The sequence below is a fragment of the Buttiauxella sp. genome, from assembly GCF_049686335.1.
Taxonomy (GTDB): Bacteria; Pseudomonadota; Gammaproteobacteria; order Enterobacterales; family Enterobacteriaceae; genus Buttiauxella.
This window is the reverse complement of the sequence record NZ_JBAVHX010000010.1, coordinates 1-230,686: the sequence shown is the minus strand read 5'-3', so window position 1 is coordinate 230,686 and position 230,686 is coordinate 1. Positions and strand designations below refer to the sequence as shown.

Below are 230,686 nucleotides of genomic sequence, written 5' to 3'. Positions count from 1 at the left end.
CTTTTGGATTTACGTCTTTAAAGAACTCATCTGCTTTTTTATATGCCTTACCAGCACCTGAGAATTGACACGCATCAGCGAATACAAATCTCCCAGTATGATTTGATGTCAGTAGGTAGATACCCGATGGAATGTAGACTTCTACATCAGCAGCAGACGCAGCAGCAAACGCTGCATCAGATGAAGCCACGCCAGTTGGGTCGGCTCCACCTGCAAAACCAGTCCACGTCACAGGTTTTGCTACACCACCAACCATGCCAGCACCGCCGGGTGAAGCTAGTTGGGTTCTAAGTTGATCTGGGTCGTATTTAAGGACGTTAGGGTAATAAAACTCTTGCACTCCAAAGGCGTTGTAGATAGCCATTGAATGGCCCTCTACCGTCACAAACTTAGCAATCTGCCCGTTATATACCGGATAGCCGCCAGCATTAATGATGAGCGGTTGCACTACCGGTACGTGGCTTCCATCTTCGTTCTCTAGATAAACCTGAATGCGGTTGGCTGGATTAACCGGATCTGTATCAATTTTGCCAATGTAAATCTTACCGTTCGATAGAGCTTTAAATGAACGAGCGCTGGTGAACAGTTGGCTTACATTGCTGACCACAACATTAGCTGAAATATCTGACATTTAACTTTGCTCCAGGCGTAAGTTATCCCCACAGGCAAGCTGCGGTAAATTTTTGATAACGTACCAAAATGGTACTATTGTTGGTTCGTAATGTAGGTTTTACGATGCCTGTCCACACACGGACGAGGCATCAGTAATGACGTATAAAGAGGATGAGGCTCAGTTCCATTTGCGATTACCTAACGTAGTACACGCAAAGATAAAGCAGCGAGCAAAGATGAATAACCGCTCCCTGAATGCTGAAATTCTGGCGACTCTCGAGGAGTCACTGGCAAGGCCGTCTGCTGTAATGGGCTACCGCGACGACGCCGAGCGACTGGCAGACATGCAAGCCGAAGAGTTCAAAAAAGTTGTATTTGATACGCTGAAAACCATTTACAGTAAGGATAAATAACAGGTTTCTCGCTGAGATTTACTTTTACCTAATGGGGATTGAATGAAGAAGATATTGGTTATTGCTTTCGCTGCAATGGCGCTGGCTGGTTGCGCCACAAAAGGCACCCGCATTATGAACATTCAGGCAAAATGTGATGCCGTTAGCCCGGAGCCGCAAGACTTCTACAATTTCGTTACCTGTATGAAGTCAGGCATTGCGCAGGATGAATCACTCGCATCAACGCCAGTAGTTATTAAGTACGTCACAATGGCAGATCGTCTTTCAGCGCGAGCCAAGGCGGGTGATATTTCTCTTGCAGAAGCTCAATGGGAACTTGACGGATATTACCGACAGGCCAACCCACGTGCCCGCCACCGTCGCGCACCTAAGCCAGTTGAAACTGTTCAGCAGCCATTACAATCAAGCCCTGTCGTCGCTAAGTAATCAACTATGCCGTATTTGCTCCCCATTGCGCTTTCACCACTGTAAGGTGGTGCACCTAAGGAGGTTGTTATGGATTTAGTATTACTAATTGTCCCTGTCGCTTTGGTGGCGCTTGTTATTCTTGCGTGGCAAATCTCAAGCCACCTTAAGCGCATCGCAGACTCGAATGAACTGGCTATCAAGTGCCTTGATGCGCATGAGGATTTGCTGAGAAAGATTAGAGAAGAAACCGACAGGCAAGGTGCGGATATTGAGGCAATAAAGGACAGCATGTTAAACAGATAAATTATCTGTCTTCACTAATCAGCCTCACCATTAAGCCAAGCTATTGCGCCAACCCTTGCCGCTTGCTTGGCTTCGCTATCTGACAATTGCCCCGCAAATCGTTTCCAGGCTGGCAAGTTTTCGACTACGCGGCTAACAGTGTCTTTGTTTTTCTCGGTGGCCTTGATGAGCGCATTCTGGAATCTTGGGTCGGCAAGTAAAGCGTCGGCCGCAATAGACCGGGCAGGTCGTTTTAATGACTGACTGGCCATGTGTCCCACACCCCCACCAATAGCGCCACCAATAGCAGCCCCCACAGGGCCGCCGGCCATTGCACCAAGTGAGCCTCCAGCAACGGCGGCCCCTTTCTCAGCCGCGCCATGCAAGTGCTCAAGTACGCCATTTCTTGAATCAAGGGCATCAATCAAGGTTCCAAGTCTGCCGGTGCCAATAGCCTCCTCGTTAGCCCGCCTGATGCCAGAGGAAACCCTATAGAGATTGGAAATATTGCGTCGTGACTCAACCGGCAGATACTTCATCACCCGATTCAGCGCGCCGCTTCTTTTGGCCCCCTCATACCAGTCAACGAATCCCGGAATACTTAGTTGCTTCTCCTTGCGCGATCCAAGCGTAAATACATCGTTCAGGGCTGATGCCACAACCTCCTGCCGCATATGTTGAGGGGTTGATTGAATAAGCTTATCGAACGCCTGAACATTACCCTTACGCAAGTTCTGAATTGCAGGTGACATCTTGTTGGTAAATGTACCGCTAAGGTCTTTTCCAAGTGCTGTCACCATATGGTCTTCAAGCTGCTTGCGCTGAGAAACCAGACCTTTTGCTACCCCCCACTTTTCACCCATTCCAAATTGCTGAGCAACCTTTTCCTGGTCACCCGTGATCGACGAATAGAGTTGCTTTAGTTCTGAGGTAGTTTGGTCTTTGAATGGCCCTTCATTTTTGCTTATCGCCGCGCCAATCTGCTTGCGAATATTATCAACCAGTGCGTATGTAGGCTTTATAATTACGCCTTCGCCACCTTCCACGGGTGATTTCTTACCACTTAACTTGCTAAGGATTCCTCGCTCAACTGGTGACAGGTTCTCCAAGCCTCCCAGATCATCCGCCTTCTCTTTCAGCATGGAAACCGTCGAAGAAGCATCAACCTCAGCGCGTTTTGGTATCGACTTCCCGATATCGTCATAAATTGCACTGGTTTGTGTTGCCAGTTCATCAATTGCCTTCTGCGACTCAGCCTTAAATTTCTCAGAGAGAGCTACTTTATTCTGCGTGCCACCGGCAATGCCGATCATGTCGTCAGCTTTTTGAGCCAACTGGCTGATTGTATCGTACTCTTTTGCGCGTAGTTGACTGGCAGGAACGGATTTCAAACCCTGCTCTACAGCGCGATATGTTTGGCTTCCACTGTAATGAGATGGAAGCAGCGCACCTTCCATATCCAGATCTTTGGCAGCCTTGAGAATTGATTCCTGAGGTTTAACCTCTCCAGATAGTGAGGCGTAATCCTGCTTCTGCGCAGCCTGACCAATAGCCTGCGCAGCTTCATTTTGAGCGGCGTCGGTAGTTGCGCCAAGCCCAGACCTGGCAGCATCATCAGCTTCTGATATAACTTTCTGGGTAGGAGATAGCCACTCCCTTGCGCTCTTAACTACCGGTCCAGCAACCTTAGACGCGCCAGCTGCAACCGCTCTTCCCGCAACGCTACCAACAACACCTTGAACAAGGTTGCCAGCTAAATCATCCTGCTGCCCAGCACCACTACTTTGCGCCAAGGCACCCGGAACGTTCTCCGCGGTCATTTGAGCAGCTTTAGTTCCAATGCGCTCAGCAATCCCAGCACCTCTTGCAGGTGTCGAGGCTAACCCTGTCGGTATCAGGTATGGCAGGACCTCACCAGTAAGCTTGCCACCTGTCGTCTGTGGCTGCATGCTGGCTGGCAATTCAATGCGTGGTGCTGGTGAATACTCCCCATCGCCCAGGCCAAGTTTGTTAGCTGCCCATGATCCAGCACTAGCCACCGCGTCGGCCATCTCCGCTGGAATGTTTGCTACATTTACTCCAGCCTGGAGAAGCCCCTTGCCTACATCTACTGCACCGACTGCTAATTGCTGGCCTTGTGTTTGCGGCTGCTGATCACCCCACGCTGCGCTCTCTTGGGTTGGCTTTGGCTGCTCCTGCCACATAGTATTGGGTTGCTGTTGTTGAGTTGCCGCGGTTGGATAAGCAGAGAAGAACTGTTGCCGTGCTGCATCAGCCTGATCACCAGCCTGTGGAGCAACGACCTCATTGAAATATTGCTCCTGCGCGGCGGCCTGCTGGTCAGGTGGCATAGACTGATATTGCGGCGAGGACATCACCTCTTTCCATGGCTTTGCCATTAGTCACCCCATAGTGATGAGTAGCCGGTTTGTTGCTGTGGCGCTGGCTGTTGCTGTTGACCCTGGCTTCCATAATTCACATTGCTCTTCGCATTGTATGAGCGAGCATAGTTATCAATGGTCTTCGCTGAACTAATCAGAGCGTCAGGGCTTGAGTAATCAAGCTGTGGCATTGACTGGAAGAAACGCTTTGCCTCTGCCTCGGTGTTGATGCCGCTGGCACCCATGGCCTTTGCTGCACCGATACCTTGGTTCTGCATGTAACCCTGAATGCGCTGCGCAGAGCTATATAACTTCCGCGTGTCCTTATCTCCAATGCGCGTGCGAATGTCAGCACCTAATGCCGGATTTCCAATGCCACCAGTTACGCCAGTTAAAACATTCAACTGATCAGGGGTCGCAGTTTGCAGATTATTCAGGTCTGAATTAATAAGATTCTGCCCGGCGGTCGTAGCCGAATCAGCAGAGGTTGCCAGGGAAGAAACAGGGACAGTGATTACATTCCCGCTTGCGTCGTAGCCCTTATAGAACTTTGTTGAACCAGCGCCTAAAGGTGCAGGATCAATCATTACAGTTTCGCCACTTGATAGCTGTGCAGGCTGTAATTGTCCGCCAACCTTTTTATTGGTAAGGCGCAAATATTCTTTCTTGTCTTCAGGGGAAAGATTTTTAACGTACTCATATTCACGAACATTGGCAGGCATACTTCCCTGGCCGTTAGCAGAGCGAATGGAGTTTTCACGACTAACTGCAATCTGCTGCCCTTGCAGTGCTTCCCCAGCCCTATTACTGCGAATAGTCTCTTCGATCTTCTGCTGGTTTTGTTGCGCATCAACTTGTTTATCGAATGGTAGTGTCCCCATCTGCGCAGTTTTTAGCACGCTACTGAAATGTAATGGGTCTTGCTGATATAGCTGCAGCGCCTGGTCTGGAGTCATATTCATAGAAGCCAGAGCTGGTGCACTTTTTTGTATTGCGTCGCGCAATATTTGTGGGTTATTGCTTGCAAGAGCGGTTGAAATATTATTGAGCGACTTGTTTACAAACTTTGCGTGATCTTCATCCTGGATGCCGATTTCCTGCTGGATATTCTGTGCGTATTCTGGGAACTGACGTCGCAGTGCTGGTAACTGATCAGGGGTGGCATTACTAATGGCATCATAAAACTTTTTCTTTCGAACATCTGATTGCTGTTGTTGGGCCATCTCTTGCTGTCTAGCCTGAGACTGAACATCCATAGCGTGAGCTTGAGACGTCTTTACTGCCTCCCCTCTGAAATCAGGAACCATTTGGTCATAATAATTTATTGGGCCGCCAAGCCCCTGCATGCCGCCAAACTGTGCCATGTTATCCCCTTAGAATTTATTGCTCTGCCCGTAATAACCGCTTCCGCCGCTGTCACCACCCAAAGAGAACATGTCACCAAATCCCTTACCGACGCTGTAATTTGCTGATGCTGCCGTTTGCCATGGAATTGCAGCCTTGCCAGCCATGATCTGGCCTTTCTGCTGATACATGCCCGCCATAGTGTTGCCTTGTCCTATTGCATAGTTACCAAGAGCATTTGCGGATTCAGCGCCCAAACCTGACAGCCCCATTAACTGGGAGTACATGTTTTGCTGCTGATTAGTCATATCAGTGAGATAGTTTTGCCCGAGGGTTGGAGCAATTGATGCGAGCTGATTTCCGGTCGCTGTCGATCCAAGTCCTCCAGTGGCCTCTGCTGCCGCCAGGCTTTGATATCGCGCCTGATTAGCTTGCTGCTGGTATTCTGGAGATTGGAAATATTGAGTTAGCAACGCATTGCGATCGATGGGCTTGCCTGCAATACCCTGGAGACCAGCAAGTGCAGACTGACCGGCTTCCTGGTATGGGCTAACCCATCCAACAGCACTTTGATAACCCTCGCGCGTCTGGTTCATTGCCTTGTCTTGATAGCCCTGCTGCTGCTTGGCAGCCTTGTTGGCACCAATACCGCCAAGAATGCTACTTACACCGCCAGCGACGCCTGTAATTACGCTACCCATTCGCGGGTCTCCTCATGAATATGGATGAAATGTCGGGTGAGAATTCGAAATGAAATCCCATACGCAGCGCCAGATTGCAGACTGATTTCTTGCTACTGATAATGGGGGCTCGGATTTCCCTTCCACCGATAAGCTCAAGCAGTTCTTTCACCGCATCCCGGCACTTGACTCGCTCAGATCGCTTCATCGCCATGTGCAAGTCGATAAACTCTCCCTGCTCAACGACGGCGAAGATGCAGCAGCCGTTCCACAATGCGTATTCAGCGCCGGGGTCAACCCACGATTCAACACCCCACAGACGCATCAACCGTTGCCCGGTGAGAGCATCAACTTTGGTAAGCATGGTTACTGTTCCGCGATTATCTTGATGGTTGTGGCGGTGAATGCCGAGCCATTGGACTGAATGGTCATTGTGCTTCCGTTGGTGGCAAGGAATCCGCCCTGGTCAACGCTGAAGAACGTTGCCAGCAAAACGTTATCGGTCACCGTTGCAACGTTACGACTGGCGACCAGGGTGTCTGGCACCGCGCCGGAGAAAGTTAACTGGATTGACCGGTTAGCTGTTCCGCCAGGCCATGAGCCAATAAGCGACAGTTTGAAATCTAGCGTTTTATTCTCATCGTAAACTGTGAGCTTATCGGTCGTGGTATTGAAGAATGGGAGCAGCGTTCCTGATGTCGGTGTTAACGCTTTCAGCAGCGTGATTAAGTTGGCTCCAGTGGTTGGGATAACCAGCGAAACGCCGGAATAGACCACCTCAGATTTCTTGCGAGTCGTCTTGTACTCAAGCGCATCAATCCGGCCTTCGTGGTTTGCTAACTCGGCCTCGTTCGCTGAAATGCGCGATTCATGACCGATAAGCTCGGCTTCAATATCCACCACTTCAGAGGTGAGAAAATCAATATCGCTTTCAGCTGTTGTCATCCGACCTTCGAGCGAATCGATATCGGACTCAGCAGTAGTTATGCGGATTTCATGGTTAATAATCTTCGCTTCTGCAGCGGTGATCCTTAATTCATGATTGCCAAGCTCTGCCTCTGCAGCGGCTATGCGATCTTCATGGTCAGCAAGTTCAACGTCCTGCTCATCGTTCTTCACCTGAGCATCGTAAGCGCCCTGACCCGCTTCGTTCGCCTTACCTGCAACACTCACAAAGTCGGTAGATTGAGATAATACGTAATACTGATAAGCCTGTGAGAATACTGCTGGCAGCGATGCCGCATTGATTCCGAGAGCGCTTACAACAACCGGAACTTTTAGCCCATCATCAGCAGCCATTATTCAATCCTCACCTGGCAGCCTGAGAGCGTTACAGGAGCTTTGGTTATGACGCGCACCTTAAACCCTACATTCTTGCGAATGCGTCCAATGCGACGCCACAGCACACGCTTGTCGTAGATGAATGGCGCGTTGGATTCAATCATCTGCTCGCGGCCGTAGTTGATTCCGTCCGTGGTAGCAGAAAGGAACAGGCGATCGGCGTACTGCGTCACACCCGTTGATGCTTCCAGTTCGAAATCAAACACCCTGGCATTGTCAGCTTTGAATAACGGCGTGAATAACAAGTGCTCCTGCTGCTTGCCGTACTGGCTGCTGATATCGAATTGCAGTTGACCGGTCACCGATTCCGATTTGTCGCCGCATGTGATGACATTACCCTCGTAGATAAAATCAATCGCCCGGTATACATCGTCGAATAATCCAGTTTTCAGCACCGTCCATTGCGCTCCGTTCTGGCTGGCGGCAGCATCGTAAACGAGGACGTGATTTGGCAGGTGAATCAGCAGAAGTTCATGAGAGTCAAAACGCAGGGCTTCCATTACTCCAGCCGCCAGTTCATCAGCGGAGTAACTGCGGATAATCTTCTCAATGCTGGATGTTGCGATGATGGTTGCGCGGCCCGACTCCACGATGTACACCGATGGCGCTCCAGTTGCCGGGTTGCTGATGATGGCGTGTGCATCCATGAATACGCACTTGCAGAATGTGCCAGCAATTCCCTTCTGCACCATATAGGCCGGGTTATTCACATACAATGATGCGCCAGCAGTTGAGTTTCCAGTTAGCGTGAAATACTCAATGGTTGATGAGCCAAAGCACACGATGAAATCATGCCACACGCCCATGCCAATGATGCCGTCTGGCTGTGATTCCGCTCGGTACTCTGCACTGAATCGGTCAGGGTAAGACTCGCCTTCCAGGTCGGTGATGAAGAATGAATCCGTGCCATCTTTCGACCAGGCATACCGACCGCGCACCCGAACAATGTCACGCGCCGAACCGAGCTCATACTGTGTGTAGGTGCTGCTTACAGGCCAGTTGGTTACCGTCTTTGTCGTGCCATCGTAACGATACTCAATAACCTGGCCGCCAGTGACCACTGCCTGTGACGTGCGACCGTGCGCCATCGGAACGCGAGCAGAGCCAGCGACATCACCAACCGAAGATTCACCTTTGTATAGCTTGCCACCACAAACGCGATACACGGCATTCTGAGCTGTGTTGTACTGAGCGCCACGCGATACGCCAGCCACATCACCGCGCTTCGCTATGCCCGGGAATGAGCGGAGATAGCCATTGGAATTTAGGACTTCTTTTGGCACTGCCAGCATATTCACCGGTAGATAGTCGATGTAGTCGGCGTTGCGGAAGTCCTTACCCAGCCCCTTCATCAGGGGTAGTTGAGTTATCGGCATCACACACATCCTTTCGATGGAAGAAGTTCCACCCGTTTGTTGTCGCCAGGCGGTTACCGGAACCAATCGGCATGCGGTTTGGATATCCAGATTTGCACTTGGCTGATTTGGCGCGGTACATAGCTGATAACTTGATGAGTCGCTCTTTGCCGTATCGGGCTGTGCTGATTACTTTGGCGTTAGGTTCGACTGCATAATCAGGAGCGATGCGGATTGCGAGGTTGTGGAATACTGCGCTTAGCTTTCCAGTCTCCAGTCCATGCTCATCGCCCGGATCCGGTGCCACACCATCAGCAGCAAAGATATACCCGGCATCAATACCTGGTGATTGCTCGCTACCTTCCAGCCACTCAGCCATCATCATTTCAAGGTCGTTAACCGCATCCTCTACAGACTGCGGCTCGACATCGGTTAGCGTGGCATTTGAGGCAATACCGAGCTTACGCAGCGCAGCATTGACCAGATCACCTTTAGTCGTGAGGTTCATCAGTTACCGCCTTTTTATTGCGGGGCTTCTTGGCTGGCTCTGGCTCTGGCTCTGGCTCTGGCTCTGGCTCTGGCTCTTCAGCATCGTTCAACAGGTCATCAGGATGCGCAAACCAGCCGGCATCAAGATATTCCTGAAGCTCATCTTCACTGATGATTTCAAAGTCATAACCAACACCTTTCCACTTATTTGCTTTGCCGTGGCGAAATACCATCTGGGTCATGTTCTGCTCCAAAAAAATGGGGCCGAAGCCCCGTTTGATTACGCCTGACCGGTTAGGCCAACGCCGATTGCTTCCGGGCGAACCGCGCAGGCTGAGTACCAGACCGCGATACGGCACTTACCGGACAAGGTGGAGATATCACCTTGGGTAGCGAAGATACCGTTCACGCCGATCCCGTCGATGCTGAATGACTGGGTTTTCATGCCAGCAAACAGGTCGTGAGTCACCGGGATCGGTTGAGACAGCAGGCGAATGGAGTCATCAGCCCAGAACACGTTGGATACAGCATCAGCAATGTTCAGGATTTTGACTGGAGCACTGGCAGCCAGAGAGGTGTTTACGTTGGCGTAAGCTTTCTCTTCGGCGGTCAGTGTGGTGTCGTCCAGCGCGATTGGCTTCGGCGTGATTTCCAGATGCGTACCGTCGATAACGCGAGTGACGGAGAATGTCGCATCATCAGTCAGCACGTTCTTAGCCATCTGGCTAAGGAATTTAACGCCGGTAAAGCTGATCTTGTCGCCACGCTTGAAGCCAGTGGTGGAGGAAACGACAACCGATGCAACGCGGTTATCAACGTTTTCGTTGTTGCCATCAGCATCAGTGGTGAATGCCTGTGGCTTGAACTTCTGTGCACCTGTTACCGTTACACCGGTTGCTGAGTTTTTGGCAATGGTTGGCAGTTTTGGAGAGCGCAACACTTCATCAAAGCCAGCGACCTGTTTCTGGATGGTGCCGTTACGATACGCTTCTTCAGGGATGCGACCGAAGATGTCACCATCTACCAGGCTGCGTCCGGCCTTGCGGTAGTCGTTCGGGTTCAGGAAGTAGCTGATCCCCATGTCGCGATTAAGCTCACGCGCAAACATGATGCGCTCACCTTCGGACACGAAGTCCCAGCCACTGGTACCAGACGGGCCAATTTGACCGGCATCATAGACAACCAGTGACGCCATTTCAGCGGCTTGTTTGGCAATCGCAGATTCAATGTTGTTCGCCAGCTTTTTAGCGGACGCATTGATGCGACGACGATACGAACGCTCATCACGGAGGTCATCAGCACGCAACTGGAAGAAGTCGTTATCCGGATCGCCCATGTTGCACTTAACAGAGAGCTCAAGAATGTTGGTTGCTTTGTTAGTCAGATCCCAACCGGTTTGAGTCGGAGCTTCCTGCTCAACTGGCATCCAGACAGTGTTGCCGGAACGCTGCATTGACTCGGCTGGCGGAGTGTATTTGGTAACTTTTGACGCCATCGGGGTGATGTTCTCAACGGTGTTGATGATTTCATCCAGGGCGTACGTGACTAGCTGGCCTTCTTTTAAATACATTATTTGATTCCTTTTCTAAGCTGGGCTTGCAACTGGCGGTAAAGCGTCACATCGCCTTTTAACGCTGCTGCATCGATTTTCTTCTGGAGTGCTGCAACGTTGGCGGCGACGGCCTGCCCCTGCACTGGTTCGTCAGGGATTGGCGCTTCGGATACTTGCTTACCGCGTGGCTTGAGAGTTAAACGTTCGGAAAGCAGCGTCATTTCGATTAACTGACGCTGCGGATCCATCGAGAGGATTTGTCGAGCCTTCTCTGGGTTTGCGCCCAGGTGGTACATGATTGCCGCTGACTTCTCAGGGAACAGGCGCATGATGTCCACGTCATAGCCGGGTGCGACCTGACGGAACACATCTTCTTTGGCCTGATAGTCAGGAAGGTTTAGCTTCTCTGCGGCGTCGTAGTGTTTACGTGCGGCTTCGACAACTTGTGCTGATTGCAGAGTAAACTGCTGAGTCTTGCGCCCCTGCTCGGCTGCCGCATTACCTCGGGCATCCTGAGCCTTAACCAGCCATTCGTTATTCGCCTGCGTGAATGCAGCGTTTGCACGAACCTGGTCGTAGCCGTATTTCTCCAATGCTTCATCAGAGAAGAAGTCATTGACGTTTGGCTGTGGTGGCAAGTCAGGGTTAACTCGCAATGCCTCCGGCAATTCGCCACGCTGCACTGCTTCCGCCTGCTGCTCAAGCTCACGTAGACGCTTGCGCTCAAGACGGTTCTGCGCATACTTCGCGTTAGTCACCGGGTCTTGTTTCTTTTTGCTCTCATCGTCGTTCAGGACAATATCGAAGCCTGATTCCTGCTCTGCGTTATCGTTGGCATTATCGATAACTAAGCCATCTGCGGATGCCGCCGCCTGATCGCCGTGCACGGTTAAGTCTTCAGTTGCCTGAATTTCGTTGGTGTCTGGCATGTTTAGCTCTCTCTTATTGAGGAATCTCGGCTACTCCGCCGGAGGGAAGATTTTGTCTCTGCGATTGCAGGAGGTTTACTACGTCCATGCCTTGTGAGTGGCGCTGACCTTCTCCCTTAAGGAGCAATTCAGCATTGGCGCGGGCGTTTTCACTGTTTTGTTGTTGGAATGAACCCATTGTTTTAAGCATCTCTCTGAATTCTTTCTGCTTATCCAGATCCATTCCGTTAAATATTTCGGCAATTTTCGCTGCCGCAAGCTGACCATCAACCTCCACTTTCTTCGCATCAACCTGAATGCGCAGTTGATCGTTATTGGCTTTCTGCAAATCGGCCTGACCAGTAAGCAATACACCTTGCGCCTGAACCATCTCAGCGCTTGGCTCTTGTGGTTGCTGCTGCGCCTGCTGCACCATCTGCATTTCTTCAGGTGTCTCAGGTTTCTTCAGCCCCATCATGACGAGTTGCTTGTTCGCGTACTCGCGCATCATCTCGACGCCTTTACCGTCAAGCAGCGTGAAGTACTGGAGCAGTAACATCTGCCATTCCGGTGTGCCTGGAGGTACCTTCGCGAGCAGCTCCTGAATCTCTGCCCGGTTCTGGTCTTTCATGCTCTGGAATGATGGGCCAACATCGGTGTAGCACTCGTAACGACCACGAATATCGTTGAGCGTAACAACCTGACCTGACTGATAGTCGACGACCTGCGTCAGCAGTTGGACCTGCTTCTCGCTGCCATCTTCCAGCGTCATCATCACTTGCCGCGGTACATCGTAAATGTCGTTAACCATCGACGCGTAAATCTCACCATCACGACGCATCGCAGTAGCGAGATTGTCCTGAAACACGAATGTCTCAAGGTCTGCCCGCTGGTTGAGTTGGTTAACTGTGTCGAATGCCACCTGCCCATTAGCCGCCGATGAGTCCACGCCCATTGTTGCAACCTGGCTGACTGCCTGAGTTGCAGCTTCAAGCATGTAGGCGTTTGCCTGCGGAACTTCGGGATTCTCCATGTACGCGATAGGCGTTGCAGGAAGGTCGCCGTTGTTCTCATCAGTGCGATTCATCAGATAGTACGGATAGTCATCATTACCGCCGTACATGTACTCATAACCTTCAATCTGCTCAGGCCAGAAGATGGGTTTCTTCTTCGGCGTACGAGCCACGATGTCAGCGTTAAACGACATGATCATGTTGCGTAAGCGCTGCCCGTCTTTAGTCAGGCGCACAACACCTTCGTAGCACTCCTTGTCTCCAGCAAATGACCACTCGCCGAATACCGGAACGATTGGGATGTGCTCGCCAGCAATAAGCTCCTTGTCTTTCAGAATGGCGGTTGAGGTGAGGATTGTTTTATACACCCGGCTGCGGATGACTTTCTTTTCCGCAACCTTCTGCATCCCCTTCTCAGCCAGCTCGTCGATCACATCTTTGATGTCTCGCTTGAAGTAGCTGACTGGCTCGCCTGTCATCGGGTCTACGTAGATGAAGACGGTTTCTTTCTTCCTCTCTACCTCGTAATACTCGCCAACATAGACGACATCCTTGCTCACCCACGGAAACAGCCAGGTGTTATCCGGTGACTGAAACGTTGGCATCTCATCTTCATCAAGTCCATGCTCTTCAGCGTATGCCTTCCAGCCGTCAGTGCTCATCGGGTTGATGATGGTGCAATGCACGGCGTCGCTCTTGTCCATCTGCTTGCTGTTGCAGTCCCAGATAACGTGAGAGCACGCTTCATGGATTGGAACGCGCCGGATAATCTGGTTATTGCTGGTAGGATCCTGGTCTTCGTACTCTGTCACCAGACGCCATGCACCAACGCCAGCTTCAATCTGCTCACGAACGCCGATGTTTACTGAAATCTTCGCCGTGTTGTGACGCATGTCGGTGCGGTACATACCCATCAGCACATCAGCACTGTCAGGGTTAGCGCCATCTTTCGGCTTATACAAAACATCGACCGGATTCTTGCGCATCTCTGCTACAAGCTTGCGAACCACCGGGCGCACTACGTCAAATTGCCCACGGTATTGCAGCGTGGTGTATTCAGATAGCCAGTCATCCCATTGGCTAATCCGACTAAAGTACAGGTCGTTAGTCGCCTCGGTTCTGGCTTCATCACTCGACATCCAGTCCATGTCGAACTTGCACAGGATGGAGTTGAGTCTTTCGTTATCGGCCATTTAATTTCTCCGTGCGATGGGCCTGATTGGTGCCGGTGCTTTCTTCTCTTTTGGCTTTTTAATGTCACGCATCATTTTGGCGAAGCGGCGCATCATGTAGGCGTAGCGAACAGCGGAAAGCACGTCATCGTTTAGCTTGACGATCTTCCCGTTCTCATCGCGGTGGTACAGACGAAACTCTTCGAAGAATGGTTCGCATGTGTTGAACACACGGAATCGGCCTTCAAGCATCATGTCGCGTATCTCAGCAATGCCAGGCTCGACAGCATTGCCGCCATCAGGCCATGTCGCATGCTCTTTCAGCATCATGAATCCTGCGTCTGCGTACTGCTCTTTCAGCTGCTCGCCGCCGCCCTTCTCATGCTGATGTCCGTCATGTGGCCACGCAGAAGGAATCTTCTGGCTCCACGCTTTAACGGCACTCCATGCTTCGGTTGCTGTCTTCTTGGCTTTCTTCCATGTGCGGGCAACGTAGATTGTGTCTGCGTCTTTGTCCCACCACAGTTGGACCTGCGCTTGAGGGTGATCCCAACCGAAGTCCATTGCATTGATAACGTAGAAGTGGTCGGGGCATTCGAACGGCTGGCACTTGATAGTCTCTTCTGGTATCTGGAAGATTCGACCGCTACCCATCGTCGGAATGCCGCGGGCGCGAGCTTCACGCTCATGCTCTGGATACGAGGCAACAATCTGTTCTTTCTGCGCTTCCGTGTAGTGATCAGCATCGTAGATTGTCATGGTGACAACCTTCTGCGCCTTGCTCGGGTTCTTGATGAACTTAGTGACTACATCGGACATACCCATCAACGGGGTGAAGGTCAGCATTGAGAACTGACCGTATTTGTTGGTACGAGTCAGGCCTTCGCCGTAGATGCTGTAAGGCGGCTCTTCATCGAACCATACGCCGTGGATGGTATCGCCCTGCCAACGTGCGCGGCCTTGCGAGTACGGCTTGAAGTAGCAGATTGATATGCCATCTTCCACGCCGTCAGCGTTGTGGTGCTTAATCAGAAGGTGATCGACAAGGTTCGGGAAGAATGGTGATTTCTTCCAGCTGATGATGTCTTCTTTAGGGATTGAGCCGTAGCCAGGCTCATCATTCTCTTCGATACGCCCACAGAGAATACGCTGAGTAGTTTTGGTGACGGTTTCGTTAGTCTCACCACCAACCCAGAATACTACCGGCTCGAAGAATCGCTTACCTTCCCACTTGCCACCATATGAGCCATCTTCTGGGTATCCAGTGGTGCCGGGGTAGCGCCCGGTTAAGTGGAATGCCACCTCTGCACCGCCAGTGTATGACTTACCAAGCTGGTTACCAGCCATGAAGCATCGTTCTGGATAGTCGCCGCCAGCGTCAATAAACTCACGTTGCTTTCCGTATGGCGTGAACTCGTAAAGCTGATGGGTCGTGCGGTAGGTGTCCTCTGCCTCGAGAAGCTCAAGCAATTCTATCTGCTCGTCTTCCGTAAGCTCATCAAGAATCGCTTCGTCTTCCACGTCCAAGTAACTCCTGAATACGAGAGCGGCGCTTATCGCGATCTCCCTTGTCAGGTGTCACGTCTTCAACTTGCGACTGCTCTTTTAAGCCCAGGTCACGGGCGATGATGTTTGCGTTGAGAAGGTCGGCTGCTGCTCCGGAAAACTTCTGGTCGTAGATGATTTCCTCTGCTCGCGTAGTGATGTCCGAAAAACCTTCCATCACCTTGAACGTGTGCCATGTTGAACGGGCGATATCGAGGAAGATGCACAGGCCTACAATGGTCATTGCCCGCATCTTAGCGATGGGCTCTTGTGTTACATCACCCTGATATGCAAACGCCTTCATCTCCCACAATGGGTTATCTTCCACCCATGCGAAGTATTCACAGCATGCAGACCACAGCGCCTCGGGCGATTCGAACTTAGGGTTACGCCCATGACTACTGCGGGCCTCCCAGAATCGATTGCCCTTTGGTGCTGCCATAAATCATCCTTACGTTACCGTTACGACCATCGTCGCTGATGTGATAGTCAGGCCAAGCGAGTCTTTCACTGTGCACACATAGCTGCCAGCATCACCCGCTACGCCGTCGAAGTGGATTGTTTTTGCTATCGCCCTGTCTGGGACTGACTTTTTCATTTCCATGGCAAAAATGTTCCCGCCTATATCAGAGCTGATTACATGGACTGGCGGGATGGTTTCATCGGTAATTGGAGCGCTGGCTGGGAAGGCGGCATGGGATGGATTCGAACTTGGTAAATAGCAAATAATGCCGGACGAATCGATAAATAACTAAATGATATGCCATTCTGTTCGCAGGGTTGCAGTGCTTCACAGCATGACTTCCCCACTTACGGCTTACCCGTCAGCAAGATGAGGATCACCTCGTTTCCGCCACGGAATTGATTACAGGTCTGGCCGCTCATCAGTGAAGAGCAATCCAGGCTGAGTTATCTCTGCGATGTGGTCATGCTCTACAGCAAGCACCCGCTTTTCCTTTTTGCGCTCATTCATCAACCGACTTCCGATGGTGCCTTTAAGCTTCGAGCGCGTTTCTTTGATGGCGTATCGGTGTTGCATTTCTTCACCGATTGCCATTCTCCGGCTTAGTTGCTCGGACATCCAATTGAAGGCAGAAATGAAGCTCTCTTTGATGGCTGCAGCCGCTTTGCCAGTGAATCCCATGACAACCATGATCCAACCGTCTTTTGTGAGGCTTTCCATTCGGCGAACCTTGCCCTGCTCATCGATATATTCGGCCGACGCAAAATTGCGTTGGCTAAAATCGTTTGAGCAATCGGCTTTTACTTGGTCAATTTTTCTGAGAACGTCTCCGTGTCGCTTCCCGAAGTACTGGGAAACTTTAAGCGAATTAGTGATTACCTCTCCGTCTTTTGCATGAACCATATTGCGAAAGTCGAAGGCCGGAATAACTGACGGATTATTCATAGCGATTACCTTTTAGAAAGATGAGCCTGCTCGCACAGAAAAGCCGCCCCGAGATGGTCGCCACCATATACGGCAATTCTCAGGCTCAGCTTTCTGAAAGACTCGGGATGATTTGCGCTGCGAGGCGCGATGTTTACTGCGGGTATAAAAAAGCCCGACCGAAGTCAGGCTCTGTTACTTAGGGTGACGAATCACTTGGCGGTGGAGATGGAATCGTATGACCGTTCACATGCCAGGCTGTTTACTCGCCATTCGTCAGCAGTTGTTGCCAGTTGCTGATTTCGTTCGACAGATTTGCTGAGCACGTCGGCAAGCAATATTCCGGAGTTGGCCCTTGTCGCGCTTGCGTTGGCAATTGCGGAAAGCTTGCTGGTTTCACTTGCTGCGAGCTGACGCCGGATGTTTGCGATGGTGAGCTGCAACTTGTCAGCAGCAGACTGAGCGTTAGCAGCATCAAGCCGCGCTTTGTCGAGTTGAGTTTGTGCATCAGCCGTTACCTGGTTGATTTCGTTCTGTCGTCGCTGTTCTTCGGCGCGCGCTTGCTCTTGTCGGCCTGCAAGTTCGAGCAAGTCTTTGCCGTCACGTTCGGCCCACTTGATATTCCAGGCCTGATTAGTATCGAACTGCCCAGACTCGTAGCCGTTGTGATGAACGCCCCATAGCAGAAGGCCAGCCAGCAAAAGTAATGCAATCGGCTTCCAGTTCTCTTTCAGGATTGAGGGGATCATGCCACCACCCCGCCAGCCTCTTTGAACTTGCCGATCAGGTCATCAAGTTTGTGTTCGTGCTGGCCATAACCGGCACCAGGCAGTGAAGCCCAGATGTTTGAGCATTTCTGAATTGCTGCTGCGATGTTTCCGGCATCAATATCAGCCAGGGCTTTGCGCTCTTTAATCTGCTGCAATGCGACCGCATCCTGACTCGCAGGCGAGAAGTCTTCCAGGCTGAGTTGTTTGCGGTATGCATCCCAGTACCGGGAGAGCAGCTGATAGCGACCGGCTGCCGTGGATTTGATACCGAGCCGCGGCAGGTCAACGAGTTTTCGAGGATGGTCGGCGTAACCACTAAACAGCGAGCCGCCAACAATCACGTTGTAGCCATTATCGCTTCCCTTAATGCGGCTTGTGCCTTCCGACCAGGCCAGCATGTCGAGAAAAGCTTTACGGTTGTTGTTGGTTGGCATTTGCCGCTCCGGCTTTATTCAGAAGACGCGATTCCAGCGCTTTAATCAGTGTCGAACCAGACCAGCCCGCTAATCCGCAGATTGCCCCAGTCACTTCCATTGGCCATTTGTAATGCATTGCCGCCAGCATCATTAGAGAGCCGGCGAACAGAGAGATAATTAGCTGCAGCGCTAACATCACCCAGCTAAATCTGGCGCCATTAATGACCCGGTAGGCATAACTGGCCATCGCTCCCAATAACGTCATGAGAGTTGCCAGTAGCAGCGCAAACAGGTCGGGGTTATTTCCAGGCATACGCATATCTCTCACCTCGCTATCGAAAGCAGGTGCTGTTCATGTAGTCGGGAAAGCGCCACAACCAGGTTGCGTTAGAGGGTATTGGTTAGCTGTTTGGCGGGCGCTAAACGTGAAAAAGCCCCGCAAGAAGCGAGGCTTAAATTTTGTGGCGACGTAACTAAGACACACATACGGCACCTTATCTGCTAATAGTGGCTCATTGGCTCAATGCAGTCAACCACTTATTATCAATTTCCTTCACGTTAGCGACACGTTTACGCTCATTCATGGCGGGATACAGCTTTTGGTAGATTAACCACTGTGATGCGGCGAGTATCTGATCAACCTCACGGCGACACGTTACCAGTGATGGTGCGCGGAACCGGTCACCACCCCGGCCTGTAATTTTGCGAGGAATTGCGCACTTGTGGTAGTAAGCTGCAATTGATCGCTTTGATGCCAGGTGGACGTAATAGCTCAGCACAATGCCGAACGCTTTTTTATCAATGCACATGACGGAATCTACGACCTGAGAAATCAACATTCCGTCATCGTCATTGCACATTGGTCTTTCTGGATAACACGATGGTTCTACTGTGGCCATGTACTGAGCGATAACACTGCTCATGCGCTTTTCTAGCCTCCCCGAATACACCCACGCCCCGAATAACTCCATCCAGTTATCCAGCCAATCAAGCTGCTCTTTTGTCAGGTTCAACTCTGTCACTTTCACAGTTTTGCCCTCCGGCGCTGTTTCGCTCTGCGGCGCTCTGCTGCTTTACCGGTTCGGCGAGTGGTGCTGATTGGGTACGAGTAGCAAGGTGTTATTACTGGCACGGTGGCAATCATCGGTGCCTGCCAGCCATGCGACATAAATGCGCCTGCCACACCTAATGCGATGCTTTTTTTCATGCTTCCTCCAGCTCTGTAATGATTACTTCCAGCCTGCCGTCCTTAACCACTTCGCAGCGAATCATGCGCACGTCATCAATCAGGCTGTCGTCAGCAATGACGCCTGCACTGGTGAGTGAGTCGAGAGGTGCCTTGAATAGGTTGTCGAGGTCACGCCGGGCGCGTGTAGGTGGATATGCGAGAATTTTTACTTTGAGTTTGCCAGCCAGGTGGTACTGCTGATTTGCTTCGGTGATTTGTTGAGTTACTGCGGTGGTGTATTCCCTTCCCTTCTCGCTCTTTATCTTTCGGCCCCGGAAAACTGAGAAGAGGTGATTATTGCCGGGCGGCCAGGGTAAGGTTATTCGATACTCGTTCATGCTTTCACCAATCCCTCTTTCAGCCAGATAACCTGAGTTCGTGCCATTCCTTCGAGCGCACACTCTTTCGCGTATTCAGCGTCTACAACGTGCGTACGGCGGTCAATCTCATCGTGACACTGACTGCATGCGATTGTGGCGATAAGGTCAGGAGGTTTGATTCCGGTGCCGCATAAGCCGGGTAATCGGATATGGGCTAAGACTGAGGTTTCTGCGTTGCCGTTACACACCCCAGGAATTCTGACCTGGCATTCACGGCCTCGGGCTGCCTTGCGTAGATTCGCCATCGTGCATTACTCCGTGTGGGTCTGTTTCTACATACGCCTCATGAGCGCATTCGTCGCAAAAATAAGTCTCGCCGCTTAACGGCTTTGTACGCGCTGCGCAATATCCTGCTGCTGCGTTGCACTGGCGTTCGTACTGTGATTTTTCTTGGGCTGAAATAGTCATCTGGGAACCTCAACCTCTGCCCCGGAATCAATAAGCAAGGCGCGGTGTATGCGCTGGAATACCACCTCAAGCTCTCGCCTTGCTGACATGACGACATATTCCCTCCCGGACTCGTTGTAAGTTTCGTACTTGGCTAATTCCTTTTGTGCTTGCGACAGGCTCCACTTAGCCGCTTCAAGCTCATCTTTCACGGTTGATAAGGTCATGCTCTTGTCCTTCTCATGCGATCCCATTTAGCGCGCAGCAGAACGTAAACGTAGTCATACGTTTTCACCTGGCTTTCGGTTGGGATTGGTTTGGGTTTGTTGCGGGAACGTTTGGTGGGTTTGAATATGGACGCATCCATTACTGCGACTATGCTGCTCTTTCGCTGGCGCATTCCCCTCTCCCTGATTGCTGCAATAACTCATATTCGCGGCGGGAATCGTCACTCCACCTGACACTTCGCTCGGAGCCGAACCAGAACATGATTTCGATTAGCTCGGTCATGTTGGCCTTTCGCATCTTGCTGGTACGCACTCCGAGAAGCACAACGCCGCCGTCGATACCAGGGACGCTTCGCTGCTCAAGCTGTTTCGTTTTCAGCCATAGCGCGGTGAATATGTCCTTCCAGTCTTCAGGCTGTAAACGCTGACCATGCCAAAGCACCTGCCGAGAAACGTCCTGTAGCATTGGCCACATACGGTCGTTCTGCGCCTTTGAGCGCTTGGGTTCTTTAACGTGGATTTCGTGCGGTGACTTGTCGTCGATGGGTAGTGCGAGAATGGAGTCTATTGCGTTGTTGCGGATTGCTTCATTTCGAAGCAGGTATGTTTGCTTCACGTTTCACCTCATAGCGGCCTTTTGCCAGTGAGTATCCGATCGTGACGTATCAATCCCTCGCAGCGAAAGCGGTTAGCCATACGGTGGCATTTGCCATTCCATTTGGTTAAACGTGTTCCCTTTTTGGAGTCAAGCCATTGAGAGCGGAAGGAGAGAAAGTTATTTAGGGTGCTGAGTGCGAGAAGCATTCTGGAGTGTTCAAGTGAGTAACGTCTCACGTCAGTCTCCTTTAACGGTTATGCCAGCGGCGCGGATGCCATTCGCAGTCGCATCTTGTGGAAGCCATAAATTTCCGTGTCCGTCATCGTATGGTTCAGGAAGCTCTACGACGATTGCGGCGCGGGACGCTTGCCATGCCGACCACATGTAGTTATAGATTTGGACTGAGTAACCGCCGCCAGGTGTTCTCTGCTTTTTCAAGTATCCCCATGGCAAAGCACCAACCTCTTCAGCCCACGCTTCAAAATCAGCCCTGCTGTCTTCAACCTTCAGTGGTGATGTGGTCATGCGGCCTCCGATTTGCGCTCGAATATTTGCGTTGGCAAATCGCCGAACTTAGCCATCAAACTATTGGTTATCTTTCGTGCCAGCACGTCAAAACCAAAGCCATCAACTGGTTCTTTGGTGATGCCGTTTGATTCCAGCATCGAAAGCGTCATTTCGAATGCAGGCTTGTTTAAGTCATCAGGCAGCCAGAAGTAGAATGCTTCGCCAGACCTGCGTTTTTCTGCACATAACACACCTTGCTCAACCAACTTTCTGATACGGGTCATTGATGCTGAATTGCCGATTGGAAGGTTGATTCTGTTGCTGCGGCGAGCGGTGCAGATATGGGTGGAATAGCGAACGTAAAACTCATCATTCGGCACCAGTCCGCGCTTATTGCCAAAGTAATTGTGAGTTGCAGCATATGGCAGATGCTCTGCAACTGATTTCCAGATTGCGGATAAAAACTCTTCATCGCTAATTTTCATGCCGCACTCTCCGCCAGTTCTTTCAGGTTATCTTCCGTCAGAATCACATCGCGTACTTCCCGGGTTAACGCTGCTTCCATCTTGCCAAGGCAGCCACGAATGCGGGTGATTTCAGACTCGGGGAACAGGCTGAGGCTCATCGTGCGCAATGTCCCTTGCAGGTTGCGGTTGTTCACCTTGCCCGATAATGCTTTGGCACACTTACGCAGAGACTCACCAACCTTTCGGCCTTCAAGTCGTGCAAAGGATCGGCATAGTTCGAGAGTTAAGAGAGTGTCTGGAAATTCGCGGTATTTGCTGGCATGGATGATTTGTAATGCGGTATTCATGATTGAAGTCCTTTCTTCAGGCCAAACTTCGACCGGATTTCTGCCAGCTTATCCAGTGCCTTGTCGTTGCTGACCGGGATGCTCAGTTTCGGTATTTGCACGACCGGTGCCGGTATAGCTTCGCCCGCCTCGATACGCTTCGACATAGCTTTGAGTTCACTGGCGCAGCGCTTGCGCAGTTCCGGCTCTGTTAGGTTCAGAGATCGCATCTGGTTAAACAGCGCGGTCACCATCCAGAAACAGGCTGGCGATTCCCATGGATATGCTTCTGCCGAACTGTAATACCCACGGTCACGGCTGTACTTCATGACCATGCGGTAAAGCTCATCCAGGTCAGGTAAGCCGTTAGCCTTGATAATCCCCTGCTTGCACCATGCGATGAATTGCCCAGGTGAAGGCCAGAATGCCGACTCACTGGCTCGGGCATGCTGCATGCCAGCCGATAGCTGCTCGCGGGTTCTGATACCGTTCTCAGCGAATGCGGCGATCCACTGACGCTTAGCAGCTGCTTCGTCTGCCGGATTGCGAAATACAGTCGATACCGCAGCCGGGAATACTTGCTTCAGGTTCTGAAAAAGCGCGTCTACCAGCTTCTCAGCGTTTTCGTTAACGATGCTCACTGGCTCAGGGTTAGCCCCTGCCATGCTTGCCAGCGCTCCGCCGTCACGGTTGGCGATAATGCTCGTCAGATTTCTCATATGAACTCCTGCCATGCTTCGCGTGTATTCCAGACTTCAGGCTTGGCAGATTCCGCAGCGCGCGTATTTCTACCTGGCTGATTCATCTGAGCCTTGAGTGTGTCCCATTTTTCACGAAGCTTTGCAGGGCTCATGACGTTGGTCTGCCAGAAGTGATCGGCATTCGCCCATTTGAAGACTTCGCATATTTCTTGATGGCTTACCGCGAGAGCGTTTCGCATCAGGCGGATATCGTTTGACCAGGATGACCAGGTTGGCTCCTGCGCTGTAGGTGAGATTATTTGTACTTTCTTGAACATCCATTCCGCAGCCGTCAGGTCATCTGCATTGCCCCACTTGTCACCTTTGGGGCTTTGCACTGCTGCGCCTGGTCTAACTACAGGAAGATTTTTAGGGGGGCTGTCAGAGGATTCGTCAGAATTCTCGGACGTAGTCTTTTTATTACTGTTCTTGTTCTTGTATTGGGTGTCTACCGTTTTCGGGAACCTTTTTCCTGATTCTGGGAAGGATTTTCCCGTTTTCGGGAATTTTCTTCCCGTTTCCGGTTTGTCTAAAACCCATCCAGATAATTCGGTATTTACTCCCACAAGTTTCATCATTCCCTGCTTCTGGCTAAAGATGATTTTCCTCTCTGCTAAAGCCTTGATAGCGTCCGATACGTGGGTATCACTCAGGCCTGTTAGCTCGGCGATCACCGTATTCGTCACCCTGTCCTGTTTCTTATTCCATCCGTAGGTGAGCCAGATCACCGCTTCGAAACATTGCCATTCCCTGCCCGACATTCTGAGGCGCGGTTTAAGCTGCTGTATCTCGTTGGCGACCTTCGTGTACCCGTTGGACAGGTCAGCCATACGACCCCCTGTTTGTTCGGTTTTCTTGGGAAATCTGATTACTTCGGCGGTATTCATTCGGAGTCCTCCACTTCGTAATCAGTGAAATAGCCTTTTGACATGGCAATGAATCGCGCCTCCGTCACCGTGTACGCCTTTCTTCCTGCGCGAATCTTTCCATCAGGCGTAATCATGGTGCAGCTGTAGATGATTCTGCGTTGCCAGTTTCCCGGCATTTCAGCAATGGCTAGCACCTCAAGGATTCGCTTTCCATCAGCATCAGCTGTGTAGAACGCTTGCTCTCCGTACCCGCAGTCAGATGCTTCAAATTTCTTGTGGCAGCCACCAATCCAGCGCTCATCCGTGACTACATCGCCGTTATAGGACTGGTAATCAGTGGTGATAAAGCGGAATGGATAAACGGTTTCGAACTTATCCCCGGCCCGGAGATCGATGTTTACTTGTTTGGTTTGTCCTGGCATAATTACTCCTGTGAATTGATCCAGTCTTTTCGCATCAGGCCTCAAAACTGTTGACGCAGCTTTGGGGCTTTTCTTTTGTCAGAAGCTGCTCTATCCGCAGCAAACTTTTCGCCACTTCTGATTCGGGCGACACCACATCCAGATAAGCCATTGCAAGACTCATCATCTGGAAGAAGCTATGCCGCTGCTTTCCCGATGGTCGTTTCATCCTGCTGACGGCTGCATCGTCCAGTTCAAGCACTTTTGCTAATGCTCCCTGCCCACGTTCGGCTAGCTTGTTCAGTAACTGGCTTTCAATCTCTCTCGCTTTTTTGCGATAGCTTGCAATTTCCATGGTTTAAAATTTCCTTGTTGAATTAGTTAATTGCGTGACATTGCGGTGAGCAAGTCACTTTGGGTTTTCCCTGGTGTTCCGAGGGAGGTCAGATTGATAAAGAGCGGTAAAACTATGCTGCTTGATTAGGGTGTGGGAACAGGCCTGGTAAATCTGGTCGGATTTCGTGGGCCTTAACTTCACCGTTTGTTGCCGTAACCACGCGAACAACCTGTTCCGGGGCTACTTTCGCCTTGTTGTGCAGCCACTTGTAAACTGCTTGCTGTGTAACGCCGCATGCAGAACCAAGTTTTTGCTGTGAACCAACCAAGGCAATGGCGGTTTTAATTGCGTTGTTCATAACAACCTCCATTGTTAATAAACACCAGTATAAAACTATAGTTGTTTATTTTGCAACAACTATGCTCATTTGATTGCAGACAACTGAAGTTGTAGATTAACGATATGAAAAATACTCTCGCCGAAAGGCTGAAGATGTCGCGACTTCAAGCTGGATTATCCCAAAAACTATTGGGTGAAAAGGTTGGTATAAGTCAGGCGGCTATACAGAAATTAGAAAACGGTTCTGCTAAAACCTCGACGAAGTTAATTGAGATCGCCAGGGTGTTAGGCGTGCGTCCAGAATGGCTTTCTGAAGAAAATGGCCCGATGTTTTCCGAATCCTCTATTCCCGCTGAAAGTCAGTGGGGAACGGTAGATGCCTGGGATGGCGATTCCGAACTACCAGATGATGAGGTTGAAGTGCCTTTCTTAAAAGACATTGAGCTGGCTTGTGGTCATGGTCGCTGCGTAAACGATGATTACAATGGCTTTAAATTAAGATTCTCAAAATCAACGCTTAGGCGTGTAGGTGCTCAAAAGGAAAATGTTATTTGCTTCCCTGCTACAGGAAACAGCATGGAGCCAATCATTCCAGATGGCACCACCGTTGCTATTGATATTGGAAACAAGAAGATCATCGACGGTAAGGTGTATGCCATTAATCAGGATGGATGGAAGCGCCTGAAACTACTCCATCGTATCGGCCCTAACAGGGTTAGCATCCGCAGCTACAATAGCTCCGAGTATCCAGACGAAGAAGCCGATCTGGAAGATTTAGAGATCATGGGGCGCATGTTCTGGTCTTCCACCATCTGGTAGTAGAAAAGCAAATCAACATACCCGGCCTGCGAGCCGGGTTTTTTATGCCTGCAATTCACCAATTCCCCCTAATTTTCCACTCCCGCCTTCTACTAATCACCAATGTGGTGATATTTACAAAAATAAATTCACCTTTAAAAACAACCATAAACACCAAAAAACAACCTTAATCATTAAAATAAACAACAATGGTTGTTGACTGTAAAACAACTATAGTTTTAAATTAGCTCCATCAGCAGGACGCTGAAACGCAACAAGGAACTGAGTTGCTGGCTCTTTAATAATTTAGCCCTGTGAATACACAGGCCGAAGCGAGTGCTTCGGGATGAAAGTAGCTCAGAGGTAGAGCGGAGGCCGCCCATGCTTCGCGCCGCTGGTTCGAGTCCAGTCTTTCATCACCAAAGCACTCACTGAGGAATACCCATGAACAGAAATCAGCGCCGTATGGCTGAGTACAACGCCAGAAAAGCAGCTCAGCAGATTGATGCAGGAAATTACGCAGGAAAGATTAACCGGGCATTCGCAAAACTGTCTGGTACTTCCTTGCCAAGAGTTGAGCAAGCTCTTCGCGCTCCAAGCTGGCGTGAGCCTAAAGAAGAGTCAAGCGGTGCTTGTTTGCCACAGGTGGCGCTTTATGCAGCAGGTAATCGCACAGTCCGTAAGGATGCGGTTCACATCATTAAGTGAGGATTAATGAAAATTTACAGCGTTGAGATTTTCAATCTTGGCACTACCGCGATGCATCCATGCCAGCCGGTACCAAAAGGTTGCTTGGGCGTGGTGGTGGATAAATGCCAATTTGACATCTTCCATGAGCTACCTGGTGGCGTGTTTTACTCTGAATGTGACGGACTGCTGAGCATCTATAAGCACTTACCTGGTAGCAGAGATGGATTTGCTGGGCGGGCCATTTCATTGGCAGTTATGGAGCCGTCGATTATTTCAAAACGAATAATGGCTCGCAGAGTGAGAGTGTTTAAAGGTTCGCTATGGTCATCCGCTGAGGCTAACCGAGTGGTAGCAAAGCACCTTGGAACAAGCCTTACCAGTATAGGCGTTAAAGATTCCGGATCAAGATATCAGGTGTATTCAGCTGCCACTGCCACTGATGAATTCATAAGCAGAATATCAAGGGTTGTGGTTCTCGGGGAGCCTGAATGCAGCCCGCTTTTATAGGTCGCCTAGTCGCGGCCTTTTTTATGCAGATTGGAGTGAATGATGAGAGTGACGATTAGCGTCAAATCGAAGAGTGATATCGAGGCTGCGACCGTGGCTCTTAATCACTTCATTCGAGAAAAGAAACCTGATGATGGGACGTCTACAAGCTGGGGAATAGGCATATCTGGCAACCATTATTTCTCGGTTTCTGAAAAGAAAAATGGGAATTACAGCGTGATTCAGTCTGGTTGCAAGGCTACAGGAGAATAGATATGGAGTGCGCATCTTGCGGCGGCCTGGTCATCTGGATGGGTCCATGGTCGAACCTGACGCACGCCGAGTGCCAGGTATGCGGCGCGGTGAATAACCAGATTGTCGACGAACCAGCCGACGATGAAGAGGAAGAATAGATATGGAATTGGTTCAGTTCATCAAGCGCGTTGCTGCTTACTACGACGATTGTAAGCTGGATTTCCCGAGCATAGTCGAGCTAAAGGATGAGTCAGGACTGGAAAAACAGGAGGATACAGTGCATGGAATGCCTTATGTCCTCGTCGAGCAGCATGCGAATTGTGAAGATTGCTATTGGGGATATCTCTACTTCCCCCTGAAGAAACGGAAATATATCAAAGTCCCATTCTGTATGTGACCAGCTTCCGTATCTGCTTTCAGCTTTCCCTGAGAACAGATACTGAAAGCCCTCGTTGTTTCGATTGCCCGCCACCGTGCGGGCTTCTTTTTGCCTGGAGAAAAGTATGCCGAACATTAAGCGCTACGAAATTGATTACGACTGGAAGGCCAATGTCACCGTTGAAATTGACCATGACGTTGTTACCGATGAAGCATTACACGAACTGAACAACTTCTGGAGCAATGCAGAATGGCGCGTTGAGCAGCACGACGGCGTACTTAATGCAGTGCTGAAAATGCTGGCGCGAGAAATCATCTATATCCAGTTTACTGCCGGTTACGGCATTGACGGATTGATTAAACAATTCGATTGGGATTCAGGTAACGGGCAGGAAGGTTGGCCGCCGATGGATGGAAGCCAGGGCATCAAGATTATCGATACCGAAGACTTAGATCTAGATTACGACGACATGTCGATAAAAGAGAAAACAATCCCACAGGCCGCGTGACAGCGGCTTTTTTGTGCCCATCCCTGAGCGTCAACGCTGATGAATGAACACAACCCTAACAGGAGCACACCATGCAACAGCTAGCTATTGCAGGGGCGGCATCGGTTCGCCCTTTTAACGCCATCAAAGATATTGAGTTCGCCCGTTGCAATGTATTAACGAGCGCGGACTTTCGCCAGCCAGATTTAAAAACTCAATTGCAGAAGTTGTTTGATCGCCTCGTAGCCTCGCTGTGTAAACCGGGGCATCCATGAGCCAGAACAATTCACATCGCAACATGACAGACGAACAGTTTGCACGACTCATGAAAGACATGGGCGTACCGGTTAAGTTGCCGGAGCCGCAGAAGGAGGAAATATGAACGCTTATCGCGCTTATGACCGTGAAGAGTATCGCCGTGAAGACGCTGAGGCGCTCAAGGTGCTTGATGAGGAAGAAGAGGCAGAGCTTGCTGACCGGTTCGATAACGAGCTGCCACTCAGCAAGCTTGAAGCAATGATCACCTCATCCCTGAGCGCCGACAAGAAGGCCGTATCTCAGGCATTCATGGATAACGTTGAATTTCAGGATGCAGCCGCGAACTTTCTGCGGATGGCAGCGGAAATCATCGCAACAAACCAGGCGAAAATTAACAGGAGCTTCCAGTGAGCGAATTACGATCGGGGATTTATTACGACCTTTCGAACGAGGACTACCACAAGGATGAGGCGGTGGGCTCCACGACAATCAAGTCGATTAGCGTCAGCCCGGCAAATCTCTATTTCAACCCATTCAAAGGCAGCAAGTCGGCGCAGATCGGAACGGCGATACACGCAGCTCTGCTTGAGCCGGAACTGTTTGAACGGGAGTTCCTGTTAAAGCCAGATATCAGCACCCGAGCATCAAAGGAATACAAAGCGCTGGCGTCTGGTTGCGATCCGGAAAAGATACTCATCGGCAATGAAGTCGACACCATAAGCCGGATGATTGAATCGTCTGGCCTTAATGATGATTTTGCCGATTACATGGCGGCAAATGGGCGCTCAGAAGTTTCAATGTTCGCCACCTGTCCTATTACTGGCATGCGCCTCAAGTGCCGTTTCGACAGACTATCAGATAGCCACCCCTACCCGCTGGATGTGAAAAGTTGCAGGGACGCAACGCAGCGCGGATTCAGCCAGGCATTCGGTCAGTATCACTACCACGTTCAGGCGGCATTTTACTTGTACGTTCTGAAGCTGGTCACCGGGCGCGAGCTTAACCAGTTCTGTTTCTTCGCTATCGAGAACACCGCACCATTCAAAAACTGCATGTACTACATCGGCGAGGACTCTCTTGAGCTCGGCAGAAAGATCATGTTTGAGGCCATGAATAAGCTCGTTGAATGCATGGCTGGCGATACGCCGCAGACGGAAGGCATGGTATTGCCATCAAGCGAAATCAACGTGCCTGGCTATCTGTTTGAAGAAGAATTTGATGAAGAGGTATATCTCTAATGGATCTGTCACAAACAATAATTCCCAAATCTGACCAACTCAACTTTGAGGATGTGCAGACGCAAAGCATAACGGCAGCAATCAAATTAGTTCGTGCCGGAAACAAAGAGCAGCCGGTAATGATTGACCTTGAAGGTTTTGATGGTCGTCCATACAAGCCGTCTAAATCAATGCGGCGCGTTCTGATTGGTGGCTGGGGCAATGACGGGCATTCATGGGTCGGAAAGTCACTGACGCTGATTGGTGACCCTTCCGTTAAGTATGGCGGCGTTGCAGTCGGAGGCATCAAAGTTAAGGCGATGAGTCACGTCGAGGCGGCATTTTCGCTAATGCTCACCACTTCCCGCGGCAAGCGCACCGAGCACCGAGTTGAAAAGCTGAATGTCGTCGATCCGCTTTCGTGGTTCTGCGAGCAGGCAATCGCAGCCACCGACAAGAAGCTCGAGCACTTCTACCAGAAAACGAAAGCTGCATTAACTGGCGATGACGACAAGCTCAAAAAGCTTGATGAAGCATACCAGGCGCGGAAATCAGAACTTGGAAATGAAAGTGGTGAGTAATGAAACACTCAATTTTCTATCGGCGCGGGTGTAATAACTCAGGGATGAAGGAGCGCGTTTGCTGGCGGCTAAGTAAAGGGCCAGCAACCGGATCGGAGCTTGCCGCAATGCTCGGAATGGATTTACCGGCATTCAACCGCTATGCACGTAGCGCCCTGCTTTCTGGCTCTGCTACTGCGGTTATATCAGCGAGTGACTGGGTGAAGCTGGAAGGAAGGAGACTGGACAGGACTTACACACTGGAGAGCATCGGCGGTAACCGGGTAAAACCAACCGCAGGTAAAAGCATTCTGGTTAGCAAAAGGACGCTGTCACACCTTCACCCTGGCATGAAAGAGAAGAACATCGAAGCGGCGAAGCGCCGGGCCAGACTTATCAAAGCTGGCATTTATATCGACGCACTCGGCTGATTCCAGCCACCTACCCCGACTATCAAATCCAAACACAAACCTCATCGCACTAGCGACTAAGGGGATTACCCATGCGAACCAATCAGTATGATCCTGACATCACGCCGGGAGACTTAGCCATACGCCGCAGACAGCGCCCAATGCCATCACGGAATGAGCTGATGAAGCGCTGTAGTTTTCCATCGGTGAACGATAACCGGTTTCTGAATCGTCTTTTGCAAGGGAGTGGGAAATGAGCAAGCCAACTTACGAGGAGTTGCAGACTGCACTAAAGGAGCTTCGCCGCCGCGCTTTCTCTGCGCGTCGAAATTCACATAACTGCGGGCCATTCCAGTACACAGATTTGTGTGAAGAAATTATCGATCTGACAGCACTAATTAAGGAGCCATCGCAATGAGTGACGAAGCTATGAAAATGAAAGTCGCCAAGCAACTGACTATCGCGCTTCAAAACCTTGGCGCACCAATCGAATTGCTGTGCACTGTTGGCAGCTATGGAGATACGCAGACAGATGCAGACATCCTTGATGCGCTTGAGCAGTACAACGAGCGCGGCACCTGCATGGAACAAATTATCGCTCCCGCTTACGAGTGGAAACCAAAGCAATAGGCGGCTCTCATGAACGCAACAGAGAGCAATGCAATACGAGCCACTGCGCGTGCATGCTGGGGAGATGTTGAATCAGCATGGAAGGAAGAAGGCGCAAGGAACGCGCAAGAGCGAAAAGAAATCTATCTCCGCATCCTCAGCAAGTACGAAACGAAATACCACCCAATCTACACCAGGCGGCAACTCATTTACTGGATGGGCGTCGCTAACGGAACTCTGGAGGATCGCCATTGAAACAGCGATTAGACCGCCAAAAGCCGGTTATCGGCATCCATAAGCAGACAGGTGAGCAAGTCTATTTTCCGTCGCCATATTACGCGCCTGGCTTTCATCGCTCAGGCATTAACGAAGCCATCAGTGGTCGCGCTAAGTCACATCGAGGCTACCTGTGGCGATATGCGAATAAACACGAACGCGAGCAATTTGCTCAGCATTGAGGGATGAGAGATGAAAGGTATCGTCTGCGACAAGCACCTTACCGATGAAGTAGTGAATCAAGCGTTTGATGGTACTAACTTCGGGCGCACCGACTTCCGGACTATCCTGGCTGAAACCGTAATGAAGCGTGCCGCTGGTTATCACTCCGGTGGGACGGCTACCTATATCGCCACAGAGCTTGGTCTTTTGAGCTCCAAAAACCAGAGCGCCACAAAGCTTGGTCTGACATTCGCTTTTCACCATTACTACAAGCAGAGCGTGCGTGATGCGATTAACAAGGAATCCAATCATGACTAACCCAGCATACGAAGCCATGCCTTCAATTCTCGATATGTGCTGCGGCTCCCGCATGTTCTGGCTGGATAAGGAGGATGAGCGGGCTGTGTTCATCGACATTCGTAGCGAAGAACATACGCTTTGCGACGATCGGCGCCTAGTCATTCGTCCTGACCTGATTGCCGACTTCCGTTCGTTGCCGTTCGCCAACGATTCTTTCCCGGTCGTTGTGTTCGACCCACCGCATCTTGAGCGCGTCGGTGATACCGCCTGGATGGGTAAGAAGTACGGGAAGTTGAACAAAGAAACGTGGCGCGATGATTTGCGTGCCGGGTTCGCTGAAGCCTTTCGAGTGTTGCGGCCACACGGCGTGCTCATATTCAAATGGAACGAAACCCAAATACCGGTTAGCCAGATTCTGGCGCTTACTCCAGAGAAAGCTATCATCGGGCAGCGCACTGGCAAGAACGACAAGACTCACTGGATTCTGTTTGTGAAGGAGGCCAGCAATGGATAAGGGAATAGAAGCGCTTGAAGGGTATAAATCGTACCTAACACCTGAACTGGAACAACGTATTAGGGCATATGCAGAGCGTCTTAAAATCAATGCCGCTCATTATTTGGAAGTCTCAAAAAAAGACGTTCCATTTTACGATAAAGCACAGGCCCGCGCCCCGTATGACAAAATGCTGCATCCGTCTGACATCGGGCTTTTGTTGGAGTTGTTCAATGCTCAAAACGCAGAGCTGGAGCAGTACCGGAACGCCTCTAAAACGCCTGACGAAATCAGTATTGAAACCGCAACAATCATAGCGTGGGGCTTAGGGTTTGCAGATAGTCCTGGAAAGATTTTCAAAGCGGGATATGACCGATGCCGTGCAGATATTCGCACCGCCGGTGGCACTGTTGAAGGGAGTGAGTGAGATGGATCTTGAGCAATTTGAATTGGATATTCATCGACATTCACTGAATGAAATTTTCGATAAATATCCACACATCGAATTCAAAATTATTCGCGAGCCTACAGATTGCATAAAACTACCAGCCGGAATTTCCTGGGTGTGTGATTGCGGATGCGGTGTGGTGACGCCTGGTTATTTTACAAGAGGCTATTTCTATACCGCTGATGCTTCTGAATCTGTTTTCAATTGCACGATTGAAGTTGGGCTTGCGTCTCCCTGCATTGATAAGTGCGGAGAGCATTACTCTGTAACTGTCTGGACTGATTTACCGGAGGAACTATGACTACCAATCGCATGGGATTAGAGCAGACGCTGAGTGATGAGCGGCTGGAATTATTCATCAGCCAGCCGCTTGATAATGGGCTTACTCGCGGCGAGCAGATGGAGTTGGCGCGTGAGGCGTTGGCGCTACGGAAGGCTAGCAGTGAGCCAGTGGCTGATGTTGTTGCGTGGAACAAGCCAGGCGAAGAAAGAAAGTGTGATATTCGCTGGCGTCGATTCGATGTTGCCCCGGGCCCATTGTTTGAAGCCCCACCACTCCAGCTTGTGCCTACTGGCTGGAAACTGGTTCCAGTTGAGCCAACAGAAAATATGGTAGTTGAAGGGTTTGAATCTGAACCGGACTCATTCTTTAGTAATTCGGATGAATGGGAGGCATACAAAGCTATGAGCGGATGCCAGCAGGCGGCACATAAAGCCAAGTTATGCTGGGCTGCCATGATTGCAGCTGCGCCAAGTGTCACAAATGAACCATAACCACCAAATTACATGCAAATAAGCTCATACGTGAGCCATTACACCCGTAACGGTTTATATATAAGCCATTTCGATTAAATTTCACGATTAAAGACCATATATGACCTGCATCTGAGCAGGTTTTTTTACGCCTGGAGAAAGCCATGAGCGAATTAATTCAACTGGTTCCAAATAAGTGGGTAACCATCGAAGTTCTGATGCAGATAACTGGCCTCACAAAGAACGCCATAAAGATGGCAAGAGAGAAGTCGTGGCTTGAGGGGAAGGAGTATCGCCACTACTCCGGAGACTGCAATCCTTGGGATAACAGCCCGATCATGTATAACCGCCACGAAGTCGATAACTGGGTAGAAAGACAACGCCCGGCGATCCCCCGCAAGAAATCTGCTTAAATACCCTCACCTTTCGACAACGAGGAAGTATGCATGTCCAAATATCCAACTGGCGTGGAGAACCACGGCGGCACGCTGCGGCTGTGGTTTATCTACAAGGGGAAGAGAGTCAGGGAGTCGCTGGGCGTAGAGGATACGCCGAAGAACAGGAAGATAGCCGGGGAATTGCGTACGTCTATCGGGTTCGCAATCAAGACAGGGACCTTTAACTATGCCGCGCAGTTTCCACAGTCGCCGAACCTGAAGAAATTCGGCATCACCGGGCAAGACATTACGCTTGGGGTGATATCAGCGAAGTGGCTTGAGCTAAAGAGGATGGAAATAACTGAGAACGCATTCAGGCGATACAAGTCATTCATCAAGATAACTACGCAGGAGCTTGGGCCGGAGCGGCTTCTTTCATCTATTACACACGAAGATATTCTGACTATGAGGATGGAACTGCTTACCGGGTATCAGGTTAACGGAAAGCATCAGTTGAACCGGTCTGCCAAAAAGGGCCGCACGGTAAGAACGGTAAACGTTTATCTGGCATGCCTGTCTGGAATGATGGAGTTTGCAGTGCATAACGGGTACATCGACAAGAGCCCATTCACAGGTGTTGACCCGTTACGCAAGAGCAGGCCTGAGCCAGACCCGCTGAGCAAAGACGAATATCGAAGACTACTGGATGCGGCACCTGCAGAGCAGATACGTAACTTGTGGGTTCTGGCTGTCAATACCGGGTTACGGCATGGGGAGATAAGCGCACTGGCCTGGGAAGATATCGACACCAGAAACTGGACGATAACGGTCCGTCGCAATCTGGCTATTAAGGACCACTTTACCCCGCCGAAAACTGAGTGCGGTAACCGGACCATAAATCTGACTCTTCCAGCGATTCAGGCGCTAAAAAATCAGATGGTGTATACCCGTATGGGTAAGCAGCACAAAGTAAAAGTTCATCTGCGAGAGTTTGGGAGAACGCGCATAGATGAGTGCACCTTTGTATTTGTGCCAAAGCTTACCGCAAGAAATGGGATCGGGGGAGACTGGTACGCGCCAGGGTCATTTGGTGCAACGTGGAATCTGATGCTGCAGCGCGCCGGTATTCGCCACCGGAAAGCGTACGAGTCGAGACACACATTTGCATGTTGGGCATTAAGCGCGGGGGCCAACCCGAACTTTATCGCCTCGCAAATGGGTCACACTTCTGCGCAGATGGTTTACAACGTTTACGGGAAATGGATGAGTGATAACAACGGCGATCAGATGAGCATTATGAACGCTAATTTTAGTGAAGATGTCCCACAGATGCCCCAGGCAATATCGCAGTAAGACAAAACTCCTTTCAAATCAATACGTCAATCAGCCCACTCAGGTTTGTTCAAGATATGGTCTTGCCAGTCACGAACTTCGGACTCTTTCACCGCGATGTGTCTTACCGAAATACGCTCACCGTGCATTGCGGCTTTAGAGCCGGTCAACAAGGGATGCCATGCGGGTAAATCGTTGCCTTCTGCTAACAGGCGATATGCACAGGTGTGGGGTAACCATTCGAAGGTCGGCAGGTTATCACGCGTAAGCTTGATGCAGTCCGGTTCAAATTCAAAGCGGCGGGCATAGTTTTTACACTGGCACGTTTTGATGTTTAGCTGCTTACAGGCGACGTTGGTGAAATAGATTTCATCCGTGTCTTCATCCATCAACTTATGCAAACAGCACTGGCCGCAGCCGTCGCAGAGAGATTCCCACTCCGCGTCACTCATTTCGTCAAGAGTTTTGCACTGCCAGAACGGCGCTGTAGTCATGATGGTGTCCCGTAATTAAAACAAGCGCACCTTATAAACACTCTGAGCGTGAGATGCAAGTTTTGCCGCCTTTTGCCGCCCGCGGGCGGCAAATTGATTATAGTACGCGGGTTGTCAGGCTGTGGTTTGCAAAGCTCACTTCCAGTTCATCTCCGCTGCTCAACGGCCCTACGCCCTCAGGGGTTCCGGTGAGAATGACATCACCGGCGCGCAAGGTGAAAAATCGGCTCATATAGGCAATTAACGGTACGATCTTGTGGATCATATCGGAGGTACTGCCCTGCTGACGGATTTCACCATTGATTTTTAAAGCAATGGGCACATTTTGTGGATCGCCGCTAAATTCACTCACGGGAATAAAACCCGAGATCGGGCACGAATTATCGAACCCTTTAGCTTTTTCCCACGGTTGGCCTGCTTTTTTCAGTTTGCCCTGTAAATCGCGCAACGTAAGATCAAGTGCCACGCCGTATCCCGCAATGGCCTTGCTTACATGTTCATCCGTTGCTTTTCTTAAAGTTGAACCAATCAGAATCGCGAGTTCCACTTCGTGGTGAACGGAACCCAAATCCTGTGGCAGAACCAAAGGCTGACGAATATCGCACAGCGCACTTTCAGGTTTGACGAATAACACCGGTTCGTCTGGTGTCGCACTGCCCATCTCTTTGATATGTTTTGCGTAGTTACTCCCTACACACACTACTTTGCTGACCGGAAAATCCAGCAGCGCACCCTGCCAATTATGATGCTGATACATGCCTTTCCTCTGCGTCGTTGTGTTAACTGCATTTGATACTAGAGAAAAAAATCGCCACTGAATACTGATGAGTCGACGTTATCGTGCGATTGCATCTGCCATCGTGCCGATGCTTATCGCAAAATAGTAAGAACGGTTCCAGTGCATTATGGTGCGGAAGTTGTTGTAGACCAGGAATGAGCGCCCAAGATTATCATCGGGTGTGACGATCCACGCTTTGCGATTAGACGCATGCAGCGGCTTTCCGTCTTTAAGTGTGACACCTAATTTTTTCCACTGAGTAACGGTTTTGCTCTGGTTGGTTTTCGTCCCTTCAAGGGCGGTATCGAAATCATTGGGTATGACGACTTCCCGGCCCCATGAGCCTCCTGCTTTCCACCCTTCCTTTTGCAGATAATTGGCGGTAGAGGCAAAAACATCGCTAATGTTAGTCCAGATATCAATTTTACCGTCACCATCGCCATCAGCACCGTAATGCAGATATGAAGTGGGCATAAACTGACTTTGCCCCATCGCCCCCGCCCATGAACCTTTCAGCTCCTCTGGCTTAATAAGCCCCTGGTCGAGAATTTTCAAAGACGCCATCAACTCTTTAGTGAAAAAGGCTTCACGCCGTCCTTCAAAAGCGAGTGTAGCAAGGGCAGAAATGATGTCCTCTTTCCCCTGTATCTCACCAAAATGACTTTCCATCGCCCACAGTGCCACGATGTACTGGCTTTGTACGCCAGTCCGCTTGCTGATTCGGTTTAACTCGGTTTTATGCTTTTGATACTGCTCGCGGGCTTTTTCAATCTTTTCCGGCGTGATGACCCGGGCCAGATACTCATCAAGCATGATTTTCTTTTCAAGCTGGTTCTGGTCAGATTTGACGACCCGATCAACAAAATGGACGTTGGCGAATGCGCTATTAATGGTGTTGTCGCTGATGCCCTGTGATCTGGCTTGTGTTTTAAGGGTTTCGACATAAGCGGGAAATTCGGCGGGATCACGCCCTTGCTGTGCCAGTGTGGCTGGCGCGGGCTTCGCTTCAGGCTTAGAGGCAATCGGTGCATTTTCAAGGGATTGCGGTGGCTCTTCGGCGGATGTCGCGCTAAAGCTGCTAAGCATAAAGGCGATGACCGTTAAACAAATTGCTGGAGTCTTCATCATTTTCCCCGCGGTGATTTGTTCTAAATATCATCTACCTTTATGTATAGGAAAGATTTGGCGCTAGTCTGAAACTTATTTTTTCGGACTATTTTCGAGGTGCATTTTTAACAAACTTTCAGGAGGCGGCGGCAGCTGCAAATAATACCCCTCGTCTTTTAGTGCCTGTTTTACTTTTTCGATATCGGCACTGGCCAGTTTTTTACTCCCATCAAGCGGTAATAACATCGCCAATTGGGGTACGCCAAAACCTTTCATCAATTCTTCAGGAACCCGAGAGAAATCGTCTTTTTTTTCGACATATAGATATGTCTGGTCACGCTTGCTACTTCTGTAGATCACACAAAACATTTTTTTTACTCTATTTTCGCCAGATGGTGGCTTGCCTGAATATACCTGTGACTATAACATGCCAGATGTACTTCGGAATATCGTCCCACACCAGTGGGGATTAAAACTGAATTGAGTAAGGCCAGGATGTCAAACACGCCAATCGAGTTAAAAGGCAGCAGTTTTACCTTATCAGTGCTTCATTTACATGATGCACAACCCGAGGTGATCCTCCAGGCCCTTCAGGAAAAAGTATCCCAGGCTCCAGCCTTTCTGAAAAATGCACCGGTTGTGGTGAATGTTGCCAGTCTCGATGGTTCAGTTAACTGGGAAAAAGTCCAACAAGCTGTGGTTTCTTCCGGATTGCGAGTTGTCGGGATTAGTGGATGTAAAGACGAAGCGCTGAAAAAAGAAATTGAGCGTGCCGGATTGCCACTTCTGACGGAAGGGAAAGAAAAGAATTCACGTGCTAAAGCCGCGCCCGTTGAGGTTGCAGCTCCTGTCGAACCCATTGTTAACTCGGTCACAAAAACGCGTTTGATTGATACCCCGGTTCGTTCCGGACAGCGCATTTATGCCCCAAACTGTGATTTGATTATCACCAATCACGTCAGTGCCGGTGCAGAACTTATAGCTGATGGTAATATTCATGTTTACGGCATGATGCGTGGCCGTGCCCTGGCGGGTGCCAGTGGCGATCGTGATGCACAAATATTCTGTACAAATCTTGCTGCTGAGTTGGTCTCAATAGCGGGTGAATACTGGCTGAGTGAACAAATACCAGCTGATTATTATGGGAAAGCGGCACGCCTGAGTTTGGCCAGTGGTGCTCTCTCCGTTCAACCTTTGAATTAAGCCCTTTTAACAAGGAATTCCTTTATGGCACGCATTATTGTTGTTACATCGGGTAAAGGGGGCGTCGGTAAGACCACGTCCAGCGCGGCCATCGCTACGGGTTTGGCCCAGAAGGGAAGAAAAACCGTCGTCATCGATTTTGATATTGGCTTGCGTAACCTGGATTTGATCATGGGCTGCGAGCGTCGTGTGGTTTACGATTTCGTCAACGTCATTCAAGGCGATGCCACTCTCAATCAGGCGTTAATCAGAGATAAACGCACCGAGCAGCTCTATATTCTCCCGGCATCACAGACTCGCGATAAAGACGCCCTCACCCGCGAAGGCGTGGCAAAAGTATTAGAAGACCTGAAGAATATGGACTTCGAATTTATCGTGTGTGATTCACCTGCGGGTATCGAAACAGGCGCATTAATGGCGCTCTATTTCGCTGATGAAGCGGTTATCACTACTAACCCTGAAGTTTCATCAGTGCGCGACTCAGACCGCATCCTCGGTATTCTTTCTTCTAAATCTCGCCGTGCAGAAAACGGTGAAGCACCAATTAAAGAGCACCTGCTGCTGACTCGCTATAACCCAGGTCGTGTTAACCGCGGCGACATGCTAAGCATGGAGGATGTGCTGGAAATCCTGCGCATTCCATTGGTCGGGGTTATCCCAGAAGATCAATCTGTTCTACGCGCATCAAACCAGGGTGAGCCGGTCATTCTTGACCAGGAAGCTGACGCAGGTAAAGCTTATGCAGATACTGTTGAGCGCCTGCTTGGCGAAGATCGCCCTTTCCGCTTCATTGAAGAAGAGAAGAAAGGCTTCCTCAAACGCCTGTTCGGAGGATAAGTTATGGCATTACTAGACTTTTTTCTCTCACGGAAAAAGAACACCGCCAACATTGCAAAAGAACGTCTGCAAATTATCGTTGCAGAACGTCGCCGTGGTGATAGTGAACCTCATTATTTACCGCAGCTGAAACGCGATATTCTGGAAGTGATTTGCAAATATGTAAAAATCGATCCGGAGATGTTAACCGTCGTTCTTGATCAAAAAGATGACGATATTTCTGTTCTGGAACTTAACGTGACGTTACCAGAAACACAGGAAGCAACGACCAAATCTGCGTAATTGATTCTCTCGAAATAAACCCCTGGATTTACCCTGGGGTTTATTTATTTTTACACTCTGGCAGTACTACTAATACAGACTATTCTTAATCGCCCGCGTTATATTAATAATCCGCCAACAATGTTTTTAACGCCTCGCCCATTACCTGACCACGCCACCCACTGATTAATTCAGGCTGCGTCGTTTTGGTTTTTAATTGCCAGTGCCAGTTCAACAACTGGTTAATTTGACGACGCGAAGCAAGCAATTCAACGCTTAATCCACACGTCTCACTGATCTCCTGTACCAGCGCTTTAATCGCTTTAAATACGCGGCGATAACCCGGCATGTCGACCAGATTGCTTAACGGTTCTGGTAACTCATCGTCAGAAAGTGCCTGGGCTTCAACAACCAGCGCCAATAACGCTTTGCCATGGAAACGGATTTCGCTACCACTCAGACCCAGATGTTCCAGCTCACCCAACGAACCCGGCATATAACGCGCAACCTGCCAGAGGTGTTCTTCACGCACCACGAAATTTACAGCCATGTCGCGTTCACGTGCTTTTCGCAGACGCCACGAAGCCAGTTTCTTCAGACAAGCCAGCTGACGTGTTCTTAACTGCCACGCGTTACCGATTTCACGCCAGGCTTCTTCCGGATCCAGTACATCCTGACGACGTGTCGCCATCAAGTTGCACTCATCCAGCGCCGCTTCCATCCAACCTGCGGCTTGCGTCTCTTCCATCAGCTTATGGGCAATGGGCAGCAAATAAAGCACGTCTGCGGCTGCATAGTCACACTGACGCTCGGTCAGCGGGCGAGCCAGCCAGTCGGTACGAGATTCACTTTTATCGAGTGCGATGCCCGTGAAGGACTCAACGATAGTGGCAAAACCGCAAGAGAGTGGGCGTCCGCTAAACGCCGCCAGAATCTGGGTATCGATAAACGGATCTGGCAGCATGCCATACGCATTGAGGAACACTTCAAGATCTTCGCTACCAGCATGCAGGAATTTAATCACTGCCTTATCTTGCAGTAGCGCTTTAAACGGTGCCCAGTCAGTAATGGTTAACGGATCGATAAGCGAAGCCGTCTCACCGTCAAACAACTGAATCAAACCCAGTTGCGGATAGTAAGTACGGGTACGAACAAATTCGGTATCCAGCGCAATTGCTGGAAAATGACGAGCCGCCTCGCACACGGAGGCAAGGGATTCATCGGTAGTAATCATTTGGTAAGTCAAATTCAGTTCTCTTAGGTTTGCGCCCATAAAAAACGCCGGCAGAACCGGCGTTAGGGGCGACTGACTCGGAGCTCAGGCGTTATTGTTGCCTTTACTGAGCGATTCGTCACGTAGTTCTCGTCGTAATATTTTGCCCACGTTTGATTTTGGCAATTCTTCGCGGAACTCAACAAGCTTAGGTACTTTGTAACCTGTGAGGTGACGGCGACAAAAAACAATCAATGCCTCTTCGGTTAAAGCCGGATCTTTTTTCACAACAAAGATTTTGACTGCTTCGCCGGATGCGCCATTTGGCACGCCAACCGCCGCGACTTCAAGTACACCGGTATGCTGCATCACCACGTCTTCGATTTCGTTGGGATAAACGTTGAAACCGGAGACCAGAATCATATCTTTCTTACGATCGACGATGCGCATAAAGCCCTCTTCGTCCATCACTGCAATATCACCGGTACGCAGCCAGCCATCTTGCAGAATTTCATCTGTCGCATCCGGGCGCTGCCAGTAGCCCAGCATCACCTGCGGACCTTTAACGCATAGCTCGCCAGGTTCACCCGCAGGCACTTCCTCACCTTCGTCATCGATCATCTTCACTTCGGTGGAGGGCACCGGTAAGCCGATACTGCCACTGTGATAATCCATGTCGTGCGGATTGGCACTCACCAGCGGTGCGCATTCAGTCAGACCGTAACCTTCAAGCAGAAAACGACCTGTCAGTTTTTCCCAACGTTCAGCCACGGCATGTTGAACCGGCATTCCCCCACCCGCAGAAAGATGCAGGCTTGAGAAGTCGAGTTGCTGGAATTCTTTATTGTTAAGTAACGCATTGAACAGCGTGTTAACGCCCGTCATAGCGGTAAACGGATACTTCGCCAGCTCTTTCACCAGCCCCGGAATATCACGTGGGTTGGTGATTAGCAGGTTCTGCCCGCCAAGCTCGATAAACAGCAGGCAGTTCATCGTCAGGGCAAAGATGTGATACAGCGGTAACGCCGTCACCACCAGCTCTTTGCGCTCAAATAATAGTGGGCTGTAAGCGGCTCTGACTTGTTCAAGGTTCGCTAACATGTTGCGGTGTGTCAGCATCGCCCCTTTGGCCACTCCCGTCGTGCCACCGGTATATTGCAGGAACGCGAGATCCGCATTCAGAATTTCAGGCTTAATATACTGGAGGCGATAACCGTGTTGCAGAGCACTGCGGAACGAAATGGCATCGGGCAGATGGTACTTCGGCACCAGGCGTTTGACGTACTTCACAACGAAGTTGACTAACGTACCTTTTGCCGCAGAAAGTTGGTCACCCATACGGGTCAAAATGACGTGTTTCACCTGGGTTTTATCGACAACTTTTTCCAGTGTGTGCGCAAAGTTCGAGACAATCACAATCGCGCTGGCGCCGCTGTCATTGAGCTGATGTTCAAGCTCACGCGGGGTGTACAACGGATTGACGTTAACGACAACCATGCCCGCACGCAAAATACCAAACAACGCTACGGGATATTGCAACAGGTTCGGCATCATTAACGCAACGCGGTCGCCCTTTTGCAGGCCAAGTCCTTGCTGTAAATACGCAGCAAAAGCACGGCTTCGCTCTTCCAGCTTACGGAACGTCATCACTTCGCCCATATTCACGAACGCAGGCTGGTCGGCGTAACGTGCCGTTGCTTGCTCAAACATATCTACCAGGGACTGATAACGGTCAGGATTTATCTCAGCCGCAACATCGGCTGGGTAGCGGTTAAGCCAAACCTTCTTCAAGGATCCACCTCTGAATTTATTATTCGTCGTCATCACAGCCCCAATCCCAATATGGAAACACGTCGTTAACATAATATTAACTCAGCGTACCAGTTTATTAATTAGACTGATTTAAGGTTGCGAAGCACATCACTAATTATTTTTATTCCATTGCCTAAATAAATAGACAGCGGACATGCCGCTGCCTATTTATTTCGGTAAAACAAACAGTTACTCAGTTACAATGGTCTGTACCTGTGCGGGGCCGGGATTATACCATCCGCCGCCCCACATCCCGCCGTAACCATAACGGCCACGGTAAGGATAAGGCCCGCCCCAGAACCACGGGTCGATAGGTTGTGGTGGCATGACAACTTGTTGAGTGACACGCCAGCGTTTATAGCCGTTTACCTGCATGACCATAAATCTGTAGGACGTTTCACCTACTTTGCCTTCAACCACACCGGTGATAGGCCCGACAACCGTGACCAGTTGGCCCCGGAAATCGACCGGGTCGAGGAAGCCATTGACGTCAGCGTAGATTCGCCCTTTTGACGGCTCACCCAGTTGCGGACGCGCGCCATCATCGAGGCTAACCGTGGCAATTTCCAGCCGTGTTTTACCTTGTTTGTTATCGATGTTCACCACTCGCCCGCCGAAGCGCGCTTCCTGCCCAACGTAGAGTTGTGGCGCATTCATCACGCGCGCTAAATCTTGTTGAGGCGTGGCACTGGTGCCTTTAATTGCATCAGGAATGGTGACACAACCGCTAAGCATCATTACGGCAGCTAATGCAAATAATCGGGTGATAATTCTGACATTCAAACCAGCCATATCCTTTCTCCTTAACGCAGTTTAGGCTTCCCAAAACGTTGGAAATTATTCTCTGCCGGGAAGCTTCTTCCATGTCACTTCATTACGCAGATAAACCGGCTCGGCATGTTCTACCGCCACCGTACAACCATCATTTAATGCCTGAATGGCAAGAGGCAACATATCTTCTGCCGCGGGTAGAGTGACTTCTCCGTTACGGATAGTCAGCTCACTACCTTGCGCCATATCCGGCCAGGCCTGCCAGCCTGTTCCTACTGTCGCCCATTCACCCTGAAGTTGCTTCAACCGTTCAGCAACGGCTTCAGGTTTCAGCACTGCTTCAGTTTCTTCACCGTGCCAGACGCCGTGTTCATCACGCTGATATTCAGCCCAATACACTTCGCCCATGCGCGCGTCGATAGCAGCCAACACGCGGGTCGCACCGGTTAAACGCCATGCGCCCTGGGCCATGGTAGCCAGCGTCGAAATGCCAATCATCGGTAGTTCAGCACCCAGCGCCAACCCTTGCGCAATACCAATACCGATACGCACGCCGGTAAAACTACCTGGGCCACGGCCATAAGCAAGCGCATTCAATGCGGTCAGACCAACGCCTCCTTCATTCAGGATGTCGCGCACCAGCGGCAAGATACGTTGGGTATGTTCACGTGGGCAGAGTTCGAAATGGGCTCGGGTCGCTCCTTCATTATACAGGGCAACCGAACATGCTTCTGTCGCGGTATCGATGGCTAAAATTCGCATGGTATTGCCAACCTCTGGCAGGAAATTAAGGTCAAAAATCGGCGCGCATCATACCATAGCCTGGCACAAATTACTCCGCCGGGCGGTGGTTAAGGAATTCAACTGCCCGATTAATATCCCGCGTACGCGGTGTTGGCGGCAGGCTATTGAGGAAAACAGCACCGTATGGGCGCATCACCAGGCGATTATCGCAAATCACCAGGACGCCCCGGTCATCAACATCGCGGATCAAACGTCCAACCCCTTGTTTTAAGGTGATAACCGCATCGGGTAGTTGCACGTCTTCGAAAGGATCCCCTCCGCGCAGGCGGCAATCTTCCATACGCGCTTTGAGCAACGGATCGTCCGGTGAGGTAAACGGCAATTTGTCGATAATCACCAACGACAGCGCATCGCCGCGCACATCCACACCTTCCCAAAAACTACTGGTGGCGACTAACAGTGCATTACCCGCATCCACGAACTGCTGCAAAAGCTGGCCTTTACTGGTTTCGCCTTGCAACAACACCGGCAACGTCATTGTGGCACGGAACTGCTCGGCCAAATCGCGCATCATGGAATGGGAAGTACAGAGCATGAAGCAACGGCCATTGTTCGCTTCAATAAGCGGTTTGAGCATTTTTGCCAGATGTTTGCCCGCAGCCGGTTGGTTAGGTGTTGGCAAACCCCGCGGCACACATAACAGGGCCTGGCTGGCATAATCAAACGGGCTGGCTAGCAACAGCGTTTGGGCATTGGCAATCCCAAGACGTTCGGTAAAGTGGCTGAGCTGGTCATTGACCGAAAGCGTTGCTGAGGTAAATATCCAGGTCCCCGCTTTCTGGCTAATCACTTCCTGGAATTTATCCGCGACCGAAAGCGGCGTCAGCGCCAGCGTGAAGTTACGCGCATTACATTCATACCAGTAGCTGTAACCGGGGGTATCGACCTCTTTAAGACGTTTGATTCGCCCGCGCAAAATCACCGCGCGTTCAAAAGCGGAATCCAGTAACGCAGAGCGCCCGAGGGAGAGTTTCGCGACGTCGTAACATAATTCGAGCGCATCATCGAGCAGCAGTAACGCACGTTGAATCGACGGTTCCGCCAGTAATTCGCGAAGATTACCGCGGTATCCCGGGTCACCCATTTGCAAGCGAAAATCCTGGGTACTTTGCGCCAGTCGGTCAGCACTCTTTTGCAGTTGCTGCGCGTCACGCACTTCGGTGCGGTAGGCAATGGAGATGTCTTTCGCGATATCCATGAGCTGTCTGCTGGAGACAGATTGCCCAAAATATTGGCTGGCAATGTCGGGGATTTGGTGGGCTTCATCGAAAATCATCACTTCGGCTTCCGGGATCAGCTCACCAAAACCCCCCTCTTTGACCACCATATCAGCCAGGAAGAGGTGGTGGTTGACGACGACCACGTCAGAGTCCATCGCTTTTTTACGCGCTTTCACCACAAAACAGTCTTTGTAGAGCGGGCAATCCTGGCCCAGGCAGTTATCGTTGGTGCTGGTGACCATCGGCCAGACGGTTGAATCCTCGGCAATGCTGGTGCAGTTGCTGATATCCCCGTCCACGGTTTCTATAGCCCAACCACGTAATTTGACAATTTCGCTAAGCGTCTGAACCTGCAGATCGCCGCCCGCCAGAGCCTGTTGTTCTAAACGCTCAAGGCATAAATAGTTCGAACGCCCTTTAAGCAGCGCCAGTCGCCCTTTAAAATCCAGCGCTCGCGCCACCGTCGGTAAATCGCGAGAGAAAAGCTGATCCTGCAACGCTTTTGACCCGGTAGAGATAATGACTTTTTTGCCTGAACGCAGAGCCGGAGCCAGATACGCGTAGGTTTTACCTGTGCCAGTACCCGCCTCCACCACCAGCTCACGCCCGGAAGCGATAGCACTGGCGACGGCTTGCGCCATCTGTCGTTGTGGTTCACGCGGTTTAAAACCCTTTATCGCCGTGGCGAGTTGGCCATCTGCTGCAAAATCGTCTGTCACATTACCCCCTGGGTTTATTGACAGTGATTATGTCAGCCTGAGCGGTGTTAAGCCAGTGGAAGCCGTCTGCGGATTGTGGCAGGCTGTGGCGCAGTATAAGTGAGCGGAAAAGGAAATAGTGATGAGTATTGTGCGTATAAAACCGGAAGCACGTTGGTCTGATGCGGTGATTCATAACAACACGTTGTATTACACCGGTGTGCCAGAAAACCTTGATGCGGACGCTTACCAGCAAACCGCCAACACGCTTGCGCAAATCGACGCTGTGCTTGAGGAACAAGGCAGCGATAAGAGTAAAATCCTCGACGCAACGATTTTCCTGCCAGAAAGTGCTGACTTTGCAGCGATGAATAAAGCATGGGATGAGTGGGTTGTCGCGGGTCATGCGCCGGTACGCTGTACCGTGCAAGCAAAATTGATGAACCCGCGTTATAAAGTTGAGATTAAGATTATCGCGGCTGTATAAAGAAATGCGGGTTTCGGCCCGCGTTACTTATTACTTATTACTTATCGTCATCGTTCTCTTCATAATGATCGACGTATCTTTCTTCACCGTCGTCATTTTCGTTTTCTTCGTCGCTTTCAGCATTGCCGACATCGTCATCCTCAAAACGGACCGCGACCATTTCACCCGTATGGTTAGCACGAATCTCTGCGGCAACCAGCGTTATCGCTTCGCCACTACTCATGCCTTTAGCCATCAGCTCCTGAATACGTTCTACAGCTTTCTGCTGCTGCTCATGGGATAATGAGGGTAATCCTGCAAACATTTTCGACTCCTGTTACATTGCCTGGGTTAATTATTTCACGCTGCTTTCAGGGTTTCCAGAGGGTTCCCTGGCCTGGCAGGATGATCTGTCTCTTTTTAAGTTGTGGTTTATGACGTTGCAGACTCTCACTTTTCGAAATTTGCCGTGGCATCCCGATGCTGTTCAACACACGTTCAAAGCGTTAGCGCAGCACCCGTGGGCGATGATGTTGCATTCCGGCTTCGCTGACCATCCCCATAATCGCTTTGATATTCTGGTTGCCGAACCACGTGCAACATTAGTGACTCGTGGCGCTGAAACGACAATCTGCGTTGATGGTGTCTGCTCAGCGCATCTTAATGATCCTTTGCAGTTGTTGCAGCAAACCCTGGATAACTTTGGTTATCAGCCTGCCACGCACCCGGAACTGCCCTTCCTGGGTGGCGCGCTGGGTTTATTTGGCTACGACCTGGGTCGTCATTTCGAAAAATTACCTGAGCAGGCGCTACGCGATCTTACAACACCTGATATGGCGATTGGCATTTATGACTGGGCGTTAATTGCTGACCACCAGAATCAAAGCCTGACATTGCTCTGTTGGGGCGATATAGAGGCTCGCCAACAGTTTCTCGAGTTGCAGGCCGCCTGTAACCCTCGCCAGGCGTTTAGCCTGACAAGCGCGTGGCAGTCGAGTATGACCCGCGAGCAGTATGGACTTAAATTCTGGCAGGTACAGGAATATCTCAAAAGTGGCGATTGCTACCAGGTAAACCTCGCGCAGCGCTTCCATGCCAGTTACGAGGGTGACGAATGGCAGGCCTTTGAGCGACTGAATGCGGCTAATCGCGCACCGTTTACTGCCTTTATCCGTTTGCCAGACAGCGTCATCTTAAGCCTGTCGCCTGAGCGCTTTATTCTGCTTGAAGGTGACGACATTCAAACGCGTCCGATCAAAGGCACGCTACCTCGCCTTGAGGATCCGCAGGCTGATGCTCAGCAAGCTGAAAAACTGGCGAATTCCCCCAAAGATCGCGCCGAAAACCTGATGATTGTGGATTTGCTGCGCAATGATATTGGCCGGGTTGCCGTGCCGGGCAGCGTCAAAGTCCCTGAATTATTTGTCGTCGAGCCGTTTCCAGCCGTTCATCATCTGGTGAGTACCATAACGGCAAAATTGCCGCCACATCTGAAGGCAACTGATTTACTGCGCGCCTGCTTCCCAGGCGGGTCGATTACCGGCGCCCCGAAAGTGCGCGCCATGGAAGTTATCGAAGAACTCGAGCCACAGCGGCGCAATGCCTGGTGTGGGAGCATTGGTTATTTGAGCTTCTGCGGGAATATGGATACCAGCATTACCATCCGGACGCTGACCGCTGAAGGAGGCAAACTTTATTGCTCCGCGGGTGGCGGTATTGTGGCGGATAGTGTTGAATCTGCGGAATATCAGGAAACTTTTGATAAAGTTAATCGTATTCTTCCGCAACTAGAGAAGTGATGTGATGTCCGGTTCGCCCTTAAGCATGAGCGATTTTTTATCGCGCTTTCAGTTATTGCAGCCGCCAGTCACCCGCATGAGCGGCAATAAACGCCAGGCGGCGGTGCTGATCCCCATTGTGCGCCGCCCGCAGCCTGGATTGCTATTGACCCAACGTTCGGCCATGCTGCGCAAACACGCCGGCCAGGTTGCCTTTCCTGGCGGTGCGGTGGATGACACTGATGAGTCGCTTATTGCTGCAGCGCTACGCGAAGCCTGGGAAGAAGTGGCGATATCGCCAGACTGCGTTGAAGTGATTGGTACATTGCCGCCAGTTGATAGCGTTACCGGTTTTCAGGTTACCCCCGTTGTTGGCATCATCCCCCCCAATTTGCCTTATCAGGCCTGTGAAGATGAAGTGGCGGCAGTTTTTGAGATGCCCCTGATGGAGGCGCTTACCCTGGGCCGCTATCATCCACTGGATATTCACCGTCGTGGTAACGCCCATCGCGTCTGGCTTTCCTGGTATCAGAACTACTTTGTCTGGGGTATGACCGCCGGAATTATCCGCGAGTTAGCTTTACAGATAGGCGTGGAAGCTTGATCACTCTTTTATTCTGCAAAATCGGTTATATTTAGAGAAGTATCTGGTCGTGATTTCGTGGCTTTTAGTTAAGATTAGGCGAGCTAAGGTTAAGCATTAGTTTAATTCATGTGAATAGTTTACAACGGTAAGCAATAAATTTTTAAACTAGCTAGCTGCGATTTTACAGCATCATATTTTATTTATAGCCAGAATAATTCGAGTGGCAGGAAGGCAGCAAAAGCGCCCCAGTAGCTTGAAGAATGAAGGGTATAGTCGGTGTCCTGAAAGGAGTTTACGTGTGATTAGCATATTCGACATGTTCAAAGTCGGAATTGGCCCATCCAGTTCCCATACCGTCGGTCCAATGAAGGCCGGTAAGTTGTTTGTCGATGATCTGGTCGAAAAAGGATTACTGGAAAGCACGACGCGTATCGCGGTCGATGTTTACGGTTCTCTGTCTCTGACAGGCAAAGGCCACCATACTGATATCGCTATCATTATGGGTCTTGCAGGTAACGAACCTGCCACTGTTGATATTGACTCCATCCCAGCGTTTATTCGCGATGTAGAAACCCGTGAGCGTCTGTGGCTGGCGCAAGGTCGCCACGAAGTCGATTTCCCGAAAGATACCGGTATGTGCTTCCGCAACGACAACCTGTCGCTGCATGAAAACGGCATGTCTGTTCACGCCTTTAACGGCGAAAAAGTCATCTACAGCAAAACCTACTATTCCATCGGTGGTGGTTTTATCGTCGACGAAGAGAACTTCGGCAAAGATGCATCTGACGAAGTCGTAGTGCCTTACTCGTTCAATTCTGCACAAGAGATGCTGCAACACTGCAAAGATACGGGTATGTCCTTGTCTGGCGTGATCATGCAAAACGAGCTGGCTTTGCACAGCCGTAAAGAGATTGAAGAGTACTTCGCTAACGTGTGGCAAACCATGCGCGCCTGTATCGACCGTGGTGTTAATACCGAAGGTGTGTTGCCTGGCCCGTTGCGTGTTCCGCGTCGCGCTTCAGCGCTGCGCCGAATGCTGGTGTCCAGCGATAAGCTCTCTAATGACCCAATGAACGTGGTCGACTGGGTGAACATGTTCGCGCTGGCGGTTAACGAAGAAAACGCCGCGGGTGGACGTGTAGTGACCGCTCCGACTAACGGTGCTTGCGGGATTGTCCCGGCAGTGTTGGCGTACTATGACCACTTTATCGAATCGGTCAGCCCTGATACATACATCCGTTACTTCCTCGCCTCCGGCGCCATTGGTGCGCTGTATAAGATGAATGCGTCTATTTCTGGTGCTGAGGTCGGTTGTCAGGGTGAAGTCGGTGTGGCCTGTTCGATGGCGGCTGCGGGCCTGGCTGAAATCCTTGGCGCGAGCCCGGAACAAGTCTGTGTTGCGGCAGAAATCGGTATGGAACACAACCTCGGTTTGACCTGCGACCCGGTTGCCGGTCAGGTTCAAGTGCCGTGTATCGAACGTAACGCGATTGCCTCCGTGAAAGCGATCAACGCCACGCGTATGGCTATGCGCCGCACCAGCGAGCCCCGTGTTTCTCTCGATAAAGTCATTGAAACGATGTACGAAACAGGCAAAGACATGAATGCGAAATACCGCGAAACTTCCCGCGGTGGCCTGGCAATTAAAGTGCAGTGTGACTAATCTCTTCTGGCCCTCTGATTAGAGGGCCAACCTCCCCCCAGGTATAAAAAACACCTCAGGTTGATAGGCCAATTGTCCGTTTAAACATTATCTAAAATAGTGGCATCGTTTTTGCGACACTCGTGCGAAATTCACCATTAGCTTTCATCTAAAAGTATGATTTTCCCATCGTGATTCCATTCCCCCACTACACTTTGAGTGTTCTGCGTGCCGATTTCGGTCGTGGTTCCAAAACAAGGTGATCACCGATGCAGACAGCTCAACGTATATTACGAGGCTATCGCCGCAGGCGTTTAATTGTCTGTATCGGTTTAGCTGTTTTAGCGTTGGTATTGACGCTTAGCGCACGCTATGTCGCCGAGCGTAAAGTGAATGAACAGCATTTTTTGACCTTCAACCAGCGCATTATCAGTACGCTGGAAAGTATTCTGACTCCCCTTGAGGAAGCCAATAAAGAGCTTATTCCTCTGGTCGGACTGTCTTGTGAAATTGCCCAAATCAAAATGCGCGAGTACGCGGCACGCTTGCAGACCGTTCGCTCAATCGAGCTGATAAAGGATGATATTCTTTATTGCTCAAGTATTTTCGGTAGCCATCATGTGCCAATTAATTTGCTGCAACCGCGATTACCATCGGCTCTTCCGCTGCTGTTTCTCTCCATAGATCGATCATTATTGAAAGGAACGCCGATTCTGTTGTCCTGGATCCCTGTAGCCAACAGCAGCCATGATGGCATCATGCAAATCATTAATATTGAATTGCTGACCGGACTTATCCTTGAGCCTGAACGCCCATGGGTCTCGCGCGCAGTCCTCAATGTTGCAGGTTCGCATCTGGAATATGGTCAAGGCCTGTTACAGCGAATTACGGTTGAGGAAGGACAAGTCAGCCATGAGATGGCTTCCGATCGGTTCGCCTTTTCAGTCACCACCATCGGGCCTTCTCCCGGAGCCCTTGCCTTAAGCAATTTACCGACTCAACTTCCGCTGGCGCTCATCCTTAGTATGCTTATCGGTTATATCGCCTGGCTTGCGACCGCTAACCGCATGAGCTTTTCGTGGGAAATTAATGTCGGCCTGGCCTCTCATGAGTTCGAGGTATTTTGCCAGCCGTTGGTGAGTGCGCGTAATTTGCAGTGCGTGGGTGTGGAGTTGTTATTGCGCTGGAATAATCCGCGTCAGGGATGGATCTCACCCGATGTCTTTATTCCACTGGCTGAACAGCAAAACCTGATTGCCCCGTTGACCCGCTACGTGCTGGATGAAACGGTTCGCCACCTGGATATATTCCCGAGATCGCGGCATTTCCATATCGGCCTCAACGTGGCCGCAAGCCACTTCCATGATGGTCAAATTATTGCTGATTTACGCAGCTCATGGTTCCCTGCCCACCCGCTACAAAAATTGACGCTGGAGCTGACAGAGCGCGATGCCCTGCCCGATGTCGACCATCGCGTGGTGCGCGACTTGCATCGTATGGGTGTGGATTTGGCGATAGATGATTTTGGCACCGGACAGAGTTCGTTAGCTTATCTGGAAACGCTGAATCCGAATGTGTTGAAAATTGATAAGTCGTTTACTGCCGCTATCGGGACAGATGCGGTGAACTCGACGGTGACCGATATTATTATCGCCCTGGCACAACGACTGGGAATCGATCTGGTGGCGGAAGGTGTTGAAACGCCGCAGCAGGCAGATTATCTGCGCAGCCACGGCGTGAATGTATTGCAGGGTTATCTTTATGCTCGACCCATGCCACTAAGCGAGTTTCCTCGCTGGCTAAGGGGGAACACACGCCCCCCGCGCCGTAGAGGTCACCCAGCGACAGTCGTTCCGCTGCGCTGATTACTCTTCTTCGTCTTCATGTTCGGAGCGCTCTTTTACCACCCGGACTAAGTCGACGCGGTAATCGTTCGCTTCAACAATCTGGATACGAAGTGGAGCAAATTCAATAATATCCCCTGCTTTCGGGATATGACCATTCACCGAGATAACGAGGCCGGCAATCGAGGCGATATCTTCGTCGTCGTTGACCAGTGTGTTGATATCCAGGTGCTGCTGAATCGCATGCAGGTCAGTAGAACCTTTCACCAACCAACCATCACCATCGCGTACAATTTCTGGAGTTTCGTCAGCATCAGGGAACTCACCCGCAATGGCTTCTAACACATCCAGCGGTGTGACCAGACCCTGAACCACACCAAACTCATTGTTGACGATAACGAAGCTTCCGCGAGCACGACGCAACACGCCCAGCAAGTTAATCGGATCCAGTGTTTCTGGAACCACGATCGCAGGATACTGCGCGGCGATTGCAGCTACATCCCCGCCGTTTTCCAGCGCCACAAGCAACTCTTTCGCTCGCACAATACCAATGATTTCGTCCAACTCACCGCGACAAATCGGGAAAAGGCTGTGCGGAGATTCCAACAGTTGCTCGCGGATTTCAGCTTTCGATTTATGCGCATCAACCCAGGAGATTTCACCGCGCGGCGTCATGATGCTGCGCAACGAGCGGGAAGCCAGCGTCAACACACCGTTAATCATGTAACGCTCTTCTTCAGCGAAAGACTCCGCTTCAATTGGCGTGATGGTTTTGTTGTCTTCGTTCTGCGCACGCTGTTGGCGCTTGCCATTCATCAGGCGCAAAATCGCGTCAGCTGTACGAGCACGTAAAGGTACATTTGACTGATGACGAATAAAGTTACGACGCGCTATCTGGTTAAAGAACTCAATGATTATCGAGAAACCGATTGCAGCGTACAGGTAGCCTTTAGGAATATGGAAACCGAAGCCTTCAGCAACCAGGCTCAGACCAATCATCAACAAGAAGCTCAGACACAGCACCACGACCGTTGGATGTTGGTTAACAAAGTTCGTTAACGGTTTTGATGCCATCAGCATCACACCCATTGCAATCACAACCGCCGCCATCATCACCGGTAGGTGGTTCACCATCCCGACCGCGGTAATCACCGCATCGAGTGAGAACACCGCATCCAGTACCACAATCTGCAGCACCACGACCCAGAAACTGGCGTAACCTTTCCCATGCCCGTCATCATGCTGGCGGTTTTCCAACCGTTCATGCAGCTCCGTTGTGGCTTTAAACAGCAAGAACAAACCACCGAATAACATGATGAGATCGCGACCGGAAAACGTCAGATTAGCGACGCTAAACAGCGGTTGGGTGAGCGTCACCATCCATGAGATTAATGACAACAAGCCCAGTCGCATCACCAAAGCCAGGGATAAACCGATAAGTCTCGCTTTATCTCTTTGTTTTGGTGGGAGTTTATCCGCAAGGATCGCAATAAAGACCAGGTTATCAATACCCAGCACGATTTCCAGAACAATCAGCGTCAGTAAACCCACCCAAATTTGGGGGTCCATTAAGAGTTCCATGACACGCTCCTGCTATGGGAATGACTCAACGGCAACCCGCATAACGCGGACGCAGAAAGTTGAATGAAGGTATTTACGCGGCGTGCTACGCCAGTGTGAAAGGCTGAAGATTCAGACCTGAAAATGAAAAGACGTCGGTGACGGTCCATACGGTGGGCTACTGCCCTTTACTCCTTAGTTATTAAACGGGATGTAAACAATATCAGAGCAAAATACCCTTTTGCAAAGATTTACCTGATTTTGCAATTTTACTGTCATTGACCACGCCCATAATTTGGGCTGCGGTTCATTATGTTTGAAACAAAGCTAAATTACGGATCTTCATCACATAAAATAATTTTTTCACTGTCTAAAATAAATCCGTCTCAAGTTACACATCTTTACTCATACCGTTATCTGAATCGATTCGTTATTTGAAACGGATAATCTACAAAACACCCATTTAAGGGTGTGGTTATGACCAACACAGGAGGTAGCAAGTGACTATTGCTATTGTCATAGGCACGCATGGCTGGGCAGCAGAACAATTGCTGAAAACCGCAGAAATGCTATTAGGCGAACAAGAAAATGTTGGCTGGATAGATTTCGTTCCCGGTGAAAACGCCGAAACTTTGATCGAAAAATACAACGCACAACTGGCAAACCTGAACACCGACAAAGGTGTGCTGTTTCTCGTCGATACCTGGGGCGGAAGCCCGTTCAATGCGGCAAGCCGTATTGTCGTCGATAAAGAGCATTACGAGGTCGTCGCCGGGGTCAATATTCCGATGCTGGTCGAAACCTTGATGGCCCGTGATGATAACCCTTCGTTTGATGAGTTAGTGGCACTGGCGGTAGAAACAGGCCGTGAAGGGGTGAAAGCCCTGAAAGCAAAACCTGTTGAAAAAACCGCACCCGTTGCACCAGTCGCTGCCCCTAAAGCAGCAGCTCCGCTGAAACCAATGGGTCCAAATGATTACATGAATATTGGTTTGGCCCGTATTGATGACCGTTTGATTCATGGTCAAGTTGCGACCCGCTGGACTAAAGAAACCAACGTAACGCGCATTATTGTTGTCAGTGATGAAGTGGCAGCCGATACCGTGCGTAAAACACTGTTGACGCAGGTTGCTCCTCCTGGTGTGACGGCTCACGTGGTTGATGTCGCCAAAATGATCCGCGTGTGGAATAACCCGAAATATGCAGGCGACCGTGTGATGCTGCTGTTCACCAACCCGACCGACGTTGAACGCGTCGTAGAAGGTGGGGTGAATATTAAGTCAGTAAACATAGGTGGTATGGCGTTCCGTCAGGGTAAAACCCAGGTGAACAACGCGATTTCCGTCGATGACAAAGATATCGAAGCCTTCAAGAAGCTGAACGCGCGCGGCATTGAGCTGGAAGCACGTAAAGTTTCAACCGATCAAAAATTGAAAATGATGGATCTGATCGCGAAGGTAAAAAGCTAATTACTCAGTGATTGGCTTCACTTTACGTTTTGCTCAGTTTTCACACATAAGTCTCACGTTTAAGGAGAAGTACAATGGAGATTACCACTCTTCAGATTGTGCTGGTGTTTATCGTAGCCTGTATTGCCGGTATGGAGTCGGTGCTCGATGAATTTCAGTTCCACCGTCCGCTGGTCGCCTGTACCTTAATTGGTCTGGTTCTGGGTGACATGAAAACCGGTATTATTATCGGTGGTACGTTAGAAATGATTGCGTTAGGTTGGATGAACATCGGTGCAGCGGTTGCGCCCGATGCGGCTCTTGCGTCGATTATCTCCACCATTCTGGTTATAGCCGGACACCAGGGCATCGGTTCTGGTATCGCGCTGGCCATCCCGCTGGCAGCAGCAGGCCAGGTTCTGACCATTATCGTTCGTACCATCACCGTGGGCTTCCAGCACGCAGCAGATAAGGCGGCCGAAAGTGGCAACCTATCGGCGCTCTCCTGGATTCACGTTTCCTCCCTGTTCCTGCAAGCAATGCGTATCGCCATCCCTGCCGTTATCGTCGCGATTTCCGTCGGTACCAGCGAAGTACAGAACCTGTTGAACGCCATTCCTGAAGTGGTGACCAGCGGCCTGAACATCGCCGGTGGCATGATTGTGGTAGTAGGTTATGCGATGGTCATCAACATGATGCGCGCAGGCTACCTGATGCCATTCTTCTATCTGGGCTTCGTTACTGCGGCGTTCACCAACTTCAACCTGGTTGCACTGGGTGTGATTGGTGCTGTGATGGCAATTCTGTACATCCAGTTGAGCCCGAAATACAACCGTACCGCCGGTGCTCCAGCGCCTGCTGCCGGTGCTAACGACCTCGATAACGAATTAGATTAATAGGTGAGCGAAATGGTTGATACCACCAAAACAACGACTACCGAGAAAAAACTCACCCCAGGTGATATTCGTGGCGTATTCCTGCGTTCGAACCTGTTCCAGGGTTCATGGAACTTCGAACGTATGCAAGCGCTGGGCTTCTGCTTCTCAATGATTCCGGCCATCAAACGCCTGTATCCTGAGAACAACGATGCGCGTAAACAAGCGATTAAGCGTCACCTGGAATTCTTTAACACCCATCCTTATGTGGCGGCTCCGGTTCTGGGCGTAACGCTTGCGATGGAAGAACAACGTGCGAACGGCGCAGAAATTGACGATGGTGCCATTAACGGTATCAAAGTTGGTTTGATGGGGCCGCTGGCAGGCGTGGGCGACCCAATCTTCTGGGGTACAGTACGTCCTGTATTCGCAGCGCTGGGTGCTGGTATCGCGATGAGCGGCAGCCTGTTAGGTCCATTGCTGTTCTTCATTCTGTTCAACGCAGTACGTCTGCTGACTCGTTATTACGGCGTGGCTTACGGTTACCGCAAAGGTATTGATATCGTTAAGGATATGGGCGGCGGCTTCCTGCAGAAATTGACTGAGGGGGCGTCAATCCTCGGCCTGTTTGTCATGGGGGCGCTGGTTAACAAGTGGACGCACGTTAACATACCGCTGGTGGTGTCGAAGATTACCGACCAGACCGGCGCAGTTAAAGTGACCACTGTTCAAACCATCCTTGACCAATTGATGCCTGGCCTGGTGCCATTACTGTTAACGTTTGCTTGTATGTGGTTGCTGCGTAAGAAAGTCAACGCGCTGTGGATCATCATGGGCTTCTTCGTTATCGGTATTGTCGGTTATGCTATCGGCTTACTGGGTCTGTAATTGACTTGATGAATTCAACCGGGGCCTGCCCCCGGTTTTTTATTATGTAGAGTGAAGGTTTGGTTATGACGTTAACAGATGTTGTTTTACTGGTATTTATCGTGATGTTGCTTGCCTGGGCGATTTACGATGAATTCATCATGGAAAAGCTTAAAGGCAAAACCCTGCTTAAAATCACTCTGTTGCGACGCAACCGTATCGATAGCACCATCTTTGTGGGTCTGGTCGCAATCCTGATTTACAACAACGTCACCACGCATGGTACCCCCCTCACAACCTGGTTATTATCTGCGCTGGCTTTGCTCGCGATTTATATCTCCTGGATCCGCCAACCTAAATTACTTTTTAAAACAGAAGGCTTCTTCTTTGCCAACGTCTGGATTTTATATTCCCGAATTAAAGATATGAATTTATCTGAGGATGGAGTGTTGGTGATGCAATTAGAGCAAAGACGTTTACTCATTCGAGTCAAAAATATTGAAGACCTGGAAAAAATATATAAGTTAATGGTTAACAATCAATAAGATAACAACTTAGCATTGTCTATATTAAGTTATTTTTTAAACGATCCGTTAAATATAGCCGCTGCTATTTTACACAGTTAGTGTGCTCTTATTTTAACCTTTCACTTACCGATAAAAGCAAATGAAAATCGTTATCATTTGATTGTCAATAATAATAGCTTTCAAATATTGTTTTATCTTTGAATAATATGTTAAGGTTGCGCCCGTCGTTGGGGAGTAGCCGATTTTCGCCATTGCGAAAATGTACATGTCAACATACTCGTTACTTGTTTAAACAAGAAAAAACGTGGCATGTACGACTCAAACACTGAGTAGGCGAGACCATAGGCACGTGACCATCGTTTTAGTTGGGGATGGCTGACGTGTATATGGATATTCCCAACTGAGGCGTTTTCATGAATCTCTCCGCTACACTCATTCTTGCTTTTGGCATGTCGATGGATGCTTTTGCTGCATCAATCGGGAAAGGTGCCTCACTCCATAAACCTAAGTTTTCTGAAGCCTTACGTACCGGTCTCATCTTTGGCGCAATCGAAACACTCACCCCCCTTATCGGCTGGTGTCTGGGTCTTTTGGCAAGCCAGGTCGTCCTGGAATGGAACCATTGGGTCGCCTTTGTACTGTTGGTCTTTCTCGGAATAAGAATGATCTATGAAGGGATTCGCGGCGGCGATGAAAATGAAGAATCACCGAAGTTACAACGCCATGGGTTCTGGTTATTAGTCACGACCGCAATTGCCACCAGCCTTGACGCAATGGCCGTCGGCGTCGGCCTGGCCTTCCTGCAGGTCAATATTATCGAAACTGCGCTGGCGATTGGTTGCGCGACCATGATCATGTCTACAGCAGGTATGATGCTGGGCCGCTTTATTGGCCCATTGCTAGGAAAACGCGCCGAGATCCTCGGCGGCTTAGTATTGATTGGGATTGGTTGTCAGATCCTTTATAGCCATTTCAGCGCGTTAAGCTAAAACTTCGCGACGCCAGACACGCACCACAAAGTCAGTTTCGCACTCAAACGCCGTTTCCGCCGCTAAACTCTGCCACACTTCCGGCCGAGCGCGCCAGGCAAACGGCGTCATCTGCAACAACGCAACCACTTCACTTCCTTGCAATGTCATCGTCCAGCCAATACTTTGCACATCTTCTACAACAAAACCTGGTAACGCTTCAGATTCGCTGCTGTGAAGCATCACGTTGTCATAGATTTTGCCTTTAAGCTGCATCAAATGACGCGGGCCAGGCGTCGCGGTAATGACAATGCCACCCGATTTCACAACACGAGCCAGCTCTTCAGCTTTGCAGGGTGCGAAAATGCGTACGACAGCATCCAGACTGTTATCAGCAAATGGCAAACGGTGACTCGATGCCACACAGAATTGCACCTGCGGATAGCGTTTCGCAGCATAGCGGATAGCGACTTTGGCAACATCTAATCCCCATGTCGTGCCATTTTGATTAGCGACGTTCTGCGCAAAACCTGCGGTGTAATACCCTTCCCCGCAACCAATATCCAGCAAGGTAACCGGAGCGGCTTTCTCAAGTTGCTGACAAATCGCATCGCGCAACGGCTGGTAATGTCCGGCATCGAGAAAGGCTCTGCGTGCCTGCATCATTTCGCTGCTATCTCCGGGATCTTTAGAACGCTTATGCTGAACGGGCAGCAAATTCACATATCCTTCTTTCGCCTTATCGAACTGGTGACCTGTCGGGCAGAGAAAACTCCTCCCTTCGGCTGCAAGCGGCGCATGACAAAGCGGGCAAAGATAGGACATGGGAACTCCAGGCAATAATAAAGGGCGCAAGTGTAACGCTAAACGCCCTGTTTCGAAAAGCCACTAACCGGCGGAGTTATCTGGGACGGGTTTATTTAACACCATTAAGTTTGGATCACCATCTGGTAAACCATCAGGTTTGATATTTTCCAGACGCAAGACTTCGCCCATAATCTGGCTAAATACCGGAGCCGAAACCGCCCCACCATAATAAGCCCCATTTTCTGGATCGTTTATCACCACCACCAGCGCAAAGCGTGGGTTACTGGCGGGAGCTACGCCTGCGGTGTAAGCGATGTATTTATTGATGTACTTACCGTCATCGCCAATCTTCTTGGCCGTGCCGGTTTTAATCGCAACACGATATCCGCGCACTGCCGCTTTCACACCACCACCGCCCGGCAACGCAACGCTTTCCATCATATGTTCGACCTGATGAGCAATCGCCTCCGACATAACCCGTTGCCCCACAACAGGAGGATCAACACGAGTAATGGAGAGCGGTCTGGAAATACCGTAGCTGCCGATGGTTGCATAAACGTGAGCGAGTTGCAGCGGTGTGACCATCAAGCCATAGCCGAAGGAGAATGTTGCGCGATCCAACTCTCCCCAGAATTTACGATGTGGTAAAAATCCGCTGCTTTCGCCAGTCAGACCCAGAGCGGTGGGTGAACCAAAGCCAAAATTCTTGTAAGTATCCAGCAGTTTTTGGATAGGCATCGCCAGTGAAAGTCGTGATACGCCCGTATCGCTCGATTTTTGCAGGATCCCCGTCAGCGTCAGTTGCGGATAAAACCCGACATCACGAATGCGATGCCCGTCTATGGTATACGGATGGGTATCGACTACGCTGTCCGGTTGCACAATACCTTGTTGCAACGCGGTCATAACGACCATCGGTTTGACAGTTGAACCCGGTTCAAAAGTGTCACTGATAGCCCGATTTCGGAAATCGTCTAATGTAGCGCCATCACGGTTATTTGGGTTAAACGTTGGGCAACTAGCCATCGCCAGCACTTCACCGGTATTCACATCAAGAATCACCGCTGCTGCAGATTCGGCTTTATTCCATGAGACTGCGTTACTTAGCGCATCCTCAGTCACCGTTTGTAGACGTTCATCAATGCTTAACATCAGGTTATGCGCTGGGCTTGCCGGAGTTTCGGTGATGTTCTCAATGACGTGACCGTGACGGTCTTTACGGACTAATCGCTCCCCCGCCTTCCCCGTCAGCTGGCGATTGAAACTCTTTTCTATGCCCTCAATGCCCTGGTCATCAATATTGGTAAAACCAAGTAAGTTCGCCGCGACATGTCCTGCTGGATAAAAACGACGTGACTCCTCGCGCAATGAAATGCCCGGGAGTTTCAAACTCTCAATATATTGCGCTTGTTGCGGGTCGAGTTGACGGGCGAGGTAGATAAAGCGGTCGGAAGGATTACGGCGAATACGAGCAGCAATTTCATTGAGCGACATATTAAGCGTCGTCGCCAGTGCCTCCCAGCGGTCATTAACCTGCACACCGCCTTTTTCCATCACCGTTTTGGGATCAGCCCAGATAGCTTTTACCGGTACGCTGACTGCCAACGGGCGGCCGGTGCGGTCTTCAATCATCCCGCGCGGAACCACGATCGGTTCTTCACGTAGAGAACGCATGTCTTCTTGTTTAACCAGGCTCTCTGGCGAGATAATTTGCAGCCAGGCTACGCGTCCTAATAAAAACACCAGGCACATAAGAATTGCGATGCAAAGTAGAGCAAAACGCCACTGTATAAAGTTACCCGCGATTCCAGGGGCAATTTTTCTCACGTTCAATCCTTACCGACAACTAAGCGATTGAAAATTTAAACATAATGGTAGATTTAACCGGACAGGAACAGTGCTACAAGATGCGCTGCTTTGCTACAAAACATAACTGAGCGTGGCGTGCGGAAACATCTAGAAAAGTAGTGAACAGAATTCAAACATGAAAAAGCCCCGCCACAAGAGCGGGGCTTTCATCAGAATTTGGCGTTATTCGCGCCAGGTCTAATTCAACGGAATTAGATAGCAGTTACGTTAACTGCTGCTGGGCCTTTCTGGCCGTCCTGGATTTCGAACTCAACGTTCTGGCCTTCAGCCAGAGTTTTGAAGCCGTTACCCTGGATTGCAGAGAAGTGTACGAACACGTCTTTGCTGCCGTCAGCAGGAGTAATGAAACCAAAACCTTTAGACTCGTTGAACCACTTAACTTGACCTTTAATCTTTGCCATTTTGCAAAATTCCTTAGATTGTTTTCTTTGCCCGAAGGCATAACTTAGCTAAAACAGAGACATTACTGCATGAGGCACTAATATAAGGCTCGGCAGAGAAGCGGTATTCAACGTCAACGTGTTTACTCAGGACTTCTTTACTGAAAATGCCACACATAAACAGAACTGTACCTCGTTTAACCCAACGTGTTATCACATACAACGCAATCAATGGCAAGCCATTTTTCGGCATGTATCGATCTGTCGCACAAATTCTGAAACCCATATTGTTCACGCAAATGAAATGCACAAAATGTGCATAAAATTAACCATGAACAAATGTGATTCAGCGCCTTCATGAGATGAACGTAGATAACGTTTTTACCATAGCCCAAACCTATCTATTCGTCCAGACGAACTGCGAAAAAGTCGATATCATAGACATTATCTTTATGATTTTTTTAGCATAGCTATTCAAAAAACGAGCAATAGATCACGTCTGCGGGAAAAGTGAAATAGACGAATGAAATAGCGCGATGACCAAAATGAATAAAGCTTGAGCAGTAAGCTATTTATATTGCACCAAAATAATGAAAGTTTAATGACACCCTGCATCACAATGATGCAATAAAAACGTTTCGCTATATTAAGCATATAATATAACTGTTATTGGATGGTCCAAATATCCGCTTAACTTTCTGGATAATATTTAAACTATTATTTTGACCAGGGGCAAACTTTGACCAATACGAAGCGGTGTGAATAAGTGACGTTGATCATCTTTGCCATCCAGAGCTTCTAACAACTCTTGTGGCGGCATATCCAGTGACTCATCGGCCAGCTCAAAAACGCCCCAATGGATCGGTACCGTTAAAGGTTTATTCAACAGTTGCCAAAGCGCAACGGCCTGCTGCGGATCCATATGATGACTGCTCATAAACCAGCGTGGCGAATAGGCGCCAATCGGAATCATTGCGACATCCAGAGGGCCTCTGCTGAGTGCGATTTTCGCCAGGCTCGAGGTATAGCCGGTGTCACCACTAAACCAAATACGTAAACGCGCGGATTCGATTATCCATCCGCACCATAAACTGCGGTTGCGGTCCCAGAACGAACGCATGCTCCAGTGTTGTGCGGGCACGGCGCTGAATGTCATCCCCTGCCAGTTATGGCTCTGCCCCCAGTCCAGCTCTGTCACATGACGAATACCGCGACGGGTAAACCATCCCTTAAGCCCCAACGGGACAAAGAAATGCGTGTCAGGAAAACGGCGGGCAATCTGGCGCACGGTTGCGCTGTCCAGATGATCATAATGATTATGCGAAATCAGAACCGCATCAAGCTGATGCAATTCATTGATGCGTAATGGAGGAGGAGTTTTGCGTTGCGGGCCAGCAAAAGAGAGCGGTGAGGCTCGCCGGGATAAGACAGGATCAGTGAGTAAATATCGGCCATTGATGCGTAACAGCGAGGTTGCATGACCTAGCCACCAGACACGGTCATCGTGCCCTAAAAGTTCAGCTTTTTGCCACCACTGTTTAATGAAGGCTTCATAGCCGCCACCCGGTGGATGGGGCAATCCCTGTTCTTTCCGCTCCTTTCGCCAACGCTCAACATCGCCCGATTTCCGTAAGTGGGGTTCCAGATTACGAAAACCGTCTATTAGATGATGAGATTTTAGGGGATCAAACCAGGGATTCTTCCAACGCATGAGTCACTCCATAGCGACACAAACGTGCGTGTCAGGATTAACGTTCAGCCACCAGACGGATAAAATCGTCGTCCTGCGCGTCTTCTTGCTTAATCTCTTGCGGTGCTTCCTTCACAACTTCCGGCTCATTGGCTTCGCACAAACGGCGTAACAGCGCATTTTGTCGTTTCTGTTGATCCAACAACTCTTCAAGCAGTTCGATCTGCTCATTAGTACGGTTACTTGCGCGGTTCACAAAGAACCACATTACGAGGCCGATAACCAGCACCACCAGGGAAACTGTCAGGGACACGATATTCAACGCGCCAACACTTAATTCGTTCATCTTACCACCTCAGTAAAACGCGCTATTCTACACCTGCCGCGCCTTAAGGTAAGCATCATGCGGATAAAAAGAGTCTACCAGGGAATAAATTTATTAATTGTGCAGATACCGCTGAAAAATTGTACATCTTGATCGCACATCACGTTGACCATCTGAGTCCAGAGTAGCAAGCAGACGAAAAAAACCGCAACCAGGATGAACCATCTGTACTTTTTCACTACTTTCTCCACATTAAAAGTTCTTAATGATAAGTCTGGCATAAGTAACCTAAACCAGGCATCACTAAACGCATATATTCTTTCAGAATCATCATATTGATAGTTCATAGTTAGCCGCTACGCTTAGCACTGTAATAAAATCATAATTAGAGGTATCTATGCGTATTGTGATCCGCACTTTCCTGGTGATTGTGCTGCTGTGGATCGGCTTACTGCTCTCCGGGTATGGAGTATTGATTGGAAGCCAGCAAAATGCGGCGGGAATGGGGCTGCAATGTAAGTATCTCACTGCTCGAAATATCACCACTGCGCAATTCATTCATAGCGAGAGCGGTATTATCGGACTTAGCGATTGCCCTGTATTGCGTAAAAGTGACAATGTTATTGATAACGGATGATTGATAACGGGCAGTAGGGAAACGAGACAGTAGATTATCGAAGAGAATAAACGCCGCTATTAAGCGGCGTTTATTTTTTCATCAGAATGGATATTCGTGATAACCCATTTGCTCAGAAATAGTACGCGCGGCGTCGTGCAACATCGCAACATATTCATGAAGACGATCTTCGGAAAAACGTAGCGTCGGGAAGGAAATACTCAAGCCTGCAATCACCACACCAAAGCGGTCAAATACAGGAACGCCGATGCAGCGCAAGCCTTCTTCCTGTTCTTCGTTATCTTCGCCATAACCTTGCTGGCGAACAGTATCCAGAACGTCTAACAATTCGTCAGTGCTGGTAATGGTACGTTCAGTGCTGCGGGTATATTCCACATCAGCAAGAATTTCACGTACTTCTTCACGATCACGCCATGCCAGAAGCACTTTACCAATTGCCGTACTGTACAGCGGGTTACGACGTCCAATGCGCGAGTACATACGCAGGTTGTACATGGAGTCGATCTTATGGATATAGACAATGCTGTCTTCATCCAACGCACCCAGGTGGATAGTTTCTTTTGTCAGACGCGACAGTTCGCGCATCTGGATGTCAGCACTACGAATCAAATCAACATTTTGCAATGCACGCGCGCCAAGTTCGAACAACTTCAGCGTGAGCGAGTATTTCTCAGACTCCCCCTCCTGAGCAACATAACCCAGGGATTTCATTGTCTGTAAAAAGCGATAGACGGTGCTTTTTGACATCATTACGCGTTGCGATAATTCAGTAATACCAATTTCGCGTTCTTCGCCAAGCGCCTGTAAGATGCCAAAAACTTTCAGGACAGAAGAGACAGAATCAGGTTGTTTATCCAGATCTGCGATTGCCATTAACTCACCTCGATCGCATTTGTTTTATAAAAATCAGAACTGGTTTTTAGTATAAGTTGACTACCATGTCATCGCAATGAATCTATTCTATTTCGTTACAAATCTGCGACATATCCCCTAAATTTAATGCTATTATTATTTCTCCTCAAATATAGCCCCCATGAACTCATACTTTCCTATGGATAAAACCTTTGCTGATGGGCTGCCATTACCGCAGCGCTATGGTGCTATTTTAGCCATTGCGTTGGGGATTACTATGGCAGTGCTCGATGGCGTAATCGCAAACGTCGCCCTTCCTACCATTGCCCGAGAACTTAATGCCAGCCCGGCAGAATCCATCTGGATTGTGAACAGTTATCAAATTGCGATAATTGTTTCGTTACTTTCAATGTCATTCCTCGGTGATATTTTTGGCTATCGCCGCGTATATCAGTGCGGGCTGATTCTATTTTGTATGACATCCCTTTTTTGCGCTTTATCAGATTCTTTGCCGATGCTGACATTTGCCCGCGTATTGCAGGGTTTCGGCGGTGCGGCATTAATGAGCGTGAATACCGCACTGATTCGGCTTATTTATCCGCAAAAATACCTTGGCCGCGGCATGGGAATAAACTCGTTTATTGTTGCGGTGTCATCGGCGGCCGGCCCCACCATTGCCGCCGCTATTTTGTCCGTTGCGTCGTGGAAATGGCTATTTTTGATTAATGTGCCGATTGGTATCGTAGCGCTGTTACTGTCTGTGCGTTTCCTGCCACCGAACCAACAAAAATCCCAGGGTCAGCGCTTTGATATTCCAAGCGCCATCATGAATGCTTTAACCTTTGGCTTACTCATCTCGGCAATCAGTGGCTTTGCGCAGGGGCAGTCAGGCTGGCTTATCATTGCTGAACTGGTGGCCTTAGTCGTGATTGGCTACTTCTTTATTCGTCGCCAGTTGCAGCTCCCTTTCCCACTGCTTCCTGTGGACTTGTTACGCATCCCAGTGTTTTCGTTATCCATGGGAACCTCCGTCTGCTCCTTTGCCGCGCAGATGTTAGCGATGGTTTCGCTTCCCTTCTTCTTACAATCAGTCTTAGGGCGCAGTGAAGTGGAAACCGGGCTGCTTCTGACTCCGTGGCCCATAGCGACGATGATCATGGCCCCTATTGCCGGTCATCTCATAGAACGAGTACATGCAGGTTTATTGGGTGGGATTGGGCTGACGATTATGGCTTGCGGCCTGTTTGCTCTGGCACTCTTGCCACATAACCCTTCGGATATCGACATTATCTGGCGGATGCTATTGTGTGGCGCTGGTTTTGGCCTTTTCCAGTCACCGAATAACCACACGATTATTTCTTCTGCACCGCGTCATCGCAGCGGTGGTGCCAGCGGTATGTTGGGTACTGCGCGGTTATTGGGTCAGAGTTGTGGTGCAGCGCTGGTCGCATTGATGTTCAACCTCTTCTCCACTCACGGTACGCATGCCTCTTTGTTACTGGCTGGAAGTTTTGCGACTGTCGCTGCTATCGTGAGCAGTCTACGAATGTCCCAATCCCCTGCTTCGCGGGCATAAAAAAAGCGTGCCAGCGATGGCACGCTTTTTTATCACCACTCACGGTTACTTAAGATATTCGCCGTTACGCAATGCTTCGATACGTTTGTCCAGTGGTGGGTGAGTCATGAACAATTCGCTCATTGACTTCGCCTTACCATTGATACAAAACGCCATCATACTGCTAGCTTCTTGCGGTTCATAACTGGTTTTCAGACGCTGCAAGGCGGCAATCATTTTTTCACGACCGACCAATTTTGCAGAACCGGCATCAGCGTGGAATTCACGGTGACGTGAGAACCACATGGTGATAATGCTCGCCAGAATACCGAACACCAGTTCCAGTACTGTCGCAATCGCAAAATAGACAAACGGGTTGCCGTTATTGCTTTCACCTTCATCCCGATTACCTGACAGGAAGCCTGAGGCCACCTGCGCGATGATACGGGAAATAAAGATAACGAAGGTGTTCACCACGCCTTGAATCAGCGTCATTGTGACCATATCGCCGTTCGCGATATGGCTAATTTCGTGAGCAATAACGGCTTCAGCTTCGTCACGGCTCATGTTTTGCAACAGACCGGTACTCACCGCGACCAGTGAGGCATTACGGCGTGCACCCGTTGCAAAGGCGTTAATGTCCGGCGCATGGTAAACCGCCACCTGCGGCATGGCGATACCCGCCTGTTGCGACTGCTGACGAACCGTCTCCATCAGCCAGCGCTCAGTTTCGTTCCGTGGCTGTTCAATTACTTCCCCGCCTACTGAACGTAATGCCATCCATTTGGACATCAGTAAGGAGATGATTGAACCACCAAAGCCAAACAACACCGCCATGATCATCAGACCCTGTACGCTGCTCGACTGGATCCCCGTCAGGCTTAGCACTAGCCCGAAAACGACCATGACTGCAAGGTTGGTCAACAGGAAAAGCCCGATACGCATCATAATTTTCTTTTTACCTCGGTTAAAAATACGCATTCTGCGTTACCCCACATCGTAGGGGCAAGCTTGCTATTTTCAAGCATTCATCGTGGCCAAGTCGTTAATAATACATAACTTTACATTCACGAAGAGGTAGGTTTACGCGGCTTGATAGTGGTAAAAAAAACAGGCACAAAAATTTGTGCCTGTTGGGGAGTTACTTAGCAGGGGTCGGTTGCTCGGCCGGCTTATCTTGCTGCATTTTTGCAAGGTCCAGCGCGATATGAACCGTTTCGTCGAGATAAGGATCCGGTTCCTGATAATCCTTCGGTAAGTCGTCGAGTTTCTTCAACGGTGCTTTACCTTCTCGTTTGTAGCGATCGTTAATACGAGCCAGACGCGTCGCATCATCTTCCTGGTTTTCTTTCTCACGTTGAGCAAGATTCAGAGAGACGATATTGCGCTTCTCTTTCAGGGCATTGAAGCGAGCAATGTCCTTCATGATGTACTGGAACTCAGGATCAGCTGCAATTCGGTCCTGGTGCAGTTTAAGCAGTTGCGGTTCAAACGGCTTCAGATCACCGGATTTAACGTAAGTTGCGGAGTTAATGCTATCCCATGGAAGTGCATTATCTTCGAACTTCTCGCCAGTTTCCGTTTCTTCAGTACCGGTTGGCATCATGACATCTGGCGTCACACCTTTACGCTGAGTACTGCCGCCATTTATGCGGTAGAACTTCTGGATGGTGTATTGCACAGAGCCTAATGCAGGCCATTCAGGGCGCAGCATCTGGTCATAGATGCGGTTCAGTGAACGATATTGCTGAACGGTACCTTTACCGAAGGTCGGTTCCCCGACAATCAGCGCACGGCCATAATCTTGCATCGCTGCGGCGAAAATCTCAGATGCGGAAGCACTGAAACGGTCAACCATGACAACCAGCGGGCCTTTGTAATACACCACGCCATCGGTATCGCTGTCTTCACGCACTTTACCGTTGTTATCGCGGACCTGAACGACGGGGCCACCTGGAATAAACAAGCCAGAAAGTGACACGGCTTCGGTTAATGCACCGCCACCGTTAGAACGCAGATCGATGATCACGCTCTTCACATTCTGTTTTTCCATCTTCTGCAGCTGGACTTTGACGTCATCCGTCAAACCAACATAGAAGCCAGGAATATCCAGTACACCGACCTTGTCTTTACCGACCGTTTTAATGGTGAGTTTAACAGCACGATCTTCAAGACGAATACGTTCACGGGTTAACGTGACGATGCGTGTTTTAGTCCCTTTGCCTGCCGGTAAGACTTCGAGGCGAACTTTGCTGCCCTTTGGTCCTTTAATCAGCGCAACCACGTCATCAAGACGCCAGCCAATCACATCGACTATGGCTTTGCCGGTCTGGCCTACGCCAACAATTCGATCACCGACGGTAATCGCTTTGCTTTTTGCAGCCGGGCCACCCGCAACCATTGAGTTGATCACCGTATAGTCATCATCCATTTGCAGCACCGCACCAATTCCTTCCAGAGATAGACTCATTTCGGTATTGAATTGTTCGGTATTGCGTGGAGACAAATAGTTGGTATGCGGATCGATTTCGTGGGCGAACGCAGTCATTGCAAGAGAGAAAACATCTTCACTGTTGGACTGCGCCAGGCGACGAATCGCAAACTGGTAGCGCTTGGTCAGCGTTTCACGAATTTCCTGATCGGTTTTACCCGTCAGTTTTAAGCTCAATTCGTCAAACTTAACTTTGCTGTCCCACAGGGTGTTTAGCTCAGCAACGCTTGCAGGCCACGGCGATTTGCTGCGATCCACATTGAAAGTGTCGTTGCCGGTGAAATCCATCGGCTTTTCCAGCACCTTCAACGCGTATTGATAGCGTTCAAAACGACGTTTCTGGGCCAGATTGTAGAGATCGTAAAATACGTCCAGTTTGCCGGTGCGCAATTCATCGCCAATCTGTTTTTTCCGCGACACAAACTGTTCAACGTCGCTGGCAAGCAGCACGTTGTGGCTATAGTCGAGAAGATTGAGATAGCGATCGAAAATTTTAGCGGAAAAATTTTCATCCAGATCAAACTGACGATAATGCGAACGAGTGAAGCGCGAAGTGACTCGCTCACTCACCGTAGCATGCTGTGTCTCTTCCTTTAACTGCGGGATTTGAGAAGCCTGCGTTATATTTTCGACGGCCAGTGCGCTACCTGCAAGAAACAACAGACTAGCGACAGCCGTACGCTTAAAGAGTTTGTTCATGCCCGGGTCTGGCCTCCGTTTCAGAACTGCAAGTGTTCTGCGCGTACGATCATTGCCATACCAGAAGTCAGCTGTACACGGACGCCATCTTTGGTAATTTCCAGTACGGTGGCATCCATCGCGTTATTACCCGCTTTGACTTTGATTGCCTGACCCACCTGCAAAGCAGAAATGTCCGTAACCGGAGTGCGTTTTTCTTCACGCGGAGCCTGAGGAGCCGGTTTTTCTGCACGTGGTTTACGTTCTGTGGTCTCTGGACGACGTGGAGCAGGACGAGGCTTGCGATCACGACGAGGCTTATCAGCAACGGTTTCACCGTTAGCGATAGCGGCTTCGCGTTTTTTCGCTGCCTGTTCTGCACGCTGTGCCTGAACACGTGCTTTTGCTTCTTCAAGCTGCTTACGAGCATGCTCAACGTGCTGCTCATCGAGTTCACCACATGGGTTACCGTCGAGATCAACACGGGTCGCGCCGACTTTGATACCGTACAGGTAACGCCAGCTTGAAGTGTAAAGACGTAACGCGGAACGAAGTTGAGTTTTACTGAGGCTCATCTCCCCTTCAACGCGTGCGACTAAATCCTGGAAGATACCAATCTTCAGGGGGCGGGCTTCACCTTCAGCGCTAAAACACTGTGGGAAACGCTCTGCCAAAAAGGCGATGACTTCTTTGCTACTATTCAACTTAGGTTGATTTTCCATGAAATTTCCTGATTACAACGGAGTTGCCAACAATCCGCAGGCATGAACAGGCGACATTATAATGACGCTATCAGCAAATGCCACGTTATCCGTTGTTTATCATGCTATCGAGTGAAGAATTTTTTAAAATCCGTATCGGCAAGCGTCAGCGAAAGCTGCGTTACCAGTTGAGATAAGCCGAGTTGGTCTTCAGGTGTAAAGCGACCAAACTCAGTGCTATCAATGTCCAGAACCCCAATAAGCTCGCCGTTAACGCTTAACGGCAGAACGATTTCGGAGTTGCTGGCAGCGTCACAGGCGATGTGACCATCAAAAGCATGCACATCTTCAACGCGCTGAATGCTATTGGTGGATATCGCAGTACCACATACGCCTTTACCGACCGGAATACGCACGCAGGCGATTTTGCCCTGGAAGGGTCCCAAAACCAGCGTGTCGCCTTCCAGCAAATAGAATCCTGCCCAGTTCACACCTTCAAGACGTTCAAACAGCAATGCGCTGGTGTTTGCCAACGTTGCCAGAAAACTTGTTTCACCTGCCATTAACGCACTGAAATCGCGGTTCAGGTCCGCGTAAAATTGTTCTTTGTTCATTGATTAACCATAGTATGTTGTCTTACTTAACTGCATAGCATAGTAAAATAAGCATTAAATGCGATATGCCACAAGGTGTATCATTCCATGAATTAATATACGCTTAACGAATATTTATTTTCTCAATGAGATACCCCGATGCGCCAACGGTATTCCCTGCATACGATGACACATGAAAATACACGCTATTAGCCATGCTGTACCGCAGGCACGTTATCAGCGTTGCCCCGAATGCGATACACTTTTCTCGTTACCGTTGGTTAAATCGTCGCAGAGCGCGTATTGCCCGCGTTGCGACGCAAAAGTGTTCCATGGTCGCGATTGGTCACTCACACGTCTGGCGGCCATGGCGATGGCGATGTTGCTGCTGATGCCGGTGGCCTTTTCGGAGCCGCTGGTACGTATCTATTTGTTAGGCACGCGCATTGATGCCAACCTGTTCCAGGGTATCTGGCAAATGACCAGCCAGGGTGACCCACTTACGGCCGCCATGGTGATGTTTTGTGCCGTGGGAGCCCCCGCCACACTCATCGCCGGTATCGTCTATCTCTATTTCGGTAATATTCTTGGGATGAATTTACGCCCTGTTTTACTGATGCTGGAGAAGCTCAAAGAGTGGGTGATGCTGGATATTTATCTGGTCGCCATCGGCGTGGCCTGCATCAAAGTCAGAGAATTCGCCTACATACAGCCAGGCCTGGGTTTAGTGGCGTTTATCGCGCTTGTCGTGTTGAGTTTATTAACCCTGATTCACCTGAACGTCGAGCAACTCTGGTCGCGTTTTTACCCGCAGCGCCCTCCTCGTGCCTGGAATGCCCAACTGCGTGTGTGCCTCGGTTGTCATTTCACTGGCGTGCCGGATAAGCGCGGGCGTTGTCCACGTTGCCATGTGCCTTTAAGAGTCCGTCGTCGCCACAGCCTGCAAAAATCCTGGGCGGCGTTAATCGGCTCATTAATTTTCTTACTGCCAGCAAACTTTTTGCCGATTTCAATTCTTTACGTCAATGGATCACGCCAGGAAGATACTATCCTTTCAGGTATTATTTCGCTGGCCAGTAGCAATATTGCAGTCGCAGCCGTGGTTTTCATTGCCAGTATCCTGGTGCCCTTTACGAAAGTTATCGTGCTGATTTCGCTGTTGATCAGTATTCATTTCAAATGTGAACGAGGGCTTAGAACACGCATTGTCCTGCTACGCTTTATTACCTGGATTGGCCGCTGGTCTATCCTCGATCTCTTTGTTATTTCGCTTACGATGTCGCTGGTTAATCGCGATCAGTTACTGGCATTCACTATGGGACCAGCTGCGTTTTACTTTGGCGCGGCGGTTATTTTAACTATTCTTGCAGTCGAATGGCTGGATAGCCGACTACTTTGGGACGCACATGAGTCAGGAAATGCCCGCTTCACCGACTGAAGCGCGAATTAAAACTAAACGCCGAATTTCGCCCTTTTGGTTATTGCCAATTATCGCTTTGATGATTGCCGGTTGGCTCATCTGGTCGACATGGGAAGAACGCGGCACCACTGCGACCATTGATTTCATTTCTGCCGACGGCATTGTGCCCGGGCGAACCCCTGTGCGCTATCAAGGTGTGGAAGTGGGAACGGTGCAAAGTATCAGTCTCAGCAAAGACTTGCGCAAAATAGAAGTTAAGATCAGTGTCAAAAATGACATGAAAGATGCGTTACGCGATGACACTCAATTTTGGTTGGTGACACCCAAAGCCTCACTGGCTGGCGTTTCCGGTCTCGATGCGCTTGTCGGCGGTAACTATATCGGCATGATGCCGGGCAAAGGTAAACCGCAGGAGCACTTTACTGCGTTGGATACTCAGCCAAGATACCGCCTTAATAATGGCGAGCTGATGATTCATCTTCATGCGCCTGATCTCGGTTCGCTCAACAGTGGTTCGCTGGTCTATTTCCGTAAAATTCCGGTTGGACGCGTGTATGACTACACCATTAACAAAAATAATCAGGGCGTTACCATTGATGTATTGATTGACCGTCGATTCACTAAGCTTGTGAAAAAAGGCAGTCGATTCTGGAATGTGTCGGGTATGAAGGCCAATGTCAGCCTTTCCGGTGCTCAGGTCCAGTTAGAAAGCCTCGCAGCTTTGGTCAACGGCGCCATTGCCTTTGATTCCCCAGAGAACTCAGCTGAAGCCAAGGCAGAAGATGAATTCGGTCTTTATGAAGATCTGGCACACAGCCAACGAGGTGTCATTATCGGTCTGGATTTACCCAGCGGCAGTGGGTTAAAAGCAGGCTCGACGCCGCTCATGTATCAGGGGTTGGAAGTCGGAACGCTGACCAAGCTGACCCTCAATCCGGGTAGTACCGTGACTGGCGAGATGACCGTGGACCCGAGTGTCGTCAACCTGTTGCGCAGTGGCACGCGGATTGAGATGCGGAACCCGAAAATCTCCCTCAGCAATCCTAATCTCAGCAGCCTGTTAACCGGCAGCACCTTTGAGTTGGTGCCAGGCGAAGGTGATCCACAAGATCGCTTTGTGGTCTTCGCCAGCGATAAAACACCTCTACAACAGCCGGACGTCCTGACGCTCAACCTGACGGCACCTGAAAGTTACGGTATTGATGCGGGCCAGCCAATCATTCTTCATGGCGTGCAAGTTGGCCAGATTCTGGAGCGCACCCTCTCCTCCAAAGGTGTCAGCTTCTCGGCAGCCATTGAGCCTGAATATCGCAAACTGATTCAGGGCGACAGCAAGTTTGTCGTCAACAGCCGTTTGGATGTCAAAGTTGGTATCGATGGAATTGAGTTTTTGGGAGCCAGCGCCGGTGAATGGGTGAATGGCGGGGTCAGGATTATTCCAGGTAACAAAGGCGAGATGAAAAAGAGTTATCCGCTGTACGCCAACCTGGAAAAAGCCGTTGAAAATAGCCTGAGCGATTTGCCGACAACTACACTGACGCTGACCGCCGCCAGCCTGCCAGATATTCAGGCCGGTTCCGTGGTGCTGTACCGTAAGTTCCAGGTCGGTGAGATTATCAGTGTGCGTCCGCGCGCCAACAGTTTTGATATCGACGTCAATATTAAGCCGGAATACCGCAACCTGCTGACGGCTAACAGCGTGTTTTGGGCTGAAGGTGGCGCTCGCGTTCAACTTAACGGTAGCGGCCTGACCGTGCAGGCTTCTCCACTGTCTCGTGCGCTGAAAGGGGCTATTAGCTTTGACAACCTTAGCGGTGCCAGTGTCGGCATGAAAAAGGGTGACAAGCGCATGCTATATGCGTCTGAAACAGCTGCTCGCGCCGTCGGTAGCCAGATTACGCTGCACACTTTTGATGCCGGGAAACTGTCTGCGGGGATGCCGATCCGTTATCTGGGCATTGATATTGGACAGCTTGAGTCGCTGAACCTCACCCAATCACGTAGCGAAGTTGAAGCTAAAGCGGTGCTCTATCCTGAGTTTGTGGAGACATTTGCCCGCAGTGGAACACGCTTCTCAGTGGTGACACCGAAAATTTCATCTTCCGGCGTGGATAATCTCGACACCATTCTTCAGCCGTATATCAACGTGGAACCAGGGCGTGGCGCGCCTCGCCGTGACTTCGAGTTGCAGGAAACCTCAATCACTGACTCGCGTTACTCTGATGGTTTAAGCATTGTGCTGGAAGTGCCTGAGGCAGGCGCGTTAAGCATTGGTACGCCAGTTCTGTTCCGTGGCGTGGAAGTCGGTACGGTGACCGGTTTAACCCTCGGTACTCTGTCTGACCGCGTTATGGTCGGCCTGCGCATTAGTAAGCGCTTCCAACATCTGGTGCGCGACAGCTCAGTGTTCTGGCTTGCGTCAGGTTACAGCCTTGATTTTGGTCTGACTGGCGGCGTGGTTAAAACCGGCACCTTCAGCCAGTTTATCCGTGGCGGTATCGCATTCGCAACGCCGCCAGGCACACCACTGGCACCGAAAGCTCAAACCGGTAAACACTTCCTGCTCGAGGAAAGTGAACCGAAAGAGTGGCGTCAATGGGGTACTGCGCTGCCACGTTAACACCTGCGCCCCGGTGTCTCACCGGGGCGCTTGTGCTACACTGCGCCCTTCTCTTTATTCTGGACTTCCTTCGTGGCTCACTCTCAAAACGCCTTTCTCCCGCAAGCCTTTCTTGATGTTATTCGCGACGCACTCCCGGCAGACCAAACGCTCGACAGTTTTATTGAGTATTGCCAGCGCCCTCTGCGCCGCAGCCTGCGCATCAATACACTCAAGATTTCGGTCAGTAATTTTCTTGAACTTGTTGCACCCTACGACTGGCATCTGACGCCCGTACCATGGTGTGCAGAAGGGTTCTGGATTGAACGAGATGACGAAGAAAGCCTGCCTCTTGGTTCTACCGCTGAGCATTTGAGCGGCCTGTTTTATATTCAGGAAGCCAGCTCGATGTTGCCGGTTGCCGCCCTGTTTGCGGACGGTAATGAGCCGGAACGCATTATGGATGTTGCCGCCGCTCCCGGTTCCAAAACCACACAAATTGCCGCACGCATGGGTAATCGTGGCGCGATCCTTGCCAATGAATACTCCGCCAGTCGCGTGAAAGTGCTGCACGCCAATATCAGCCGTTGCGGAATTAGCAACGTGGCGCTGACCCATTTTGATGGCAGAGTGTTTGGTGCGGCACTACCGGAGTGTTTCGATGCCATTTTGCTCGATGCACCGTGTTCAGGTGAAGGTGTGGTGCGCAAAGACCCGGACGCGCTGCGTAACTGGACCCCGGAAAGCACCACCAGCATTGCCGATACACAGCGTGAACTGATCGCCAGCGCATTTCATGCACTCCGTCCCGGCGGTACACTGATTTACTCCACATGCACATTGAACCGCGAAGAAAACCAGCAGATTTGCCAGTGGTTGCTTGATGAGTGGCCTGATGCAGTTGAAATCGCACCGCTTAACGACCTGTTCCCGGAAGCGGGAAAAGCGATCACCGCTGAAGGTTACTTACATGTTTTCCCTCAGATTTATGATTGCGAAGGTTTCTTTGTTGCACGACTACGGAAAACGGCCTCGATCGACGCCCTTCCTGCGCCTGGGTACAAAGTCGGTAACTTCCCGTTCAGCCCTCTGTATGGCAAACAAGCCGCTGAAGTCACCGCCGCCGCCAAAAAATCAGGGATCAGCTGGCAAGATGACCAACAGCTCTGGCAGCGCGATAAAGAAATCTGGTTGTTCCCAAAAGAGATTGTTTCTTTATTCGGTAAAGTGCGTTTTTCACGCATTGGCTTGCGCCTGGCTGAACAGTACAACAAAGGATACCGCTGGCAGCACGAAGCCGTTATCGCGCTGGTGCCGGGTGATTCGCCGCTGGCGTTTGCGCTTACAGAGTTCGAAGCAGAGGAGTGGTATCACGGGCGCGACATTTATCCTGATGTGACACCGTCACTTAACGAAGTTGTCGTCACCTGGCAAGGCCAACCCCTTGGTCTGGCGAGAAAAGTAGGGTCACGGCTGAAAAATAGTTACCCCCGTGAGCTGGTTCGGGATGGAAAACTGTTCGCGAAAAAGTGCTAAAGCGCTAAAAATAGTCGCCAGGTGATTTGCAGTTTTTGAACGCTTGTCTACGCTCTACTATGGGAGGCCTCACTGGTCATACCACATGCACCCAGACCCAAAGGAGAGCGAGATGACGAAAACTAGCGTACGAATAGGCATCTTCGAGATTGATGATGCTGAATTACATGGCGAGCAACAAGGGGATCGCACGTTGAGTATCCCTTGCAAATCTGACCCGGACCTGTGCATGCAACTTGATGCCTGGGATGATGAAACCAGCATTCCCGCCGTGCTTGATGGCGAACATTCAGTCCTCTACCGTCAACATTACGACCAAAAATCTGATGCCTGGGTCATGCGTCTTGCATGATTCAAATGAACCCGTCGCTCAGACGGGTTAATTAATCGTCCTGAATTTCCCCCTATTCTCTGTCTTCCCCTACAATTAAGCCAAACGGGGCAACTCCGAGGCATGAATGTTTGCGTTAGTTTTATTTATTTGTTACCTGGACGGTGGGTGCGAAGATATTGTAGTGGACGTGTTTAATACCGAGCAACAATGCATGTCAGCGATGGATGACCAGCGAATACGCAATGGGGGATGCTTCCCGATTGAAGAGTTTATCGATGGCTTCTGGCGCCCGGCACATCAATACAGCGATTTGTAAGCGCCAAATCTAATAGTTACAATGTTTATCATAACTCTACGTTATGTATTGTTTTATGTGATACCCCACAGCGCTACCTTTCCCCTGCTGCCGTTTTTTTGAGCAACTGGCAGTAAGTTAGAGGTTTCATTATAAACCCTCACTTATTCTGGCCCTTCCTCTATTTTATGATGAAGGACCGTACGATGACAGATTCATCTATATCGGGAAAACACTCTAAAATCGTCTTTGGCATGCCCGTGGCACTTTTTTGGGGTTATATCGCTATTGGTATTTTCATGACTGGCGATGGAATTGAACTCGCCTTCCTTTCAAAATATATCATTAGCCTTGGATTTGATGTTTCACAAAGCGCGTTGGTATTCACTGTTTATGCCATCACGGCGGCTGTCAGTAGTTGGTTGGCGGGTGGGATCAGTGAAATTTATGGCCCACGTAAAACGATGATTGTCGGTGTCGTATGGTGGGTAATCTTTCACGTTCTTTTTGTGCAATTTGGCCTAACGGCACAAAACTATCCCCTGATGTTGGTTTTTTACGCTCTCCGTGGTTTTGCTTATCCTTTATTTTTCTACGCTTTTTACGTTCTTGTCGTACAGAAAACACCAGGACATCGATTGGCTTCTGCTACCGGGTGGATTTGGTCAATGTTCACCATTGGTTATGGCATCATTGCCTCATTCTTGCCCAGCGTAACCATCCCATTAATTGGTTTTATTGCCACCCTTTGGTCCTCTCTGATTTGGGTCATTCTGGGCGGACTAATGGCTATTTTCTGCATCAAAGACAATAATTCTGAGAATAAACAAAACATCCCGACGGCGGAAAAACTGAAGGAAATAAGTCGGGGAATTACACTTATTTTTGAAGATAAAAGTATCGGCCTTTCTTTGATTATTCGTATTTTATGTAACCTGGCATTATTTGGTTTTCCAATATTTATGCCTCTCCATTTCACCTCCCCAGAGTCAGGCTTTAGTGCTGAGCAATGGATGCGTATTTGGGGGATTTTCTTCCTTGTCCAACCCGTTACTAATGTATTTTGGGGGATTATTGGCGATCGCATTGGCTGGCTGTTCCAAATGCGTTGGATTGGCTTCTTCGGTTGCACACTGACTACATTACTATTTTATTTCACACCGGTTTACTTCCCCGGAAATATCACCATCGCAATGTGTTCTGCCCTGCTATTAGCATTCACAATTACCTCATTTGTCCCTATGGGCGCTATTTTCCCAATGCTGGCACCTAATCATAAAGGTGCGGCTATTTCCGTACAAAACCTTGGAGGTGGAATCGGTAACTTTATTGGCCCAGCTATCGCGACATTACTATTTAGCGCCTCTTTTGATATCAAAACCGTCGTGTTTGTTTACTCATCTTTATATTTTATCGGCGGAATAATCACCTGGTATATCAGGGATCCGCAGCCGCACAATAAAGCAGAAAACTTAAATCAGGAGAATTCATTATCATGAAAGAGAAAGAATTTTTTGCCCTTGAAGGTAAAGTTGCCATTGTCACGGGTGCTGCCGCAGGAATTGGTCTGGCGATTACCGAGCAATTATTAGCGTTGGGAAGCCAGGTTGTGATGCTGGACAGAAATCCGGATGTGATAAATATAGCTAAAAATTTATCACCGCACTGCGATGGTTATGTTGCCGACCTGACTGATATTGAAGCGTTTCCTGCACTAGTCGACTCATTTATAGCCAAACATAAACGTATTGATATTCTGGTCAATAACGCCGGCATTGGAATTCTTGAAGCAGCGGAAGATGTCAAAAAGGAGAGTTGGGATGCTACACTTTTGGTCAATCTGACAGCCCCCTTTTTTTTATCTCAGAATGTCGCCAACTTTATGATAAAGCAGAAGTATGGTCGGATAATCAACATTGCTTCACAGGCAAGTATCATCGCACTCGAAAACCACGCAGCTTATTGCACCAGCAAAGCCGGACTGGTCATTGCGTCGAAAGTGATGGCAGCTGAATGGGGTAAATATGGCATTACGGTAAATGCAATTTCTCCGACTGTGGTGGAAACCGAACTCGGAAAGCGCTACTGGAATGGGGAACGCGCCGAGCAGATGAAAGCGAAGATTCCAGTGGGTCGTTTTGCCGTACCCGAGGAGATTGCAGCGGCTGTGGCATGGCTTGTCAGCCAACACGCCGGCATTATTAGCGGCGAAAATATAATCATTGATGGCGGATACACCATCATTTAACGGCTGTTCACGTGTGCTGTCCCTGGGCAGCACACACTACTTACTGCACCTGTACCATGGTTAGCTTATTACCAAACACCGCCCCGGTATCAATGTAGTTTTGGTTGTAAAAATGACCAGCTTCTTTGAGCGGTGTATGTCCGAAATAGAATTCATCTGCCCCTTCAATATCCTCACCTCGTCCCTGCAAGTTTTTATTGAGCCGGTCGCGGCTCCAGACCAGCAAATGCTCATCGACAGGCTGATTCCAGCTGTAGTGTGTGGCAGGATAATCTGCATGTGCAATAACCAGAGTCTTGCCATGGGTATGCAACTCAATCACTAACGGCAATTCGCGGCAGTACAATAAAGCCTGTTGCACATTGTGTTGGCGTGGTTCGGGTAACTCCCGATACCAGTCGCCACCGTTCATCTGCCACAGCATCCCCTCGCCTTCATCCAGCGCCTCTAAAGCCATCGCTTCATGATTGCCCTTCACCGCTTTAAACCATTTGCTGCCCAGTAAAGCCAGACAACCGGGGCTGTTTGCTCCGCGATCGATAAGATCCCCCACCGAGATAACCAGATCCTGATGATAATCAAAATGCTGGAGCCTGAGCTGGCTGATAAACTCAGAAAGGCAGCCGTGTAAGTCCCCGACAATAAACACATGTCGCCAGTTCTCACCGTCAATTCTCTGATACATACTGACCCCACACTGATTATTTATCGTTCAATTATAAACCAGTGTGTGGCAATGGTTAGCGGGTCGGGCGAACGAACATTTTTACCTGTTTGTCGTGGTACTCAACGTAATGTTCAAACTGGAAGCCAAAACGTTCGGCGAGGTGAATGGAACGGTGATTGTCATCATCAATAATGCAGCAAACCGGTGTGGTAAATTCGCGGTCAGCCCAGTCTAAAATCACACTTAAAGCTTCCTTCGCATAGCCTTTACCGTGTGCGGCCGGGATCAGCGTCCATCCTGCTTCGGGGAATTCAAGTGCTGGAGTCAATTCACGACGTGCGTCCTGAAAACCAAAAGCGCCAACAAAACGCTCGCCTGCTTTTTCAAACACCGCCCAATATCCATATCTCAGAGCTTGCCAGTGGCCGATGTAACGTAACAAACGGCTCCATGTCATTTCCTGGCCTTGCGGCTGACCACCGCCGATAAACTTCACCATCTCAGGATCGGCCCAGCAAGCGGCAAGAGCGGGGAAATCATCCAGCGTAAAATGTCGCAGAATCAAATGTTCTGTTTCCAGACGCGGTGCTTCATGAACCATGCTCACTTCCTTCTAAGTTATTTAGGCGAATCATTTTTTTATAGATTCTGCCGCGATAACGCCAACGAAACAATAAGCGTAAGCAGTGGATTTTTTTCTACCGAAGGATACAAGAAATTTAGCAGGGGAAAAAATAGAAAAGGCTGCAAATCTGCAGCCTTTAGAGAGGTGATACGAGTTATCTGGTAAATTTGTTCGCTTCTTCAAGCGTTTCAATATGGTTTACACCTAAGAGTACGTGGCAACATGTGACGCCACTTACTCCACCAGCTTACTAACGAGGAACAGTTTCAAACTTTCTGGCACCTCCGTTTCACTCTGGAACTAGCACTAATCTAGCAGTCGGGAACATCAAAAAGTAACGGCAGATTCACAGTTTTGTCATTTTCTCGACAAAATGTCCCATTTTAACTTGCCCGGTTCAGACTTTGCCGCTCAAGCGCTCATGGAAATCGCTGCTGCGCAAATCCAGACCAACAATCTGGACTTCAGATTCATAACGTTGGTAGCGAGTTTCAATCGCATCAAGCACCGCGACGGTTGAGACATCCCAGATTTGTGCCTGAGATAAATCAATAATCACCTGTTGCGGGTCATCGGCATACTGAAAATGCTCGAACAAATCATTGCTACTGGCGAAAAACAACGGGCCTGTGACGGTATAACGAACCGATTTCCCATCGTCGGACACCAATCGTGTTGCCTTCACTACGTGAGCAATACGTCGGGCGAACAAAATCATCGCGAAGATAACGCCGCCGACCACACCCAGAGCGAGGTTCCCAGTCGCGACTGTGACGGCCACGGTTGTTACCATCACCAGAGTTTCAGGGACCGGTATTCTTTTCAACGTGGCAGGTTTCACGCTGTGCCAGTTTAGGGTTTTCACCGCCACAATCACCATGATGCCCGCCAGAACGACCATCGGGATCTTCGCCATCAACTCGCTCAGACCCGTGACTAACAGCAATAAAACCAGACCAGCAGCCAGGGTTGAGATTCGCGTGCGCCCTTTACCGAGCTCGACGTTAACCATTGTTTGGCCAATCATAGCGCAACCCGCGATCCCGCCGTAGAAACCGGCGAAAATATTCGATAGCCCCAATCCCCAACATTCCCGACGCTTGCTGGATGGCGTGTCAGTCAGATCGTCCACAAGCTTAGCGGTTAACAACGACTCCATTAAGCCGACAAACGCGATACTCAATGCACAAGGCCAGATTACCCGTAACGTATCCAGGTTTAACGGCACCAGTAATTCGGTTAAACCTGGCAAGCCTGCCGCCATTGGACCTGACTCACCCACCGTCGGCACGGAAAGACCCATACCGATGCAAAGTGCGGTAATCACAACGATCGCCACCAGCGGCGAAGGCACCATTTTGAACACCCGTGGCAGCAAGAGCACTATCCCCAGCGTCAGGGCAAACAGCCCCCAAACCAGCGGGTTATTCCCCCAAATATGCGGCATCTGGGCAAAGAAAATCAGAATGCCTAATGCGTTTACAAAACCGGTCATCACCGATAAAGGGATGTAACGCATCATCCGTGCAAGCCCACTGAGACCGAATAATATTTGAATCAACCCTGCCAACAATACCGCGGGGAAAATGTATTCCACACCATGCTGATGAACCATTGGGCCAATAACCAGGGCAACGGAACCAGCGGCGGCCGTCACCATTGCCGGGCGGCCTCCAAGAAACGACATCGATAAACACAGCACAATAGAAGCTACGAGGCTGACTTTTGGGTCAACGCCCGCGATGACAGAGAAAGAGATGATTTCCGGGACTAATGCCAGTGCCGTGACCACTCCCGCAAGGGATTCCCGGGCTAACAGGCGTGGACTGCGTAACACTGCCGCAAGGGAGTTATCCCGGCTATGGTTTTCAATTTGAGTGGTGGTCATAGTTTCGTCTTTGCAGGTTTATTGTTATTCGTTTGGCGCATTCAGGCCGGGCGTGATTGTACAGACTGGTTACTAAGGATGCTAATTAATGTGATGTTTTGTGTTTTGACGCGAGGAGACCCGCGTTACGATTATCTAAAATGTCGATTAATACCTATTATTCAGAAGCACTATAAGTAGGAACCCAGCATAAAAGCCCTTACAATACCGAAGGCCATTTTAACTTCCATAAAAACATTTTGTTGGCCGGTATAATTTTTGAGGAATATCTTTTGTTTAATTACTTAACTATTTGTAAATCGGCTGGTGTTTTTCTGTTGTCGACCATGATGATATTTTGTGGCAAAGCGTTCGCAGACCCCGTATTGAATAAAATACTCAGCACTCACAGCATCACCCTCGCATGGGTTGACAATACCCGGCCTATTTCCTGGCAACTGAATAATAAACCTTCAGGATTAGCTATAGATATCTGCCTTGATGTCGTGCAAAGCATAGAGCAACGCTACAACACTAAATTAAACGTTAAATGGATGAATATCCCAGCCGCCGCACGCTTTCAAGTCATATCCGACAATCATGCTGATATTCTGTGTGCTGTCGCTGCCAATTCAACGCAACGTAATAAAATAGTTAATTTTTCTATTCCGTGGTTTTATACCAAAATGAATTACCTGGCAAAAAAGTCAGCGCAAATTATGAATGAAGAATTGCTAAGCGGCCATACAGTCGGAGTAATCAGCGGTGGCTCTGCCGCATTAGCATTAGCAAAAATGAATGAAATTTATAATTACTCCATTTCTGTGAAGTTAGTTCGTAATTTTAATGAGGGATTTGATTTACTGGCTGATGGACATATTTCTGCATTTATTACAGATGACGTTATCATCCGCGGAAAATTGGCCGAGATGCCTGATAAAGAAGATTACCAGCTCAGTTCTGATGGTTTCGGTAATACGCTATCCTATGGTTTAGTCGTAGCCAAAAATGCAGATATAATGGAAGAGATCATCAACACCAATATTAAATCCATGTTCGCCTCAAAGCGATTTGAGGAGCTGTATAAAAAGTGGTTTATGTCGCCACTCACCTCTCCCGCAGATAACGTACAACTGCCAATGTCCGATCAACTTCTCAGTGATATGCATCGCTATCAAAACTGAGCATTGAGGGATCGTTATAAGGAAGCAGCCAGGATTTTGAGATGGATTACAGCGTAAGCCTCTGCATTCGATATCATTTTGGAAAGTATACGTTCAAAATCTTCCTCCATAGCCCGGAAAAAATGACCGAAAAGTACTTGGATGTGAGAGAAAAAGTGTTTACATTGATTTAACAGGGCAAAAAAACCGGACAGGGAAACGTGTGAAAGTTTCGGTCGTTTTGCAAATAACCTGAAAAAACATTGTAAAAGATATAGATAAAAAAAGACCGAATACTAATTACGGCCTTTAAAATCAATCACTTACACTTACAATATCTATAAACTGTCTACTTATTTTATTTTCTATCTCGACAGCCTCATGAGAAACTTATCCACCTTATCGAACAAATAATCTGAAGGGTCGTCTCCTCTATCTTCACGAAGAAGCATTTCAATAATATCGTTATCGTCCAAAACAAGAATTAAACGACCATTTTCCCGCATTGCGCCATTACACATTTCCAGTGCAGAGTGGTCTGCACCAAATCGGGAAAAAATTAACGCAATCTTTCGAAATGCATTATCGTAAAGATACTTTTCAGTAGTAAGAACCTCCCCCTGTCCAATCTCATTGCTATAGTTTTTAAATTCAAGAAGAATATAGTTTGACTTCAACTGCTCAATTATAAAACTCCAAAATTCAGTATTTTTCTTCACACTACAAACACAATCATATCTATTTAATTTATTTTCACTTTCACACTGACTCACCCAACCTTTCAAGTCACCATCAAATAAATATTGCAAGATGATGAGCATTAATTTTTCGTATTCCCTCCAACCACTTGGTCCCGGCGACAAATTTTTAAGCTCTGATATCAAATGCTCACAATAATTATCGACTAAGTCTTCATCCCGACATTCAACTGTTTGATGATAGATATTTTCTTTATAGAAGATATCATCAATCTCTCGTCCTTTATGGTTGATTAATATATCATCTGTTATTTCCAAGAACCTAACTAGTTTATCTCTTGACTCTGGGGAATGACTAGTCATGTTGATGAGATCTAATAAATCTATAACAACAATGTCATTATCTTCCTCAATAGTTTGTTTGAGTTCCAGTTCCAAATAGGATGAAACAATAAGAATAGCATTTACTCCATCATCAATTTCATCTTGTTTTAACTCTTTTATTCTACGCAAGGAGTTAAGTGCTTTATTAATTAGCTGAGGTTGCGCTCTCATGGTTCTATAATATTTTACTTCGACAATATACTGCTCTTGCCCCTTGCCTAAAACAAAATCATATTGCTCAGACCATTCAACAGAATCAAAATATTCTGTTGCCTCTAATATCCCTTTAACTAAAACTTCAAATTGTTTAGCTTCATGCATCATTAGGTCATCCTCACATGAGAAATATTTTTATGTAACCGTAAAAATATTCCACACTTCAATGTTTGAAAATAAAATTATGTACATTAATATTATTAGCATTATCAAATTAAATTTTACTCTGTAGAGATAAAACAACCTGCCCTGCAACTTTTATTTCATCTGCCCCACAGAGAAAATTCGATGTTTTACTTGTAATGCTGAGTTTTCGCCCGGGGATAAGTGTTATATCGTAGATGTCATATTTATCATCGATACCCAATAACCACTCGCCATTGCTAATTTCCGTCACACCTTTATCGACTATCCATGAAGCTGTGCTGCTATAAATAAAAACTGGTTCGATGAGTGGCTGAGGGAAAAAATTTAAATCAATTTTCCAAACCCCTGCATCTTGCAGAACACCTGCTGATAGATTTTTTCTTGGTATTGAGGGGCAGTAATTCTCTTGCAATGCATCGATGCGTGGTAACCCTTTCCCTGTGGCCAACCACTGTAACGAAACGCCGGTATCAAGTGCACACGCAACCACAACATCACCAGGGAAATAATCTCGACGAACCCATGTACTTACTGTACCCGATGAAATTTCTAATAGATCACAAAGCTGCTTTTGCAGATTAAAGCCATAAGCATCCATTATGCGGCGTAATACAGGCTTACCTCCATTAGACATGATCTCATCGTAAAGAGCTTTACCCTTACTTACTGGTCCCCCCTCCTGCAAGTTTGCATTTGCAAGTTCTCCATTTACCAACCAATTAAGATCTGCCCCTGTATCGAGAGCACATTTGATGATTGAGTTTCCTGGTACGCTTCCACGTTGAGCCCATGCACTGACATTGTTTGGTGGTATATCCAAAGCTTTTGCAAGCTCTCGCTGTGACTTCACGCCATAAGATGTGCTTAATCTCTCAATAATCTCTTGTGCAGTTGATTTATTTTCGAACATCAGTCACCACAAATACAAAAAGTATTTTACATGAATACATTTGTGTATCTAATGTTGTTGCACACCACATGTAACACCATAGAACACAACCATTAATACGGAGATACTGCGTTATGCATACTGAAAATTCAAACTCTCAGCTCACATTTCAGATGCTTGCCTCCCCTGACTTCATTGCAAGCATTGCAGCTCAGTTAGTTCCTGCTATCAATACTGCTCTTGATCAGCTCTGGAAAAAGCTGCTGCGCTTGCAAACTCCCCTACCATGTCGAAAGAAAACTTCTGTGCTGCCAATGGCATCAGTAGTTCTGTATTGGAGAAGTGGATTGCAAATGGCGTAGTGCTTCTCGCACCAACGCCAACATCTAGAGTCACAAGAACGATTACCTGCAAAGAGACCGGGAAATCACGTAAGGACGTGATGGAAAAACATGGTAACGCATTGATTAACGTTGCTGCATGGCGTGAAAAGAATCGCCAGCACGCCGTCAATTGTCGCTACATCAAACGATAGCTTGATTATGCAAGTTTAAGGATGAGCAACCATGTTTGATTATCAAGTTTCTAAACAGCCCCACTATGAAGATGCCTGTCGCAATTTCGCTACTAAGCACAACCTGGCTGAACTGGCGGAAAAACTCGGTATGCGCCCTCAAGTGCTTCGCAACAAACTCAATCCAGAGCAGCCGCATCAGTTGAATATTCCAGAGCTGATGGCCCTCACTGACGTGACCGAAGATCCATCGTTAGTTGATGGGTTTCTGGCGCAATTGCATTGCCTGCCATGCGTTCCGGTTAACGAATTAGCCGATGACAAACTCCAGTTATACGCACTTAAAGCAACTGCTGAAGTAGGTCTGATTGCAGCGGGTGCAGTATCTGATGAAAAGCTTACAGCGTGCCGCAAGCATTCGATGGTTGAGAGTGTCAATTCGGGTATTCGGTATTTGTCACTTGCTGCAATGACGATGCACGCCCGCTTACAGACCAATCCTGCCATGAATAGCGTGGTTGATACTGTCAGTGGTTTAAGCGCTTCATTCGGTCTGATTTGAGGTGATGCATATGGAACCGTCATTCGCTTCATTACTGAAACGCCAAAGCCCGTCCATGAGTTATGGACACGGCTGGATCATGGGTGATAACAACCATCGCTGGCACCCGAGCCGCGACCAGTCTGCATTGTTAAATGGGCTGAGTACTCGCAAGCCATCACTCGTTACCAGGCTGATTAAGCGCTGGAGGACTCAATGAAAAGTGCAGCTCTGGCTGAATCCGTAAAGGCTCAACGAACGGCGTTTAACAATGTGTATCTGATACATGCGCGGATTGATGCCCCGTTAAAAATGACCGGTGACGAATGTCTCGCGCGTTTCCGCCAACAATTAAAAGCCACTAACAACACGGCGCTGCGTAATTTTAATAAGCTCGACAACAACTTTAAATTTGTTGTGCTGACACTGGCTAACCGCCTGGAGCCGTCCTCATTCAAACCTGACGAAATCGGTAAGCCCTTTGAATATTTCGAACAAGCGCGCCGTTTACTGATTATCCGTTCGATGAATGAAATTACCCGTTGGGGGACATTGCTCCCGGCGAGATTTTCAAAACACGACTGCTATTTAGCTGAGTAATTAATCCATCCCAAAAATCAGGCGTAAATCCGCCGGGCATTCTTTTGCCCAAAAACAGGAAACAGAGATATGCGAAACATCCAAAATCGCAATTTTGAAGCTGACAACACCGCCCTGGTTTCTTTGCTGAATAAAGCAAAAAACGAAGAACGTAAAGACCGCGCACTGGCTGTCTCATTGCGTCTTGAGGCTCTAGCTATTCATATCACCCGCGAGGGCATGGACGGGAAAGAAGCTGCAGAACTGCTGCGCCGCGAAGCACTTCGCTATGAAAACGAATCTCAGGAGCTGCACTAATGGCCGACGCAATGGATTTAGTACAGCAGCGCGTGGATGAGGAACTGGCGCGCAATATTAAACAGGCTCGACCACTGCCTCAGCGTGCCGCCAGCGCTATCTTTTGCGAAGAATGTGACGCTGCTATTCCCGCAGCGCGGCGTGCGGTGGTGCCAGGTATCACGCACTGTATTACCTGTCAGGAAATCGCAGAGCTGAAAAACCAGCACTACAAGAATGCGATATGAACCGCATTAACTTCGCCTGGCCTTGGAACGCGGCACGGCAGGCGATTGCCAGCCCCTATCTGCCCTACAAAGAACAGCATCGCCGTGATCGAGAGTTTGCGGCGTTGCTGCGTGCGCGTGATGCACTGGCGAAGCAGCCAGAATGTGTGCGTTTTGATATTAATCGTCGGGTTGATTATTTAGAGCGTAACTACGGTGCTCAACGAGCCAATGCTCACCTCGTGACGTTTGTCAGGCGAGCATTGCCACGGCTTGAGCTGGTCGCCGGTATTTACCAAATCACCGGCATCGACAGTCATCTTTCACAGCAATTATTTGGCGGTCGTTTTGATGCGCCGGACATCCGTTTTCTTGCCTCAAAACTGGTTAACCTGACCGCGCGATATAACCGCCTCCAGGATATGTCCAAAGCCGATATTGAGCTGCTGGCTGCTGATATTGCGAATTACATTAACGGCGAGATCGGGACTATCGAGGGCGATGTCGGCAGGTTAAAAGTGCTGTATGCGATTTATATGCGTGCTGCACAGATTGCCCGTCATTTCAGGTGTCAGCCGCCGTTGTGGGAGCGTGTCGCTTCTGAATGGCGTGAACATCTGCAAATTGCCCTGGGTAATGTCAGCAAAAAACACACCCCATATGCGAGTAAATCCTGCGTTGCGGAATGGCGTGAACAAAGACGGCGTACCCGTGAGTTTCTCAAAGGAATGGATCTCATAGATGATGATGGAAACCGCATCAGCCTAATTGATAAATACGATGGCAGTGTGGCGAATCCACCCATTCGTCGTGGTGAGTTGATGACCCGCATCAGCGGCTTTGAAAAGATCTCAAACGAGCTGGGTTATGTGGGGGAGTTTTACACCCTCACCGCGCCGTCGAAATACCATGCCACAACGAAAGCAGGCTACCGCAACAGCAAGTGGAACGGTGCCAGCCCCGCAGATACACAAAACTATTTGACCTCCGTCTGGTCGCGTATTCGCGCCAAACTGCACCGCGCTGAATTGCGTATTTTTGGTATCCGTGTTGCAGAGCCTCATCACGATGGCACACCACACTGGCATATGCTGATATTCATGCGCCCCGAGGATGTTTCTCGCGTGCGCTCCGTGATGCTGAAATATGCACATCAGGAAGATGCAGCAGAGCTGGTGAGTGATAAAGCCCGTAAGGCTCGCTTTCATGCCGAAGCGATCGACCCGGAAAAAGGAAGTGCCACCGGTTACGTTGCGAAATACATCAGTAAAAATATTGATGGGTTTGCGCTGGATGGCGAACGTGATGACGAAAGCGGTGAGCTGTTAAAAGAAACGGCTCCGGCGGTTGCTGCCTGGGCGGCTCGTTGGCGTATCCGTCAGTTTCAGTTTGTGGGCGGTGCGCCGGTGACGGTTTATCGTGAGCTGCGAAAAATGGCTGATACCGAAACCGCTCATGCGCTGAGTATTGAGTTTGCTGCGGTACATGATGCGGCTGATGCGGGTCAGTGGGCGGAATACGTCAATGCACAAGGCGGCCCGTTTGTGCGCCGTGATGAGTTGCAGGTGCGCACCTGGTATGAACCAGCCGAAACCCTCAATGAATACGGTGAGGAATGCACGCGTATAAAAGGTGTGTTTGATACTACCGTTGGCAGCGATACCCCGATTTTAACCCGCCTCATACAGTGGAAGATTGTCCCGAAACTCGTCCTTGATTTGGACGTTGACCTTCAGGGCGATCCTTCGCCCTCTCGGAGTTCTGTCAATAACTGTACGGGGGAGACTTTCGGAGCGCCCCCTTCCCCGCCAGAGATTGACTTAAGCAAACCTCTGAGCCGATCGGCCAGACGAAAATTAGCTGAACGAATAACAGAGAAGAAGCCAAAACGGCAGCACTCATCACCCTACTCCGATGTAACTAACGATACGGCGGTGAACTTGCTCATTAAGAACGCTAAGGAACAAACTGGTGAAACCATAAACCGTGGCACAGCTCTGCATCTTATGGCTGGCAGTAAAATGTCTATCGATGGCAATTGGTATCGAGGCACAGCTAGTGGCGACTTAATCGCGACGCAACCAGATACCACAGCTTTGAGAGTTAAAAAAATATGGAAAGGCATGAACACAATGCACAACATTGATACAAACAAGGTTGTTAATGACCCATTCGGCCAGTATGCGGAGATGCTAAAGAAGGCTGACCGTGCCGCGTGGGAGCGCCTTTTCGGAACCGATGAAATGAGACAACGAATTTGCGCAACTTTCAGGAAAGAATAATTTATCTTTTTTTTTCATGACTATAAATCCAGTCACGGGATGATAATTTCCTTCGCAAATGTTAACCGCACACTATGCTGTATATTCATACAGTGAATTTATCGAGAGGAACTCATGCTGATGCAAGAGACCAGCCGTGCCCAACATAAGTGGGCATGTGTGCAATTTATCGCTGAGGTATCACTGATTGCGAATTGCAAACCACCAGATTTAAAGCTGGCGCTTTCGCTGATTGCAGACCTGGCGAACAGTGAAAATGAAGAGCAGACAGATGAGCAGGTTTATTACAAAGTAAAATAATCGTTTCGATACGCTCTAATCCAAATAATCATTTCTTGATAACGTAGCTATTGAGCACGGATACTTAAGAGTAGCATTCAGCTTCACTTTTCATGATTATCAGCGAGGGTGGTGATGTTTGATTTTTTAAAGAGAAAGTCAGTTCAATCCTTGGAAAACAAAGTGCGGGAACTTAACGCTGAGGCAAGATATTTTTACGATGCTAAAGGCGACCTTGAGGAAAGAGCATATTACGACCTCTTGAACCTTGCTCATGAGAAAGGACTAACCGCAGGGGCTGCCGCTAACACTAAGGAAGGCTCATTGATTTTGTCTGAGATTGTGCTCAATCGGCAGTATGCTATGTACCTAAATGAACAAACTATTCAAGCCTATGCCGAGCTACGAAGATTACGTGGCGATCGGTCTGCATCGTTGTCAAAAGAGGCATGGTTTAATGATGTTGTTAGGCCATCTGGTGGCGACCATATTATCAACAAAGAAATACCTTTCTCTTGCGAGAAATTGATAACAGATGTTGAAAGTGAACTCAGGGGCCAGGACACAGAATAGATGCTTTACACCCCACTTACTGCCTAAAAAAGCGTGCATGCATGTAGTGCATGGAAACGCATGATCGTAAATGGATCGTTTTTATCAAAGCCTGCCAGCCCTGTCGGGCTTTGTCGTATCTGTTGCACCTGCATTAAAACCGACCCATGAAGCGGGCAGGTGTGGCGGGGATAGCATTGCGCGCTAGATTGTATATGGGTAATTAATGATTACTTTAGCTATCGCAACACAAATCTACTCCACTTTTCATCATTTATGTCGTATGCACTGCTGCTAAAAAAGTCATATCCCCTCCCATGTGGGCAGGATAAATTTCTTTAGGACTTAAGTAATGAAAAGCTGGGCTAGCTGGCCATGGATCTAATACCCCCACAGCTTTTACATCTGGCCCCATGGGGGTCGCAATATAGTCTACGGACACAATAACCATCGCATGGCTTTTATTTGCATATAATAATGGCCTGTCATTAGCCAATTCATTGACAAGCACGCTGTTATTTATTGCGAGAATGCCATTAAAAATATCGTAGGCAGCAACTACCTGAGAGTTGAAATGTATACCTTGAGAATCAACCCAAGCCTGACTCAAATTATTACCCATAGTTGTTGTTGTACCCGTTGTACAGATAGCCATGTTGGAATTAATACTTCGACGTACAATAACATCTTGATCTAACTGATGACCATGAGATTGAAATATCATCGCGATCGAGGCCGCCCAACACCATAATTCACAATGTTGAATTATTCTGGTTGGATTATTTACATAGACTCTCATAAGTTTCCCCTGAGGAGTCATAGGACTAAGAGCTATAGTTGCTGCTTTAAGATAATGCGCAGTTCCAAAACACAGTATCATACTTAATAAATCTCGCCTTCTCATAAAACCACCCCGCATAGAAGCATTTATTGAGGCAAGTCCAATATTATATACATTAAGCATAGATTATAAATTTCAACAGATACACAACAAATACAATCCACCTTTAAAATTTAATTTCCCTAATAAATTCAGATGAGATATAAATTTATAAATACCACAACATCATTACACCGAAATATTTAAAAATCACCCTTCCACCTATAGCCCGACCCCCATCCACATGCTATATCAATATAATAGATGCACAATTTCACTGAGTAATTATAGTAACGTTAATACGGAGTTCATTATGAATGAATCAACGTCAAAGATCTCAATAGAAAAAACACTATTATTTTCGTTCGCTGTATTCTTTATCGTTATAATGTTAATTTTAGCTGTAGCGATACCTAAACCATCAGAAATGCAATGGCGAGTATTTGGGTTAGTGCTCGCAATGATTGCAGCAGGGTTTGGTGCGATCTTGCCCGGTGCCCTACAAGTGAACATAAACAGAACCATAAAAGCGACTGGGGCCGCTGGATTGTTTGTTTTAGTATACTTTTTCAATCCTGCAGGACTTGTATCGGATGATCCTTTCAAAGTAACTTTTCCACCACCAAGTGCTGAAAACGCGCAGAAACTAGCAGAAACTAGCAGAAACTAGCAGAAACTAGCAGAAACAATGATGCGGGAAGTTAACAATAGACAATACAATGAATTATACGAAATTATGCACCCTGAGTTCAAAGCAATGTATGATAAGAACCAATTTATTACTTTATCTAATAACGTAAGAGTACCCTACGGCAAGTCAATTAAGACAACTTTATTTGGAAGTCAATCAACAAAGCTATTTAACCCGCGTGGGTATGCACTCCAATATACATATATAACAGAATTTCCAAATGGAGTTAAATTATACGAATCACCAACAGTTTTTGCTGGCGACAGCAAAACATGGCACCCTTTTGGTTATATAGTTCAACCTGTAAATAACCATTCGAAATGAGAGTGAGGCTGCTCTAGCCTCACTAGTGTTAATTGTTTTGTATTAACGTATAACTTTAATCAGACGGTATTAAACATAGGTTAATCATCAGTCTCAAAAGTGTAATTTTTAAACCGGATCACCTTCCCCCCTACCCACTCATTCACCTCCTTGATTCTTTCCTGCAAAGGCGTCAGCTCATTACGCACAAATAAGCAACCAAAAGATACAACACTCACAAAACTTAGCGGAAAAGATGTGCCTGCTCTACTAACATTTCTTGGTCTTAAAACGGCTGCATTGCGGGAAGTTGGAACCGGTGCAAACCAGATCCCAGATATGAGTAGCTTCACGTATGGTGGAGGATGGCAAAAGCTTCCTGACGGCTTGGTTATTCAGCGTGGCACCTTTGGATTTCCAGTAGGGCAGAACATCGCAAGCGTTACGTTACCCATACCATTTGTGAACGGTGAGCAAGTTATGCTGTTGTGGTCTGACGTACCCTCCTCAAATGTACCTGCCGGCATTGAGTTCGGAACAATTAAAGGTGGAGCGCGCCAACTTCCGGTTTTCAGGCATATATGAGTGGTGCTGGCAGATTTAATCTTAATTACATTGCGATGGGATAGGTATCATGAAGTATAAATATATCCCTGCTACAAACTCTTTCTACCCGTATGCGATGGAGTCTGAATACCGTGCTGCAGGAATCTGGCCATCTGATGGTTCGGACATTGATGAAAACACATTCGCTTCAGTCCAAAATCCTCCAGTAGGGAAAGTCCGTGTTGCTGGTTCTAACGGGCTTCCAACCTGGATTGATACTCCACCTCTGACACAGGCGCAGTTAATTACTCAGGCTGACGCACAAAAACAGGTTCTGACTAACGCAGCCATGCAATCAATTGACTTACTACAGTTGAAATTGCGCTCTGGTCGCACGCTGACGGATGCAGAAAGCGTGAGACTGAACGCTGTTTTGGACTACATCGATGCGGTGAAAGCAACTGACACATCATCCGCACCAGATATTATCTGGCCAACACCAACTGTCGGAGAATCTTAACAAGATTAATACAAAGCCCTTGCACAATAACAGCAAGGGCTTGCGTATTCATTACCTGGTGTGGATAGCCCTAAGAACCCTGTCACAAATTAATTTATTAATAATAAAACTTATGCCATTTGACACAATAAAAACAAGCATTGTAATCGATATAGTATAAACAACAACATGACCCACAGACCAAGACATATTCATATACTTACTTAACTGCTGAAGCACAAGTATATGAATTAAATACACACCATATGAATTGGCGGAAAGGAAAATTATTGAGCGCTTTACCTTTGGTCCGACATTGCATAAACAATCCTTAAATAAGATGCAGAGAGACACCGAGAAAATAAACATGTTTAGCCCTGCATCATATATCGGATAATTACTCCCCATCAATCCATTAAACTGAATATAACCAAAAGCGCACGTTGATATATAACCAATAAAAAGCCATGATAAAGTCTTTTGTTTTCTGAACTTAGGTAACTTAGGAAGAAGCCCACCGACCATAAAGTACACTACCCAAACAGGGAAGTCTGGCACATCAATGAACGGAATAAGTGGTTTGATATATACGGCATATGCCTTCAGTGCAATCAATGCAACAATCGCAAATAATGCTTTGGTTGCATCTACCTTCGATATAAGAAGTGACAACAACGGGGCAACCAAATACAGCCCCAGAATAGAATATACAAACCAAAAGTGCACGGAAATCCCTATGCTATTGGTCAAATCCTTTAGATATTGCGGTAGAATGTTACTTACATTATCAAGGTTGCCTGATAAATTATTAGCAAGGAAATGTATAAACGAAAATACTAAAAATGGAATAAGTATGGCTGAAATTCTTTTCTTATAGAAAGCAGTAATATTGCCTAGCTTTTCGTTTAATATGAACATTCCGCTAATAATAAAAAAGACGGGAAGCCCCACTCGAACCAGGGACTGAATCAATAAAGAAAGGATTTTTTCAAACTGACTAACATCTGTATTTGAAGACCAGTCATATACTGGAGTTACATGAATGCCAATTACTAAAAAGCAACAGACTATCCTTAGTAAATCAAAGGATAAATTTCTTTCTTTACTCACAGCAACTCCTTTAAGCCTTAAAAATAAAGCTGTAATTATACCTAAGAACCCCATAGAAACCACTGTACTGGAAACTCAAACGGACTTTGCTGAATAAATCGAACTTTTGGGTGCAATCGAAGGTTCACGTTGTGGTCCGAGAAAAAAATCTAAGGTTTGAGCAAAAAGCAGGCAATGCGCGTTTTTTCTTATCCCGTCAGTTGTGTGCCCCCCCTGTAAACTCTTATCAATAGCCCTCGCACTTAGAGCCCCCTGACAATAGCACTTATCCAAATTACGGAGTTAAACGGATGAGTGATTACCACCACGGTGTGTAAGTTATTGAAATCAACGACTGCACGCGTGTTATTTCCACGGTCTCGGCGGCGGTCATCGGCATGGTGTGTACCGCCAGCGATGCCGACGCAAAGACTTTCCCCCTCAATGAGCCGGTGCTCATTACCAATGTACAGACCGCCAACCTGATGGCTGATGAGGGTCGTGCGTGGCCGCTGCTCGATGGTAGTGGCACATTTACGGCATAGCAGTTAAAGCTCAAGCGCAAAGCCAAACCGCAGCACCTGCGCGCACTCCAGCACCCGAAGGCAAAACAGGTAAAAGCAAAGAAAGCACCAAAGGAAAAGGAAGCGCGCGAGGGCGAGTACATGGTCGGCGAGGAAGATAATGTGTTTGCGCTGACCACCATTTACGCCAGTAAAGTGCAGGCAATGCGTGCCGCTCAGGCGAAATGGGACAAGTTACAACGTGGCGTGGCAGAGTTTTCCATCAGCCTTGCAATGGGGCGTGCCGATCTCTACCCGGAAACACCGGTCGCGGTCGCGGGCTTTAAGCGCGTCATAGATGAGCAGGCATGGACAATTACAAAGGTGATGCACTCGCTCAATAATAGCGGCTTCACGACCTCGCTTGAGCTGGAGGTGAGATTAAACGATGTGAGTTACGAGTCTGAATAAGTGAAATTTGCAAACAATAACTTGCAAATGCGATCCGTGAGTTTATCATTCCCTCAATGATGAGCGAGAGGGGAAATAAATCATGATGCATTGCCCGTTATGCCAGGACGCAGCCCACGCGCGATCCAGCAGATATTTGAGCATAGAAACCAAAGAACGTTATCACCAGTGCCAGAATATCAACTGTGGATGCACTTTTGTCACCCATGAATCACTTGCTCGATACATCGTTAAGCCTGGCGAAGTTGAACCAGCACCGCCACACCCTAATCGCTATAAACAACAACAGCTCTGGATGTAGAAAAAGCCTGCGAAAGCAGGTTTTTTTGTGCCTGCGCTTCGTCTGAGATAACAACGATACTCTTTTAAGTAAGCATTTGAATGTATGAGTTTGCAAAATCAAACATTGAATACTGTTTAAATATACAGTAATTTTCAATCATTTGATTTAGCAGGATTCTCACATGACCGTACGAAAGCAAGCCGATGGACAATGGCTTTGCGATGTTTATATCGATGGGCGCGGCAGTAAGCGTGTTCGCAAGAAATTCTCCACTAAAGGTGAAGCGCTTGCCTATGAAAGTTATCAACTAGAACAGGCGAAGCAAAAGCCCTGGATGGCAGAGAAGGATGACCGTCGACATCTAAGTGAGCTAATCGAGCTATGGTACAAGTTACATGGTTGCTCTCTTAGTGATAAGAAAGGTCGCCTGGGTAAGCTACATATCATCTGTAATGGCCTGGGCGATCCCGTCGCCTCACAAATTACAGCTAAAGATTGGGCGCATTACCGGGATAGACGACTCACCGGCCAGATTGCTAACGGTTATAAAACCAGTGAAAAATCACTCAAGGTTTCCATCGGAACGGTCAACTGTGAACATGCTTTTCTACGAGCAGTGTTTAATGAGTTAACCCGGCTTGGTGAGGTTAACTACCCTAACCCACTCAAGAATATTCGTGAGTTTGATGAGCCTGAAAAAGAGATGTCCTGGCTTACTGACGATGAAGTGAAAAGATTGATGGGTGCGTGTCGTGGTCATGGAAATCCTGAATTAACGTTGATTGTTAAAATCTGCCTTTCCACCGGTGCACGCTGGAGCGAAGCGGCAAATCTAAAGAAATCACAGCTCTCACCTAATAAGATTACTTTCGTAAACACGAAGGGCAAAAAGAACCGAACAGTTCCAATATCTGATGAGTTATATAAAGAACTCATCAGCCGTGACGGTAAGCCTTTTGAGCAATGTTATCGCCAGTTTTATCGCGTAATAAAAATTGCCGAACTTCAATTACCAGAAGGCCAAATGAGTCATGTACTTAGGCATACATTTGCAAGTCATTTTATGATGGGAGGTGGGAATATTATTGTCCTGCAAAGAATTTTGGGGCATTCTGATATTCGAGTTACGATGCGTTATGCTCATTTTGCACCTGATCATCTTGAGGAAGCGCTTATATTAAACCCGCTCAGTAAGCTTGGCGGGGCGTCCACAAAGTGACTACAGAGCATCATATTGGGTGTAATGGAGTGCAACAGGATGTGCGGTAAGTAACTGAATTTATTATAAGTCGCTGATTTTAATCAGCGAATAAAAAAAGACCGAATACGATTCCTATATTCGGTCCAGGGAAATGGCTCTTGGGAGAGAGCCGTGCGCTAAAAGTTGGCATTAATGCAGGCAGACTTCGCCTTGCCTTCTAAGAATAGATTACCGGCGCAGCTTTTCCAGTCGGGCGCGAAAGTGTTCGAAAAAAAACTGTGTTACAGGTGACATTTTAGAAAAAAAACGCAATATCCGGGCCTTGGAAATTGCGGTTTTTTATTATTAATGAAGATGTTAGCAAGTTTAGCTACATAACTTTTCGGCACGCTCAATAAATGGAGCAAGACTCTTCTTTTGCCCTGGTGCTTTAGGATCGTCTATCTGGATAACAGAGATAGGCTGCCCGGTGGTTTTACCGCTCGCCACCTGCTGCTCGGCAATATCATTGAGCGGATATTGCATCAACGTGCTTGGGTTGATAGCAAATAGCGCATGACCCGCGCGGCAACTCAACATTACCTCTTCACGGTTAAACGCCCAGTTATCTTTGCCCATTTCAAAACGGCTCACGGTGATGATTTGTGGTGCGGCAAACGCACTGCCCGCGCAAGCCAGCAACAACAACGTCAAAATACTTTTTTTCATGAATATCTCTTGAGCTAATAATGTCTTCAGTACGGTTCCCAGGTAGCAAAAATGCTCACTGCAAGGATGACCGCCACCGACAAAATGATTTCCAACCAGGTTAACCGGATGAACTGTTTTGTTGCCGTTGGCGCACGGTTAAAGCGCGGCACCAAAAAATAGCGGTTATACAATGCGATGATAACCATCGCGGCAACAAAGACAACCTTCACCAACAAGAAGCGCACATAGTCGCTCTCCAGAGGCAACGACCATCCCAGAATCATCAGGCTGTTGATTATTCCACTCAGTAGCACAGCGGCAACCGCCAGATGCCCGTAACGGGAGAAACGCATCATCGCGGTGATCGCCGCTTCTCGCCAGCGGGGTTTTCTGGCCATGCGCATGCACATAATCAACGGAAGAAGCCCGCCAACCCACCAGCCCGCCCCCAACAGATGCACGGCATGGTTTAGTCGCTGTAAACCGCCGAACAATCCTTCGCGCATCGCGGCATGCCCAACGCCCGCCAGTAAAATAAGCTGGCCGGCGGCGAGTAGCAACATAAGTGATTGTAAGTTTCGGGGTTTTAACAGCAGAACAACAACCGTCACCACGCCGAGTAAAATTTGCCACAACCACACTGAACCAAAGCGCGTGCCAAGCACAGCAAACCAGATCTGTGGATTGATAGTATCCGGCCATCCGCTGCCCATCATTCCGGCCTGAGCGCATAACAGTAATACCGCACTGAGCATGGTCAGCCAGACAGCCGAATGCCACAGCCACTTCAGGCGGCGGACGAGAATTGGCTGAAATGGCCGTGGGGCAAGCACCGAGCATGAAATGGTGCTACCAAGCAGCACCATAAGAGCGGAAAAATGGATAAATCGCAGCGCGACATACAAAGAAGGCAGCATACGGATTATTTCACCGAGAACTGGTACTTCCCTTTAGTCTTATGTCCATCAACCGACACAACATGCCAGTCAACGTAGTAGTCACCCGGTTTCAGCGCCTCTTCAATCGGGATAATAAGCTGTTTGTCGTCTTTTTCGTTACGTTTTGCCGTACCCGTTTTCACCGCGGCTTGCTGTGGCCCGGTCAGCGTGATTCCGCTAAAATTGGGCTCAACACCTTCAGAGAAGTTAAGGGTAATCGCCTGAGGTGAAGCGGTAACCGCAGCGTCTGCCGCTGGGTATTGATGCTGTAAATGCGCATGTGCAAAAACTGAACCGGACACGGTAAGAGCCGTTAAGAGTGTCGCGAGGGTAAAAAGACGAGATCGAGTGAAAGCCATATCAACTATTCCTTTTTCTTATTCAAGACGGCAAAAGGATAACCTTGAGCCCAGGTTAAGTCGAGATGAGAACGGCTATCAATAAATGTAAAGACTTGTCATCAACTTCATCTGCAAGTACCTTTGCGGCACAAAACAGGAGACCAAAATGAATCACAATCTTGCTGAATTACCCCAGGACGAAATGGATAAGATTAATGTGGATCTTGCCGCAGCCGGGGTGGCATTTAAGGAACGCTATAATATGCCGGTGATTGCCGAAATGGTGGAGCGTGAACAACCTGCCCATCTTCGCGATTGGTTCAGAGAGCGCTTGATTGCGCATCGCCTGGCGTCAGTGAATTTGTCACGTCTGCCGTACGAGCCTAAAGTGAAATAAATATACACAGCAATAAATTTCCTTACATAATTGGTGTTAAGATTTTTCTTGGTCATAAGACCAATAAACACAGGAAATACCTGTTGCGGCCATAGGATGATGGCCGTTGGGTAGAATGATTAAGGAAGACTTTATGCCTATCTGGAATGTTGCTGCGGCGCAGTACGGCGCTACACCCGATGACCTCGAATCGAATATCTCACATCATTTAGACTTTATTCGTTGTGCAGTACGTGAAAAGATTGATCTGCTGATTTTTCCCGAACTCTCTCTCACCGGTTTCAACATAGAAAATCACCCCGACAGTGCTCTCTCCTTCACTGATGAACGTCTCAATCCTCTGCAATATGCCGCCATTGAACACCAAATGACCATTGTCGCGGGTTTGCCGTTGCAATGTGAAAATGGCGTGTCTCCCGGTTCAGTAGGCTTCTTACCTGATGGTTCACGTGTGGCCTGCTGCAAGCCACTTTCAAGCGATATTGACCTCCCAGGTCACCAAACCCCTTTGGTAGGTTTACATAATCGCAGCGTTGCGATGGGATTCAGTACCGGCAGCGATGAAGAAACCTGGCCGCGTAGTGCTGCCGAAATGGGCGCGAGTCTGTATGCCACGGGAAAGTTCATCAACGAAATCAGTTATCAGCACGACGAAATGTATCTTCAACGTTGGGCGCGTAAATACAATTTGCCCGTTTTGCTGGCAAATCACGCCTTTTCGACCGGTAAATACCGCTCCGCTGGGCGCAGTGCTTGTTGGGACGATCGCGGGGAATTAGTCGTTCGTGCCGATCATGGCGAATTACTTGCTGTGGGTCGTCGTGATGAGAAAGGTTGGCATGGAGAAATCATTCCTTTACGCTAGCAGATTAACCAAACCTGCGAAGTTATGATGGAGTGAGTATGCTGCGCATTATTGATACGGAAACCTGCGGTTTGCAGGGTGGCGTGGTGGAAGTAGCATCCGTCGATATCGTCAATGGTGAGATTGTTAATCCTATGAGCGATTTGGTGCGCCCGGATCGCCCTATCAGCCATCAGGCGATGGCCATTCACAAGATTACCGAAGAGATGGTGGCAGACAAGCCGTGGATTGAAGATGTCATTCCACGCTATCACGGTAGTCCGTATTATGTTGCCCATAATGCCAGCTTTGACCAGCGCATGTTGCCAGAAATGCCTGATAGCGAATGGATTTGTACCGTTAAGCTGGCCCGTCGTTTATGGCCTGGAATCAAATATAGCAACATGGGTTTGTATAAATCGCTCAAGCTGGAAGTTGAAACGCCAGCCGGGCTTTATCATCACCGTGCCCTGTTCGACTGCTATATTACTGCGGCTTTGCTGATACGGATAATGAATGAATCCGGTTGGACACCAGACCAGATGGTGACCATTACTGGCCGCCCAACAATGGTGTCCACCATGGCGTTTGGCAAATATCGCGGTAAGCCGATTGCTGAAATCGCAGAACAAGATCCGGGCTATTTACGCTGGATGTTAAATAACATCAAGGAATTAGCGCCGGATTTGAGAATGACACTTAAGCATTATCTCGAAGGGTAACCGCGCATTACTCCGCACGCCCTGGCAATGTGCCTTGCGCCAGGGCAATCAAGAACGCAAATTCCAGTGCCACGCCTTCGTATGATTTAAAGCGCCCTGACTTCCCGCCATGCCCTGAATCCATATCGGTACACAGCAACAACAAGTTATCGTCGGTGCGCGTCTCGCGCAGTTTCGCCACCCATTTTGCCGGTTCCCAATATTGCACCTGCGAATCATGCAAACCGGTCGTCACCAGGATATGAGGATAGGCTTGTTTAGCGACCTGGTCGTACGGGCTGTACTGTTTGATATAGTGGTAATACTCAGGATCTTGCGGATTCCCCCACTCCTCAAATTCCCCCGTAGTTAACGGAATCGACTCATCAAGCATAGTGGTCAGCACGTCAACAAAAGGCACCTGTGCAACGACGCCATGAAATAGCTCTGGCCGCATGTTGATTGCCGCCCCGACGAGTAACCCGCCTGCACTTCCGCCCATGGAATACAGTAAGTTTTCATCACCGTAACCCTGTTTAAGCAAGGCATCACACACATCAAGATAGTCATTGAAGGTGTTCATTTTCTTCAGGTACTTGCCGTCTTCGTACCATTGCTGACCCAGTTCTCCCCCGCCCCGCACATGGGCAATGGCAAAAACAAACCCGCGATCGAGCAGGCTCAAACGGCTGCTGCTGAAATCCGCATCCATGCTGCTGCCATACGAACCATAGCCGTAAACCAGCAGCGGATTTTTCCCGCGCTTGAAGTGCTCACGGTGATACACCAGCGAAACCGGCACCTGCACCCCATCACGCACCGTGACCCACAAATGCTCACTGCGATAATGGCTGGCGTCAAATCCCGCGACTTGAGTTTGCTTAATCACCCGCCGCTCACCGGTATCCATATCCAGCTCAAACAAAGTATCCGGTGTGGTCATCGACGAGTAACCGTAACGCAAACGTGAAGACTCTGGCTCCGGATTGTAGCCAAGCCACGTGACATACGCCGGGTCATCAAACGCAATGCCGGTCACTTCGCGGGTTTTACGGTTGATTTGGCGCAGGCTGGTCAGCCCCTGCTGGCGCTCTTCGACCACTAACCAGTCCGTAAACAGGGTAAACCCTTCCAGCATCACCTGTTCACGTGGTGGGATCAGCACTTCCCATTGTTTTTCATCACGGGCTTTACTGCGATATAAACCAAAGTTTTTGCCGTCGCGATTAGAACGTAAATAGAAATTGTGCTGATAGTGATCAAGCGAGTATTCGTGGTCTTTGCGACGCGGTGCAAAGCTTTGTGGCTGCGCATCCACTAGTTCGGCATCGAGTAGCAACACTTCACTGGTCGTGGCACTGCTCAGGTAAATTAAGACAAAGTGCTTCGACGTCGTTTTATGCACGCTGACATAAAACATTTCGTCTTTTTCTTCGTACACCAGCTCGTCATCAATGGAAGGATGTCCCACCGTGTGTCGCCAGACCTGATAAGGCAACAGCGTTTTCGGATGTTTGCGAACGTAGTAAAGCGTGGCGGAATCATTCGCCCAGACAAAACTACTGGAGACATTATCCAGCACTTCCGGATACCAGTTCCCGGTTTCGAGATTACGGAAGCGTAAACCGTACTGGCGACGTGAGAGAAAATCCTCCGCCAGCGCCAACACCGTATTATCTGGCGTGATACTCATTCCGCCCATGGTGTAAAACTCACTATGAGCTGCACGGCGGTTGCCATCGACCAGGATGTCCCACTCATCCCATTCGCTGAGCATCACTGACTGGCGTTGATAAATGGCGTATTCATTGCCGGTTTCAAAAACCTGGCGGTAGCGATAACCATTTTGCGTATAGGGGGCGGAAATATCCCGCTGGGGGATACGGTCGATCATCTCTTTAAGCAGCCGGTCCTGTAACGCCTGTTGCGTGCTCATCACCTGTCGACCGTAGTCATTCTCCTGATGAAGATAATCAAGTACCTGCTCATCGGTGCGATCGTCGTCGCGTAACCAGTAATAGTTGTCGATGCGGGTATCACCATGCGTGGTCATGGTATGGGGTATTTTTTTTGCTTTAGGTGGCATGTCGATTTTCATTTTTGAGTTAACACCCTGTAAGGGTGGCAAATTCAGACAGGCTTGCAAGCGTAACGTGGGATTTTGAGGAAAATGCCGGGATTAACCCGGCAGATTGAGTTTCTGTTGCTGAATATCCTGTTCGATGCCTTCACGCACATCTTGTGGGATTTTTAGCGCATCGCCCAACGCATTGAGATAACTACGCTCCATAAAGTGATCGATGTCGATAGCAGCACAGCTGAGGAAATAAAGTTCCAGCGCTTCTTCTTCGTTATTAACGCCTTGCACCAGAAGCTGCGGATCAAGCGGCTGATCGATGGCCTGTTGAATCAGGTTGCGACCCTGGCCTTCAATTCCTGCATCACGCAGTTGCTGATCGATAATCTGGCGCTCTTTGTCATCGATGTGGCCATCACTTTTGGCGGCAAACACCAAAGCCAGAACCAGGCGCTGGGTACGCAAATCAATTGGCGACTGTTGCTGCCCGTAATTCGGCTCACCCTGGTGGGCATCACGGACGCGATCTTTGTATTTGCTCCACAACACGCTTCCAGCCACGGCACCACCGCCAACCAGCAATGCGCTGGTCCCATATTTTGTCAGTAATTTACGCGATGATTTACTGGCAACCAGTAAGCCTGCTAAACCACCCAGTGCACCTGGCACCAGTAATTTACTCAGCCCCTGAGGCACTTGCGATGATGGATTTTGTACCGATTGATTTTGGCCGGACTGCGTCGCTTGTCCCAGCATAGACTGAAGTTGCTGTAACCAATTGCTCATGAGAGACACCCTTTTTAAGGAAGTTAACCACTGAGGTTATGCGAAAGGCTGTCAAGAAGTGTCTGATCAGACTAAAGATGAGAAAAGAAACGCGCCGGTAACCCGACGCGATAAAACTTAGGCAGCTTTTGTGCGCTTACGCGGATGCTCGGCCACTTTTTCGTCGGAAGCCTCTTCGTCAGAAACCTCTTCAGTGGGTTCTTCTACTGAAGCTGCGGCTTCAAGTTCTGGCAATTTGCCGCTTTTCAGCACGGTGGAAAGCACATCTTTGTTTTCTGCCATCCACATCGCCAGCACGTCATTTTGGCCTTCTTCGAGAGCTATTGGGCTGTGAGTGAGCCAGCCACTCAACACTTCCGCCAGATCGAGCATTTTGTCATAGGCGTCGGCGTCCTTCTTACTGGCAAATGACATTTTTTCTTGCCCCTCTCGTACAACAACGTATTTGATTTCAACCGCCATTTTGCAGCTCCGGTTTAACTGTTTATTTAAACAGTATAATGATATTACCCTTGCATCGCAAGCGGGAAAGCCGATGCGTACGCAAACGTTTTCGTTTATAATCCGCCGGTCTATTTTCTCCGTTTGGGTATACAGATTATGTCAATGTTGGGAACAGCGCTCCGTCCTTCAGCTACTCGTGTGATGTTGTTGGGTTCGGGCGAATTAGGAAAAGAAGTGGCGATAGAATGTCAACGCCTGGGTCTGGAAGTGATCGCCGTCGATCGTTACGCTGATGCCCCGGCAATGCATGTCGCGCATCGTAGCCACGTGATTAATATGTTGGATGGTGCCGAGCTTAGAAAACTGGTCGCCACTGAAAAGCCCGATTTCATTGTTCCCGAAATTGAAGCGATTGCGACGGATATGCTGGTCGAACTGGAGCAGCAAGGTCAGTACGTAGTACCTTGCGCCCGTGCTACCCAGTTGACCATGAACCGTGAAGGCATTCGTCGTCTGGCTGCCGAAGAACTGGGTTTGCCGACCTCCAGTTACCGTTTTGCCGATAGCGAAGCCGCGTTCTTGCACGCGGTCGAAGAAATTGGCCTGCCTTGTATCATCAAACCCGTTATGAGCTCTTCCGGTAAAGGGCAAAGTTTTATCCGCACTGCCGATCAGTTAGCAAAAGCCTGGGAGTACGCACAGCTTGGCGGCCGTGCCGGTAAAGGACGTGTGATTGTTGAAGGCGTGGTGAATTTTGATTTTGAAATTACCCTGCTGACCATCAGCGCAATCGATGGCGTCCATTTCTGTGACCCGATTGGTCATCGCCAGGAAGATGGTGATTATCGTGAATCCTGGCAGCCGCAGAAAATGAGCGATGTCGCCCTTGCCCGCGCGCAGGAAATTGCTGAAAAAGTCGTCAAATCATTGGGTGGCTACGGACTGTTTGGTGTTGAACTGTTTGTCTGTGGTGATGAGGTTATTTTCAGCGAAGTCTCCCCTCGCCCACATGACACCGGTATGGTGACGCTGATTTCTCAGGACTTATCAGAGTTCGCCTTGCACGTGCGTGCCTTCCTCGGCTTGCCAGTTGGTGGAATTCGCCAGTATGGCCCGGCGGCTTCTGCGGTGATCCTTCCAGAATTAACCAGTGATAACGTCCAGTTCGGCAACGTCGGTAGCGCGGTGGGGGCAGGCTTACAAGTACGTCTGTTTGGGAAGCCAGAAATCAGTGGTAAACGCAGGATGGGTGTGGCACTGGCAACGGGCTCAAGCGTAGAAGATGCCATAGCTCGCGCCATTGCAGCGACGAAAGCCGTCATCGTCAAAGGCTAAAAAAATCCCCGCTCAATTGAGCGGGGATTCAATAACACGAATAATTCGTGTTGCATCAAGGCGGCGACGCAGCAAATCCCCAGGAGCTTACATGAGTAAGTGACTGGGGTGAGCAAGGATGCCAACACAGATGCGGCTCGAAGAATGAAGTGTTATTTCGCGCCTTCGACGGCTTCACGAGCAAGCTGGGTGATACGATCAAAATCACCTGCTTCCAACGCGTCAGCCGGAACCAACCAGGAACCACCGATACACAGAACGCTTTTCAGCGCCAGGTAGTCACGGTAGTTCGCTGGAGTGATACCGCCGGTTGGGCAGAAACGAACCTGAGAGAATGGACCCGCGATTGCTTGCAAAGCTTTGGTTCCGCCATTGGCTTCAGCTGGGAAGAATTTGAACTCTTTCAAGCCGTAGTCCAGACCCAGCATCAGTTCAGAAACGGTGCTGATACCTGGGATCAATGGGATGGTGCCTTCAGTTGCTGCTTTCAACAATGGTTCAGTCAGGCCTGGGCTGATAGCAAACTGCGCGCCAGCTTCGGTTACTTCTGCCAGTTGTTGTGGGTTCAGAACGGTACCCGCACCGATAATCGCTTCCGGGACTTCTTTCGCGATTGCACGGATAGCGTCCATCGCACATGGAGTACGCAGAGTCACTTCCAGAACGCGAACACCGCCAGCCACTAACGCTTTAGCCATTGGTACTGCGTGTTCCAGTTTGTTTACTACGATAACCGGAACGACCGGTCCTGTTTTCAGGATCTGTTCCGCAGTAGTTTTCCAGTTTTTCATCTAAGAGCCTCTTCAACCAACTTTATCATTCATTTCCAGTGCGGCAATTGCTGCATCTGGTCCTTAAAATTTAATGCAGGTCGCGCCCTGTTCCGCGCCAGATAACTGTTCGCGTAACGCGCTAAATAGTTCACGCCCGGTTCCCACGCGTTCTGCGCTGAGATCCGGGTGGTATGCAGTGCGTTTTTCCAACTCGGCATCATCGACCAGCAATGTCAGTTCACCCGTTTGACCGTTGACGCGAATCATATCGCCATCACGGACTTTTGCCAGCAGCCCACCATCATAAGCTTCTGGGGTAACATGAATGGCAGAGGGCACCTTACCTGACGCGCCCGACAGCCGTCCATCAGTGACTAACGAAATTTTGAAACAGCGGTCCAATAATACCCCAAGTGGCGGCATAAGTTTATGTAATTCTGGCATGCCGTTCGCTTTTGGCCCTTGATGACGCACAACAACCACGCAATCACGGTCAAGAAGACCTGCTTCAAACGCAGGTAACACATCATGCTGGCTTTCAAAAATAACCGCTGGCGCTTCGATGATTTGGTTTTCTACCGGTACCGCAGAGGTTTTCATCACGGCGCGACCGAGGTTACCGCTAAGGACTTTGGTGCCGCCGTGTTTGGAGAATGGTTTTTCAAAGGTCGCGATAACATCGGTATCCAGTGCGGTTGTTGCCCCTTCACGCCACGCAAGTTGACCCTTATCCAGCCATGGTTCCATGGTGTAGTGGTGCAAGCCAAAGCCCGCGACGGTATTCACATCTTCATGCAGCAACCCACCTTTCAGCAATTCGCGCATCAGCACAGGTACACCGCCCGCTGCCTGGAAATGGTTGATATCTGCCGGGCCGTTCGGGTACAGGCGCGCCAGTAACGGCACCACATCAGAAAGATCAGAGAAGTCATCCCAGTTAATGATGATACCTGCCGCACGCGCCATCGCCACCAGGTGCATGGTGTGGTTGGTTGAACCGCCGGTTGCCAGCAACGCAACAATGCCATTGACCACGACCTTTTCGTCAATCATTTTACCGATTGGCATCCACTCATTACCGTTACCGGTAAGGCGTGTCACCTGACGTGCCGCCGCTGCCGTTAACTCATGGCGCAACGGGGCATCTGGATGAACGAACGATGATCCTGGCAATTGCATCCCCATAAACTCAACCACCATCTGGTTGGTGTTGGCGGTGCCATAGAAGGTGCAGGTACCTGGCGCATGATAGGACGCAGCTTCAGAATCAAGTAAAGCCATACGGTCAACTTTGCCTTCTGCATAAAGCTGGCGGATACGGACTTTCTCTTTATTTGCTAAACCGCTGGCCATCGGGCCTGACGGGACAAACACCGCGGGTAAATGACCAAATGACAGTGCAGCCATAGTCAAACCAGGGACGATTTTGTCGCATACCCCCAGGTACAGCGCACCGTCGAACATATTGTGTGACAGACCGATAGCGGTAGACATCGCGATAATCTCGCGACTGAGCAAAGACAACTCCATTCCATCCTGGCCTTGCGTCACACCATCGCACATGGCTGGCACACCGCCCGCAACTTGCCCTACGGCACCAACTGAATGCAGCGCTTTACGGATCTGGTCAGGGTAATACTCATACGGTTGATGGGCTGAGAGCATGTCGTTATAGGAAGTAATGATCGCAATATTGTTACGCAACATGCTCTTCAGCGCGGCTTTATCATCTGGTTGGCAAGCCGCAAATCCGTGGGCCAGATTCCCACACGCCAACTCAGAACGATGGACGGTGTTGGACTTCGCTTTTTCGATGCGGGCCAGATAAGTTTCACGGGTCTGGCGGGAGCGTTCAACGATGCGTTTTGTTACGCGTAACAAAATTGGATTCATAAAAGATCCTCTTTAAAGTGGCTGCCGTCGCTTTGGGCAGGTGGTCGACGTTACCGGCTCTGTTTTCGTCTCGTGAGGCGGCAATCCGTACCATCAGGGCAAAATCGCTTCAGCTAGTGTAAATAAAAAAGCCCTGCTGGTGAATCCAGTCAGGGCTTTTAAATTAAAAAATTTGCACCACTTTGGTGTTAGATCATGTTACCGGTAAAATGCAAACCACTTGTTACGCGGTTTTTGCAAAATCCGATGAGTTTTATCCCCTAAATCATTCGAGTTGCAGGTAGGCGGCAAACGCAGTGACAAATTCGTCTGGAACGAATTTGATCAGCCAAAGGCTGGCCTCCGGTGAGAGACAGGAGTCTCTCATTAATCCCGATGAGCTTACATAAGTAAGTGATTCGGGCGAGCGAGTGCTGCCAACACCCCTGCAACTCAAGGATGACGCGGATTATTCGAACTCGTTCCAGGAACGCCCATCACGGGTAATCATCGCAACTGAAGCCACTGGCCCCCAGGTACCCGCCTGGTAAGGTTTCGGTGCATCGTTGTCTGCAGCCCACGCTTCAGTGATAGAGTCGACCCATTTCCACGCTTCTTCTACTTCATCGCGACGCACGAACAGAGCCTGAATACCACGCATGGTTTCCAGCAGCAGGCGCTCGTAAGCATCTGCCAGATGAGATTCGTTAAAGGTTTCGGAGTAGCTCAGATCCAGTTTGGTGGTTTGCAGGTTGTGCTTGTGATCAAGCCCTGGCACTTTGTTGAGTACCTGGATATCCACACCCTCATCTGGCTGCAGACGAATGGTGAGCTTGTTCTGCGGCAAATCCTGCCATGAATCTTTAAACAGGTTCAGCGCAGGACTCTTGAAGTAGACCACAACCTCAGAGCATTTGGTTGGCAGACGTTTACCGGTACGCAGGTAGAACGGCACACCAGCCCAACGCCAGTTGTCGATATCCACACGGATAGCCACAAAAGTTTCGGTACCGCTGGATTTGTTCGCGCCTTCTTCTTCCAGGTAGCCTGGAACTTTTTTACCCTGCGCAAAACCAGAAGTGTACTGGCCGCGAACCGTTTTCTCACGCACATTGCTGCGGTCGATACGGCGAAGAGATTGCAAAACTTTGACTTTCTCGTCGCGGATATGGTCAGCCGTCAGGTCTGATGGAGGAGACATGGCAATCATGCACAGGATTTGCAACAGGTGGTTTTGAATCATGTCGCGCATCTGCCCGGCCTGATCAAAATAACCCCAGCGTCCTTCGATGCCAACTTCTTCAGCAACCGTGATTTCCACGTGGTCGATAGTTTTGTTATCCCAGTTATTTGCGAACAGGGAGTTAGCAAAACGCAGCGCCAGCAGGTTCAGAACGGTTTCTTTACCTAAATAGTGGTCAATACGGTAGACCTGGCACTCTTCAAAATACTCACCCACCTGGTCGTTGATTTCCTGGGAGGTCGCAAGCGAAGTACCGAGTGGTTTTTCCATCACAACGCGAGCAGGTTTGGCGTTGAGCTTCGCCTTACCCAGACCTTTACAGATTGCGCCAAAAGTACTTGGTGGCATTGCAAAGTAGTTGATAGTGACGCGGTTTTGCTGATCGAGCATCTTACCGAGTTTGGTAAAAGCTGCCGTGTCGTTAACATCCAGATTGCAAAAATCAAGACGGCCACTCAATTTATCCCAGAGGCTTTCGTCGATCTTTTCCTTCATAAAGGTTTCGATCGCTTCACGCACCACTTTGGTATACGCCTCTTTATCCCAGTCTGCGCGGCCCACGCCCAGGATGCGTGTTTCCGGATGGATCTGCCCCGCCTTTTCCAACTGATACAGGGATGGCAGCAGCTTCCGACGCGCAAGGTCGCCTTTTGCGCCGAAAATCACCAGGTCACATGCCTGAGCTGTCTGTGTTACCGCCATGTTTATTCTCCTCGTTTCGGGTATATGTACCGGCCCGTTTGTAATTTTATTACACAACAATGTACTGCTTTTGGTGAATCCAGGTAAACCATTGCCAATTATTTGATCGTGTATTTGGGCAACCCTTGCCCGTCAGAGCCACTTTTAGCGATGTGTGGTGGAAATTTCTGACGATTTGTTGTCGATGTATATCATGTCTAAAGTTAGACACTGATCATGTAATGAAAAAAAACAACATCGTTACACCGATTATCTTGCCCCTTCGCTGAAGGGCAAGCGTATATTCTTGCTAAATCGTGCCACGATTTCTCCTGTTATAGAAATCGACAAAATCCATGAGTGTCGGACACCTATGAATATGCTGGACAAAATCCAGTCCCAACTGGAACACCTTAGCAAATCAGAACGTAAAGTCGCAGAAGTGATTCTCACCGCTCCGCAAGATGCCATTCATTCAAGCATTGCCACCCTCGCCCGCAGTGCTGAAGTCAGCGAACCGACCGTCAACCGCTTTTGCCGCCGTCTTGAAACGAAAGGCTTCCCAGATTTTAAATTACATTTAGCGCAAAGTCTGGCGAATGGCACTCCTTATGTAAACCGGAATGTTGATGAAGACGATAGCGTTGAAGCTTATACCGGCAAAATCTTCGAATCCGCGATGGCCAGTCTTGACCAGGTGCGGCAATCACTGGATATGGCCGCAGTCAATCGCGCGGTGGATTTACTCACCCAAGCCAAGAAAATAGCTTTCTTTGGTTTGGGTTCCTCGGCCGCCGTCGCCCATGATGCGATGAACAAATTCTTTCGTTTTAACGTGCCGGTTATCTATTCCGACGATGTCGTTTTGCAGCGCATGAGTTGCATGAATTGCAGCGAAGAAGATGTTGTTGTGCTTATCTCCCACACCGGGCGCACCAAAAACCTGGTGGAACTGGCGCAATTAGCACGCGAGAACGACGCTATCGTGCTGGCGATAACCTCAGAAGGCTCGCCACTGGCTCGCGAAGCGACGCTCTCTTTACTGCTCGACGTACCGGAGGATACTGACATTTATATGCCGATGGTCTCCCGCCTTGCTCAATTAACAGTCATTGATGTGCTGGCAACCGGTTTTACTTTACGTCGCGGGGCGAAATTCAGAGATAACTTGAAGCGAGTCAAAGAAGCGCTCAAGGAATCGCGTTTTGATAAGGGAATGTTTGTCTCTGGCGACAACACGTAAGTTTTTATAACAAAGCTGTAACTTTTTAGGTCATTCGGTTAAGTTGTTGCATTGCGTTTTTCAACGCATTCCGATTTACCGAATCTTTTGTTAACGCAACACCAAAGTTGTTTCAGTCAACGGAGTAATACATGTCCAGACGGCTACGTAGAACCAAAATCGTTACCACTTTAGGCCCGGCAACCGATCGCGACAATAATCTGGAAAAGATTATCGCAGCTGGCGCCAACGTGGTGCGTATGAACTTTTCCCACGGCACCGCAGAAGATCATCAGATCCGTGCTGATAAAGTTCGCGAAATTGCCGCGAAACTGGGTCGTCATGTCGCTATTCTGGGCGATTTGCAAGGTCCAAAGATTCGTGTCTCTACCTTTAAAGAAGGTAAAGTTTTCCTGAATATCGGTGACAAATTCCTGCTTGATGCCAACCTGGGTAAAGGTGAAGGCGACAAAGAGAAAGTGGGCATCGACTATAAAGGTCTGCCAGCTGACGTAGTGACCGGTGATATCCTGCTGCTTGATGATGGCCGTGTGCAGTTAAAAGTACTCGAAGTTCAGGGTATGAAAGTGTTCACCGAGGTTACCGTAGGTGGCCCGCTGTCGAACAACAAAGGGATCAACAAACTGGGTGGCGGCCTGTCAGCCGAAGCGCTGACCGATAAAGACAAAGCCGATATTCTGACTGCGGCGAAAATCGGTGTCGATTACCTGGCGGTATCCTTCCCTCGTTGTGGCGAAGACTTGAACTACGCACGCCGCCTGGCGCGCGATGCAGGTTGTGACGCGAAGATTGTCGCAAAAGTTGAACGTGCTGAAGCGGTATGCGACGAAGCGGCGATGGACGATGTTATCCTGGCTTCTGACGTGGTCATGGTTGCCCGTGGTGACCTGGGCGTTGAAATCGGTGATCCTGAGCTGGTCGGGATTCAGAAGACCCTGATTCGCCGTGCGCGTAAGCTGAACCGTGCGGTAATCACTGCGACTCAGATGATGGAGTCGATGATCACCAACCCAATGCCAACGCGTGCTGAAGTCATGGACGTGGCGAACGCCGTTCTTGATGGTACGGATGCGGTGATGTTGTCTGCGGAAACCGCAGCGGGTCAATACCCGGCTGAAACCGTTGCGGCGATGGCGCGTGTTTGCCTGGGCGCTGAAAAGATCCCAAGTATCAACGTTTCAAAACACCGTCTGGACGTGCAGTTCGACAACGTTGAAGAAGCGATTGCGATGTCTGCCATGTATGCGGCTAACCACCTGAAGGGTGTGACTGCGATTATTACCATGACAGAATCTGGCCGTACTGCGTTGATGACTTCTCGTATCAGCTCCGGTCTGCCAATTTTCGCTATGTCTCGTCATGAGCGTACGTTGAACCTCACCTCTTTGTACCGTGGTGTAACGCCAGTGTATTTCGATAGCCCAAGCGACGGCGTTGCCGCAGCAAACGATGCGGTAATTCTACTACGTGACAAAGGTTACCTGGTTTCTGGTGACCTGGTCATCGTTACCCAGGGCGATGTGATGAGTACCATTGGTACCACCAACACGACGCGTATTCTGTGTGTTGAGTAATTCAACCGCAGGATGACAAAGGGGCCAAATGGCCCCTTTTTTAATGGTTATTTCTTACTTCTTTGGATAAAGCTCTTTGCGGCGGTAGGGTTCGGTCTCCCCTTCCTTGCGAGTTTTGAGCAATTTCAAAATCCAGGTGTACTGTTCAAGATTCGGTCCCACCAAAATCTCGACTTCTTCATTCATGCGACGGGCAATGGTGTTGTCGTCCGCATCGACTAAATCGTCCATCGGTGGACGAATATGAATATCTAAACGGTGAGTTTTGCTGTTGTACACCGGGAAAAGCGGTACTACACGTGCACGAGCAACCTTCATCAAACGGCCAATGGCGGGCAATGTCGCTTTGTAGGTTCCGAAGAAATCGACGAATTCGCTATGTTCTGCGCCGTGATCCTGATCGGGCAGATAGTATCCCCAATACCCCTGACGCACTGAGCTAATAAATGGCTTAATCCCGTCGTTACGCGCGTGCAAACGGCCACCGAAACGACGACGTACCGTATTCCACATGTAGTCGAACAATGGGTTGCCCTGGTTATGGAACATGGCAGCCATTTTTTGGCCCTGCGACGCAAGCAACATCGCCGGAATATCCACGCCCCATCCGTGTGGCACGAGGAAAATCACATTCTCTTCGCGTTGCTTAATCTCGTCGATAATCTCTTTGCCATGCCAGTCAACGCGTTGCATGACTTTTTGCGGATCTTTGAGCGCCAATTCCGCCATCATCACCATCGCTTGCGGTGCGGTGGCAAACATATTGTCGATGACAGCTTCACGGTCCGCTTCCGGCATTTCCGGGAAGCAATACAGCAAGTTAATTTGCGCGCGACGGCGAGCGCTTTTACCAAAGCGTCCGGCAATACATCCAATTTTACCCAGCAGAGGATCGCGGATAGATGGCGGTAACATAGCAAGTCCGGCGAAAGCGCCAACGCCTAACCAGGCGCCCCAAAATTTCGGGTGCAAGAAGGCCTTTTGAAATTCAGGAATGAACTCACTGTGACTTTTTTTTGCTTTTTCCATGCATATTCTCAGTACAGCATCAAATCATTGATGACATGAATTTGTAAGTATCTTAGCGGGGTAATGCCTTTCAGACAAAGAAAAAGCCGGTCACTCAGTACCGGCTTTGTTCACAGCGTTAGATTAATTCAAACTTAGCTGTGGTGTGACTTCGCGAACCTGAGCCAGATATTCGTTACGATCCGAGCCTGTAAGCCCTTCGGTACGTGGCAGTTTCGCTGTCAACGGGTTCACCGCTTGCTGGTTAATCCACACTTCATAATGCAAATGCGGCCCAGTAGAACGGCCAGTATTGCCTGACAATGCGATACGATCACCGCGTTTCACTTTCTGTCCTGGCGTGACTAACAGCTTCTTCAGGTGCATGTAACGGGTGGTGTAGGTACGCCCGTGACGTATAGCCACAAAGTAACCTGCCGCTCCGCTACGTTTCGCCATCACCACTTCGCCATCACCGACTGACAACACTGGAGTCCCTTGCGGCATCGCAAAGTCGACACCTTTGTGCGGCGCAATGCGACCCGTAACCGGGTTAAGGCGACGAGGATTAAAGTTTGACGAGATACGGAATTGTTTTGCCGTCGGGAAACGCATAAAGCCTTTCGCCAGACCTGAACCGCTGCGGTCGTAGAACTTACCGTCTTCTGCACGAATGGCGTAGTAATCTTTACCACTGCTGCGCAGACGCACGCCGACCAAATGGCTTTGCTCACGTTTACCATCAAGCATTTCACGTGACATCAGCACAGCGAACTGATCGCCTTTCTTCAGTTTGCGGAAGTCCATTTGCCACTGCATGGCCTTGATAACGCCGCTGATTTCAGCACTGGTTAAGCCGGCATCTTTCGCGCTGCTGACAAAACTATTGCCAACGGTGCCTTTCATGACGTTGTTAACCCATTCGCCTTGCTGCATTTCGCTGCTGAGCTTGAAGGTACTACCTGAACGGTCATAGGTACGCGTTTCACGGCGCGACATTTCCCATGTGAGGCGTTGTAGTTCGCCATCGTCATTCAGTGTCCAGGAAAGTTGCTGACCGATTTTCAGGTTACGCAGATCTTTATCTACCGCGGCAAGCTGGCTGATATCACCCATATCAATGCCGTACTGGTTCAGGATGCTGCTAAGCGTATCGCCGGTGGAGACGTCATACTCATGCACCCCGGTTTCACCAGCGGTTTTATCGTCCAGCTCATCTTGTGGAATGGTATCGTCTTCAGCGTCCGGAGACTGGTCTAGCGGCTCACTGGCTTCGGGAAGTAACGAACGAATATCGTTTTTCTCAAGCTCAATGGTTTTGATAACAGGGCTGGCTTCAGGATGATAGACGTACGGTCGCCAGACAGCGACCGCAAGTGTAAGAACTGTAAGTGACCCCAGCATAACGCGATGGGGCCGGGACAAATTGTCGAATGCCAGGGCGACAGAGCGGGCTATCTGTTGCACGTATTCACTTCCTCGTTAATCTCCTTTCAGGCAGCTCGCATACTGGTTCGCAAGCCCGGTTAAAAACTGCATATAGCTGTCTTTTCCGAGCTTAACCTCAATACCCAGTGGATCCAGCGTTCCGGAACGAACGTTTGTACCACGGGCAACGGCATTGATAACTGCTGGCCTGAATTGTGGCTCAGCAAAAACGCACACGGCTTTTTGCTCAACCAACTGTGTTCTGATGTCATGTAAACGCTGCGCACCGGGTTGGATTTCTGGGTTCACGGTAAAATGACCGAGTGAGGTCAGACCGTAATGTTTTTCAAAGTAGCCATAGGCGTCGTGAAAAACGAAATACCCTTTTCCTTTGAGTGGCGCGAGCACGCTACCCACTTGCTTATCGGTGTTGGCTAATCCTAACTCGAAAGATTGCAAGTTGGCGTCAAGTTTGGCTCTATTTTCGGGCATAAGTTCCACTAATTTATCGTGGATTGCAACCGCTGAGAGCCGCGCTACCTCTGGTGAGAGCCAAATATGCATGTTGTATTCACCATGATGGTGATCTTCGTCACTATTTTCGGCGGCGTGGTCATGTCCTTCATGACCATGGTCGTCATCGTCACCCCCTTTCATGAGCAACGGTTTCACTCCTGGCAAAGCCGCCAGTTGCACTTGTTTTTGCTCAGCTAATTGGTTTACCGACTTCTGCATAAAGGCTTCCATTTCTGGACCCACCCACACCACTAAGTCCGCGCTTTGTAAGCGTTTTACATCAGATGGACGAAGTGCATAATCATGCTCTGACGCGCCATCTGGCAGTAAAACTTCCGTTGGTGTGACGCCATCTGCAATAGCGGCAGCAATAAAACCTAATGGTTTGATAGAGGCGACAACCGCGGCCTGTGCGGGCACGGCGGCAGATGCCATTAATGCAGTTGTTAAAGCTGCGCAAAGAAATGCGTTTTTATGTAACATAATGCGACTTTTCATCGTTATCAATTTGAGATGTGTGATATTATAACATCCGCTAACTTCTGCAACCCCTGAAATTGTCATGACAAATCTGGTATCACTGGAAAATATCTCTGTTTCATTCGGACAACGCCGCGTGTTGTCTGATATTTCACTCGATCTTAAACCTGGCCGTATTTTGACGCTGCTGGGTCCAAATGGTGCAGGCAAATCAACGCTGGTTCGTGTGGTGCTGGGTCTGGTAGCTCCTGATGAAGGGGTTATCAAGCGAGACCGCGACTTGCGTATCGGTTACGTGCCGCAAAAATTGCATCTCGATGCCACCTTGCCGTTGACGGTCAGCCGCTTTATGCGTCTGCGCCCTGGTGTGAAAAAAGCGGATATTTTGCCCGCATTGAAACGCGTTCAGGCCGCTCATTTAATTGAAGCGCCGATGCAAAAGCTATCCGGCGGTGAGAATCAGCGTGTTCTGTTGGCACGAGCGTTACTCAATCAGCCGCAGTTACTGGTGCTTGATGAGCCGACCCAAGGCGTTGATGTTAATGGACAACTGGCTCTCTACAACCTGATTGACCAACTGCGCCAGGAATTGAATTGTGCGGTAATGATGGTTTCCCATGACCTGCACTTAGTGATGGCAAAAACCGATGATGTGTTGTGTCTGAACCATCATATTTGCTGCTCGGGTACGCCAGAAGTCGTGTCGATGCATCCGGAATTTATTTCGATGTTCGGCCAGCGTGGGGCTGAGCAATTAGGTATTTATCGTCACCATCATAATCACCGTCACGATCTTACCGGACGTATTGTTCTGCGCAGAGGGAATGGCCAGCCATGATTGAATTGTTGTTACCCGGCTGGCTTGCCGGGATTTTGCTTGCGTGTGCTGCAGGCCCGCTTGGCTCGTTTGTTGTCTGGCGTCGAATGTCCTATTTTGGCGATACCCTCGCCCACGCCTCTCTGCTAGGCGTTGCGTTTGGCTTATTGCTAAACGTGAATCCCTTTTATGCGGTGATAGCGGTGACGCTGTTACTGGCATTGGGCCTGGTCTGGCTCGAGAAGCGCCCACATCTGGCATTAGATACCTTGTTAGGCATTATGGCGCACAGTGCATTGTCGCTGGGTCTGGTGGTGGTGAGTTTGATGTCAAATGTACGTGTCGACTTAATGGCGTATCTGTTTGGCGATCTGCTCTCGGTCACAATGCCGGATATTATCTCAATCGCCCTTGGCGTTGCGGTAGTTGTTGGCGTGCTTCTTTGGCAATGGCGCAACCTTTTGTCGATGACCATCAGCCCGGATCTTGCACATGTTGATGGCGTAAATCTTCAACGGGTGAAAATGCTGTTAATGCTGGTGACGGCGCTAACAATCGGCGTGGCGATGAAATTTGTCGGTGCATTGATAATCACCTCCCTGTTGATTATCCCTGCAGCAACCGCGCGTCGGTTTGCACGTACACCGGAGCAGATGGCAGGTTTTGCGGTATTTATCGGAATGCTTTCCGTGACTGGTGGGCTGACGTTTTCAGCGTTTTATGACACTCCCGCAGGCCCTTCAGTAGTGCTGAGTTCGGCGGTGTTGTTTGTGCTGAGTATGGCGAAGAAGCAAGCGGCTTAATTTCTAAAGTGGATACCGACTGCCCCTCACCCTAAGGAGAGGGAACTGTCCAGTATTCCCCTTCTCCTGGGGGAGAAGGTCGGGATCAGGGTCGACCTGCAATTCAATCAAAACTTTGGCTTCAAGGCTGTGCGGGCGGCACAATCCCGAAGTGCGACCAGGCTCTTGGAGTGGCAATGCGTCCGCGTGGGGTACGCTGCAAGAACCCCTGTTGAATCAAGAATGGTTCCAGCACATCTTCTATCGTTTCACGTTCCTCGCCGATTGCTGCCGCGAGGTTGTCCAGCCCAACCGGGCCGCCAAGGAATTTGTCTATCACCGCCAGCAGTAACTTACGGTCCATATAATCAAACCCTTCGGTATCGACATTGAGCATATCCAGTGCTTGTGAAGCAATGTCTGCACTGATGGTGCCGTCGTGGCGCACTTCAGCAAAGTCACGAACGCGGCGCAATAAGCGGTTGGCAATACGCGGTGTACCGCGTGCACGGCGAGCCACTTCCAGCGCGCCCTCTTCGCTCATCTCAAGCCCCAGCACGCTGGCACTGCGACCCACGATGTGCTGCAAATCGGCGACCTGATAAAACTCCAGACGTTGAACAATACCGAAACGGTCACGCAACGGAGACGTCAAAGAACCGGCACGCGTTGTCGCGCCAATCAGAGTAAACGGCGGCAAATCAATTTTAATGGAGCGCGCAGCCGGACCTTCGCCAATCATGATATCGAGCTGGTAATCTTCCATCGCTGGGTATAGCACTTCTTCAACAACCGGCGAAAGACGATGGATTTCATCAATAAACAAAACGTCGTGAGGTTCGAGGTTGGTCAACATCGCGGCGAGGTCACCTGCCTTTTCCAGCACGGGGCCGGAAGTGGTTCGCAGGTTAACACCCATTTCGTTAGCCACGATGTTTGCCAGCGTGGTTTTACCCAACCCTGGTGGGCCAAAAATTAACAGATGATCAAGCGCATCCCCACGCAATTTTGCCGCCTGGATAAAAATCTCCATTTGCGAGCGGACCTGCGGTTGGCCGACGTAATCTGCCAAAAAACGCGGGCGGATTGCGCGGTCAATTAATTCGTCAGGGGTGATAGTGTCTGGCGATACCAGACGGTCTGCTTCAATCATCCTTCATCTACCTCAAGGTGCTTCAAAGTGCTGCGCGGAGTGCTTCGCGGATCAGCGTTTCACAATCAGCGCCCGCACGGCCTACTTTGCTGATCATCCGACTCGCTTCCTGTGGTTTATAGCCCAGCGAAACCAGCGCAGCAACCGCTTCCGATTCTGCGTCATCGGTAACGCCGCTATCTGGCGCTGTCAGAACCAGGTCAGAAGCAGGCGTAAACAGATCGCCATGCATCCCTTTAAAACGGTCTTTCATCTCAACAATTAAGCGCTCTGCGGTTTTTTTACCCACACCTGGCAATTTAACTAATGAACCGATTTCTTCGCGTTCGACGGCGTTAACAAACTGCTGGGCAGACATACCTGAAAGGATCGCCAACGCCAGTTTAGGGCCGACACCATTCACTTTGATAAGCTCGCGGAACAGAGTGCGTTCTTGTTTGTTGTTAAAGCCGTAAAGCAACTGCGCGTCTTCACGCACCACAAACTGGGTAAACACCACCGCTTCTTTACCGATTTCCGGTAGTTCGTAGAAGCAGGTCATCGGCATATGGACTTCATACCCTACGCCACCCACTTCCATTAATACCAGCGGTGGCTGTTTTTCCAGGATGATGCCTCTGAGTCGTCCAATCACGTTTTACTGCTCCCAAGGTTGTGCTGAAAATTTTGCTTATCATATAAAAAAGGCTGGATAGATATCCAGCCCATAGCCAAAATAATTCCAGTGGCAGGACAAAATGCCTTTAGCATTTTGAACAGCGCTTGCGCAGGCCCCGAAGGGCGAGGCTTCGCCGAGTAACGCGGCAAACGAACCAATCCCGATGAGCTGACTAAAGTCAGTGATTCGGGTGAGCGAGTGTAGCCAACGCACCTGCAGCTTGAAGTATGAAGGATATATTTACTTTAATCGTCCCCGCGCCAGATTAAGCCGCGTGTCGCTCATCTGCATCGAGTTTTGCGTCACGTGGCAATGCGTAATGGCAACCGCCAGCGCATCCGCCGCATCCGCTTGCGGGTTGGCAGAGAGTTTCAGCAAGGTACGCACCATATGTTGTACCTGGCTTTTCTCCGCACTCCCGATACCCACTACCGTCTGTTTTACCTGACGGGCTGCATATTCAAAAACCGGAAGTTCGTGGTTGACCGCAGCGACAATCGCCGCACCACGCGCCTGTCCGAGTTTCAAAGCTGAATCGGCATTTTTCGCCATAAAGACAGATTCAATGGCGAAATACTCTGGCTGGAACTGGGTAATAATTTCGCTTACCCCCGCGTAGATAAGCTTCAAACGCGAGGGTAAATCGGTCACCTGAGTACGAATACAGCCGCTGCCTAAATAGGTTAGCTGCCGACCGGTCTGGCGAATGACGCCATAACCGGTAACGCGTGACCCCGGGTCAATACCGAGAATAATCGCCATCACGCGCCTCCCTGGAAGGAAAATACCCTATAGACTTCAAGTCGCAAGAAGGCGGTTGCACAGCAAATCCCCAGCAGCGTAGTCATGCTACGTGACTGGGGTGAGCGAGCAAAGCCAACGCATCTGCGACTTGAAAAATGACGGGTATCATTACAGGGTTGCCGCAACCTCGTCAGAGATCTCACCGTTGTGATAAACCTCTTGTACATCATCGCAGTCTTCCAACATGTCGATAAGACGCATCAGCTTCGGTGCAGTTTCCGCATCCATATCTGCTTTGGTGGATGGGATCATGGAGACTTCTGCTTCGTCAGCTTTCAGGCCAGCGGCTTCGAGTGCGTCACGAACTGCGCCCATCTCTTCCCAGGCAGTGAACACGTCGATTGCACCGTCGTCGTAAGAAACAACGTCTTCAGCACCGGCTTCCAGAGCCGCTTCCATCACGGTGTCTTCGTCTTTGCCCGGTGCATAGGAGATAACGCCTTTTTTGGTGAACAGATAGGCTACAGAGCCGTCAGTTCCCAGGTTACCACCACATTTGTTGAACGCGTGGCGAACTTCTGCCACGGTACGGTTACGGTTGTCACTCAGACATTCAACCATAACGGCTGAACCGCCAGGACCGTAACCTTCATAAATGATGGTTTCCATGTTCGCGTCTTCATCGCCACCCACACCACGCGCAATGGCACGGTTTAAGGTGTCACGCGTCATGTTGTTGGACAATGCTTTATCAATCGCTGCGCGCAGACGTGGGTTAGACCCTGCGTCACCCCCACCCAAACGGGCAGCGGTTACCAGCTCACGAATGATTTTCGTAAAGATTTTACCGCGTTTGGCATCCTGTGCCGCTTTACGGTGTTTTGTGTTGGCCCACTTACTATGACCTGCCATAAAAACATCTCCAAAATAGCTGCCTAGTGGGCAGCATTAATTACAAACTCTTCAATCGCCTGCCGGTTGCTCCACGACTTGGTCATGGCAGCCGCAGCGGGTGCGTCTGTCCATTCCCAGGCCAGATGTTCCGAGATGGTAACCGGCCGTTCGTTCGGCAGCGCAAGACAGAACCAATATTCTGTGTTGCGCGTGATTCCCGGTGCATAGCGATGACGCAAATGTGTAAAAATCTCAAACTCCACACAGCGTTGACAGTCATTCAAGGCCAGGTGTTCTGAGACCACGTCGATCTCGACCTCTTCCTTTACTTCACGCTGTGCGGCATGCAACGCGCTTTCACCTTCTTCAATGCTGCCGGTAACCGACTGCCAGAATTCCGGATCGTCACGCCGCTGTAACATCAGCACCCGTCCAGTGTCTTGAGCGAATATCACGACTAAAACCGAGACGGGAGGCTTAAATGCCATTTATTCTTTCTCAGCCTTTTTAATCACCGCGACACCCAGTTCTGCCAACGCCTGCGGGTTAGCAAAGCTTGGTGCTTCAGTCATCAGACACGCTGCGGCAGTTGTTTTCGGGAACGCGATAACATCACGGATGTTGTCGGTGCCGGTTAACAGCATAGTCAGACGGTCCAGACCAAACGCCAGGCCTGCATGCGGAGGAGTACCGTATTTCAGGGCATCGAGCAGGAAGCCGAACTTCTCGCGCTGATCTTCTTCAGTAATCCCCAGAATGCCAAAGACTGTCTGCTGCATCTGACCGTTGTGAATACGCACAGAACCGCCACCCACTTCGTAGCCGTTGATGACCATGTCGTATGCGTTAGCAACCGCCGCTTCCGGGTCTGCCGCCAGTTGTTCTGGAGACATATCTTTTGGTGCAGTGAACGGGTGGTGCATCGCGGTCAGGCCGCCTTCACCATTGTCTTCAAACATTGGGAAGTCGATTACCCACAATGGCGCCCATGCGTTGTCATTGGTGATGCTCAGATCTTTACCGATTTTCAGACGCAGTGCGCCAAGTGCATCAGCTACCACTTTTTTGTTGTCTGCGCCGAAGAAGATCATGTCGCCATCTTGCGCGCCGGTGCGGGTCAAAATCGCTTCAACGATGTCAGCATTCAGGAACTTAGCGACTGGGCTCGTGATGCCTTCAATGCCTTTCGCACGCTCGTTGACTTTGATGTAAGCCAGCCCTTTCGCGCCGTAAATCTCAATGAACTTGCCGTAGTCGTCAATCTGTTTACGGCTAATCTGTGCGCCACCCGGCACACGCAGTGCAGCAACGCGGCCTTTAGCATCATTTGCCGGACCGGAGAAGACTTTGAACTCGATGTCTTTGAGCAGGTCAGCAACATCCACCAGCTCCATCGGGTTACGCAGGTCTGGTTTATCAGAACCGTAACGACGCTCAGCTTCTGCGAAAGTCATGATTGGGAAATCACCCAGATCGACGTTTTTCACATCCAGCCACAGATCGCGAACCAGTTTTTCCATCACTTCACGCACTTGTGGTGCGGTCATGAAGGAGGTTTCGACGTCGATCTGAGTAAATTCAGGCTGACGGTCAGCACGTAAATCTTCGTCACGGAAGCATTTAACGATTTGATAGTAACGGTCAAAACCGGACATCATCAGCAGCTGTTTGAACAGTTGTGGAGACTGTGGCAGCGCGTAGAATTTACCTTTATGAACGCGGCTCGGCACCAGATAGTCACGCGCACCTTCTGGCGTGGCTTTGGTCAGCATTGGGGTTTCGATATCCAGGAAACCATGGTCATCCATAAAGCGACGTACGAAGCTGGTGATTTTGGCACGGGTTTTCAGACGGTTTGCCATCTCCGGACGACGCAGGTCCAGATAACGGAATTTCAGACGAGCTTCTTCGGTGTTGACGTGGTTTGAATCCAGCGGCAGCGCTTCAGAGCGGTTGATGATGGTCAGGTCGGTTGCGAAAACTTCAACCGCACCGGTTGCCATATCTTTGTTGATGTTTTTCTCATCACGCGGACGAACGGTACCGGTGATTTGAATGCAGAACTCATTACGCAGTTCGGAAGCAAGCTGGAACGCGTCCTGACGATCCGGGTCGAAAAACACCTGCACGATGCCTTCGCGATCGCGCATATCAATAAAGATAAGGCTACCGAGGTCACGACGACGATTGACCCAACCACACAGTGTTACTTGTTGTCCCACATGGGATTGATTGAGCTGCCCGCAATATACTGTACGCATGAGATTTCCCTTAAAATAGCCGCTCACTGTCCATTTCCTGCAACGGTAGCCACTATATTTGTCTGTCATCTATTGATAAAAAAGGGGGTTATTATACTGGAAATAATGCCCTACGATAAGCCCGATACACCTGACTTACGCGTTTCAAAACGCCTCGTTTGGCTTATTCTCACAAAAATTAACAAATTTTGTAAACAGTTGCGCTTCCGTTCCATCGTAAGGTGTTACGCGATAACCCCATTTTGACCCGGAGTCACCGAATGTTAGAACTGAATACTTCCAAAACCGCACTTGTCGTTATTGATTTGCAGGAAGGCATCCTGCCGTTTGCGGGTGGCCCGCACAGTGCACAGGATGTGGTGGCTCGTTCGGCCAGACTGGCTGAAAAATTCCGCGCGCAAAATGCGCCGGTCATTATGGTGCGTGTTGGCTGGTCTAAAGATTTTGCCGAAGCCCTTAAACAGCCGGTCGATGCCCAGGCAGGCGCCCATGCTCTGCCAGAAAACTGGTGGGTTTACCCGGAAGCGCTGGGTAAAAAAGAGAGCGACATTGAAGTCACTAAGCGCCAGTGGGGTGCATTTTATGGCACCGACCTGGAACTCCAGTTGCGCCGCCGTGGGATAGACACCATTGTGCTGTGCGGGATTTCCACCAATATCGGCGTCGAGTCTACCGCCCGTAACGCATGGGAATTAGGCTTTAACCTTGTTATTGCAGAAGACGCTTGCAGTGCGGCAAGCAGTGAACAACATCAAGGCAGCATGACGAATATCTTCCCGCGTATTGGGCGTGTTCGTCGCACTGAAGAAATTCTCTCTGCGATTTAAGTCGCTCTGTAATGCCCTATATCATTCGAGCTGTAGGTAGGCGGCAAGGGAGATTATCCCGATAAGCTTACTCCAGTAAGTGATTCGGGTAAGCGAGCGTAGCCAACAACCCTACACCTTGAAGGATGACGGGCATTGTGATCTATATTGGCCTCCCTCAATGGTCGCACCCAAAATGGGGGCGGCTGGGCATAACCTCTCTTGAAGATTACGCTCGCCACTTCAATTGTGTGGAAGGCAATACCACGCTGTACGCGCTTCCAAAAGCAGAAACGGTGTTGCGTTGGCGGGCAATGACCGGCGATGATTTTCGTTTCTGCTTTAAATTCCCGTCCACCATCACCCATCAGGCAGCGTTGCGCCAGTGTGGTGATTTGACCGCAGAATTTCTTGAACGACTTTCGCCGCTGGCCAGTCGAATCGGGCAGTACTGGCTACAACTCCCGGCAGCCTTTGGGCCAGCGGATTTACCTGCACTATGGAATTTCCTCGATACCTTGCCTAAAGAGTTCGCTTACGGCGTCGAAGTTCGCCATCAGGCTTTCTTCGAAAAAGGCACGGATGAACTGGCACTTAACCGTGGCCTGCATCAACGCGGCGTCAACCGCGTCATCCTTGATAGTCGCCCGGTTCATAGCGCGAAACCTCACAACGAAGCCATTCGCGAGGCGCAACGTAAAAAGCCTAAGGTCCCGGTGCATGCGTTGGTTACGGCCATTCATCCGCTGGTGCGGTTTATCGGTAGCGACGACATGCAACAAAACCTCGCCCTCTTCGATGTCTGGCTGAAAACCCTGCCCAAATGGGAACAAAAAACCACGCCTTATCTGTTTTTACACACACCTGATATTGGGGAAGTGCAAGATTTAGTGCATACCCTATGGCCTGGGTTGCAACACGCTTTCCCGGCCATTGGCAACGAACCGGCAATCCCCAAACAAAACTCCCTTTTTTAGGGGTAGCGACAGCTGATAGGTTGCGCTGCTATCATAGGCGGTGCTGGAACTATCTCTAAAGGATGTGAGTATGGTAAGCGCGCTCTACGCCGTTCTGGGTGCTTTGTTGCTGATTAAGTTTTCGTTTGATGTTGTTCGTATGCGTTTGCAATACCGCGTCTCATATGGTGATGGCGGTTTTAGTGAACTTCAGAGCGCGATTCGGATCCACGGTAATGCAGTGGAATATATTCCCATCGCGTTACTGCTTTTATTACTGATGGAAATGAACGGTGCCGAAACCTGGATGGTGCATGTTTGTGGGCTGCTGCTGATCGCCGGACGCCTGATGCATTCTTATGGTTTCCATCATCGTTTAATCAGCTGGCGTCGTTCTGGCATGAGTGCCACCTGGGCTTCTTTGATCCTGATGGTGCTGGCTAACCTGTGGTATATGCCATGGGAGTTGGTTTTCTCGCTGCATTAACGCAAAATATCACCCTTTCGAAATTCCGGATTTAACGTCATGTCTGACCGCGATACATTGTTTTCCGCCCCGATCGCCAAATTAGGTGACTGGACCTTTGATGAACGCGTGGCTGAAGTGTTCCCCGATATGATTCAACGATCGGTGCCAGGCTACTCCAATATTATTTCTATGATTGGCATGCTGGCGGAGCGCTTTGTGGTACCCGGTAGCCAGGTTTACGACCTTGGCTGCTCGCTAGGTGCTGCGACATTATCCGTGCGTCGTAATATTCATCATGAGAACTGCAAAATTATCGCGGTAGATAACTCCCCCGCTATGGTTGAACGCTGCCGCCGCCATCTTGATGCCTTTAAAGCGCAAACACCGGTTGAAGTCATTGAAGGCGATATTCGCAATATCGAAATCAAAAATGCCTCGATGGTGGTGCTGAACTTCACGCTCCAGTTCCTCGAGCCTGAAGATCGCCAGTTGCTGCTGGAGAAAATCTATCGCGGCCTGAACCCTGGCGGCGCGTTAGTGTTGTCGGAAAAATTCAGTTTTGAAGATGGCGAAGTGGGTGAATTACTGTTCAATATGCACCACGATTTCAAACGTGCGAACGGTTATAGCGAGCTGGAAATCAGCCAAAAGCGCAGCATGCTGGAAAACGTCATGCTCACCGACTCTGTCGAAACTCATAAAAAACGCCTCAAACAAGCCGGATTTGACCACGCAGAATTATGGTTCCAGTGCTTTAACTTTGGCTCTTTAGTAGCACTGAAATCAGGAACATCTGCATGATCGACTTTGGTAATTTTTATCAGCTTATTGCGAAAAGCCCTTTAGCTCCGTGGCTGGAAACGCTTCCTGCGCAGATTGCCACCTGGCAGCGCGAAAACCTGCATGGCCAGTTCAAACACTGGTACAACACGGTTGAATTTTTGCCAGAACTGAAACCCTATCGCCTGGATTTGCTGCACAGCGTCACCGCCGAATCACAAGAGCCGTTGAGTGAAGGCCAAAAGCTGGGGATCGAGAAACTGCTGCGCAACCTGATGCCATGGCGCAAAGGTCCGTACTCTTTGTATGGCGTAGACATTGATACTGAGTGGCGTTCCGACCTGAAATGGGATCGCGTATTGCCGCACATCTCTCCTCTCGCCGGGCGTACGATTCTGGATGTCGGCTGCGGCAGTGGTTATCACCTGTGGCGTATGATTGGCGCGGGCGCGCATTTAGCCGTGGGTATTGACCCAATGCAACTCTTCGTTTGCCAGTTTGAAGCGGTGCGAAAACTGCTGGGCAATGACCAACGTGCGCACGTTCTGCCACTGGGAATCGAACAACTTCCTGAGCTCAATATCTTTGATACCGTCTTTTCAATGGGCGTGTTATATCACCGCCGTTCGCCGCTCGACCATCTTTACCAGTTGAAAAATCAGTTAGCTAAAGATGGCGAACTGGTGCTGGAAACGCTGGTAGTGGAAGGCGACGAAAATACCGTGCTGGTACCGGGTGAACGCTACGCGCAAATGCGTAACGTCTATTACATCCCGTCGGCACTGGCGTTGAAAAACTGGCTGGAGAAATGTGGTTTTGTCGATGTGAAAATCGTTGATCATTGCTACACCACAAGCGAAGAACAGCGTCGAACCAGCTGGCTGACCACAGAGTCGCTGGCTGACTTCCTCGACCCTAACGATGCGCGCAAAACTATCGAAGGCTACCCTGCTCCGCTGCGTGCCGTTCTGGTGGCGCGTAAGCCCTAATATTATCTGCACAATCAAGCCCCGAGAAATATCGGGGCTTGTTATTCATCACGCGTTTTCTTCAAGCCATGCCGCTAACGTTGCGGGGGTCTTCAGCACATTGGCAATATCTGTCGGTGGAATAGCACAACCAAATTCTGCCTGCACTTCCAGAACGATATCAACCGCCGTAATGGAATCGAGAATATCTGATTCAATAAGCTCGTCGTTAAACGCCACTTTGCGTGACAACACATTTTCAAATATCGCTAAAACTTTCTGTTCCATATTTATGCCCTTAGATTTTCAGCAAGAACGAGCCTGAACATCGAGTAATTTACGGTCAATTTTGCCGTTGGTATTTAGAGGTAAGCTATCCATGATGACAATCTGCGAGGGCACCATGTAAGACGGTAAAGTTTGTGTCAGATTGGCTTTAATCTCTTTTTCAGAGAGCCGTGATGCGCAAAAAGCTGCCAGGCGTAATACCGCGCCATCTTTCTTTGTCAGCGGCAAAACGACGGCTTCACTCACGCCGGTGAGCGCCAGTAAACGGCTTTCAATTTCATGTATTTCGATACGATAGCCGTTGAGTTTAATCTGGCTGTCGTTGCGGCCCTGGCAATACAAATAATCTTTGCCAATGCGCCCTAAATCGCCGGTTTTATATCCGCGCCATTGCTTATCTTCATTCCAGAGCAACTTTTCGCCATTCTCTTTTGCTAATCCCAGATAGCCGCGCATCACGTTTCTGCCCCAGATGATTAATTCGTTATCTGCGGTAATTTCCATTTCTGAATGCGGCATCATATGGCCGATAGGCAACAGATCGCCCTCCTCGTGCAGGATCTCATCGCTTATCTCAATGACCGTGGTGGCAATGGTTGCCTCAGTGGGGCCATATGAGTTGAGAATTTTTGCATCCGGGAACAAGCGGCGCAGATGTTTTACCAGGGTTTTGCTCAGGACTTCACCAATGAAAATAAATACCTTCAGGTCAGGTAAATATTCCGCGCGAAATTCTGGGAGGAGCAATTTCTGGTAAGCGAAAGACGGCGTTGAAACCCACACGGAAACTTTCTTTTGTTGCAGATGGGCAAGCCAGTTTTCCGCTGTAATATCTTCTTTGGCGTTAAGCACGATATGTCCGCCCGTGGCGAGATTGCCTAAAAGCGGGATCAGGGATAAATCAAAACTGAATACCGCATGATTCATCAGAACCGGTTGGCCAGGCAAAGAAAAATCACTGCGAATCCACTGCATGAAATTCCACACGCTTTCGCGACCAATCTGCACCCCTTTAGGTTTACCGGTACTTCCCGAGGTAAACATAATGTAGGCCAGATCCTGCTCTTGCAGTGGCTGTGCCGCGACGCCTGTGGAGATAAAACGTTGCTGTTGTACGTCGTAATAATAAGGCGCATTGGCCAGTTCGCAGATTTCTTTCAGCCGCTCGGCTGGATAAATATTATCCACTGGGATATACGGAATCTTATGCAGCAGGCAGCTATAAATGGCACAAGCAAACTCCGCCTGTTGATGACCATAAAGCACCACAGGAATGTTTGGTGATAATTTTAGTGCAGCAAAGCGGTCCGCCCAGTCAAGTACTGCCGAACCGAGTTCATTCCAGGTCAGGCTATTATCACTACCGCTAATCGCCCATTGCTGAGGATTTTTTGGGGCAAGTAACACGCTGCGTAGATAATCACTTAACTGCTGTAATTCATCATTATTCTTCATACAGGAGACATTCCGCTAAAAATATAAAGAGAGGCCGCTGCACTTGCCAGCGTCAAAATCCGTCCGAGGAATACCATTGAAGGTTTTTTTAACCACATGGTCATATTCGGGCTGCGCTTCGCGAACCAAAGAATGATGTTATGGATAACCGAAATCCCGCCAAACAGCGCGCCACTCACGACGTAATTGAGTTCCAGTCCGTTCCAGGCTCCCATACAAAATAGCGTGCAAAAAATACCGATATTTTGTGCCGTGACTTTGTGATTTCTGAAGAACTCCACCTTCATCAGATGCATATAAATCGGCATAAAGACCACATCACGCAGCCACTCGGAGAGGCTAATATGAAATCTGCGCCAGAAATCCTGCGGATTCTTTGCCAGAATCGGTAAGTTAAAATTGGCCGGAAGATTAAGACCAAATAACCGCCCTGCACCGATGGCCATATTGCTGTATCCCGCAAAATCAAAATAGAGATAAAAGCTGTAAGCAACGGACATTACCACGCCAACCATCAGGGTAAATGGACGATGACTCCAGTGGCTGATGACGAAGTTATCAATCAGCATAGCGAACAAAAACTTCTGCACGATGCCATAAAAAATTTGTTCCATAGACTGCAGGAATACAGCGCTAGTTAAGCGGAAATCAGGTTTAGTGATGTCCTGAACCCAGCTTCTCCAGCGGTACATCGGCCCGGCCAGGATAATAAAAGGCAAAAAGAGATAGCTGAAATACTGGAGAAATCCACGCGAGTCTTTCTTATTGCGATACAGTAAAACGTCTATCGCTCTGAAGGTCATGAATGAGAGACCTAACATTCCCCAGTGGTTATTCAGATGTAATTTAACCAGAACCAACGGCAGCAAACTCAATATCACCGACTGCCATGTTTTCAGCCACGATTTATCTTTTAAAGTGGCAATCGTATACAGATAAATAAACATCAATAACGGTATCGTTATCTGGCTTTTGAAAACGTATCCCCAGACTGCAAATAGCGTAAAGACAGAAAACAGGGATGCGTAGGTCAAACGTTGCCCCAGCAAACGATTAACGCCGGCAAAGAGAAGCGAACTGGCAAACAAGACAGCAAAAAAAGGTGCGCTGGTATACATTCACTTATCCCTTAAAATTGCTGATATTCAAAATGCAGTTTGAGATTCATGCTGTTATCAACGGAGGACCATGTCACAACCGTTAACATCAAAAAGAGATAAAGGAAAAACAGACGAGTGGCCTTTTTCATTTATTGAATGCCTCGGTAATAAAGCGGTCCATGGCCACCCATGCCAGCTCTGTAGGATGAAGACGATCCCAGTTCCATCCCGGTTGATAGCTTTGGTCGTACATATCAAAATAAGGCGTGTGATATTTTTTCAACGTCTGCTGGATGAAACGATCGGTCGGCTGGAATTTATCCGTATTCTTTAGTGCCCACGGATTAAGCGGGTCAATAATGACGACGACATTCACCTGGCGTTCGTGCAGCAGCTTCATCATGGCTATAAACGCCTCTTTTTCTCGAACCGATGGAGGCGCGGTATACCAATCTTCTGGCGTTTTATCGTCGGCAAAGATCTCTTGATCCATCCATAACGTGGCGGCACTTTCATGACGAGCACAGTTAAGTTGCTGGGCGAGCTGTAATTCTGCATCCCAGTCAATATTTGACCAGTTAGCGGGCGCCACCGGCCACGGCTGCGTATTTGACTGACGAATATGTGCCAGTGATAAGAAATAATCTCTGATCATTTCGCAGAATGAAGAGAATTGATATTTAACTTCACGCCAGACAATTTTTGCGTGCCAGCCAAAAATACGCATCTGGCTAAAAGTAAGATGATCCACGTCTTGCGCATCGATATGAGTTAAATAATGAGTCAAAACAGGTTGCATGGTGGCATCCGACATTAATGGTTTAAATATCGAATCCGGGAAATGGTCAGCGAAAATGGTCGGTGGAATACCATCAAAAAAGAAACTATCGGGCGATAAAAGCAGCACCAGTTTCGTTTTTGGCGACAGATCTTGTTTAAAGCGTGTCAACAACGCGAGCTGCGTCATGTTATCGACGAAGCTATCACCGTAGGCCACAGTGGGCTGATGCAGCCTGGTATTAAAAAAATTATAGACTGCAAAATGCTCATTTTCAGACGTGGCGACTTCAGACGCCCCGAGAAAGAAAATGGCATTACCATCCAGAGCATGGGAAATGGTAGCCATTTTTTCAGCCTGAACTTTACGCGTTCCTTCCATTGTTTTAATTAACGGTTGGAATACTAACGCAGGATGCAAGCTATTAATAAAGGGTGGCAGAGTTAAAACCAAAGCAGCAAGGACAGCCATAGAAACATGCAATAAAATTGCTTTATTTATTTTCATCATTAACGCAACTTTGTCGGCACAAATAAAAATAGAAAATATTACTCTATCAATATATTTCTAAAGGGATTTTGATAATAAAGAAATGGACCACCCGATTCATTGAGTGATTGGTATCCGTATGTAACGTTATGTACAGCGAAGCAATTACGCAATAAGAAATTAACAAATTTACTACAGAGGGAGCGAAACAGAATAAATAGTCTGCCATGTAAATATGAAGAAATTATGTAGCCCATTACCCGGCTGGAAAATGGCATAAAAAAAGCCCCGGTAACACACCGGGGCCTGGTACGAGCTACATCACATGGGCAATATGATGCGCGGTTTAAAACTGTTTGCCATTTGTCTGTCAGTTCGCCTTTAACTGGCCACTAACACGGCTTTCATTGCAGCTACCACGTCGCCATCCACGCAGTAACGATTAAACTCATCGGCCTCAGCATCAGCACTCATTGAGACACCCGCTTTGCGATAGCGCATTGGGGAGGCCACGGTCTGACCGGCTGAACTGTGCATTTCATCAATCCCTTGTTCGGCAAACTTTTTCAAATTGCTAAGTCTGACACCTGCACCCGCCATAATGATTGGAGCACGGGAATGCTGTTTTAGTTCCCTAAGCAATGAAAGTCCGAGTTCAGCGTTCTGTTGCTGGCCAGAAGTCAGGATGCGCGCAACGCCCAAATCAGTTAATTGTTCCAGTGCCTGATGAGGGTTATGGCACATATCAAACGCGCGGTGGAAGGTCACCGCCATCCCCTGAGCTTGTTCCATGACCCGCTGCATCCGCGGCAAATCTATATGCCCTTCAGCGTCGAGCATACCGATGACCAGGCCCGGATATCCCAACTCACGCACGAAGGCGATATCGTCGAGCATGGTTTCAAACTCGGCATCGGTGTAACAAAAGTCACCGCCACGCGGACGGATAATCGGATGCACGGGAATAGAAACGCGCTGTTTAACCTGGCGCAGCACGCCCGCTGACGGGGTCAAGCCGCCCTCTTTTGGCGCTGCACACAACTCAATTCTGTCCGCTCCGGCTTGTTGAGCTGTGACTGCACAGTCAATTCCATAACAACATATCTCAAGCAAAGGCATTGATTACTCCTTAAAATCTTTAGCCTGGCGGTTGTGCCACGATTACAGAATGATAATCTGAATCCATGATCGAAAAAATATGACGAGTACAATCATGGCATTCAATTTTGACGAAGGCATCGACCGCCGTCACAGCGACAGCTCGAAATGGAATAAATACAGCGATGAGGTTTTACCGATGTGGGTGGCAGATATGGATTTTCGATCGCCGCCCTGCATTGTGGATGCGCTTCATCAGCGGGTTGAACACGGTGTTTTCGGTTATGGCACCAGGCCGAAAGCGTTGATTGATGTGATTGTCAAACGCATGGCCGACCTCTACCAGTGGCAGATTAAACCGGAGTGGATTGTCATTTTACCGGGTGTGGTCGCCGGGCTGAATATAAGTGTCCGCGCCTTTACCGCACCCGATGAATCAACGATTGCACCTACGCCCATTTATCCCCCGTTCAGAAAATCCTCAGCGCTTGCCCAACGTCCACAACTCAATGCGCCATTGCGTCTTGAAAATGGCCGCTGGGTTATGGATTTGTCGTCACTTGAATCGCAGCTGACCGGCAAAGAAAAACTGTTGATGTTGTGCAATCCGCAAAACCCTGGCGGCACCGTGTATAGCCGTGAAGAGTTGCAGCAGCAACTCACCTTTGCGCAGCGCCATGATTTAATTGTCTGCTCTGATGAAATTCATTGTGATTTGTTGCTCGACATGGATGCGCAACATATTCCGTTTGCCACGCTAAGCGATGACGCTGAGCGTCGCTCCATCACCCTGATATCGCCATCCAAAACCTTTAATATTGCGGGTCTTGGCGCTTCGTTTGCCATTATTCCTGACCCGCAGCTACGCAAACAATTCAATACTACGCGCGATGGCATTGTGCCGAGCGTCGATGTGCTGGCGTTGACCGCCGCCACCGCAGCCTGGCGCGACGGTGACGACTGGTTGCAGGCACTACTGCCCTATTTACGCCGTAATCGCGACCGACTGGTGAGCGCTGTCAATGCGATACCGGGTTTAGAAATGGTGTCACCGCAGGCGACTTATCTTGGATGGGTGGACGCCACGGCTTTACCGGTCGATAACCCCACCCTATTCTTCCAGAAAGCCGGTCTGGGTTTCTCGCCAGGCGCTGATTTTGGCGAGGCGAAATTTGTGCGGATAAACTTTGGTTGTACTACGGCAAACCTGGAAGAAGCGATTAGACGTATCGACGCCGCAGTAAAATCACTCAGCTAATTCGCTGGCGACAATCTCTTCAATACTCCAGGGATGGAATTTGATAGTGATTTTGCCGTCCGTCACCGCAAGCGTTGGGTTTGGCAGGCGTTCCCGCTCACCTTTTGGCGAACTGGTTTTCACCGAAATCCCCGTCTGGCGCAGACCCGCGTCGGACATTAAATCCAGCGCCCGCGCATTCAGGGTTCCAGGTTCCCCCGGCAGCACAATTTCTACATGTTCCCAGCCTTCGTGCGGATAGCGCTTTTCACCCGGCCATGGCAACTCCACCACGCTAAATTTCCAGTGCGCGACGCAAACCGGTTCATCAAGTTTAAACAGGCAAATGGGACGATCGTTGATGATATTTTCTGACAGCAACGTGCCGCACTTTTCAAGACCCTCACGCCAGCGTTGGGCGGTCGCGTTTTGATGGCAGCGCAATGAAATATGGTCAGCGTCGAGCGGAGCTAAATCCAGATCAAGCCGCGCGGCAAGGTGGGCTAATGCTTCGGTAAAACGCGGGAGATCCGCTGAAATATCATTCAGTTCTGCAATTGTCTGCCAGTTGGCCATCGCCCTATCCTCTCATATCACGAATGGGGGCTAATCTACCTTTTTCATCCGGCATCACCAACTCTCATTGCGCGGCGAATTAGCCGAATGGTTAATCCCTGTACCGTTAATAGTAGTTGAAGGCGCGTGGGGCAAGGCTTTTGCTGACTCAGGAGGTTAAATACAGTTATACTTACGCCCTAATTTTATCCCCAACGATACGGCTGCTGTAAAGTCACAGCTGCCCTTAGCAAAATGTAAGGTATCCCGGTGAATATTCAGGCACTTCTCTCAGATAAAGTCAGTCAGGCACTGATTGCCGCAGGTGCGCCTGCGGATTGCGAACCGCAAGTTCGTCAGTCAGCAAAAGTTCAGTTCGGCGACTATCAGGCCAATGGCGTGATGTCAGTTGCGAAATCACTGGGCAAGCCACCACGACAAGTCGCAGAGTTGGTGATAGCTAATCTGGATTTGACCGGCATTGCGAGCAAAGTTGAAATCGCCGGCCCTGGCTTTATCAACATTTTCCTCGACCCGGAATTCCTGGCGAAAAGTGTTGATGCGGCAGTGGCGTCTGAGCGCGTTGGTGTTAATACCGTTACGCCACAAACCATCGTGGTGGATTACTCCGCACCGAACGTAGCAAAAGAGATGCACGTCGGTCATATCCGCTCCACCATCATTGGTGACGCGGCGGTACGCACACTGGAATTCCTCGGTCATAAAGTTATCCGCGCCAACCACGTGGGCGACTGGGGCACGCAGTTCGGTATGCTTATCGCGTATCTTGAAAAACAACAGCAGGAAAACGCGGGCGAAATGGCGCTGGCTGACCTCGAAGAGTTCTACCGTGCGGCCAAGAAACACTACGACGAAGACGAAGTGTTTGCCGAACGCGCCCGTGCTTATGTAGTAAAACTGCAAGGTGGCGACGAATACTGCCGTGAGATGTGGCGCAAACTTGTCGACATCACCATGACGCAGAACCAGCAGACTTATCATCGTCTGAACGTCACCCTGACGCGCGACGACGTGATGGGCGAAAGCCTGTACAACCCAATGCTGCCGGGCATTGTGGCCGATCTGAAAGCGAAAGGGCTGGCGGTAGAAAGCGAAGGCGCAACCGTTGTATTCCTCGACGAATACAAGAATAAAGACGGCGAACCGATGGGCGTTATCATCCAGAAAAAGGATGGCGGCTATCTGTACACCACCACCGATATCGCGTGCGCGAAGTACCGTTATGAAACCCTGCATGCTGACCGCGTGCTGTATTTCATCGACTCCCGTCAGCACCAGCACCTGATGCAAGCCTGGACCATCGTGCGCAAAGCCGGTTACGTGCCTGAGTCTGTCACGCTGGAACACCAGATGTTCGGCATGATGCTGGGTAAAGACGGCAAGCCGTTCAAAACCCGTTCCGGTGGCACAGTCAAACTTACCGATCTGCTGGACGAAGCCATGGAACGTGCACGTAACCTGGTTGCTCAGAAAAACCCGGATATGCCTGCAGATGAACTGGAGCAGCTGGCAAAATCAGTCGGTATCGGTGCCGTGAAATATGCCGACCTGTCAAAAAGCCGTACCACTGACTATATCTTCGACTGGGACAACATGCTGGCGTTCGAAGGCAACACTGCGCCATACATGCAGTATGCCTACACCCGCGTGCTGTCTGTATTCCGTAAAGCCGGGATTGATGAAGCAGAATTACTCAAAGCGCCGGTGGTGATTCGTGAAGATCGCGAAGCCCAGTTGGCCGCTCGTCTGCTGCAATTCGAAGAAACGCTGAACGTCGTCGCTCGCGATGGAACGCCGCACGTGATGTGTGCTTACTTGTACGATGTGGCGGGCCTGTTCTCTGGCTTCTACGAACACTGCCCAATTCTGGCTGCGGATACTGTCGAGGCGCGTAACAGCCGCCTGAAACTGGCTCTGCTGACAGCGAAAACCCTGAAACTGGGTCTGGATACGCTGGGTATCGAAACTGTCGAACGTATGTAGTAGCAGGTAGATAACAGTACAAGACTCGCCGCGCATTGCGGCGAGTCTGTTTTAACTGATTTATCGAATAATTCCGCGTGCTGAATGCGCAAAAAACCGTTCAAAAACAGCAGCAATTGCAAAATCCATTCCCGATGCTTTGACCGCTATCTTCACCTCATCAATCGATAAAGACTGCTGATACAGCATGCTGTAAAGCGAATGCACAAAATCTTGCTGCCGGGTATCTAATGCCAGAAAAGCGCGCGTATTAACGTCTATGCCGGTTGGTCGCGCATGGTTACCCCCGCCCATCACAAATGGCGGAATGTCCTGCACCACGCCAGACTGGTCGGCGACGTTGGAATGTGAACCCAATACGCAAAACTGGTGAATGGCACACATATATCCAACCTGCGCCCCATCATCAAGAATCACATGCCCGGCCAGGCCACTGTTATCTTTTATCAGCGTACCGTTACCCACCACGCAATCATGGCCGATATGGACGCCAGTCAGAAAGTGATTGTCATCGCCAATCACGGTAGTGGCATGCCCCTGAATGGTACCGCGATGCAGAGTGGCTTTATTGCCAATCTGATTACGATCGCCAATCACCAGCGTCGTCGGTTCATTCGCGTATTTAAGATCCTGACTAACTTCACCTATAGAAGCATATTGACCAATAGTGTTGTCGCGTCCAATGGTCGTCAGGCCATTAATGACCGAATGCGAACCGACGGTTGTTCCCTCACCAATAACCACACCTGCGGAAATAACACAAAACGGGCCAATGTTCACGTGAGCGCCGAGCACAACGCCTGGCTCAACCACACTGTTACTGGCAACCCGAGCTAACGGGGAAATTGACATCAAATATATCCTGATGGAGGCACAACACACATAACGCCATCATCGGTAATTATTAATCCAGTGCGTGGATCAACAAACAGGGAGAGATGAAAGGGAAGCCAGGCTTCGCCATTCGAATATCGTTAAGGAGGGTAAAGCTTCTGGAAGAGCTTATCGACGGTGGGAATAATAATGAAATGCCCGGCACTTTACGCCATTTATTTATTATTAAATTGGCGGAACTTTGCCTTGTTTACGAGCCTGTTTGATTTAAAGCAAGTTTGCAGACCCAGTCGCCCAGGTCTGCATTATACGCTTACAGATAAATGCGCAGATATTCGCCGAGACACAGGATGGCCATGGCCTGACCGTACGGCATCGAGGTCAGTGGGATCTGGCGATAGAACTCCAGATTGCTGCCCATCCCGGTACCGAATGACACCTGCAACAACTCCCCTTCTGGCGAGATGTTTTTCACGATGCCCTTCATCGCTTTCTCCGCCACTTCAGCATACTGTTTGCCGATATAACGTTTACGGATCCCTTTCAGAATGCCGTAGGCAAAACCGGCCGTCGCTGACGCTTCCAGATATGAGTGTGGATCGTCAAGCAAGGTGTGCCACAAGCCGCTATTGTCCTGGCATTTCGCCAGTGCAGCCACCTGGTTTTCCAGTACCTGAACCAGATAACGGCGCACGGCGTTGTTTTCCGGTAAATCCACCAGCTCAAGGAAGTCTGGGATAACAATGGTCAACCAGCTGTTGCCACGCGCCCAACGCGCATTCGCAAAGTTATGGTTGCCTTCGTAATTCCAGCCGTGGAACCACAGACCGGTTTCCCTATCCATCAGATTCTGTACGTGCAACAGGAACTGATAAGTCGCTTCTTCGACGTATTCCGGGCGATTAAGCAGTTTGCCAATTTTCGCCAGCGGTAATACGGTCATCATCAGCGTGTCGTCCCACATTTGCTGATGGTTCTCTTCCGCAAGCGTAATGTGTTGCATGCCGCCGTGTTCGGTACGTGGCATTTCATACATCGCCCACTCTGCCCAACTTTCCAGCCACGGCAAGTAAGCAGGGTCACGCGTCTCTTCGTAGCGGTAGGCCAGGGTCAAAAACGGCGCCATAGTGTTGACGTTTTTGGTGGTCGCCCCTTCGGCAAAACGGTCAGTGAACCAGCTATCAATAATCTCACACATCTTCTTATCGCCAGTCTGACGATAATATTGATAAATGCCGTACAAACCGACGCCGTGAGTCCACTCCCAACCTGCCCAGCCCTTGGTATCAATCACTCGTCCGTCATCCAGACGCAGCAAGAATTGTCCCGTTTCATCCTTAATATTAATCAGGTTGTCCGTCACCTTGTGGATCAGTGTTTTAAGCTCATCCCGGGCAATAAAGTGCTCCGGCTGGCACAGTAAAGGGCTGTGTTTGACGGGATAAATGATCATTAACTTAACCTCTGTGATGTAGTCGAATTCATTGCAGCAGCCTGTTTTAACGATGGTGCCGCAGGTTTGTTACGATTGAGATAACCAATATTGTTGTTGCCCCAAAGCGAGTCGTAAGGCATGCCAGCCAGCAGTTCGACAGTCGCCCGTGCTTCAGGGGTAATCGCTTCAGGCACCGCACGGCCAGCCGCACGCATCTTCGCCGTCTCTTCACGTAACACACTGTGCGTGTGCAGGTTCAATTTGAAGCGCAGAGAAATCAGGAAACCACAGATCAGTACTGCGACCGTACCGAAGCTTAGAATCATCAGAATAGTGTGGCTAACCGCAGGCGGCTGGGTAGTCTGCCCGGAAACGAAACCGGAAAGCTGCATTACGATACCTACCAGCATGACCGCACCAGCCTGAGAAGCTTTACGCGTCAGGGTCATAATCCCGGCGAAGATACCTTCACGGCGTTGACCGGTGATCACTTCATCCACGTCAGCAATATAGGTATAGATGTTCCACGGTACATAGTTGATGCCGCCACGACCCAAACCAGCAAGCGCAGAAACCAGCAACAGCAAGGAGAACACGTCGCTTAACCCGGCGTAATACAGTACCGCGTAGGAAATCGAGCTCAGACCAAACAGCACGACGACTAAACGATAAGAAGGTGCGGGACCGTACTTAATACACAGCGGGATCATGCCGATCACCGCGATGAACTGCAGAATTGCCATGGTGCCCATCAGGCTCGAGGCCATGGATGCGCTTTGCATCAGCACAAATACCACATAGTAGGTAAACACGGCGTTGAACACGTCTTGCGCGATATAACCGCCCAGATACATACCGAGGTGCTGGCGGAAAATTTTCACTCGCAGCGTAGAAGTCAGCTCAACGTTGAGACGCTTCATGCTCTGCGCGAAGGTCAGGCTTTTCTTCTCTTCTTCAGCGCGCAGTGCGGCTTCAGTCCATTCGCTGCGTGGACGTTCCCAGGTAAAGAACCACACCAGCGACAGAACAATGGCGCAAATTGTTGCGAAGACCAGGCTTGAATAGAAGAAGGAGATGGCGTTGTCTTTACCGAAGTGGTTTAACAGAATGCCCGGCAGGAATGCCGCCAGAATCGCCGACAGCTGCGCCATGGAAATACGCGCACCGGAGAATTTGGTCTTCTGTTTGAAGTCATCGGTCATTTCCGGTACCAGTGTTTCGTAAGGCACCAGAATCATGGTGTAGACCACGTCAAAAATCAGATAGGTTACCAGGTAGTACCAGTAACTCATCTCACCAACCCACATGAAGCTGTAGCTAAAGACCAGTGGGATACCCAGTAAAATAAAGAACTTACGGCGCCCGAAGCGCTTACCAAGCCATGTCGAGCCAAAGTTATCCGTCAGGAAGCCCATCAACGGACTGACGACCGCATCAAGCACCCTGGCCATTGCAAAAATGAATGTCGCCTCAATCGGCGTTAACCCACAAAAAGTGGTGTAGAAGTAGAGCAACCATGCGGCGGTAAGTGCTGTTGTCCCTGCACCGAGGAAGTCCCCCGACCCATAGGCAAGATAATTAGCTAATCCAATCTTACGTGTTTTCATTGCCGTCAAACCCCGATTCTTTTGTTATAGGAGATTGCACGTTCTGGCGACTTACGTCGCCTGCGAGAATCTTACAAGGCTAAGGTAAAATGACCGGGCAATTGTTACCTTTCCATTTTTGCCATGGCTCGACAGATACTGGCAAAATCACAAAGAGTCTCGCCATCCGCATCACCGATTTATAAAACAAGGGTTTGTTTTTATCAAAAGCACGGACTGAAAATGAGATGCAGAAAGGAAAAAGCCGCACAAAATGCGGCTTTTATGGTCAGCGGTAATTAACGATAACCTGATTACTTCGGACTTTAAGCGGAGGGAAAAGGGAGCCGCCACCGGGGACTTCCCAGACAAAACGCAGCGGTTCGTTTGCTGAAACGTTGGTGAGTCCACGCGTATTACCACTCTGCCCTTCTATCCCGACACAACGCGTCACCGAGCAAAGTCTGACCACTAATCCGGCGGGTGTCGGCCCTGTCAACTCATAGCGCCAGGCGACCATCGTCATAACACCTTCAGCCGGTTGAGACGGTGCCAGTGCTCGCGATGATGCGGCAACGCCCCGGTGGCTGAGGGTGACCCCCACGCCACTTGCCTGCCACGCCCCTTCTCCGGCGGCATAGGTCATAAAGGGTAAAAGTATCAGCGCTAAAAAGCGGATCATTATTTCGCTCCGATCGTCGCGGTCATACGAATGTTGCGGTTCTCCGACAGCTCAAGGCTTGAAAGCACCATTAATTGCGGCAGGCTGCGGCGTAAGAAACGTGCCAACAGTGGGCGCAGCGCATGGTTCACCAACAATACGGGTGGCGCACCAAGCATTTCCTGGCGCTTCAGCGCATCCTGAGCCTGCTCAAGCAAGCGATCGGCCAGCCCCGGCTCAAGCCCACCGCCACCTTGTAATGCCTGTAATAACAAGCGTTCCAGCGCAGCATCGAGACCAATGACCTGCACTTCGCCATTCCCCGGGAACCACTGCTGGGTAATCGCGCGGCCCAGCGCCACACGCACCACTGCCGTTAATTCATGCGGATCATTCTGCACCGGCGCGTGTTCGGCGAGAGTTTCCAGAATGGTACGCATATCGCGAATCGGCACTTTTTCTGCCAGCAGATTCTGCAACACTTTATGCAGCGTGGTGAGCGTCACTACGCCCGGCACCAGATCTTCTGTCAGCTTTGGCATCTCTTGCGAGACGCGGTCAAGCAGTTGCTGCGCTTCCTGGCGGCCAAACAGCTCTGGCGCAAACTGCCCAATCAGATGGTTAAGATGAGTTGCGACCACGGTACTGGCTTCCACTACCGTAAAGCCCTGAATCTGCGCCTGTTCTTTTAGGGCACTTTCAATCCAGGTCGCCGCCAGACCAAAGGCAGGATCGGTCGTGGTTTCACCGGGCAGCGTGCCAGCCGCCGTGCCTGGGTTGATAGCAAGCCAGCGCCCCGGATAGGCATCACCGCTACCAATTTCGACGCCTTTCATTAATATGCGATAACGCGCGGGCGGCAAATCCATGTTGTCACGGATATGCACCACCGGCGGCAGGAACCCCATATCTTGCGCGAATTTCTTACGAATACTGCGGATGCGCCCTAACAACTCGCCGTCTTGCTGGAAATCCACCATCGGGATCAGGCGATAACCCACTTCCATACCGAGCGAGTCTTCCAGTTGAACATCATTCCACGTCGCCTCGACCGCCTGCGGATTCTCCTGGGGTTTCACCGGTGCAGCGGGTTTGGCTGGAGCCTCCATTTGCCGGCCACGCATCCACCAGGCAAGAGCCAGCAAGGCTGCAGTGAACAGTAAGAAGACAAAATTTGGCATTCCCGGCACCATGCCGAGCAGACCTAACACGCCTGCACTGAGCAACATCACGCGCGGGTTGTTGAACAGCTGAGTCACCATCTGTTCGCCGACGTCTTGATCGGTTGCCACGCGCGTCACAATGACACCCGCCGCCGTTGAAATCACCAGTGCCGGGATTTGCGCGACCAGGCCATCACCGATGGTTAACAGCGTATAGCTTTCTGCCGCAGCCCCCACGGCCATATCATGTTGCAGGACACCGACTAACAGGCCGCCGACCACGTTAATCACCATGATCATAAGCCCGGCCACGGCATCGCCACGCACGAACTTACTGGCACCGTCCATTGAGCCGTAGAAATCCGCCTCCTGAGTCACCTCTGAACGGCGTTTTTTCGCCTCTTCTTCACCAATAAGCCCGGCATTCAGGTCAGCATCGATAGCCATCTGTTTACCCGGCATCCCGTCGAGCACAAAACGCGCCCCCACTTCGGCAATACGTCCGGCACCTTTGGTGATAACCATAAAGTTGATGATAACGAGGATGATGAACACCACGATACCGATAGCAAAGTTGCCGCCGACCAGGAAGTGACCGAAGGCTTCAACCACTTTACCTGCGGCTGCCCCACCGGTATGACCGTCCATCAAAATGATACGGGTTGAGGCGACGTTCAGCGCCAGGCGCAGTAACGTGGTAAACAGCAAAATGGTCGGGAACGCGGCGAATTCGAGGGTTTTCTGGGTGAACATAGCCACCAGCAAGACCATTATCGACAGCGCGATGTTAAAGGTGAACAGCAAATCCAGTACAAACGCGGGCAGCGGCAGTACCATCATCGACAAGATCAACAGGATAAGTATCGGCCCGGCAAGGATTTGCCATTGCCCAGATTTCATACTGGCAGGCAGGCGCAACGTAGCGAGCAGATTAGCCATCAGAGTCCTTCTCGTTTGCAAAGTCCAGTGCCTCAGGCACCGGAAGATTTTCAGGTTTTTTCGGGATTAAACCGCCAGCCACACGCCAGCGACGCAGCTGCCAAACCCACGCCAGCACTTCTGCCACCGCGGAATACAACTGCCCAGGAATTTGTTGGCCAATTTCTGCGTGTCGATACAACGCACGCGCCAGCGGAGGCGCTTCCAGCATCGGAATGCGATGCTCGTTGCCAATTTCACGGATGCGCAATGCGACCAGTCCCGCCCCTTTCGCCAGCACTTTGGGGGCGCTCATTTTGTTTTCGTCATACTGCAACGCCACCGAATAGTGCGTCGGGTTGGTGACAATCACATCAGCCTGCGGGACATCCGCCATCATGCGGCGACGTGCCATGGCTCGCTGTTGCTGACGAATACGACCTTTAACGTGCGGGTCACCCTCTTGCTGCTTAAATTCGTCGCGAATATCCTGGCGGCTCATGCGCAGTTTTTTCAGGTTACTGAAAATCTGGAAAAATACGTCAAAGCCGACCATTGGCGTCAGCCCCAGCACAATCAACATGCCGCACACCGCCACCATATTTAGCGCATGCCTCAATGCCGCCAACGGCGGTTCGCTGATGAGCCGCAACATCTCCGGCCATTTGTGCAGCAAATACATCACCGTGACGCTGCCGACCAGCACCGCCTTAAGAATCGCTTTCAGGAGTTCAGATCCCGCCTGAGCCGAGAACATCCGCCCTAAGCCCGCAATCGGGTTCATTTTGCTGAACTTAAACTGTATCGATTTGCCGCTAAACAGCAGGCCGCCCAGTAGCATCGGCGCGGCAATTGCCACGATAACCAGCCCAAAAATCAACGGCAGCAAGGCCCACACCGCCTGTTTAATTAACATGCTGACCTGGCTAACAATAAGGTGCGGGTCGTTAATAATACTGTGGTCAAAGTGCAATCCAGCCGACAGCATCGCCGCCAGTTGCCGGGCCAGTGGCTCGCCACCCATCCAGATGATGCTTATCCCCACCAGCAACATCAGCAGTGAAGTGAGTTCACGGGAACGGGGGATTTGCCCATCTTCTCGCGCTTTTTCAAGTCGGTGGGGTGTGGGGGCTTCTGTTTTATCGTCGTCGCTTTCTTCAGACACGCGTCGCACTCAGCCAATCAGGAAGAAGTGATGGTGCCATAAGTAGAATCAATTAATGCTCAGAATAGCCGTGTGAATAGATGTGTTTTCAGCTATTTGTACCTCTTAAGTCCCGGTGAAGTGACGGCAGCAGCTCAAAAAACAAGCCTAAAAAAATACATTTAATTACATAAAATCGAATTTTTACATAAATGGTGATTGTTTATAATACTTATTATTAATGTATTTACACCATAGATCTATTAATCCAAATAGATCACTTAAACAAATATTATTAGCAATACAATCACCAAAGTATAATTACACAGCCATTAAAAAAACACTTTTACACCCACGACTATTAGATATAATGCGCAAAATCTCGCATTCCCGCCCTGACATTTTTATTAAGCAATAACGTTTTTTGGCACCCTATATTTTTCACCCTATGCCAGGCTGTTTTAATTATTCAAACGCTATTACGTTGTAGTATTCACTCATATGGAGATGTTTAAATGTCAATCAAAAAGTATGCATTTCTCGCTGCGCTAATTACTGCTTCTACTGGAAGTGTGTATGCTGCTGAAATGAACGCAGGCACCATTCATTTCACCGGTTTAATTATTGAACCAAGCTGCACCATTGAGGGTGATAATGGTACAGACCAAACCGTGCCGTTAGGAACCTACCCTACTACTCTATTCACCACTCCCGGCACTGAAAGCGAATTAATTCCATTTACGATTACCCTTGTTGATTGCCCGCTGAAAAGTGACGGTTTGCCTTCCGTTCAATTGACATTTAATGGCCCGACTGCACTTACCGGGTCGACAACGTTAATGGATGTCAGTCAAATCACGACTTCCGCCGGTCAAGCAGCAACAGGCGTAGGTATCGCCATCAGCCCGGCGGATGATGACACGGCTCTCATCACAATGGATGGAACAGAGGGCCAGGCTTATATTGATCTTCCTATCAGAGTCGAGGATAAAATTAGTATGAACTTTAACGCACGATACAAATCATTCGCAGATGCAGCAGACATTAAACCAGGTGCAGCAGACGGCGATCTAACAGTAAACATTCTGTATCGATAATTGGAAATCCAGATTGAATATATGAAATTAATATTCATTCCAGGGCAACCAGCCAGGGTACACCCTGGCTGGTTGCTATATCGTCGAGCACAAGGAATACAGGTTTCACCATGCGCCTTCCATTATATTCTTTGTTATGCCTTCCTTTAATATTTATCTTTGAAAGCCATGCTGCTGGGATACAAATTGGCAGAACGCGTCTCATCTTTGAAGAGAGTAAAAAGGAGATCTCTTTACCGCTGGCGAATAGCGAAAAAGAACTTCCCTGGCTTATTCAGTCATGGACTGATACTGGCGATGGTAAAACTCGAGGTCCATTTATTGTCACTCCTCCTCTGTTCCGACTGGATGCGCAAAAAGAACAAAGTTTACGCATAGCCTGGAACGGAACAGCTTTGCCAAAAGATCGTGAATCGCTGTTCTATATAAACGTACGCACCATTCCTGCAACGGCTAAAGATGAAGACAATAAAAACGTTCTGCGGCTGATTTATAAAACGCGACTGAAATTATTCTGGCGCCCTGAAGGGCTGCCAGAAACGCCGACGGAAACCTGTAAGAACCTTCGTTTCACCCGCAGCGGTAAGCAGGTAACCATCATTAACGACGGGGCGTTTTACAGCGTGTTCGATAACCTTCATTTGGGGGGAACAAAACTGGATAAAGCCGATCTTATTGCCCCTAAATCACGGGTAGAACTTGCTGTTGCAGAGAGTATTAACGGGCATAACGTAAGCTGGCGCTGCATTACGGACTACGGAAGTGCTTCAGACAAATACGTAACCTCACTGTCACAGGAATAACTTGACGCTATGGCTAATGGACTATGTCACTCACACAATCAAAAACTGTGGCGGTTAAATCCCATCTCATACTGTCTGAGTGGCGTTTTGCTTGTTATGACCAGCCACGTACAGGCCCGTGAATACACATTTGCCCCCTCATCTTTAGAGGGGGACGCTGTGATGACACAAGATATCGATCTGTCGCTCTTTTCCAAGCCTAATGCACAGCTACCCGGCGTATACCCCTCCAGAATAATGATCAACGACGTCCGTCTTGATGACGAAAATATCACCTATCTGAACGATATAAATGGCTTATTGCAACCGCAACTGACGCCAGAGATGCTTCGCAAGTGGGGAATAAATGTTGATAAATATGAAAATCTCGCACAGCAAAACGCCAGTGCGCAGCTAACTGAACCCCTGGGGTTCTATATTCCTAAGGCCAGCGCAACACTGGATTTTACGTTAATGACGTTACGGTTAAGCATCCCTCAGGCAGCGGTGATCTCATTAAGTAAGGATTACATTGATCCCTCCCGCTGGGACGATGGGGTATCAACAGCGTTTATGGATTACGCCTTTTCCAGCTCACAAAATGTGGATGAGCAACATGACACCGGCTCAAACCAGTATCTTAATCTGCGCAGCGGCGCCAATCTCGGCGGCTGGCGTTTACGTAATTATTCGACCTGGAGTCAATCCGACGATACCCATTCCTGGGAGGCGATCAGCACCTATTTACAACATGATATTGATACCCTGAAAGCACAGTTCACGGCCGGGGAGAGTAGTACTCGGGGGGAGGTGTTCGATAGCCTGCAATATAGTGGTGTGAATATTGCCTCAGACGAAGAGATGTTGCCCTACAACCAGCGTGGTTTTGCACCGATCATCCGGGGCATTGCCAGTTCCAACGCCGAAGTTTCCGTGCGTCAGAATGGCTATCTCATCTATCAGCAAAACGTCGCACCCGGTGCTTTTGAGATTAGCGATCTTTACTCGACGACGAACAGCGGAGATCTTGAGGTAACGGTCAAAGAAGCCGATGGCACCGAACATCGTTTCACTCAGCCTTACTCAAGCGTAGCAGTCATGCTACGCCCTGGAAGTTTGAAGTACGAAATGACTGCGGCGCGTTATCGCGCTGATAGCGGCAGTGATCAAAATGAACCCATCTTTGCCCAGGGGAGCGTTATTTATGGTCTGAACAATACGTTCACGCTGTTTGGCGGCGTAACAGCGGCAGAAGATTATCAAGCAGTGAACACAGGAGCAGGCATCGCGCTGGGGCCAGTAGGGGCTGTTTCTGCTGATGTTACCGTCGCGAAAACCCAACTCGACAATGACGACCAAAGCACCGGGCAGTCATACCGCCTGCTCTACTCCGGCAAGATCGATACAACTGATACTAACTTCACGCTGGCGAGCTATCGCTACTCCACCAGCGGTTATTACAGTTTTGCTGACGCTAACCAAAAATATGACGAAGATGAAGACATCCTGCTTTTTCGTTACAACAAGCGCAACCGTCTTCAGGCCAACATCAGTCAAAACCTGTCCGGCGTAAGCCTGTACCTTAACGGTTATCAGCAGGATTACTGGGGAACATCGCAAAAAGAGAGGAGTCTTTCAGCGGGTCTTAATACGGTCGTCGAAGGGATCAGTTTCCATCTGGCTTATACCTATAGCAAAGTTAACGATGAAGAAAGTGACCGAATGGCCTCTTTCGGCGTGAGTGTGCCGCTGAGTAAATGGCTGCCAAACGCCTGGAGTAGCTATAACCTGAGCAATAGTAAAGGTGGCTACACACGGCAAAATATTGGACTAAATGGCACACTACTTGACGATCAACGGCTAAGTTACTCTTTGCAACAAAGCCATTCGAACCATGATGGTGAGGATACCAGTAGCGTATACGGTAGCTATCGCTCGCAGTACGCCAATATGAACGCCGGTTATTACGCCTCATCAGACAGTTCCCGACAATTAAGCTACGGCATTAGCGGTGCGGTTGTTGCACACCCTTATGGTGTCACCCTGGCCCAGCCATTAGGTAGCCAATTTGCCATCGTAAACGCCAACGATGCTTCAGGCGTGCGTTTTCAGAATCAACGGGGGATCCAGACTGACTGGCAAGGCAACGCAGTCATCCCGTCATTGACCGCTTATCAGAAAAACCGCATCCGCATCGATACCACCAGTTTGCCGGAAGATGTCGATACCAGCGAAACAGCCGTCACAGTTATTCCGACAAGAAATGCCGCCGTCGTTGCCAGCTTTAATGCACACGTTGGTTATCGCGCAATGATTAAACTGACACGCCCTGACGGTAAGACGGTTCCCTTTGGGGCCATTGCCACCGCACTTTCACCTGTGGTGAGCGGTATCGTTGACGATACCGGAACGCTCTATTTGGCAGGAGTTACGGATACTTTTCAGATAAAGGTTAAATGGGGTAATGCCCAGAGCCAGCAGTGCACTGCCAATATATCTTCACTTTCAACACACCCAACCTCCGCTAGTGCCGGGATCCGTTTCATCAGCGCTTTATGCCAGCAGGAATAACATCATGTTCAACTTAATGAAAAGACTCTTTGCGCCTTTTTTATCTGGTCTGGTTATCTGCCTGATGCATTTTCCCGCGCAATCAGCAGTCACGGTGCTGAATGATTGTTTTGGTGCTCCGCAGGATTATTACACCACCTATAGTCGTGAACTGGAGGCGAGTGAGAATACTACCAACAATGAAATAGAGGTGACGGATCATTTGGCTGGCAACGGCGCGGATATGGAAGCCAACTGCACATGCCCAAAGAATATGGATGAATCCACGCCAGTAAATGAACTCACCCTCGCAGGAAGTCCACTCAATCCGGGCGTCAGTGGCTATGGCTTTTTGACAGACAAAATCGATGTCGACATTGATGGCTACACCGACGCCGTCAATTCTCCTGAAGGGGCAGGATTACTGAGTTTACATATTAATGAATACCCCACTCCACGCTCATCCATGCCAAAGCAGATTGAAAATATCAAAACCCCTGAAGGCACCGCCAGCGTGTGCAGCACGGAAACCCGGCCGCAAGGGGGAACTTCTGTAAAGCGAAAATTCAGGTGGAGTGTGATTGGCTTAACCTTGTATATCAAGAAAGCGATTCTGGGCATCGAAACCCTACCCTCGACGCTTGTCATGCAACATTATGCTTGCCTCTATTTCGGCGCAGGCAATTGCAATACTACTAGTGCACAACAGGTGTCCAACATCTGGTTAAGCGGTTCATTGTCTGCTCCCTTAGGCTGCACGATCAATGAAGGGAGCACCATTGAAATCGAACTTGGAAATATCATCAGTAGCCAATTTGTGAACAAAGGCCAACCGCCCGAGGGTTATTCACTTAAAAACGTTGATATTTCATACCATTGCGACAATAACGCCGTGGGAAATCAGAACAGGATTAAATTGACACTGACAGCCGATCAGGGGGTTGTTAGCAACAGCAATGCGCTGATTGCAAATATGATCGACAGAGATGATATTGGCGTAAGAATCTTTAATGAAAACAACCAGAACGTCGCACTTGATGGAAACTTTGAATTTGAGGTGCCTATGGATGAGCTAGGAAATGGAACCATACAAATTAAGGCAGCGCCTGTTAGCACCACCAGTAGCAAACCTGAACCTGGCGCGTTTGAAGGCAACATCACCGTAAAAATGGATATTCGCTAATCATTCGTCAAAACAGCATTCGTGCAGGGAAACTCCCTGCACGATATTGGCTCTTCTTAGAAATTCACGATTAGAACCCTAAACTATCCAGCAAATCATCAACCTGGTCCTGGCTTGCCACCACGCCCGCCGCACTGGCGTTCATTTGCGGGCCATTGAGCAGGCTGTCAGCAGGACGTTTTGCGCGGGCATCCAGCTCTGGCATGTTCTCCATCAACACCATTAACAGCTGGCGTTCAATTTCCTGGATAACATCCATCATGCGTTTAATCACCTGGCCGGTTAAATCCTGAAAATCCTGCGCCATCATGATTTCCAGAAGCTGGGCGTTAGTGAAACTGGTATGCGACGGGACGTCAGATAAGTAACTACGCGTATCGGTCACCAGTTCACGGGCATCCCCCAGCTCGATTGGGTTTTCAAACCAGGCATCCCAGCGGCCAGTTAATGCTTTAGCATCGCTTTCCAGCTTGTTCTGGTGGGGCTGGGACAGCTCCACGCAGTTCAGTGCACGTTCGGCGGCCTGGGCCGTCATTTGTACCACATAGTCCAGACGATCGCGGGCATCAGGAATCGCTTCTGCTGCTTCAGCAATTGCCTGATCAAGACCCAGCTCGCGCAAGCTGTCACGCAGCATACGGGTCAGGCTACCTATCCGGACGATAATATCGCCGGTTGAATTTAACTCTGACGCGGGATTTGTAGATGAGTGCATGTGCCTCTCCTTACATGCCGAGCTTTTCGAAGATTTTATTCAGCTTCTCTTCCAGAGTGGCTGCAGTGAACGGTTTCACCACGTAGCCACTCGCCCCGGCTTGCGCTGCCGCAATAATGTTCTCTTTCTTTGCTTCAGCCGTCACCATCAACACGGGCATTGCCGCCATTGCGCCATCGGCACGAATGGTTTTCAGCAGTTCCAGACCGTCCATGTTCGGCATGTTCCAGTCGGAGATAACAAAGCCATAACCACCGCCATTCAGTTTATTCAACGCATCGACACCGTCTTCAGCTTCTTCTACGTTGTTGAAACCCAGCTCTTTTAGCAGGTTACGTACGATGCGACGCATGGTAGAAAAATCGTCCACCACCAAAAATTTGAGTTCTTTATCTGCCATTTATGGGTTCCTTCGGTTTTTGCCTGTTCAAGAAGGCGTAATTGTTGCAGCCAGTCTGGACACGGCCAGCGCGCAAGAACCGGAGCGTACATAAAATACGTGAGGATCCTGAGCACTGCCCGCGTTCAAAATGGCAAATAAAATAGCCTGCTTTTAAATACGAATTGCCTGTCCGGCACTTATTTTCGCCAGCATCTGCTGGCTAATCTGGCTTAAATCGACCACTTCGCTGACGCCACCACTGTTGATGGCTTCACGCGGCATGCCGAACACCACACAACTTGCTTCGTTTTGGGCGATGGTCCATGCCCCGGCTTTATGCATTGCCAGCATCCCGGCGGCCCCGTCATTCCCCATCCCCGTCAAAATCACGCCGACGGCATTTCGCCCGGCGAATTTCGCCACAGAATGGAACAGCACATCCACGGCCGGACGATGCCGGTTCACGGGCGGGCCGTCATGGATCTTGATTTGGTAGTTCGCCCCGCTGCGAGCAAGCTCCATATGTTTATCGCCCGGGGCGATGTACGCATGCCCCGGCAACACACGTTCGCCATCTTCGGCTTCTTTCACCGCAATCTGGCACAGCTTGTTGAGCCGTTCGGCAAACGAGCGCGTAAAGCCTGGCGGCATGTGCTGGGTGATCAGCACCGCCGGGCTTGAAAGCGGCAGCGGCTGGAGCACATGACGAATCGCCTCGGTGCCACCCGTTGATGCGCCAATGGCAATCAGCTTTTCAGAACTCAACAACGGCCCGGCTTTCAGTGCAGTTGGCGCCGCCGCAGGGGCGCGAGCCGCCAGTTTCGCTTTAGCCGCGGTGCGTACTTTCTCAGCGATAGTTTCGCTGTAGGCCAGCATCCCTTCGCGGATCCCGAGCTGGGGTTTAGTGACAAAATCAATCGCCCCCAACTCCAGCGCCCGTAACGTGACTTCCGAGCCTTTGCCTGTCAGCGATGAAACCATCACCACCGGCATAGGGCGTAAGCGCATCAGTTTTTCGAGGAAATCCAACCCGTCCATGCGCGGCATTTCGACATCCAGCGTCAGCACGTCAGGGTTAAATTTCTTAATCAAATCCCGAGCCACCAGAGGATCGGGGGCGGTCGCCACCATTTCCATGTCATCGTGGCTGTTCACAATTTCTGTCATGATCTGGCGCATCAGGGCGGAGTCATCGACACAAAGCACGGTTATTTTTGTCATGATCTTTCCTTACTCAGTCCGTATACCGTCTGCCCTCGCAGCAAAAATTCACGGCTGAGATTACTGAAATTCTCCGAATGCCCGGCAAACAGCAATCCGCCCGGTTTAAGCAGCGGTACAAAGCGCTGCAAAATTTGCTGCTGCGTCGTTTTGTCAAAATAAATCATGACATTGCGACAAAAAATGGCATCAAACGGCCCAGGAATTGGCGCTTGCTTATCCAGCAAATTTATCGGCGCAAACTCCATGTGACTGACCAGGTCGCTGCGTACGCGCACCAGTCCTTCATGTGGCCCAGTGCCACGCATGAAATAGCGTTGCATCTGGAGCGGTGCCAGGGTTTTCAACTCATCCTGGCGATAAACCCCACTTTGCGCTTTCTCCAGCACTTGCGTGTCAATATCACTGGCAAACACTTTCCAGCGCCCCGGCGCCATGCCGATGACATCGGCGAGGGTAATCGCGATGGAATACGGTTCCTCGCCGGTCGAGGCCGCCGCACTCCACACTTTATATTCGCCACTCCGTTTACGCGCATGCTCTGCGAGGATCGGGAAGTGATGCCCCTCGCGAAAAAACGCGGTCAGGTTGGTGGTCAGGGAATTAATGAACGCCTGCCATTCGGCGTTACTGCCGTTGGCTTCCAGCAAGTTCAAATAATGTCCGAAATCCTCCAACCCTAACGTGCGCAAGCGGCGCACCAGGCGGTTGTAAACCATGTCGCGTTTATGATCGGCCAGCACGATACCTGCACGCTGGTAAATCAACTGGCATATCCGACGAAAGTGCGTGTCGGACAGCGGTAGACGCTGTGTCATCTGTAACAATAATGACGATTGCCCGTTGGGCAGTGGTGATGTCATAGCGCCTTCTTAATCACAATCAGGAGGTGGCAAGCACCCCAGTGGCTTCTAAATCTCTGTCGATGTTTTCTTCAGCAACACCATCCAGATTAAATACCGCAACGACACCGCTCAGATGTTCGGCCTGGTTTGCCAGCGCATCGGTGGCGGCTGCCGCTTCTTCTACCAGTGCAGCGTTTTGTTGTGTGACCTGATCCATCTGACTGACGGCTTGTGCGACCTGTTCGATACCGCGACGTTGTTCATCAGATGCAGAGGCAATTTCGCCCATAATGTCGTTAACCTGAGTCACCGAGCGGACAATCTCCGCCATGGTTGTCGCGGCGGTATCCACCAGTTGCGAGCCCTGTTGCACGCGGTTCACCGACTCTTCAATCAGGACTTTGATCTCTTTTGCCGCCTGGGCACTGCGCTGTGCCAGGTTGCGCACCTCGCCCGCGACCACGGCAAAACCCCGTCCCTGCTCACCGGCACGCGCCGCTTCTACTGCGGCGTTCAGCGCGAGGATATTGGTCTGGAAGGCGATGCCATCAATGACGCTGGTGATATCGCCAATTTTCTTCGAGCTGCCCGCGATGTCGTGCATGGTACGCGCGACGTTTGCCGCCTGTTGGCCACCTTGTTGTGCGGTATCTGCCGCCGTACGCGAAAGTTGCGCCGCCTGACGGGCGTTGTCAGCGTTCTGGCTGACGGTCGCGGTCAGTTGCTCCATGCTGGCAGCCGTTTCTGCAAGCGACGCGGCCTGCTGTTCAGTACGTGAAGAAAGGTCATTGTTACCTGCGGCAATTTCTGCGATGCCGGTGTGCATCGCGCTGCTGCCCTGGCGCACTTGTAATACGGTCTCTTTCAACGCTTGCTGCATGTTTTTCAGGCTACGGAAAATCTCGGAGATTTCGTTGCGCCCATAAACACTGATCGGGCGAGCCAAATCCCCGGCAGCAATATGCTCAAAGTGGCTGCGCACGATATCCAGCGGCTGCACCAACATTCTGCGTGACCAGATGATTGAGCCAATCAGCATCAGAATCGCAATCACCGTGACGCCTACGAAAATAATCGCCGAGATCTGGTAGTTCATTTTGCTGTCCGCACTCGACGCCGCCACGGTGTCATTGATGCTTTGCTGCCAGGCGTTAAAATAAGCGTCAAAAATATCCTGAGATTTCTGAATCGGCGCGCTGAGGAAATCAGAAAGCTGATTGCTTTCAAGCCAGGTCGCCTGATGCTGTAAGTCATCCCGATAAGCGGCGTAACTCTGCTTAGTCGATGCCACCATATCCTCACCTTCTTTATTTAAAGGTGGGATTTCCAGAAACTGGTTAAACAACATATCCGCTTGTTTCAGGCTGCCACGCGCATTCGCCATCAAACGCTTGATATCTTCCGCCGGATAACTGAGCGCGGTTAGCGTTCCAGCACGGCTCAACGCGGTGCTCGCCTGTAACAACGCCGCGCGACTTTGCGTCAGGGTGTCACGTTGCTGGTTTCCGACTTCAACCATTTTTAAATTCTGAAAGTCATCCCTGAATGCCCAGAAGGACAGTCCATTACTACCAATCTGCAAAACGCCGCAGACGATCAAGATTAACAACAGCGTGGTCGAAATTCGGATACGGTTGAACATCAATTCCCCTCAGTTGGCACGTCTGACAGCCATTAATATTGCTTAGAAAGTTTCCCAATTATCGTCATGCCCACTGACTGCCGGTTTACTGGTTTTGAAAACCGGAGCCGGCGAAGTCGAGGCAATAACAGGAGGTGTCGCCGCAGGTTCAGCCTGTAAACGGAAGGCTGCAACCAGTTGGCTTAGCATGCTGGCTTGTTCTTCAAGGGCGGCAGCCGCAGACGCGGATTCCTCCACTAAAGAGGCGTTCTGTTGCGTGACGCGATCCATTTCAGACACCGCCAGCGCAACCTGATCAATACCGCGGCTTTGTTCGTCAGAGGCGGAAGCAATTTCGCCCATGATGTCCGTCACACGCGTCACCGCATTCACGATGTCGCTCATGGTTTCTCCGGCGCTTTCCACCAGCACCGAGCCGGTATCGACGCGAGAAACAGAGTCTTCAATCAGTGATTTGATCTCTTTAGCAGCCTGCGCGCTGCGTTGTGCCAGGTTACGCACTTCGCCCGCCACAACTGCGAATCCACGCCCCTGCTCACCGGCACGCGCGGCTTCCACCGCGGCATTCAGCGCCAGGATATTGGTCTGGAAGGCGATACCGTCAATCACGCCGGTAATGTCAGCGATTTTTTTCGAGGAGCCGGCAATGTCATGCATGGTTTTCACCACGCCATCCACCACTTTCCCGCCGCGTTGTGCGGTTTCGGAGGCGCTTAAGGCAAGTTGCGAAGCCTGACGGGCGTTTTCGGCGTTCTGTTTTACCGTCGCGGTGAGCTGTTCCATACTGGCGGCAGTTTCTTCCAGCGAGGCCGCCTGCTGCTCGGTACGGGATGAAAGATCATTATTTCCGGCGGCAATTTCAGTGGCACCGCTATAAATCGCATCGGACCCGTCACGCACGCTGCCGACCGTAATAATCAGCTCTTGCTGCATGTGGCGCACGCTGGAGGTCAGTTCGCTCATCTCATTGCGCCCGCCAGAAACGATGTTTTCCGTCAGGTTGCCGTTGGCGATTTCGCGAATATGGCCGATAACCACTGACAATGGACGGAGCAGAATGCGGCGCATACCAAACCACACCAGCAGGATCACCGCAAACAGCGCGATTGCCAGTCCGGCAATTTGCCATTTGGCAAAGTTGTAATCATGGTTGCTGGCAATAAACGACTGCTCGTACATGCGGTCGTTCATGGCAATGTAGCTGGCATATTCGGTCTGGAGGGCGTTTTGCAGGCTTTGAGTCGATTGCGCGAAATAAGCATCCATGTTGCCGCTTTCCAGATACCCCACCAGTTCGCTCAGCGCCCGGTTGTAGTTCTGGTAGTCGTCATCAATGCCTTTCACCAGCGTTTCCAGCTCGGGATTAATCGCGGGGATTTTTTTGAACGCATCGTAATGGGTTTGCGCTTGCGCCAGGGATTGTTTGGCGTTATTTAACAATTCGGTTTTTGCCGCACTTTGCCCATTGCTCGCATCCATCAGCATGCGGGCAGCGGAACGGCTCAGGTTGATGCGCGTTTGCAACATCAATTCCCAGGTGTTTGCCAGTTCGGATTGCTGAACACGTAACTCTCTGGAGACTTTAAAACTGTCGTTATTTTCTTTGAGTGAGTTAAAAAACATTCCGCCAGAGATGAGTTGGAGGAGCGCGAACACCACCAGCACCATCATTAGCATGGTGACAACGCGAATACGGTTCAACATATAACACCCTTTTAATGATTTCTTAACGGTGTTATCGGCATCTGGTGTTGAAACTTTACGTGAAACTTTGGTGCATTTACGCGTCGGGGGCGCTGCGCTTGCCCGACCTACAGACCCGTTAGCATTGGGTTACGGCGGTCGGATAAACAACCACCATCCGACACAAGCCATCGGATTACGTAGGTCGGATAAGCGCAGCGTCATCCGACACCAGCCATCGGGTTACGTAGGTCGGATTAACGCATCACCATCCGACACCAGCCATCGGGTTACGTAGGTCGGATAAGCGCATCACCATCCGACACAATGCATCGGGTTACGTACGTTGGATAAACACACCACCATACGACACAAGCCATCGGGTTACGTAGGTCGGATAAGCGCAGCGTCATCCGACACCAGGCACGGGTTTTCGGCGGTCGGATAAACACATAACCATCCGACACCAGCCATCGGGTTACGTAGGTCGGATAAACACATCACCATCCGACACAAGCCATCGGATTACGTAGGTCGGATAAGCGCATCACCATCCGACAGCAGGCATCGGGTTACGTAGGTCGGATAAGCGCAGCGTCATCCGACATTTAACGCGTTATTTAAAACGCGACGTCAACGACCAGCGTATCGGTATACGCCCCAGCGGGAGGTGTTGTTTGGCTGGTCAGCACTTTTGCCACGTAATTGTAGTTCCGCAGTAACCCGTCGCTACTCAAGCCAGACGACGCGGAACTGGCCCAGCGTTCCGCACCGAGGCTGCCCCAGCGGTCTGTACCATTAGATTTATAGACTTCATAACTCATGTAGTTATTGCCACTTTTCATCCGTCGTACCGTGCCGGAGACATTCGCGCCATTGCTCAACCCCACGGTGTAGGTGCTGCCTTTGGTGCAGGTCACGGCAACACTTTGCGAGACGCTTTTAAAGTTTTGAACCAGCGGCGCACTATCGAAATTGACCGGCGGAGCGGTGATAGTGCTGCAATCGTTGGAGACCGTCAGTGAAACCGTGGTGCCTGGCGAACCGCTGCCGGTCTGATAAGCCAGGCAAACCGCGACCCCAAGATTGCACACATTCCAGTCAATGCGGAAATTTAGCACCACGCTGTATGGCCCGGCGCTGATGTTTTGCCCGGCCACGGTACGCAGATATATCGGCAAGGTATAGCGCGTGCTGGTCAGTAAACCCAGTAGCGTGCTGCCATTCCAGGTGTAAGTTCCGCCGACCTGCACTTCACTGCCCCCGGCACATCCCGACTGAATGCAGACCACAACCGGGACGTTATCCGCATTGCTGGCGTCATCGGTGCGCCTGAGCAACCCGCGCGTTCCGGTGACGGCAGGCGTTGCACCGAGATAAGTGAGTTTGATCGAGTCCGAGGTGAGCAGGCTCAGCACCTTGTCGCAATCAACGTAAATGGATGCGCTGGTGTTCTGCACGGTTGAACCGATAACAAACGAGCTTTGGCTGCCAAATGAACCATTCAAACCACTCAGGCGGCAATCCGCTAGTGCCGGCATGGTGATGTGCAGCAGCACGACGGCCAGCAAAATCCACCACCCGCGCCCGAACATCATGAACCGTCCCGGCAGACCAGCGGACCGTAGGTTTTCAGCTTACGGTCGGGATTTTTTTCCAGGGTTAAGGTGGCGCGGCAACGTTTTCCATCTGGCAACGTGACGGTCAGTGGATTCACATCGCTGAGGTTTTCAAGATAAACAATGCCGTCGTAACCCACTGGCGCAGGCGGTTGCAATGGGCGGTAAACCTGGCTTGATAGCGGGATATCTTTGCCGGTGCTGTCGTGCAAAATCACACTTGCGACGCGCTGCTGCTCCATCGGGAAATTAAGGAAATATCCGCTGTGACGACGTAAAGCGACGCGGCGTTCGGTATCTTTAATCCGCGTATCGGCGGGCAGATTCAGGGTATTGATGCTGTAGTTCGCAGGATAATAAGACGAAACGCCGCTTATCAGCAGATAGCCGTCATCGTCGGTGGTGCCGACTGGCTGGTTTTCAAAATTGACCGTCACATCGCGAAAACCGTCGGTGCTGACCACCATAAAGGCATCGTTAATCCGGTTCGCCGCCAGCAACGTGTTATCCATCATCACCAGTGAACCGGACATTTCGCCCCACTGGGTGTAATTATCGCGCTGCCCGTAAGCGCCGCCCTGCAACTCGACTTTATTGTTGCGCCAGCCAAGCGTTGCCTGCTGGTAATCGTCGGTATCACTTTGATGTGCGTAGGCCAGATTCCAGCTGAATCCGCCGTTGCTCGGCATCGCATGATTGTAATTGACCCGCTGCGTGCTGCCCGCATCAGGGGTGCTTTCAACGCTAAACGCGGCGCTGTTTTGCGAACCAAACGGCACTTGCAATGACAGCGCCAGACTCCAGCCGTTTTGCGCCGGATCGTGGCTCGCCGCGAGATAAAAGCTGCTGTTTCCCCACAGGTTTTTGCTCCACGAAAGATTGAGCAATTGCGTTTTTTCATCATCGAAACTGCGGATGTCTATCCACGCGGCACCGAGGTTGCCATAGCCGCCGAGATTAAATGAAAGTGAGTACTGGTCGGTGCTGCGGCTGAGGCTGGCGATCGGTTGGTTGTTTTCGTCATACATGTCCGGGGAGTCATACAGCGCAAGGTTGCCGAACCCCCGATCACGGTGGCTGTGCTGGGTGCCGATGTTGAACCATTCGGTGTTGTATTGATAACCCCAGTTCACCTGCTGCCCACCCTGCCCACGCATTTCACTGCGCGAGTAAGCTCCGTTTACCACGCCAAAATTCCCGAGCTTCACCAGCGTCCCGACGCCCCCCAGCGCCAGCGACTGCGCCCCTTCGGCGTGGCTCTCCAGCGTCCAGTAATCGTTAACCCCGTAGCGATAAGAACCGCTGGCTGCCGCAGGGCCATAGGAAAAATTGTTGATGCCATAGTCACGGCGCAAACTGCCGAGGGTAAACGCGCCGTCGCTCAAACCGGGTTTCAGCAGTTGGCTTGCGACATAAAACGGCAGCGTGGTGGAGACCTGGCGGCCTAACGCATCGGTGGTCACCAGCACCGCATCGCCGGAACCATTAATGTAAGGAAGATTGGTTAAGGTAAACGGGCCGGGTTGCAGCTGGGTACTGCCGCTGCGATAGCCATTGATAAACACATCGACGGTGGATGGCACCGCCGCTTCACCGGAAAATGCCGGTAACGGATAGGTGATTAAATCCGGGCGCAATGAGAAATCACGGCCAATTGAGAAGCCGCCCATGCGTACACTGCTGCTCCAGCTTAATGCGTCACTTACCACATCCCCTGCGGACCAGCTCATGATGTCATCTTCATCGGTGCCGGTTAAGGTGGTGTCGTAGCGCAGATAGCCCTCGGTGCCTCCGGCATCGTAGCCGGAGAAATTCTGGCGATACGTGCCGGTTGAAGAGAGACTGAGATTGCCGCCAAACAGCCGTAATTCATGCCAGACCGAAGCCTGACTGCCGCTGTTTTGGGAATGGTTGGCATAGATGTCGTAATTGAGCAGCGCCCCGTTGCCGCTTAGCGGTTTAAAGTTTGCGTCCTTTTTGCCCATTGCGATGGCCTGACTGGGGAGCCATTCATTGGGAACTGCCATTAACAGGCGTTGCCCGCTGCTGTCGTATTGAGTTTTCACACCGTTTAGCGCCGAGACATTCACCTCGTCAGTGGTAAATTTATCCCCCGGTAATCCGGCGCGTTGCAAATCCGCGCGGCTGACAAAAAATTGCCCGTTACGCTGAGTGACCGGCACCACCAAACCGCTGTCCCACTGATTGAACACCAACGACAAATGGAACTGCGCTTCGGCGTTCAGAGCTTCCGCATCCGGCGGCGGGGGCAATGCGTCATCTTGCTGCGCGCCATGGCTACACAGCGGCAAAGATAAGATAAGCATCGCCACAGGTAATCGACTCAATTGACCGGAGCGGATTGCCATTGTCCGGAACGGGCATTGATCGTTGCTGACAGCTGGTCAGGCCGGGTGAACGATGCCGGTAACGGCCATTCGCGCTGGCTTCCGGGTAACACATAACCCATCAACCCGTCGGTCAACGCTCGCTGCTGGCTCCCCTGACGCAATGTCACGTTACTCAGGCGCGCATGAATATTCCCGCGATTCGAGACTTGTAAGGTGGGCTGGCCATTTTCATTCACGACGCGCCACGACAGCTTCGCCGGTTCTGTGTTCGCGTGGTTGCTGGCGGCTTTCTCAATTTGCATTCCTGCGCCATAAGAAAACAGCGGGATGGAGTAGCGCATCTGCAATTTCAAACCCATTTGCGGTTTGTTGCTGTCCGCGGGTTGGGGAATTTCATCCACAACAATCCGGTAGGCCAGCTCCTGACCCGGCGGTACTACGTTCTGTTTGATGAGGCGGATAAGCTGTTTGCCGCCCCCTTCAATGCGCACAATCGGCGGGCTGGCGACCACATCCTGCTGCGCCTGATATTTTTCATGCCCTTGCTGTTGCTGCCAGCCGACCACTCGCACCTGCATGGTGGTGGCGCTGTCGCTTTGATTTTGGATCCACAATTCTGCGGCTTTGGCATCGGCATCAAGATAGGGATCGATCGGCCAAATCAGGATGTTTCCTGCCGCCAGCACCTGCGCGCTGACCGATAAGCCTGCTGCGAGTAGCAGTGTACGCGAGCGCCATTGCATCATTGTTTTCTCCCTTATTTACCATGACAAGGTCACAGTAAGTTGGTCGGTATAAGCCCCTGCCGGACTCATGCCGGTTAATTGTGCCGCCCCAAAAATGGGCAACGTAATGTTGTTGCTGTTGCTGTAGGTCATCGCCACCGCCTGGTTCACCAGAATTTCTGTGTTGGCCGTCAGCGCGCCGCTGGTATACAGGCGGTATGGCACTTTTTCACTGCTGCCGGTGCGCACCATATTGCGTATCGAGGTGTAATTTTTGCCGCCATCAATGGTCATGCTTAACGCCACCCCTGGCGTACAAGCCAGTGCCAGCGAGGTGTTGGGGATAAATGCGTTACTGGCGATGCCACTTTCCACGCCGCTGTGGGTGCCAAAATTCAGGCTTCCAAAATCCCCCCCGCTGCCACTGGCAACCGAACAACCGGGCGTAATAGTGGCTCCCACCTGAAATGACTGCGTGGTGACGCAATAGGCGGGCATCACCGTCATCAGCCCCAAAAGCCCGGCGTGAATTTTATGCAAAGCGCGGCCCTCAGCAATGGCGACTGCCTGCTGTTAATCCATCAAATGGAACTCTAAAAATGGGACGGGTTAGTAGGTCACGCTGACATTAATCACGTCCGTGTAAGTCCCTGGTTTCACCGTCACGCTGTCGCCCCCGCCCTGAATACGGCCGTAAACAATGTAATTGTCGACGCCATCGGTGGTGGAGGCTTTCGGGATTGCGGCGTTGTTGGCGATGACATTATTGAATGCGCTGTCGCTATAGATGCTGTACGCCACACCTTGTGTCGCATCAGAGGTGTTGACCAGATAGCGGGCGGGTGTACCAGGCGTGCCGACGGTGGTGCCCGGCGCGCCGTTAGTGCTGCCCGTCACCTGAACGGTGTAAGTTGAGCCGGTAGTACACTGGATGCCGAAGCTGTTACCCCCTGCTGCGCCAGATAATGTCGTGGTCAGCGTGGAGAAGGTTGCCGGATGTTCACCAAAATCCAGGGTACCAAAGTTGATGCCATTCTGCGCCGGTGAGCCGTTAATCAGGCAGCCGTTGGTCAGCGTGAGTGTCGCATTGATAGTCCCGTTGCTGGTGACCGCCTGCGCCCCGGTTATGCCACAAAGTAAACCACTACCACAAAGCATGAAGAGTGTGTGTGCTTTCATTGTTTAGCCTCATTTTGTTGCACATCCGATCCCCTGTCACAGCCAGGGTGCTGAATCCGCTAACTTATTGAAATTTAGTTTAGGTATTCAGAAATGACCAGAATGAGTGCAACGAATCAGCCATACGTATTATGGCAAATTAATAAGCTTGATAATCAATGAACTAACAACGAAACGGCAGGATCGCCCTGCTGTTTTTGCGGAAATATTAATATTATTTTCGTGATTGTAATCACGTTGTTACATAAGGCCTGCTGAATTAACAAATGCGACAAAAAGTAAAAAATAGTTGTATCCCGGGTCGCTTTGCTTCAATTTATGGGCCGAATAGAAATTGGGCAAATCATAATAATTATATATAGCTCAACAGGTTAAATAAATGTTACTAAATCGATGGGGTTACTACGTAATTGTCTAGTTCAAACAAACTCACGCTATTTATTCTGCTCTTCATGTTCGCCGGTATTCTGTCTGGCGCCGCCATTCATGAGTACGCTGCAGCAGACAACATCAAAAGTTATGCCGAAAACATCACGATATTTACCGATATCTTTTTACGCCTGATCAAGATGGTCATTGCGCCATTGGTGTTTAGCACCCTGACGGTGGGCATCATGAAGATGGGTGAAACTTCTACCATTGGCCGCGTAGGTGGCAAAGCGATGGTGTGGTTTGTCTCCTCTTCTATCCTCTCGATTCTGGTGGGTTTGTTTATCGTCACGCTGCAACAGCCTGGTGCGGGCATGAATCTGCAAGTTCCGGCAGGTGATGTACAAACCGGTCTGGCGGTCAGCGGCATGAACCTGAAAGCTTTTATCTCGCATACCATTCCCACCAGCATCGCCGGTGCGATGTCGAATAACGAAATCCTGCAAATTGTGGTGTTCTCGTTGTTCTTCGGTATTGCTGGCGCGTCCCTGGGTGAGAAATTCAACACCCCATTGGTTGCAGCACTGGATGTGGTTTCTCACATCATGCTGAAAGTGACGGGCTACGTGATGTATGTGGCACCACTGGCTATTTTCGCTGCGATCTCGTCTGTGGTGGCGACCGAAGGTTTGGGCATTTTGCTCAACTACGCTTCGTTTATCGGCGGCTACTATCTGGCGATTATCCTGACGTGCATGGTGCTGATTGGCGTGGGTTATATGGTGCTTAAGCGTGACGTGTTCCGCCTGATTACCATGCTTAAGGATCCGGTTCTGGTAGCCTTTACTACCAGCAGCTCCGAAGCGGCTTACCCTAAAACGCTCGATCAGCTGACCCGTTTTGGCTGTTCCCGCAATATCGCTTCTTTCGTGCTGCCGATTGGTTATTCATTCAACCTGGTCGGTTCGATGGTGTACTGCTCTTTTGCCTCAATGTTTATCGCACAGGCTTATAACATTCATCTGACGTTCTCAGAGATTGTGGTGCTGATGCTGACATTAATGCTGGCGTCTAAAGGGATTGCCGGTGTGCCACGTTCTGCGCTGGTCGTTCTGGCGGCAACCATTCCAAGCTTTAATATTCCGGTGGCGGGTATCTTGCTGCTGATGGGTATTGACCACTTCCTCGATATGGGCCGTTCAGCGATTAACGTGCTGGGTAACGGTGTGGCGACAGCGATGTTGTCGAAAAACGAAGGTGAGATGGAAGAGTCGGTTGAAGCCGGTGAGCAGGTAGAAGCGTAATTTATCGGTGATAGTGGCGGATAGCGCGTGCGTTTATCCGCCCTGCAAAACTAAATCAAATCAAATCAGCATTCGTAGGTCGGGCAAGCGAAGCGCCCCCGACAATCCGCTAAATCAGGCCACGCGGCTCACATCATCAATCAGTGCCATCTCTTCGCTATTGAGCAACTTCTCGATATTCACCAGAATCAGCATACGGTCGCCCAGTGCACCGAGGCCGGTCAGGTATTCCGTTGACAGCGTCACGGCAAATTCAGGTGCCGGGCGGATTTGTTCGGCAGTCAGCGATAACACGTCTGATACGCCATCCACCACGATCCCGACCACGCGTTGACCGAAGTTCAGCACGATAACCACCGTGTTGTCGTTATATTCGACGCCATCCTGAGCAAACTTAATGCGCAGGTCGAGGATTGGCACAATCACACCGCGCAGGTTGGTTACCCCTTTGATAAACGCGGGGGTGTTGGCAATACGCGTCACCTGGTCGTAACCGCGGATTTCCTGCACTTTCAGAATGTCGATGCCGTACTCTTCGTCGCCGAGGGTGAACACGAGGAACTCTTGCCCTACCGTTTCCCCGGTCAATTTTGTCACATTGGTTAATCCAGTCATTTACTTATCCTTTCTTAGATCCGGAGGATTAGGCGGCGTGGCCGGCCATACGTTGTTCACGATTCAAACCTTGCAGCGCGGAAACATCAACAATCAGCGCAACACTGCCATCACCGAGGATGGTGGCGGCCGAAATTCCCGGCACTTTGCGATAGTTGCTCTCGAGGTTTTTCACTACCACCTGATGTTGACCAATCAGCTGATCAACCAGCAGCGCGTAACGCCGTCCGGCACTCTGCAAAATCACGACAATGCCTTGGGTCGCTTCGGTTTTAGCCCCGGCAACATCAAAGACTTTCCACAATTCAACCAGCGGCAAGTATTCGCCACGCACTTCCAGCACGCGCTCGCCACCCGCCAGAGGATGTAAGTCATCTTCCTTCGGTTGCAACGATTCCATCACCGCGTTAAGCGGCAGGATAAACACTTCGTCGCTGACTTTTACCGACATCCCATCAAGAATGGCGAGTGTCAGCGGCAGCATAATGCGGATAGTGGTGCCGACGTTGGCCTGAGATTTGATTTCGACATGGCCACCCATTTCCTGGATGTTACGCTTCACCACGTCCATGCCCACACCGCGCCCGGACACATCCGTGACCTGCTCGGCGGTGGAGAAACCAGGGGCAAAAATCAACATCCCGACTTCATCGTCAGACATGTTTTCGTGAACCGCCATGCCTTGCGACAGCGCTTTGGCAAGAATACGTTCACGGTTGAGGCCTGCGCCATCGTCAGAGACTTCAATGCAGATATTTCCGCCCTGATGTTCCGCCGAAAGAATCAAATTACCCACCGCGGATTTACCCGCTGCGAGGCGTTTTTCCGGGGATTCGATGCCATGATCGAGGCTGTTACGCACCAGGTGCGTCAGTGGGTCGATAATGCGTTCGATTAAACTTTTATCCAGCTCAGTGGAGCTGCCCTGCAACGTCAGTTCAACCTGTTTACCCAGTTTGCCGGCCAGATCACGCACCAGACGCGGGAAGCGGCTGAAGACATATTCCATTGGCATCATGCGGATAGACATCACTGACTCTTGCAGATCGCGGGCGTTACGTTGTAACTGACCCATGCTGGTAATCAGTTCGCCGTGTTCAACCGGGTCTAGTTCGTTAGAACGCTGGGCTAACATCGACTGGGTTATCACCAGTTCGCCTACCAGGTTAATCAGCTGATCGACCTTTTCCACGGCAACACGAATACTGCTCGATTCGCTGACGCGCGGCGCTTTTGCTTCTCTCTCAGTACGCGGTGCAACCGCCGCAGGAGCGACCTCTTTCACCACTTCCGCCACCACTGGAGGCGCATTCACCGCGACCGCGACCGGTGCTTCAACGAACGCAACATCAGCGGCCGCATTGCCTGCCGTGAATGGCAGAAACTCGATTTGCTCGGGTTCGATAACAAAGCACAGCACCGCGCTGATGTCATCAGCACTGACGGTGGTTTCAAGCGTAGCGGTGACCGAACCTTCACCCTGTTCGACATCGCTAATCGTGCCGAGGTTTGAAAGCTCCTCCACTAACAAATTGCGTTCACTGGCTTTCAGACCGGTAATGGCAATGCGTAAAAAGCCGTCACTGGCAGGCGAGGCTTCAACGGTCTCTTTTTCAACAACCGTTAATTTTGTCGCCGGTGCAGGGGCTTCGCCTTTGGCTTCCAGAGCCAGTTGGCGTAACGCTTTGCAGATATAATCGAAACTCTCAGCATCCGGTTCCTGGGAGTTTTTATAAGCGTCCAACTGTTCCTGCATAATATCTTTGGTTTCCAAAAACAGGTTGATGATATCGGTATTGAGTTGCATCTCACCACGCCGCGCTTCGTCTAACAGGTTTTCCATCAGGTGCGTGGTTTCCTGCAAAATGGAGAAGCCGAAGGTACCCGCTCCCCCTTTGATCGAGTGTGCAGCACGAAATATGGCATTGAGCTGTTCTGAATCGGGCGCTTCAGGCACCAGGTTCAGCAGGTGTTGCTCCATATCAGCCAGCAGCTCGTCGGCCTCGTCAAAAAATGTTTGGTAAAAATCGCTGATATCCATACTCACGCTATCACCTCGTACCGGGTTGTGGCGGTAATGTGTTCTGCGCCGGTGCCACGGCCGCAGGTTGTTGGAGAATGCTGAGTGGCCGATTTTCGCTTTCTGCGTTTTCGTGCACGATGGCCTCTTCAGCTTGTTTATTCAGGACCAGCAAACTAATGCGGCGGTTAATGGCGTCATCAGGCCCGCGGTTGGTCAGGCGCATGGTGGATGCCATGCCCACCACTCGCAGGACTTTACCGTCGATAAGACCGCCGGACATCAGTTCGCGTCGCGAAGCGTTTGCCCTGTCCGCAGACAATTCCCAGTTGCTATAACCACGCTCTCCCATGGCATAGGGCAAATCGTCCGTGTGACCTGACAAACTTATTCTGTTAGGAAATTCATTCAGTAATGGCGCGATGCTGCGCAGAATATCGCGCATGTAAGGCTCGACTTCAGCGCTGCCATTTTTAAACATGGGACGGTTCTGGCTGTCGATAATTTGTATCCGCAGCCCCTCCTGAACCAGATCAATCTGCAGATGCGGGCGCAGTGCACGCAGCTTAGGGTCCGCTTCAATCAGCTGATCCAGTTTGTCTGCCAGTCGTTTCAGACGACTGGTTTCCATGCGTTTTCTGAGCTCTTCAATATTGGGCTGTCGTTTGACTTCGCCCTGCTGTTGGGTCACATCATCGCCGCCGCCAGGGATCGGGCTCTGGCTGTCGGCTAGACGTTGCCCACCCGTTATCGCCGCCGAAAGGGGCGTACGGAAGTAGTCGGCAATTTGCGCCAGTTCTTTAGGGCTGGAGATTGAAATCAGCCACATCACCAGAAAAAAAGCCATCATCGCCGTCATAAAGTCAGCGTAGGCAATTTTCCATGAACCGTGCGCGCCGCCGCCGTGGCCTTTGTGCTTGCGACGTTTTACGACAACAATGGGGCGCGCGTTGTGTTTCATACTTCTTCTTCCGTGGCACGCTGCTGCGCATTCGGTGAACGAACGGCACGCACATGTTCTTCAAGCTCAATGAACGATGGGCGCTCACTGGAGTAGAGGGTTTTACGACCGAATTCGACGGCGATAGGCGGCGCGTAACCGTTAAGGCTTGAGAGTAAGGTCACTTTCACGCACTGCATCATTTTGGTGGTTTCAGCACTTTTTTGACGCAGAACGGTCGCCAGTGGCGAGATAAAACCGTAAGCCAGCAAAATGCCGAGGAAGGTGCCGACCATCGCGTGCGCAATCAGTGAACCAAGTTCACCTGCCGGTCTGTCCGCCGATGCCAGTGCGTGAACCACGCCCATGACCGCGGCCACAATACCGAACGCCGGGAGGGAATCCCCCATTATTGCCAGGCTATTTGCCGGTATTTCCGCTTCACTTTCATGGGTTTCAATTTCTTCATCCATCAGCGCTTCAATTTCAAACGAGTTCATATTCCCGCTGATGATCAGGCGCAGATAATCAATAATAAAATCCAGCATCAATGCATCAGATAAAATGCGTGGGTAGCTGGCAAATATCTCGCTCTCTTTAGGATTTTCGATATCACGTTCCAGCGAAAACATCCCTTGCTGACGTGACTTCGCCATCAGGCGATAAAGCAACGCCATGAGATCCATATACATACTTTTGGTGTATTTAGAACGACGAAACAGTAATGGCAGCGCTTTAATCGTCGCTTTAATCGCTTTACCGTTGTTGCCCACGATAAAGGCACCCACACCCGCCCCACCAATGATGATAAATTCAGCTGGTTGATAGAGTGCGCCAAGATGACCCCCGGTCATCATATAGCCGCCGAATACTGTCGCGATAACGACCAGATAACCTATTACAATCAGCACGAGTACATCCTTCTGCTGTTAAATGTGACGAGGAATCACAAATCAGAGGTGATAACAGCCAGGCGCGGGGCAAAAAAAAGCAGCGATAATGGCTTATCGCTGCTGGAGTGTTTATCCACACCGAACTGTTAAACGGCCTGTTTGACCTGTTCATCCAGCAGTTGTGGAATAATATCGGCAGTATTCGTGGAAAGTTTACGTCTTTTTACTGCTCTGGATGGAGGCTGGCACAAACTACAAGCAAAGCTGCCTACAGGCTGGTGTGCGTGGGTGATAAAGTTACCGCCGCAGCAATTACAACTGCTCAATTCAAGCATATTGCTTTCAACAAAACGCACCAGTGTCCAGGCGCGAGTCAGCGCCAGTAGCGGGCCGCCCTCTTGTGCCGGACACTGTTCAAGATACAGGCGGTAAGCCTTTATCACCGCATCAACGCCGGAACATAATCCGGTACGCAACAAGAACTGCCAGGTGTTGCAAAACATGGAAGCATGGATATTTTGCTCCCATGTCATAAACCAGTCGGTAGAAAAAGGCAGCATCCCTTTCGGCGGAGGACTGCCGCGGAGCTCTTTATAAAGTTTGATTAGTCTGCCACGGCTTAATTGTGTTTCGCTTTCAAGCATCTGCAATCTGGCGCCCAGCGTGATTAATTCCATCGCCAGTTGTATGTCGCGGGCTTCCTGAACAATACTTTTTTCGCTCATTTTGTTATGCCCTTTTTTTACGAGATGCCTCGTCTATCGGGGACACCTCATTTAATAAACGGGTGGATAACAAAATGCCGGTGTGAATTTGCTGTAAATCATCCACACGTGAGTCTTGTGTTAAACGGGTGATGGTTTGATTATCACTAAAACGGAACTGGCAAATCAGTTGATTGGTTTCCGCTAATTTCACCATTTGTGGCAAGGTTAACTCGCTAAGGGTATTGGCCATCTCTTCGGTTACGCCCAAACGAAACATTGCGGAAGGTTTGTCACCGCTAATAAGGCGCTGCGCAAGGAGTAAATACGACAAATTAATATCGTAGATATGTTTTAACAACTCGGATGTATGCATTGTGTTCATCCTGAAAAACGTACTTTTTATACATGCGGTTTAACCGCACCCCGTGAGTCGCCGGGAAATCCCGGTTAAAAATAGACCTACCAATAAAGCTCATTAATTGAGCAATAAAACGCACTGAATCCACCGATACAAAAAATCGGCGGAGACTTCCTTGTAGGTGCGTTCTTATCTGAGCGTTAATTTTTTGTAAGAAATTAAGATTTTTCCTAATTCCGCGCAAACTCTACTCGCAGCCATTTAGACATACAATGCGATCGCCGCTGAATTTTGGAGTTTATGTGATGCAGATCACATATTTTCCTATATGTATCCAGCCCAAACATCAGCAAGACTTTTCAATTGGACGTTTTACAAGCAAATTCGAAATATCCGTTACGTTAATCTGGTATTTCCGTTTCTTCCGGCTAACAATCTAATGACTTACTGGCTTCCGGGCTTGTTGGACAGCACTTAGCTATGTGATTTATATCGCATTTTTACTTTCACCAACGATTACTCTGACAAATGCACCAACTTCAGTACACAACACCTTGTAAAGTTATGTTTTGTTGATGAAAAAGGATGTTTTCTCAGTAAAGGCGGGTGACAACGTAATGAACGAAAAATAATACGAAAGTTTGATGGAAAATCGAGCAATAACTGCATCACAATCTGATTACATCCTTATTACATTAGAGTTATTAATCAATTTTCATGAGCAGGCTCACATTTCCCATGGTTACTATCCTTGCGCAATATCGCACTTTGTTGTAGGAAAATGTTAACCGTCTGGTTATCAGGTAACAGGAGGTTGTTATGAGTTACAAAAATATACTGGTTGCAGTCGCCGTCAGTCCTGAAAGTCATTTACTGGTCGCCCGGGCGGTTTCTATTGCCCGACCCGAAAATGGGCAAATCACACTCGTCACTCTCGCTTCAGACCCCGAGCTGTATAATCAATTCGCCGCGCCAATGCTGGAGAATCTTCGGGAGTTAATGCTTGAAGAGACGCAGATTTTTATTGATGAACTTGTTGAAAAAGCCGATTACCCGATCGCCAGAACCGTTATTGCTACGGGCGAATTAAGTGAACATATAATGGCTATATGTCTTAAGAGAGAGATAGATTTAGTGATTTGTGGCAACCACAATCACACCTTTTTCAGCAAGATAATTTGCTCTGCGAAGGCAGTTATCGAGTCAAGCAAAGTGGATGTGTTGTTGGTCCCGCTGAGATAAGAGTGATTTAAGATAAGTTGCGCCCATTAAGCGCGATCAATAAGAAAAGTTAAGATAGCGATGAAGATTTCACTTTTTTGGACATGAGATGGCATCCCACAATGTCCATTTTCAGCATGACAACAACGTATCAAGGGAGCGATAACGCTCCCTTGATAGCATTAAACGACTTGCTGGAAAATTTGTCTGAACCGGTTACGCCAACTTGGGAAAGGTCGCGACCTTTTTGTCTAAATGCGACTTTTCACTCCGTGGCGCTGCCTGCTTTAAATCATCAATAAACCTCTTCTGCCAGTGATGAATATCATTCTTCTCAATCACTGCCATCATTTCGCTATGGCGCGAAATACGCTCGGCGAGCGGCATGGTCAACGCCCTGTCCAGAGCAGCGGCAACATCATCGCGGTCGTAAGGGTTAACGATCAGTGCCGACGACAACTCATTCGCCGCACCGGCAAACTTAGACAATACCAGCACACCTGGATTGGCCGGGTCTTGTGCCGCGACATACTCTTTAGCCACCAGATTCATGCCATCACGCAGCGGCGTGACCAGACCGACATCCGCATGACGGAACACTTTCATCACCAGTTTGCGGTCAAAGTGCTGGTTTAAATAGTACAGCGGCGTCCAGCCCAGTTGGCCGTATTTACCGTTGATACGCCCCGCTTCAGTTTCCAGTTGATGACGAATGTCCTGATACGCCTGCACATCGCCACGGGAGGTCGGTGCGATTTGTGTATAGCGAATTTTACCGTGGTGTTGCGGATAGTTTTCGAGTAACGCTTCAAAGGCGAGGAAGCGCTCGGGCAACCCTTTGGAGTAATCCAGTCGCTCAACGGAGAAGATGTTTTTGATACTACCGAGTTCGGCTTTAAGTTGCGCAAGCTTCGGTGGTAACGGCCCTTCTGCGTTCTTTTTGATCTCTTTTGGCTCGATGCCAATCGGGTAAACCTCGGTAGAAAACGTATTACCGAACGCCTGGTGTTGGTTTTTCCCGTGATTATCCAGACGCGTCTGGCTTGCGACACAATCGAGGAAAGCCTGACGGTCGTTTTCTGTCTGGAAGCCGAGCAAATCGTATTCACACAGTGCTTCGATGAGGTCCGCATGTGGCGGCAGCGCGTTGAATATTTCAGGCGTTGGGAATGGAATATGTAAGAAGAAACCTATTCGATGATCAAGCCCCTGTTTGCGGCATTCGGCAGCAAAAGGCAGCAAGTGGTAATCATGTACCCACAGGATGTCGTCTTTTTCCAGTTCCGGTTTTAGCTTACTTGCCAGCAAAGAGTTGACCCGACGATATCCTTCCCAGGCTTCGCGCTGGAAATCCACCAGATCCAAACGATAGTGAAATGCCGGCCAAAGTACGGCATTAGAAAATTGCAGATAATAGCTTTCGTAATCTTCCTGGCTCAGATTGAATGACGCCCAGGTAATGTTGCCGCGTTTGGTCTTCTTTAAAGCAGCATCGGGATCACCCACTTCGCCGCTCCAGCCAAACCATAATCCACCTGCTGCTTTTAACGCACCTAAAATCCCCACCGCCAGGCCACCGGCACTGGTCTTTTTATCATCTGGTGGTGCAATGCGATTAGAGACTACTACTAAGCGACTCATAATCCTCTCCCCGTAAAATATCTGACTTTTGTTGTTCTATGTGCTGCGTTAATTTTCCAAGCCAGTGATAAACCATTCGAACATTTGCCAGTCGATAATTGGCAATGGTCTCGCCACCACCGACTTTGATGGTCAATCCGCCAAGCGCATTAACCTGTTTAAATCCCGCTTCATCCGTTAGATCGTCGCCAATAAACACAGGCGTACGCCCGGCGAAGGGCACTTCCTGCATAAAGGCGCGGATGGCGGCACCTTTATCTATTCCCAAAGGTTTCAACTCCACCACACATTTCCCTGGCTGTAGCGCCAGCTCGGGATAGCGCTGCGTCATTGATTGTGCCAGTTGTAAGACTGCCTCTGCTGCTTCGGGGGCATGGCGATAATGGATAGCAAACGCCATACCCTTAGCTTCTAATTCCGTTCCAGGAAACTGCAATAATGCCTCGCTGAGATGTTCCTGCAGTGCAGCGACAACAGGCTCCGGTAGAGTCACCACCTGAGTCTTATCATTGATGTCGCGGCGCTCTGCCCCGTGCACTCCCGCCAGCGGGAAGTGAAATGGAGTCGCGAGCTTATCGAGCTCAGCCATTGAACGCCCTGAAATCAATGCCAGTGCTCCATTGCTCATGACTGACATTTTTTGCAGCAGCGTGCGCACAGCGGCCGGAATGTAGACTTGATCCGGGTGCGGTTTGATTTCTGCTAGCGTGCCATCGAGGTCAAAGAAAAAGGCAAGGTTTCCTGAAAGTAGAGGCGGTACAGATGAGACTTCGGCCACCAGCGGCTCCTCCTTACATGGTTAATCTCGCCACCGAAACGGTAACGAGAGATTATGATTAGCCATGTAAGTATAGACAGGGTGACGGGTGTCGCAATTTTCCAGGATTAATCGCGACCCCGTGGCAGAAACTACACGGTACGTTTTGCTTTCTGTTTGTAACGGTCAAAGATAACCGCAGCCAACAGGATCAAGCCGCGCACCACATATTGCGAGAATGGCGAAATATTCAGTAAGTTCATAGCGTTCTCGACGGTACCGAGGATCAAGATACCGGCAATCACAAAAGAGATTTTACCAATCCCACCTTTGAGCGAAACACCACCTAGCACGCACGCTGAAATCACAATCAACTCATAGCCAATGGACGTCATTGGCTGGCCGCTGGTCATACGCGAAGCAAGGATAATCCCCGCCGCGGCCGACACTAACCCAGACAGAATAAAGATGATGATTTTGGTGCGCACCACCGGCACACCCGCCAGGCGTGCCGCTTCTTCATTCCCACCAATTGCCAGCGTGTTACGACCAAAGGTGGTTTTATTAAGCAGGAAACCAAAGATTATCAGGCAACCGACCGTCAACCAGATTGGTGCAGGCAGACCCAACCAGTTGGCATATCCGAGGGTGAAGAAACGCTCGTCTTCGATACCGACCGCTTTACCATCAGAAATGATGTACGCCAGGCCGCGCACAATCTGCATGGTGGCGAGGGTGGTAATCAGGGCGTTGATTTTCAGGCGGGCGATGACAAAACCATTGACCAGGCCACTTAATACGCCCAGTAACAATCCGGCCGCCACGCCAATCCACAGGCTTTCGGTCATATTGATAACCACCGCCGTGGTGACCCCGGCGCAGGCAATCACAGAAGCCACTGACAAGTCGAAATCACCAGATGCCAGGCAGAACAACATGCCACACGCCACCATTCCCGACATCGAAATGGCCAGTCCTAAACCCTTCATATTCACAAAAGACGAGAAGTTGGGCACAAAGATGGCGCAGGCGATAAACAGCACCGCGAACACCACCAGCATGCCGTAGTTGTCCCAGATGCGCCCAAGACTCAGGGAGGACTTTTTCTTATTGTCGCCCGAGGAGGCATTGGTTGATGATGCTTTCGTTGATGATGCTTTCGTTGATGATGGAGTCAATGCAGACATTTTTCTCTCCTTACTCATGCGGCAGACGCACTGGTTTTTGGCATCGCCAGACTTAATGCTTGCTGTTCATTGGCTTCGCCATGCAACAACTCCCCTGCGACTTCCCCTTCGCGCATCACAATGATGCGGTCGGCAAGCCCCAGCACTTCAGGCAAATCACTTGAGGCAAACAGCACCGCCACACCTTGTGCCGCAAGTGCATAAATGACGTTATAGATTTCGTGTTTTGCACCGACATCGATGCCGCGTGTGGGTTCATCGAGCAAAATGACTTTCATCTCTTCCGACAGCCAGCGTCCTAAAATGGCTTTCTGCTGGTTGCCGCCAGAAAGATTCATGATCAGCTGTTCAGCCGAAGGGGTTTTGATATTCAGGGAGCGGATATGTGAAGCGGCGTTGTCGGTTTCCCAACGGTTGTTAATCAGACAGCCCGCGCTGATGTGTTTGCGCCGTGCACTGATATTGATATTGTCGCGTACCGAATGCACCGGAATAATACCGTCCGCTTTCCGGTCTTCCGGACACAGCATCATGCCCGCGCGAATGGCATCGGCTGGCTTATTGATGTTAATCACCTCGCCATCAATCTGCACATTACCCTCGGTGATGCGCGTGCCGCCAAACATCCCTTTCATTAATTCACTGCGCCCAGCCCCCACCAGACCAAACAAGCCGACGATTTCGCCACTGCGAACCGTAAGTGAAACTGGTGTGCGCACACCTGGGGCTTTTACGTTCTCAAGTCGTAGACGTTCAGCGCCATGTTCACGCGGCTTCCATCCATAAATGTCACCCAGATCACGCCCGACCATCGCCTGCACCAGCGAGTCATGATTGACCTGTTTCATGTCGTCAAAAGTACGCACATAGCGTCCGTCTTTAAAAACGGTGATCGCGTCACTTAAAGCGAAAATTTCTTCCATGCGATGCGAAACGTAAAGAATGACCCGGCCTTCGGCGCGCAATTCACGGATGACGCGGAACAGGTTGTCGATTTCACGTCGCGAGAGCGAACTGGTCGGTTCATCAAAAGCGATAACTTTGGCATTCCGCGCCAGCGCTTTGGCGATTTCCACCATCTGCCACTGGCCGATGGACAAATATTTCAGCGGCGTGCCTGGATCGATATCCAGCCCAAGATGTTCGAGCTGCAATTTCGCTTCGTAATTCAGTAGAGAACGGTTCACAAATCCGGCTTTATGCGGCAATTGCCCGAGGTAAATATTCTCGGCTACCGACATTTCCGGGACCAGGTGGAGTTCCTGATAAATAATCGCGACCCCGGCATTGAGTGCCGCCGGCGTGTCGGCAAATGTGACGGGTTCCCCACGCAGGACAATGCTGCCCTCACTCGGCGCATAATTGCCGCTGAGGATTTTCAGAAGCGTTGATTTTCCTGCGCCATTCTCCCCCATCAGAGCGTGAACTTGCCCGGCATAGCAGTCGAAACTGATGTCCTGTAAGGCTTTCACGCCGGGGAAGGTTTTGCCTATACCACGAAAAGAGAGATACGGAGTGTTCTGTTGCATGACATACCCCAATGTCGGATGACGCTTGCGCTTATCCGACCTACAGTTTGTGTTGACGTTGGTGAGGTTTGAGTAGGGTGAATAACGCTTGCGCTTATCCGACCTACAGTTTGTGTTGACGTTGGCGAGGTTTGAGTAGGGTGGATAAGCGCAAGCGTCATCCACCACCAGGTTATCCAGGATTACTTACCGCCGAGGCCTTTTTTCGCCAGCTCTTCTTTGAAGTTGTCACGAGTGATCAGCACCACGTCGGTCACTTCGGTGAATTTCGGTGGTTCAGCGCCTTTGGTCACCCAGTTGTAGAGCATTTCGCTACTTTTATAACCGTGAACGTCCGGGCTAGGCAGCAGTGAACCATAGAAGCCTGTTGCCTGTGCTTTCGACAGTTCGCTGACCGCATCCACACCGTTGATGCCCACGCCAATCACATCCGGCGCCTTAAAGCCCTGGCCTTCAGTAGCGCGCACGCCGCCGAGCACGGTGTTGTCGTTCATGCCGACAATCAGCCAGTGTTTCACTTCAGGATGCTGAACCAACATGGAGTTCGCGGCATCAAATGCCCCTGGGATGTCGTTAGATTTGGTTGGAACTTTGTAGATTTGTTTTTCCGGGAAACCAGCCGCTTTCAGTGCGTCCATGGAACCGGAGGTACGGCGACGAGCCGTGTCGAGTTCATCCGCCGTAATCGCCATCACCGCGGACTCTTTCACGTCCCAGCCGCGTTTTTGCATCTCTTTGTACAACTCTTGCCCCTGACGTTCGCCGATTTTGGTGGCGGCCATCATCACTAATGGCACGGTTTCCATTGGCGTACCTTTGGCGGTGACGAACTGGTCATCCACGGCAATCACTTTCATGTCGTAGCTTTTTGCTTTGGCAACAATCGCCGAACCGAGTTTTGGGTCCGGCGTACAAATCACAAAGCCTTTCGCGCCGCTGGCCGCCAGGCTGTCTATAGCATTCAGGGTTTTTTCACCGTCCGGAACGGCGATTTTGATCACTTCGAAACCGAGATCTTTCCCGGCTTTATCAGCAAATTTCCATTCAGTCTGGAACCACGGCTCTTCTGGTTGTTTAACCAGAAAACCGAGCTTCATTGTTTCTGCGATAGCGGATTGTGACATAACCGCGGCGATACCAATGGCCGCCAGCGCTTTAGTAAATTTGTGCATGGGAAACTCCCGCTCGATTTTATTTTATGTAGGGTAAGGTTTAGTTAAAACAAGCCATTAGCAGTGCAGGCTTTAAGCTCTCAAGGCTTGAGATAGTTGTAGCGGGAAATTAATAATCCATAGGAGAGCGCAATCACACGCCAGAAATACAGTAAAACCGTGCATGTATTCAGCTATAAAAGACATAAAAAAGGAGGGATATGTATGATGAATAAAAGTTGACTTAGCTAATTTCTCCATAAGTTCAGTCAGTGCTTCCCTGCGGCTAACCGGACTACCAGAACTGGCAGATTCCACCCTGCTCGCCCAATACGGGGTCCGTTTTGGGTTTATCAACTTGAGCGATATTGCCCTGCACTTTTTCAAGCTGGCCGGGTTTATCAATAAACTTGTCAGGCTCGTGGCCTTTAGGGTATGCGCCGACACACATAAAATCCTCCGACGCGGCAATTTGTTTGTGGCCCACGCCTGCGGGAATTAACACTGCATCACCGCGAGCGATATCCACAATCGGCCCGTCTTCGCCACCAAACTGTATTCTTGCATTGCCGGCATAGACGCCCAGTACTTCATGGGTATTGGAATGGAAATGGGTATAAGTGAAAACCGGGTAACGCCAGCGCGGCGGCCAGCCGTTTTCGGCAAACAGATGCTCGAAGATTTCAGCTAAATGCGGGTCATGGGAAACATGATGGTAAAGCAGCAGCGGCAACGCACTGTTTGGCACCCCGCCGCAGGGTTGATTTAAATTCAGAGTTTCCAGTTCGATAGACATGACTGACTCCTGGCTAAAGGAGTAAGTATAGAAGAGTCTGCATGGTTATTTGGTCATTAAGACATAAAGGATATAATTAATTGATTGCTTTTAGATATGATTATTAACTTATAAATTCACTGATTTTATGTAATGAGTAAAATATAAATTATTGCCTACCCTTCACTTGCAATAGTTTGTATTATTTAGCTGCTTGTAAAGGATACTCTTTTCTACATGGATGTAAGCCGATAATGAACAAAAAACAATTAATATTAAATAGTGGTTTTACCTACCGTGAACTACTGTCTATGAAAAATAATTTTCATGCGATGAGAAAGTGGTATCGTTTGGAAAGAAAACCGATACCAGAATCCGAGCCTGGTAATTTTCAGAAACATATTGTTGTCACTGCTGACAATGCATCGGGCTCCACAATCATTATATCAATTATATCGATAATTCAAGGAGTATATCTTCGATTTGAAAATCATGATATTAAAAGCCCCGTGGTGGCATTTGTTATTTATTTAATGATGTTTTTAATTCTTATTTATTTTCACAAACAAGATCTTGGTTTAAACATGACTACAATTGTTAAATTGATAATATTTCATTACAGAATAAAAATGAAAACCTGCATCCACAAGTTTTCATTTAAAAACTAAATATCAAAGAGAATTAAACTGCCAAATTAAATTAATGACAATTGAGAAATTCATAAAGGCTGAAATCAAACCTCCCAATATAATTAATAAGTAGTGGGGATATACATTGGATATAATTGAGTGTTTTGAAATAGCAGAGGAGAGTGCTCTTAAAACCTGTTTTAATAAGAAAACTCAGGGGAAGAATATATCCCCTGAGTCTCTGGCGTTACCACGGATAATAAATATGATCCGCGTGGTCACGCGCTGGGGCTTCATCCCCTTCCAGACGTGCGGCTACAGTCAGTGCAAAATCAAATACTTTACCCAGACCTTTTCCGCTTATCAGATTGCCATCTTCAACGACATCAGCGTCGACATATTCCCCGTCCTGCACCTGCTGCCATAAATCACCAGAACAGACATAGCGGCGGCCTTTCAGTAAACCATTTCCGCCCAGTACACGCGCAGCCGCAGAACAAATTGGGCAGATGAATTTACCCAATTCGTCATGACGGCGTACAAAGGCAATCACGTTAGCGTTGCCGGCCAAAAAGACGCTTCCTTCAGGGCCGCCAGGCAATACCACTGCATCGAAAGTGTCATCAAAACATTCACTTAACGTGTCATCCGCCACCATCGGAATGTCGTGGTAGCTCACCACTGCACGGGTATCCACGCAGGACAGGGTGCGAACGTTAATTTTCAGGCGGCGTAAAATATCAATAGTGACAATGGCTTCGGCTTCTTCAAAACCCGGGGCCAACAGGACTGCAACGGTTTTCATCTCGACTCTCCATGTTGCCCCCGCCTGGCTACGGGGGCGAAATATTTACCAGTAGAGGCTCCACACCTGACGCACGCGTGCCAGTGCTTCCAGGTAGAAATAGTCTCCCCAACTACAGCATTCATCGACGCCTTTGCCACTTGCCATGTGATAAACCGAGTGTTTCAGCAAGCCTTCACACGCTTCATCGTCACGCGCCAGATAGTTATCGGTCAGCGACTGGATAATGCGCAGCGCCATCTCTTCGTAATGTGCGCGATGTTCGTCTAACACCGGCAGCACTTTCACCAGCTCCAGCAGGCCGCAGGCGGTAATCGCCGCCGCTGAACTGTCGCGTACTGCATCCGTTCCCAACAGTGTCAGGTCCCAGTGGCAGACATCATCTTCCGGCAGGCGGTTGATAAAGTAATGCGCCAGGCTGCGGGTGAGATCCACCATGCTTTTGTCACCGGTGTACAGGTAGGTGAGCAAGAAGCCGTAAATGCCCCACGCCTGCCCGCGCGACCAGCACGATGAGTCACTGAAGCCCTGATGGGTATTACCAAAACGCGGCTCGCCGGTTTCCACATCCATATAGAAGGTATGGAATGTGGAGGAATCCGGGCGAACAATGTACTTCGCCGCCTGCTGCGCGTGGGCTGTTGCGGCCTGCGCATAACGGGCATCGCCGGTTTGCTGGCTTGCCCAATAAAGCAGCGGAAGGTTCATATTACAGTCAATAATCATCCGCCCCTGTTGTTCTGGATCATTCAAATCGCCCCAAGCCTGAATAATCTTGGCTACCGGATTAAAACGCTCCATCAGGATATCGGCCGCTTGCAGCGCGGTCTGGCGGGCGGTTTCATTGCCGGTTAAACGCCAGGCATTGACGCATGAAAGCGTATAAAGGAAGCCCAAATCGTGAGTCGCGGTTTCAATGCGCTGGTCTAAACGCTGTTTAAAAGAGGGCAAATAACGCTCCGCCGCCTGGCGATATTTATCATCGCCGGTCATCTCCCACGCCAGCCATAGTTGGCCCGGCCAGAAACTGGTCGTCCACTCGTTATTTTCCGCAGGTATCCATTTGCCGCCTTCGCAGGCTTCGTTAGGGAATTTGTCGCCAACGATAACAATGGTCTTATCCAGCTTTTTAGTGACGCTTTGCAACGCCTTATCCAGCTTATGTTTCAGCGCCAGGCGGTCGACCTGATGCAATTCAATAGGGCGCAGTGGCTCGGTCACAACTTTTTCAGTGACTTCAGAACGGGTCATAACGTCTCCTTAATTAATGTTTTACCGGCTCGGCCGGTGAAGTGTCTAAAGCGGGTGAATATGTCTGTGACTCAGCGCGTTTTGACTGGCAGCGCGAGAGTGTGAAAGCGGAAATCAGGGTGAAGACCAGCGCGCAACAGCCCATCAATAAGTAGGTGTGGGCGAAGCCGATTTTGTCGTACAGATAGCCCGCAGGCGGTGCGACCACCACCGAACCGACGTAAATCATCGCCTGATAGCCCAGCAAATACATGGTGGCGTTGACCTTCTTGTGGAAATGCTCGGCAATGTATTTAAAGACGGAGATCAGCAACAGTGCGATTTCCACGCCGTAGAACGGTTTGATGATTGAAATCACCAGTGGGTCGGATGTCAGACCCGAGGCAATCAGACGCAAGCCCACCACACAGCCGCAGAGCAGCATCCCCTTTTTCGCGCCGTAATGATTAACCAGCACCGGGATGAACATCATCATCACGAATTCCATGCCGGACTGAACGGTGCTCAGATAGCCGTACCAGGCGTTGCCCTGCTCTTTGGTGTCGAAGAAGGAGACGAAGTAGCGCGGGAACTGCTGTTCGGCGACAAACATCATCCATGCCACACCGGTGACATAGAGGCTGAACATCCAGAATTTGCGGTTTTTCAGCAACAAGATGACATCGGGAAAAACAATCTTATTCTCTGAAATCACGTTGTTATTGCGCAGTTGTTCATCGCCAATTTTGAGGCTGACCAGCACTATCAACATTAAGACGGAAGTGGTGCTGCTGACCAAAAAGTTTGCCAGCGGCGTGTAGTTGAACAGCAAGCCGGAAACCGATGCGGCCATCGCCCAGCCGAGCGAGCCCCACATACGAATGCGCCCAAACTCGAGCCCATACAAACGGCTGAATCTATCGGTGTACGACTCGGACGCAGCAACCCCTGCGTACCAGCCGAGGCTGAGATAAAACGCGCCAATGACGATGCCCAATGTGGTGTGTGTGAGCAACAGCGGTTGATAAACCGTGACGAAAAACGGGGCCATTAACGCCGATATAGCGCAGACAAAGTAGAGCAACCATTTGCTCATCCCGATCTTATCCATGATGTAGCCGTAGACCGGTTTCATCACCACGGCAAAGACGCCGTTAATCGCGAAAACGCTGCCGATGGTCATGCTGTCCAACCCCACTTTTTGGCTCAACCACAGGGTGTAAAGCCCGAAGCTTGAAGACCAGGTGAAAAAGTAGAGGAAGATAAAAGTGCTCATTTTGACTTGAGCTGTACGCCTTGGGGTTGAACTATTCATTAATGGTTCTCCAGAAACAATACGTGCTTTTGATGGTGGCCCATCACCAGGCGTACAGCGCCCTCGCTGATAATGGCTTGCGGGCAAGAAGGTTCATCAAAGCCATCCGTATCCCCTGCCCAAACGGCACTGATTAACAGATGCGTGCCCACGGTTAATTCGCCGCGTAGTAGCGGTACAGCCGCTCGTTCAGCGAACAGTAAATTGCTGTTTGGCGGAGTTAAAACCTGCTCTGCGCGACGCGTTTGCGGACTTAAGCAGTAGATAGCGCTGGTATCGGTAGCGGTCCTGAGAACACTTTTCGACCCCGCCAGTTCGGCTTGCGGCAAGGGGCGATTTGGCAGGCTAAAACCGCCTTCGGCACAGTCGAGTTCACGTTCGGTTTTGAGGTAATGCACCCGCACTTGCCAGTCGCCAAGCGGCAGCAACCAGGTGTCGATAGTCACATCACTCCACGGCTGCCAACGGCTGTAAATCATGCCATCGGCGGTAGTGACGTTCTGGCAGTCACGACGTCCACGCCAGTAGTTGTCTTTTTCCGATAACAGCAGCATCGAATCTGGAGCAGCGTGGTTTAACCCGTAACGGCCACGCTCGATGGTGAAACCGTAGCGGGTGGAATAGGCAAATTTGCAGTATTTGGCTTCGGTATTAACGAAGTTGTTCAGCTCAAGTTGCCCGGAGGTCAGCATCCATAAATGGTTGGACTGATGGACCAGAATTTGTGACGCGTGAGGAATGCTATGGTGCGTATCACGCGGTGGCAGCGGCAATTCTTGCGCCTGCCAGAACGCATCTTGTTCGCCTAACGCCAGCACCAGCATGGTTTTCAGTCCCCAGTACGGAGAACCAGGCGCGTTATAATCTTCTGCCATCACCAGATTGGGATAGCTGTAACCGACACTCAACACGCCATCTCTGTCGAACAACGGTTGTTCAAGCCACCAGCGTAAATGGCGCAGCACGATACCTTTCACCACGCCCGGTTCGAACACCTCAAGCCCGGCAAAGGCGACTGCACTCCAGAATGCCGCTTGTGCAAAGCGATAAGTCAGGCTGCGACCAAAGGGAATAGCAGCACCGTCGTCAGCAAAGAAATGGATAAAATCGACGGCAAACGCAGCTGCGCGTTCGCGCAGTTTTTTGCAACGTGCGGGGTCAACATCGGCCATTAATTTGGCGTAGATCAGCCCATAAAAATGGAACCCCATCGAGATGTAGTAATCACGCGGGCGGCCCGGGCCATCGGAGTACCAGCCGTCGCCGAGGTAATAATGCTCCATGGCGGCGAAATGTGTTTCCAGCGCCTCAGTATTGGTTGGCATATCACAATGATGAAAACCGACCTGCACCAGAATCGGGAAGAAATGCCAGTTGTTATCTGGAATATCCTGGTTTTCACTTTGCTTAAGCCACTGCCAAAGATGCTGCTTTTCTTGTTCATTGAAATGCGCCAGCAGAGGCTGATGGGCAACCGCCAGCAATAACCCATAAGCCGCCATTTCCACAATGCGCTGGTCGTAAGGACAGACATCACCCCAATAATCGGCGTGCTGAGGATTAGTGCCTTTTTTAATCGCCTGAATATAGAAAGAGAACTGCTCAGGTTCATGCCCGCCCGCAAGTAAAGGCGTGACGCCCCACAGCAAACGCGAGAAAGTTTCCATACTGGCAATCTGCTGGCCGTAATGTGCGGTGAAATTACCAAGATCGACCCGACTGGCATCTTTTTTAAAGAATGGCGAAACAGCATTCAATAATTCATTGACCAGTTTTTGCAGATCGCCCCGGCTTTCCAGGGGATTGTTTAGAGTAATGTTTTTAGGTTGCAAGATGTCCTCCCGTCAAACTCGAGAATATTGTAAGTTATTGTTATCCATATTTTCTCAGCGCTATTACATCGCGTTGATGCACAGAGTAGACGCTTTTATTCCCAGGCCAGAGTGAGCCGCATCACAAAAATAAACCGCCATTTCAAATTCGCTGGTATTTTCTTTTTATCCAGTGAATAAATTACAAATCATGGCGTAAAAATTTAAATCTATTGTCCTGGAGGGGAAATGAGCGAAGCGCAACTGATGGAGCGAATTACGCTCGACAGCCAGGTTATCTCATTTCATCGTTTGCAGGCGTCGAGCGCGCAGTATTACCACTGGCACCAATGCGTAGAATTTCTCTATATTTCAAAAGGATATGGAGTGGTGGTGGTGGATAACCAGCATTATACCGCGCGTCCCGGTCGATTATTTATCTTCCCACCATTCCGCTTGCATAAAGTGCATGTCGAGGCCAGTGACAAAAATCAGTACCACCGCACTACGATGCACATTGAGCATTCCTCGGTGATCGGTATTTTGCAGGCGTTTCCACGCCAACAGGCGCAATTTTCGGCCCTTGCCGCCAGTCATGTTCCCGCGCAGATTTTCGATTTGAGTGAACAGGCAGAATTTATGGAGGTGATCCTCAGCACATTCGACAAAGTCGATTCGACTGCCCATTCAACGGCCAGTGAAGTGGCTTTTATGGTGATGCAGATAATGGCCTTCCTCCCCGCGCAGCCGCAGGAATTTAATCCTCAACAACAGACAGTTGCCGCACGCATCATGCAATGGGTGGAGAATAATTACAGTGGTAAATTTTCCCTGGATGAATTAGCGCAATTTGTCGGCTTATCGCGCAGCTACACATCGCGTATTTTTCGCCAGCAGACCGGAGGCAGCATTCATGAGTACTTGTTAACCCGGCGCATCAAGAAAAGTTGCGACCTGCTGCGCACTTCTCCCTTAAGCATCGACGCCATCGCCCAGGAAGTGGGTTTTGTAGAGGTCACCTATTTCATTACCTGTTTTAAGAAGATGATGAATCAAACCCCGTTGCAGTACCGGAAACAGTCTCGCAGCAAATTATCGAATAGTGAGAAAACATGATCCTGGACAAAAAACAATCTGTTTGATATTTCGTTATTACGTGATGAGTCACAATTCTCAGTATTATATTTAAATGCCGGTAATTATAACCCCCGCTACAAAAGTGATTTAATTTACAATTTTATTATTTCTTAGCAAATAAGGTTGTAAATAAATGTATAACGACAGAATAAACAATTCTCCTGATAACCCAAAAGAGGTATTCTTTTTATTATCACATTCAGGATATTTCATCATGAAAATAAAACAGACATGATGTTATTGTTTTAGTTGGTGATTATATAAAACCTTTCCTTCACCGTGATTGAAATTCTGGCATGCGATTTATTCCAGGCTAAACCGATGTTCCACGTCAAAAAGGAAATGATTATGGCCACATCCGGCATGGTCCAAAGACTCAACCTACAGATTAACCGTGATTTCTGTTCTTCAAACCTCTATTTACGCCTCAGCAACTGGTGCTCAGAACAGAGTTTAACGGGCACCGCGAATTTCCTGAGGGGACAGGCACAAAGTAATGTGACGCAGATGATGCGTATATTTAATTTCATGAAACAAGCGGGGGGCAACCCGATTGTTGGCGCAGTAGAAACACGTCAATGCGAATGCAATTCTCTGGAAATGCTGTTTGAACAGACCCTGGAGGATCATCACCAACGCTGCGTCACCTTATCGAAACTGACCGCAGAAGCCACCGCCCTCAATGACTATCCAACGCTGACCTTACTGAAAACTGTCGACAGGGAACAACAAGAAGAAGGTGTGTTGCTGACGACCATTCTTGACGAAGTGCGCAGTGCCGATAAAGCAGGGCTAGGGATGATCCAGACCGATGAGCATTTAACTAATCTGGTGAATCATCAGCACCATTAAGAGGGTTGGGTCGGGCGAATGTCACTTGCCCGACCTGTATTTTTAAGCTGCGTTACGCACACCACATCAGCTGTTCACGCAAACTCAAGGAGTCTTCCGGGAAGCTCGCCAGTACCGTTTTATAACGCGTGGCTTCTTTTGGATACCCACGCATCGATTGCAGCAAGATGCGCAATGCACTGTCCCAGACAATACCTTCCAAATCGCTGTACGGCCATAAATCGGGGTCGGCGATAAAAGGCATCAGATAATCGATCCCAAGCTTTACGCTTCGCCCATCCTGCACTGCATTCCAGCGATCAAACTCGACGTGTTCGGCGTAGCGATTCAACAACAAATGCGCTTCAAGGTTAAACAAGGAGTAGTGGAACGGCACCGGACGCTCCAGTTCCATGGTCTGTTTACCTTCTTGATCGATTTGCGCCGCCATGCGTTGCGTTATCCCCTGTTGGATAATGCGTGCCACCAGCCCTTTATCTCCATAAAATAGCGCATTCGCCACGCGCTGGGCGTCATACCAGGTGCCGTGATTGTTATGCCAGACATATTCAGAGTGGCCTACATCGCTGTAAAACATCCAGTGGTTAAAGTCCCGGAACCACTGATGCAACCCGATAATGTCGTCGGTATCAAGCACTCCCGCCGGGCTAATCAAACCAATGGTATCAATCACCATCCATAACAGACGTGTATCAATAAGCCCTGTGCCACGCCCGGAAACAATCCCTGGAATCGCCTGGCCATAGTTCAAATGCGGATTCATGCGCGTTGGTTCGTCGAGGAACCAGCACTTGATTTGTTCAGCCGCAGCCTGTGCATACTTACGTTGCCCGGTAAAATACCAGGCAAGGCCTAAAGTCAGGCTGCGTTCACACATGCGAATAATCCGCGTGGTGTCGGTATCGTTATTCTGACATTGCGGGTTAGTATGCCCATCGCGGCGAATATACGGCAGACCATTTGGCCTGCGCGGATTGGGCCACCAGTATGTTCCCAGACTGTAGTAATCATGTGGGTCACCACTCACCGGACGCAGTTTCTTGTGCACCACGCTTTCCGGGGGCTGGCCACGGACTTTATCCGCCTCACTCACTAACCGGCCCAGTGCCAACTGTAAGGGAGAAAAAGGCTGCTGTAAGCCGCGGCGGGCATTCTCAAGACACGTCACATCCAGGGTATACAACTTCATTTATTGCTCCTTAATGGCACGCGATACGTTGCCCGCTTTCGGCATCAAAAATGTGGATACCGGTCACCCTGGGCTGTAACCATACCGTTTCACCTTCCTTAACGTTTAATCGCTGCTTAAACACCGAGGTAAATGAACCGCCTCCTGTTTGACAGAACAACTGCATATCAGAACCGGTATTTTCAATGGCGGTGATGGTAGCTTTCAACGCCCCGCTCTGTTCCGTCTCACTGACCACATTGACCTGCTCCGGGCGAATCGCATACACCACACTCTGCTGCGGTTTCACCTGAACACCCGGCGGCAAGCTTAACAAAGAGCCGTCGGCGAGGCGTAACATCATCTCGCCGTTTTGTAGTGTCACTTCACCTTTTAGCTGATTGATTTCAGGCGAGCCGATAAATCCGGCAACGAACAAATTGGCTGGGCGGTCGTACAATTCCAGCGGACTGCCCACCTGTTCAATGCGCCCTTCGCGCAGCACCACAATCATCTGCCCCATGGTCATCGCTTCAATTTGGTCGTGCGTCACGTATACAGAGGTGGTTTTCAGACGGCGATGCAGCTCGCGAATTTCCCCGCGCACTTGAGTACGTAACTTGGCATCAAGGTTCGACAGCGGTTCATCAAATAAAAACACCTGTGGATTACGCACGATGGCGCGCCCCATCGCCACACGCTGGCGCTGACCGCCAGAAAGATCCTTCGGTAAACGATCTAACAAGACGCCTAATCCAAGCAGGTCTGCTGCCGCCTCGACTTTTTTGCTGATTTCCGCTTTTGGCAGCTTTGCCATTTTCAGCGCAAAACCCATGTTTTCACGCACGGTCATCTGCGGATAGAGCGCGTAACTCTGGAACACCATCGCAATATCGCGAAGCTTAGGTTCCACATCAGTCACATCCTTTTCGTTGATAGCAACCTGGCCGCCGGTTATCTCTTCTAGTCCGGCAATCATGCGTAGCAGCGTAGATTTGCCACAGCCACTAGGGCCAACCAACACACAGAACTCACCGTCTGGGATCGTCAACGAGACATCTTTGATGACATGCACGTCGCCATATGATTTACAGACATTTTTCAGTACCACGGAACCCATGTGTCGCTCCTTATCCTTTAACCGCGCCGGACATAATCCCGCGATTGAAATGTTTTTGCAGACCGAGATAAACAATGATGCTTGGCAACATCGCCAGTAAGGTGATGGCAATAAAGATGTTTGGCGTAATACTTTCGTCAGTTCGCAGGCGTCCAAGGATCACCGGGATGGTATTCAGACTGTCATGGTTCACCACAATCAGCGGTAACAGGTACTGGTCCCAAATCATGATGAAGCCAAACGTCACGACGGTGCCCAGCGCCGGTTTCACCAGCGGTAATATGACGTGGAAGAAAATTTGCCATTCATTCGCGCCATCAATGCGCGCCGCTTCTTCCAGCTCTTTGGGGATCGCTGCCATAAATTCGCTTAACACGAAGATGGAAAATGCCCAACCCACAACCGGCATAATCATCCCCAGATAGGTGTTATAGAGTGACGAATCAATCAGCGGCAGCTGCCAGTTAATAATCATGTACAGCGGAATGGCGATGACTTCTTCCGGCAGCATCATGGTCGACAAAATGACCAGACTGACTAACGACACGCCGATGAATTTTTTGCGCGCCAGCGCGTAGGCTGCAAGCGCACTGACGGCCACCTGCAAAATGGTGCCAAAGAACACCACGATCATTGAGTTGAGCAAATATTGCCAGACGCCGATGTCCTGCCAGGCAAAAATGAAGTTCTCCATTGAAAACTCATTTGGCCATGCCAGAAGTTCGCCCGGCTTAACCGGCGCACCACTGAATGCCGTCGCGACAATGCCCCAGAACGGCCCGACAAATACGATTAACAGCAAGCCATAAATCATCCATCGACCTGCGGTATCCCAACGTTTACCAAACATGGGCAGCTCCTTAATAGCGGGCAATGCGCTTTTTCAACGTGAGATGACAAATCGTCAGCACCACCGTGAAGGCGAATAACAGGAACGACACCGCCGAAGCATAGCCGTAGTCAAATTGCTCAAAACCGAGTTTGTAGATGTGGGTCATGATCATTTCAGTGGCACCGGATGGCCCGCCACCGGTGGTCGCATACACTTCGGCAAAGACACGGAAGCCGCGAATAAACGAGAGCATCAGCACCACAGAAATGGCCGGGATCATGCCGGGTAACGTGACGTAACGCAGACGGTTCCACCAGTTCGCGCCATCGACGTTTGAGGCGTCATACAAATCGCGACTGATCCCTGCCAATCCGGCTATAAAAATAACCATGTTGTACGGCACCGCTTTCCAGATATGCAGCAGCATGATTACCCAAAGTGCCTGGTCGGAGCTTGCGAGAAATCCCTGGTCTGCCACACCGAACCAACTCAGGATATGGTTCACGACCCCATTGGGGGTTGGGTTAAACAAGATGCGCCACATTTCAGCGACAATCGCCGCACTGGTGACCGCAGGCAAAAAAATCGCCGTACGGATGAAACGTAAATGGCGAGCAGGCCCCTCTAGCAACATCGCAAGGAAGAACGCCAGAACCGCCCCCACCACCATTGTCACCACCACATATAAGAAAGTGTTGAACACTGCCGCATGCAGTTCAATATCGGCGAACGCACGGGTAAAGTTGGCAAACCCAACCCATTCGTCAGGTTGATTGAAGTTCACTTTGTAAAAACTCATCACCAGGCCCTGAAGCATTGGGATGAATTTAAACCAGGTAAAAATGACCAGCGCCGGGGCGAGGAAAAGCCATGGCACCAGATTGCGTTTCTGGCGAGGAGTTAACATCGTTTATATCGCTCTTTTTTGAAGTTAAGTGGCGGATGGCACTGCGTTTATCCGCCCTACGTTTGGTTTTGTAGGGTGGATAAGCGCAGCGTCATCCACCATTTGTCACCAAAACTACTTCGCCAAAACCTGCTGTTTGGCAAGTTCAGCGTTCACCTTCTCGTTGGTGGTTTTGAGTTCAGCGGCGATATCGCTGTTGCAGTCAGCGAGAATACGGTTGAAGCCATCCGCGGTTATCTGGCGAATTGGCGTCCAGTTCGGAACTTGTGGGACGTAGCGACCCTGTTCAGCGTAGAGTTTGGCGAAGGTTGCCCAGCGTTCATCGTCATATACCGCCTGAGTGTCGACCAATTTGTTGACGGGCAAACGTACCACCGGCATATGCTTGCTGCCTTTGCCCATCCCTATTTCTTGCCCCTCCTGGGAAATCATAAATTCGATAAATTTGCGCGCAGCCTCTTTGTTTTTACTGCTTTTCATCATGAATACCGTGGTGCCTTCAGCCAGCGTCGCGCTACTTTTTGGACCCGTTAGCGTCACCACTTCGAATTTGTCTTTGCCTGGGTCTTTATCAAATAACGCGATGTGATAAGGACCGCTGAAGAACATGCCGGTTTGCCCGGAACGGAAAGATGGAATGATGTCGGCAGTGGTGGCGTTAATCGCCCCTGGCTGAACGACTTTTTCGCACAGCATGCCACGCATAAATTGCAATGTTTCCTGGGCTGCCGGTTCGTCGAGGGAGGCTTTAAACGTCCCCTTCTGACCTTCACGAATAAAATCACCTCCGGCTTGCCAGAGGAATGCACTCATAAACCAGCTGGCGTAACCGCGAGTGGTTGAGCCTGGCAGTAAAAAGCCATAGGTATCATTTTTGCCATTACCGTCAGGATCCTGAGTGGTAAAGGCTTTGGCTAAGGTTTCTACGTCGCTCCAGGTTTTGGGTGCCGGTAAGCCCAGTTTTTCTCGCCAGTCTTTACGCACAAAGAGGGCGAAGGTTTGGGCAGACGTGGGAACGCCATAGAATTTACCGTCGGTATAGCGCGTACTTTCCCAGGCTGTGGGGTAAAGGTTGTCGCCTCCGGCAATGGTTTTCGGGTCGATTTCTTCTGCTATACCGAGCTGGATAAACTGGCCAATCGCGACCGCATCATTAAAGATAAGGTCAGGCAGTGCGTTACCCGCCGCAGCCCTTGCAAGACGCTGTTCGAAGTCCGTGGTGGCATTAAAATATTCGATTTTAATACCGGTCTTTTTCTCGAAGGTTTCAGCTTCTTGCTTATAGATATTTTTGGAGTCGTTGCTGGCGCGGATCCAGACATTCAGCGTTTCAGCAGCAAACGTAGGTGAGGCATTTAAGCCAAGGGTTGAGATAAGTAATACGGATTTTAATTTTGTGGACCACATTTTTATTCACGTCCTTATTTTAAGAGATTTGTTTATTACAAAAATGGAGTGAAGCAGTTTATTTCAATAAAGGAAAAGGCTGCCCAACAATTAAACAGAAGGCCTGCATTAAAGACAATGGGTCAAAACAGAAATACTGTTTCACAATGATAAAATGTGATTTACATCACTCCATCGTAAGAACCAAAAACAACCAAAATTAAATAATCCATATAAAACAACAAGATAAAATTTTAAAAAAATTGCACCATTTTTAAAAGTATGTTTAAAACCCTTCATTTATGTGATGCGCGATTTGTTTTTAACCCTTATTTCCTCTTGCTAACGGTAATTTGAACTCAATCACATAAAATTTAATCCTGACTCTTACACTGCGAACTCATTGCCATAAATATTATTTTAACCTCTTTTTTTGACGACAATTAATAATGCCGGGAACGGCATAAACGCCCGGCCATTAATAAAACACAATCATATTATCCTTACTTTATTTGTACGAATAACGGAGAAAGTATGTGCCCGACAAAACCCACTTTATTCTCTTGTCTTTCATTACTTTCACTGGCGCTGGCCAGTGCTTTTATGGCTTCACCGCTGTTTGCCGCTGATGCGCATCCGCTACAGATTAAACTCGACGATTTACGCTACAGCGAAGAGCAGGTGAAAGCACAAAATCCGCAGTTTGTCGGCGCGTATCAAAAGCTGATTGGTGAAGCAGACAAAGCACTGAATAAACCGCTCTATTCGGTGATGGATAAAACGCTGACGGCCGCCAGCGGAGACAAACATGATTACTACAGTTTCCCGCCCTACTGGTGGCCGGATCCGGGTAAAAAAGAGGGTCTGCCATACATTCGCAAAGATGGTCAAACTAACCCGGATGCCAATAGTGATGCCACAGACAAAAAACGCCTGGTGAACATGAGTCATGACGTCTGGACCCTGGCACTCGCCTGGCAATTTACCCAAAACCCGGCTTACGCCGAAAAAGCACGCGACCAGTTACTCAACTGGTTTGTGAAACCCGAAACCCGCATGAACCCCAATTTACAATATGCGCAGGCTATTCCTGGCATCAATGATGGAAGGGGTATTGGCCTGATTGACAGCCGTGCACTGGTAGAGGTGATTGATGCAGTTGAGTTATTACGCCCGGCGAATGTGCTAAGCGAGGAAGATTATCAGAAGATAAAACAGTGGTATGGCGATTTTTACCACTGGATGACCACCAGCCAAAACGGGTTTGAGGAAGATAACTGGCATAACAATCACGGCACCTGGTTTGATTCGCAGGCGGCGTCATTTGCCTTGTTTAGCGGCGATACCGCAGCGGCGAAGAAACGACTGCAAATCACCCAACTGCGTCGTATTCCTTCTCACTTTGATAAAGAAGGCCGTCAGATGGCGGAAATTGAGCGGACGCGCCCGTGGCATTACAGCAATTTCCACCTCGAGGCTTACAACAAATTGGCCCGATTAGGGGAAGAAACTGGCATTGATATCTGGAACTTCAATCTTGATGACCATAGTTTGCGCAACGGTTATCGCTACATCGCCCATTACGTTAATAGCAGTGAATCATGGCCGTGGAAGGACATTGATAAAATGGACGACCAAAAAGCACTGGTGAATATGGTCAGTGCCGCGCGAGCCTGGCCGGATGACAAACTGTTTACGGAAAAAGCCAGCTGGCTGATGGCGAAATATCCTGATGATATCTCGCATCTGATTACTCCTTTAAAACCACAGTGAATGAGAGAAAGGATCGAGCGATGAAGCAGTTCACCACGCAACAACTTAATCTCCTTCAGCAACGTGTTAGCGCGCAACCCGCCATAATTGAACAGCTGGTTGCCGACAACAGTGTGGTTCTCAATCATCCCGTACTCGTGCCGGAGACTGGACGCGCCACCTGGAATCTCTATTATTTTTGCCCTGAACACGGCGTCAGGCTGGTGTGGGATCGCACCTCGCCAACCGCTCATTGCTGCCCGGTCGATGGGCAGCGGTTTTGCGGTGAACCTTATGATGGCGCGTGGTGGCGAGAGCTCAATGGCCTGAATGCTAAAGCCTGCCATCAACTGGGTTTACTCTGGCAACTCACCGGTGAGGCGCGATATTTCGATAAAGTCCGCGAATTACTGATGCGCTACGCCGGATACTATCCGGATTATCAAATTCATGGCGGCATTCCCTACAATGGGCCAGGGAAAATGAATGCCCAGACGCTGTGCGAAGCTAACTGCATGCTGGATTTCACCCTCGGTTTTGATTGTATTGCGCAGGCGCTCACTGTGGAGGAGCGCGAGGTCATTACGACGCGCTTATTGCGCGAAGGTGCGCATTTCTTGATGGCTCATCGCACGGCGCAATTGCACAACCATGAAGTGAAGATCGGCTGCGCGGTGGGTGTTTTGGGGTTGGTGCTGGAAGACGATACGTTACTCGAATTTGCGGTAAACAAGCCTTACGGGCTGCGTTATCAGCTTGAGCATGGTTTGTTTGATGAAGGGTTGTGGTTCGAGGGTTCCATTCATTATCACTTCTACGCGCTACAAGGCTTTCTGGCTTTTGAAAAGCTGGCCATCGGCACGCGCTGGAGTTTGCTGGATGAACCCTGGTATAGAAAAATGCTCAGTTTCCCGCTGACGCTTTTGATGCCTGACGGTAGCTTTCCACGCATCAACGATTGTATCTTTGGCCAGGAAAAACTGGACCACAGTCACCTCTATTACTTTGCGTGGCATTACTATCGTGATGAGCAATATGCCGCGGCGCTAAAGGCGATTATTGCGCTGGATCCACGCCCCAATCTTGATGCGTTTCTTTACAGCACCCCGCTGCCTGAAAGTGTTCCAGAACTGATCCCAACCCGTCATCTTCACGCTCCACATTGCGGGCTGACGGTGTGGCGTAACGCTAATAAACAGCGCGCCTTATTGGTAAAACATACGCCCTACGGCGGTGAGCACGACCATTATGACCGTCTGAATATTCTGCTGTTTAATGAAGCTCAGGAGATCCTACCCGATCCTGGCACCACCGGTTACGGCGCACCCATGCACTATGCGTATTACAAAAATAGCGCTACGCATAACACCATTTCGGTCAACCAAACTAACCAACCGCCTGCTATCCCTGTGGTGCTTAACTATCACGAGAGCCAGACGTTCTGCTGGCTGGATACTGAGGTCGACTGGCGACAAACGCCGCCTGAACTCGACAGCCACACTCGCGTCCAGTGGGACAGCGAAGCCTGGCGAGACGTGCGTTTTCGCCGCCGTTTGCTATGGCTGGATAACGCATTAATCGATATCAGCAGTGTGCAAAATCCACATCGCCAACAAGTTGACTGGACACTTCACCTTCAGGGTCAGGCGCTGGATGTGGAGGGAGAACCGGCTCAGTTTAGCGCCCACGGCCCGCTGGTTATCATGAATGACGCGCATTGCGTACCGTTAAGCAACAGCCAGCCACGCCACTTTGCCACCGCTCCTGAAGGGCAAGCATTATGGCTGTATGGGCAGGCCGGGTTGTGGCAGGGAAATGCGCCGGATAATCCCGCCGTTGGGCAGTTAAGTTACGTGGTGTTACGCAGTAATGAGAGTCAGCCCGAGTACGTTTGCGTGTGGGATTTTGATAATCAGCACCCCGTCACCGATATGCACGTTACGCCGGATAACGGTGGCATGCGTATCGTATTAAAACGTGGTGAAGAGGTGTTGGTCGTTGAGGTAGCCAACGACCATACGTCCCTTCCGCGTCTTCAGCGTTCACATCTCCCCTTATGAATACCCGCTCCGCCTGTGGTAGGCGGAGTGTTAATATATTGTTATTAACCAACTGTTTTAATTGAATTTTAACAAACCAGATCTGTGTCTCATTGGTAGTCCCTACATTCTGTAATGCTAATTACATGTTTATAATTAAGGGACTACCATGATTACCATTGAATTTATTGTCATTATTTTATGCCTGTTAGTGGGCACTCGTTTCGGCGGGATGGGTCTTGGCCTGATCAGTGGGATTGGGCTGTTTATTCTCACTTTCATCTTTGGGCTTGAGCCAGGAAAACCGCCCGTTGATGTGATGCTGACTATTCTTGCGGTGATTGGTTGTGCCGCCACCTTGCAAACTGCAGGCGGCCTGAATGTCATGATGCAGTTTGCCGAGCGTCTGCTGCGCAAACATCCTCAACACATCACTCTGCTTGCGCCTTTCACTACCTGGATGCTGACGTTTCTGTGCGGCACCGGGCATGTGGTGTACACCATGTTCCCGATTATTGCCGATATCGCCCTTAAAAAAGGGATTCGCCCGGAACGTCCGATGGCGGTTGCATCGATTGCCTCGCAAATGGCGATCACCGCTTCTCCGGTTTCGGTGGCGGTGGTTTCATTGATTTCGATTCTGGCGGCAAACCACGGCATTGGCCACGCGTGGGGCATCCTCGATATTTTGTGCGTTTCCGTGCCGGCTTCACTTTTTGGGGTGCTGATTGCTGCGTTGTGGAGTTTGCGTCGTGGCAAAGATTTGCAAGATGACGAGGAGTTCCAGGAAAAACTCAAAGACCCGAAACAGCGCGAGTTTATCTACGGCAGTAGCGAAACGTTGATGAACCAGGTGTTCCCAAAACAAGCCTACTGGTCAACCTGGATCTTCTTTGCCGGGATCCTGGTGGTGGTGTTGTTAGGGGCAATTCCCGCGCTGCGCCCCGCTTTCGAGATCAAAGGCTCATTAAAGCCGTTATCCATGAATCTGGTCATCCAGATGATGATGTTGATTGCCGGTGCCGTGATGCTGATTACCTGCAAAGTGAATGCTTCAGCTATCTCCAACGGTGCGGTATTTAAAGCCGGGATGGTGGCGATTTTCTCGGTCTTTGGTGTGGCGTGGATGAGCGATACCTTTTTCCAGGCCCATCTTGAAGAGCTAAAAATGGCGCTGGAAGGCGTGGTGAAAAGCCATCCGTGGACGTACGCCATCGTGCTGTTTTTGGTTTCTAAGCTGGTGAACAGCCAGGCTGCGGCTTTAACCGCCGTTGCACCGATGGGCCTGATGCTGGGCGTTGAGCCGAAAATGCTGATTGCGTTCTTCCCGGCGTCCTATGGTTACTTTGTTTTGCCGACCTATCCAAGTGATTTGGCCTGCATCGGTTTTGACCGTTCCGGCACGACGAAGATTGGCAAATTCATCATTAACCACAGTTTCATTTTGCCAGGTTTGATCGGTGTGAGCTGCGCGTGTGCGGCGAGTTACCTGCTGGTGATGACATTCTTCTGAGTGCGGTGTTGTAGGCCAGGTAAGCGAAGCGTCACCCGACAATCATGGTGATAGTGGTGGATGGCGCTGTCGCTTATCCACCCTACAACAGCAATTAATGCGCTTCGTTTTGCGGCGTGAATTTCAGTTCAATCAAAGAAATGGCTTTTTGGATCGCACGGCGGGTCACAGGATCTGCCGCTGCCGGATGAGTACTGAAATCAATGGTCTTCAACTGATTCGCCATTTTTTCGCGTACTTCGACGGGGGAAATCACATCGATGACATCCAGAATTTGTTTAATCACTAACTGGCACGCCACCACATCGGAAACCAGTTCCTGGTCGGCAGATAATTGTTCAGACATTTTGACTCTCCTGTTTCGCAATGGGCGTCATAGTACATTTGTCTACGCTGAAACGGAATGTCTGGATTGCGGGTAACACAGCGGCGGGAGCTTGAGTCAGCTCCCGCCGCTGTGGGTTATTGGCTAAATAACCAACATGCCACCCGATGTCCTGGCGCAATCTCTTGCATTACCGGGCTTTGGCTCTGGCATTGATCCATCGCTCGCGGGCAGCGATTGCAGAATTTACACCCTTGCCAGTCGCTCATGGCACCCGGTAATTCCCCCTTGATGCCACCTTGCTCCAGCATCTGGACGTGTGGATCTGCCACCGGTATGGAGGCCAGCAACGCACGCGTATAGGGATGCGCCGGTTCGGTATATAGCGTCTCGGCTGGCGCTTCTTCTACCAGTGAACCCAGATACATCACGCCAATACGGTCAGAAATATGACGCACCATAGACAGGTCGTGGGCGATAAACAGATAAGTCAGCCCGAATGCCTGCTGCAAATCCTGCAAAATATTCACCACTTGCGCCTGCACCGAAACGTCCAGCGCCGACAGCGGTTCATCGCATAAGACAAACTCCGGATTGACCGACAAGGCGCGAGCAATACTGATTCGCTGGCGCTGGCCGCCACTGAACTCGTGAGGGAAGCGATTCAAATGTTCCGCTTTCAGCCCCACTTTCTCCAGCAACTCCAGCGTGCGTGCGGCGCGTTGCGCTTTGCCATAGCCGTGGATTTTCATCGGCTCGGCAATTAACTGTGCGACGGTCATGCCCGGATTGAGTGAGGAATACGGATCCTGGAAAATCGCCTGCATACGACGGCGCAACGGTTTGAGTTGCTTGTCGCTCATTTTGGCGATGTCCTGGCCGGCGAACTCAATTTCACCGTCAGTAATATCAAACAGGCGAAGCACGCTGCGCCCTAAAGTCGATTTACCGCAGCCTGATTCACCCACCAGCCCGTAGGTTTCACCGGGATAAATGTCGAAACTCACGCCATCAACCGCTTTAACGGGCGGCGTTTTGTTAAACCAACCCTGCTGGCTGTGGAAATATTTTCGGAGTCCGTTCACCCGAACTAATGGTTTAACGTCCTGCATGATTCACCTCCGAATCCCATAACCAGCACATGGCCTGATGCCCTTCCCCTGCCTGGTACACCGGCGACAAGCGGCTACAACGTTCCATGCGCTGCGGGCAACGGTCGGCAAACGGGCAACCCGGTGGTGGATTGAGTAAGCCTGGTGGCGAACCTTCGATAGGCGATAAGCGCGACCCGGTTTCTCCCTGTCGTGGCAAAGATGCCAGCAGCCCGCGGGTGTACGGATGGGCCGGGCGGTAGAAGATATCTTCCACGCTACCCTGCTCCATCACCAGCCCGCCATACATCACCACCACACGCGAACACACCTGAGCCACCACGCCCAGGTCATGGGTTATCAGCATAATGGCCGTGTCGGTTTGCTGTTGCAGCTGTTTTAGCAGACGTAAAATCTGCGCCTGAATGGTGACATCCAGCGCGGTGGTCGGTTCGTCGGCAATTAGCAGCGCCGGATGGCATGACAGTGCAATCGCAATCATCACACGCTGGCGCATCCCGCCACTGAACTCATGGGGATACTGGTTATAACGGATTTCCGCGTTACCAATTCCCACCTGTTGCAGCATGGCGATAGCTTTTTCTTTCGCCACTTTTTTGCTGAGATTCTGATTACGCATCAGGATCTCAGTCATCTGTTTGCCAATGGTCAGCACCGGATTGAGTGCCGTCATCGGATCCTGGAAGATCATCGCAATGTCGTTGCCACGGATCTGGCGCATCTGTTCCGGCGTTTTACGGGCTAAATCTTCGCCCTTAAAATGGACATGTCCGCCCACCACTTTGCCATTGCTGCCCAGTAGTTTCAGCACCGATTTACAGGTCACGCTTTTGCCACAGCCCGATTCGCCAACGATGCCCACCACTTCGCCGCGTTTCACCGCAAAGCTCACGCCACGTACCGCTTTCACTTCCCCTTCGCGGGTAAAGAAAGAAGTTTGCAGGTTATCGAGTTCCAGTAAGTTACTCATCGCGATTCGCTCCTGGCTCAAAGGCGGTACGCAATACATCGCCCAGAACGTTAAAACTCAGTACCGTCAGCAAAATCAGTACGCCCGGGAACATGGCAAGCCAGGTGGCTTCGCCAATGAAAGATTGCGCGTTGTTCAGCATGCTGCCCCATGACGCATTCGGTTGTTGTACGCCAAGCCCAAGGAAGCTGAGGGTCGATTCCATCAGGATAGCCGAGGCAATATTTAGCGTCGCCGCCACCATAATGGTCGGCAGAATATTTGGGATAATATGACGCGCAATGATGATGAACGGATGTTCACCGCAAGCGCGCGCGTACACCACATATTCACGCTCTTTGACCGACAAAGTCTCCGCGCGCACCAGGCGAGACATGTTCATCCATGTCAACGCACTGATAATCAGGATAATATTCGCGATCCCCGGCTTCAGATAGGCGTTTAACACCAGCAGCAAGAAGAACGCCGGAATCGACAGCAAAATATCGACCACGCGCATCATCAGGTTGTCGATACGCCCGCCAAAATAGCCGCTAACGGTACCCACCAGCGTGCCAATGAGCGTTGAAAATAGCATCGACAGGAAACCGACCATCAACGAGATTTGGCCACCGTATAAGGCGCGGGTGAAATAGTCGCGCCCGTAGTCATCTGTGCCGAACCAGTGCGCCGCATCCGGAGGCAGCAACCTTGCGGTCAGCGACATCTGGTTGGGATCAAAAGGGCTAAGTGCGGCCAGTAGAGCCGCAATGCTGAAAACTGTCAAAACCAGTAATGAGAACTGAGCTGGACGATTACGTTTCAGGCCATGTTTAACTTGTTGCCAACGTCTACTCATCGTCTTACCTCAATGCCTTAATACGCGGATCTGCAACGCGATATAGCAAGTCTGCCAATAAATTACCGACGATAAGCATTAGTGAAGAAAGCATGATCATCGCCATGATCAACGGGTAATCCAGCGAGGTTATCGACTGGATACCTAACAGGCCCATTCCCGGCCAGGAGAAGACGCTTTCGGTGACGTACGCCCCCACCACCAGCTCGCCAAACGACAGGCCAAACAAGGTGATAACCGGCAACAGCACGTTTTTGAGCACATGGCGGAATAAGATGGAGCGGCGTGTCGCACCGTATGCCAGCTGCGTTTGCACGTAATCAGCTGACAGTTGGGTAATGGTGTTGGAGCGAATGTAACGCACATAATTGGAGAGGTTGTAAAAGGTCAGCGCGATACACGGCAAAATCCCGTGGCGAAGTACATCTACCCAGGAATCCTCAATACCAATGGTGCGCATCCCCATGCTCGGTAGCCAGTTGAGCTGCACGGAAAACACCGTGATAAGCAGGATGCCAAACCAGAAAATCGGCACGGAAATACCGATGTAAGCAAACATGTTGAGGAAGTGATCCAGCCAACGATGTTTGTAAGCGCCGGCCAGCAAACCCAGTGGAATGGCGACCACGATGGCCAGCACCAGTGACGCGCCCATCAGCCCCAGTGTTGCCGGAATACGTTCGGCAATCATGGTTAAAACGGGGCGATGATAGATCAGCGAATAACCCAAATCCCCTTGCAGCACGTTTTTCAGCCACAACAGGTATTGCATAAACATCGGTTTATCAAGCCCCAGACTGTGACGGATACGTTCGATATCCTCAGGGCTCATACGTGGCGTAATGTATGCCTGTACCGGATCGCCGGGCGCGAGTTTGACCAGCAAAAACGACACCAGCGAGATGAAGAACAGCATCGGCACAAGTTGCGCCAGGCGTCGTACTAACACATTGTTCATACTGCCTCAAAATTGATTCAAGCAATGTCGGATGACGCTACGCTTATCCGACCTACAAAAAATGGTATTACCGTTGTGGGGGATCATCCGACCCACAAAATGGTATTACCCTTGTAGGGGGGATAAGCGTAGCGTCATCCACCATTATGCCTTCATCAAAAAGGGCCTCTCAGGAGAGACCCTTAAAGATAAAGTTAATTATTGTTGATAGATTTTTGACAGATCCTGGAACATATAGACAGGCTTAGGTTCAGCCTCTTTGGTTCCGGCAAAACGCTTATCCACCGCAACAACCGCGTTGGTATAAGCAATCGGATACCACGCCATATCGTTGGCAACCGTCTGCTGGATTTGCTTATAAATCTCAGCACGTTTGGTTTTGTCTGTTTCGGTCGCGCCCTGTTCCCACAAGGCATCAAAGGTTGGGTTTTTGTAATGCGCATAGTTATAAGCTTCGTTGCTCAGATACAAAGATTTATAACCGTCCGGTTCCATACCCATGATGTAACCGCCAAGGCTCAGCTCATATGAGGTGTTTTTCATATCCAGGCTACGCTGTGACATCGCGTTTGCATCAAGTGGCATCAGTTCCACCGCAATCCCGACGTTTTTCAGCTGTTGCTGAATATACAGCCCCATGCTTTCCTGGGTTTTGTTGCTGTTGATGTAGGCAAGACGTAATTTCAGATTGGCAGGCGCACCAGACTCTTTCAGCAGCGCTTTAGCTTTTTCGACATCGAACTTATAAGTTTCAACGTCGTTGGTCTGATACAGCGTGTCTGGCGTCAGAATAGAAGCAGCCGGTTGCGCGTAGTCCAGCGAGGAAAATGCCGCCTGAACCAGTTCATCTTTATTGATGGCATAAGCAATGGCCTGACGCAGCGCTTTGTTCTTCATGCTATCGATGTTCTGGTTGAACGTCATATATGCCAGACGACCTTCCGGATAGATAACGAAGTCAAATTTACCGCTCGACTTCAAACGCGTGACGTCTTGCGGATCAACCATCTTCATGTTGATTTCGCCATTTTGCAGCGCAAGGTTGGCGGAGTTGCTGTCTTTAGCGAAACGGTAGGTCACAGCATCCAGTTTGGGTTTGCCGTTCCAGTAGTCATCAAAACGCGTCAGCGAGTAATACTGACCTGCGCGATACTCTTTAAATTTGAACGGACCCGAACCGACTGGCGCATCGTTTTTGGTGCTCTTTTCCATGTCACCCTTCTCATCAGCAAAGATATGCTGTGGGATCGGGTAAATCTGCACCAGGGTTCCGACAAACGCGGCACTCACCTGTGGCAGCGTGAATTTCACTGTCTGGTCATCAACTTTAGTGACCTGAATCGGCTTGTCGCCATATACAAACATGCTGCGGAAGAAGCTGTGTTGTTTCTCATCGAGCAATTTGTTGAAGGTAAACACCACGTCGTCTGCCGTAATGGCTTTGCCATCCTGCCATTTCAGATTCGGTTTGAGTTTAAGGAGATATGAGAGGTTGTCTTCTGACGGCGTCAGGCTTTCTGCCAGGCCCCATTCGATTTTGTCGCCGTTGAAACTATACAGTGGCGCATACAGCGCTTGCATAATGGTAAGCGTAGTACGGTCGCTGGCATACAGCGGGTTCATCGCTAATGGATCACCGGAGGTAATACCAACAATCAAATTGCCGCCATCCTGGGAAGCTTGTTTTGCCGGGGCAGGAGTTGCCGCAGTTTCAGTTTTCGCATCATCACAGCCGGAAAGTGCCAGGGCCAAAGAAGCAAACAACGCAGATAACAACAGGGGTTTACGCATTTATTCACGGACTCCATCTCAAATAGAGCCCGCATAGTGCACCACCGATACCCACATTGTAAATAAGTGTAAAACGCATAAGGTTATGCGAAAAAGAGCTAAAGGATAAATTGTCGATATAAAGGGGAATACAGCGGGGAAATTGTCAAATGTCAGGCATAAAAAAACCTGCCGTAGCAGGTTTTTCTTCAGTCAGGCAGATCAGAACATGCCAGCTGGTGGTACATCTTTAAAGGTCTTGCAGTATTGCTCGAACATACTTTTCAGGATTTTGCGCATTTTCATTGTGTGCTCCAGTTTTTTTCTTTTTACAGGTGTTGCTCTTTCTGGTGCCCATAATATGACATCCGTCACACAAATCAATAGTTTTGTGATGCGCATCACACATTTTAAGTGTGGATTTTACAAGTTCGTCACATGAAATGGCTTGCAAATCCAACACTTAACTGGTTAATTGGCTCAATTAATTTTTAAAACATTATTTTAATTTTGAGTTTCATTCATGGAAAACTCCCCTTCACAGTCACCAAAACGTGGCATTTCAGGCATGGCGTTGTTGGTTGCTGGCGCATTTTTTATGGAATTTCTCGACGGGACGGTGATCGCAACCGCGCTGCCGGAAATGGCCAAAACCTTTGGCGTGGATGCCGTTGATTTGAATATCGGGATGAGCGCCTATCTGCTGACACTGGCGGTGTTAATTCCGGCAAGCGGTTGGATCGCCGATCGTTTTGGCGCACGCAAAGTCTTTACTCTGGCACTCGGGATTTTTACTTTTTCCTCGGTGCTGTGCGGGATGGCCAATACGCTGGAGCAATTTGTCGCGATGCGCATCTTGCAAGGAGTTGGCGGCGCGCTGATGGTGCCGGTCGGGCGACTGGCGGTGTTACGCACCACGCCCAAACATTTACTGATAACCGCTATTGCCACGCTGACCTGGCCGGCGCTGGTTGCGCCGATAATCGGCCCGCCGCTGGGCGGTTTCATCACCAGTTACGCATCGTGGCGGTGGATTTTTTATATCAACCTGCCGCTTGGGCTAATGGCGATGGCGCTGGCGTGGCGTTTGATTCCGGATATTCATGATGACGATCGCCGCCCCTTTGATGGCATCGGTTTTGCCAGCACCGCCGTGGCGATGATTAGCCTGGTGTATGGCCTGGAAATGCTCGGGCAATCGCAGATTAACGTGCTGCCAACAGTCAGTCTTCTGCTATTGGGTGCCGCATCGTTATGGTATTCACTGTGGCATTTTAAACATGCCCCACATCCAATGATTCGGCTTGATGCGTTAAAGGTACAAACCTTTGGCGTGACAATGTACGGCGGCTCGCTTTTCCGAACCTCTATCAGTGCGGTGCCTTTTTTATTACCGCTGCTGTTCCAGGTCGGTTTCGGGATGGACGCTTTTCATTCGGGCTTGCTGGTTTTAGCGGTATTTGCCGGGAACCTCGTGATGAAACCCGCTACCACACCGTTGATTCGCGCATTAGGTTTCAAAAAACTGCTGATTATTAACGGTCTGCTCAATGTCGCGTCTCTGTTGGCCTGCGCATTTCTCACGCCACACACCGCGGTCTGGTTGACGATAGCTATTCTATTCTTTGGTGGGATGTTCCGCTCAATGCAATTTACCGGCATCAGCACCCTCGCCTTCTCCGATGTACCCTCCACGCAAATGAGCTACGCCAATACGCTTTTTAGCACCGCGACGCAGTTGTCTGTCGGGTTGGGGATAACGCTGGGTGCGATTGGGATTCGACTCGGAGAGAAAATCAGCCAGTGGTTCGATATCGCGTCGATTCCCGGCATGTCGATCAAAATATCGTTTGGCATGATTACGCTGATTTGCCTGCTTGGGCTGATTGATTTGCTGCGATTGCCGCAGAACGCCGGTAGCAGTGTCTCTAAAAAACAGTAGGTTGGATAAGTGCCGCGCCTTCCGACAACGCCTGTAGCGTCCGGTGGCACAAATAATTACGGCCAGCATAGGCTGGCCGTAAGCAATATCAGACGATATTAGGCAAGGATTTCGCGAACGAACGCTTCAATCTCTTTGTTCTGGCAGTTTTCGAAGAAACACTTCTGGAAACGTTCGCCAGAGACAGCGGTTTTCACCAGCTCGCGATCGATTGAACGCAGAGTGTCCAGATAGTTTTCTTTCACGACCGCAGCTTTAACCTGGTTCAGGATGCCCGCGTTACGAACCTGTGGCTCTTTACGCTCGATTGGATAGCCTTCGCCTTTACGGCCAGTGAATGCTTTTTCAAACATGTAACGGACGTTCAGCTCTGCACCCCAGCCGAAGCCTTTAGCGAATGCCAGTGACAGCGCGTTACCGTTGTTGATTTGTGAGAACAGGAAAGCATCAGCAGGATCCAGGCAATATCCGCAAACTACACCCGGGTGGATGTTCAGGGACATCATTGCGCCCTGGCCTGTGCCGCAACCGGTCACTACGAAATCAACGGCTTTAGAATTCAACAGAATGCTCGCCATAATACCGAGGTGGATGTAGGTCAGGTGGTGATCCTGCTCATCGCTCATGCCTACGTTGTAAACCGGGTACTCTTTCTCAGCAGCAACCGCTTGCAACTCATTAAGAATGATTGCGTTTTTGCCAGCCTGACTGTTTTCCATCATCAGTGCTATTTTCATTTCCGTCTCCTGATTGGGTCACGGGATTTCCCGAGGTGAATAGCTTTGGTATGTATTAACGATACTATCTAGCAAACAGACTTTCAAATTTAATGAAATTTTGTTTTAAAAAGTAAAGATGGGCTCACACTTCTGCGTTTTAGCCAGTGAAGTCCCTTCTGTTTATGCCGATTTGGCAATACGAAACATCGCCACAATATCGTTAAGTTGATGCGCCTGCTTTTCCAGTTCCACCGAGGAGAGCGCTGATTGATGAACCAGGCTGACATTTTGCTGTGTCACCACGTCCATCTGTTTGACGGCAATCCCCACCTGCCCAATGCCTTTACTTTGCTCACCGGAGGCGTGAGCAATATCCCCCATAATGTTATTCACTTGCGTCACCGCATCGAGGATCTCGCCCATCGCCTCGCCAGCTTTTTTGACCTGCTCTGAACCGGTGGAAATATTATCCACCGATTCTTTGAGAAGGGTTTCTATCTCTTTGGCCGCCACGGCACTTCGCTGTGCCAGATTGCGAACTTCGCTTGCGACCACTGCAAAACCACGCCCCTGTTCTCCTGCCCGAGCCGCTTCAACGGCGGCATTGAGCGCCAGAATGTTAGTCTGTAATGATATGCTGTTGATAACGTTAGTGATATCGACGATTTTGTGCGAGCTGCTGGTAATCGTCTCCATGGTGCTCATCACTTTTTTTACCGACTCGCCGCCGTTACGTGCGGTCCTGGTCGCATTTTTCGCCAAATCGCTGGCGTGGCTGGCATTTTCGGCATTCAGCGTGACGGTGCTGCTCAACTGTTCCATGCTGGCAGTGGTTTCTTCTAACGCTGCAGCCAGCTGTTCTGAGCGCGATGACAGCTCGTTATTCACTCCAGCGACTTCCGTTGCATCACCGCGAATTGACGTGGCGCTTGTACGGATATCAGAAACAGCCTTGCCCCAATTGGTCTGCATTTTCTGGACGGGTGACACCATCAGGCCGATACAGTTATGACCTAAATCCGGCAACTGGATTTCCAGTTCACCGCGTGCCAAAACATGCATATGTTCGCGAATAATCTCCACCGGTCTAACCAGGAAATAATAGAGATAGCGTTCAGTCACCAACGTGATGGCAATACTCGCGACCACTGAAGCACCGAGCAGGAGTTGAACAATATCCACCCATTTTGCTTGTTGGGCATTGAGCGTAGTTTGCTGCTCTATTTCATGTAACGTCCATAATGCGAGTCCTGAAACACCGAACCAGGCAAGCGTCGAGAGAACCAGTATCAGCACCACCATGGCACGGATTTTGATATTACGAATAAACTTCATGTGATGAATTTCCCCGGTGAGTAAGTGGTTTACTGCACAATCTGCGCTAACCTCAGCTCCGAATCTTCGGTTTTTGTATATTAATTCTGAGGGTTAACCGTGCATAAACAGTATTGTCGGCACGTTTCAGCCAAACTTGATACGACTTCCGATCAAAATTTAATCAGCATGCATATGGTTACAGCGGGAAATTGTCACCCAATAATTCTCTTAAATTTAAGTTAGAGGATTCTTTATTAATTATCTTAAATGAAATTACGCAGCTTTATGCTGTTGGTAATATTCTGTTTGGCTGCATGCTAAAATCATAAAAAATATCATTTGAGCCTGCGCATAATGAAAACTGTTTATTTGCTTTTAGTGGCTGCGTTATTAAGCGGTTGCACGATAAATAAAACCCCGCAACCGGTAAAAAGTAGCGAAGTTGCAGGTGTGGTTCGTCTGGGATTTGATATTGCCCCATTACAAAGGGCGAAAGTTGATACCTGGGTCGCCCAGTCAGCTGCCAGCCACCAGTGTCAGCAGTGGGGTTATACCTCAGCTTTCCCTTACGGAGAGCCTGTCAGAACCTGTAGCCTGACCAGCGGCGCGTTGTGTCTGAACCAGACTGTCACGCTTGAATATCAGTGCCGGGGGCTCGGCATGGAAAAATATCTGAGGGATGAAATTACCGTCCAATGATTAGGAGGAGTTAACAAATGGGGTGGACATTAATATTTGTCTCGCCCCGTTAATTAAATAACAATCATTCCTATTCGCCTTCAATAATAATTCAAAAAAGAATAATATTAGCAACCATTCTCATTACAATAATATAATTAACAATTCCTTTGCATTAATGAAATAATAAAATTAAAGTAGCGCCATTGTTAAATATCTAATTCCTGGAGCGCACTATGCTTAAAGCTGAAATGATCGAAAAACTTAACGAACAAATGAATCTTGAGCTTTACTCTTCCCTGCTTTATCAACAAATGAGTGCCTGGTGCAGCTACCACAGCTTCGAAGGGGCTGCCGCGTTCCTGCGTCGCCACGCTCAGGAAGAGATGGAGCACATGCAGCGCCTGTTTGCCTATTTGACTGATACTGGAAGCCTGCCTCGCATCAATGCTATCCCAGCGCCAGATCATGATTATACTTCTCTGGATAACCTGTTTAACGCCACCTACGAACATGAACAGTTAATTACTCGTCAGATTAATGAACTGGCTCATGCGGCGATGACCTCTCAGGATTACCCGACCTTTAACTTCCTGCAGTGGTATGTTTCTGAGCAGCACGAAGAAGAAAAACTGTTTAAATCTGTACTGGATAAATTAAGTCTGGTGGGTAAAAGCGGTGAAGGCCTGTATTTCGTAGATAAAGAACTTTCTACACTGGATACACAAGCTTAAAAACTTCTCACCGGTAAGCATGCTTTATGCTTGCCGGTTCTCCTTTTCAAACCAGCAACTTGCCCCACCTTGCAAAATCTTCCGCTCCCTTTCTCTCAACCCAAATATCCTGATTAAAATCGCACTTTCATATAACTAACTGTTCCCTAAGATATTTCTTGCACCAATTTCTAAACAAGAAGTTATAGCCTGTTCCAGACATCATAAATTGCCGCTATTTTTTCTTCTCAGAAAGGCGAATATTGCCTGACCGTCTATACTCCAGTGCAGCACCATTCTCGAATTTGCTATTGGCAGAAACTAAACCCGGATAAGCGAGCTATAGACAGCCTTAACGTGGTATTGGATCCCGTGGATTACCCTTTCACACCGTAATTATAATTTCTAATATTACTTATAGTTATAAAATAATGAGCAACATTTTTTTCCTTTATCTGGTGATCACTAACATGGACAAGATGAAAAAATGTTTAACAAAAACAATAAATTAATTAAAAAATTATTTTTCCATGAGTCCTGGGACATCATGGTGATTAAAAATAGCATGCATTCATTTCCGCATAATACGCTGGATATTCTCAGTAATTCTAAGGCGCAGCTGCTTAATAAAAAATACACTTTCCAGGCAGACCCTTTTATTATCGAGAAAGAAGATAAGCTGTTTATTTTCTATGAAGCCTTTAGCTTCCTTAACTCGAGGGGGGTGCTGAAGTGCCGGGTGTTGAATAAAAATCTTGAAGAAACAGACGATATCAAGCTGCAGGGTTTTGACGACCTGAAATGCCACCTGTCCTTTCCTTTTGTTTTTTATCACGATGACAAACTGTTTATGATTCCGGAGTCGTCAGAGCGAAAGGAAGTTCTCCTGTTTCAATCCACTGAGTTTCCGGCTCGATGGGAAAAAGTCAAAGTATTACTTTCCAACGTCGAATATACCGATAATGTCTTCTTTACAGTGGAAGGCGTTAACTATCTCATTTCTACCACTCTGGATAACGAAATGGTGATTCATACGGCGAGTGATCTGTTTGGCGAGTGGAAAAAAATAGAGCCGTCTTTAACATTGTGTAATTACCACCACCGTGGCGCTGGAATGCCTTATTCAAACAATAATAAAAACTATATCCTGACTCAGGAATGCCAGCCAGGGTTGTATGGTAAATCTATTTATATCAAAGAGTTGATCAACATCAATCCATCTGCATTTGAAGAGCGTCTGGTGGCTAACATTGATCCCATCATCAATAAAAGCGCAGGCATTCATACTTTTAATTTCTCTGAAAGTTATATTGTCTATGACACCAAGGAGTGGATATTCAGCATATTATCGCCATTGAAAAAGATTATGTTTAAATGTTTAGTCAAATACCGGAAACAGTATTTTGCCTGACATCCCATATCAATGGCTGAGAATGACATCAATACAAAATCGATATGTTCATTTGGCAATCTAAGAGCCTCATCTGGAGATGACTATGGCAATTCTTGTAACTGGTGGCGCTGGCTATATTGGCTCACATACCGTACTGGCATTACTGGAGCGAGGGGATGAAGTCGTCATTATCGACAACCTCTCTAACTCGTCTAAAGCATCTTTAGACCGGGTTGCAGAATTAACCGGAAAAGTACCGACACTCTATGTTGCCGATATTTTAGACAAACACGTTCTTAAAGAAATTTTCTCAAACCATGAGATATCTGATGTTATCCACTTCGCGGGTTTAAAATCGGTCGGTGAATCAGTCAGAAAGCCTTTGGAATATTATGAAAATAATGTCGTTGGCACGCTGGTGTTGCTCAACGAGATGTTACTTGCAGGTGTCGATAGCCTGATCTTCAGCTCTTCTGCCACGGTATATGGCAATCCCGAAAAAGTCCCGCTAAGCGAAGAGTGCCAGACCGGTGGCACCACTAACCCGTACGGAACATCGAAATTGATGGTTGAGCAGATTTTGCGAGATTTCTCGCACGCACAACCTGAATTCCGCATCACTTGTCTACGCTATTTCAACCCGGTGGGCGCGCATCCTTCAGGCCGTATTGGGGAAGATCCTAACGGTATTCCTAATAACCTGGTGCCTTATATTTCCCAGGTGGCCATCGGTAAACTTGAGTGCCTGTCGGTTTACGGCAATGATTATCCAACCCCTGATGGAACTGGCGTTCGTGACTATATACATGTGCTGGATCTGGCAAGCGGGCACCTGGCAGCATTAGATCACAAAACCGAAGGTTCACCCTTCAAGGCTATTAATCTGGGGACCGGTGTAGGCTATTCCGTGATCGACCTGATTAAGGCCTTCGAAAAAGCCGCGCAAACCACCATTAATTATAAAATTGTCGACAGAAGACCGGGTGATGTCGCGGAATGCTGGTCAGATTCATCGTTAGCCCAACAAACACTGGGATGGAAGGCGATGCGTTCCCTTGATGAAATGATGCGTGACACCTGGAACTGGCAGAAAAATAACCCGAACGGGTTCAGTTCTTAATTTCCTTGCTGCGTGACCCAAAATAATTCAAGTTGCATCGCGGCGGCAAGAGAGCGAGTCCCGATGAGCTTACTAAAGTAAGTGATTCGGGCTCGTGAACGCAGCCAACAAAGATGCAGCTTGAAGAATGAAGGGTATTATTGAGCGCGAACCTTCGATATACGATACCAACCGTCACTCTGCTTGCCTTCATTCGCCAGATTAATTCTCGCTGTTCCTTTGCTATCCAGCATCGCCACCTCGATATAATACTGGCCGTTCGCCAGGGTGACAGGCAGTGGCAGATGATAACGGGTCGTGCGTTCGCCGGGCAGCCAGCTACGAATATCATCAGAAGTTTTCCCCTGAGCGATGACCTTATTGGCATCATTCACCAGGCGATATGACACATCATATTTCAGGTAAATCGGCGCAATACCATCATTTGCCCACTGGCTATTGAGCGTCAGCGTCGTGCCTCGGGATATGAAAGAGTCATGGCTTAACGAGGCTAAACGGAAACGATAACCCAGTTTTGTCAGCGCCTTATCGACGATGCCACGATAAATGATCGGCACTTCACTGGACTTCAAATTAATCGTGCTGGCATGTTGCTCTTCGGCCCAGTCAAACGTCCTTTGCACTTCTTCGAGGGTATAATGCTGTACGGTTTTCCACTCGTTCATATGGCCGCAGATCTCAAAACTTATCGGCGCATGTTTCCACGCATCATTAAAGCCAGACCAGGCCTTCTGAGCGGCTTCTAAACGCGGAGGATAATCATCCTCCATCAGATTCCAGGTCGCGGAGAAATTCCGCCAGTCGCCCAGGCAATCTGCGCGCCAGCCCGCACCACGCCTCGCGGCACTCGCGAGATTATCGCCGCCAGCAATCAGCATAATTTTGGGTGTTTTAGGAAACGCGGCGAAGTGCATCGAGACGTACTTTTCGAGTTGAGCAGGCGTGTAGCGTTTTTCAAGAGGAGTCATTGAAGGGAAATTGCTGTTATGCCATTCGCCCCAGGAACCCACCATTCCAATATCGATGTAAGCCAGGTTTTCATTGCCATCGTAGCGTTTACCAAAGGCATTCAGCAGACGTCGGCTATATTCCAGAAAAATAGGGTCGTCCAGGTCCGGTGCGAAGGTTTTTCGGTCTGGCGTCCAGACGCCTTTCACCCCTTTTTTGATCAACCATTCAGGGATTTTGCTACCGCTTTCCGGGCCATCCAACACCATAAATCGTAACCCGACATTCATCGCCGGTTGGTGGTTCGCCGCAAACCTGAAAGCATCATCAACAAGCGCAAAGTTATACTGCCCTTCCACCGGCTCAACTTCCGACCAGTAAAATCGCTCGTATTCTATGCCGGTGTCGGGATATTGCACGCGTGTCAGATGTTGGTCAAAACCCTGATGAAAGCTGGCGATGCCTGTCCCTGGATTAGTGATAGGGCCAGAGAGCGCTTTCGGCGTGACGACTGTCATCGGTACCGCTAACACCGCCCCCGGAAAAACCATGCACATCAGTGAAACTAACGTTTTCGTCTTCATAGTATTTCCGTTTTCAGTTGGGCGTGAACGAGCCCGAGACTAATTGTTACGCAGGCTGAGCCACCAGTCCCAAATCCCGACATGGAAATTACGAATCAGATCGATTCCCACTGCGGATTTGATCATATACAGCGTCAATAAGAGACACAGAACAGCAAAGATAGAGCCACCCAGAATCAGCAACGTCACCAGAATACGCACCAGGGTCGACTCTTTACGTAGCCGTTTACGCAAGTCGCGTCCGAGTAAAAAGACCATGTAGTAGCGGGCGCCAAAAAAGGGAAAGCTCTTACGAATATCAATGCGGTGGTGTGTCGAAAGAGTGATGTTAACGAGCGCGCCCTCTATCTCCTGCTTTTGTTCGGGAGTCAGTTGTGCCTGAGTTTTTTCATCAAGCACTTCGTAGAATCTGTCGATGACGATGGGGCGTCGGGTTGAATTCGTCACTTTTAACCTATTGATTTATCTATTGAATGGTAAACACCTACCGTCTTCCTGGCAATCTCCGACCAGTCATAGGTTTGCAGAAATTTACTGTAATCCGCACCCGTTAACCCACGTCTGCGCTTTATTTTCTCTGCTAAATCAGCCACATCACCCACTTTAAAATAGGCGTCCGCTGGCAAACCGACTTCAAGATTTGCCGGAATATCACTCACCACGGCGGGCAGTGAATAGGACATGGCCTCCAGTAGCGCGATGGGCAATCCCTCGTGATAAGAAGGCATGATAAAGAGCTTAGCCTGAGAAAAGACCACCTTCAGCGCGTCGCCTTTTAAGAAACCGGTCAAAATGACATTCGGCGTTTTTATGGCTAACTCTTTCAGACGCATACTGTAGTCGGAAGGATGGTCAGCATCACCGATTAACACCAACGGCTCAGAGCCGCCGGATTGCTGGTAAGCGGCTATTAAATCATGAAATCCTTTCTCTTCCACAAAACGCCCTACCGCAACAAGATAATTCTTAGGTTTCAGGGCATATCGGTCGAGTGTTTTCTTAATCAATTCAGCATCAAGGGAATGCGGGATATTCACGCCGTTATAGATCAGATGAGCATCCATGCGGCCATGTTTTTTCTGAATCAACTGATTAATCACTTCAGAAATAACGATGACTTCATTGGCGTAATTCACCGCGAATTTTTCCCCCAGTAATAACGCCTTCTTCGCAAAACCGCCCCACTTCTGACGTTCGTAATCCGGGCCATGGTGGGTAAAGACCACTTTCTTGCCCAGTACGCGCAGCAGTGGAACCACCAGACCCGGCCCGATAGCATGCACATGCACAATAGTGGACTTATCAAAGCAGGTCTTAAACGCGGCTAAAACGGAATGAACAATGGCTTCCAGCGAGCGTTTTTTGGGCGCCCACAGCGCCACGGTTTCAATATTCTTGTACTGCGACCGACTGTAACCAACATACGGGGCTCGAGCGATAACACAAATATCCACATCGAACTGTTGTTTGATGGCGGGATAAAGATTTTGGCAATGTGTTTCCACGCCCCCTAATACATCGGGGATGCCACGCGTGCCGATAACAGTAATTTTCTTTGTCATATCACGGTTTGCTCAGCAATTCTTGATACAAATCGAGCAACGCTTTCATATGATTACGCATGGCGTATTTATCGCAGAGGCGTTGGTGGGCATTTAATCCCATCTGGTGCGCTTTATCCGGGTTTTCGGCCAGCTCATCGAGCACACTGGCCAATGACTGGGCATTTCCTGGCTCAAATAATGCGCCATCTACCCCGTCGCGTATTTGTTCGGGTATTCCACCAATACGCGAACCCACGATGGGACGCGCAAATGACATCGCTTCTAATACCGACATCGAGCAGTTTTCATTACATTCAGAAGGGACAATGATCGCACGAGCATGCTTAATTAATGTGTCTAATCCCTCGCCTTGTTGCACATAACCGAGGAATTCTGCCAGTGGATATTGCTTAATCAGCTCATTATAAATCGGCCCATGGCCAACGATTTTCAGCGGAATTTTATTGCGCATCAGCTCATGCGCCTGCGCTAAAGTTTCAATCCCTTTTTCACGACTCACGCGCCCGACATAGAGCAAATAACCATGGTCTTCAATGCCCTGGAACGGTTGGCTGTCATCAATACCATTCACAATGACTTCAATGCGTGAATGGGGCAAAGTGTGTCTTATTATCCCGCGCAGAAACTCACTCGGCGAGATAATCACATCCAGAGCCTGATAATTCTTAGCAATATATTGCCAGGTGGCTTCTAAAGAGAGCAGCAAACTCTTCGATGCCGATCCTTCGTAGCAGCGATATTTAAAGGCATTAAATACCGCCCCGTTGATACAGGCATCACAGACCTTTCCATCACGTAACATGGCATAGGAGGGACAGGCAATTTTGTAATCGTGGGCAGTGAGCACCGTTTTACAGCCAAAATCCCGGGCAATCTTTATTATTGATGGAGTGAGCTGATGGTAGATATTATGAAAGTGAACAATATCCGGGCGCTCTTTCTCAAGCAATGCCTTCATTTTTTTGCAGGCTTCAGCGTTATGTATGAAGTCTAAGGCCGTCTTTAGACCGCCGAGAATGTGGCTTCCCTTATGGTAATCAACATTGCTGACAAAATAGTCCGCATAGTCTGAAGGGAAGTTTTTCTCATGCTGCATTGAGAAATCAATAACCTCGACACCAGCCTGTTTCAGCATTTCGCGCTCTTGGAAATAAACCGTTTCTGCACCACCTTTGATGTAGAAAAACTTATTCACCAGTAAAATTTTCATCATAGTGGCCTATTCATGAATGACTTTGCTGTCGGGTGGTGTCATCGGATCGCGCATCGGATGAGTCAGTCCTTTGATTAATCCGGCAGACAGAACCGCTAAATTGAGGACACTTTGCAGGCCATTAATTAATGAACGGTTTTTAATCGTTTTCAGGATAATAAATGCAGCCAGTGGCAATAAAGCCAGCGCGATTACATCGATATTGAAGGTTAAAATCGCCAGCAGTAATAGCAGCATATAAACCGCAAAAATCATCTCGTTTTTAACCATTTTCATCGCCAGTCGCCACCAGGGTTTGCCCCAGGCGTTACGCAATAACTCACCAGGCGCTTTGTTATAACCGCTGCGCCAACGGTACATAAGCAATTTTAACGTCGGCATATTATGCGAGGTGTGGCGGAAATAAGGCACATTCAGACGGTGTAATTTATAACCGGCATCCAGCAGGCGCATCCCAAGTTCAGCTTCTTCATAAGCATGCAGGTTGCGATTGGTGAGGTAGCCAATTTTTTCTATTGCCGAACGGCGATATAAACCACCACCTCCTAAATGATCGCAATCGCCTACAGGATAAATCTCATGTAAACGCTGTTTCCGCGATTTAAATTCATAGTTAGTGGCATCATCCATTTCCACCGTCCCGGCAACACCGGCGTACACAGGATGGCTCTCGAGAAAAGCAATGGCGCTGTCGATAAATCCTTTTTCCAGCTCCATATCGCCATCCATCAACAGCAGATATTCCCCTTCGCTGTACAGATAGCCGAGCTGATGCCCGACGCCACAACAGCGATCCGCGGGCTGGGTTAACGACACCACGGTAACGCCTTTATTGCTGGCCAGTTGTTGAGTGCTATCGGTAGATAAACTGTCGGCGACAATAATCTTATGAGGATATTCAGCAATCTGCTGCTGAATACTATCAATTGTTTTTTCAATACATTTGGCTTCGTTAAGCGTTTTTATACTCACGGAGATAAAGGGTTTATGAATCATATTATTGCTCCGCAACACGATAAACGGATCGACGAATAACCAGACAAGAGCCCAGTGACAGATAGAACAGAAATTGTAACATTGGCGTTATTGTGAGTATCTGACTGTAGGGCAAACTCAGTAAGCAACTGATAGCAAATACACTGTATGCAGGTGCAAAACTGACTAATTGCAGATCCTGTGTGTCTAATTGCTCGCGCGCTAAAAGCGCTTTAGGCTGCACAATTTTCAGGATGTAGATAATTAAACCGACAAATAACAGGGTTCCCACTACGCCCACTTCCCAGAGCAACATACTCAAAGAGGTAGAATCGAGGATCAGGTTATAAGTGAGGTTCAGGAAGCCTGGCGAAACGGCACTTCCGCTGTTGGTGGCGTTCAGTCCATAACCAAATAAGGTGCCTGAAAGTCCCCAAAGATCGTTATTTTTCAACCAGAAGATGAGTGTCGTAAAACGCCCTATTTCACCCGAAGGCAGAATATAGTTGGGGTCAAAAATATAACTGAGTGAATCAATGAAAACAGCGAGTGAGCTTTGCGATGGATCCGTTCCAAAAGCGGTGGAATAACCCGACGCTAATATCACGATGGCAAGCGCAATCAATAACGCCATACCTGCGAAGATCAACAGCAGTGCTTTGATATTCACTTTGTTCACGCCTTTGACGAAACTCGGCATTATCCAAACCAGAGCCAGCAGGATGGGTGATAACAGAATGACAAATTTCACTTCGCCGACGATGCACAAGCCAAAACCCAAAATCACATGCAAGGCCATCGATTTAAAACTGGTCAGACCGTGCTTAAATTCGGAGACTTTGAGCAGCATAATCAGCAGGCAAAATAGCCCCATCGCTGCGGTATTTCCGCCGCCCAACGGGTCGCCGCCGAAGGTTCCTACCACGGAGTCCCATTTATCTTCTTCGCCACGTACCACAACACGTTGGGGCACAACAAACAGTAACTGATAAAGAACCACCGGGAATTGAGCGTAAAACACCCAATACAAAGAACGGGTTACGCGGTAAATCTGCGACTCACGACAGAATCCCAACAACAGGCAGAACATCACCAGAGACAGTGCTATCTCATTTTTAAATCCGACAATCGCATCGGTCACCCCTGCCTGCAAAACGGTAGAGACACCCGCCATCACCATGAAAATCAGGTACAGCGTCAGCACCACGATCTCTTGCTTGTCGAGGTGCAATTTTTCGTAGCGGGTTTGCATGACCAACAACACGAACATCAGCAGTGTCAGGAAGAAAGGGATCCACAGCACCGCTAATACGCCGGTAAAATATTGAACCAACCCGCAGATAATCAGGGTCAGGAAAGAGTATGTCTGTAAATAATTCCCAGTATTGAGATTCATAATACAACCGGCCTGTCTTTCAATAGATTGGCGCGTTTATTTACCTTGAGATAAATAAAGGCATAACGAACGAAAGTTAATACCGAGAACAGAATAATCGACGTGGCATAGTCGTTATAAAAATAAGGCACAATGACAAAGGCAATCAGTACAATCGCTAATTGTTCAAACTGAATGCGCAGAAAATAGCGATGAGAACCAAAAATCAGTTCGATCACCGTCAATGGGCAAACCGCCAGAGCCGGGAATAAATAAGGCAGCATATAGCGTGAGGTGGGAATCGAATTTATCCAGTCCTCGCTAAAGCCAAGATGCATGACGATGGGATAGAAAATAAACACCCCAAGCGTACATATAATGCCCAACACCAGCAGCAATAAGCGGACCTTTTTGTACTCTTCAAAGTTAAAGGTGTTATGCCTGAAATCTATCGACCATTTTGAGAAAATCGCGTTACGTACCGCATTCCCGACAATCACTACCGGCGCCAGGCAGAAGCGGCTGACAATGGAAAAATAACCCGCCGTCAGCGCTGAGAACCAAAAGTTGATCAACATGATGGGCAAGTTACTGTTCGCCATCGCCAGCACTTCGGCACTGCCCACTTTGGTGATGTGATGAACGTGCTTATTAAAGAAGGCCAGGTTGTTTTTGGGGCTCAAATGCTCAAGTTGCACGGTGCGAATATCAAAGGCCCGCAGAATGCAGCCAATGGTCAGTACCATCATCGACCCCGCCCACGCCCAGTAAAATGCCTGGATGTGGGTGGTCAGCAGCACCGAGAGCACCACGACCACGGAGACCGAAATACGCTGGAAGACCAAAAAGCCAAAGTTTGCCGTGCGTAATGACAAATTCTCCGAAATCAAAACCCAGGTATTGGAAAGCGTGAGCAGATAAAGGAAAAAGATATTCTGATCAAACAGCCACGCGGTCAGCAGCGCATAAGGCAGCGCAATAATCAGACTTTGTAATAAGCAAAACACCACGTTTTGCGCCAGTTCATCATCGTGCTGCTTAGGAATGAGTAATTGCGAGGCAAAGGTACAAACTTGCGCCCCAATCAACGCAATACTGTAGTTAAGCGCGTACAGCCCCACTTCTGCCAGGTCATATTTGTGTGAAATTAACCAAATAGACAGCGCACCAATCAGTTGCGAAATGACTGATGAGCCGGCAATTGTGGACGCGCTTCTCAGTAAACTCATAAATGGCCTGTACCGTTCATTAATTCACTGGTTTGCAGATTGAGTGAACGTAATCCCTCTTTCGTCTCCAGATTTTTATCAATGACCTGATTAATCACCACGCCGATAACAACAGATTGATTTGTTTCCAGTTTATCCAGTGCCTGGGTGATATGGTCCGCAGGGGCGGCACCCGCTTTCAGCACGAAAATCTGGCCATCAATGACCCGGCTAATCAGTTGGCTGTCCTGGCTCTGATTCACCGCCGCCACGTCGATGATAATGCGATGGTAATGGCTGCGTAATTCACGCATCAGATGGTCAAGATTGTCAGACGACAGCATTAACAGTGACGAGATACTGGAATTGCCACGCGGCAGGAAATCCAGATTTTCATTCACTTCTACGCACAGATTCTCCACCGTCGCTTCGCCGCGCAGCAACTCAGCAACGCCACGCGCAGAGGGTTTAGCCAGCTCACTGGATAAGCCGTCTTTATTGGAGAAATCGAGATCGATAAGCAGCGTCTTCTGGTCGAAACTAAATGAATTAGCCAACAGGTTCGCCACCAGTGTGCGGCCTTCCCCGTGGTCTGCCGATGTCACCGAAACAGCCTGCAACTGGCGATTATCGAGCATGATACGGGTCCGAATACTGTGAATGATGTCGGCGTTCATCGGGTTATTGGCGATGACATCGCGGATTTGTCCACGACTCCCCAGTCCCGTGAAGCGACGAATCTCACCCAGCGGTTCGAGGTTCAGGCGCTTTTTCACCTGGCTCAGATTATTAATAGTGCTGTCCATCGCGGATTTCACGATGAAGTACATGATGCTAAAGGCCAGCACTAACAACACCACCATAATCAGCAATAAAGGTTTATTTGGTTTAACCGGACGTTCAGCAGGCACCGCCGGGTCATACAAAACCGCGTCGGATTCGTTATAACTCCCGGAGAGCGACTGTTCCTGAGTGCGCTGATAGAGCGTTTTGTACGAATCTTCGGTTTTATCCAGTGCCAGTTTCAAGCCGTTATAGCCATCACGCTTAGACGCCAGTTTCTGGAAGATAACTTTTTGATCATCCAGTTGTTTCTGGTAGCTATTTTCGTCCGCCAGTGCAGCCTGATATTGCTGACGCAGACCGGTTTCCAGTTCACCCAGCACACGATAGGTTTGATCCTGAACCGCCTGAACTTGCGCCTGAGCTTCCTGAATCTTGATGTGTTTTGGGCCATACGATTTGCGCAGCTCATATAGCGTGCGATTCGCCTGAACCAGGGCAATACGTAAATCCTGAATTTGCGCGTGGTCTGAGATAACCGGCAGCGAAATCACATCTTCCAGCGATCGTCCTGCACGTTGACGGACTTCGTTATATTGCGATTGCGCAGCGACACGGCGCTGAGTCGCATCGGCGAGGCGATTAGTGACAATGCCTAGCTGCTCGGTTTCAAAACCGTCGACGCCACGGAAGGTCAACAACCCCTCTTTACGCAGATAGTCATCAATGGCCAGTTTTTGCTCAGCGATTTGCTTTTGCAGTTCGTCCATTCGCTGCTGGTTGCTTTCACGGGCTTTCAGCGTATTACCGCGCTTTTGCGTCGCACTGTAATCAATGAACGCCTGTGCAACTCCGTTTGCCACTTGAGCGGCCAGATCTGGAGATGATGACTCGTAGGAAATCGACGCCAGATGCGTGGTACGAACGCTATTGATGGTAAGGTTTTTCACCAGCGTTTTTAGCGCCTTATCAACACGTGCTTGCTGCGTCTCTGGCGTGTTCGCATTTTTGCTGTCTGATTTAATCCCGGTGAAATCCGGATTTTCATCCAGTTTCAAATTCCGCACCGCTTGTTCGAGCACAATACGCGACTGCATCAGCGCATATTGAGTCTCGTAATAGCCGCTACGTGTAGAGTCATAACCATCCACTTGCGGGAAGGGCGAGATATTATCCGGCTGTGCTTTGATAAGCACGGTTGCCGTCGAGACATATTTCGATGTCATCATGCTGATTAATGGCCAGGCAACCGCCCCCGCAATCACGCCCGCGAGGAGGATTTTCCAACTGTTCTTTTTGATTTCTTTGGCAAACCTGGAGAAATCTATCGCGCTTTCTCGCTTCTTGCCATTTTCTACTATTGATAGTTTCATAGTTAGAAGAAGCCCATGCCAATTATAACGATATCACCGGGGTGAACGGAGTGTCTTACGTCCACGTTCTCAAGCAATTTGTTGGTACCCGACTGGCGAATATTCAGATCTTTGCGATCCGCCCTGTCTGAGTAACCTCCTGCTTGTGCAATAGCTTTTTCAACGGTGAGTCCTGGTTCATAGGTGAAAGCGTTAGGATTTCTCACTTCACCTGAAACAAAGAATTTACGGAACTCGGCGATATTTACGGTCACCATTGGGTTTTGCAAATAATCCCCGCTCAGACGTTTGGTTAACTCTGCACTGACCTGTTCCGGTGTTTTTCCTTTCAGGACTAATTCACCAATATAAGGGAAAGTAATAGTTCCACTTTTATCGATAATAAATTTCATGGTCATATCAGGTTCGCCATACACATTAATACTGACGGTATCACCTGCATCGAGAAGATATCCCGTTGAACCCGCATCAGGATTATCCATCAGTGGTGGCTTAGATGCTGAACATCCAGCCAAAAGCACACTGAATAATAAAAATGCCAGGAGTTTCATTATTTTCATTTTAAATCTGCACCTTAGCTGTAAACATAATCAGCGAATTGTCGTAGCCCAGCGTTCTCAGGACTTCCCGGTCGTCGTCAGCACCGATAAAGAACGAATCAGTTTCTTTGTTCGAGCGTAATGTATCTATTTGATATTTCAGTTCAAAATTAACAGAAGGTCTGAAGTCGTAACTCATGGAGAAAGTGAATACACCATCTTTATCCGTTCTGTCCTTGTCTTGTTTCTTATAGTCTTCCGTGGTGTAGGAGTAATCTAACAAGGTAGAGAAACGATCATTTATCCAAAAATGTTGATAAGAAATACCGTACTGCGAAACCAGAATATATCCCCCCACTTCTGAGGGGTCTTTAATACGCTGCGAGGTGTGTGCTGTAAAAATTGCCTGTTTGAGTGGTTTCCACTCAGCCTGAATATCCCAGTTTAGCCCATTAAAATCCTGCGAGTCAGGGTTGTTTTGAAACGTTTTATACAACCAGGCGACATTCATATCGACGTTGGTTTTCCCGGTTAGTTGGGACTTTATTCCATACATCAAATAATATTCATTACTGTCTTTTTCAGTAGCATTATCATAATGACGCTGGTTAGTAATAAAGCTATAACGGAAACGAGTATGTTTATTGTACTGGTCGAAAATTTCAGCGACCAGGCTATTTTCATGCCATTCCTGTTCCTGAATGTAATTGTAAAAATCCTCGTCGGTATTCTGCGCTTCCTGGGTATTGCCAAAACGCAGATTTTTATACAGCAGTGCGACTTCGGCTTTACCCCGCCCTTCAGGTGCACCGTAGCTATAACGCAACTCACTATTCAAAAGATTAGTGGTCAGCGGAGATTTAATGCCAAACTCTTGAAATTGCTCAGGCACAAAGCCTTCTGTGACTCCCCGGCCTCGTTCTTCATGGCCGATAGAGTCTTCAACATTTAGCATTAACCCATGCTTTAAGCCGTAACGCCACGCACCATTGAAACGGAAAAAATGATCATTGTAGTTATCTGCTGAGTCATTAGTGTAATCGCGATAATCACCTGAATAAACTAACAGGTATTTATCCTGATAACGCTCACCCGCCATGCTCAATACGGGCGTGACACTCAGGAAATTAGACCCAATAGCATCGTTATCATGTGGCTGATAAGTCACATTATCGACGTAACCGTAATTCGCACCCGCTTTGCCTTGAAAATCAATACCTGCAAAGCCGATATGAGATTTCGGTGTTAACTCCGCCAGGGCCGGTTGTGATAAAACTATTCCGGCTACGAGAATATGTTTAATATGCATTTTTCCCGACAAATCCTTTAAAAATAGTTTTAATAATAATTTTTATATCTAGCCACAACGACCAATTCTGGATGTATTCAATATCGTACTGAACACGCTTTTCCATTTTATAAAGTGCATCAATTTCGCCACGATAGCCGTTAATTTGCGCTAATCCTGTGATCCCCGGCTTAACTTTGTGGCGGATCATGTAGTTTTCTACCTGCTTACGATATTGCTCGTTATGCGTCACCGCATGCGGCCTTGGGCCAACAATCGACATACTGCCTTGCAGCACATTAAAGAATTGCGGCAGCTCATCGAGCGAGGTACGACGTAAAAAAGCGCCGAAGCGCGTGACGCGCGGATCGCCTTTCGTCGCTTGTACCACAGTGTCTGAATTTTCCATCACCCGCATGGTACGGAACTTCCAGACCTTAATCCGTTGCCCGCTCAGGCCGTAACGGTCTTGTTTGAAAAATACTGGCCCACGTGATGTCAGTTTTATCCCGATACCAATCACCAATAACAGGGACGAAATCATCACCATAATAATGCTGCCCAAAACCAAATCTTCAGTGCGCTTAATGAAGGAGCCAAAACCTTCGAAAGGCGAGCTCAGAATACTGATGGTTTGTAAGTTATGGACCGAGCGTAACTCCGACATATGCGTGCTGTAGGAGTTGAAATCCGGCACGATGTAAGTATTGACCGTGGTGTCGGACATCACCGCAAGGAAATGGCGGATCCTTTCCAGCGCGACTAACGGTAATGCGATATAGATCTCATCAACTCTGCCCGCTTGCGCCTCTTCTACCAGACCGCTAACTGAACCTTTAAAGGGGCTGTTAATTTTGTCAATCAGATCGTTAAACCGGGAAACATCCCGCTCATCGTAAAATGCCAGATCTAACTTCACGTTAGAATATTCTTTGAGTAATGCCGCTTCTGCCGCCAGTCCGTTAGATGTCACACCGACAATAGCGACGCGAATGTGCTTTTTCGTAGAATATTTGATGAAAACTAAATGAATTAAATAGAGTAAAAAAAGTGGTATCGCATACCAAATTATAGTAACCGGGAGAAACTTGTTTTCCAGCGCATTTAAATAGCCAACAGATTCCCACCCGCCGGATAAAAATCTAATAAACTCAACAAAAACAACGGTAAGAAAAGAACATAAGATCAATCGTAACTGGCCGCGAACGCTCCAGTTTTTAGGTCGATGTAGATAAAGCTCGGTATATTCCCCAAACAGTAAAAAAGCGGTAGAGAAAAGAAAACTGAACATTAATACAGTGCTAGTTGATTCCATTGCTAATAGCAAGCCACTCAATATTAAAATCGAGTTAATAAGAATGAAATCCGCTAGCTTAATAAATACTGGGTACCCTCCATGGGTAAACTTCAGTGAATTTCTCAGCATTGTTAGACTCGTTATTAATCGATTTATGATTATTGAAGCAGTCCTTTCCCTTCTGCATTATATCATAAGTGTAAAGAATTCGATGTAAGAATGTTATGAATTGTAAAATTTTACTGTAGCATGTTTAAAGTGTTTTGCATGTGCCTGATGTTGTGCTTTATGAAGTATAGATATTTGTTTTGCTTACAGAAGTTAGGAGAGTTTTTTGACCTGGGATTTGACTCAGGTGCGGGAGAGGGAATGGTTTGCCTGAGTTGATGCTTATGAGACATTCATCATATGAATGCCTCATAAATGAGATAACTATTTTTGGAATTGTGATTAATGAACGGTTTTGGTCTCAGACTGAGGTTGTTCTTTCCAGTAACGATGTAATTCAAGCGCAGCCGGGCCAATCGCTGCCTGACTCGCTTCATATTCTTCTTCGGTCATTTGCTCGAGCTTGACGATATTCGCTTCATCACCATGCAAGGCAATCACATCCAGCACGTTCTGCATGGTTTTGGGTAACGATGCTCCGTCACTTAACGTCACTCCACGCATGTAACCAAAACACCACTCTTCGACGATGGTGTAGTCATTACCGTCCACTTCGCGATAACCAAACAGCGGTTCGAACTGGTCAGGCGCATGGGTCAGGCGTTCAGCAATATCATTCATATGCTGAGAAGCGAGATCGTTGAAACGCTGCTGCTCTTGCGCGTTTTCCCAGTGAGGAAGTTGTTTCTCACCGCCCCACACGGCGGCCTGCCAGTCAGCCAGCGCAATCATGGTCGGCGCAGAGAGAATAGCGGTCAGCATTCCGTCTAATTCTGACACATCCAACACGGATTCATCGTTACCGTATTTGGTGAGAGTATCATCCAGCCATTCCAGTTCTTCTTCATTTAGCGGCCCGTGATTCATGCTGTGTTCTCCAAAAGGTGTTCAATTTTTACGCCGAATTTTATCAAAATGACTTATATAGTCTGTTCGGCCAGTGATATGCAGTGACTTTAACCTAAAAAGGATCATTTTTAAGAAAGGATGTCAGGAATAATAAAGTTTTCGTGATTTTCCATGCCGAATAACGTTGTCGTTTCGCCCTTCACTTCATGGGTGTTTGTTATAAAAATGTAACAATCACAACTTAAACTGCTGGCTTCTTTGAGATTAACTGACAGGAAGCGTCGATGAGCAAACCACTTTTCAAACAAGAACATAAAGAAGAAGTCAGCAATAAGAGCGATAATCCGGTTTTCTCCGGTGTGGTTGATGCGCTGTTCAGCCGCCGCCGTTTTTTACAACTCGGTGCCGTGATGGGTACGGCGGTCGCTTTTCCTTCATTATTGCGCACGCCTGCGGCACAGGCCGTAGAAATAGCGCTCTCTCGCCCCTCGACGCTGGGCTTCACCAGCATTGCGGTATCTACAGATGACACGGTGCGCGTGCCGGACGGCTACATCGCACGTCCGTTTTATCGCTGGGGTGATGCCACCGGGATGAAAGATAATCTGCCTGAATTTAAAAAAGACGGTAGCAACACCACTGATGAACAAGCCGCACAGGCCGGGATGCATCACGATGGCATGGCATGGTTCAGTCTGCCACAGGGCGGCGATTCCCCGTCCCACGGCTTGTTGGCGATGAACCACGAATATGTCGATAACGGGCTGCTGTTTAAAGATGGTGATGCGAACTGGAACCTCGATAAAGCGCGCAAGGCGCAGAACGCGATGGGCGTGTCAGTCATCGAAGTGAAAAAAGAGCCGGACGGCTGGACCGTGGTACGCCCGTCGCAGTATGCACGCCGCATCACGGTCAATACCCCGATGAGCGTTACCGGCCCGGCGAAAGGGAATGAATTGCTGAAAACCGCAGCGGATCCGGCGGGCGCAACCATTCTTGGAACCATGCAAAACTGCGCCAACGGTCACACGCCATGGGGCACGTATCTCACCTGTGAAGAAAACTGGTCCGATATTTTTGTCAAAAAAGCGGCACCCAATGCGCTGGAAAAACGCTACGGTATCAGCGACAGCGACGAATCATACCGCTGGAGCGAAGTCGACCCACGTTTTAACGTTGATGCCACGCCTAACGAACCGAACCGCTTTGGCTGGGTAGTAGAAATCGATCCGTTTAACCCCGCTTCCACCCCGCGCAAACACACGGCTCTCGGGCGCTTCAAACACGAAGGGGCGGCGATTACCCTAACCGCCGATAAACGCGTGGTGGCGTACATGGGCGATGACCAAAAATTTGAGTACATTTACAAATTTGTTTCCGATAAAACCTGGGCGGCGGACAATCGCGAGGCGGCGATGGATTTGCTCTCCTCCGGCACGCTGTATGTGGCGAAATTTAACGACGATGGCACCGGCGTTTGGCTGCCGCTAGTCTTCGGCCAGTCTGGTCTGGATGCCAGCAATGGTTTCGCCAGTCAGGGGGATTTGCTCATCAAAACCCGTCTGGCGGCCGATGTGGTAGGTGCGACGAAAATGGACCGTCCAGAATGGATAGCCGTCGACCCGCACGCGGCAGGCAGCGTCTATTGCACGTTGACCAACAATAGCGATCGCGGCAAAGAGGGCAAAGCGCCTGTCGATGCCGCTAACCCGCGCGCCAACAACGTTTACGGCCATATTATGCACTGGCAGGAACAGGGCGACGATCCGGCATCCACGCACTTTGCATGGGATATTCTGGTGATGGGCGGCAAACCGGATGCCAGCGATGAGGCTGCAAAAGGTTCAATGAACGGGGCGGAATTCGGCAGCGCCGACGGCCTGTCGTTCGATCCGCGCGGCGTGCTGTGGATCCAAACCGATGTCTCATCCAGCACGATCAACAAAAAAGCCTACGAAGGGATGGGTAACAACCAGATGTTAGCGACCGTACCGGGCAGCAATGAGTTCCGCCGCTTCCTGACCGGGCCACGCGGCTGCGAAATTACCGGCATCGCCTTCACACCGGACAACCGCACCCTGTTTATCAATATTCAGCACCCAGGTGAACCGGGCGATGACATTAGCGATCCGGCGAATCCGAATGCGGTCTCTCGCTGGCCGGATGGGGAAACGAGCGGACGTCCACGCTCCTCAACGGTGGTGATCGTCAAAGCCGACGGCGGCATTATTGGTAGTTAACAGAACCGTGACTCCAGATGTGACCGAAACCAGCCTTTGGCTGGTTTTTTTACGCTCTCACTCCCATGAAGACTATCCCATTAATAACCAAAGCAATTATGAGCGTCACTGAACTATTAGAAAGCAAACAAATAACTTGAGCTAAACTTAGCTTCACCATCACCCTTACGACTCTTTTAACGACTAAAGCTTTTTAGCCGCTTATCCCTGACATAGATGTCTTCGCTTTGCTGGGTGTCGCTTTCTATGCAAAAAATATTATCAATATTGTTTTTGCTGGCATGTTTCCCCTCACTTTTATTCTCCCCATCCCTTAGCCGGGCGGATGAAAGCGTCGTCACATCCATCGAAAAGGCGCCCGTTAAGGTTGATGCCACCAGCGCATTGCCAAAGCTACAACACCGACTGGATGTACTCAAACAGCAGGTTTCTAACGCAAAAACCGACAAACAGTTTACCAACCTGAATAATGAGTCCCAGTTACTCGCCAGTGATACCGAGCAACTGATGCTCACGCTGGAGCCACAACTGGCGCAAGTCCAGGCGCAGCTTGATGTTTTAGGCCCAGCGCCCACTAACGGTACGCTAACAGAAACCGCGCAAGTGGTGAGCCAGCGAAAAAGCTTAAATAGCAGTAAGACACTGCTCACGACGCAAATTGAGCAAATCAAAGTCATCGCTCTGGGTGCGCAAAATCTGTCAGTACAAATTGATGAATTGCGTCGTGGTGCACTTAAAACCCAGATAGCGTTGAACACCGGAACGCTGTTAGGTAAGGATTTCTGGACACCGCTGTTCACTCCTGGCGCACAGGATGTCGCTCGTTACCACAAATTGTCTTCACAACTGCGTGATGCCTGGCAGCAGGCGTGGAGTAAAGAGTGGCAGATGGGTTCTGCGGTCTATCTACTGCTGGCGCTGATGCTCGGTATATTCGGTCGTAAAATACTGGATAAGCCCATCAACTGGATCCTGTTGCACGTACTGCCACCGGGTCGTTTTCGCCGCAGTTTCCTGGCCTGTTTCACGGCGCTGGAGATAACCCTGACGCTTGGGATTAGCGTTCATCTGCTGTGCACTATTTTTACCCGTTTGCCCGCAAGCTCTCTGTGGGTGCATGAACTTGCCGGTCAACTGACAGGATTAGCGTATTTCTCAGCGCTGGTTGCCGGTCTGGGGATTTCGCTACTCTGTAACCGCCAGCCCTCCTGGCGGTTACCCGGCATTGCCGATCCCGTTGTCAAAATACTGGCTCCCTTTCCCGTCATCCTGGCCATCGCAATCTTTCTCTTTGGCAGCTTCGAACAACTGAATGCCCTGGTTAGTGCGAGCATCGACCTGACGCTGCTGGGTAATGGCCTGCTGGCCTTAGTGGTCGCGGTTATCGCGCTTGTCGCACCACTGCGGGTCAACCGCATTCGCCGCAAAATGCGTGATGAGGGCGAAGAATCGGAAGTGCGCTCAACGATTGCAGGGCTCGTTCATCTCGCGATGAGCCTTACGGCAGTCGTGATTGGGCTTAGTCTGCTGATTGGCTATATCCCGCTGGCGAGGTTTATCAGCTTTGAGTTGCTATGGATTGGACTGGTCATTAGTTGCTGGTATCTGCTGGCTCACTTCGTGGTGGATCTCTGCGACATTGTGTTTTCGCCCACCACCTATTGCGGGAAGATGCTCAAAAGCTCTCTGAGCGTCAACGACCGGCATCTATCGCTGGCTGACACACTGTTCACCGGGTTAGGCAAAACAATCCTGCTGCTGCTGGCAACGGTCGCGTTGATCAATGGCGCCTTCGGTAGCACCACGCCTCTGGAGTTACTCAATAAAATTGCCGAGATTTGGGGCGGAAAAGGACTGGAAGGTTCCAATATCATCCCTTCCCGGGTGATGAACGCCCTGCTTTGCACGGTCGTCGGGTTGTATGTACTAAGTTCGACACGTCGCTGGCTGGATAAGGATTTTCTGCCGAAAACTAAGCTCGACCGAGGGATGCGCGCCTCACTGGTGACACTGTTCGCCAACATTGGTTATGTGCTGATCATCATGCTGACCTTTTCTATGCTCGGCATTGAGTGGAACAAACTGGCGTGGATTGTCAGTGCCCTGTCGGTCGGTATCGGTTTTGGCTTGCAAGAGATTGTGAAAAACTTTATCTCCGGCCTGATCCTGTTGACTGAACGCCCGGTTAAAGTCGGTGATTTGATAAGCATCAGTGGCGTTGAAGGAGATATTCGTCGTATTAACGTCCGCGCCACTGAGATTCAGCTTAGTGATAAATCCACAGTGATTGTGCCTAACTCGCAGCTTATCTCGCAGAATGTGCGTAACGCGACGATGGGCAATGCGCAGGGTGTCGCGACGATTGCCCTCACCTTCCCGCTGAATATCGATCCCGAGCAGGTACGCACTTTGCTGCTGGAAGCTTATCGTCAGCACGAATCGATTCTTGAAACGCCTGCACCGTCGGTGAGTTTTAAGGAGTTGGGGCCGAATGGCATTGTGCTCAGCGTGACCGGTTATGTCCTCAGCCCGCGGATGGTCGGCTCGACGCGCAGTGACCTGTTATATGAAATTCTTAAAATGCTGCGTAATGCAGGTATCGACCTGAGCCAGTCGCAAAAATAATAGTGCGGTGAATTTCAGGCAATAAAAAACCACCCGAAGGTGGTTTTCACGACACTGCTTTATCATTGATTTTATAGCTTTTATTCCCATGGTGCCCGGGGCGGGACTTGAACCCGCACAGCGCGAACGCCGAG

General features: G+C 49.6%; 239 protein-coding genes, 1 tRNA gene, 3 pseudogenes and 1 riboswitch (1 of these 244 cut by a window edge). Of the genes and pseudogenes, 96 read left to right on the top strand and 147 right to left on the bottom strand.

What is annotated here, in order from left to right; all coding sequences use genetic code 11:
* Positions 1–631, bottom strand: partial view of a phage tailspike protein gene (locus tag WBL83_RS09895; protein WP_424588975.1) — the 5' portion only. 1,733 nt of this gene lie to the left of the window's left edge; only the first 631 of its 2,364 coding nucleotides appear in the window; it begins with the start codon at positions 629–631; the stop codon falls past the left edge of the window.
* A gap of 136 nt (positions 632–767) precedes the next feature.
* On the opposite strand from WBL83_RS09895, the gene WBL83_RS09890 reads away from it, so the two are divergent.
* The 3 genes from WBL83_RS09890 to WBL83_RS09880 all read left to right on the top strand — a co-directional run bounded on the left by WBL83_RS09890 (position 768) and on the right by WBL83_RS09880 (position 1,736).
* Entirely contained in the window at positions 768–1,025 is a 258-nt protein-coding gene (locus tag WBL83_RS09890) for an Arc family DNA-binding protein (RefSeq protein ID WP_424588974.1), read from the top strand.
* Positions 1,026–1,067: 42 nt separating this feature from the next.
* Positions 1,068–1,451, top strand: a complete 384-nt coding sequence (locus tag WBL83_RS09885) for a hypothetical protein (protein WP_424588973.1) — start codon at positions 1,068–1,070, stop codon at positions 1,449–1,451.
* Positions 1,452–1,520: 69 nt separating this feature from the next.
* A complete protein-coding gene (locus tag WBL83_RS09880) occupies positions 1,521–1,736 on the top strand; it encodes a hypothetical protein (protein ID WP_424588972.1) in 216 nt (71 codons plus the stop codon).
* Positions 1,737–1,750: 14 nt separating this feature from the next.
* On the opposite strand, the gene WBL83_RS09875 is transcribed toward WBL83_RS09880, so the two are convergent.
* The 33 genes from WBL83_RS09875 to WBL83_RS09715 all read right to left on the bottom strand — a co-directional run bounded on the left by WBL83_RS09875 (position 1,751) and on the right by WBL83_RS09715 (position 24,893).
* The gene (locus WBL83_RS09875; RefSeq protein WP_424588971.1) at positions 1,751–4,114 is read right to left on the bottom strand and encodes a hypothetical protein; all 2,364 of its coding nucleotides are present in this window, start codon (positions 4,112–4,114) and stop codon (positions 1,751–1,753) included.
* Positions 4,114–5,460, bottom strand: a complete 1,347-nt coding sequence (locus WBL83_RS09870; protein ID WP_424588970.1) for a DNA transfer protein — start codon at positions 5,458–5,460, stop codon at positions 4,114–4,116. Before WBL83_RS09870 ends, WBL83_RS09875 begins: the two co-directional genes overlap by 1 nt.
* Positions 5,461–5,469: 9 nt before the next feature.
* A complete protein-coding gene (locus WBL83_RS09865) occupies positions 5,470–6,141 on the bottom strand; it encodes a DNA transfer protein (RefSeq protein WP_424588969.1) in 672 nt (223 codons plus the stop codon).
* Positions 6,134–6,484: a hypothetical protein gene (locus WBL83_RS09860; protein WP_424588968.1), complete on the bottom strand. Its 351-nt coding sequence runs from the start codon at positions 6,482–6,484 to the stop codon at positions 6,134–6,136. Before WBL83_RS09860 ends, WBL83_RS09865 begins: the two co-directional genes overlap by 8 nt.
* Before the next feature lie 2 nt (positions 6,485–6,486).
* A complete protein-coding gene (locus WBL83_RS09855; protein WP_424588967.1) occupies positions 6,487–7,419 on the bottom strand; it encodes a tail needle knob protein in 933 nt (310 codons plus the stop codon).
* Positions 7,419–8,837 carry a packaged DNA stabilization protein gene (locus WBL83_RS09850; protein ID WP_424588966.1) on the bottom strand — a complete coding sequence of 473 codons (1,419 nt, stop codon included), beginning with the start codon at positions 8,835–8,837 and terminating at the stop codon, positions 7,419–7,421. Before WBL83_RS09850 ends, WBL83_RS09855 begins: the two co-directional genes overlap by 1 nt.
* Positions 8,797–9,324, bottom strand: a complete 528-nt coding sequence (locus tag WBL83_RS09845; RefSeq protein ID WP_424588965.1) for a packaged DNA stabilization gp4 family protein — start codon at positions 9,322–9,324, stop codon at positions 8,797–8,799. The genes WBL83_RS09850 and WBL83_RS09845 overlap by 41 nt, the downstream gene beginning before the upstream one ends.
* A complete protein-coding gene (locus WBL83_RS09840; protein ID WP_424588964.1) occupies positions 9,308–9,547 on the bottom strand; it encodes a hypothetical protein in 240 nt (79 codons plus the stop codon). The genes WBL83_RS09845 and WBL83_RS09840 overlap by 17 nt, the downstream gene beginning before the upstream one ends.
* A gap of 38 nt (positions 9,548–9,585) precedes the next feature.
* A complete protein-coding gene (locus WBL83_RS09835; protein WP_424588963.1) occupies positions 9,586–10,875 on the bottom strand; it encodes a P22 phage major capsid protein family protein in 1,290 nt (429 codons plus the stop codon).
* Positions 10,875–11,786, bottom strand: a complete 912-nt coding sequence (locus WBL83_RS09830; protein ID WP_424588962.1) for a scaffolding protein — start codon at positions 11,784–11,786, stop codon at positions 10,875–10,877. The genes WBL83_RS09835 and WBL83_RS09830 overlap by 1 nt, the downstream gene beginning before the upstream one ends.
* 13 nt (positions 11,787–11,799) lie before the next feature.
* Complete coding sequence (locus WBL83_RS09825; protein ID WP_424588961.1) at positions 11,800–13,971, bottom strand: portal protein; 2,172 nt, start codon at positions 13,969–13,971, stop codon at positions 11,800–11,802.
* Positions 13,972–15,471, bottom strand: a complete 1,500-nt coding sequence (locus WBL83_RS09820; RefSeq protein WP_424588960.1) for a terminase large subunit domain-containing protein — start codon at positions 15,469–15,471, stop codon at positions 13,972–13,974.
* On the bottom strand, positions 15,449–15,937 hold the full coding sequence (locus WBL83_RS09815; protein ID WP_424588959.1) for a DNA-packaging protein: 489 nt from the start codon (positions 15,935–15,937) through the stop codon (positions 15,449–15,451). Before WBL83_RS09815 ends, WBL83_RS09820 begins: the two co-directional genes overlap by 23 nt.
* 9 nt (positions 15,938–15,946) lie before the next feature.
* Positions 15,947–16,093 carry a hypothetical protein gene (locus WBL83_RS09810; RefSeq protein ID WP_424588958.1) on the bottom strand — a complete coding sequence of 49 codons (147 nt, stop codon included), beginning with the start codon at positions 16,091–16,093 and terminating at the stop codon, positions 15,947–15,949.
* A 267-nt stretch (positions 16,094–16,360) separates the two neighbouring features.
* Entirely contained in the window at positions 16,361–16,903 is a 543-nt protein-coding gene (locus WBL83_RS09805; protein WP_424588957.1) for a Rha family transcriptional regulator, read from the bottom strand.
* A gap of 191 nt (positions 16,904–17,094) precedes the next feature.
* Complete coding sequence (locus tag WBL83_RS09800; protein WP_424588956.1) at positions 17,095–17,631, bottom strand: DUF2514 domain-containing protein; 537 nt, start codon at positions 17,629–17,631, stop codon at positions 17,095–17,097.
* Positions 17,628–18,086: a glycoside hydrolase family 104 protein gene (locus WBL83_RS09795; RefSeq protein WP_424588955.1), complete on the bottom strand. Its 459-nt coding sequence runs from the start codon at positions 18,084–18,086 to the stop codon at positions 17,628–17,630. Before WBL83_RS09795 ends, WBL83_RS09800 begins: the two co-directional genes overlap by 4 nt.
* Positions 18,064–18,387 (bottom strand): phage holin family protein, encoded by a 324-nt coding sequence (locus WBL83_RS09790; protein WP_064558976.1) that lies wholly within the window; start codon positions 18,385–18,387, stop codon positions 18,064–18,066. The genes WBL83_RS09795 and WBL83_RS09790 overlap by 23 nt, the downstream gene beginning before the upstream one ends.
* A gap of 193 nt (positions 18,388–18,580) precedes the next feature.
* Positions 18,581–19,096, bottom strand: coding sequence for an antiterminator Q family protein (locus WBL83_RS09785; protein ID WP_424588954.1), 516 nt, complete (start codon positions 19,094–19,096; stop codon positions 18,581–18,583).
* Entirely contained in the window at positions 19,093–19,275 is a 183-nt protein-coding gene (locus WBL83_RS09780; protein WP_424588953.1) for a hypothetical protein, read from the bottom strand. Before WBL83_RS09780 ends, WBL83_RS09785 begins: the two co-directional genes overlap by 4 nt.
* Positions 19,272–19,634, bottom strand: coding sequence for a RusA family crossover junction endodeoxyribonuclease (locus WBL83_RS09775; protein ID WP_424588952.1), 363 nt, complete (start codon positions 19,632–19,634; stop codon positions 19,272–19,274). The genes WBL83_RS09780 and WBL83_RS09775 overlap by 4 nt, the downstream gene beginning before the upstream one ends.
* Positions 19,631–19,921, bottom strand: a complete 291-nt coding sequence (locus WBL83_RS09770) for a DUF1364 domain-containing protein (RefSeq protein ID WP_424588951.1) — start codon at positions 19,919–19,921, stop codon at positions 19,631–19,633. Before WBL83_RS09770 ends, WBL83_RS09775 begins: the two co-directional genes overlap by 4 nt.
* A 159-nt stretch (positions 19,922–20,080) precedes the next feature.
* Positions 20,081–20,290 carry a hypothetical protein gene (locus WBL83_RS09765; protein ID WP_256450915.1) on the bottom strand — a complete coding sequence of 70 codons (210 nt, stop codon included), beginning with the start codon at positions 20,288–20,290 and terminating at the stop codon, positions 20,081–20,083.
* Positions 20,287–20,463 carry a NinE family protein gene (locus WBL83_RS09760; RefSeq protein ID WP_074388349.1) on the bottom strand — a complete coding sequence of 59 codons (177 nt, stop codon included), beginning with the start codon at positions 20,461–20,463 and terminating at the stop codon, positions 20,287–20,289. The genes WBL83_RS09765 and WBL83_RS09760 overlap by 4 nt, the downstream gene beginning before the upstream one ends.
* Complete coding sequence (locus WBL83_RS09755) at positions 20,439–20,906, bottom strand: recombination protein NinB (RefSeq protein ID WP_424588950.1); 468 nt, start codon at positions 20,904–20,906, stop codon at positions 20,439–20,441. The genes WBL83_RS09760 and WBL83_RS09755 overlap by 25 nt, the downstream gene beginning before the upstream one ends.
* Before the next feature lie 219 nt (positions 20,907–21,125).
* Positions 21,126–21,413 carry a hypothetical protein gene (locus WBL83_RS09750; RefSeq protein WP_424588949.1) on the bottom strand — a complete coding sequence of 96 codons (288 nt, stop codon included), beginning with the start codon at positions 21,411–21,413 and terminating at the stop codon, positions 21,126–21,128.
* Positions 21,410–21,880 (bottom strand): hypothetical protein, encoded by a 471-nt coding sequence (locus WBL83_RS09745; RefSeq protein ID WP_424588948.1) that lies wholly within the window; start codon positions 21,878–21,880, stop codon positions 21,410–21,412. The genes WBL83_RS09750 and WBL83_RS09745 overlap by 4 nt, the downstream gene beginning before the upstream one ends.
* On the bottom strand, positions 21,877–22,209 hold the full coding sequence (locus WBL83_RS09740) for a hypothetical protein (protein ID WP_424588947.1): 333 nt from the start codon (positions 22,207–22,209) through the stop codon (positions 21,877–21,879). Before WBL83_RS09740 ends, WBL83_RS09745 begins: the two co-directional genes overlap by 4 nt.
* Positions 22,206–22,907: a replication protein P gene (locus WBL83_RS09735; RefSeq protein ID WP_424588946.1), complete on the bottom strand. Its 702-nt coding sequence runs from the start codon at positions 22,905–22,907 to the stop codon at positions 22,206–22,208. Before WBL83_RS09735 ends, WBL83_RS09740 begins: the two co-directional genes overlap by 4 nt.
* Positions 22,904–23,815: a replication protein gene (locus WBL83_RS09730; RefSeq protein WP_424588945.1), complete on the bottom strand. Its 912-nt coding sequence runs from the start codon at positions 23,813–23,815 to the stop codon at positions 22,904–22,906. The genes WBL83_RS09735 and WBL83_RS09730 overlap by 4 nt, the downstream gene beginning before the upstream one ends.
* Positions 23,812–24,219, bottom strand: coding sequence for a hypothetical protein (locus WBL83_RS09725; RefSeq protein WP_424588944.1), 408 nt, complete (start codon positions 24,217–24,219; stop codon positions 23,812–23,814). The genes WBL83_RS09730 and WBL83_RS09725 overlap by 4 nt, the downstream gene beginning before the upstream one ends.
* 34 nt (positions 24,220–24,253) lie before the next feature.
* A complete protein-coding gene (locus tag WBL83_RS09720; RefSeq protein WP_424588943.1) occupies positions 24,254–24,553 on the bottom strand; it encodes a CII family transcriptional regulator in 300 nt (99 codons plus the stop codon).
* 112 nt (positions 24,554–24,665) lie between these two features.
* A complete protein-coding gene (locus tag WBL83_RS09715) occupies positions 24,666–24,893 on the bottom strand; it encodes a transcriptional regulator (RefSeq protein ID WP_410370039.1) in 228 nt (75 codons plus the stop codon).
* Positions 24,894–24,997: 104 nt separating this feature from the next.
* Here WBL83_RS09715 and WBL83_RS09710 point away from each other — a divergent pair, with 104 nt between their 5' ends.
* The 21 genes from WBL83_RS09710 to WBL83_RS09610 all read left to right on the top strand — a co-directional run bounded on the left by WBL83_RS09710 (position 24,998) and on the right by WBL83_RS09610 (position 35,185).
* Positions 24,998–25,693, top strand: a complete 696-nt coding sequence (locus WBL83_RS09710) for an XRE family transcriptional regulator (protein WP_410370038.1) — start codon at positions 24,998–25,000, stop codon at positions 25,691–25,693.
* A 324-nt stretch (positions 25,694–26,017) separates the two neighbouring features.
* Positions 26,018–26,094, top strand: a tRNA-Gly gene (locus tag WBL83_RS09705).
* Between the two features lie 22 nt (positions 26,095–26,116).
* On the top strand, positions 26,117–26,380 hold the full coding sequence (locus WBL83_RS09700) for a hypothetical protein (protein WP_424588942.1): 264 nt from the start codon (positions 26,117–26,119) through the stop codon (positions 26,378–26,380).
* A gap of 743 nt (positions 26,381–27,123) precedes the next feature.
* Positions 27,124–27,261, top strand: a complete 138-nt coding sequence (locus WBL83_RS09695) for a hypothetical protein (RefSeq protein ID WP_424588941.1) — start codon at positions 27,124–27,126, stop codon at positions 27,259–27,261.
* A 2-nt stretch (positions 27,262–27,263) separates the two neighbouring features.
* Positions 27,264–27,500 carry a hypothetical protein gene (locus WBL83_RS09690; RefSeq protein ID WP_424588940.1) on the top strand — a complete coding sequence of 79 codons (237 nt, stop codon included), beginning with the start codon at positions 27,264–27,266 and terminating at the stop codon, positions 27,498–27,500.
* 106 nt (positions 27,501–27,606) lie between these two features.
* Positions 27,607–27,990, top strand: coding sequence for a DUF2528 family protein (locus tag WBL83_RS09685; RefSeq protein ID WP_424588939.1), 384 nt, complete (start codon positions 27,607–27,609; stop codon positions 27,988–27,990).
* Between the two features lie 71 nt (positions 27,991–28,061).
* A complete protein-coding gene (locus WBL83_RS09680) occupies positions 28,062–28,244 on the top strand; it encodes a hypothetical protein (RefSeq protein WP_424588938.1) in 183 nt (60 codons plus the stop codon).
* Between the two features lie 103 nt (positions 28,245–28,347).
* Positions 28,348–28,638 carry a host-nuclease inhibitor Gam family protein gene (locus WBL83_RS09675; protein ID WP_424588937.1) on the top strand — a complete coding sequence of 97 codons (291 nt, stop codon included), beginning with the start codon at positions 28,348–28,350 and terminating at the stop codon, positions 28,636–28,638.
* Positions 28,635–29,465, top strand: coding sequence for a PD-(D/E)XK nuclease-like domain-containing protein (locus WBL83_RS09670; protein ID WP_424588936.1), 831 nt, complete (start codon positions 28,635–28,637; stop codon positions 29,463–29,465). The genes WBL83_RS09675 and WBL83_RS09670 overlap by 4 nt, the downstream gene beginning before the upstream one ends.
* Positions 29,465–30,025, top strand: coding sequence for a hypothetical protein (locus tag WBL83_RS09665; RefSeq protein WP_424588935.1), 561 nt, complete (start codon positions 29,465–29,467; stop codon positions 30,023–30,025). The genes WBL83_RS09670 and WBL83_RS09665 overlap by 1 nt, the downstream gene beginning before the upstream one ends.
* Positions 30,025–30,435 carry a hypothetical protein gene (locus WBL83_RS09660; RefSeq protein WP_424588934.1) on the top strand — a complete coding sequence of 137 codons (411 nt, stop codon included), beginning with the start codon at positions 30,025–30,027 and terminating at the stop codon, positions 30,433–30,435. Before WBL83_RS09665 ends, WBL83_RS09660 begins: the two co-directional genes overlap by 1 nt.
* Before the next feature lie 71 nt (positions 30,436–30,506).
* Positions 30,507–30,671, top strand: coding sequence for a DUF2737 family protein (locus tag WBL83_RS09655; protein WP_424588933.1), 165 nt, complete (start codon positions 30,507–30,509; stop codon positions 30,669–30,671).
* 157 nt (positions 30,672–30,828) lie between these two features.
* The gene (locus WBL83_RS09650; protein WP_424588932.1) at positions 30,829–31,044 is read left to right on the top strand and encodes a hypothetical protein; all 216 of its coding nucleotides are present in this window, start codon (positions 30,829–30,831) and stop codon (positions 31,042–31,044) included.
* Between the two features lie 230 nt (positions 31,045–31,274).
* A complete protein-coding gene (locus WBL83_RS09645) occupies positions 31,275–31,481 on the top strand; it encodes a hypothetical protein (RefSeq protein ID WP_424588931.1) in 207 nt (68 codons plus the stop codon).
* 10 nt (positions 31,482–31,491) lie between these two features.
* Positions 31,492–31,779 carry a hypothetical protein gene (locus tag WBL83_RS09640; protein ID WP_424588930.1) on the top strand — a complete coding sequence of 96 codons (288 nt, stop codon included), beginning with the start codon at positions 31,492–31,494 and terminating at the stop codon, positions 31,777–31,779.
* Complete coding sequence (locus WBL83_RS09635; RefSeq protein WP_424588929.1) at positions 31,772–32,275, top strand: class I SAM-dependent methyltransferase; 504 nt, start codon at positions 31,772–31,774, stop codon at positions 32,273–32,275. Before WBL83_RS09640 ends, WBL83_RS09635 begins: the two co-directional genes overlap by 8 nt.
* Complete coding sequence (locus WBL83_RS09630) at positions 32,268–32,681, top strand: hypothetical protein (protein ID WP_424588928.1); 414 nt, start codon at positions 32,268–32,270, stop codon at positions 32,679–32,681. The genes WBL83_RS09635 and WBL83_RS09630 overlap by 8 nt, the downstream gene beginning before the upstream one ends.
* Position 32,682: 1 nt before the next feature.
* A complete protein-coding gene (locus tag WBL83_RS09625; RefSeq protein WP_424588927.1) occupies positions 32,683–33,003 on the top strand; it encodes a hypothetical protein in 321 nt (106 codons plus the stop codon).
* Complete coding sequence (locus WBL83_RS09620; RefSeq protein WP_424588926.1) at positions 33,000–33,476, top strand: hypothetical protein; 477 nt, start codon at positions 33,000–33,002, stop codon at positions 33,474–33,476. The genes WBL83_RS09625 and WBL83_RS09620 overlap by 4 nt, the downstream gene beginning before the upstream one ends.
* A 143-nt stretch (positions 33,477–33,619) precedes the next feature.
* A complete protein-coding gene (xisR, locus tag WBL83_RS09615; RefSeq protein WP_424222752.1) occupies positions 33,620–33,868 on the top strand; it encodes an excisionase family protein in 249 nt (82 codons plus the stop codon).
* A 33-nt stretch (positions 33,869–33,901) separates the two neighbouring features.
* Positions 33,902–35,185 (top strand): Arm DNA-binding domain-containing protein, encoded by a 1,284-nt coding sequence (locus WBL83_RS09610; protein ID WP_424588925.1) that lies wholly within the window; start codon positions 33,902–33,904, stop codon positions 35,183–35,185.
* 26 nt (positions 35,186–35,211) lie between these two features.
* Here the strand turns inward: WBL83_RS09610 and WBL83_RS09605 are convergent, their stop codons facing one another.
* From WBL83_RS09605 to WBL83_RS09590, 4 genes are all read right to left on the bottom strand, one after another.
* A complete protein-coding gene (locus tag WBL83_RS09605) occupies positions 35,212–35,658 on the bottom strand; it encodes a YcgN family cysteine cluster protein (RefSeq protein WP_424588924.1) in 447 nt (148 codons plus the stop codon).
* A gap of 97 nt (positions 35,659–35,755) precedes the next feature.
* Complete coding sequence (locus WBL83_RS09600; RefSeq protein WP_424588923.1) at positions 35,756–36,415, bottom strand: fumarylacetoacetate hydrolase family protein; 660 nt, start codon at positions 36,413–36,415, stop codon at positions 35,756–35,758.
* A 78-nt stretch (positions 36,416–36,493) separates the two neighbouring features.
* Positions 36,494–37,561, bottom strand: coding sequence for a lytic murein transglycosylase (locus WBL83_RS09595; RefSeq protein ID WP_424589363.1), 1,068 nt, complete (start codon positions 37,559–37,561; stop codon positions 36,494–36,496).
* Positions 37,562–37,636: 75 nt separating this feature from the next.
* Positions 37,637–37,912, bottom strand: coding sequence for a YcgL domain-containing protein (locus WBL83_RS09590; RefSeq protein WP_183269515.1), 276 nt, complete (start codon positions 37,910–37,912; stop codon positions 37,637–37,639).
* Between the two features lie 126 nt (positions 37,913–38,038).
* On the opposite strand from WBL83_RS09590, the gene minC reads away from it, so the two are divergent.
* Genes minC through minE form a run of 3 tightly spaced genes read left to right on the top strand, consistent with a single transcriptional unit; the run spans position 38,039 to position 39,865 of the window.
* A complete protein-coding gene (gene minC / locus WBL83_RS09585) occupies positions 38,039–38,746 on the top strand; it encodes a septum site-determining protein MinC (RefSeq protein ID WP_424589362.1) in 708 nt (235 codons plus the stop codon).
* A gap of 24 nt (positions 38,747–38,770) precedes the next feature.
* Entirely contained in the window at positions 38,771–39,583 is an 813-nt protein-coding gene (gene minD, locus WBL83_RS09580; RefSeq protein WP_034495914.1) for a septum site-determining protein MinD, read from the top strand.
* Between the two features lie 3 nt (positions 39,584–39,586).
* Positions 39,587–39,865 (top strand): cell division topological specificity factor MinE, encoded by a 279-nt coding sequence (gene minE / locus WBL83_RS09575; RefSeq protein ID WP_034455225.1) that lies wholly within the window; start codon positions 39,587–39,589, stop codon positions 39,863–39,865.
* 103 nt (positions 39,866–39,968) lie between these two features.
* Here minE and rnd read toward each other — a convergent pair whose 3' ends face one another.
* The 5 genes from rnd to WBL83_RS09550 form a co-directional block, all read right to left on the bottom strand.
* Entirely contained in the window at positions 39,969–41,078 is a 1,110-nt protein-coding gene (rnd, locus tag WBL83_RS09570; RefSeq protein WP_424589361.1) for a ribonuclease D, read from the bottom strand.
* A gap of 84 nt (positions 41,079–41,162) precedes the next feature.
* Positions 41,163–42,848 carry a long-chain-fatty-acid--CoA ligase FadD gene (gene fadD, locus WBL83_RS09565; protein ID WP_424588922.1) on the bottom strand — a complete coding sequence of 562 codons (1,686 nt, stop codon included), beginning with the start codon at positions 42,846–42,848 and terminating at the stop codon, positions 41,163–41,165.
* 210 nt (positions 42,849–43,058) lie between these two features.
* Positions 43,059–43,661, bottom strand: a complete 603-nt coding sequence (locus tag WBL83_RS09560; RefSeq protein ID WP_424588921.1) for a Slp family lipoprotein — start codon at positions 43,659–43,661, stop codon at positions 43,059–43,061.
* A gap of 45 nt (positions 43,662–43,706) precedes the next feature.
* A complete protein-coding gene (gene tsaB / locus WBL83_RS09555; protein ID WP_424588920.1) occupies positions 43,707–44,402 on the bottom strand; it encodes a tRNA (adenosine(37)-N6)-threonylcarbamoyltransferase complex dimerization subunit type 1 TsaB in 696 nt (231 codons plus the stop codon).
* A 70-nt stretch (positions 44,403–44,472) separates the two neighbouring features.
* Positions 44,473–46,383: an ATP-dependent DNA helicase gene (locus WBL83_RS09550; protein WP_424588919.1), complete on the bottom strand. Its 1,911-nt coding sequence runs from the start codon at positions 46,381–46,383 to the stop codon at positions 44,473–44,475.
* Between the two features lie 121 nt (positions 46,384–46,504).
* On the opposite strand from WBL83_RS09550, the gene WBL83_RS09545 reads away from it, so the two are divergent.
* Positions 46,505–46,849, top strand: a complete 345-nt coding sequence (locus WBL83_RS09545) for a RidA family protein (RefSeq protein WP_424588918.1) — start codon at positions 46,505–46,507, stop codon at positions 46,847–46,849.
* Between the two features lie 130 nt (positions 46,850–46,979).
* On the opposite strand, the pseudogene WBL83_RS09540 reads toward WBL83_RS09545, so the two are convergent.
* Positions 46,980–47,153 (bottom strand): annotated as a pseudogene (locus WBL83_RS09540) (YoaH family protein); the annotation flags it as partial.
* Positions 47,154–47,262: 109 nt separating this feature from the next.
* On the opposite strand from WBL83_RS09540, the gene pabB reads away from it, so the two are divergent.
* From pabB to WBL83_RS09520, 4 genes are all read left to right on the top strand, one after another.
* A complete protein-coding gene (pabB, locus tag WBL83_RS09535) occupies positions 47,263–48,627 on the top strand; it encodes an aminodeoxychorismate synthase component 1 (RefSeq protein WP_424588917.1) in 1,365 nt (454 codons plus the stop codon).
* A 4-nt stretch (positions 48,628–48,631) separates the two neighbouring features.
* On the top strand, positions 48,632–49,210 hold the full coding sequence (locus WBL83_RS09530) for a CoA pyrophosphatase (RefSeq protein ID WP_424588916.1): 579 nt from the start codon (positions 48,632–48,634) through the stop codon (positions 49,208–49,210).
* A gap of 280 nt (positions 49,211–49,490) precedes the next feature.
* Positions 49,491–50,855 carry an L-serine ammonia-lyase gene (sdaA, locus tag WBL83_RS09525; RefSeq protein ID WP_424588915.1) on the top strand — a complete coding sequence of 455 codons (1,365 nt, stop codon included), beginning with the start codon at positions 49,491–49,493 and terminating at the stop codon, positions 50,853–50,855.
* Between the two features lie 248 nt (positions 50,856–51,103).
* Entirely contained in the window at positions 51,104–52,699 is a 1,596-nt protein-coding gene (locus tag WBL83_RS09520) for an EAL domain-containing protein (protein ID WP_424588914.1), read from the top strand.
* Here the strand turns inward: WBL83_RS09520 and yoaE are convergent, their stop codons facing one another.
* The gene (yoaE, locus tag WBL83_RS09515) at positions 52,700–54,259 is read right to left on the bottom strand and encodes a CNNM family cation transport protein YoaE (RefSeq protein WP_424588913.1); all 1,560 of its coding nucleotides are present in this window, start codon (positions 54,257–54,259) and stop codon (positions 52,700–52,702) included.
* Positions 54,260–54,738: 479 nt separating this feature from the next.
* On the opposite strand from yoaE, the gene manX reads away from it, so the two are divergent.
* The 5 genes from manX (at position 54,739) to mntP (ending at position 58,944) form a co-directional block, all read left to right on the top strand.
* Positions 54,739–55,707 (top strand): PTS mannose transporter subunit IIAB, encoded by a 969-nt coding sequence (manX, locus tag WBL83_RS09510; RefSeq protein WP_424588912.1) that lies wholly within the window; start codon positions 54,739–54,741, stop codon positions 55,705–55,707.
* A gap of 74 nt (positions 55,708–55,781) precedes the next feature.
* Positions 55,782–56,582, top strand: a complete 801-nt coding sequence (locus WBL83_RS09505) for a PTS mannose/fructose/sorbose transporter subunit IIC (RefSeq protein ID WP_367596741.1) — start codon at positions 55,782–55,784, stop codon at positions 56,580–56,582.
* A gap of 12 nt (positions 56,583–56,594) precedes the next feature.
* The gene (locus tag WBL83_RS09500; RefSeq protein ID WP_034495941.1) at positions 56,595–57,449 is read left to right on the top strand and encodes a PTS mannose transporter subunit IID; all 855 of its coding nucleotides are present in this window, start codon (positions 56,595–56,597) and stop codon (positions 57,447–57,449) included.
* Between the two features lie 65 nt (positions 57,450–57,514).
* Positions 57,515–57,973, top strand: coding sequence for a DUF986 family protein (locus WBL83_RS09495; protein WP_424588911.1), 459 nt, complete (start codon positions 57,515–57,517; stop codon positions 57,971–57,973).
* 199 nt (positions 57,974–58,172) lie between these two features.
* Positions 58,173–58,366: riboswitch (yybP-ykoY riboswitch) on the top strand.
* Between the two features lie 2 nt (positions 58,367–58,368).
* Positions 58,369–58,944 carry a manganese efflux pump MntP gene (gene mntP / locus WBL83_RS09490; protein WP_424588910.1) on the top strand — a complete coding sequence of 192 codons (576 nt, stop codon included), beginning with the start codon at positions 58,369–58,371 and terminating at the stop codon, positions 58,942–58,944.
* On the opposite strand, the gene rlmA is transcribed toward mntP, so the two are convergent.
* The 7 genes from rlmA to mgrB all read right to left on the bottom strand — a co-directional run bounded on the left by rlmA (position 58,936) and on the right by mgrB (position 64,233).
* On the bottom strand, positions 58,936–59,748 hold the full coding sequence (gene rlmA, locus WBL83_RS09485) for a 23S rRNA (guanine(745)-N(1))-methyltransferase (RefSeq protein WP_424588909.1): 813 nt from the start codon (positions 59,746–59,748) through the stop codon (positions 58,936–58,938). The two genes, mntP and rlmA, sit on opposite strands and share 9 nt — an antisense overlap.
* A gap of 63 nt (positions 59,749–59,811) precedes the next feature.
* Positions 59,812–61,557 carry a peptidoglycan glycosyltransferase FtsI gene (gene ftsI / locus WBL83_RS09480; RefSeq protein ID WP_424588908.1) on the bottom strand — a complete coding sequence of 582 codons (1,746 nt, stop codon included), beginning with the start codon at positions 61,555–61,557 and terminating at the stop codon, positions 59,812–59,814.
* A 233-nt stretch (positions 61,558–61,790) separates the two neighbouring features.
* Positions 61,791–62,000 (bottom strand): transcription antiterminator/RNA stability regulator CspE, encoded by a 210-nt coding sequence (cspE, locus tag WBL83_RS09475; protein ID WP_001062678.1) that lies wholly within the window; start codon positions 61,998–62,000, stop codon positions 61,791–61,793.
* Positions 62,001–62,013: 13 nt separating this feature from the next.
* Positions 62,014–62,157 (bottom strand): DUF2627 domain-containing protein, encoded by a 144-nt coding sequence (locus WBL83_RS09470; RefSeq protein WP_074388558.1) that lies wholly within the window; start codon positions 62,155–62,157, stop codon positions 62,014–62,016.
* Positions 62,158–62,688: 531 nt separating this feature from the next.
* Complete coding sequence (locus WBL83_RS09465) at positions 62,689–63,690, bottom strand: MBL fold metallo-hydrolase (protein ID WP_424588907.1); 1,002 nt, start codon at positions 63,688–63,690, stop codon at positions 62,689–62,691.
* 37 nt (positions 63,691–63,727) lie between these two features.
* The gene (locus WBL83_RS09460; protein WP_424588906.1) at positions 63,728–64,015 is read right to left on the bottom strand and encodes a YebO family protein; all 288 of its coding nucleotides are present in this window, start codon (positions 64,013–64,015) and stop codon (positions 63,728–63,730) included.
* 74 nt (positions 64,016–64,089) lie between these two features.
* Positions 64,090–64,233, bottom strand: a complete 144-nt coding sequence (mgrB, locus tag WBL83_RS09455; protein WP_121815636.1) for a PhoP/PhoQ regulator MgrB — start codon at positions 64,231–64,233, stop codon at positions 64,090–64,092.
* A 158-nt stretch (positions 64,234–64,391) separates the two neighbouring features.
* Between mgrB and WBL83_RS09450 the strand changes: the two genes are divergently transcribed.
* On the top strand, positions 64,392–64,631 hold the full coding sequence (locus WBL83_RS09450; protein WP_424588905.1) for a YobH family protein: 240 nt from the start codon (positions 64,392–64,394) through the stop codon (positions 64,629–64,631).
* A gap of 81 nt (positions 64,632–64,712) precedes the next feature.
* Here WBL83_RS09450 and kdgR read toward each other — a convergent pair whose 3' ends face one another.
* Complete coding sequence (kdgR, locus tag WBL83_RS09445; protein ID WP_424588904.1) at positions 64,713–65,504, bottom strand: DNA-binding transcriptional regulator KdgR; 792 nt, start codon at positions 65,502–65,504, stop codon at positions 64,713–64,715.
* Positions 65,505–65,682: 178 nt separating this feature from the next.
* Between kdgR and WBL83_RS09440 the strand changes: the two genes are divergently transcribed.
* Positions 65,683–67,059, top strand: a complete 1,377-nt coding sequence (locus WBL83_RS09440; RefSeq protein WP_424588903.1) for an MFS transporter — start codon at positions 65,683–65,685, stop codon at positions 67,057–67,059.
* A 45-nt stretch (positions 67,060–67,104) separates the two neighbouring features.
* Here the strand turns inward: WBL83_RS09440 and htpX are convergent, their stop codons facing one another.
* The 4 genes from htpX to WBL83_RS09420 all read right to left on the bottom strand — a co-directional run bounded on the left by htpX (position 67,105) and on the right by WBL83_RS09420 (position 71,522).
* Positions 67,105–67,986: a protease HtpX gene (htpX, locus tag WBL83_RS09435; RefSeq protein ID WP_034496301.1), complete on the bottom strand. Its 882-nt coding sequence runs from the start codon at positions 67,984–67,986 to the stop codon at positions 67,105–67,107.
* A 193-nt stretch (positions 67,987–68,179) separates the two neighbouring features.
* Positions 68,180–70,228, bottom strand: coding sequence for a carboxy terminal-processing peptidase (prc, locus tag WBL83_RS09430; protein WP_424588902.1), 2,049 nt, complete (start codon positions 70,226–70,228; stop codon positions 68,180–68,182).
* Positions 70,229–70,248: 20 nt separating this feature from the next.
* Positions 70,249–70,929 carry an RNA chaperone ProQ gene (gene proQ / locus WBL83_RS09425; protein ID WP_424588901.1) on the bottom strand — a complete coding sequence of 227 codons (681 nt, stop codon included), beginning with the start codon at positions 70,927–70,929 and terminating at the stop codon, positions 70,249–70,251.
* A 104-nt stretch (positions 70,930–71,033) separates the two neighbouring features.
* Positions 71,034–71,522: a GAF domain-containing protein gene (locus WBL83_RS09420; RefSeq protein WP_424588900.1), complete on the bottom strand. Its 489-nt coding sequence runs from the start codon at positions 71,520–71,522 to the stop codon at positions 71,034–71,036.
* 172 nt (positions 71,523–71,694) lie between these two features.
* On the opposite strand from WBL83_RS09420, the gene yebS reads away from it, so the two are divergent.
* The 7 genes from yebS to WBL83_RS09385 all read left to right on the top strand — a co-directional run bounded on the left by yebS (position 71,695) and on the right by WBL83_RS09385 (position 79,933).
* On the top strand, positions 71,695–72,939 hold the full coding sequence (gene yebS / locus WBL83_RS09415) for a membrane integrity lipid transport subunit YebS (RefSeq protein ID WP_424588899.1): 1,245 nt from the start codon (positions 71,695–71,697) through the stop codon (positions 72,937–72,939).
* Entirely contained in the window at positions 72,908–75,541 is a 2,634-nt protein-coding gene (locus tag WBL83_RS09410; protein WP_424588898.1) for an MlaD family protein, read from the top strand. The genes yebS and WBL83_RS09410 overlap by 32 nt, the downstream gene beginning before the upstream one ends.
* 72 nt (positions 75,542–75,613) lie before the next feature.
* The gene (gene rsmF / locus WBL83_RS09405) at positions 75,614–77,056 is read left to right on the top strand and encodes a 16S rRNA (cytosine(1407)-C(5))-methyltransferase RsmF (protein WP_424588897.1); all 1,443 of its coding nucleotides are present in this window, start codon (positions 75,614–75,616) and stop codon (positions 77,054–77,056) included.
* 112 nt (positions 77,057–77,168) lie between these two features.
* Positions 77,169–77,408, top strand: coding sequence for a YebV family protein (locus WBL83_RS09400; protein ID WP_034455162.1), 240 nt, complete (start codon positions 77,169–77,171; stop codon positions 77,406–77,408).
* A 106-nt stretch (positions 77,409–77,514) separates the two neighbouring features.
* Positions 77,515–77,706 carry a YebW family protein gene (locus WBL83_RS09395; protein WP_424588896.1) on the top strand — a complete coding sequence of 64 codons (192 nt, stop codon included), beginning with the start codon at positions 77,515–77,517 and terminating at the stop codon, positions 77,704–77,706.
* Positions 77,707–77,891: 185 nt separating this feature from the next.
* The gene (locus WBL83_RS09390) at positions 77,892–79,184 is read left to right on the top strand and encodes an MFS transporter (RefSeq protein ID WP_424588895.1); all 1,293 of its coding nucleotides are present in this window, start codon (positions 77,892–77,894) and stop codon (positions 79,182–79,184) included.
* The gene (locus WBL83_RS09385; RefSeq protein WP_424588894.1) at positions 79,181–79,933 is read left to right on the top strand and encodes a GolD/DthD family dehydrogenase; all 753 of its coding nucleotides are present in this window, start codon (positions 79,181–79,183) and stop codon (positions 79,931–79,933) included. The genes WBL83_RS09390 and WBL83_RS09385 overlap by 4 nt, the downstream gene beginning before the upstream one ends.
* A 40-nt stretch (positions 79,934–79,973) precedes the next feature.
* Here WBL83_RS09385 and WBL83_RS09380 read toward each other — a convergent pair whose 3' ends face one another.
* The 3 genes from WBL83_RS09380 to WBL83_RS09370 all read right to left on the bottom strand — a co-directional run bounded on the left by WBL83_RS09380 (position 79,974) and on the right by WBL83_RS09370 (position 83,113).
* The gene (locus WBL83_RS09380) at positions 79,974–80,618 is read right to left on the bottom strand and encodes a metallophosphoesterase (RefSeq protein WP_424588893.1); all 645 of its coding nucleotides are present in this window, start codon (positions 80,616–80,618) and stop codon (positions 79,974–79,976) included.
* 55 nt (positions 80,619–80,673) lie between these two features.
* Positions 80,674–81,201 carry a GNAT family N-acetyltransferase gene (locus WBL83_RS09375; protein WP_424588892.1) on the bottom strand — a complete coding sequence of 176 codons (528 nt, stop codon included), beginning with the start codon at positions 81,199–81,201 and terminating at the stop codon, positions 80,674–80,676.
* Positions 81,202–81,622: 421 nt separating this feature from the next.
* Entirely contained in the window at positions 81,623–83,113 is a 1,491-nt protein-coding gene (locus WBL83_RS09370; protein WP_424588891.1) for a SulP family inorganic anion transporter, read from the bottom strand.
* Between the two features lie 272 nt (positions 83,114–83,385).
* On the opposite strand from WBL83_RS09370, the gene WBL83_RS09365 reads away from it, so the two are divergent.
* Complete coding sequence (locus WBL83_RS09365; RefSeq protein ID WP_424588890.1) at positions 83,386–84,276, top strand: transporter substrate-binding domain-containing protein; 891 nt, start codon at positions 83,386–83,388, stop codon at positions 84,274–84,276.
* Positions 84,277–84,620: 344 nt separating this feature from the next.
* On the opposite strand, the gene WBL83_RS09360 is transcribed toward WBL83_RS09365, so the two are convergent.
* Positions 84,621–85,661 (bottom strand): hypothetical protein, encoded by a 1,041-nt coding sequence (locus WBL83_RS09360; RefSeq protein ID WP_424588889.1) that lies wholly within the window; start codon positions 85,659–85,661, stop codon positions 84,621–84,623.
* A 106-nt stretch (positions 85,662–85,767) separates the two neighbouring features.
* Positions 85,768–86,610, bottom strand: a complete 843-nt coding sequence (locus WBL83_RS09355; protein WP_424588888.1) for a helix-turn-helix domain-containing protein — start codon at positions 86,608–86,610, stop codon at positions 85,768–85,770.
* Positions 86,611–86,723: 113 nt separating this feature from the next.
* On the opposite strand from WBL83_RS09355, the gene WBL83_RS09350 reads away from it, so the two are divergent.
* The 9 genes from WBL83_RS09350 to WBL83_RS09310 all read left to right on the top strand — a co-directional run bounded on the left by WBL83_RS09350 (position 86,724) and on the right by WBL83_RS09310 (position 91,881).
* Complete coding sequence (locus tag WBL83_RS09350) at positions 86,724–86,951, top strand: hypothetical protein (protein ID WP_424588887.1); 228 nt, start codon at positions 86,724–86,726, stop codon at positions 86,949–86,951.
* Positions 86,952–87,155: 204 nt separating this feature from the next.
* Entirely contained in the window at positions 87,156–87,665 is a 510-nt protein-coding gene (locus WBL83_RS09345) for a phage regulatory CII family protein (RefSeq protein ID WP_424588886.1), read from the top strand.
* A 10-nt stretch (positions 87,666–87,675) separates the two neighbouring features.
* Entirely contained in the window at positions 87,676–87,864 is a 189-nt protein-coding gene (locus tag WBL83_RS09340; RefSeq protein WP_424588885.1) for a phage filamentation protein Fil family protein, read from the top strand.
* Positions 87,861–88,244 carry a hypothetical protein gene (locus tag WBL83_RS09335; protein ID WP_424588884.1) on the top strand — a complete coding sequence of 128 codons (384 nt, stop codon included), beginning with the start codon at positions 87,861–87,863 and terminating at the stop codon, positions 88,242–88,244. Before WBL83_RS09340 ends, WBL83_RS09335 begins: the two co-directional genes overlap by 4 nt.
* A 69-nt stretch (positions 88,245–88,313) precedes the next feature.
* Positions 88,314–88,541 (top strand): DUF2732 family protein, encoded by a 228-nt coding sequence (locus WBL83_RS09330; RefSeq protein WP_424588883.1) that lies wholly within the window; start codon positions 88,314–88,316, stop codon positions 88,539–88,541.
* On the top strand, positions 88,541–88,768 hold the full coding sequence (locus tag WBL83_RS09325; RefSeq protein WP_424588882.1) for a TraR/DksA C4-type zinc finger protein: 228 nt from the start codon (positions 88,541–88,543) through the stop codon (positions 88,766–88,768). The genes WBL83_RS09330 and WBL83_RS09325 overlap by 1 nt, the downstream gene beginning before the upstream one ends.
* The gene (locus WBL83_RS09320) at positions 88,765–91,029 is read left to right on the top strand and encodes a replication endonuclease (RefSeq protein WP_424588881.1); all 2,265 of its coding nucleotides are present in this window, start codon (positions 88,765–88,767) and stop codon (positions 91,027–91,029) included. Before WBL83_RS09325 ends, WBL83_RS09320 begins: the two co-directional genes overlap by 4 nt.
* Positions 91,030–91,143: 114 nt before the next feature.
* Positions 91,144–91,329, top strand: a complete 186-nt coding sequence (locus tag WBL83_RS09315; RefSeq protein ID WP_424588880.1) for a hypothetical protein — start codon at positions 91,144–91,146, stop codon at positions 91,327–91,329.
* A gap of 114 nt (positions 91,330–91,443) precedes the next feature.
* The gene (locus WBL83_RS09310; protein ID WP_424588879.1) at positions 91,444–91,881 is read left to right on the top strand and encodes a hypothetical protein; all 438 of its coding nucleotides are present in this window, start codon (positions 91,444–91,446) and stop codon (positions 91,879–91,881) included.
* A gap of 253 nt (positions 91,882–92,134) precedes the next feature.
* Here WBL83_RS09310 and WBL83_RS09305 read toward each other — a convergent pair whose 3' ends face one another.
* Positions 92,135–92,824 (bottom strand): hypothetical protein, encoded by a 690-nt coding sequence (locus WBL83_RS09305; RefSeq protein WP_424588878.1) that lies wholly within the window; start codon positions 92,822–92,824, stop codon positions 92,135–92,137.
* A gap of 229 nt (positions 92,825–93,053) precedes the next feature.
* Between WBL83_RS09305 and WBL83_RS09300 the strand changes: the two genes are divergently transcribed.
* The 3 genes from WBL83_RS09300 to WBL83_RS09290 all read left to right on the top strand — a co-directional run bounded on the left by WBL83_RS09300 (position 93,054) and on the right by WBL83_RS09290 (position 94,800).
* Complete coding sequence (locus WBL83_RS09300; RefSeq protein WP_424588877.1) at positions 93,054–93,410, top strand: hypothetical protein; 357 nt, start codon at positions 93,054–93,056, stop codon at positions 93,408–93,410.
* Between the two features lie 18 nt (positions 93,411–93,428).
* Positions 93,429–93,755 carry a DUF4019 domain-containing protein gene (locus WBL83_RS09295; protein WP_424588876.1) on the top strand — a complete coding sequence of 109 codons (327 nt, stop codon included), beginning with the start codon at positions 93,429–93,431 and terminating at the stop codon, positions 93,753–93,755.
* Between the two features lie 613 nt (positions 93,756–94,368).
* Positions 94,369–94,800 (top strand): tail fiber assembly protein, encoded by a 432-nt coding sequence (locus WBL83_RS09290; protein ID WP_424588875.1) that lies wholly within the window; start codon positions 94,369–94,371, stop codon positions 94,798–94,800.
* Positions 94,801–94,851: 51 nt separating this feature from the next.
* On the opposite strand, the gene WBL83_RS09285 is transcribed toward WBL83_RS09290, so the two are convergent.
* The gene (locus tag WBL83_RS09285) at positions 94,852–95,889 is read right to left on the bottom strand and encodes an acyltransferase (protein WP_424588874.1); all 1,038 of its coding nucleotides are present in this window, start codon (positions 95,887–95,889) and stop codon (positions 94,852–94,854) included.
* Between the two features lie 320 nt (positions 95,890–96,209).
* On the opposite strand from WBL83_RS09285, the pseudogene WBL83_RS09280 reads away from it, so the two are divergent.
* The 4 genes and pseudogenes from WBL83_RS09280 to WBL83_RS09265 all read left to right on the top strand — a co-directional run.
* Positions 96,210–96,347, top strand: a pseudogene (locus WBL83_RS09280) (phage tail protein); the annotation flags it as partial.
* Positions 96,348–96,413: 66 nt separating this feature from the next.
* Positions 96,414–96,842 (top strand): annotated as a pseudogene (locus tag WBL83_RS09275) (phage late control D family protein); the annotation flags it as partial.
* 82 nt (positions 96,843–96,924) lie between these two features.
* Positions 96,925–97,143, top strand: coding sequence for a DNA-binding transcriptional regulator (locus tag WBL83_RS09270; RefSeq protein ID WP_074388636.1), 219 nt, complete (start codon positions 96,925–96,927; stop codon positions 97,141–97,143).
* Between the two features lie 163 nt (positions 97,144–97,306).
* Entirely contained in the window at positions 97,307–98,344 is a 1,038-nt protein-coding gene (locus WBL83_RS09265) for a phage integrase (protein WP_424588873.1), read from the top strand.
* A 348-nt stretch (positions 98,345–98,692) separates the two neighbouring features.
* Here WBL83_RS09265 and WBL83_RS09260 read toward each other — a convergent pair whose 3' ends face one another.
* The 3 genes from WBL83_RS09260 to yobA are packed head-to-tail and all read right to left on the bottom strand — an operon-like array spanning position 98,693 to position 100,313.
* Positions 98,693–99,034, bottom strand: coding sequence for a YebY family protein (locus WBL83_RS09260; RefSeq protein ID WP_424588872.1), 342 nt, complete (start codon positions 99,032–99,034; stop codon positions 98,693–98,695).
* Positions 99,035–99,060: 26 nt separating this feature from the next.
* Positions 99,061–99,933: a copper homeostasis membrane protein CopD gene (gene copD, locus WBL83_RS09255; RefSeq protein WP_424588871.1), complete on the bottom strand. Its 873-nt coding sequence runs from the start codon at positions 99,931–99,933 to the stop codon at positions 99,061–99,063.
* A 5-nt stretch (positions 99,934–99,938) separates the two neighbouring features.
* Positions 99,939–100,313: a CopC domain-containing protein YobA gene (yobA, locus tag WBL83_RS09250; protein WP_424588870.1), complete on the bottom strand. Its 375-nt coding sequence runs from the start codon at positions 100,311–100,313 to the stop codon at positions 99,939–99,941.
* Positions 100,314–100,461: 148 nt separating this feature from the next.
* Here yobA and WBL83_RS09245 point away from each other — a divergent pair, with 148 nt between their 5' ends.
* From WBL83_RS09245 to exoX, 3 genes are all read left to right on the top strand, one after another.
* Positions 100,462–100,692 (top strand): DNA polymerase III subunit theta, encoded by a 231-nt coding sequence (locus WBL83_RS09245; RefSeq protein ID WP_424588869.1) that lies wholly within the window; start codon positions 100,462–100,464, stop codon positions 100,690–100,692.
* A gap of 133 nt (positions 100,693–100,825) precedes the next feature.
* On the top strand, positions 100,826–101,557 hold the full coding sequence (locus WBL83_RS09240) for a carbon-nitrogen hydrolase family protein (RefSeq protein ID WP_424588868.1): 732 nt from the start codon (positions 100,826–100,828) through the stop codon (positions 101,555–101,557).
* Between the two features lie 38 nt (positions 101,558–101,595).
* Complete coding sequence (exoX, locus tag WBL83_RS09235) at positions 101,596–102,258, top strand: exodeoxyribonuclease X (RefSeq protein ID WP_424588867.1); 663 nt, start codon at positions 101,596–101,598, stop codon at positions 102,256–102,258.
* 7 nt (positions 102,259–102,265) lie between these two features.
* Here exoX and ptrB read toward each other — a convergent pair whose 3' ends face one another.
* The 3 genes from ptrB to WBL83_RS09220 form a co-directional block, all read right to left on the bottom strand.
* A complete protein-coding gene (gene ptrB, locus WBL83_RS09230; protein ID WP_424588866.1) occupies positions 102,266–104,323 on the bottom strand; it encodes an oligopeptidase B in 2,058 nt (685 codons plus the stop codon).
* A 93-nt stretch (positions 104,324–104,416) separates the two neighbouring features.
* Positions 104,417–105,100, bottom strand: a complete 684-nt coding sequence (locus WBL83_RS09225; RefSeq protein WP_424588865.1) for a tellurite resistance TerB family protein — start codon at positions 105,098–105,100, stop codon at positions 104,417–104,419.
* Positions 105,101–105,217: 117 nt separating this feature from the next.
* Positions 105,218–105,562, bottom strand: coding sequence for a YebG family protein (locus WBL83_RS09220; RefSeq protein ID WP_424588864.1), 345 nt, complete (start codon positions 105,560–105,562; stop codon positions 105,218–105,220).
* A gap of 138 nt (positions 105,563–105,700) precedes the next feature.
* Between WBL83_RS09220 and purT the strand changes: the two genes are divergently transcribed.
* The gene (purT, locus tag WBL83_RS09215) at positions 105,701–106,879 is read left to right on the top strand and encodes a formate-dependent phosphoribosylglycinamide formyltransferase (protein ID WP_424588863.1); all 1,179 of its coding nucleotides are present in this window, start codon (positions 105,701–105,703) and stop codon (positions 106,877–106,879) included.
* A 152-nt stretch (positions 106,880–107,031) separates the two neighbouring features.
* On the opposite strand, the gene kdgA is transcribed toward purT, so the two are convergent.
* The 3 genes from kdgA to zwf form a co-directional block, all read right to left on the bottom strand.
* Positions 107,032–107,670 (bottom strand): bifunctional 4-hydroxy-2-oxoglutarate aldolase/2-dehydro-3-deoxy-phosphogluconate aldolase, encoded by a 639-nt coding sequence (gene kdgA / locus WBL83_RS09210; RefSeq protein WP_424588862.1) that lies wholly within the window; start codon positions 107,668–107,670, stop codon positions 107,032–107,034.
* A gap of 63 nt (positions 107,671–107,733) precedes the next feature.
* A complete protein-coding gene (gene edd / locus WBL83_RS09205) occupies positions 107,734–109,545 on the bottom strand; it encodes a phosphogluconate dehydratase (RefSeq protein ID WP_424588861.1) in 1,812 nt (603 codons plus the stop codon).
* Between the two features lie 448 nt (positions 109,546–109,993).
* A complete protein-coding gene (zwf, locus tag WBL83_RS09200; protein WP_424588860.1) occupies positions 109,994–111,469 on the bottom strand; it encodes a glucose-6-phosphate dehydrogenase in 1,476 nt (491 codons plus the stop codon).
* A 352-nt stretch (positions 111,470–111,821) separates the two neighbouring features.
* Between zwf and WBL83_RS09195 the strand changes: the two genes are divergently transcribed.
* Positions 111,822–112,691 (top strand): MurR/RpiR family transcriptional regulator, encoded by an 870-nt coding sequence (locus WBL83_RS09195; protein ID WP_424588859.1) that lies wholly within the window; start codon positions 111,822–111,824, stop codon positions 112,689–112,691.
* A 131-nt stretch (positions 112,692–112,822) separates the two neighbouring features.
* Positions 112,823–114,265, top strand: a complete 1,443-nt coding sequence (gene pyk / locus WBL83_RS09190) for a pyruvate kinase (RefSeq protein ID WP_424588858.1) — start codon at positions 112,823–112,825, stop codon at positions 114,263–114,265.
* A 54-nt stretch (positions 114,266–114,319) separates the two neighbouring features.
* Here the strand turns inward: pyk and lpxM are convergent, their stop codons facing one another.
* The 3 genes from lpxM to znuA all read right to left on the bottom strand — a co-directional run bounded on the left by lpxM (position 114,320) and on the right by znuA (position 117,700).
* The gene (lpxM, locus tag WBL83_RS09185) at positions 114,320–115,294 is read right to left on the bottom strand and encodes a lauroyl-Kdo(2)-lipid IV(A) myristoyltransferase (protein WP_424588857.1); all 975 of its coding nucleotides are present in this window, start codon (positions 115,292–115,294) and stop codon (positions 114,320–114,322) included.
* Between the two features lie 123 nt (positions 115,295–115,417).
* Complete coding sequence (mepM, locus tag WBL83_RS09180; RefSeq protein ID WP_424588856.1) at positions 115,418–116,740, bottom strand: murein DD-endopeptidase MepM; 1,323 nt, start codon at positions 116,738–116,740, stop codon at positions 115,418–115,420.
* 15 nt (positions 116,741–116,755) lie between these two features.
* Positions 116,756–117,700, bottom strand: a complete 945-nt coding sequence (gene znuA, locus WBL83_RS09175) for a zinc ABC transporter substrate-binding protein ZnuA (RefSeq protein ID WP_424588855.1) — start codon at positions 117,698–117,700, stop codon at positions 116,756–116,758.
* A gap of 79 nt (positions 117,701–117,779) precedes the next feature.
* On the opposite strand from znuA, the gene znuC reads away from it, so the two are divergent.
* Positions 117,780–118,535, top strand: a complete 756-nt coding sequence (gene znuC, locus WBL83_RS09170; RefSeq protein ID WP_424588854.1) for a zinc ABC transporter ATP-binding protein ZnuC — start codon at positions 117,780–117,782, stop codon at positions 118,533–118,535.
* A complete protein-coding gene (gene znuB, locus WBL83_RS09165; RefSeq protein ID WP_424588853.1) occupies positions 118,532–119,317 on the top strand; it encodes a zinc ABC transporter permease subunit ZnuB in 786 nt (261 codons plus the stop codon). The genes znuC and znuB overlap by 4 nt, the downstream gene beginning before the upstream one ends.
* Before the next feature lie 121 nt (positions 119,318–119,438).
* Here the strand turns inward: znuB and ruvB are convergent, their stop codons facing one another.
* The 6 genes from ruvB to aspS all read right to left on the bottom strand — a co-directional run bounded on the left by ruvB (position 119,439) and on the right by aspS (position 125,006).
* The gene (ruvB, locus tag WBL83_RS09160; RefSeq protein ID WP_424588852.1) at positions 119,439–120,449 is read right to left on the bottom strand and encodes a Holliday junction branch migration DNA helicase RuvB; all 1,011 of its coding nucleotides are present in this window, start codon (positions 120,447–120,449) and stop codon (positions 119,439–119,441) included.
* A gap of 22 nt (positions 120,450–120,471) precedes the next feature.
* A complete protein-coding gene (ruvA, locus tag WBL83_RS09155) occupies positions 120,472–121,083 on the bottom strand; it encodes a Holliday junction branch migration protein RuvA (protein WP_424588851.1) in 612 nt (203 codons plus the stop codon).
* Positions 121,084–121,347: 264 nt separating this feature from the next.
* Positions 121,348–121,869 carry a crossover junction endodeoxyribonuclease RuvC gene (ruvC, locus tag WBL83_RS09150; RefSeq protein WP_424588850.1) on the bottom strand — a complete coding sequence of 174 codons (522 nt, stop codon included), beginning with the start codon at positions 121,867–121,869 and terminating at the stop codon, positions 121,348–121,350.
* 150 nt (positions 121,870–122,019) lie between these two features.
* Positions 122,020–122,763 carry a YebC/PmpR family DNA-binding transcriptional regulator gene (locus WBL83_RS09145; RefSeq protein ID WP_424588849.1) on the bottom strand — a complete coding sequence of 248 codons (744 nt, stop codon included), beginning with the start codon at positions 122,761–122,763 and terminating at the stop codon, positions 122,020–122,022.
* A 23-nt stretch (positions 122,764–122,786) separates the two neighbouring features.
* Positions 122,787–123,233 carry a dihydroneopterin triphosphate diphosphatase gene (gene nudB / locus WBL83_RS09140; protein WP_424588848.1) on the bottom strand — a complete coding sequence of 149 codons (447 nt, stop codon included), beginning with the start codon at positions 123,231–123,233 and terminating at the stop codon, positions 122,787–122,789.
* Positions 123,234–125,006 (bottom strand): aspartate--tRNA ligase, encoded by a 1,773-nt coding sequence (gene aspS / locus WBL83_RS09135; protein WP_424588847.1) that lies wholly within the window; start codon positions 125,004–125,006, stop codon positions 123,234–123,236.
* 260 nt (positions 125,007–125,266) lie between these two features.
* Here aspS and WBL83_RS09130 point away from each other — a divergent pair, with 260 nt between their 5' ends.
* The 5 genes from WBL83_RS09130 to cmoB all read left to right on the top strand — a co-directional run bounded on the left by WBL83_RS09130 (position 125,267) and on the right by cmoB (position 129,006).
* Positions 125,267–125,833 carry a hydrolase gene (locus WBL83_RS09130; RefSeq protein WP_424588846.1) on the top strand — a complete coding sequence of 189 codons (567 nt, stop codon included), beginning with the start codon at positions 125,267–125,269 and terminating at the stop codon, positions 125,831–125,833.
* Positions 125,834–125,970: 137 nt separating this feature from the next.
* Positions 125,971–126,789 (top strand): DUF72 domain-containing protein, encoded by an 819-nt coding sequence (locus tag WBL83_RS09125; RefSeq protein ID WP_424588845.1) that lies wholly within the window; start codon positions 125,971–125,973, stop codon positions 126,787–126,789.
* A 70-nt stretch (positions 126,790–126,859) separates the two neighbouring features.
* Positions 126,860–127,255, top strand: a complete 396-nt coding sequence (locus WBL83_RS09120; protein ID WP_424588844.1) for an MAPEG family protein — start codon at positions 126,860–126,862, stop codon at positions 127,253–127,255.
* A 39-nt stretch (positions 127,256–127,294) separates the two neighbouring features.
* Positions 127,295–128,038 carry a carboxy-S-adenosyl-L-methionine synthase CmoA gene (cmoA, locus tag WBL83_RS09115; protein ID WP_424588843.1) on the top strand — a complete coding sequence of 248 codons (744 nt, stop codon included), beginning with the start codon at positions 127,295–127,297 and terminating at the stop codon, positions 128,036–128,038.
* Entirely contained in the window at positions 128,035–129,006 is a 972-nt protein-coding gene (cmoB, locus tag WBL83_RS09110; RefSeq protein WP_424588842.1) for a tRNA 5-methoxyuridine(34)/uridine 5-oxyacetic acid(34) synthase CmoB, read from the top strand. Before cmoA ends, cmoB begins: the two co-directional genes overlap by 4 nt.
* Before the next feature lie 48 nt (positions 129,007–129,054).
* Here cmoB and WBL83_RS09105 read toward each other — a convergent pair whose 3' ends face one another.
* The 5 genes from WBL83_RS09105 to cutC all read right to left on the bottom strand — a co-directional run bounded on the left by WBL83_RS09105 (position 129,055) and on the right by cutC (position 134,214).
* On the bottom strand, positions 129,055–129,273 hold the full coding sequence (locus WBL83_RS09105) for an acyl carrier protein (protein WP_424588841.1): 219 nt from the start codon (positions 129,271–129,273) through the stop codon (positions 129,055–129,057).
* An 18-nt stretch (positions 129,274–129,291) separates the two neighbouring features.
* Positions 129,292–130,728, bottom strand: coding sequence for an AMP-binding protein (locus tag WBL83_RS09100; protein ID WP_424588840.1), 1,437 nt, complete (start codon positions 130,726–130,728; stop codon positions 129,292–129,294).
* Positions 130,725–131,846 carry an MBOAT family O-acyltransferase gene (locus tag WBL83_RS09095; protein WP_424588839.1) on the bottom strand — a complete coding sequence of 374 codons (1,122 nt, stop codon included), beginning with the start codon at positions 131,844–131,846 and terminating at the stop codon, positions 130,725–130,727. Before WBL83_RS09095 ends, WBL83_RS09100 begins: the two co-directional genes overlap by 4 nt.
* A 127-nt stretch (positions 131,847–131,973) precedes the next feature.
* Entirely contained in the window at positions 131,974–133,113 is a 1,140-nt protein-coding gene (locus WBL83_RS09090; protein WP_424589360.1) for a D-alanyl-lipoteichoic acid biosynthesis protein DltD, read from the bottom strand.
* A 363-nt stretch (positions 133,114–133,476) separates the two neighbouring features.
* Positions 133,477–134,214, bottom strand: a complete 738-nt coding sequence (cutC, locus tag WBL83_RS09085) for a copper homeostasis protein CutC (RefSeq protein ID WP_424588838.1) — start codon at positions 134,212–134,214, stop codon at positions 133,477–133,479.
* 94 nt (positions 134,215–134,308) lie between these two features.
* On the opposite strand from cutC, the gene WBL83_RS09080 reads away from it, so the two are divergent.
* Positions 134,309–135,451 (top strand): MalY/PatB family protein, encoded by a 1,143-nt coding sequence (locus WBL83_RS09080; RefSeq protein WP_424588837.1) that lies wholly within the window; start codon positions 134,309–134,311, stop codon positions 135,449–135,451.
* Here WBL83_RS09080 and WBL83_RS09075 read toward each other — a convergent pair.
* Positions 135,440–136,006, bottom strand: a complete 567-nt coding sequence (locus WBL83_RS09075; protein WP_424588836.1) for a VOC family protein — start codon at positions 136,004–136,006, stop codon at positions 135,440–135,442. The two genes, WBL83_RS09080 and WBL83_RS09075, sit on opposite strands and share 12 nt — an antisense overlap.
* A gap of 249 nt (positions 136,007–136,255) precedes the next feature.
* Here WBL83_RS09075 and argS point away from each other — a divergent pair, with 249 nt between their 5' ends.
* Positions 136,256–137,989, top strand: coding sequence for an arginine--tRNA ligase (gene argS, locus WBL83_RS09070; protein ID WP_424588835.1), 1,734 nt, complete (start codon positions 136,256–136,258; stop codon positions 137,987–137,989).
* Between the two features lie 60 nt (positions 137,990–138,049).
* On the opposite strand, the gene lpxA is transcribed toward argS, so the two are convergent.
* The 6 genes from lpxA to flhB form a co-directional block, all read right to left on the bottom strand.
* Positions 138,050–138,841, bottom strand: coding sequence for an acyl-ACP--UDP-N-acetylglucosamine O-acyltransferase (gene lpxA, locus WBL83_RS09065; protein ID WP_424588834.1), 792 nt, complete (start codon positions 138,839–138,841; stop codon positions 138,050–138,052).
* Positions 138,842–139,136: 295 nt separating this feature from the next.
* On the bottom strand, positions 139,137–140,276 hold the full coding sequence (locus tag WBL83_RS09060; RefSeq protein WP_424588833.1) for a glycoside hydrolase family 88/105 protein: 1,140 nt from the start codon (positions 140,274–140,276) through the stop codon (positions 139,137–139,139).
* The gene (locus WBL83_RS09055) at positions 140,276–141,865 is read right to left on the bottom strand and encodes an MFS transporter (protein WP_424588832.1); all 1,590 of its coding nucleotides are present in this window, start codon (positions 141,863–141,865) and stop codon (positions 140,276–140,278) included. The genes WBL83_RS09060 and WBL83_RS09055 overlap by 1 nt, the downstream gene beginning before the upstream one ends.
* Before the next feature lie 268 nt (positions 141,866–142,133).
* Complete coding sequence (gene flhE / locus WBL83_RS09050; protein WP_424588831.1) at positions 142,134–142,526, bottom strand: flagellar protein FlhE; 393 nt, start codon at positions 142,524–142,526, stop codon at positions 142,134–142,136.
* Positions 142,526–144,607 carry a flagellar biosynthesis protein FlhA gene (gene flhA, locus WBL83_RS09045; protein WP_424588830.1) on the bottom strand — a complete coding sequence of 694 codons (2,082 nt, stop codon included), beginning with the start codon at positions 144,605–144,607 and terminating at the stop codon, positions 142,526–142,528. The genes flhE and flhA overlap by 1 nt, the downstream gene beginning before the upstream one ends.
* The gene (gene flhB / locus WBL83_RS09040) at positions 144,600–145,751 is read right to left on the bottom strand and encodes a flagellar biosynthesis protein FlhB (RefSeq protein ID WP_424588829.1); all 1,152 of its coding nucleotides are present in this window, start codon (positions 145,749–145,751) and stop codon (positions 144,600–144,602) included. Before flhB ends, flhA begins: the two co-directional genes overlap by 8 nt.
* A 494-nt stretch (positions 145,752–146,245) precedes the next feature.
* Between flhB and WBL83_RS09035 the strand changes: the two genes are divergently transcribed.
* The 4 genes from WBL83_RS09035 to WBL83_RS09020 all read left to right on the top strand — a co-directional run bounded on the left by WBL83_RS09035 (position 146,246) and on the right by WBL83_RS09020 (position 151,342).
* On the top strand, positions 146,246–146,827 hold the full coding sequence (locus WBL83_RS09035) for a fimbrial protein (RefSeq protein ID WP_424588828.1): 582 nt from the start codon (positions 146,246–146,248) through the stop codon (positions 146,825–146,827).
* Positions 146,828–146,937: 110 nt separating this feature from the next.
* Entirely contained in the window at positions 146,938–147,630 is a 693-nt protein-coding gene (locus tag WBL83_RS09030; protein WP_424588827.1) for a fimbrial biogenesis chaperone, read from the top strand.
* 9 nt (positions 147,631–147,639) lie between these two features.
* Positions 147,640–150,180: a fimbria/pilus outer membrane usher protein gene (locus WBL83_RS09025; RefSeq protein ID WP_424588826.1), complete on the top strand. Its 2,541-nt coding sequence runs from the start codon at positions 147,640–147,642 to the stop codon at positions 150,178–150,180.
* A gap of 4 nt (positions 150,181–150,184) precedes the next feature.
* Positions 150,185–151,342: a fimbrial protein gene (locus WBL83_RS09020; RefSeq protein ID WP_424588825.1), complete on the top strand. Its 1,158-nt coding sequence runs from the start codon at positions 150,185–150,187 to the stop codon at positions 151,340–151,342.
* Between the two features lie 70 nt (positions 151,343–151,412).
* Here WBL83_RS09020 and cheZ read toward each other — a convergent pair whose 3' ends face one another.
* The 11 genes from cheZ to WBL83_RS08965 all read right to left on the bottom strand — a co-directional run bounded on the left by cheZ (position 151,413) and on the right by WBL83_RS08965 (position 163,683).
* A complete protein-coding gene (cheZ, locus tag WBL83_RS09015; RefSeq protein WP_424588824.1) occupies positions 151,413–152,057 on the bottom strand; it encodes a protein phosphatase CheZ in 645 nt (214 codons plus the stop codon).
* A gap of 10 nt (positions 152,058–152,067) precedes the next feature.
* Complete coding sequence (gene cheY, locus WBL83_RS09010) at positions 152,068–152,457, bottom strand: chemotaxis response regulator CheY (protein ID WP_309878591.1); 390 nt, start codon at positions 152,455–152,457, stop codon at positions 152,068–152,070.
* A 153-nt stretch (positions 152,458–152,610) separates the two neighbouring features.
* Positions 152,611–153,660 (bottom strand): protein-glutamate methylesterase/protein-glutamine glutaminase, encoded by a 1,050-nt coding sequence (locus WBL83_RS09005; protein WP_424588823.1) that lies wholly within the window; start codon positions 153,658–153,660, stop codon positions 152,611–152,613.
* Positions 153,657–154,523 carry a protein-glutamate O-methyltransferase CheR gene (gene cheR / locus WBL83_RS09000; protein ID WP_424588822.1) on the bottom strand — a complete coding sequence of 289 codons (867 nt, stop codon included), beginning with the start codon at positions 154,521–154,523 and terminating at the stop codon, positions 153,657–153,659. Before cheR ends, WBL83_RS09005 begins: the two co-directional genes overlap by 4 nt.
* Positions 154,524–154,542: 19 nt before the next feature.
* Positions 154,543–156,147 carry a methyl-accepting chemotaxis protein gene (locus tag WBL83_RS08995; RefSeq protein WP_424588821.1) on the bottom strand — a complete coding sequence of 535 codons (1,605 nt, stop codon included), beginning with the start codon at positions 156,145–156,147 and terminating at the stop codon, positions 154,543–154,545.
* A gap of 42 nt (positions 156,148–156,189) precedes the next feature.
* Positions 156,190–157,851, bottom strand: coding sequence for a methyl-accepting chemotaxis protein II (gene tar / locus WBL83_RS08990; RefSeq protein ID WP_424588820.1), 1,662 nt, complete (start codon positions 157,849–157,851; stop codon positions 156,190–156,192).
* A 599-nt stretch (positions 157,852–158,450) separates the two neighbouring features.
* On the bottom strand, positions 158,451–159,428 hold the full coding sequence (locus tag WBL83_RS08985) for a Csu type fimbrial protein (RefSeq protein WP_424588819.1): 978 nt from the start codon (positions 159,426–159,428) through the stop codon (positions 158,451–158,453).
* A complete protein-coding gene (locus WBL83_RS08980; protein ID WP_424588818.1) occupies positions 159,425–161,818 on the bottom strand; it encodes a fimbria/pilus outer membrane usher protein in 2,394 nt (797 codons plus the stop codon). Before WBL83_RS08980 ends, WBL83_RS08985 begins: the two co-directional genes overlap by 4 nt.
* Positions 161,794–162,546: a fimbrial biogenesis chaperone gene (locus WBL83_RS08975; RefSeq protein WP_424588817.1), complete on the bottom strand. Its 753-nt coding sequence runs from the start codon at positions 162,544–162,546 to the stop codon at positions 161,794–161,796. Before WBL83_RS08975 ends, WBL83_RS08980 begins: the two co-directional genes overlap by 25 nt.
* Before the next feature lie 15 nt (positions 162,547–162,561).
* Positions 162,562–163,032, bottom strand: coding sequence for a Csu type fimbrial protein (locus WBL83_RS08970; RefSeq protein WP_424589359.1), 471 nt, complete (start codon positions 163,030–163,032; stop codon positions 162,562–162,564).
* Positions 163,033–163,134: 102 nt separating this feature from the next.
* Positions 163,135–163,683: a Csu type fimbrial protein gene (locus tag WBL83_RS08965; protein WP_424589358.1), complete on the bottom strand. Its 549-nt coding sequence runs from the start codon at positions 163,681–163,683 to the stop codon at positions 163,135–163,137.
* A gap of 431 nt (positions 163,684–164,114) precedes the next feature.
* Between WBL83_RS08965 and WBL83_RS08960 the strand changes: the two genes are divergently transcribed.
* Positions 164,115–165,377, top strand: coding sequence for a dicarboxylate/amino acid:cation symporter (locus tag WBL83_RS08960; RefSeq protein ID WP_424588816.1), 1,263 nt, complete (start codon positions 164,115–164,117; stop codon positions 165,375–165,377).
* 114 nt (positions 165,378–165,491) lie between these two features.
* Here the strand turns inward: WBL83_RS08960 and cheW are convergent, their stop codons facing one another.
* The 6 genes from cheW to flhD all read right to left on the bottom strand — a co-directional run bounded on the left by cheW (position 165,492) and on the right by flhD (position 170,925).
* Entirely contained in the window at positions 165,492–165,992 is a 501-nt protein-coding gene (cheW, locus tag WBL83_RS08955) for a chemotaxis protein CheW (protein WP_424588815.1), read from the bottom strand.
* 28 nt (positions 165,993–166,020) lie between these two features.
* The gene (gene cheA, locus WBL83_RS08950) at positions 166,021–168,033 is read right to left on the bottom strand and encodes a chemotaxis protein CheA (RefSeq protein ID WP_424589357.1); all 2,013 of its coding nucleotides are present in this window, start codon (positions 168,031–168,033) and stop codon (positions 166,021–166,023) included.
* A 10-nt stretch (positions 168,034–168,043) separates the two neighbouring features.
* The gene (gene motB / locus WBL83_RS08945) at positions 168,044–168,973 is read right to left on the bottom strand and encodes a flagellar motor protein MotB (RefSeq protein ID WP_424588814.1); all 930 of its coding nucleotides are present in this window, start codon (positions 168,971–168,973) and stop codon (positions 168,044–168,046) included.
* Positions 168,970–169,863: a flagellar motor stator protein MotA gene (gene motA / locus WBL83_RS08940; RefSeq protein WP_424588813.1), complete on the bottom strand. Its 894-nt coding sequence runs from the start codon at positions 169,861–169,863 to the stop codon at positions 168,970–168,972. The genes motB and motA overlap by 4 nt, the downstream gene beginning before the upstream one ends.
* 128 nt (positions 169,864–169,991) lie before the next feature.
* Complete coding sequence (gene flhC / locus WBL83_RS08935; RefSeq protein WP_424588812.1) at positions 169,992–170,570, bottom strand: flagellar transcriptional regulator FlhC; 579 nt, start codon at positions 170,568–170,570, stop codon at positions 169,992–169,994.
* Positions 170,571–170,574: 4 nt separating this feature from the next.
* Positions 170,575–170,925: a flagellar transcriptional regulator FlhD gene (gene flhD, locus WBL83_RS08930; RefSeq protein ID WP_424588811.1), complete on the bottom strand. Its 351-nt coding sequence runs from the start codon at positions 170,923–170,925 to the stop codon at positions 170,575–170,577.
* 804 nt (positions 170,926–171,729) lie between these two features.
* Here flhD and uspC point away from each other — a divergent pair.
* Complete coding sequence (uspC, locus tag WBL83_RS08925) at positions 171,730–172,152, top strand: universal stress protein UspC (RefSeq protein WP_424588810.1); 423 nt, start codon at positions 171,730–171,732, stop codon at positions 172,150–172,152.
* A gap of 195 nt (positions 172,153–172,347) precedes the next feature.
* Here uspC and otsA read toward each other — a convergent pair whose 3' ends face one another.
* The 10 genes from otsA to WBL83_RS08875 form a co-directional block, all read right to left on the bottom strand.
* On the bottom strand, positions 172,348–173,772 hold the full coding sequence (gene otsA, locus WBL83_RS08920) for an alpha,alpha-trehalose-phosphate synthase (protein WP_424588809.1): 1,425 nt from the start codon (positions 173,770–173,772) through the stop codon (positions 172,348–172,350).
* A complete protein-coding gene (gene otsB / locus WBL83_RS08915) occupies positions 173,747–174,550 on the bottom strand; it encodes a trehalose-phosphatase (RefSeq protein ID WP_424588808.1) in 804 nt (267 codons plus the stop codon). Before otsB ends, otsA begins: the two co-directional genes overlap by 26 nt.
* Before the next feature lie 131 nt (positions 174,551–174,681).
* Positions 174,682–175,716: an L-arabinose ABC transporter permease AraH gene (gene araH / locus WBL83_RS08910; RefSeq protein WP_424588807.1), complete on the bottom strand. Its 1,035-nt coding sequence runs from the start codon at positions 175,714–175,716 to the stop codon at positions 174,682–174,684.
* A gap of 14 nt (positions 175,717–175,730) precedes the next feature.
* Positions 175,731–177,245 carry an L-arabinose ABC transporter ATP-binding protein AraG gene (gene araG, locus WBL83_RS08905; protein ID WP_424588806.1) on the bottom strand — a complete coding sequence of 505 codons (1,515 nt, stop codon included), beginning with the start codon at positions 177,243–177,245 and terminating at the stop codon, positions 175,731–175,733.
* A 182-nt stretch (positions 177,246–177,427) separates the two neighbouring features.
* Positions 177,428–178,417 carry an arabinose ABC transporter substrate-binding protein gene (locus WBL83_RS08900; RefSeq protein ID WP_424588805.1) on the bottom strand — a complete coding sequence of 330 codons (990 nt, stop codon included), beginning with the start codon at positions 178,415–178,417 and terminating at the stop codon, positions 177,428–177,430.
* A gap of 274 nt (positions 178,418–178,691) precedes the next feature.
* The gene (locus WBL83_RS08895; RefSeq protein WP_424588804.1) at positions 178,692–179,192 is read right to left on the bottom strand and encodes a cupin; all 501 of its coding nucleotides are present in this window, start codon (positions 179,190–179,192) and stop codon (positions 178,692–178,694) included.
* 855 nt (positions 179,193–180,047) lie between these two features.
* Positions 180,048–180,605, bottom strand: a complete 558-nt coding sequence (locus tag WBL83_RS08890) for a DJ-1 family glyoxalase III (RefSeq protein WP_424588803.1) — start codon at positions 180,603–180,605, stop codon at positions 180,048–180,050.
* Between the two features lie 45 nt (positions 180,606–180,650).
* Positions 180,651–181,856 (bottom strand): glycoside hydrolase family 88 protein, encoded by a 1,206-nt coding sequence (locus WBL83_RS08885; protein WP_424588802.1) that lies wholly within the window; start codon positions 181,854–181,856, stop codon positions 180,651–180,653.
* Positions 181,857–181,869: 13 nt separating this feature from the next.
* Complete coding sequence (locus WBL83_RS08880; protein ID WP_424588801.1) at positions 181,870–183,150, bottom strand: oligosaccharide MFS transporter; 1,281 nt, start codon at positions 183,148–183,150, stop codon at positions 181,870–181,872.
* Entirely contained in the window at positions 183,150–184,982 is a 1,833-nt protein-coding gene (locus WBL83_RS08875) for a DUF2264 domain-containing protein (RefSeq protein ID WP_424588800.1), read from the bottom strand. Before WBL83_RS08875 ends, WBL83_RS08880 begins: the two co-directional genes overlap by 1 nt.
* A 228-nt stretch (positions 184,983–185,210) precedes the next feature.
* Here WBL83_RS08875 and WBL83_RS08870 point away from each other — a divergent pair, with 228 nt between their 5' ends.
* Positions 185,211–186,077, top strand: a complete 867-nt coding sequence (locus tag WBL83_RS08870; protein WP_424588799.1) for an AraC family transcriptional regulator — start codon at positions 185,211–185,213, stop codon at positions 186,075–186,077.
* Between the two features lie 369 nt (positions 186,078–186,446).
* Positions 186,447–186,950 carry a non-heme ferritin-like protein gene (locus WBL83_RS08865; RefSeq protein ID WP_424588798.1) on the top strand — a complete coding sequence of 168 codons (504 nt, stop codon included), beginning with the start codon at positions 186,447–186,449 and terminating at the stop codon, positions 186,948–186,950.
* Positions 186,951–187,002: 52 nt separating this feature from the next.
* Here the strand turns inward: WBL83_RS08865 and WBL83_RS08860 are convergent, their stop codons facing one another.
* The 5 genes from WBL83_RS08860 to WBL83_RS08840 form a co-directional block, all read right to left on the bottom strand.
* Positions 187,003–188,139: an alginate lyase family protein gene (locus WBL83_RS08860; RefSeq protein WP_424588797.1), complete on the bottom strand. Its 1,137-nt coding sequence runs from the start codon at positions 188,137–188,139 to the stop codon at positions 187,003–187,005.
* A 10-nt stretch (positions 188,140–188,149) separates the two neighbouring features.
* Complete coding sequence (locus WBL83_RS08855; protein WP_424588796.1) at positions 188,150–189,238, bottom strand: ABC transporter ATP-binding protein; 1,089 nt, start codon at positions 189,236–189,238, stop codon at positions 188,150–188,152.
* 10 nt (positions 189,239–189,248) lie between these two features.
* Positions 189,249–190,088, bottom strand: a complete 840-nt coding sequence (locus tag WBL83_RS08850) for a carbohydrate ABC transporter permease (protein WP_424588795.1) — start codon at positions 190,086–190,088, stop codon at positions 189,249–189,251.
* A 10-nt stretch (positions 190,089–190,098) separates the two neighbouring features.
* Positions 190,099–190,977 (bottom strand): carbohydrate ABC transporter permease, encoded by an 879-nt coding sequence (locus WBL83_RS08845; protein ID WP_424588794.1) that lies wholly within the window; start codon positions 190,975–190,977, stop codon positions 190,099–190,101.
* Positions 190,978–191,091: 114 nt separating this feature from the next.
* The gene (locus WBL83_RS08840) at positions 191,092–192,384 is read right to left on the bottom strand and encodes an ABC transporter substrate-binding protein (protein WP_424588793.1); all 1,293 of its coding nucleotides are present in this window, start codon (positions 192,382–192,384) and stop codon (positions 191,092–191,094) included.
* A gap of 513 nt (positions 192,385–192,897) precedes the next feature.
* On the opposite strand from WBL83_RS08840, the gene WBL83_RS08835 reads away from it, so the two are divergent.
* The 3 genes from WBL83_RS08835 (at position 192,898) to WBL83_RS08825 (ending at position 197,667) form a co-directional block, all read left to right on the top strand.
* Positions 192,898–194,136 carry an alginate lyase family protein gene (locus WBL83_RS08835; RefSeq protein WP_424588792.1) on the top strand — a complete coding sequence of 413 codons (1,239 nt, stop codon included), beginning with the start codon at positions 192,898–192,900 and terminating at the stop codon, positions 194,134–194,136.
* 20 nt (positions 194,137–194,156) lie between these two features.
* Positions 194,157–196,175, top strand: a complete 2,019-nt coding sequence (locus WBL83_RS08830) for a heparinase II/III domain-containing protein (protein ID WP_424588791.1) — start codon at positions 194,157–194,159, stop codon at positions 196,173–196,175.
* A 148-nt stretch (positions 196,176–196,323) separates the two neighbouring features.
* Positions 196,324–197,667, top strand: coding sequence for an anaerobic C4-dicarboxylate transporter (locus WBL83_RS08825; RefSeq protein WP_424588790.1), 1,344 nt, complete (start codon positions 196,324–196,326; stop codon positions 197,665–197,667).
* Between the two features lie 94 nt (positions 197,668–197,761).
* Here the strand turns inward: WBL83_RS08825 and WBL83_RS08820 are convergent, their stop codons facing one another.
* The 7 genes from WBL83_RS08820 to azuC form a co-directional block, all read right to left on the bottom strand.
* Positions 197,762–198,013 (bottom strand): DUF2766 family protein, encoded by a 252-nt coding sequence (locus tag WBL83_RS08820; protein ID WP_424588789.1) that lies wholly within the window; start codon positions 198,011–198,013, stop codon positions 197,762–197,764.
* A gap of 116 nt (positions 198,014–198,129) precedes the next feature.
* Positions 198,130–199,104, bottom strand: a complete 975-nt coding sequence (locus WBL83_RS08815) for an ABC transporter ATP-binding protein (RefSeq protein ID WP_424588788.1) — start codon at positions 199,102–199,104, stop codon at positions 198,130–198,132.
* Positions 199,091–200,074 carry an ABC transporter ATP-binding protein gene (locus tag WBL83_RS08810; protein ID WP_424588787.1) on the bottom strand — a complete coding sequence of 328 codons (984 nt, stop codon included), beginning with the start codon at positions 200,072–200,074 and terminating at the stop codon, positions 199,091–199,093. Before WBL83_RS08810 ends, WBL83_RS08815 begins: the two co-directional genes overlap by 14 nt.
* Entirely contained in the window at positions 200,067–200,912 is an 846-nt protein-coding gene (locus WBL83_RS08805; protein WP_424588786.1) for an ABC transporter permease, read from the bottom strand. Before WBL83_RS08805 ends, WBL83_RS08810 begins: the two co-directional genes overlap by 8 nt.
* Before the next feature lie 4 nt (positions 200,913–200,916).
* Entirely contained in the window at positions 200,917–201,870 is a 954-nt protein-coding gene (locus WBL83_RS08800) for an ABC transporter permease (protein ID WP_424588785.1), read from the bottom strand.
* 198 nt (positions 201,871–202,068) lie between these two features.
* The gene (locus tag WBL83_RS08795; protein ID WP_424588784.1) at positions 202,069–203,661 is read right to left on the bottom strand and encodes an ABC transporter substrate-binding protein; all 1,593 of its coding nucleotides are present in this window, start codon (positions 203,659–203,661) and stop codon (positions 202,069–202,071) included.
* 201 nt (positions 203,662–203,862) lie between these two features.
* Positions 203,863–203,946, bottom strand: coding sequence for a stress response protein AzuC (gene azuC, locus WBL83_RS08790; protein ID WP_115628089.1), 84 nt, complete (start codon positions 203,944–203,946; stop codon positions 203,863–203,865).
* Positions 203,947–204,163: 217 nt separating this feature from the next.
* On the opposite strand from azuC, the gene WBL83_RS08785 reads away from it, so the two are divergent.
* Positions 204,164–205,582, top strand: coding sequence for an MFS transporter (locus tag WBL83_RS08785; protein ID WP_424588783.1), 1,419 nt, complete (start codon positions 204,164–204,166; stop codon positions 205,580–205,582).
* Positions 205,583–205,680: 98 nt separating this feature from the next.
* Here WBL83_RS08785 and WBL83_RS08780 read toward each other — a convergent pair whose 3' ends face one another.
* Together WBL83_RS08780 and WBL83_RS08775 are read right to left on the bottom strand one after the other, a co-directional pair.
* Positions 205,681–206,319 carry an RpiB/LacA/LacB family sugar-phosphate isomerase gene (locus WBL83_RS08780; protein ID WP_424588782.1) on the bottom strand — a complete coding sequence of 213 codons (639 nt, stop codon included), beginning with the start codon at positions 206,317–206,319 and terminating at the stop codon, positions 205,681–205,683.
* A 162-nt stretch (positions 206,320–206,481) separates the two neighbouring features.
* A complete protein-coding gene (locus WBL83_RS08775) occupies positions 206,482–207,636 on the bottom strand; it encodes a methyl-accepting chemotaxis protein (RefSeq protein ID WP_424588781.1) in 1,155 nt (384 codons plus the stop codon).
* Between the two features lie 336 nt (positions 207,637–207,972).
* Here WBL83_RS08775 and yecR point away from each other — a divergent pair, with 336 nt between their 5' ends.
* The 4 genes from yecR (at position 207,973) to galE (ending at position 211,522) form a co-directional block, all read left to right on the top strand.
* Complete coding sequence (yecR, locus tag WBL83_RS08770; protein WP_424588780.1) at positions 207,973–208,317, top strand: YecR family lipoprotein; 345 nt, start codon at positions 207,973–207,975, stop codon at positions 208,315–208,317.
* A gap of 215 nt (positions 208,318–208,532) precedes the next feature.
* The gene (ftnA, locus tag WBL83_RS08765; protein WP_424588779.1) at positions 208,533–209,030 is read left to right on the top strand and encodes a non-heme ferritin; all 498 of its coding nucleotides are present in this window, start codon (positions 208,533–208,535) and stop codon (positions 209,028–209,030) included.
* Positions 209,031–209,496: 466 nt separating this feature from the next.
* Positions 209,497–210,420 carry a glucosamine inositolphosphorylceramide transferase family protein gene (locus tag WBL83_RS08760; protein ID WP_424588778.1) on the top strand — a complete coding sequence of 308 codons (924 nt, stop codon included), beginning with the start codon at positions 209,497–209,499 and terminating at the stop codon, positions 210,418–210,420.
* A gap of 85 nt (positions 210,421–210,505) precedes the next feature.
* Positions 210,506–211,522, top strand: coding sequence for a UDP-glucose 4-epimerase GalE (gene galE / locus WBL83_RS08755; RefSeq protein WP_424588777.1), 1,017 nt, complete (start codon positions 210,506–210,508; stop codon positions 211,520–211,522).
* Positions 211,523–211,659: 137 nt separating this feature from the next.
* On the opposite strand, the gene WBL83_RS08750 is transcribed toward galE, so the two are convergent.
* From WBL83_RS08750 to WBL83_RS08695, 12 genes are all read right to left on the bottom strand, one after another.
* Positions 211,660–213,054, bottom strand: coding sequence for a DUF4832 domain-containing protein (locus tag WBL83_RS08750; protein ID WP_424588776.1), 1,395 nt, complete (start codon positions 213,052–213,054; stop codon positions 211,660–211,662).
* A 39-nt stretch (positions 213,055–213,093) separates the two neighbouring features.
* Positions 213,094–213,501, bottom strand: coding sequence for a hypothetical protein (locus WBL83_RS08745; RefSeq protein ID WP_424588775.1), 408 nt, complete (start codon positions 213,499–213,501; stop codon positions 213,094–213,096).
* A 2-nt stretch (positions 213,502–213,503) separates the two neighbouring features.
* On the bottom strand, positions 213,504–214,616 hold the full coding sequence (locus WBL83_RS08740; RefSeq protein WP_424588774.1) for a glycosyltransferase family 4 protein: 1,113 nt from the start codon (positions 214,614–214,616) through the stop codon (positions 213,504–213,506).
* Between the two features lies 1 nt (position 214,617).
* Positions 214,618–215,829, bottom strand: coding sequence for a glycosyltransferase family 4 protein (locus WBL83_RS08735; RefSeq protein ID WP_424589356.1), 1,212 nt, complete (start codon positions 215,827–215,829; stop codon positions 214,618–214,620).
* A gap of 9 nt (positions 215,830–215,838) precedes the next feature.
* Positions 215,839–216,828, bottom strand: a complete 990-nt coding sequence (locus WBL83_RS08730; RefSeq protein WP_424588773.1) for a glycosyltransferase family 2 protein — start codon at positions 216,826–216,828, stop codon at positions 215,839–215,841.
* A gap of 1 nt (position 216,829) precedes the next feature.
* Positions 216,830–218,203 (bottom strand): capsular biosynthesis protein, encoded by a 1,374-nt coding sequence (locus WBL83_RS08725; protein ID WP_424588772.1) that lies wholly within the window; start codon positions 218,201–218,203, stop codon positions 216,830–216,832.
* Positions 218,200–219,411: a lipopolysaccharide biosynthesis protein gene (locus WBL83_RS08720; RefSeq protein WP_424588771.1), complete on the bottom strand. Its 1,212-nt coding sequence runs from the start codon at positions 219,409–219,411 to the stop codon at positions 218,200–218,202. Before WBL83_RS08720 ends, WBL83_RS08725 begins: the two co-directional genes overlap by 4 nt.
* A complete protein-coding gene (locus WBL83_RS08715) occupies positions 219,408–221,546 on the bottom strand; it encodes a GumC family protein (protein WP_424588770.1) in 2,139 nt (712 codons plus the stop codon). Before WBL83_RS08715 ends, WBL83_RS08720 begins: the two co-directional genes overlap by 4 nt.
* A 2-nt stretch (positions 221,547–221,548) precedes the next feature.
* Positions 221,549–222,106: a polysaccharide biosynthesis/export family protein gene (locus tag WBL83_RS08710; protein ID WP_424588769.1), complete on the bottom strand. Its 558-nt coding sequence runs from the start codon at positions 222,104–222,106 to the stop codon at positions 221,549–221,551.
* A 1-nt stretch (position 222,107) separates the two neighbouring features.
* Positions 222,108–223,394 (bottom strand): outer membrane beta-barrel protein, encoded by a 1,287-nt coding sequence (locus tag WBL83_RS08705; RefSeq protein ID WP_424588768.1) that lies wholly within the window; start codon positions 223,392–223,394, stop codon positions 222,108–222,110.
* Positions 223,384–224,799, bottom strand: a complete 1,416-nt coding sequence (locus WBL83_RS08700) for an undecaprenyl-phosphate glucose phosphotransferase (protein WP_424588767.1) — start codon at positions 224,797–224,799, stop codon at positions 223,384–223,386. Before WBL83_RS08700 ends, WBL83_RS08705 begins: the two co-directional genes overlap by 11 nt.
* Positions 224,800–225,120: 321 nt before the next feature.
* Entirely contained in the window at positions 225,121–225,705 is a 585-nt protein-coding gene (locus WBL83_RS08695) for a YecA family protein (RefSeq protein WP_424588766.1), read from the bottom strand.
* Positions 225,706–225,971: 266 nt separating this feature from the next.
* Here WBL83_RS08695 and WBL83_RS08690 point away from each other — a divergent pair, with 266 nt between their 5' ends.
* Both WBL83_RS08690 and WBL83_RS08685 read left to right on the top strand, forming a co-directional pair.
* Positions 225,972–227,927, top strand: coding sequence for a PhoX family protein (locus WBL83_RS08690; protein WP_424588765.1), 1,956 nt, complete (start codon positions 225,972–225,974; stop codon positions 227,925–227,927).
* 246 nt (positions 227,928–228,173) lie between these two features.
* Entirely contained in the window at positions 228,174–230,552 is a 2,379-nt protein-coding gene (locus WBL83_RS08685) for a DUF3772 domain-containing protein (protein ID WP_424588764.1), read from the top strand.
* The last annotated feature ends 134 nt before the right edge of the window (positions 230,553–230,686 follow it).

Coding starts and splice junctions, on each gene's coding strand:
- minE (WP_034455225.1), top strand. CDS start 39,587: ATGGCATTACTAGACTTTTTTCTCTCACGGAAAAAGAACACCGCCAAC.
- WBL83_RS09870 (WP_424588970.1), bottom strand. CDS start 5,460: ATGGCACAGTTTGGCGGCATGCAGGGGCTTGGCGGCCCAATAAATTAT.
- znuB (WP_424588853.1), top strand. CDS start 118,532: ATGATTGAATTGTTGTTACCCGGCTGGCTTGCCGGGATTTTGCTTGCG.
- WBL83_RS09500 (WP_034495941.1), top strand. CDS start 56,595: ATGGTTGATACCACCAAAACAACGACTACCGAGAAAAAACTCACCCCA.
- WBL83_RS09545 (WP_424588918.1), top strand. CDS start 46,505: ATGAGTATTGTGCGTATAAAACCGGAAGCACGTTGGTCTGATGCGGTG.
- WBL83_RS08855 (WP_424588796.1), bottom strand. CDS start 189,238: ATGGGTTCCGTGGTACTGAAAAATGTCTGTAAATCATATGGCGACGTG.
- WBL83_RS09075 (WP_424588836.1), bottom strand. CDS start 136,006: ATGGCCAACTGGCAGACAATTGCAGAACTGAATGATATTTCAGCGGAT.
- WBL83_RS09840 (WP_424588964.1), bottom strand. CDS start 9,547: ATGACCCAGATGGTATTTCGCCACGGCAAAGCAAATAAGTGGAAAGGT.
- WBL83_RS09805 (WP_424588957.1), bottom strand. CDS start 16,903: ATGAATAATCCGTCAGTTATTCCGGCCTTCGACTTTCGCAATATGGTT.
- WBL83_RS08695 (WP_424588766.1), bottom strand. CDS start 225,705: ATGAATCACGGGCCGCTAAATGAAGAAGAACTGGAATGGCTGGATGAT.
- aspS (WP_424588847.1), bottom strand. CDS start 125,006: ATGCGTACAGTATATTGCGGGCAGCTCAATCAATCCCATGTGGGACAA.
- WBL83_RS08835 (WP_424588792.1), top strand. CDS start 192,898: ATGTGCCCGACAAAACCCACTTTATTCTCTTGTCTTTCATTACTTTCA.
- WBL83_RS08980 (WP_424588818.1), bottom strand. CDS start 161,818: ATGGCAATCCGCTCCGGTCAATTGAGTCGATTACCTGTGGCGATGCTT.
- WBL83_RS09685 (WP_424588939.1), top strand. CDS start 27,607: ATGCCGAACATTAAGCGCTACGAAATTGATTACGACTGGAAGGCCAAT.
- proQ (WP_424588901.1), bottom strand. CDS start 70,929: ATGGAAAATCAACCTAAGTTGAATAGTAGCAAAGAAGTCATCGCCTTT.
- cspE (WP_001062678.1), bottom strand. CDS start 62,000: ATGGCAAAGATTAAAGGTCAAGTTAAGTGGTTCAACGAGTCTAAAGGT.
- WBL83_RS09300 (WP_424588877.1), top strand. CDS start 93,054: ATGAATGAATCAACGTCAAAGATCTCAATAGAAAAAACACTATTATTT.
- lpxA (WP_424588834.1), bottom strand. CDS start 138,841: ATGTCAATTTCCCCGTTAGCTCGGGTTGCCAGTAACAGTGTGGTTGAG.
- WBL83_RS09650 (WP_424588932.1), top strand. CDS start 30,829: ATGAGTGACGAAGCTATGAAAATGAAAGTCGCCAAGCAACTGACTATC.
- lpxM (WP_424588857.1), bottom strand. CDS start 115,294: ATGGAAAAAGCAAAAAAAAGTCACAGTGAGTTCATTCCTGAATTTCAA.
- WBL83_RS09325 (WP_424588882.1), top strand. CDS start 88,541: ATGGCCGACGCAATGGATTTAGTACAGCAGCGCGTGGATGAGGAACTG.
- WBL83_RS09460 (WP_424588906.1), bottom strand. CDS start 64,015: ATGAACGAATTAAGTGTTGGCGCGTTGAATATCGTGTCCCTGACAGTT.
- WBL83_RS09635 (WP_424588929.1), top strand. CDS start 31,772: ATGACTAACCCAGCATACGAAGCCATGCCTTCAATTCTCGATATGTGC.
- WBL83_RS09410 (WP_424588898.1), top strand. CDS start 72,908: ATGAGTCAGGAAATGCCCGCTTCACCGACTGAAGCGCGAATTAAAACT.
- WBL83_RS09850 (WP_424588966.1), bottom strand. CDS start 8,837: ATGCCGATAACTCAACTACCCCTGATGAAGGGGCTGGGTAAGGACTTC.
- WBL83_RS09740 (WP_424588947.1), bottom strand. CDS start 22,209: ATGAATACCGCATTACAAATCATCCATGCCAGCAAATACCGCGAATTT.
- WBL83_RS08975 (WP_424588817.1), bottom strand. CDS start 162,546: ATGATGCAATGGCGCTCGCGTACACTGCTACTCGCAGCAGGCTTATCG.
- WBL83_RS08700 (WP_424588767.1), bottom strand. CDS start 224,799: ATGCTGAGAAATTCACTGAAGTTTACCCATGGAGGGTACCCAGTATTT.
- purT (WP_424588863.1), top strand. CDS start 105,701: ATGTCAATGTTGGGAACAGCGCTCCGTCCTTCAGCTACTCGTGTGATG.
- cheY (WP_309878591.1), bottom strand. CDS start 152,457: ATGGCAGATAAAGAACTCAAATTTTTGGTGGTGGACGATTTTTCTACC.
- WBL83_RS08805 (WP_424588786.1), bottom strand. CDS start 200,912: ATGAGTAGACGTTGGCAACAAGTTAAACATGGCCTGAAACGTAATCGT.
- yoaE (WP_424588913.1), bottom strand. CDS start 54,259: ATGGAACTCTTAATGGACCCCCAAATTTGGGTGGGTTTACTGACGCTG.
- WBL83_RS09780 (WP_424588953.1), bottom strand. CDS start 19,275: ATGAAAAAAAGCATCGCATTAGGTGTGGCAGGCGCATTTATGTCGCAT.
- WBL83_RS09450 (WP_424588905.1), top strand. CDS start 64,392: ATGCGTATTGTGATCCGCACTTTCCTGGTGATTGTGCTGCTGTGGATC.
- WBL83_RS08740 (WP_424588774.1), bottom strand. CDS start 214,616: ATGACAAAGAAAATTACTGTTATCGGCACGCGTGGCATCCCCGATGTA.
- WBL83_RS08760 (WP_424588778.1), top strand. CDS start 209,497: ATGTTTAACAAAAACAATAAATTAATTAAAAAATTATTTTTCCATGAG.
- WBL83_RS09625 (WP_424588927.1), top strand. CDS start 32,683: ATGGATCTTGAGCAATTTGAATTGGATATTCATCGACATTCACTGAAT.
- WBL83_RS09770 (WP_424588951.1), bottom strand. CDS start 19,921: ATGGCGAATCTACGCAAGGCAGCCCGAGGCCGTGAATGCCAGGTCAGA.
- WBL83_RS09745 (WP_424588948.1), bottom strand. CDS start 21,880: ATGAAAATTAGCGATGAAGAGTTTTTATCCGCAATCTGGAAATCAGTT.
- WBL83_RS09375 (WP_424588892.1), bottom strand. CDS start 81,201: ATGGTTCATGAAGCACCGCGTCTGGAAACAGAACATTTGATTCTGCGA.
- WBL83_RS09385 (WP_424588894.1), top strand. CDS start 79,181: ATGAAAGAGAAAGAATTTTTTGCCCTTGAAGGTAAAGTTGCCATTGTC.
- WBL83_RS09665 (WP_424588935.1), top strand. CDS start 29,465: ATGGATCTGTCACAAACAATAATTCCCAAATCTGACCAACTCAACTTT.
- minC (WP_424589362.1), top strand. CDS start 38,039: ATGTCAAACACGCCAATCGAGTTAAAAGGCAGCAGTTTTACCTTATCA.
- ruvC (WP_424588850.1), bottom strand. CDS start 121,869: ATGGCGATTATTCTCGGTATTGACCCGGGGTCACGCGTTACCGGTTAT.
- WBL83_RS09590 (WP_183269515.1), bottom strand. CDS start 37,912: ATGTTTTGTGTGATCTACAGAAGTAGCAAGCGTGACCAGACATATCTA.
- WBL83_RS09815 (WP_424588959.1), bottom strand. CDS start 15,937: ATGGCAGCACCAAAGGGCAATCGATTCTGGGAGGCCCGCAGTAGTCAT.
- WBL83_RS09350 (WP_424588887.1), top strand. CDS start 86,724: ATGCATACTGAAAATTCAAACTCTCAGCTCACATTTCAGATGCTTGCC.
- WBL83_RS09225 (WP_424588865.1), bottom strand. CDS start 105,100: ATGAGCAATTGGTTACAGCAACTTCAGTCTATGCTGGGACAAGCGACG.
- ftnA (WP_424588779.1), top strand. CDS start 208,533: ATGCTTAAAGCTGAAATGATCGAAAAACTTAACGAACAAATGAATCTT.
- WBL83_RS08735 (WP_424589356.1), bottom strand. CDS start 215,829: ATGAAAATTTTACTGGTGAATAAGTTTTTCTACATCAAAGGTGGTGCA.
- WBL83_RS09875 (WP_424588971.1), bottom strand. CDS start 4,114: ATGGCAAAGCCATGGAAAGAGGTGATGTCCTCGCCGCAATATCAGTCT.
- WBL83_RS09310 (WP_424588879.1), top strand. CDS start 91,444: ATGTTTGATTTTTTAAAGAGAAAGTCAGTTCAATCCTTGGAAAACAAA.
- WBL83_RS09835 (WP_424588963.1), bottom strand. CDS start 10,875: ATGTATTTAAAAGAAGGCCAGCTAGTCACGTACGCCCTGGATGAAATC.
- WBL83_RS09265 (WP_424588873.1), top strand. CDS start 97,307: ATGACCGTACGAAAGCAAGCCGATGGACAATGGCTTTGCGATGTTTAT.
- motB (WP_424588814.1), bottom strand. CDS start 168,973: ATGAAACACAACGCGCGCCCCATTGTTGTCGTAAAACGTCGCAAGCAC.
- WBL83_RS09495 (WP_424588911.1), top strand. CDS start 57,515: ATGACGTTAACAGATGTTGTTTTACTGGTATTTATCGTGATGTTGCTT.
- copD (WP_424588871.1), bottom strand. CDS start 99,933: ATGCTGCCTTCTTTGTATGTCGCGCTGCGATTTATCCATTTTTCCGCT.
- WBL83_RS09600 (WP_424588923.1), bottom strand. CDS start 36,415: ATGTATCAGCATCATAATTGGCAGGGTGCGCTGCTGGATTTTCCGGTC.
- cheZ (WP_424588824.1), bottom strand. CDS start 152,057: ATGCACTCATCTACAAATCCCGCGTCAGAGTTAAATTCAACCGGCGAT.
- pyk (WP_424588858.1), top strand. CDS start 112,823: ATGTCCAGACGGCTACGTAGAACCAAAATCGTTACCACTTTAGGCCCG.
- WBL83_RS08850 (WP_424588795.1), bottom strand. CDS start 190,088: ATGTTTGGTAAACGTTGGGATACCGCAGGTCGATGGATGATTTATGGC.
- WBL83_RS09595 (WP_424589363.1), bottom strand. CDS start 37,561: ATGAAGACTCCAGCAATTTGTTTAACGGTCATCGCCTTTATGCTTAGC.
- WBL83_RS09605 (WP_424588924.1), bottom strand. CDS start 35,658: ATGACTACAGCGCCGTTCTGGCAGTGCAAAACTCTTGACGAAATGAGT.
- WBL83_RS09395 (WP_424588896.1), top strand. CDS start 77,515: ATGTTTGCGTTAGTTTTATTTATTTGTTACCTGGACGGTGGGTGCGAA.
- WBL83_RS09690 (WP_424588940.1), top strand. CDS start 27,264: ATGGAATTGGTTCAGTTCATCAAGCGCGTTGCTGCTTACTACGACGAT.
- WBL83_RS09055 (WP_424588832.1), bottom strand. CDS start 141,865: ATGAAAACACGTAAGATTGGATTAGCTAATTATCTTGCCTATGGGTCG.
- WBL83_RS08890 (WP_424588803.1), bottom strand. CDS start 180,605: ATGAAAACCGTTGCAGTCCTGTTGGCCCCGGGTTTTGAAGAAGCCGAA.
- kdgR (WP_424588904.1), bottom strand. CDS start 65,504: ATGGCAATCGCAGATCTGGATAAACAACCTGATTCTGTCTCTTCTGTC.
- WBL83_RS08800 (WP_424588785.1), bottom strand. CDS start 201,870: ATGAACAATGTGTTAGTACGACGCCTGGCGCAACTTGTGCCGATGCTG.
- araG (WP_424588806.1), bottom strand. CDS start 177,245: ATGCAACAGAACACTCCGTATCTCTCTTTTCGTGGTATAGGCAAAACC.
- WBL83_RS09630 (WP_424588928.1), top strand. CDS start 32,268: ATGGATAAGGGAATAGAAGCGCTTGAAGGGTATAAATCGTACCTAACA.
- WBL83_RS08865 (WP_424588798.1), top strand. CDS start 186,447: ATGGCCACATCCGGCATGGTCCAAAGACTCAACCTACAGATTAACCGT.
- WBL83_RS09370 (WP_424588891.1), bottom strand. CDS start 83,113: ATGACCACCACTCAAATTGAAAACCATAGCCGGGATAACTCCCTTGCG.
- WBL83_RS09560 (WP_424588921.1), bottom strand. CDS start 43,661: ATGGCTGGTTTGAATGTCAGAATTATCACCCGATTATTTGCATTAGCT.
- WBL83_RS08795 (WP_424588784.1), bottom strand. CDS start 203,661: ATGCGTAAACCCCTGTTGTTATCTGCGTTGTTTGCTTCTTTGGCCCTG.
- WBL83_RS08845 (WP_424588794.1), bottom strand. CDS start 190,977: ATGTTAACTCCTCGCCAGAAACGCAATCTGGTGCCATGGCTTTTCCTC.
- WBL83_RS08780 (WP_424588782.1), bottom strand. CDS start 206,319: ATGAAAATAGCACTGATGATGGAAAACAGTCAGGCTGGCAAAAACGCA.
- WBL83_RS08870 (WP_424588799.1), top strand. CDS start 185,211: ATGAGCGAAGCGCAACTGATGGAGCGAATTACGCTCGACAGCCAGGTT.
- WBL83_RS09465 (WP_424588907.1), bottom strand. CDS start 63,690: ATGCGTTGGAAGAATCCCTGGTTTGATCCCCTAAAATCTCATCATCTA.
- WBL83_RS09675 (WP_424588937.1), top strand. CDS start 28,348: ATGAACGCTTATCGCGCTTATGACCGTGAAGAGTATCGCCGTGAAGAC.
- yebS (WP_424588899.1), top strand. CDS start 71,695: ATGAAAATACACGCTATTAGCCATGCTGTACCGCAGGCACGTTATCAG.
- tar (WP_424588820.1), bottom strand. CDS start 157,851: ATGTTGAACCGTATTCGCGTTGTCACCATGCTAATGATGGTGCTGGTG.
- WBL83_RS09240 (WP_424588868.1), top strand. CDS start 100,826: ATGCCTATCTGGAATGTTGCTGCGGCGCAGTACGGCGCTACACCCGAT.
- WBL83_RS09295 (WP_424588876.1), top strand. CDS start 93,429: ATGATGCGGGAAGTTAACAATAGACAATACAATGAATTATACGAAATT.
- WBL83_RS08750 (WP_424588776.1), bottom strand. CDS start 213,054: ATGAAGACGAAAACGTTAGTTTCACTGATGTGCATGGTTTTTCCGGGG.
- exoX (WP_424588867.1), top strand. CDS start 101,596: ATGCTGCGCATTATTGATACGGAAACCTGCGGTTTGCAGGGTGGCGTG.
- WBL83_RS09890 (WP_424588974.1), top strand. CDS start 768: ATGACGTATAAAGAGGATGAGGCTCAGTTCCATTTGCGATTACCTAAC.
- WBL83_RS09195 (WP_424588859.1), top strand. CDS start 111,822: ATGAATATGCTGGACAAAATCCAGTCCCAACTGGAACACCTTAGCAAA.
- yecR (WP_424588780.1), top strand. CDS start 207,973: ATGAAAACTGTTTATTTGCTTTTAGTGGCTGCGTTATTAAGCGGTTGC.
- WBL83_RS08860 (WP_424588797.1), bottom strand. CDS start 188,139: ATGAAGTTGTATACCCTGGATGTGACGTGTCTTGAGAATGCCCGCCGC.
- WBL83_RS09100 (WP_424588840.1), bottom strand. CDS start 130,728: ATGAAGAATAATGATGAATTACAGCAGTTAAGTGATTATCTACGCAGC.
- WBL83_RS09025 (WP_424588826.1), top strand. CDS start 147,640: ATGGCTAATGGACTATGTCACTCACACAATCAAAAACTGTGGCGGTTA.
- WBL83_RS09220 (WP_424588864.1), bottom strand. CDS start 105,562: ATGGCGGTTGAAATCAAATACGTTGTTGTACGAGAGGGGCAAGAAAAA.
- WBL83_RS09700 (WP_424588942.1), top strand. CDS start 26,117: ATGAACAGAAATCAGCGCCGTATGGCTGAGTACAACGCCAGAAAAGCA.
- cheR (WP_424588822.1), bottom strand. CDS start 154,523: ATGACATCACCACTGCCCAACGGGCAATCGTCATTATTGTTACAGATG.
- tsaB (WP_424588920.1), bottom strand. CDS start 44,402: ATGCGAATTTTAGCCATCGATACCGCGACAGAAGCATGTTCGGTTGCC.
- WBL83_RS08685 (WP_424588764.1), top strand. CDS start 228,174: ATGCAAAAAATATTATCAATATTGTTTTTGCTGGCATGTTTCCCCTCA.
- WBL83_RS09885 (WP_424588973.1), top strand. CDS start 1,068: ATGAAGAAGATATTGGTTATTGCTTTCGCTGCAATGGCGCTGGCTGGT.
- cmoB (WP_424588842.1), top strand. CDS start 128,035: ATGATCGACTTTGGTAATTTTTATCAGCTTATTGCGAAAAGCCCTTTA.
- WBL83_RS09830 (WP_424588962.1), bottom strand. CDS start 11,786: ATGCCAGACACCAACGAAATTCAGGCAACTGAAGACTTAACCGTGCAC.
- flhA (WP_424588830.1), bottom strand. CDS start 144,607: ATGGCTAATCTGCTCGCTACGTTGCGCCTGCCTGCCAGTATGAAATCT.
- WBL83_RS09695 (WP_424588941.1), top strand. CDS start 27,124: ATGGAGTGCGCATCTTGCGGCGGCCTGGTCATCTGGATGGGTCCATGG.
- WBL83_RS09120 (WP_424588844.1), top strand. CDS start 126,860: ATGGTAAGCGCGCTCTACGCCGTTCTGGGTGCTTTGTTGCTGATTAAG.
- WBL83_RS09720 (WP_424588943.1), bottom strand. CDS start 24,553: ATGGAAATTGCAAGCTATCGCAAAAAAGCGAGAGAGATTGAAAGCCAG.
- WBL83_RS09305 (WP_424588878.1), bottom strand. CDS start 92,824: ATGCTTAATGTATATAATATTGGACTTGCCTCAATAAATGCTTCTATG.
- WBL83_RS09790 (WP_064558976.1), bottom strand. CDS start 18,387: ATGCGTATGCCTGGAAATAACCCCGACCTGTTTGCGCTGCTACTGGCA.
- WBL83_RS08810 (WP_424588787.1), bottom strand. CDS start 200,074: ATGAGTAACTTACTGGAACTCGATAACCTGCAAACTTCTTTCTTTACC.
- flhC (WP_424588812.1), bottom strand. CDS start 170,570: ATGAGCGAAAAAAGTATTGTTCAGGAAGCCCGCGACATACAACTGGCG.
- xisR (WP_424222752.1), top strand. CDS start 33,620: ATGAGCGAATTAATTCAACTGGTTCCAAATAAGTGGGTAACCATCGAA.
- azuC (WP_115628089.1), bottom strand. CDS start 203,946: ATGAAAATGCGCAAAATCCTGAAAAGTATGTTCGAGCAATACTGCAAG.
- WBL83_RS08775 (WP_424588781.1), bottom strand. CDS start 207,636: ATGAAGTTTATTCGTAATATCAAAATCCGTGCCATGGTGGTGCTGATA.
- WBL83_RS09880 (WP_424588972.1), top strand. CDS start 1,521: ATGGATTTAGTATTACTAATTGTCCCTGTCGCTTTGGTGGCGCTTGTT.
- WBL83_RS08785 (WP_424588783.1), top strand. CDS start 204,164: ATGGAAAACTCCCCTTCACAGTCACCAAAACGTGGCATTTCAGGCATG.
- mntP (WP_424588910.1), top strand. CDS start 58,369: ATGAATCTCTCCGCTACACTCATTCTTGCTTTTGGCATGTCGATGGAT.
- edd (WP_424588861.1), bottom strand. CDS start 109,545: ATGAATCCAATTTTGTTACGCGTAACAAAACGCATCGTTGAACGCTCC.
- WBL83_RS09020 (WP_424588825.1), top strand. CDS start 150,185: ATGTTCAACTTAATGAAAAGACTCTTTGCGCCTTTTTTATCTGGTCTG.
- WBL83_RS09865 (WP_424588969.1), bottom strand. CDS start 6,141: ATGGGTAGCGTAATTACAGGCGTCGCTGGCGGTGTAAGTAGCATTCTT.
- WBL83_RS09360 (WP_424588889.1), bottom strand. CDS start 85,661: ATGATGCATGAAGCTAAACAATTTGAAGTTTTAGTTAAAGGGATATTA.
- WBL83_RS08965 (WP_424589358.1), bottom strand. CDS start 163,683: ATGCTTTGTGGTAGTGGTTTACTTTGTGGCATAACCGGGGCGCAGGCG.
- WBL83_RS09440 (WP_424588903.1), top strand. CDS start 65,683: ATGGATAAAACCTTTGCTGATGGGCTGCCATTACCGCAGCGCTATGGT.
- pabB (WP_424588917.1), top strand. CDS start 47,263: ATGACGTTGCAGACTCTCACTTTTCGAAATTTGCCGTGGCATCCCGAT.
- WBL83_RS09095 (WP_424588839.1), bottom strand. CDS start 131,846: ATGTATACCAGCGCACCTTTTTTTGCTGTCTTGTTTGCCAGTTCGCTT.
- WBL83_RS09845 (WP_424588965.1), bottom strand. CDS start 9,324: ATGAACCTCACGACTAAAGGTGATCTGGTCAATGCTGCGCTGCGTAAG.
- WBL83_RS09340 (WP_424588885.1), top strand. CDS start 87,676: ATGGAACCGTCATTCGCTTCATTACTGAAACGCCAAAGCCCGTCCATG.
- cutC (WP_424588838.1), bottom strand. CDS start 134,214: ATGCCTTTGCTTGAGATATGTTGTTATGGAATTGACTGTGCAGTCACA.
- WBL83_RS09145 (WP_424588849.1), bottom strand. CDS start 122,763: ATGGCAGGTCATAGTAAGTGGGCCAACACAAAACACCGTAAAGCGGCA.
- yobA (WP_424588870.1), bottom strand. CDS start 100,313: ATGGCTTTCACTCGATCTCGTCTTTTTACCCTCGCGACACTCTTAACG.
- WBL83_RS08985 (WP_424588819.1), bottom strand. CDS start 159,428: ATGATGTTCGGGCGCGGGTGGTGGATTTTGCTGGCCGTCGTGCTGCTG.
- WBL83_RS09680 (WP_424588938.1), top strand. CDS start 28,062: ATGCAACAGCTAGCTATTGCAGGGGCGGCATCGGTTCGCCCTTTTAAC.
- WBL83_RS09610 (WP_424588925.1), top strand. CDS start 33,902: ATGTCCAAATATCCAACTGGCGTGGAGAACCACGGCGGCACGCTGCGG.
- WBL83_RS09750 (WP_424588949.1), bottom strand. CDS start 21,413: ATGACCACATCACCACTGAAGGTTGAAGACAGCAGGGCTGATTTTGAA.
- cheW (WP_424588815.1), bottom strand. CDS start 165,992: ATGACTGGATTAACCAATGTGACAAAATTGACCGGGGAAACGGTAGGG.
- rnd (WP_424589361.1), bottom strand. CDS start 41,078: ATGATTACTACCGATGAATCCCTTGCCTCCGTGTGCGAGGCGGCTCGT.
- WBL83_RS08705 (WP_424588768.1), bottom strand. CDS start 223,394: ATGCATATTAAACATATTCTCGTAGCCGGAATAGTTTTATCACAACCG.
- WBL83_RS09660 (WP_424588934.1), top strand. CDS start 30,025: ATGAAACACTCAATTTTCTATCGGCGCGGGTGTAATAACTCAGGGATG.
- WBL83_RS09130 (WP_424588846.1), top strand. CDS start 125,267: ATGTTAGAACTGAATACTTCCAAAACCGCACTTGTCGTTATTGATTTG.
- WBL83_RS09810 (WP_424588958.1), bottom strand. CDS start 16,093: ATGAAAAAGTCAGTCCCAGACAGGGCGATAGCAAAAACAATCCACTTC.
- WBL83_RS09775 (WP_424588952.1), bottom strand. CDS start 19,634: ATGAACGAGTATCGAATAACCTTACCCTGGCCGCCCGGCAATAATCAC.
- WBL83_RS08970 (WP_424589359.1), bottom strand. CDS start 163,032: ATGACGGTGATGCCCGCCTATTGCGTCACCACGCAGTCATTTCAGGTG.
- htpX (WP_034496301.1), bottom strand. CDS start 67,986: ATGATGCGTATCGGGCTTTTCCTGTTGACCAACCTTGCAGTCATGGTC.
- flhD (WP_424588811.1), bottom strand. CDS start 170,925: ATGCATACATCCGAGTTGTTAAAACATATCTACGATATTAATTTGTCG.
- WBL83_RS09825 (WP_424588961.1), bottom strand. CDS start 13,971: ATGGCCGATAACGAAAGACTCAACTCCATCCTGTGCAAGTTCGACATG.
- WBL83_RS09390 (WP_424588895.1), top strand. CDS start 77,892: ATGACAGATTCATCTATATCGGGAAAACACTCTAAAATCGTCTTTGGC.
- WBL83_RS09030 (WP_424588827.1), top strand. CDS start 146,938: ATGCGCCTTCCATTATATTCTTTGTTATGCCTTCCTTTAATATTTATC.
- WBL83_RS09730 (WP_424588945.1), bottom strand. CDS start 23,815: ATGAATACCGCCGAAGTAATCAGATTTCCCAAGAAAACCGAACAAACA.
- WBL83_RS08840 (WP_424588793.1), bottom strand. CDS start 192,384: ATGTGGTCCACAAAATTAAAATCCGTATTACTTATCTCAACCCTTGGC.
- WBL83_RS09505 (WP_367596741.1), top strand. CDS start 55,782: ATGGAGATTACCACTCTTCAGATTGTGCTGGTGTTTATCGTAGCCTGT.
- WBL83_RS08995 (WP_424588821.1), bottom strand. CDS start 156,147: ATGTTCAACCGTATCCGAATTTCGACCACGCTGTTGTTAATCTTGATC.
- WBL83_RS09470 (WP_074388558.1), bottom strand. CDS start 62,157: ATGTGTGGCATTTTCAGTAAAGAAGTCCTGAGTAAACACGTTGACGTT.
- flhE (WP_424588831.1), bottom strand. CDS start 142,526: ATGATCCGCTTTTTAGCGCTGATACTTTTACCCTTTATGACCTATGCC.
- WBL83_RS09035 (WP_424588828.1), top strand. CDS start 146,246: ATGTCAATCAAAAAGTATGCATTTCTCGCTGCGCTAATTACTGCTTCT.
- WBL83_RS09640 (WP_424588930.1), top strand. CDS start 31,492: ATGAAAGGTATCGTCTGCGACAAGCACCTTACCGATGAAGTAGTGAAT.
- WBL83_RS08820 (WP_424588789.1), bottom strand. CDS start 198,013: ATGTCTGAACAATTATCTGCCGACCAGGAACTGGTTTCCGATGTGGTG.
- WBL83_RS09005 (WP_424588823.1), bottom strand. CDS start 153,660: ATGACAAAAATAACCGTGCTTTGTGTCGATGACTCCGCCCTGATGCGC.
- WBL83_RS08885 (WP_424588802.1), bottom strand. CDS start 181,856: ATGACCCGTTCTGAAGTCACTGAAAAAGTTGTGACCGAGCCACTGCGC.
- WBL83_RS09320 (WP_424588881.1), top strand. CDS start 88,765: ATGAACCGCATTAACTTCGCCTGGCCTTGGAACGCGGCACGGCAGGCG.
- cmoA (WP_424588843.1), top strand. CDS start 127,295: ATGTCTGACCGCGATACATTGTTTTCCGCCCCGATCGCCAAATTAGGT.
- WBL83_RS08710 (WP_424588769.1), bottom strand. CDS start 222,106: ATGAAAATAATGAAACTCCTGGCATTTTTATTATTCAGTGTGCTTTTG.
- WBL83_RS09380 (WP_424588893.1), bottom strand. CDS start 80,618: ATGTATCAGAGAATTGACGGTGAGAACTGGCGACATGTGTTTATTGTC.
- WBL83_RS09800 (WP_424588956.1), bottom strand. CDS start 17,631: ATGATCCCCTCAATCCTGAAAGAGAACTGGAAGCCGATTGCATTACTT.
- WBL83_RS08690 (WP_424588765.1), top strand. CDS start 225,972: ATGAGCAAACCACTTTTCAAACAAGAACATAAAGAAGAAGTCAGCAAT.
- uspC (WP_424588810.1), top strand. CDS start 171,730: ATGAGTTACAAAAATATACTGGTTGCAGTCGCCGTCAGTCCTGAAAGT.
- WBL83_RS09345 (WP_424588886.1), top strand. CDS start 87,156: ATGTTTGATTATCAAGTTTCTAAACAGCCCCACTATGAAGATGCCTGT.
- WBL83_RS09795 (WP_424588955.1), bottom strand. CDS start 18,086: ATGCCAACCAACAACAACCGTAAAGCTTTTCTCGACATGCTGGCCTGG.
- otsA (WP_424588809.1), bottom strand. CDS start 173,772: ATGAGTCGCTTAGTAGTAGTCTCTAATCGCATTGCACCACCAGATGAT.
- WBL83_RS09655 (WP_424588933.1), top strand. CDS start 30,507: ATGCGAACCAATCAGTATGATCCTGACATCACGCCGGGAGACTTAGCC.
- WBL83_RS09725 (WP_424588944.1), bottom strand. CDS start 24,219: ATGCCAGGACAAACCAAACAAGTAAACATCGATCTCCGGGCCGGGGAT.
- WBL83_RS08815 (WP_424588788.1), bottom strand. CDS start 199,104: ATGCAGGACGTTAAACCATTAGTTCGGGTGAACGGACTCCGAAAATAT.
- kdgA (WP_424588862.1), bottom strand. CDS start 107,670: ATGAAAAACTGGAAAACTACTGCGGAACAGATCCTGAAAACAGGACCG.
- WBL83_RS08895 (WP_424588804.1), bottom strand. CDS start 179,192: ATGTCTATCGAACTGGAAACTCTGAATTTAAATCAACCCTGCGGCGGG.
- WBL83_RS09855 (WP_424588967.1), bottom strand. CDS start 7,419: ATGGCTGCTGATGATGGGCTAAAAGTTCCGGTTGTTGTAAGCGCTCTC.
- rlmA (WP_424588909.1), bottom strand. CDS start 59,748: ATGTCCTATCTTTGCCCGCTTTGTCATGCGCCGCTTGCAGCCGAAGGG.
- cheA (WP_424589357.1), bottom strand. CDS start 168,033: ATGGATATCAGCGATTTTTACCAAACATTTTTTGACGAGGCCGACGAG.
- WBL83_RS09400 (WP_034455162.1), top strand. CDS start 77,169: ATGACGAAAACTAGCGTACGAATAGGCATCTTCGAGATTGATGATGCT.
- galE (WP_424588777.1), top strand. CDS start 210,506: ATGGCAATTCTTGTAACTGGTGGCGCTGGCTATATTGGCTCACATACC.
- WBL83_RS09335 (WP_424588884.1), top strand. CDS start 87,861: ATGAAAAGTGCAGCTCTGGCTGAATCCGTAAAGGCTCAACGAACGGCG.
- WBL83_RS09765 (WP_256450915.1), bottom strand. CDS start 20,290: ATGACCTTATCAACCGTGAAAGATGAGCTTGAAGCGGCTAAGTGGAGC.
- WBL83_RS09860 (WP_424588968.1), bottom strand. CDS start 6,484: ATGCTTACCAAAGTTGATGCTCTCACCGGGCAACGGTTGATGCGTCTG.
- WBL83_RS09760 (WP_074388349.1), bottom strand. CDS start 20,463: ATGCGCCAGCGAAAGAGCAGCATAGTCGCAGTAATGGATGCGTCCATA.
- WBL83_RS09090 (WP_424589360.1), bottom strand. CDS start 133,113: ATGAAAATAAATAAAGCAATTTTATTGCATGTTTCTATGGCTGTCCTT.
- WBL83_RS09080 (WP_424588837.1), top strand. CDS start 134,309: ATGGCATTCAATTTTGACGAAGGCATCGACCGCCGTCACAGCGACAGC.
- WBL83_RS08715 (WP_424588770.1), bottom strand. CDS start 221,546: ATGAAACTATCAATAGTAGAAAATGGCAAGAAGCGAGAAAGCGCGATA.
- ptrB (WP_424588866.1), bottom strand. CDS start 104,323: ATGCCACCTAAAGCAAAAAAAATACCCCATACCATGACCACGCATGGT.
- WBL83_RS09420 (WP_424588900.1), bottom strand. CDS start 71,522: ATGAACAAAGAACAATTTTACGCGGACCTGAACCGCGATTTCAGTGCG.
- WBL83_RS09270 (WP_074388636.1), top strand. CDS start 96,925: ATGATGCATTGCCCGTTATGCCAGGACGCAGCCCACGCGCGATCCAGC.
- WBL83_RS09245 (WP_424588869.1), top strand. CDS start 100,462: ATGAATCACAATCTTGCTGAATTACCCCAGGACGAAATGGATAAGATT.
- minD (WP_034495914.1), top strand. CDS start 38,771: ATGGCACGCATTATTGTTGTTACATCGGGTAAAGGGGGCGTCGGTAAG.
- WBL83_RS09105 (WP_424588841.1), bottom strand. CDS start 129,273: ATGGAACAGAAAGTTTTAGCGATATTTGAAAATGTGTTGTCACGCAAA.
- WBL83_RS09290 (WP_424588875.1), top strand. CDS start 94,369: ATGAAGTATAAATATATCCCTGCTACAAACTCTTTCTACCCGTATGCG.
- prc (WP_424588902.1), bottom strand. CDS start 70,228: ATGAACAAACTCTTTAAGCGTACGGCTGTCGCTAGTCTGTTGTTTCTT.
- znuC (WP_424588854.1), top strand. CDS start 117,780: ATGACAAATCTGGTATCACTGGAAAATATCTCTGTTTCATTCGGACAA.
- WBL83_RS08825 (WP_424588790.1), top strand. CDS start 196,324: ATGATTACCATTGAATTTATTGTCATTATTTTATGCCTGTTAGTGGGC.
- WBL83_RS09520 (WP_424588914.1), top strand. CDS start 51,104: ATGCAGACAGCTCAACGTATATTACGAGGCTATCGCCGCAGGCGTTTA.
- WBL83_RS09710 (WP_410370038.1), top strand. CDS start 24,998: ATGAAAAATACTCTCGCCGAAAGGCTGAAGATGTCGCGACTTCAAGCT.
- WBL83_RS08720 (WP_424588771.1), bottom strand. CDS start 219,411: ATGAGTTTACTGAGAAGCGCGTCCACAATTGCCGGCTCATCAGTCATT.
- WBL83_RS09060 (WP_424588833.1), bottom strand. CDS start 140,276: ATGATCATTTATCCCGTCAAACACAGCCCTTTACTGTGCCAGCCGGAG.
- WBL83_RS09715 (WP_410370039.1), bottom strand. CDS start 24,893: ATGAACAACGCAATTAAAACCGCCATTGCCTTGGTTGGTTCACAGCAA.
- WBL83_RS09620 (WP_424588926.1), top strand. CDS start 33,000: ATGACTACCAATCGCATGGGATTAGAGCAGACGCTGAGTGATGAGCGG.
- WBL83_RS09330 (WP_424588883.1), top strand. CDS start 88,314: ATGCGAAACATCCAAAATCGCAATTTTGAAGCTGACAACACCGCCCTG.
- ruvB (WP_424588852.1), bottom strand. CDS start 120,449: ATGATTGAAGCAGACCGTCTGGTATCGCCAGACACTATCACCCCTGAC.
- WBL83_RS09315 (WP_424588880.1), top strand. CDS start 91,144: ATGCTGATGCAAGAGACCAGCCGTGCCCAACATAAGTGGGCATGTGTG.
- WBL83_RS09735 (WP_424588946.1), bottom strand. CDS start 22,907: ATGAGAAATCTGACGAGCATTATCGCCAACCGTGACGGCGGAGCGCTG.
- nudB (WP_424588848.1), bottom strand. CDS start 123,233: ATGGCATTTAAGCCTCCCGTCTCGGTTTTAGTCGTGATATTCGCTCAA.
- znuA (WP_424588855.1), bottom strand. CDS start 117,700: ATGTTACATAAAAACGCATTTCTTTGCGCAGCTTTAACAACTGCATTA.
- WBL83_RS08725 (WP_424588772.1), bottom strand. CDS start 218,203: ATGAATCTCAATACTGGGAATTATTTACAGACATACTCTTTCCTGACC.
- WBL83_RS09260 (WP_424588872.1), bottom strand. CDS start 99,034: ATGAAAAAAAGTATTTTGACGTTGTTGTTGCTGGCTTGCGCGGGCAGT.
- WBL83_RS09355 (WP_424588888.1), bottom strand. CDS start 86,610: ATGTTCGAAAATAAATCAACTGCACAAGAGATTATTGAGAGATTAAGC.
- araH (WP_424588807.1), bottom strand. CDS start 175,716: ATGTCTGCATTGACTCCATCATCAACGAAAGCATCATCAACGAAAGCA.
- WBL83_RS08880 (WP_424588801.1), bottom strand. CDS start 183,150: ATGAATAGTTCAACCCCAAGGCGTACAGCTCAAGTCAAAATGAGCACT.
- WBL83_RS08830 (WP_424588791.1), top strand. CDS start 194,157: ATGAAGCAGTTCACCACGCAACAACTTAATCTCCTTCAGCAACGTGTT.
- WBL83_RS08730 (WP_424588773.1), bottom strand. CDS start 216,828: ATGATTCATAAACCCTTTATCTCCGTGAGTATAAAAACGCTTAACGAA.
- zwf (WP_424588860.1), bottom strand. CDS start 111,469: ATGGCGGTAACACAGACAGCTCAGGCATGTGACCTGGTGATTTTCGGC.
- WBL83_RS08900 (WP_424588805.1), bottom strand. CDS start 178,417: ATGCACAAATTTACTAAAGCGCTGGCGGCCATTGGTATCGCCGCGGTT.
- WBL83_RS09530 (WP_424588916.1), top strand. CDS start 48,632: ATGTCCGGTTCGCCCTTAAGCATGAGCGATTTTTTATCGCGCTTTCAG.